The organism is Tistrella bauzanensis, assembly GCF_014636235.1.
Lineage (GTDB): Bacteria > Pseudomonadota > Alphaproteobacteria > Tistrellales > Tistrellaceae > Tistrella > Tistrella bauzanensis.
Genome location: NZ_BMDZ01000001.1, coordinates 1 through 230,686, shown reverse-complemented (window position 1 = coordinate 230,686; position 230,686 = coordinate 1). Strand labels below are relative to the sequence as shown.

The 230,686-nt window shown below is 67.6% G+C and carries 194 protein-coding genes, 1 tRNA gene, 1 other RNA gene and 1 pseudogene (1 of these 197 cut by a window edge); 74 read left to right on the top strand and 123 right to left on the bottom strand.

Annotated features, from left to right (window positions below; translation table 11 throughout):
• The 3 genes from IEW15_RS00985 to IEW15_RS00975 all read left to right on the top strand — a co-directional run.
• Positions 1 to 1,010, top strand: the 3' portion of a protein-coding gene (locus tag IEW15_RS00985; RefSeq protein ID WP_188574080.1) for a mitochondrial fission ELM1 family protein. Its footprint begins 37 nt before the window's first position; 1,010 of the gene's 1,047 nt are visible here — the last part of the coding sequence; its start codon lies off the left edge, out of view; it ends in the stop codon at positions 1,008 to 1,010.
• A 222-nt stretch (positions 1,011 to 1,232) separates the two neighbouring features.
• Complete coding sequence (trxB, locus tag IEW15_RS00980) at positions 1,233 to 2,213, top strand: thioredoxin-disulfide reductase (RefSeq protein ID WP_188574079.1); 981 nt, start codon at positions 1,233 to 1,235, stop codon at positions 2,211 to 2,213.
• Between the two features lie 197 nt (positions 2,214 to 2,410).
• Entirely contained in the window at positions 2,411 to 3,301 is an 891-nt protein-coding gene (locus IEW15_RS00975) for a LysR family transcriptional regulator (protein ID WP_188574078.1), read from the top strand.
• Positions 3,302 to 3,333: 32 nt separating this feature from the next.
• Here the strand turns inward: IEW15_RS00975 and IEW15_RS00970 are convergent, their stop codons facing one another.
• The 8 genes from IEW15_RS00970 to IEW15_RS00935 all read right to left on the bottom strand — a co-directional run bounded on the left by IEW15_RS00970 (position 3,334) and on the right by IEW15_RS00935 (position 12,208).
• Positions 3,334 to 4,146 carry a GGDEF domain-containing protein gene (locus IEW15_RS00970; RefSeq protein ID WP_188574077.1) on the bottom strand — a complete coding sequence of 271 codons (813 nt, stop codon included), beginning with the start codon at positions 4,144 to 4,146 and terminating at the stop codon, positions 3,334 to 3,336.
• The gene (locus tag IEW15_RS00965) at positions 4,143 to 4,559 is read right to left on the bottom strand and encodes a DUF1987 domain-containing protein (protein WP_188574076.1); all 417 of its coding nucleotides are present in this window, start codon (positions 4,557 to 4,559) and stop codon (positions 4,143 to 4,145) included. The genes IEW15_RS00970 and IEW15_RS00965 overlap by 4 nt, the downstream gene beginning before the upstream one ends.
• On the bottom strand, positions 4,556 to 5,128 hold the full coding sequence (locus IEW15_RS00960; protein WP_188574075.1) for a SiaB family protein kinase: 573 nt from the start codon (positions 5,126 to 5,128) through the stop codon (positions 4,556 to 4,558). The genes IEW15_RS00965 and IEW15_RS00960 overlap by 4 nt, the downstream gene beginning before the upstream one ends.
• Positions 5,129 to 5,139: 11 nt before the next feature.
• Entirely contained in the window at positions 5,140 to 6,804 is a 1,665-nt protein-coding gene (locus IEW15_RS00955; RefSeq protein WP_188574074.1) for a SpoIIE family protein phosphatase, read from the bottom strand.
• 17 nt (positions 6,805 to 6,821) lie between these two features.
• Entirely contained in the window at positions 6,822 to 7,676 is an 855-nt protein-coding gene (locus IEW15_RS00950) for a substrate-binding periplasmic protein (protein WP_188574073.1), read from the bottom strand.
• A gap of 205 nt (positions 7,677 to 7,881) precedes the next feature.
• Positions 7,882 to 8,820, bottom strand: coding sequence for a substrate-binding periplasmic protein (locus tag IEW15_RS00945; protein WP_188574072.1), 939 nt, complete (start codon positions 8,818 to 8,820; stop codon positions 7,882 to 7,884).
• A gap of 957 nt (positions 8,821 to 9,777) precedes the next feature.
• Positions 9,778 to 10,788, bottom strand: a complete 1,011-nt coding sequence (msrP, locus tag IEW15_RS00940; RefSeq protein WP_188574071.1) for a protein-methionine-sulfoxide reductase catalytic subunit MsrP — start codon at positions 10,786 to 10,788, stop codon at positions 9,778 to 9,780.
• Between the two features lie 217 nt (positions 10,789 to 11,005).
• A complete protein-coding gene (locus IEW15_RS00935) occupies positions 11,006 to 12,208 on the bottom strand; it encodes a pyridoxal phosphate-dependent aminotransferase (RefSeq protein ID WP_188574070.1) in 1,203 nt (400 codons plus the stop codon).
• 276 nt (positions 12,209 to 12,484) lie between these two features.
• Here IEW15_RS00935 and uvrB point away from each other — a divergent pair, with 276 nt between their 5' ends.
• The 12 genes from uvrB (at position 12,485) to IEW15_RS00875 (ending at position 27,330) form a co-directional block, all read left to right on the top strand.
• Entirely contained in the window at positions 12,485 to 14,698 is a 2,214-nt protein-coding gene (gene uvrB / locus IEW15_RS00930; protein WP_372402080.1) for an excinuclease ABC subunit UvrB, read from the top strand.
• Between the two features lie 150 nt (positions 14,699 to 14,848).
• A complete protein-coding gene (locus IEW15_RS00925) occupies positions 14,849 to 15,955 on the top strand; it encodes an efflux RND transporter periplasmic adaptor subunit (RefSeq protein ID WP_188574069.1) in 1,107 nt (368 codons plus the stop codon).
• Between the two features lie 88 nt (positions 15,956 to 16,043).
• Positions 16,044 to 19,265 carry an efflux RND transporter permease subunit gene (locus IEW15_RS00920; protein ID WP_188574068.1) on the top strand — a complete coding sequence of 1,074 codons (3,222 nt, stop codon included), beginning with the start codon at positions 16,044 to 16,046 and terminating at the stop codon, positions 19,263 to 19,265.
• A 59-nt stretch (positions 19,266 to 19,324) separates the two neighbouring features.
• Entirely contained in the window at positions 19,325 to 20,191 is an 867-nt protein-coding gene (locus IEW15_RS00915; protein ID WP_188574067.1) for an SDR family oxidoreductase, read from the top strand.
• 149 nt (positions 20,192 to 20,340) lie between these two features.
• Positions 20,341 to 20,748, top strand: coding sequence for a dihydroneopterin aldolase (locus tag IEW15_RS00910; RefSeq protein ID WP_188574066.1), 408 nt, complete (start codon positions 20,341 to 20,343; stop codon positions 20,746 to 20,748).
• 384 nt (positions 20,749 to 21,132) lie between these two features.
• Positions 21,133 to 23,640 carry an excinuclease ABC subunit UvrC gene (uvrC, locus tag IEW15_RS00905; protein ID WP_372402086.1) on the top strand — a complete coding sequence of 836 codons (2,508 nt, stop codon included), beginning with the start codon at positions 21,133 to 21,135 and terminating at the stop codon, positions 23,638 to 23,640.
• Positions 23,641 to 23,774: 134 nt separating this feature from the next.
• Complete coding sequence (gene pgsA, locus IEW15_RS00900) at positions 23,775 to 24,326, top strand: CDP-diacylglycerol--glycerol-3-phosphate 3-phosphatidyltransferase (protein ID WP_188574065.1); 552 nt, start codon at positions 23,775 to 23,777, stop codon at positions 24,324 to 24,326.
• Between the two features lie 23 nt (positions 24,327 to 24,349).
• On the top strand, positions 24,350 to 25,099 hold the full coding sequence (moaD, locus tag IEW15_RS26435) for a molybdopterin converting factor subunit 1 (protein ID WP_188574064.1): 750 nt from the start codon (positions 24,350 to 24,352) through the stop codon (positions 25,097 to 25,099).
• Positions 25,100 to 25,221: 122 nt separating this feature from the next.
• Complete coding sequence (locus IEW15_RS00890; RefSeq protein ID WP_188574063.1) at positions 25,222 to 25,722, top strand: EF-hand domain-containing protein; 501 nt, start codon at positions 25,222 to 25,224, stop codon at positions 25,720 to 25,722.
• Between the two features lie 2 nt (positions 25,723 to 25,724).
• Positions 25,725 to 26,324, top strand: a complete 600-nt coding sequence (locus IEW15_RS00885; protein ID WP_229707723.1) for a sigma-70 family RNA polymerase sigma factor — start codon at positions 25,725 to 25,727, stop codon at positions 26,322 to 26,324.
• The gene (locus tag IEW15_RS00880) at positions 26,324 to 26,920 is read left to right on the top strand and encodes a hypothetical protein (RefSeq protein ID WP_188574120.1); all 597 of its coding nucleotides are present in this window, start codon (positions 26,324 to 26,326) and stop codon (positions 26,918 to 26,920) included. Before IEW15_RS00885 ends, IEW15_RS00880 begins: the two co-directional genes overlap by 1 nt.
• Positions 26,917 to 27,330 carry a periplasmic heavy metal sensor gene (locus IEW15_RS00875; RefSeq protein WP_188574061.1) on the top strand — a complete coding sequence of 138 codons (414 nt, stop codon included), beginning with the start codon at positions 26,917 to 26,919 and terminating at the stop codon, positions 27,328 to 27,330. The genes IEW15_RS00880 and IEW15_RS00875 overlap by 4 nt, the downstream gene beginning before the upstream one ends.
• 103 nt (positions 27,331 to 27,433) lie before the next feature.
• On the opposite strand, the gene IEW15_RS00870 is transcribed toward IEW15_RS00875, so the two are convergent.
• Positions 27,434 to 28,336 carry a branched-chain amino acid aminotransferase gene (locus tag IEW15_RS00870; RefSeq protein ID WP_188574060.1) on the bottom strand — a complete coding sequence of 301 codons (903 nt, stop codon included), beginning with the start codon at positions 28,334 to 28,336 and terminating at the stop codon, positions 27,434 to 27,436.
• 85 nt (positions 28,337 to 28,421) lie between these two features.
• Here IEW15_RS00870 and IEW15_RS00865 point away from each other — a divergent pair, with 85 nt between their 5' ends.
• The 3 genes from IEW15_RS00865 to IEW15_RS00855 are packed head-to-tail and all read left to right on the top strand — an operon-like array spanning position 28,422 to position 31,120.
• Complete coding sequence (locus tag IEW15_RS00865) at positions 28,422 to 28,904, top strand: MarR family winged helix-turn-helix transcriptional regulator (RefSeq protein ID WP_188574119.1); 483 nt, start codon at positions 28,422 to 28,424, stop codon at positions 28,902 to 28,904.
• A 35-nt stretch (positions 28,905 to 28,939) separates the two neighbouring features.
• Complete coding sequence (locus IEW15_RS00860; RefSeq protein WP_188574118.1) at positions 28,940 to 29,689, top strand: response regulator; 750 nt, start codon at positions 28,940 to 28,942, stop codon at positions 29,687 to 29,689.
• Between the two features lie 60 nt (positions 29,690 to 29,749).
• Positions 29,750 to 31,120, top strand: a complete 1,371-nt coding sequence (locus tag IEW15_RS00855; RefSeq protein WP_188574059.1) for an ATP-binding protein — start codon at positions 29,750 to 29,752, stop codon at positions 31,118 to 31,120.
• Positions 31,121 to 31,197: 77 nt separating this feature from the next.
• Here IEW15_RS00855 and IEW15_RS00850 read toward each other — a convergent pair whose 3' ends face one another.
• From IEW15_RS00850 to IEW15_RS00830, 5 genes are all read right to left on the bottom strand, one after another.
• Positions 31,198 to 31,380 (bottom strand): hypothetical protein, encoded by a 183-nt coding sequence (locus tag IEW15_RS00850; RefSeq protein WP_188574058.1) that lies wholly within the window; start codon positions 31,378 to 31,380, stop codon positions 31,198 to 31,200.
• Positions 31,381 to 31,512: 132 nt separating this feature from the next.
• Positions 31,513 to 32,325 carry a GGDEF domain-containing protein gene (locus IEW15_RS00845; RefSeq protein WP_229707722.1) on the bottom strand — a complete coding sequence of 271 codons (813 nt, stop codon included), beginning with the start codon at positions 32,323 to 32,325 and terminating at the stop codon, positions 31,513 to 31,515.
• A 139-nt stretch (positions 32,326 to 32,464) separates the two neighbouring features.
• Positions 32,465 to 32,827, bottom strand: coding sequence for a tRNA-binding protein (locus tag IEW15_RS00840; RefSeq protein ID WP_188574056.1), 363 nt, complete (start codon positions 32,825 to 32,827; stop codon positions 32,465 to 32,467).
• Positions 32,828 to 32,963: 136 nt separating this feature from the next.
• Positions 32,964 to 33,398: a phasin family protein gene (locus IEW15_RS00835; protein ID WP_188574055.1), complete on the bottom strand. Its 435-nt coding sequence runs from the start codon at positions 33,396 to 33,398 to the stop codon at positions 32,964 to 32,966.
• Positions 33,399 to 33,643: 245 nt separating this feature from the next.
• Positions 33,644 to 34,423 (bottom strand): hypothetical protein, encoded by a 780-nt coding sequence (locus tag IEW15_RS00830; RefSeq protein WP_188574054.1) that lies wholly within the window; start codon positions 34,421 to 34,423, stop codon positions 33,644 to 33,646.
• A gap of 230 nt (positions 34,424 to 34,653) precedes the next feature.
• On the opposite strand from IEW15_RS00830, the gene IEW15_RS00825 reads away from it, so the two are divergent.
• On the top strand, positions 34,654 to 35,589 hold the full coding sequence (locus tag IEW15_RS00825; protein ID WP_188574053.1) for an RNA polymerase factor sigma-32: 936 nt from the start codon (positions 34,654 to 34,656) through the stop codon (positions 35,587 to 35,589).
• 86 nt (positions 35,590 to 35,675) lie between these two features.
• Here IEW15_RS00825 and IEW15_RS00820 read toward each other — a convergent pair whose 3' ends face one another.
• The 6 genes from IEW15_RS00820 to petA form a co-directional block, all read right to left on the bottom strand.
• Positions 35,676 to 37,727, bottom strand: coding sequence for a bifunctional aldolase/short-chain dehydrogenase (locus IEW15_RS00820; protein ID WP_188574052.1), 2,052 nt, complete (start codon positions 37,725 to 37,727; stop codon positions 35,676 to 35,678).
• A gap of 70 nt (positions 37,728 to 37,797) precedes the next feature.
• Positions 37,798 to 38,898, bottom strand: coding sequence for an S-methyl-5-thioribose-1-phosphate isomerase (gene mtnA / locus IEW15_RS00815; protein ID WP_188574051.1), 1,101 nt, complete (start codon positions 38,896 to 38,898; stop codon positions 37,798 to 37,800).
• 73 nt (positions 38,899 to 38,971) lie between these two features.
• The gene (locus IEW15_RS00810; RefSeq protein WP_188574050.1) at positions 38,972 to 39,874 is read right to left on the bottom strand and encodes an S-methyl-5'-thioadenosine phosphorylase; all 903 of its coding nucleotides are present in this window, start codon (positions 39,872 to 39,874) and stop codon (positions 38,972 to 38,974) included.
• A 336-nt stretch (positions 39,875 to 40,210) separates the two neighbouring features.
• Positions 40,211 to 40,978 carry a cytochrome c1 gene (locus IEW15_RS00805; RefSeq protein WP_188574049.1) on the bottom strand — a complete coding sequence of 256 codons (768 nt, stop codon included), beginning with the start codon at positions 40,976 to 40,978 and terminating at the stop codon, positions 40,211 to 40,213.
• On the bottom strand, positions 40,978 to 42,207 hold the full coding sequence (locus IEW15_RS00800) for a cytochrome b (protein ID WP_188574048.1): 1,230 nt from the start codon (positions 42,205 to 42,207) through the stop codon (positions 40,978 to 40,980). The genes IEW15_RS00805 and IEW15_RS00800 overlap by 1 nt, the downstream gene beginning before the upstream one ends.
• A 25-nt stretch (positions 42,208 to 42,232) precedes the next feature.
• A complete protein-coding gene (petA, locus tag IEW15_RS00795; protein WP_188574047.1) occupies positions 42,233 to 42,775 on the bottom strand; it encodes a ubiquinol-cytochrome c reductase iron-sulfur subunit in 543 nt (180 codons plus the stop codon).
• 433 nt (positions 42,776 to 43,208) lie between these two features.
• Between petA and IEW15_RS00790 the strand changes: the two genes are divergently transcribed.
• Both IEW15_RS00790 and hemF read left to right on the top strand, forming a co-directional pair.
• Positions 43,209 to 43,697: a tRNA (cytidine(34)-2'-O)-methyltransferase gene (locus tag IEW15_RS00790; RefSeq protein ID WP_188574046.1), complete on the top strand. Its 489-nt coding sequence runs from the start codon at positions 43,209 to 43,211 to the stop codon at positions 43,695 to 43,697.
• A 12-nt stretch (positions 43,698 to 43,709) separates the two neighbouring features.
• Positions 43,710 to 44,666 (top strand): oxygen-dependent coproporphyrinogen oxidase, encoded by a 957-nt coding sequence (gene hemF, locus IEW15_RS00785; protein ID WP_188574045.1) that lies wholly within the window; start codon positions 43,710 to 43,712, stop codon positions 44,664 to 44,666.
• 4 nt (positions 44,667 to 44,670) lie between these two features.
• On the opposite strand, the gene IEW15_RS00780 is transcribed toward hemF, so the two are convergent.
• Complete coding sequence (locus tag IEW15_RS00780; RefSeq protein WP_188574044.1) at positions 44,671 to 45,909, bottom strand: MFS transporter; 1,239 nt, start codon at positions 45,907 to 45,909, stop codon at positions 44,671 to 44,673.
• 462 nt (positions 45,910 to 46,371) lie between these two features.
• Between IEW15_RS00780 and IEW15_RS00775 the strand changes: the two genes are divergently transcribed.
• Together IEW15_RS00775 and IEW15_RS00770 are read left to right on the top strand one after the other, a co-directional pair.
• On the top strand, positions 46,372 to 47,334 hold the full coding sequence (locus IEW15_RS00775; protein WP_188574043.1) for a hypothetical protein: 963 nt from the start codon (positions 46,372 to 46,374) through the stop codon (positions 47,332 to 47,334).
• Positions 47,331 to 48,596: a type III PLP-dependent enzyme gene (locus tag IEW15_RS00770; protein WP_188574042.1), complete on the top strand. Its 1,266-nt coding sequence runs from the start codon at positions 47,331 to 47,333 to the stop codon at positions 48,594 to 48,596. Before IEW15_RS00775 ends, IEW15_RS00770 begins: the two co-directional genes overlap by 4 nt.
• Here IEW15_RS00770 and IEW15_RS00765 read toward each other — a convergent pair.
• From IEW15_RS00765 to IEW15_RS00720, 10 genes are all read right to left on the bottom strand, one after another.
• Positions 48,582 to 49,916, bottom strand: coding sequence for a CCA tRNA nucleotidyltransferase (locus tag IEW15_RS00765; RefSeq protein ID WP_188574041.1), 1,335 nt, complete (start codon positions 49,914 to 49,916; stop codon positions 48,582 to 48,584). The genes IEW15_RS00770 and IEW15_RS00765 overlap by 15 nt on opposite strands.
• Positions 49,917 to 49,967: 51 nt before the next feature.
• On the bottom strand, positions 49,968 to 50,237 hold the full coding sequence (locus IEW15_RS00760; protein WP_188574040.1) for a DUF6111 family protein: 270 nt from the start codon (positions 50,235 to 50,237) through the stop codon (positions 49,968 to 49,970).
• A 9-nt stretch (positions 50,238 to 50,246) separates the two neighbouring features.
• Positions 50,247 to 50,969, bottom strand: coding sequence for a CoA pyrophosphatase (locus IEW15_RS00755; protein ID WP_188574039.1), 723 nt, complete (start codon positions 50,967 to 50,969; stop codon positions 50,247 to 50,249).
• The gene (locus IEW15_RS00750; protein WP_188574038.1) at positions 50,966 to 51,637 is read right to left on the bottom strand and encodes a DUF1285 domain-containing protein; all 672 of its coding nucleotides are present in this window, start codon (positions 51,635 to 51,637) and stop codon (positions 50,966 to 50,968) included. Before IEW15_RS00750 ends, IEW15_RS00755 begins: the two co-directional genes overlap by 4 nt.
• Complete coding sequence (locus IEW15_RS00745; RefSeq protein WP_188574037.1) at positions 51,634 to 52,299, bottom strand: NUDIX domain-containing protein; 666 nt, start codon at positions 52,297 to 52,299, stop codon at positions 51,634 to 51,636. Before IEW15_RS00745 ends, IEW15_RS00750 begins: the two co-directional genes overlap by 4 nt.
• Positions 52,300 to 52,481: 182 nt before the next feature.
• The gene (locus IEW15_RS00740) at positions 52,482 to 54,188 is read right to left on the bottom strand and encodes an isovaleryl-CoA dehydrogenase (protein ID WP_188574036.1); all 1,707 of its coding nucleotides are present in this window, start codon (positions 54,186 to 54,188) and stop codon (positions 52,482 to 52,484) included.
• A 43-nt stretch (positions 54,189 to 54,231) separates the two neighbouring features.
• Positions 54,232 to 54,975, bottom strand: coding sequence for a TetR/AcrR family transcriptional regulator (locus IEW15_RS00735; protein WP_188574035.1), 744 nt, complete (start codon positions 54,973 to 54,975; stop codon positions 54,232 to 54,234).
• 222 nt (positions 54,976 to 55,197) lie between these two features.
• Positions 55,198 to 55,271, bottom strand: a tRNA-Gln gene (locus IEW15_RS00730).
• A gap of 39 nt (positions 55,272 to 55,310) precedes the next feature.
• Positions 55,311 to 56,285, bottom strand: coding sequence for a 4-(cytidine 5'-diphospho)-2-C-methyl-D-erythritol kinase (locus IEW15_RS00725; protein ID WP_188574034.1), 975 nt, complete (start codon positions 56,283 to 56,285; stop codon positions 55,311 to 55,313).
• 43 nt (positions 56,286 to 56,328) lie between these two features.
• Positions 56,329 to 58,101 carry a tetratricopeptide repeat protein gene (locus IEW15_RS00720; RefSeq protein WP_188574033.1) on the bottom strand — a complete coding sequence of 591 codons (1,773 nt, stop codon included), beginning with the start codon at positions 58,099 to 58,101 and terminating at the stop codon, positions 56,329 to 56,331.
• A gap of 517 nt (positions 58,102 to 58,618) precedes the next feature.
• On the opposite strand from IEW15_RS00720, the gene IEW15_RS00715 reads away from it, so the two are divergent.
• On the top strand, positions 58,619 to 58,810 hold the full coding sequence (locus IEW15_RS00715; RefSeq protein WP_188574032.1) for a hypothetical protein: 192 nt from the start codon (positions 58,619 to 58,621) through the stop codon (positions 58,808 to 58,810).
• A 168-nt stretch (positions 58,811 to 58,978) separates the two neighbouring features.
• Here IEW15_RS00715 and IEW15_RS00710 read toward each other — a convergent pair whose 3' ends face one another.
• Complete coding sequence (locus IEW15_RS00710) at positions 58,979 to 60,727, bottom strand: AsmA family protein (RefSeq protein WP_188574031.1); 1,749 nt, start codon at positions 60,725 to 60,727, stop codon at positions 58,979 to 58,981.
• A gap of 333 nt (positions 60,728 to 61,060) precedes the next feature.
• On the opposite strand from IEW15_RS00710, the gene IEW15_RS00705 reads away from it, so the two are divergent.
• Positions 61,061 to 61,264 carry a DUF4169 family protein gene (locus tag IEW15_RS00705; RefSeq protein ID WP_188574030.1) on the top strand — a complete coding sequence of 68 codons (204 nt, stop codon included), beginning with the start codon at positions 61,061 to 61,063 and terminating at the stop codon, positions 61,262 to 61,264.
• A 39-nt stretch (positions 61,265 to 61,303) separates the two neighbouring features.
• Here IEW15_RS00705 and IEW15_RS00700 read toward each other — a convergent pair whose 3' ends face one another.
• The 9 genes from IEW15_RS00700 to IEW15_RS00660 form a co-directional block, all read right to left on the bottom strand.
• Entirely contained in the window at positions 61,304 to 63,355 is a 2,052-nt protein-coding gene (locus IEW15_RS00700; RefSeq protein WP_188574029.1) for an aminopeptidase P family protein, read from the bottom strand.
• A gap of 49 nt (positions 63,356 to 63,404) precedes the next feature.
• On the bottom strand, positions 63,405 to 64,352 hold the full coding sequence (locus IEW15_RS00695; protein WP_188574028.1) for a 50S ribosomal protein L11 methyltransferase: 948 nt from the start codon (positions 64,350 to 64,352) through the stop codon (positions 63,405 to 63,407).
• A complete protein-coding gene (locus IEW15_RS00690; RefSeq protein WP_188574027.1) occupies positions 64,336 to 66,753 on the bottom strand; it encodes an ATP-dependent helicase in 2,418 nt (805 codons plus the stop codon). The genes IEW15_RS00695 and IEW15_RS00690 overlap by 17 nt, the downstream gene beginning before the upstream one ends.
• Before the next feature lie 178 nt (positions 66,754 to 66,931).
• A complete protein-coding gene (locus IEW15_RS00685; RefSeq protein WP_229707721.1) occupies positions 66,932 to 67,504 on the bottom strand; it encodes a HutD/Ves family protein in 573 nt (190 codons plus the stop codon).
• 53 nt (positions 67,505 to 67,557) lie between these two features.
• Positions 67,558 to 69,231, bottom strand: coding sequence for a urocanate hydratase (gene hutU / locus IEW15_RS00680; RefSeq protein ID WP_188574025.1), 1,674 nt, complete (start codon positions 69,229 to 69,231; stop codon positions 67,558 to 67,560).
• A 105-nt stretch (positions 69,232 to 69,336) separates the two neighbouring features.
• On the bottom strand, positions 69,337 to 70,845 hold the full coding sequence (locus tag IEW15_RS00675; RefSeq protein ID WP_322111475.1) for an HAL/PAL/TAL family ammonia-lyase: 1,509 nt from the start codon (positions 70,843 to 70,845) through the stop codon (positions 69,337 to 69,339).
• 34 nt (positions 70,846 to 70,879) lie between these two features.
• Positions 70,880 to 71,701, bottom strand: a complete 822-nt coding sequence (locus IEW15_RS00670; protein ID WP_188574023.1) for a quaternary amine ABC transporter ATP-binding protein — start codon at positions 71,699 to 71,701, stop codon at positions 70,880 to 70,882.
• Positions 71,694 to 72,551 carry an ABC transporter permease gene (locus IEW15_RS00665; protein WP_188574022.1) on the bottom strand — a complete coding sequence of 286 codons (858 nt, stop codon included), beginning with the start codon at positions 72,549 to 72,551 and terminating at the stop codon, positions 71,694 to 71,696. Before IEW15_RS00665 ends, IEW15_RS00670 begins: the two co-directional genes overlap by 8 nt.
• Before the next feature lie 115 nt (positions 72,552 to 72,666).
• Complete coding sequence (locus IEW15_RS00660; protein ID WP_188574021.1) at positions 72,667 to 73,704, bottom strand: ABC transporter substrate-binding protein; 1,038 nt, start codon at positions 73,702 to 73,704, stop codon at positions 72,667 to 72,669.
• Positions 73,705 to 73,977: 273 nt separating this feature from the next.
• Between IEW15_RS00660 and hutC the strand changes: the two genes are divergently transcribed.
• Entirely contained in the window at positions 73,978 to 74,736 is a 759-nt protein-coding gene (gene hutC / locus IEW15_RS00655) for a histidine utilization repressor (protein WP_322111474.1), read from the top strand.
• Between the two features lie 68 nt (positions 74,737 to 74,804).
• Here hutC and IEW15_RS00650 read toward each other — a convergent pair whose 3' ends face one another.
• From IEW15_RS00650 to IEW15_RS00635, 4 genes are read right to left on the bottom strand one after another with little or no spacing between them, the layout of a single operon-like run.
• Positions 74,805 to 76,535, bottom strand: a complete 1,731-nt coding sequence (locus tag IEW15_RS00650) for an IlvD/Edd family dehydratase (RefSeq protein ID WP_188574019.1) — start codon at positions 76,533 to 76,535, stop codon at positions 74,805 to 74,807.
• Positions 76,536 to 76,561: 26 nt separating this feature from the next.
• Entirely contained in the window at positions 76,562 to 77,128 is a 567-nt protein-coding gene (locus IEW15_RS00645) for a putative glycolipid-binding domain-containing protein (protein WP_188574018.1), read from the bottom strand.
• 49 nt (positions 77,129 to 77,177) lie between these two features.
• Complete coding sequence (locus IEW15_RS00640; protein ID WP_188574017.1) at positions 77,178 to 78,722, bottom strand: bifunctional metallophosphatase/5'-nucleotidase; 1,545 nt, start codon at positions 78,720 to 78,722, stop codon at positions 77,178 to 77,180.
• A complete protein-coding gene (locus tag IEW15_RS00635) occupies positions 78,713 to 79,258 on the bottom strand; it encodes a pentapeptide repeat-containing protein (RefSeq protein WP_229707719.1) in 546 nt (181 codons plus the stop codon). Before IEW15_RS00635 ends, IEW15_RS00640 begins: the two co-directional genes overlap by 10 nt.
• Before the next feature lie 198 nt (positions 79,259 to 79,456).
• On the opposite strand from IEW15_RS00635, the gene IEW15_RS00630 reads away from it, so the two are divergent.
• The 6 genes from IEW15_RS00630 to IEW15_RS00605 all read left to right on the top strand — a co-directional run bounded on the left by IEW15_RS00630 (position 79,457) and on the right by IEW15_RS00605 (position 85,187).
• Positions 79,457 to 79,735, top strand: coding sequence for a hypothetical protein (locus IEW15_RS00630; RefSeq protein WP_188574016.1), 279 nt, complete (start codon positions 79,457 to 79,459; stop codon positions 79,733 to 79,735).
• Positions 79,736 to 79,866: 131 nt separating this feature from the next.
• Positions 79,867 to 81,273, top strand: a complete 1,407-nt coding sequence (locus IEW15_RS00625; protein ID WP_188574015.1) for an FAD-binding oxidoreductase — start codon at positions 79,867 to 79,869, stop codon at positions 81,271 to 81,273.
• Between the two features lie 181 nt (positions 81,274 to 81,454).
• A complete protein-coding gene (locus IEW15_RS00620; protein ID WP_188574014.1) occupies positions 81,455 to 82,534 on the top strand; it encodes an ABC transporter substrate-binding protein in 1,080 nt (359 codons plus the stop codon).
• A gap of 14 nt (positions 82,535 to 82,548) precedes the next feature.
• The gene (locus IEW15_RS00615; protein WP_188574013.1) at positions 82,549 to 83,322 is read left to right on the top strand and encodes an ABC transporter ATP-binding protein; all 774 of its coding nucleotides are present in this window, start codon (positions 82,549 to 82,551) and stop codon (positions 83,320 to 83,322) included.
• Positions 83,309 to 84,103 carry an ABC transporter permease gene (locus tag IEW15_RS00610; protein ID WP_188574012.1) on the top strand — a complete coding sequence of 265 codons (795 nt, stop codon included), beginning with the start codon at positions 83,309 to 83,311 and terminating at the stop codon, positions 84,101 to 84,103. The genes IEW15_RS00615 and IEW15_RS00610 overlap by 14 nt, the downstream gene beginning before the upstream one ends.
• Before the next feature lie 31 nt (positions 84,104 to 84,134).
• Positions 84,135 to 85,187: a zinc transporter ZntB gene (locus tag IEW15_RS00605; protein ID WP_188574011.1), complete on the top strand. Its 1,053-nt coding sequence runs from the start codon at positions 84,135 to 84,137 to the stop codon at positions 85,185 to 85,187.
• A gap of 29 nt (positions 85,188 to 85,216) precedes the next feature.
• Here the strand turns inward: IEW15_RS00605 and IEW15_RS00600 are convergent, their stop codons facing one another.
• The 3 genes from IEW15_RS00600 to IEW15_RS00590 all read right to left on the bottom strand — a co-directional run bounded on the left by IEW15_RS00600 (position 85,217) and on the right by IEW15_RS00590 (position 87,441).
• Positions 85,217 to 85,504 (bottom strand): Atu4866 domain-containing protein, encoded by a 288-nt coding sequence (locus tag IEW15_RS00600; protein ID WP_322111473.1) that lies wholly within the window; start codon positions 85,502 to 85,504, stop codon positions 85,217 to 85,219.
• Between the two features lie 87 nt (positions 85,505 to 85,591).
• On the bottom strand, positions 85,592 to 86,326 hold the full coding sequence (locus IEW15_RS00595; protein WP_188574116.1) for an SDR family oxidoreductase: 735 nt from the start codon (positions 86,324 to 86,326) through the stop codon (positions 85,592 to 85,594).
• Positions 86,327 to 86,502: 176 nt separating this feature from the next.
• Complete coding sequence (locus tag IEW15_RS00590) at positions 86,503 to 87,441, bottom strand: LysR family transcriptional regulator (RefSeq protein WP_188574009.1); 939 nt, start codon at positions 87,439 to 87,441, stop codon at positions 86,503 to 86,505.
• Positions 87,442 to 87,550: 109 nt separating this feature from the next.
• Here IEW15_RS00590 and IEW15_RS00585 point away from each other — a divergent pair, with 109 nt between their 5' ends.
• The gene (locus IEW15_RS00585; protein WP_188574008.1) at positions 87,551 to 88,312 is read left to right on the top strand and encodes an enoyl-CoA hydratase-related protein; all 762 of its coding nucleotides are present in this window, start codon (positions 87,551 to 87,553) and stop codon (positions 88,310 to 88,312) included.
• A gap of 147 nt (positions 88,313 to 88,459) precedes the next feature.
• Here IEW15_RS00585 and IEW15_RS00580 read toward each other — a convergent pair whose 3' ends face one another.
• From IEW15_RS00580 to IEW15_RS00535, 10 genes are all read right to left on the bottom strand, one after another.
• The gene (locus IEW15_RS00580; protein ID WP_188574007.1) at positions 88,460 to 89,575 is read right to left on the bottom strand and encodes a ferritin-like domain-containing protein; all 1,116 of its coding nucleotides are present in this window, start codon (positions 89,573 to 89,575) and stop codon (positions 88,460 to 88,462) included.
• Between the two features lie 210 nt (positions 89,576 to 89,785).
• Positions 89,786 to 90,538 carry a Phenylacetic acid catabolic protein gene (locus IEW15_RS00575; protein WP_188574006.1) on the bottom strand — a complete coding sequence of 251 codons (753 nt, stop codon included), beginning with the start codon at positions 90,536 to 90,538 and terminating at the stop codon, positions 89,786 to 89,788.
• A gap of 60 nt (positions 90,539 to 90,598) precedes the next feature.
• Entirely contained in the window at positions 90,599 to 91,078 is a 480-nt protein-coding gene (locus tag IEW15_RS00570; protein WP_188574005.1) for a hypothetical protein, read from the bottom strand.
• The gene (locus IEW15_RS00565; RefSeq protein WP_188574004.1) at positions 91,075 to 92,334 is read right to left on the bottom strand and encodes a radical SAM protein; all 1,260 of its coding nucleotides are present in this window, start codon (positions 92,332 to 92,334) and stop codon (positions 91,075 to 91,077) included. Before IEW15_RS00565 ends, IEW15_RS00570 begins: the two co-directional genes overlap by 4 nt.
• A 191-nt stretch (positions 92,335 to 92,525) precedes the next feature.
• Complete coding sequence (locus IEW15_RS00560) at positions 92,526 to 93,707, bottom strand: aromatic ring-hydroxylating oxygenase subunit alpha (protein ID WP_188574003.1); 1,182 nt, start codon at positions 93,705 to 93,707, stop codon at positions 92,526 to 92,528.
• Positions 93,708 to 94,105: 398 nt separating this feature from the next.
• The gene (locus IEW15_RS00555; protein ID WP_229707718.1) at positions 94,106 to 94,609 is read right to left on the bottom strand and encodes a PaaI family thioesterase; all 504 of its coding nucleotides are present in this window, start codon (positions 94,607 to 94,609) and stop codon (positions 94,106 to 94,108) included.
• Between the two features lie 11 nt (positions 94,610 to 94,620).
• Positions 94,621 to 95,130 carry a MaoC family dehydratase gene (locus tag IEW15_RS00550; RefSeq protein WP_188574001.1) on the bottom strand — a complete coding sequence of 170 codons (510 nt, stop codon included), beginning with the start codon at positions 95,128 to 95,130 and terminating at the stop codon, positions 94,621 to 94,623.
• Positions 95,131 to 95,218: 88 nt separating this feature from the next.
• Positions 95,219 to 97,321 carry an NAD-dependent DNA ligase LigA gene (gene ligA / locus IEW15_RS00545; protein WP_188574000.1) on the bottom strand — a complete coding sequence of 701 codons (2,103 nt, stop codon included), beginning with the start codon at positions 97,319 to 97,321 and terminating at the stop codon, positions 95,219 to 95,221.
• A gap of 116 nt (positions 97,322 to 97,437) precedes the next feature.
• Positions 97,438 to 99,120: a DNA repair protein RecN gene (recN, locus tag IEW15_RS00540; RefSeq protein WP_188573999.1), complete on the bottom strand. Its 1,683-nt coding sequence runs from the start codon at positions 99,118 to 99,120 to the stop codon at positions 97,438 to 97,440.
• 80 nt (positions 99,121 to 99,200) lie between these two features.
• Complete coding sequence (locus IEW15_RS00535) at positions 99,201 to 100,076, bottom strand: outer membrane protein assembly factor BamD (protein ID WP_188573998.1); 876 nt, start codon at positions 100,074 to 100,076, stop codon at positions 99,201 to 99,203.
• A gap of 917 nt (positions 100,077 to 100,993) precedes the next feature.
• Between IEW15_RS00535 and IEW15_RS00530 the strand changes: the two genes are divergently transcribed.
• On the top strand, positions 100,994 to 101,467 hold the full coding sequence (locus tag IEW15_RS00530; RefSeq protein WP_229707717.1) for a helix-turn-helix domain-containing protein: 474 nt from the start codon (positions 100,994 to 100,996) through the stop codon (positions 101,465 to 101,467).
• Positions 101,468 to 101,635: 168 nt separating this feature from the next.
• On the opposite strand, the gene lpxC is transcribed toward IEW15_RS00530, so the two are convergent.
• The 23 genes from lpxC to IEW15_RS00415 form a co-directional block, all read right to left on the bottom strand.
• Complete coding sequence (gene lpxC / locus IEW15_RS00525; protein ID WP_188573997.1) at positions 101,636 to 102,604, bottom strand: UDP-3-O-acyl-N-acetylglucosamine deacetylase; 969 nt, start codon at positions 102,602 to 102,604, stop codon at positions 101,636 to 101,638.
• Between the two features lie 609 nt (positions 102,605 to 103,213).
• Positions 103,214 to 104,809, bottom strand: coding sequence for a cell division protein FtsZ (gene ftsZ / locus IEW15_RS00520; RefSeq protein ID WP_188573996.1), 1,596 nt, complete (start codon positions 104,807 to 104,809; stop codon positions 103,214 to 103,216).
• Positions 104,810 to 104,923: 114 nt separating this feature from the next.
• Complete coding sequence (ftsA, locus tag IEW15_RS00515; RefSeq protein ID WP_188573995.1) at positions 104,924 to 106,159, bottom strand: cell division protein FtsA; 1,236 nt, start codon at positions 106,157 to 106,159, stop codon at positions 104,924 to 104,926.
• 110 nt (positions 106,160 to 106,269) lie between these two features.
• Positions 106,270 to 107,223: a cell division protein FtsQ/DivIB gene (locus IEW15_RS00510; RefSeq protein ID WP_188573994.1), complete on the bottom strand. Its 954-nt coding sequence runs from the start codon at positions 107,221 to 107,223 to the stop codon at positions 106,270 to 106,272.
• Positions 107,211 to 108,122, bottom strand: coding sequence for a D-alanine--D-alanine ligase (locus IEW15_RS00505; protein WP_188573993.1), 912 nt, complete (start codon positions 108,120 to 108,122; stop codon positions 107,211 to 107,213). Before IEW15_RS00505 ends, IEW15_RS00510 begins: the two co-directional genes overlap by 13 nt.
• A complete protein-coding gene (gene murB, locus IEW15_RS00500) occupies positions 108,119 to 109,093 on the bottom strand; it encodes a UDP-N-acetylmuramate dehydrogenase (protein ID WP_188574114.1) in 975 nt (324 codons plus the stop codon). Before murB ends, IEW15_RS00505 begins: the two co-directional genes overlap by 4 nt.
• Positions 109,094 to 109,125: 32 nt before the next feature.
• A complete protein-coding gene (gene murC / locus IEW15_RS00495; RefSeq protein WP_188573992.1) occupies positions 109,126 to 110,571 on the bottom strand; it encodes a UDP-N-acetylmuramate--L-alanine ligase in 1,446 nt (481 codons plus the stop codon).
• The gene (gene murG, locus IEW15_RS00490; RefSeq protein ID WP_188573991.1) at positions 110,568 to 111,806 is read right to left on the bottom strand and encodes an undecaprenyldiphospho-muramoylpentapeptide beta-N-acetylglucosaminyltransferase; all 1,239 of its coding nucleotides are present in this window, start codon (positions 111,804 to 111,806) and stop codon (positions 110,568 to 110,570) included. The genes murC and murG overlap by 4 nt, the downstream gene beginning before the upstream one ends.
• Positions 111,803 to 112,927, bottom strand: coding sequence for an FtsW/RodA/SpoVE family cell cycle protein (locus IEW15_RS00485; protein ID WP_188573990.1), 1,125 nt, complete (start codon positions 112,925 to 112,927; stop codon positions 111,803 to 111,805). Before IEW15_RS00485 ends, murG begins: the two co-directional genes overlap by 4 nt.
• Positions 112,924 to 114,402 (bottom strand): UDP-N-acetylmuramoyl-L-alanine--D-glutamate ligase, encoded by a 1,479-nt coding sequence (gene murD / locus IEW15_RS00480; protein WP_188573989.1) that lies wholly within the window; start codon positions 114,400 to 114,402, stop codon positions 112,924 to 112,926. Before murD ends, IEW15_RS00485 begins: the two co-directional genes overlap by 4 nt.
• A gap of 21 nt (positions 114,403 to 114,423) precedes the next feature.
• Positions 114,424 to 115,512: a phospho-N-acetylmuramoyl-pentapeptide-transferase gene (gene mraY / locus IEW15_RS00475; RefSeq protein WP_188573988.1), complete on the bottom strand. Its 1,089-nt coding sequence runs from the start codon at positions 115,510 to 115,512 to the stop codon at positions 114,424 to 114,426.
• A gap of 56 nt (positions 115,513 to 115,568) precedes the next feature.
• On the bottom strand, positions 115,569 to 117,041 hold the full coding sequence (locus tag IEW15_RS00470; protein WP_188573987.1) for a UDP-N-acetylmuramoyl-tripeptide--D-alanyl-D-alanine ligase: 1,473 nt from the start codon (positions 117,039 to 117,041) through the stop codon (positions 115,569 to 115,571).
• Positions 117,038 to 118,510 (bottom strand): UDP-N-acetylmuramoyl-L-alanyl-D-glutamate--2,6-diaminopimelate ligase, encoded by a 1,473-nt coding sequence (locus IEW15_RS00465; protein ID WP_188573986.1) that lies wholly within the window; start codon positions 118,508 to 118,510, stop codon positions 117,038 to 117,040. Before IEW15_RS00465 ends, IEW15_RS00470 begins: the two co-directional genes overlap by 4 nt.
• Entirely contained in the window at positions 118,497 to 120,395 is a 1,899-nt protein-coding gene (locus IEW15_RS00460; RefSeq protein ID WP_188573985.1) for a peptidoglycan D,D-transpeptidase FtsI family protein, read from the bottom strand. Before IEW15_RS00460 ends, IEW15_RS00465 begins: the two co-directional genes overlap by 14 nt.
• Complete coding sequence (gene ftsL, locus IEW15_RS00455) at positions 120,392 to 120,859, bottom strand: cell division protein FtsL (protein ID WP_188573984.1); 468 nt, start codon at positions 120,857 to 120,859, stop codon at positions 120,392 to 120,394. The genes IEW15_RS00460 and ftsL overlap by 4 nt, the downstream gene beginning before the upstream one ends.
• Positions 120,856 to 121,860 (bottom strand): 16S rRNA (cytosine(1402)-N(4))-methyltransferase RsmH, encoded by a 1,005-nt coding sequence (rsmH, locus tag IEW15_RS00450; protein WP_229707716.1) that lies wholly within the window; start codon positions 121,858 to 121,860, stop codon positions 120,856 to 120,858. The genes ftsL and rsmH overlap by 4 nt, the downstream gene beginning before the upstream one ends.
• Positions 121,857 to 122,384, bottom strand: a complete 528-nt coding sequence (locus tag IEW15_RS00445; protein WP_188573983.1) for a division/cell wall cluster transcriptional repressor MraZ — start codon at positions 122,382 to 122,384, stop codon at positions 121,857 to 121,859. The genes rsmH and IEW15_RS00445 overlap by 4 nt, the downstream gene beginning before the upstream one ends.
• A 591-nt stretch (positions 122,385 to 122,975) precedes the next feature.
• Positions 122,976 to 123,411: RNase P RNA component class A (gene rnpB, locus IEW15_RS00440), an RNA gene on the bottom strand.
• 34 nt (positions 123,412 to 123,445) lie between these two features.
• Complete coding sequence (locus IEW15_RS00435) at positions 123,446 to 124,270, bottom strand: peptidoglycan recognition protein family protein (RefSeq protein WP_188573982.1); 825 nt, start codon at positions 124,268 to 124,270, stop codon at positions 123,446 to 123,448.
• Positions 124,271 to 124,300: 30 nt separating this feature from the next.
• Positions 124,301 to 125,224, bottom strand: coding sequence for a DMT family transporter (locus IEW15_RS00430; protein ID WP_229707715.1), 924 nt, complete (start codon positions 125,222 to 125,224; stop codon positions 124,301 to 124,303).
• Entirely contained in the window at positions 125,224 to 127,122 is a 1,899-nt protein-coding gene (locus IEW15_RS00425; RefSeq protein ID WP_188573980.1) for an ABC-F family ATP-binding cassette domain-containing protein, read from the bottom strand. The genes IEW15_RS00430 and IEW15_RS00425 overlap by 1 nt, the downstream gene beginning before the upstream one ends.
• A gap of 213 nt (positions 127,123 to 127,335) precedes the next feature.
• A complete protein-coding gene (locus tag IEW15_RS00420) occupies positions 127,336 to 127,854 on the bottom strand; it encodes a hypothetical protein (protein ID WP_188573979.1) in 519 nt (172 codons plus the stop codon).
• Positions 127,855 to 127,866: 12 nt separating this feature from the next.
• A complete protein-coding gene (locus IEW15_RS00415) occupies positions 127,867 to 128,613 on the bottom strand; it encodes a TerB family tellurite resistance protein (RefSeq protein ID WP_188573978.1) in 747 nt (248 codons plus the stop codon).
• A 532-nt stretch (positions 128,614 to 129,145) separates the two neighbouring features.
• Here IEW15_RS00415 and IEW15_RS00410 point away from each other — a divergent pair.
• From IEW15_RS00410 to IEW15_RS00380, 7 genes are all read left to right on the top strand, one after another.
• Complete coding sequence (locus IEW15_RS00410; RefSeq protein WP_188573977.1) at positions 129,146 to 130,126, top strand: TRAP transporter substrate-binding protein; 981 nt, start codon at positions 129,146 to 129,148, stop codon at positions 130,124 to 130,126.
• A 132-nt stretch (positions 130,127 to 130,258) separates the two neighbouring features.
• Positions 130,259 to 130,786 (top strand): TRAP transporter small permease, encoded by a 528-nt coding sequence (locus IEW15_RS00405; RefSeq protein WP_188573976.1) that lies wholly within the window; start codon positions 130,259 to 130,261, stop codon positions 130,784 to 130,786.
• A gap of 18 nt (positions 130,787 to 130,804) precedes the next feature.
• Complete coding sequence (locus IEW15_RS00400) at positions 130,805 to 132,115, top strand: TRAP transporter large permease (RefSeq protein WP_188573975.1); 1,311 nt, start codon at positions 130,805 to 130,807, stop codon at positions 132,113 to 132,115.
• 78 nt (positions 132,116 to 132,193) lie between these two features.
• Positions 132,194 to 135,856, top strand: a complete 3,663-nt coding sequence (locus IEW15_RS00395; protein WP_188573974.1) for a hydantoinase B/oxoprolinase family protein — start codon at positions 132,194 to 132,196, stop codon at positions 135,854 to 135,856.
• 7 nt (positions 135,857 to 135,863) lie between these two features.
• Positions 135,864 to 136,475: a winged helix DNA-binding protein gene (locus IEW15_RS00390; protein ID WP_188573973.1), complete on the top strand. Its 612-nt coding sequence runs from the start codon at positions 135,864 to 135,866 to the stop codon at positions 136,473 to 136,475.
• Between the two features lie 280 nt (positions 136,476 to 136,755).
• Positions 136,756 to 137,259 carry a DUF4365 domain-containing protein gene (locus IEW15_RS00385; protein ID WP_188573972.1) on the top strand — a complete coding sequence of 168 codons (504 nt, stop codon included), beginning with the start codon at positions 136,756 to 136,758 and terminating at the stop codon, positions 137,257 to 137,259.
• Complete coding sequence (locus tag IEW15_RS00380; RefSeq protein WP_188573971.1) at positions 137,256 to 138,395, top strand: hypothetical protein; 1,140 nt, start codon at positions 137,256 to 137,258, stop codon at positions 138,393 to 138,395. The genes IEW15_RS00385 and IEW15_RS00380 overlap by 4 nt, the downstream gene beginning before the upstream one ends.
• Positions 138,396 to 138,487: 92 nt before the next feature.
• On the opposite strand, the gene IEW15_RS00375 is transcribed toward IEW15_RS00380, so the two are convergent.
• From IEW15_RS00375 to IEW15_RS00355, 5 genes are all read right to left on the bottom strand, one after another.
• Positions 138,488 to 139,768: an NAD(P)/FAD-dependent oxidoreductase gene (locus IEW15_RS00375; RefSeq protein WP_229707713.1), complete on the bottom strand. Its 1,281-nt coding sequence runs from the start codon at positions 139,766 to 139,768 to the stop codon at positions 138,488 to 138,490.
• A gap of 81 nt (positions 139,769 to 139,849) precedes the next feature.
• Complete coding sequence (locus IEW15_RS00370; RefSeq protein WP_188573969.1) at positions 139,850 to 140,068, bottom strand: rubredoxin; 219 nt, start codon at positions 140,066 to 140,068, stop codon at positions 139,850 to 139,852.
• A gap of 31 nt (positions 140,069 to 140,099) precedes the next feature.
• A complete protein-coding gene (locus tag IEW15_RS00365) occupies positions 140,100 to 141,083 on the bottom strand; it encodes an AurF N-oxygenase family protein (protein ID WP_188573968.1) in 984 nt (327 codons plus the stop codon).
• A gap of 369 nt (positions 141,084 to 141,452) precedes the next feature.
• On the bottom strand, positions 141,453 to 142,742 hold the full coding sequence (gene glyA, locus IEW15_RS00360; RefSeq protein WP_188573967.1) for a serine hydroxymethyltransferase: 1,290 nt from the start codon (positions 142,740 to 142,742) through the stop codon (positions 141,453 to 141,455).
• Between the two features lie 58 nt (positions 142,743 to 142,800).
• Positions 142,801 to 143,502 (bottom strand): glutamine amidotransferase, encoded by a 702-nt coding sequence (locus IEW15_RS00355; RefSeq protein ID WP_188573966.1) that lies wholly within the window; start codon positions 143,500 to 143,502, stop codon positions 142,801 to 142,803.
• A 358-nt stretch (positions 143,503 to 143,860) separates the two neighbouring features.
• Here IEW15_RS00355 and IEW15_RS00350 point away from each other — a divergent pair, with 358 nt between their 5' ends.
• Positions 143,861 to 145,174, top strand: a complete 1,314-nt coding sequence (locus tag IEW15_RS00350) for an aminotransferase class I/II-fold pyridoxal phosphate-dependent enzyme (protein ID WP_188573965.1) — start codon at positions 143,861 to 143,863, stop codon at positions 145,172 to 145,174.
• 32 nt (positions 145,175 to 145,206) lie between these two features.
• On the opposite strand, the gene IEW15_RS00345 is transcribed toward IEW15_RS00350, so the two are convergent.
• Positions 145,207 to 145,593 (bottom strand): cupin domain-containing protein, encoded by a 387-nt coding sequence (locus IEW15_RS00345; RefSeq protein ID WP_188573964.1) that lies wholly within the window; start codon positions 145,591 to 145,593, stop codon positions 145,207 to 145,209.
• A gap of 343 nt (positions 145,594 to 145,936) precedes the next feature.
• Here IEW15_RS00345 and IEW15_RS00340 point away from each other — a divergent pair, with 343 nt between their 5' ends.
• Positions 145,937 to 146,968, top strand: a complete 1,032-nt coding sequence (locus tag IEW15_RS00340; RefSeq protein ID WP_188573963.1) for a protein-methionine-sulfoxide reductase heme-binding subunit MsrQ — start codon at positions 145,937 to 145,939, stop codon at positions 146,966 to 146,968.
• Here IEW15_RS00340 and IEW15_RS00335 read toward each other — a convergent pair whose 3' ends face one another.
• Positions 146,969 to 148,075, bottom strand: coding sequence for a M48 family metallopeptidase (locus tag IEW15_RS00335; protein ID WP_229707712.1), 1,107 nt, complete (start codon positions 148,073 to 148,075; stop codon positions 146,969 to 146,971).
• Between the two features lie 143 nt (positions 148,076 to 148,218).
• Positions 148,219 to 148,797, bottom strand: a complete 579-nt coding sequence (locus IEW15_RS00330; protein WP_188573961.1) for a LemA family protein — start codon at positions 148,795 to 148,797, stop codon at positions 148,219 to 148,221.
• Between the two features lie 162 nt (positions 148,798 to 148,959).
• On the opposite strand from IEW15_RS00330, the gene yddG reads away from it, so the two are divergent.
• Positions 148,960 to 149,892, top strand: a complete 933-nt coding sequence (gene yddG / locus IEW15_RS00325; protein ID WP_188573960.1) for an aromatic amino acid exporter YddG — start codon at positions 148,960 to 148,962, stop codon at positions 149,890 to 149,892.
• Here the strand turns inward: yddG and IEW15_RS00320 are convergent.
• Genes IEW15_RS00320 through IEW15_RS00305 form a run of 4 tightly spaced genes read right to left on the bottom strand, consistent with a single transcriptional unit; the run spans position 149,867 to position 153,829 of the window.
• Positions 149,867 to 150,352, bottom strand: coding sequence for a CreA family protein (locus tag IEW15_RS00320; protein WP_188573959.1), 486 nt, complete (start codon positions 150,350 to 150,352; stop codon positions 149,867 to 149,869). The two genes, yddG and IEW15_RS00320, sit on opposite strands and share 26 nt — an antisense overlap.
• A 41-nt stretch (positions 150,353 to 150,393) precedes the next feature.
• Positions 150,394 to 151,182, bottom strand: a complete 789-nt coding sequence (locus IEW15_RS00315) for a glucose 1-dehydrogenase (RefSeq protein ID WP_229707711.1) — start codon at positions 151,180 to 151,182, stop codon at positions 150,394 to 150,396.
• Positions 151,179 to 152,195 carry a glutathione S-transferase family protein gene (locus IEW15_RS00310; protein WP_188573958.1) on the bottom strand — a complete coding sequence of 339 codons (1,017 nt, stop codon included), beginning with the start codon at positions 152,193 to 152,195 and terminating at the stop codon, positions 151,179 to 151,181. The genes IEW15_RS00315 and IEW15_RS00310 overlap by 4 nt, the downstream gene beginning before the upstream one ends.
• A complete protein-coding gene (locus IEW15_RS00305; protein WP_229707710.1) occupies positions 152,192 to 153,829 on the bottom strand; it encodes a class I adenylate-forming enzyme family protein in 1,638 nt (545 codons plus the stop codon). The genes IEW15_RS00310 and IEW15_RS00305 overlap by 4 nt, the downstream gene beginning before the upstream one ends.
• Positions 153,830 to 154,108: 279 nt before the next feature.
• Between IEW15_RS00305 and IEW15_RS00300 the strand changes: the two genes are divergently transcribed.
• The 4 genes from IEW15_RS00300 to IEW15_RS00285 all read left to right on the top strand — a co-directional run bounded on the left by IEW15_RS00300 (position 154,109) and on the right by IEW15_RS00285 (position 157,324).
• Positions 154,109 to 154,756: a TetR/AcrR family transcriptional regulator gene (locus IEW15_RS00300; protein WP_188573956.1), complete on the top strand. Its 648-nt coding sequence runs from the start codon at positions 154,109 to 154,111 to the stop codon at positions 154,754 to 154,756.
• Positions 154,757 to 154,904: 148 nt separating this feature from the next.
• Entirely contained in the window at positions 154,905 to 155,318 is a 414-nt protein-coding gene (locus IEW15_RS00295; protein WP_188573955.1) for a DUF350 domain-containing protein, read from the top strand.
• Between the two features lie 121 nt (positions 155,319 to 155,439).
• Positions 155,440 to 156,033: a DUF1190 domain-containing protein gene (locus IEW15_RS00290; RefSeq protein WP_188573954.1), complete on the top strand. Its 594-nt coding sequence runs from the start codon at positions 155,440 to 155,442 to the stop codon at positions 156,031 to 156,033.
• Positions 156,034 to 156,079: 46 nt separating this feature from the next.
• A complete protein-coding gene (locus tag IEW15_RS00285; protein ID WP_188573953.1) occupies positions 156,080 to 157,324 on the top strand; it encodes a glutathionylspermidine synthase family protein in 1,245 nt (414 codons plus the stop codon).
• Positions 157,325 to 157,352: 28 nt separating this feature from the next.
• Here the strand turns inward: IEW15_RS00285 and IEW15_RS00280 are convergent, their stop codons facing one another.
• The 4 genes from IEW15_RS00280 to IEW15_RS00265 form a co-directional block, all read right to left on the bottom strand.
• Complete coding sequence (locus tag IEW15_RS00280) at positions 157,353 to 157,982, bottom strand: hypothetical protein (RefSeq protein WP_188573952.1); 630 nt, start codon at positions 157,980 to 157,982, stop codon at positions 157,353 to 157,355.
• A gap of 177 nt (positions 157,983 to 158,159) precedes the next feature.
• Entirely contained in the window at positions 158,160 to 158,867 is a 708-nt protein-coding gene (locus IEW15_RS00275; protein WP_188573951.1) for a hypothetical protein, read from the bottom strand.
• Between the two features lie 325 nt (positions 158,868 to 159,192).
• Positions 159,193 to 160,650, bottom strand: a complete 1,458-nt coding sequence (locus tag IEW15_RS00270; RefSeq protein ID WP_188573950.1) for an ABC1 kinase family protein — start codon at positions 160,648 to 160,650, stop codon at positions 159,193 to 159,195.
• Positions 160,651 to 160,693: 43 nt separating this feature from the next.
• Positions 160,694 to 162,505 (bottom strand): M3 family oligoendopeptidase, encoded by a 1,812-nt coding sequence (locus tag IEW15_RS00265; protein ID WP_188573949.1) that lies wholly within the window; start codon positions 162,503 to 162,505, stop codon positions 160,694 to 160,696.
• Between the two features lie 462 nt (positions 162,506 to 162,967).
• Between IEW15_RS00265 and IEW15_RS00260 the strand changes: the two genes are divergently transcribed.
• The 5 genes and pseudogenes from IEW15_RS00260 to IEW15_RS00240 all read left to right on the top strand — a co-directional run bounded on the left by IEW15_RS00260 (position 162,968) and on the right by IEW15_RS00240 (position 171,451).
• Positions 162,968 to 164,680 (top strand): sigma-54-dependent transcriptional regulator, encoded by a 1,713-nt coding sequence (locus IEW15_RS00260; RefSeq protein ID WP_229707709.1) that lies wholly within the window; start codon positions 162,968 to 162,970, stop codon positions 164,678 to 164,680.
• 103 nt (positions 164,681 to 164,783) lie between these two features.
• Positions 164,784 to 164,873 (top strand): annotated as a pseudogene (locus IEW15_RS00255) (IS5/IS1182 family transposase); the annotation flags it as partial.
• Between the two features lie 362 nt (positions 164,874 to 165,235).
• Positions 165,236 to 168,733, top strand: coding sequence for an indolepyruvate ferredoxin oxidoreductase family protein (locus tag IEW15_RS00250; RefSeq protein WP_188573947.1), 3,498 nt, complete (start codon positions 165,236 to 165,238; stop codon positions 168,731 to 168,733).
• Between the two features lie 306 nt (positions 168,734 to 169,039).
• Positions 169,040 to 170,524, top strand: coding sequence for a sensor histidine kinase (locus IEW15_RS00245; protein ID WP_188573946.1), 1,485 nt, complete (start codon positions 169,040 to 169,042; stop codon positions 170,522 to 170,524).
• A 3-nt stretch (positions 170,525 to 170,527) separates the two neighbouring features.
• Positions 170,528 to 171,451 (top strand): CAI-1 autoinducer sensor kinase/phosphatase cqsS, encoded by a 924-nt coding sequence (locus IEW15_RS00240; RefSeq protein WP_188573945.1) that lies wholly within the window; start codon positions 170,528 to 170,530, stop codon positions 171,449 to 171,451.
• Between the two features lie 122 nt (positions 171,452 to 171,573).
• Here the strand turns inward: IEW15_RS00240 and cqsA are convergent, their stop codons facing one another.
• A complete protein-coding gene (gene cqsA / locus IEW15_RS00235) occupies positions 171,574 to 172,854 on the bottom strand; it encodes an alpha-hydroxyketone-type quorum-sensing autoinducer synthase (protein WP_188573944.1) in 1,281 nt (426 codons plus the stop codon).
• A gap of 510 nt (positions 172,855 to 173,364) precedes the next feature.
• Here cqsA and IEW15_RS00230 point away from each other — a divergent pair.
• The 4 genes from IEW15_RS00230 (at position 173,365) to IEW15_RS00215 (ending at position 176,010) form a co-directional block, all read left to right on the top strand.
• On the top strand, positions 173,365 to 173,631 hold the full coding sequence (locus IEW15_RS00230; protein ID WP_188573943.1) for a BufA1 family periplasmic bufferin-type metallophore: 267 nt from the start codon (positions 173,365 to 173,367) through the stop codon (positions 173,629 to 173,631).
• A gap of 102 nt (positions 173,632 to 173,733) precedes the next feature.
• The gene (bufB, locus tag IEW15_RS00225; RefSeq protein ID WP_322111471.1) at positions 173,734 to 174,693 is read left to right on the top strand and encodes an MNIO family bufferin maturase; all 960 of its coding nucleotides are present in this window, start codon (positions 173,734 to 173,736) and stop codon (positions 174,691 to 174,693) included.
• Entirely contained in the window at positions 174,690 to 175,484 is a 795-nt protein-coding gene (locus IEW15_RS00220) for an HvfC/BufC N-terminal domain-containing protein (RefSeq protein ID WP_188573942.1), read from the top strand. Before bufB ends, IEW15_RS00220 begins: the two co-directional genes overlap by 4 nt.
• 28 nt (positions 175,485 to 175,512) lie before the next feature.
• Positions 175,513 to 176,010 carry a DoxX family protein gene (locus tag IEW15_RS00215; RefSeq protein WP_188573941.1) on the top strand — a complete coding sequence of 166 codons (498 nt, stop codon included), beginning with the start codon at positions 175,513 to 175,515 and terminating at the stop codon, positions 176,008 to 176,010.
• 90 nt (positions 176,011 to 176,100) lie between these two features.
• Here the strand turns inward: IEW15_RS00215 and IEW15_RS00210 are convergent, their stop codons facing one another.
• From IEW15_RS00210 to IEW15_RS00195, 4 genes are all read right to left on the bottom strand, one after another.
• Positions 176,101 to 176,352 (bottom strand): DUF2312 domain-containing protein, encoded by a 252-nt coding sequence (locus tag IEW15_RS00210; RefSeq protein ID WP_188573940.1) that lies wholly within the window; start codon positions 176,350 to 176,352, stop codon positions 176,101 to 176,103.
• Between the two features lie 168 nt (positions 176,353 to 176,520).
• Entirely contained in the window at positions 176,521 to 176,823 is a 303-nt protein-coding gene (locus IEW15_RS00205) for a DUF1244 domain-containing protein (RefSeq protein ID WP_188573939.1), read from the bottom strand.
• Between the two features lie 122 nt (positions 176,824 to 176,945).
• Positions 176,946 to 177,722: an N-formylglutamate amidohydrolase gene (locus IEW15_RS00200; RefSeq protein WP_229707708.1), complete on the bottom strand. Its 777-nt coding sequence runs from the start codon at positions 177,720 to 177,722 to the stop codon at positions 176,946 to 176,948.
• A 58-nt stretch (positions 177,723 to 177,780) separates the two neighbouring features.
• Positions 177,781 to 178,530: a creatininase family protein gene (locus IEW15_RS00195; RefSeq protein WP_188573938.1), complete on the bottom strand. Its 750-nt coding sequence runs from the start codon at positions 178,528 to 178,530 to the stop codon at positions 177,781 to 177,783.
• Between the two features lie 156 nt (positions 178,531 to 178,686).
• Here IEW15_RS00195 and IEW15_RS00190 point away from each other — a divergent pair, with 156 nt between their 5' ends.
• On the top strand, positions 178,687 to 179,976 hold the full coding sequence (locus tag IEW15_RS00190; protein ID WP_188573937.1) for a glycerate kinase type-2 family protein: 1,290 nt from the start codon (positions 178,687 to 178,689) through the stop codon (positions 179,974 to 179,976).
• Between the two features lie 44 nt (positions 179,977 to 180,020).
• Here IEW15_RS00190 and IEW15_RS00185 read toward each other — a convergent pair whose 3' ends face one another.
• The 4 genes from IEW15_RS00185 to IEW15_RS00170 form a co-directional block, all read right to left on the bottom strand.
• Positions 180,021 to 181,592, bottom strand: coding sequence for a hypothetical protein (locus IEW15_RS00185; RefSeq protein ID WP_188573936.1), 1,572 nt, complete (start codon positions 181,590 to 181,592; stop codon positions 180,021 to 180,023).
• Positions 181,589 to 183,670 (bottom strand): iron-containing redox enzyme family protein, encoded by a 2,082-nt coding sequence (locus tag IEW15_RS00180; protein ID WP_188573935.1) that lies wholly within the window; start codon positions 183,668 to 183,670, stop codon positions 181,589 to 181,591. Before IEW15_RS00180 ends, IEW15_RS00185 begins: the two co-directional genes overlap by 4 nt.
• Before the next feature lie 48 nt (positions 183,671 to 183,718).
• On the bottom strand, positions 183,719 to 185,524 hold the full coding sequence (locus tag IEW15_RS00175) for a thiamine pyrophosphate-dependent enzyme (protein ID WP_188573934.1): 1,806 nt from the start codon (positions 185,522 to 185,524) through the stop codon (positions 183,719 to 183,721).
• A 95-nt stretch (positions 185,525 to 185,619) separates the two neighbouring features.
• Complete coding sequence (locus IEW15_RS00170; protein ID WP_188573933.1) at positions 185,620 to 185,787, bottom strand: hypothetical protein; 168 nt, start codon at positions 185,785 to 185,787, stop codon at positions 185,620 to 185,622.
• A gap of 224 nt (positions 185,788 to 186,011) precedes the next feature.
• Here IEW15_RS00170 and IEW15_RS00165 point away from each other — a divergent pair, with 224 nt between their 5' ends.
• Both IEW15_RS00165 and IEW15_RS00160 read left to right on the top strand, forming a co-directional pair.
• Positions 186,012 to 187,208, top strand: coding sequence for a M20 aminoacylase family protein (locus IEW15_RS00165; RefSeq protein ID WP_188573932.1), 1,197 nt, complete (start codon positions 186,012 to 186,014; stop codon positions 187,206 to 187,208).
• 225 nt (positions 187,209 to 187,433) lie between these two features.
• On the top strand, positions 187,434 to 190,025 hold the full coding sequence (locus IEW15_RS00160) for an EAL domain-containing protein (protein ID WP_229707707.1): 2,592 nt from the start codon (positions 187,434 to 187,436) through the stop codon (positions 190,023 to 190,025).
• A 23-nt stretch (positions 190,026 to 190,048) separates the two neighbouring features.
• Here the strand turns inward: IEW15_RS00160 and IEW15_RS00155 are convergent, their stop codons facing one another.
• The gene (locus tag IEW15_RS00155) at positions 190,049 to 191,050 is read right to left on the bottom strand and encodes a threonine dehydratase (protein WP_188573931.1); all 1,002 of its coding nucleotides are present in this window, start codon (positions 191,048 to 191,050) and stop codon (positions 190,049 to 190,051) included.
• Positions 191,051 to 191,236: 186 nt separating this feature from the next.
• Here IEW15_RS00155 and IEW15_RS00150 point away from each other — a divergent pair, with 186 nt between their 5' ends.
• The 7 genes from IEW15_RS00150 (at position 191,237) to IEW15_RS00120 (ending at position 198,629) form a co-directional block, all read left to right on the top strand.
• Entirely contained in the window at positions 191,237 to 192,826 is a 1,590-nt protein-coding gene (locus IEW15_RS00150) for an aminotransferase-like domain-containing protein (RefSeq protein ID WP_188573930.1), read from the top strand.
• Between the two features lie 87 nt (positions 192,827 to 192,913).
• On the top strand, positions 192,914 to 194,614 hold the full coding sequence (locus IEW15_RS00145) for an L-lactate permease (protein ID WP_188573929.1): 1,701 nt from the start codon (positions 192,914 to 192,916) through the stop codon (positions 194,612 to 194,614).
• 115 nt (positions 194,615 to 194,729) lie between these two features.
• Entirely contained in the window at positions 194,730 to 196,532 is a 1,803-nt protein-coding gene (gene ggt / locus IEW15_RS00140) for a gamma-glutamyltransferase (protein ID WP_188573928.1), read from the top strand.
• Between the two features lie 4 nt (positions 196,533 to 196,536).
• The gene (locus IEW15_RS00135; protein WP_188573927.1) at positions 196,537 to 196,896 is read left to right on the top strand and encodes a hypothetical protein; all 360 of its coding nucleotides are present in this window, start codon (positions 196,537 to 196,539) and stop codon (positions 196,894 to 196,896) included.
• A 347-nt stretch (positions 196,897 to 197,243) separates the two neighbouring features.
• Positions 197,244 to 197,450, top strand: coding sequence for a hypothetical protein (locus IEW15_RS00130; protein WP_188573926.1), 207 nt, complete (start codon positions 197,244 to 197,246; stop codon positions 197,448 to 197,450).
• Positions 197,447 to 198,313 carry a sulfotransferase domain-containing protein gene (locus IEW15_RS00125; protein WP_188573925.1) on the top strand — a complete coding sequence of 289 codons (867 nt, stop codon included), beginning with the start codon at positions 197,447 to 197,449 and terminating at the stop codon, positions 198,311 to 198,313. The genes IEW15_RS00130 and IEW15_RS00125 overlap by 4 nt, the downstream gene beginning before the upstream one ends.
• A 178-nt stretch (positions 198,314 to 198,491) precedes the next feature.
• Complete coding sequence (locus IEW15_RS00120; RefSeq protein ID WP_188573924.1) at positions 198,492 to 198,629, top strand: hypothetical protein; 138 nt, start codon at positions 198,492 to 198,494, stop codon at positions 198,627 to 198,629.
• Between the two features lie 24 nt (positions 198,630 to 198,653).
• Here the strand turns inward: IEW15_RS00120 and glcF are convergent, their stop codons facing one another.
• The 6 genes from glcF to IEW15_RS00090 form a co-directional block, all read right to left on the bottom strand.
• On the bottom strand, positions 198,654 to 199,982 hold the full coding sequence (gene glcF / locus IEW15_RS00115; protein ID WP_188573923.1) for a glycolate oxidase subunit GlcF: 1,329 nt from the start codon (positions 199,980 to 199,982) through the stop codon (positions 198,654 to 198,656).
• Positions 199,979 to 201,247 (bottom strand): glycolate oxidase subunit GlcE, encoded by a 1,269-nt coding sequence (gene glcE, locus IEW15_RS00110; protein ID WP_188573922.1) that lies wholly within the window; start codon positions 201,245 to 201,247, stop codon positions 199,979 to 199,981. Before glcE ends, glcF begins: the two co-directional genes overlap by 4 nt.
• Before the next feature lie 4 nt (positions 201,248 to 201,251).
• Positions 201,252 to 202,739, bottom strand: a complete 1,488-nt coding sequence (locus IEW15_RS00105) for an FAD-linked oxidase C-terminal domain-containing protein (RefSeq protein WP_188573921.1) — start codon at positions 202,737 to 202,739, stop codon at positions 201,252 to 201,254.
• Positions 202,740 to 202,957: 218 nt separating this feature from the next.
• Positions 202,958 to 203,083, bottom strand: coding sequence for a type B 50S ribosomal protein L36 (gene ykgO / locus IEW15_RS00100; protein WP_188573920.1), 126 nt, complete (start codon positions 203,081 to 203,083; stop codon positions 202,958 to 202,960).
• Positions 203,084 to 203,240: 157 nt separating this feature from the next.
• Positions 203,241 to 204,209: a class I SAM-dependent methyltransferase gene (locus IEW15_RS00095; RefSeq protein WP_188573919.1), complete on the bottom strand. Its 969-nt coding sequence runs from the start codon at positions 204,207 to 204,209 to the stop codon at positions 203,241 to 203,243.
• A gap of 188 nt (positions 204,210 to 204,397) precedes the next feature.
• Complete coding sequence (locus IEW15_RS00090; protein ID WP_188573918.1) at positions 204,398 to 206,167, bottom strand: AMP-binding protein; 1,770 nt, start codon at positions 206,165 to 206,167, stop codon at positions 204,398 to 204,400.
• A 397-nt stretch (positions 206,168 to 206,564) separates the two neighbouring features.
• Here IEW15_RS00090 and IEW15_RS00085 point away from each other — a divergent pair, with 397 nt between their 5' ends.
• Both IEW15_RS00085 and IEW15_RS00080 read left to right on the top strand, forming a co-directional pair.
• Positions 206,565 to 208,130, top strand: coding sequence for an acyl-CoA carboxylase subunit beta (locus tag IEW15_RS00085; protein WP_188573917.1), 1,566 nt, complete (start codon positions 206,565 to 206,567; stop codon positions 208,128 to 208,130).
• A 191-nt stretch (positions 208,131 to 208,321) separates the two neighbouring features.
• A complete protein-coding gene (locus IEW15_RS00080; protein ID WP_188573916.1) occupies positions 208,322 to 208,888 on the top strand; it encodes an HD domain-containing protein in 567 nt (188 codons plus the stop codon).
• A gap of 21 nt (positions 208,889 to 208,909) precedes the next feature.
• Here IEW15_RS00080 and IEW15_RS26430 read toward each other — a convergent pair whose 3' ends face one another.
• Positions 208,910 to 209,533: a TetR/AcrR family transcriptional regulator gene (locus tag IEW15_RS26430; RefSeq protein WP_188573915.1), complete on the bottom strand. Its 624-nt coding sequence runs from the start codon at positions 209,531 to 209,533 to the stop codon at positions 208,910 to 208,912.
• Positions 209,534 to 209,613: 80 nt separating this feature from the next.
• Here IEW15_RS26430 and IEW15_RS00070 point away from each other — a divergent pair, with 80 nt between their 5' ends.
• Positions 209,614 to 210,843 carry a serine hydrolase domain-containing protein gene (locus IEW15_RS00070; RefSeq protein ID WP_188573914.1) on the top strand — a complete coding sequence of 410 codons (1,230 nt, stop codon included), beginning with the start codon at positions 209,614 to 209,616 and terminating at the stop codon, positions 210,841 to 210,843.
• On the opposite strand, the gene IEW15_RS00065 is transcribed toward IEW15_RS00070, so the two are convergent.
• The gene (locus IEW15_RS00065; protein WP_229707706.1) at positions 210,825 to 211,352 is read right to left on the bottom strand and encodes a TetR/AcrR family transcriptional regulator; all 528 of its coding nucleotides are present in this window, start codon (positions 211,350 to 211,352) and stop codon (positions 210,825 to 210,827) included. The two genes, IEW15_RS00070 and IEW15_RS00065, sit on opposite strands and share 19 nt — an antisense overlap.
• A gap of 148 nt (positions 211,353 to 211,500) precedes the next feature.
• Here IEW15_RS00065 and IEW15_RS00060 point away from each other — a divergent pair, with 148 nt between their 5' ends.
• On the top strand, positions 211,501 to 212,187 hold the full coding sequence (locus IEW15_RS00060) for a glutathione S-transferase family protein (protein WP_188573912.1): 687 nt from the start codon (positions 211,501 to 211,503) through the stop codon (positions 212,185 to 212,187).
• Here IEW15_RS00060 and IEW15_RS00055 read toward each other — a convergent pair.
• Both IEW15_RS00055 and IEW15_RS00050 read right to left on the bottom strand, forming a co-directional pair.
• On the bottom strand, positions 212,172 to 213,734 hold the full coding sequence (locus IEW15_RS00055; RefSeq protein WP_188573911.1) for an AMP-binding protein: 1,563 nt from the start codon (positions 213,732 to 213,734) through the stop codon (positions 212,172 to 212,174). The two genes, IEW15_RS00060 and IEW15_RS00055, sit on opposite strands and share 16 nt — an antisense overlap.
• Positions 213,735 to 214,173: 439 nt before the next feature.
• Positions 214,174 to 215,019, bottom strand: coding sequence for a PhzF family phenazine biosynthesis protein (locus tag IEW15_RS00050; protein ID WP_188573910.1), 846 nt, complete (start codon positions 215,017 to 215,019; stop codon positions 214,174 to 214,176).
• Positions 215,020 to 215,166: 147 nt separating this feature from the next.
• Here IEW15_RS00050 and IEW15_RS00045 point away from each other — a divergent pair, with 147 nt between their 5' ends.
• Positions 215,167 to 216,570 (top strand): aminotransferase-like domain-containing protein, encoded by a 1,404-nt coding sequence (locus IEW15_RS00045; protein WP_188573909.1) that lies wholly within the window; start codon positions 215,167 to 215,169, stop codon positions 216,568 to 216,570.
• A gap of 371 nt (positions 216,571 to 216,941) precedes the next feature.
• On the top strand, positions 216,942 to 217,085 hold the full coding sequence (locus tag IEW15_RS00040) for a hypothetical protein (RefSeq protein WP_188573908.1): 144 nt from the start codon (positions 216,942 to 216,944) through the stop codon (positions 217,083 to 217,085).
• Positions 217,086 to 217,207: 122 nt separating this feature from the next.
• Here IEW15_RS00040 and IEW15_RS00035 read toward each other — a convergent pair whose 3' ends face one another.
• The 4 genes from IEW15_RS00035 to IEW15_RS00020 form a co-directional block, all read right to left on the bottom strand.
• Positions 217,208 to 217,714 carry a DUF6314 family protein gene (locus IEW15_RS00035; RefSeq protein WP_188573907.1) on the bottom strand — a complete coding sequence of 169 codons (507 nt, stop codon included), beginning with the start codon at positions 217,712 to 217,714 and terminating at the stop codon, positions 217,208 to 217,210.
• The gene (locus IEW15_RS00030; protein ID WP_188573906.1) at positions 217,711 to 219,273 is read right to left on the bottom strand and encodes a flavin-containing monooxygenase; all 1,563 of its coding nucleotides are present in this window, start codon (positions 219,271 to 219,273) and stop codon (positions 217,711 to 217,713) included. Before IEW15_RS00030 ends, IEW15_RS00035 begins: the two co-directional genes overlap by 4 nt.
• A 213-nt stretch (positions 219,274 to 219,486) precedes the next feature.
• A complete protein-coding gene (locus IEW15_RS00025; protein WP_188573905.1) occupies positions 219,487 to 219,705 on the bottom strand; it encodes an acetyl-CoA carboxylase biotin carboxyl carrier protein subunit in 219 nt (72 codons plus the stop codon).
• A 47-nt stretch (positions 219,706 to 219,752) separates the two neighbouring features.
• Complete coding sequence (locus IEW15_RS00020) at positions 219,753 to 221,147, bottom strand: acetyl-CoA carboxylase biotin carboxylase subunit (protein ID WP_188573904.1); 1,395 nt, start codon at positions 221,145 to 221,147, stop codon at positions 219,753 to 219,755.
• Positions 221,148 to 221,308: 161 nt separating this feature from the next.
• On the opposite strand from IEW15_RS00020, the gene IEW15_RS00015 reads away from it, so the two are divergent.
• Positions 221,309 to 221,977: a DUF1826 domain-containing protein gene (locus IEW15_RS00015; protein WP_188573903.1), complete on the top strand. Its 669-nt coding sequence runs from the start codon at positions 221,309 to 221,311 to the stop codon at positions 221,975 to 221,977.
• A 92-nt stretch (positions 221,978 to 222,069) separates the two neighbouring features.
• Here the strand turns inward: IEW15_RS00015 and IEW15_RS00010 are convergent, their stop codons facing one another.
• A complete protein-coding gene (locus IEW15_RS00010) occupies positions 222,070 to 223,629 on the bottom strand; it encodes a TolC family protein (RefSeq protein WP_188574108.1) in 1,560 nt (519 codons plus the stop codon).
• A 128-nt stretch (positions 223,630 to 223,757) separates the two neighbouring features.
• A complete protein-coding gene (locus tag IEW15_RS25700; RefSeq protein WP_229707704.1) occupies positions 223,758 to 230,666 on the bottom strand; it encodes a cadherin repeat domain-containing protein in 6,909 nt (2,302 codons plus the stop codon).
• Positions 230,667 to 230,686: the final 20 nt, after the last annotated feature.

Here is a 230,686-nt window from a genome sequence, read left to right as displayed (position 1 = left end):
CGCCGCTGATCCGCGTGCTGACCGATGATCGCGCCGGCAACAATGCCCAGGTGCTGGGCGTCGCTGAGGCACTGGACTGGCCGATCGAGGAAACCCGCCTCGCCTATGACCGGCTGGTGCGCCTGCCCAACTGGCTGCGCGGCCGGTCAACGACCGGGCTGACCGCAGCCGCCGCCACCGCACTGGACGCAGGCGCCCCGCCCGATGTGGCGATCGCCGCTGGCCGTCGCGCCACGCCGGCGCTCCGGCGGCTGAAGCAGCGCCATCCGATGATGGTGGCGCTCCAGATCATGTGGCCGGGCAGACCGACCGGCGGCCTCGACCTGATCGCGGTGCCCGCGCATGACCGCGCGGCGACCCGCCACCCGGCCGACCCGCGGGTCATCGTCACCCTGGGCGCGCCCAATCGCGTGACGCCGGCAAAGCTTCGGGCCGCCGCCGTCGGCTGGACCCACCGGGTCGCCGCCACGGGTCTCGTGGCCGGCGCCGGGCCACGGATCGGGCTGCTGGTCGGCGGCAGCACCAAACGCGCGCCGTTCACAACCGATGATGCCCGGCGGTTGGGGACGATGGTGGCCGAACTGGCCCGCCGCACCGGCGGCTCGGTGATCGCCACCAACAGCCGCCGAACCGGCGACGCCGTCACCGCCGCGCTTGATGCGAGCCTCGCCCCCTGCCGATACTGGCTGCATGATGTGGCAAAGGGCGGCGACAATCCCTATTTCGGCATTCTGGGGCTGGCGGACCTGATCGTCGTCACCGGCGACAGCATGTCGATGGCATCTGAAGCCGCCAGCACCGGCCGGCCGGTCGCGATCTTCGCGCCCGGCGGCGGCACATCGAAAGAGGCACGGCTGCACCGGGCGCTTTATGCACAGGGTGCCGCACGGCCGCTGAACGCGGATTTCATGGCCGCGGGTGAAACAATGTGGCGCTATACCCCGTTGCAGGATGCGGCGGTGGTGGCCACGGCGGTTCGCCGGCTGGTCGCGCGGTCCGCGCCCCGTTAACCCCAACTGCGGCGTATTGCCCGGCCCTTGCTCAAAAGCCGGCCCTTGCGCAAAAAGCTGGCCCGATACGCCCGATCCCGCTAGTGTCCGTGCCCCCTGCCACAGCCTGCGACGGGCAGATGCCAGGGGCGCCACCTGTCCATCCACCAGGGACCGCGAGCCGCAGGGCGCAAAACCCGAAGGCCTGCGTCCAGCGTTCGCCAGCCAGGAAAGCCGATCGTCATGAGCGCCACCCATCACAGCAAGGTTCTGATCCTGGGATCCGGCCCCGCCGGCCTGACTGCCGCGATCTATGCCGCCCGCGCGATGCTGGAACCGATCCTGGTGCACGGGCTTCAGCCCGGCGGCCAGATGACGATCACAACCGACGTCGAGAACTTTCCGGGCTTTCCGGACGTCATCCAGGGCCCCTGGCTGATGGAGCAGATGCAGCGCCAGGCAGAGCATGTCGGCACCCGGTTTCATCACGACATCATCGTCGACATCGATTTCAGCCAGCGGCCATTCGTGGCCCGCGGCGACAGCGGCGACATCTATACCGGCGACACGGTCATCATCTCCACCGGCGCCCAGGCAAAATGGCTGGGGCTTGAGGGCGAAGAGACCCTGAAAGGTTTCGGCCTGTCGGCCTGCGCCACCTGCGACGGGTTCTTCTATCGCAACCGCAAGGTCGCGGTGGTCGGCGGCGGCAACACCGCCGTCGAAGAGGCCCTGTACCTGACCAACCACGCCGACAAGGTCTATCTGATCCACCGCCGGGACGAGCTGCGCGCCGAGAAGATGCTTCAGGAACGGTTGTTCGCCAACCCGAAGATCGAAATGGTGTGGAACGCCACCATCGACAGCTATCTGTCGGAAAGCGCGCATGGTGGCCCGGCCTCGGTGACCGGCGCGCGGCTGAAGAACACCAATGACGGCAGCCTGACCGACCTGCTGGTCGACGGCGTGTTCATCGCCATCGGCCATGCCCCGGCGACCAGCCTGTTCGCGGACAAACTGGAGCTGGACAATGACGGCTATCTGATCACACAGGCCGACAGCACCCGCACCGGTGTGCCCGGCGTGTTCGCCGCCGGCGACGTTCAGGACAAGATCTTCCGGCAGGCGGTGACCGCTGCCGGCACCGGCTGCATGGCCGCCCTGGAAGCCGAACGCTTCCTGGCCGGCACCGCGCATCACGGCGTGGAAGTGGCGGCCGAATAGGCCGGACCGGCCCGGACGACGGTCGGCGATATCGTGCCCGCGGGGCCCGGGATTGCCGACCCGTCGATCATTGTTCCAACACTTCCTTTGAAGACCGGCGCCCGGCACCGTAAGATCGGGAAAAAGACAAATGACATGGGGTGCGGCGGCCAGACGTTCGTACGCCCACTGCTTCAGCGGAGCCTCGCGAGCCTGATATGGACTGGGACCGGGTCAAGATCTTCCACACCGTCGCCGAGGCCGGCAGCTTCACGCATGCAAGCGAGTTGCTGAACCTCAGCCAGTCGGCCATCAGCCGGCAGATCAGCGCGTTGGAGGAGAGCCTCGGCGTACCGCTGTTCCATCGCCACGCCCGCGGCCTGATTCTGACAGAACAAGGCGAGTTGCTGCGCAACACCGCACGCGACGTCTTCGCCAAACTGTCGATGGCCGAAGCGATGCTGACCGAAAGCCGCGAACGGCCGAAAGGACCGCTGAAGGTGACCACCACGGTCGCCTTCGGTTCGGTCTGGCTGACGCCGCGCATCCACGGCTTCGTCACCCTGCATCCGGACGTCACCATCACCCTGCTGCTCGACGACAGCGAGCTGGATCTGGGGATGCGCGAGGCGGATATCGCGATCCGGATGTCGCCACCCCGCCAGCCGGATCTGGTGAAACGCAAGCTGATGACCATCCGCCACGGCATCTATGCCTCGCCGGATTACATCAACCGGTCGGGCATGCCCAAGTCACCGGCGGAACTGGATGATCACAAGCTGATCGTGTTCGGCGAGGACACGGCGGCCCCGATCGCCAACGCCAACTGGATCCTGGATGTGGGTGCCACGGCCGGCAAGCCGCGGCGGCCGATCCTGAAGGTCAACAACATCTATGGCATTCTGCGTGCCGTGGAAAGCGGACTCGGCATCGCCTCGATCCCCGATTACATGGTGCGCGAGAACGGCAATGTCGTGCAGGTGCTGCCGGAACTGGAAGGCCCGCAATCAGAGGTCTATTTCGTCTATCACGAGGAATTGCGCCATTCCAAGCGCATCGCGGTGTTCCGAGACTTCCTGATCCGCGAGATCGAACAGAGCCTTCGCTGACCAGGCCATGGCGGCAGCCGGGTATCGGACGATCAGATGCCTGCGCTGCCGCTTTCGCCCTCGGCCGTTCCGGCATCGCTCGTGACAACCCGGTTGCGGCCGGCACGTTTGGCCGCATACAGCGCCTTGTCCGCCCGCGACAGCACGCGGTCGATATCGTCGCCCGGCGCCGAGAACCGGGCAACCCCGAAGCTGGCGGTCAGGCGGATTTCATCCTCTTTCCACGGCAGGCGGATGGCGGCAATGATGCTCCGCAGCCGTTCGGCGATCTGATCCAGCTCGCCCGCATCGATATCGGGCAGCAGCACCGCGAATTCCTCGCCGCCCAGCCGGCCCACGACATCAGTCTCACGCAGCGCCTCGGACACACGCCCCACGAACAGGCGCAGCGCCTCATCGCCCGCGGCATGGCCGAAGCGATCATTGATGGTCTTGAACTGGTCGATATCGGCCATCATCACCCCGGACGATATGCCATCCTGCTGCCAGCGCTGGCTGAGTGCCCCGGCAACCTCCATGAAGTGGCGACGGGTGGCGGCACCGGTCAGTTCATCGACCGCGGCCAATGCCTCCAGCCGCCGGGTCAGCGCCTCCCGTGCCCGAACCTCGGCCTCCAGCCGCTGGTTCAGGCGCCGCAATTCGTCCTGCATCCGGTCGGACAACCGCACCAGCCGGCGCTGTTCACGATACCCCTGACGATAGGCGCGCATCAGGCTGCGGACGCCGTCGGAAACCTCCTCCAGTTTCCGGATCATCTGCTCGCCTTCGGCGATCATCGCCTCTTCCTGATCGAAGAGCGAGAAATCGCTGTTGGTCGTATCCAGCGGCCGTCTGATCTTCGTCATCCGGAAGGCTCCTCGTCCGCGCACATCACGAAGTCGATTGCGTCGAGGTCCGACGCAAAGTCTTCTCCGAATTCTTCCATGGTCTCATCATCGGGCGCAAAGTGCCAGTTCACCGTGACCGACCGACCATTCGCGGCCGCCTCTTCCAGCATCTGAAAGATGTTCATCAACGCCTTGGCGCTCGAAGAATTGAAGTAGATCAGCGCAATATCCACTGTGACGCTGGGCCCCTCCATCTGAAGAAAGGCGCGCAGACCATGCAGGATCGGGCCGAAGAACGCTGCCGCATCCTCGGGATAGGACTCACCCGACAGCGCCAGCGCGCCTGCCGCCGGATCGAACCGCACGGCCGGCGACCGATCGGTGGCCGGCAGATCGATGCCGGAGAACAGGACAGACGAAACAGCGGTCATATGAACACCCTGATGCCATAGAAGGTGGTCTGCGCATCGACCTCGAAGAAGTCGAACTCGATCGGGCTGCTGGCGCGGCGGGCAATCTCGATCAATCCCAGCGTGGCGCCCTGGCTTTCGGCCTCGGGCTCTTCCTTCAGCTTGCGCCGGTATAGCACCTTCAGCTCTTCGGGCGACAGGGCCGCCAGTTCCTCCAGCCGGCTGCGCAGCCGGGGCGCCTTGGCGCTGTCGATCATGTTGGCGCAGATCACGAAGAACCGGCCGCCATCCTTGCCGACGGTCACGATGCCCGAGCGCAGCGCGCCTGCCCCCGCCCCCGCATCCCCAGCGGCCGTGCCGGCCGATCCTTCGGCGTCACCGGAATAGCGGATGATGTTCTGCACCTGCTCGACAAACACCGAGAACACGCGCTTGGTAAGGTTGCGATCGGTGTCGTCCTGCTCAAGCTTGCGACGCAACGCCTCGCCCAACGAAAACAGGATGCCCTCGGACATGATGCCGCTATAGACCAGCATCAGCTTGTGGGCCTGGATCTGCGACCGGAATTCGAAAAGCTCTCGTGCAAGCACGTCGCCGCTCCTCAGGCAGTCACCGCGTCCGGGCTCGTGCCGGCGCGGGAATGGACATCGTCGGGTAGCCGTGGCTGAAATGCCACCATGGTCATGTCGTCACGCCGGGCCTCGGCCCCGCGATAGCGGTCGAGATCGGCGCACAGCCCCTGGATCTGATCCTCCAGCGACAGATGCGCCAGTCGTGCCAGGGTCGCCGCCACCCGTCTGCGCCCGAAAACGCGCTTGGGTCGGCCGCCGACATGGTCGGAAACGCCATCGGTCCATAGATAGAACCGCTCACCCGGCAGCACCTGATGGCAATGCACCGGCACCGATCCCGGCGGCGGCAGGGTTCGATAGCCCAGGCTCCGCCGGACACCGGTATGCGACATCACACCATCCGGGCCGATCACCGTCAGCGACAGGCCGGCGCCGGCAAAATACAGCAGCCCGGTCGCTTCGTCATAGATGCATACCCCCGCATCCAGCCCGTCATCCGACATGTCCCAGGGCGCACGGCCATCATCGGCCCCTGTCGCCGGATCCGGCGCCTCCTGGCGCAGACGATGGCGGACAATGCGGTCAAGCTCGGTCAGGATGACATCCGGCTGCGGGAAGATCGGCCGGTCCAGAATGCGCCGCAGCGCCGATGCCACGACCATGGTCATGAAGGCGCCCGGCACACCATGGCCTGTGCAGTCGGCGACCAGGACAAGCGCCTGACCATCGCGCCGCTCCATCCAGCAATAATCGCCGCCCACCAGATCGAGCGGTTCCCACAGCACCGCCATCTCGGTCATCACCGGGGCCAGCACCGTCGCATCGGGCAGAATGCCTTCCTGGATGCGGCGGGCATAGCGGATGCTCTCCATCACCTGATGATTGGCCGCCTCCAGGGCCTGGTTCTTGTCGACCAGATCGGATTGCGCCCGTTGCAACGCCGCCAGCAGCCGCTTGGCGTCATCGCCCGAGCGCAGGCCATCGACCATGCGGTTGAAGGCGGCACCGGCCTGCCCCAGCTCGTCATCGCCGACATCATCGAGTTGCACCCAGGATTTGCGCTCGACCTGCCGCATGGCCGCCAGCATGCGCGCCAGCGGCTTCACCACCAGCCGGCGCATGACGATCTGAACCGTGATCGACAGCGCCGCCGCCAGCACCAGCACCGCGAGCAATGCCGTCATCGCCAGCAGTGCCGCGGTGCGGTTCAACTCCTCGGTGCCGATCACCAGTTCGATCCGCCCCACCTTCAGATCGGCCTTGGGCTCGACGATATCGCGGCTGACCACGATCGTATCGGTGGCGTTCAGCGCCGCGGCATCGCCAGTCTGGAACAACACCTTGCCCAGTTCGTCGAAGACACGGGCATAGCGGAAGCCGTCATCGGTGGCCAGGGCCTGCACCTGCGGTTCGAACACCGTCCGGTCCAGATACCAGATCGGGGTGGCGATCGCCCGGGCGGTCAGCTCGGCCATGATCTGGGCGCGATGGGTCAGGGCATTGCGCTGGTCGGTCCAGGTGATCCAGGCAATGCCGCCCTGGATCAGCAGCAGCACCAGCACCACCACCGGCAGGGTGCGGCGGAACAGCTTGCCGGCCAGCGACCGTGCGGGGCGGCCGCCGTTTGCCGTATCACCGCCGGAAGGGACCGGGGCAGCGGGGGCCGCAACATTGCGCCGCTCAACGGGTTGCATGATCGATCGTCCTCAGATCAGCGCGGCGCCGGCGCCGCTGCGGAGGATGGCGGCGCGGGCGCCTGCACCGCCCTCTCCAGCGGCATGGGTGCCAGACCATAGGCCTGCCACAACGGAGCCAGTCTGCCCTGGCGCTGCAGATCGGCCAGCAGGCCAAAGACGGTGTCAGCCGATGGCGTGGTGCCTGGCCGCCCCAGAACCCTGAGGTCGTTGGTCTGGTCGAAGCGGGCCGACACCAGCACCTGCTCCCGATCGTCCGGATGCTGCTGCAGATACCGCTCCAGATGGGACTTCGTCACCACGCCGGTGTCGACCCGGCCGCGCAGCACCAGCGCGATCACCGCCGCGGTGTCGTTGACCAGCGCGATATCGAAACGCTTCCGCAATTCAGTGGGATCGTTCTGGAAGTCGGCGAAGCGATAGTTGTAGCCCAGGATCGCCGCGATCCGGCGGCTGGCGATATCATCGAACCAGCTCTCGTCCCGGTCGGGCCCGGCCCGGGCGATATAGACATCGCCATCCTCGGCGATCGTCCCGGAGGTCTCCATCACGATGCCCGCGGCCGACCAGCCCCAGGCCATCTTCTCGAACAGCAGCAGGTCGAACCGCCCGGCCGTATAATCCTGATAGCGACGCGCCGGCGTGGTCGGCACGAACACGAAATTCCATCGATCCTGAACGGCGTTCAGGGCGGCGATGGTGTCGATGATCAGGCCGGTGGCCGGCCCGCCGCCGATATCCATCTCGACATAGGGCGGGAACTGATAGCCGCCGATCGGCACGTCACGACGCAGGCCCACGGTATCCGCTGCCAGGGCGGTCGCTATATGTCCAGACACAGCAACCAGCATCACCGCCAAGAACCTGGCCAACAGACGCACGCTTTCCCGGTCTCCTGCTGCGGACGGCCTGACACGCCTGTCCAGGCACCGAAACGACAGGGCGGCCGGCCTGCGGGGCCCGTCGCCGTTGTCGGTCGGAGGCCGCCGGACCATCCGGCACGGGACCCCGATCAGGGCCGCATCCTAGCAATATCCAGATCGGATTCCCATTGGTGTTGCGGTGCGGCTTTGTGGTTTAGCGGCCTGATTTCTCAGGAGATGGCCTGATCCGCTCGCGGGTTGGGAGCATGTCCGCACCGGTCTGGCAGGCGCCGCCGGGCACGCCGGACGCGCGTGGGACGAGGGGTAAATACACCTGCCTCAAAGGGACCGGCTCCAGGCCATGGCTCTGCCAGAGCGGCGCCAGCCGGTCGGCGGCATCCAGATCCGCCAGCAGGCAGCGCACCGCATACGCCGATAATGTCGCCTCAGGATGTGCCAGCACGCGGAGATCATAGAGCTGATCGAGACGCGTTGAGATCAGTATCCGCGCCCGATCCTGCGGGTGCCGGTTCAGATAGCGTTCCAGAAAGGATCTGGTCACCACGCCGGCCATCACCCGTCCGCGCAGCACCAGCGCAATCACCGCCTCGCTGTCGTTGACCAGCACGATATCGAACCGGCTGCGCAATTGGACCGGATCGTTCTGGAAGTCCGCGAACTGATAGTGATAGCCAAGAATGGCGGCGATCTTCTGGTCGGTGACCGTGTCGAACCAGCCCTCATCGCGATCCTGACGCGCCTGGGCGATATACACCTCGCCATCGGCGCCGATGGTCCCGGAGGCGTCGACCGCGATCCCTTGATCGGTCCATCCCCAGTTGGTCATCTCGAACAGCATGATGTCGAAGCGGCGATTGGTGAAATCCTGGTAGCGCCGGGTCGGTGTGGTCGGCACGAAGACGAAGCGGTAACGATCCTGCTGTGCGTTCAACGCCGAAATGGTCTCGATCGTCAGGCCGGTGATGCTGCCGTCCGACCGGTTCATCTCGACATAAGGCGGAAACTGATAGCCGCCGACCAGCACGGTGAGCGGCAGCTCTGCCATCGGCTCGGCCGCTGCGGCGGCCGGCGGATGATGAATGGCGCCGGCAAGTGTCGCCAGGATGGCCAGGATCATTGCGGAGACATACATGGCATTCACCCTCGCCTCCTCTGGCCTGCATCAGCCCACGGGCTCTGGCCCGCATCAGCCCATGACCGCCCATGCCTCATGCCAGAGGAGAGTTGCGGTGTCATGACAGCGGCCCTGATCGCACCCCAAATACGCGCAAAAAGAAAGCCATGCGCAACGTGCATGGCTGAACTGTCTTCGGGGCTCTGGCGCTCGGCGCCGTGGCGTCCTATATGCACTGCAACATCGTCGAGGTCATCCTCCGATGCCACGGAAACAGATGGCTCCCCCATCGGTTTCCGCATCCGGGTCTCCCCCCGGGTGCAAAGGTCTCCCTGACCTTTTTCGCGTCTCCCAGACGTGAAGCCTCCCTGTCAGACTTCAGCCGGGCCGCAAGGCCCGGCTTTTTTTTTGCCGGCACCTTGGCTCCCGCCACCGCAGGTGGCAGGTATGACAATCGAGTGATCCGCAGACGGCACGTATAACAATCGAGTGATCCGCAGACGGACCGGCGACCATAGAGGCCAGCCCGTCAACGGTCTGCGGATCAGGGGCGCTTCCTCACGCAACACGACGCCAGCCGGCATCTTTTATAACAGGAGCGCGAAGAACGGAGCGGCCGACGGGACGATACCGGTGATGCCGACGGGCCTCCCCTCCCTCGTGGCATCGGATATCGCGGCGTTCTGCGACCGGCGTCACTGCCGGGCGGGTGCCTGTGCCCCGGATGTCTCGTCCGAAGCTGTCGTCGTGTGCCTCAGGCGGGTGCCTGTGCAACGCGATCGCGCGCAACGCGGCTGCCATCGGCCGTTCCGTTCGTCGTGTCGGCGGCAGCCCTCCCCAGTTCCACCGCCGGCCCGTCGCGACCATGTTTTCGTCCGGTCTGACGATGCGCAAATATGACGCAGCCAGCCGATCCACGCAAGTCCGTTGTGCGCGGGACGCATGGCAGGTGATGGAAACCGCGTATGACGGCGATCAGCGGAACAGACGGTCGCCGTCGTTGACACCGGTATAAAGGCTGGCGACCTGCTCGCCATAGCCGTTCCACTTCAGGGTCGGCACGTCCTCGCCGGTATCGATCATCTTCTCGGTTGCCTGGCTCCAGCGCGGATGGGCGACTTCGGGGTTCACATTGGCCCAGAAGCCGTATTCGCGGCTTTCAAGCTGCTCCCAGAAACTGGTCGGGCGTTCATCGGTGACGGTGAAGCGCACGATCGACTTGATCGACTTGAAGCCATATTTCCAGGGCGTCACCAACCGCAGCGGCGCGCCATGCTGGCGGGGCAGCGGCTTGCCGTAGATGCCGGTGGCGATGAAGGCCAGATCATTGGCCGCCTCGTCCAGCGTCAATCCCTCGACATAGGGCCAGGGCAGCCAGATGGAGCGCTGACCATGGGCCATGCCGCTGTCCTCAAAAGTCTCCATACGCAGGTACTTCGCGCCGGCCTTGGGCCCGGCCATCTTCACCAGCGCCGACAGCGGAAAGCCACTCCACGGCACCACCATCGCCCAGGCTTCGACACAGCGGAACCGATAGATCCGCTCTTCCAGCGCCATCTTCCGGATCAGGGCATCGGCATCCAGGGTCTGCGGATTATCGACCATGCCGTCGATGGTGACCGTCCAGGGCTGAAGCGTCAGCTTCTGGGCGTCGGGCCAGATCCGCTTATGGGTGCCGAATTCATAGAAATTGTTATAGGACGAGGCGATCTTCTCGGGCGTCAACGGCCGGCCGGCATCGGCATAGGCGGGGTTGCGGTCAACCGGATACAGCCCCGTCCACGGGTTGTCGGTGGGCGCGTCGCCCGGCTGATAGGCATGGGCATGACCGGGCGCCAGCAGCGCCCCTGCCACACCGCCGCCCATGGCGGCACCCATGGCGCCAAACCCCATGGCCTTCAGCACCGAGCGTCGATCGCGCCACACGGCCTCGGGCGTGACGTCGCGTTCCGGCAAATTCCAGCTGCGGCGACGGATGATGCGCATCGAACAAACTCCTGACGGTTCCGGTGGGCTTTGAAACCTGACGTCCCACCATGGAGATTAGATCCCCGCCGCCACACATCAAAGCGGATGACGCGCCGATCACGCAGGCGTGAAGGCCCCCCTGACATACAGAACCCCGGCAGCCGAAGCTGCCGGGGTTCTGTATGTCGTGCCGGGGATATGCCGGCCGGATATGCCGGCCGGACAGGGCCGCCGGTCAGACCAGATCGTTGCAGGCCCGGGCGATGCGGCCGCAGGCTTCTTCCAGCACCTCGTCGGCGGTGGCATAGGAGATGCGGAAATAGGGGTCGAGACCGAAGGCCGCGCCATGCACGACGGCGATGCCGACATGCTCCAGCAGATAGCCCGCGAAATCCTCGCTCGACCCGATCACCTGCCCCTGCGGGGTCTTCTTGCCCAGCACGCCCTCGCAGGACGGATAGACATAGAACGCGCCCTCGGGCACCGGGCAGACCAGGCCGGGGGCCTGGTTCAGCAGCCGCACCACCAGATCGCGGCGGACCTGGAAGCGGCGCGCGCGCTCGGCGATGAAATCCTGCGGGCCATTCAGCGCCTCGACCGCGGCCGCCTGACTGATCGAGGACGGGTTCGACGTCGACTGCGACTGAATGGCGGTGATCGCCTTGATGATGTTGGCGGGGCCGCCGGCATAGCCGATGCGCCAGCCGGTCATCGAATAGGCCTTGGAAACGCCGTTCACGGTGAGGGTGCGGTCATACAGCTCCGGCGCCACCTGCGCGATGGTGGCGAATTCGAAGCCGTCATACAGGATGTGCTCGTACATATCGTCGGTCAGCACCAGCACATGCGGGTGACGGACCAGAACATCGGCCAGCGCCCGCAATTCGGCGGCCGAATAGGCGGCACCGCTGGGGTTGCTGGGCGAATTCAGGATCAGCCACTTGGTGCGGGGCGTGATCGCCGCCTCAAGCTGGGCCGGCTGGATCTTGAATCCGGTCTCGCGGCCGGCTTCAACGAAGACCGGCACGCCTTCGGCCAGCAGCGCCATATCGGGATACGACACCCAGTACGGCGCCGGAATGATCACCTCGTCGCCCGGGTTCAGCGTGGCCATGAACGCGTTGTACAGCACCTGCTTGCCGCCGGTGCCAACCACGATCTGGTTCGCCGCGTAGTCCAGGCCGTTCTCGCGCTTGAACTTGTTCCGCACCGCCTCGATCAGCGCCCGGGTGCCCTGCACCGGCGTGTACTTGGTCTGGCCATCGCGGATCGCCTTGATCGCGGCGTCCTTGATGTTGTCGGGGGTGTCGAAATCGGGCTCGCCCGCGCCCAGGCCGATGATGTCGCGACCAGCTTCCTTGAGCTGGGCGGCCTTGGCGGTGACGGCAAGCGTCGGCGACGGCTTGATGCGGGACAGGCGGTCGGCGATCACGGACATTGGATCAGCTCTTCGGCTGGGAAACAAAACGGGTGAACGATGCGCCGCCGATCGGAGAAAATGGCGCGCTGTCAGCATGCTGACCGGCCCCGTCTCCGGCAAACGGACATCCGGGCGGCAACGTACTCCCGGCCCCCGGGCCTTTCAACGGAAAAGCCCTCAACCGAAGGCCTCCCGCGCCCCCTCCTTGCGCGGTTCACACACCCGCTGAAAAAGCTGCAAAAGATACTATATTGGGTTGCACGCCTCCCCCATCGGTACCGGAGTTCCGAGATCATGCCCGGCAGCCTGTCTGCTCTGACGCCCGACCGGCAGTCACCCGATCCGATGCCGACCCGTCCGGACGGGCCGGCCGACTTCCGTCTGGTCAGCGCCTATCAACCAGCCGGAGATCAGCCGACAGCGATCGCCGAATTGATCGATGGAATCCGCGGCCACGAGCGCGATCAGGTTCTGCTGGGTGTGACCGGATCGGGCAAGACCTTCACCATGGCCCAGGTGATCGCCGCCGAGAAACGCCCTGCCCTGATTCTGGCGCCGAACAAGACTCTTGCCGCTCAGCTTTATGGCGAGATGAAGGAATTCTTCCCCGACAACGCCGTGGAGTATTTCGTCTCGTATTACGATTATTACCAACCCGAAGCCTATGTGCCGCGCTCGGACACCTATATCGAGAAAGAAGCCTCGATCAACGAGCAGATTGATCGGATGCGCCACTCGGCGACACGGGCGCTGCTGGAACGTCGCGACGTGGTCATCGTCGCCTCGGTGTCGTGCATCTATGGTATCGGCGCGGTGGAAACCTATGCCCGGATGACCCTCGACGTGTCGAAGGGCGAAACGCTCGATCGCAATGCCTTCGTCAAGCGGCTGGTGGAGTTGCAGTACAAGCGCAACGATACCGGCTTCCAGCGCGGCGCCTTCCGGGTGCGCGGCGATGTGGTGGAAATCTTCCCCGCCCATCTGGAAGACCGCGCCTGGCGGCTGAGCCTGTTCGGCGACGAGGTGGAACAGATCGTGGAGTTCGACCCGCTGACCGGCGAGAAGACCGGCAGCTTCCCGAAGGTCAGGATCTATCCCAACAGCCATTACGTGACACCGAAGCCGACACTGGCCCAGGCGTCGAAGCAGATCATGCAGGAGTTGAAGACCCGGCTGGTCCAGTTCGAGGCCGATGGCAAGCTGCTGGAAGCACAGCGCCTGGAACAGCGCACCATGTTCGATCTGGAAATGATCGAGGCCACCGGCTCCTGCGCCGGCATCGAGAACTATTCACGCTATCTGTCGGGCCGCGCGCCGGGCGAGCCGCCGCCGACGCTGTTCGAATATCTGCCGGAAGATGCGATCCTGTTCGTGGACGAAAGCCATGTCACCGTGCCCCAGGTCGGCGGCATGTTTCGCGGCGACTTTCAGCGCAAATCGACCCTGTCGGAGTTCGGCTTCCGACTGCCGTCCTGCGCCGACAACCGGCCGCTGAAATTCGAGGAATGGGACGCGATGCGGCCGCAATCGGTGTTCGTATCGGCGACCCCAGGGCCTTGGGAGATGGAACGCACCGGCGGCCTGTTCGTGGAACAGGTGATCCGCCCGACCGGGCTGATCGATCCGCCGGTGATCGTGCGGCCCTGCACGCGCCAGGTCGACGATCTGCTGGGGGAAGCCCGCGACACCATCGCCCGCGGGTATCGGGTTCTGGTCACCACCCTGACCAAACGCATGGCCGAGGATCTGACGGAATACATGCACGAGGCCGGGCTGAAGGTCCGCTATCTGCATTCCGACATCGAGACCCTGGAGCGGATCGAGATCATCCGCGACCTGCGCAAGGGCGTGTTCGATATCCTGATCGGGATCAACCTGTTGCGCGAGGGTCTGGATATCCCGGAATGCGCTCTGGTGGCGATTCTGGATGCCGACAAGGAAGGTTTCCTGCGGTCCAAGACCTCGCTGGTTCAGACCATCGGGCGCGCGGCCCGCAATATCGATGGCCGGGTGCTGTGCTATGCCGACCATATGACCGAAAGCCTGAACTATGCCATCGCCGAGACCGAGCGACGGCGCGCCAAGCAGGTCGCCTATAACGAGGAGCACGGCATCACGCCCGAAAGCGTGCGCAAGACCATCGGCGCGGCGCTGGGATCGGTCTATGAGGCCGATTACCTGAAGGTGGATGTCGACGAGGCCGAGGGCGGCCACCTGGTCGGCCATAACTTGAAGGCCTATAAGGAGGATCTGGAAAAGCGGATGCGCGAGGCTGCCGCCGATCTGGAATTCGAGGAGGCGGCCCGCCTGCGCGACGAGTTGAAGCGCCTGGATGCCGCCGAACTGGGGCTGGCCGAAGCCGGCGCCCCCATGCTGTCGCCCCCACGGGGGCGCGGCGGATCGCGATCCCTCGACAGCAGAGCCGCCACGGTCAGTGGCGGCGCCAAGGCCGGCGGGCGGCGCGGCGCCATGAAATCCGGACGCCCCACCGGCCGCAAGCGCGGCTGAGGGCCACAATGTCTGCGCCCGTTACGCGGCATCCGATCCGTCCTTGAAATCGCAGCGTAGGAGAACTGTGCGCCTGCGCGTATCATCGCCGGCAACAGGTGATGGCGCCATCGCAGACGCCACAGCAGGCGGGGCTTCGGGGGACTGGACGTGCGGATCATCGGGCAGATCGTGTTGATCGCCGGGCTTGCAGCGGCAGGCGCGGGTGCGTGGTATGGCTGGGACCACCTGACCGGGGGGGAAACGGGCACGGCATCCGCCACCATCGCCCCCGCCGGACAACAGCCGGTGCGGGTGGAGCTGGAAACGGTGACCCCGCGCCAGCTGGCCCGGACGGTGGAGGCCGTGGGCACGGCGCGCGCGATCGAGGCGATCACCGTTTCCACCAAGATTTCCGGGCGGATCACCGACCTGAACTTCATCCCCGGCGGCACGGTCGAGGCCGGCCAGGTGCTGGCGGTGCTCGACGATGCCGGCGCCCGCGCCGATGTCGCCCGCCTGGAAGCGGCGGTGAAGGAAGCCACCACCCAGTTGGAACGCACCCGGCAGCTGCGCCGGGGCAACGCCGTTTCGGCCGCTGAATTCGACACCCGGACCACCGAGCTCACCGCCGCCCGCGCCACCCTGGCCTCGGCGCGCGCAACCCTGGCCGATCATCGCGTGGTCGCCCCCTTTCCCGGCCGGGTGGGGTTGAAGCAGGTGAGCGTGGGCGCCGTGGTCGGCCCCGATACCGCCATCACCACCCTCGACAACATCGATCCGATCAAGGTGGCCTTCGCGGTGCCCGAAACCGCGCTGGCCCAACTCGCCCCCGGCCAGATGGTCGCGGCGGCGAGTGCGGCCTATCCCGCCACCGCCTTCGTCGGCACGGTCCGGTTCATCGACACCCGCATCGACGTGTCCACGCGCGCGGTGACGGTCGAAGCCGAGATCGACAACGCCGACGGCCGGCTGAAGCCCGGCATGTTCCTGGCCGTCACCCTGACACTCGACCCCGGGCCCGACGTGCCGACCATTCCCGAACAGGCGCTGATCCGCGAGGGCCGGCTGGCCTATGTCTATGTCGCAGCCGCCGACGGCACGGCCGAGCGCCGGGTGGTGGAACCCGGCCGGCGCCAGAACGGCCAGGTCGAGATTCTGGCAGGGCTTCAGGCCGGCGAGCAGGTGGTTGCAGCGGGCCACCAGCGCCTGCGCAACGGCGCGCCCATCGCCGTCACCGCACCCGCACCCGCACCCGCCAACGTGACCGCCGGCTGAGCACCACCACGAACAGCCTGCACCATCCAGATCGCGGTGACGCCCCCAACCGGGGCCGGAATGCTGCGCAACAGAGGCCGGCCCCGCTATGATCCTGTCGGATGTCTCCATCAAGCGCCCGGTCTTTGCGACCGTGCTGTCCCTGCTGCTGATCGTGGTGGGGCTGGCCGCGGGCCTGCGGCTGGCGGTGCGTGAATATCCCGATGTCGACACGCCGCAGGTCTCGGTCGGCACGTCATTCCGTGGCGCGCCGGCGTCCCTGGTCGAAACCCAGGTGACCGAGATCATCGAAGGGGCGGTCAGCGGCATCGAGGGCATCCGGACCCTGCGCTCGGTCAGCCGCGACGGCCGCTCGTTCGTGAACATCGAATTCAATGTCGAGCGCGACCTGGAGGCCGCCACCAACGACGTCCGCGACAAGGTCGCCCAGGTGATCGACGATCTGCCCGAGACGGCGGAACAGCCGATCATCTCGAAGGCCGACGCCGACAGCCGGCCGATGCTTTGGATGACCTTGACCTCGAATGCCCGCGACGCGCTGGCGCTCACCGATTACGCCGACCGCTTCATCGTCGACCGGCTGTCGGTGGTGCCGGGTGTGGCCTCGGTCTATATCGGCGGCGAGCGGCGCTATGCGATGCGGATCTGGATCGACCGCCAGGCGCTGTCGGCCCGCGGCCTGACGGTGAACGACGTCACCGCCGCACTCAACCGCGAGAACCTGGAACTGCCGGCCGGCAGCATCGAGACCACCAATCGCGAGGTCACGATCCGCACCGACACCCGGTTCGCGACCGAGGCCGATTTCCGCCAGCTTGTGGTCAGCGGCGGCGCCGATGGCCGGCCGATCCGGCTGGGCGACATCGCCCGCATCGAGGTCGGTGCCGAGGATTACAAGAACGAGATCCGCTCCAACGGCCAGCAAGGCATCGGCGTCGGCGTCATCCGCCAGTCGAAGGCCAACACACTGGATGTGGCGAACGGCGTGCGCGCGGAAGTCGAGGCGCTGCGCACCAGCCTGCCGCCGGACATGACCATCAGCTATTCCTATGACGAAAGCCTGTTCATCTCGGAGGCGATCTATGAGGTGATGCACGCGCTGGTCATCGCCCTGCTGCTGGTGGTGGGCATCATCTTCGTCTTTCTGCGCTCGATCGCGGCCACGCTGGTGCCGGCGGTGGCGATCCCGGTCTCGGTCATCGCCTCGCTCACCGTGCTCGGCGCCATGGGCTTTTCGATCAATGTGCTGACCCTGCTGGCGCTGGTGCTGGCGATCGGGCTGGTGGTCGATGACGCCATCGTGGTTCTTGAAAACATCCACCGCCGGATCGAAGACGGTGAGCCGCCATTGCTTGCCGCCTATCGCGGCGCCCGCCAGATCGCCTTCGCGGTGATCGCGACCACGCTGGTGCTGATCGCGGTGTTCGTGCCGATCTCGTTCATGGAGGGCCGCACCGGACGGTTGTTCGGCGAATTCGGCATCGCCATGGCGGCATCGGTGGCGTTCTCGATGCTGGTGGCGCTGACCCTGACCCCGATGATGTGCAGCAAGCTGCTGCGCGCGCCCGGCCATGCCAATGCCGCCGAACGCGGCGCCCGCCGGTTCTTCGATGGCCTCAACACGGTTTATGACCGGATGCTGGGCTGGGCGATGGGCGCGCGGCTGGTGGTGCTGGCGGTGGCGGTGGCGCTGTCGGCGGTGGCGGGCCTGCTTTATGAACAGGTTCCGAAGGAATTCGCCCCCACCGAGGATCGCGGCAGCTTCATCGTGGTGGTCGAGGCGCCGCAGGGGTCGAGCTACGACTACACCAGCCGCAATGTCGAGAAGGTCGAGCAGATCCTGCAACCTCTGGTGGACGAGGGCGTCGCCTCGACCGTGTTCACCATCGTCTCGCCCGGCTCCAGCCGGCCGGCACCGGTCGATCGCGCCTTCGTCATCGTGCGGCTGGTGCCCTGGGCCGAGCGCACCGCCGGTCAGGTGGATCTGGTCAACCGGGTGCGGCCGCAGCTCACCGCCATTCCGGGGGTGCGCGCGGTGCCGGTCAATCCGCCGGGGCTGGGGCAGCGCGGCTTCTCCAATCCGCTGGAAGTGGTGGTCGCCGGCCTGGACCGCGAGGATGTGAAGGCCTGGCGCGACATCATGATGGACCGGCTGCTGGCTGAACCGGGCCTGAACAACGTCAACAGCGACTACGAAGAGACCAAGCCGCAGCTGGATGTCACGGTCGACCGCGAACGCGCCGCGGCCCTCGGCATCTCGGCCCAGGATATCGGCAGCACGCTGGAGGTGATGTTCGGCAGCCGCACCGTCACCCGGTTCGAGGATCGCGGCGAACAGTATGACGTGGTGCTTCAGGCCGAAAACAGCGACCGTGCCAGCGCCGCCGATCTGTCCAGCCTGTTCGTGCGCGCCGGCACCGACGGCTCGCTGGTGCCGCTGTCCAATCTGGTGCGGATGGAAGAGGTGGCGGTGCCCAAGGAACTGCGCCGCGTCGACCGGCTGCCGGCGATCACCATCTCGGCCGGGCTGGCCGACGGCTATGGTCTCGGCAACGCCGTGGAGCGGGTGCAGGAGATCGCGGCCACCAACCTGCCGCCGCAGGCACGGATCAGCTTCGACGGCCAGTCGCGGGAATATGTCGATGCCGGCGCCGGCATCATGCTGACCTTCGCCCTGTCGATCCTGATCGTGTTCCTGGTGCTGGCAGCCCAGTTCGAAAGCTGGATCCACCCGGTGATCATTCTTCTGGCGGTGCCGCTGGCGCTGACCGGCGGCCTTGCCGGCATCTGGCTGTCCGGCGGCACGCTGAACATCTACAGCCAGATCGGCATGGTGATGCTGATCGGCCTTATGGCCAAGAACGGCATCCTGATCGTGGAATTCGCCAATCAGTTGCGGGATGAAGATGGCTTGTCCCCGGCCGAGGCGGCGCGCAAATCGGCGGTTCTGCGCCTGCGACCGATCCTGATGACCACCATCGCCACGGTTCTGGGCGCGGTGCCGCTGGCCATGGGATCGGGTGCCGGAGTCGAAAGCCGCAGCGCGCTGGCGGTGGTGGTCATCGGCGGCATGACGCTGGCCACGATCATGACCCTGTTCCTGGTGCCGGTGCTGTATGCCATGCTTGCGGGCTTCACCAAGCCGGCGGCGACCATCGCAAATCGCCTGCTCGCGCTTGACCGGCAGCCGGCGACGGCACATGTCCACCAGGATGGCGCATCCGACGATGGCCGGGCTCCGCCCCCAGCCGGCCCTGCCGGGAAATTCCCAGGGGGAAAACTGCCGGGAGATGGCGTCCCCGGCGAATGACCGGGTGGCCGGGTGCCGCTTCTTCACATGACCCTTCCTGTCAGACGGACCCCTGCCCCATGACCCTGCACTCCGAACAGCCCGGCCTCATCGACGGCGCCAGACCCCTGCCCGCCATACCCAGGACGGCCCTGGTGACCGGCGCCGCCCGGCGCATCGGCCGGTGCGTGGCGCTGGACCTCGCAGCCCATGGCTATGCCGTGGCCGTGCACTATAACGGTTCGGCCGAAGATGCCGACGCCGTGGTCGCGCAGATCGTGTCGGCGGGTGGGCGGGCCGTGGCACTGGCCGCCGATCTGTCTGTGGAAGCCGAGGTCGCCGCACTGATGCCCGCCGCCACCGCGGCGCTGGGGCCCGTGGGTGTGCTGATCAACAATGCCTCGACCTTCGAATATGATGCCGTCACCACCGCCACCCGCGATAGCTGGGATTTCCACATGGAGGTCAACCTGCGCGCGCCTTTCGTACTGTCGCAAGCGCTGGTGGCACAACTGCCGGACGATGCCGGCGGTACGATCATCAATCTGATCGATCAGCGGGTGTGGAATCTGACACCACATTTCATGACCTATACCGTCAGCAAGGCCGGCTTGTGGACCCTGACCCGGACCATGGCGATGGCGCTGGCGCCACGCATCCGGGTGAATGCCATCGGCCCCGGCCCGACACTCGCCAGCGTGCATCAGGACCACGAGGGCTTCCGCGCCCAATGCGACAAGATGCCCCTGCGGCGCGGCACCTCGCCTGCCGAGATCGCGGCGGCGATCCGCTTCCTGATCGATGCCCAGGCGATGACCGGCCAGATGCTGGCCCTGGACGGCGGCCAGCATCTGGGCTGGGCGCAGGCGCCGCACGGATCTGGGCCACATGGATCGGAACCGCATCCCGGCGCGGGGGGTGGGGCGCATGATGCGGCACTGGACTGACCCTCGACGGCGCTCACGCACTGCGGTAGGACTGCGCGATGCCGGCCCAGGCCGGCCTCTGCCCCTTCTCGCTTCGTCCTTGCCCTGAACCAAGACCCTCGGGCGGGCCGGTCTGCCGGCCGGCCGCGCGCCCCGAACGGGAGAGCGACTTGACCGACCCGATCCAACTGCGTGCCGTCCCCCAGCCGGATCAACGGCCCGCGCGGCGACATCTGTTCATCCGCGACCTGGTGATCGCCTGCGACATCGGCGTCCATGCGCATGAACATGGCCGGCCACAGCGCGTGGCCTTCAACATCGACATCACCCTGCGCGACGACGGGCCGCCACCGGCCGATGATCTGTCGCATGTGCTGTCTTACGAGGATCTGGTGATCGGCATACGCGCACTCGCCCGGGATGGCCATGTCAATCTGGTTGAAACACTTGCCGAACGCGTGGCGGGGCTCTGCTTCACCGACGATCGCGTTCTGGTGGCACGGGTGCGGATCGAAAAGCTGGACGTGTTCCCCGACGCCGCCGGGGTGGGTGTGGAAATTGAGCGAATGCGCGCCTGACCGCGAGGCGGGCCATATTGTGCAAAGCCCGCCCACCACATGCCGAATCGCTCTGATAGCATGCGGATGCATGTAGTCGACCGCCATGAACGGGGCGGGAACGGTGGCGGAATCCGGCCACACCCGCTTTTTTTTGCACAGGGACCATCCAAGAAAGCACTTGACACTGACTCTCCGTGCTAAGCCCTTGATGGTACGTGGCTGGCGACCTGATTTGTGGAAATCGTAGTAAAAACAATGCCTTAATAAATGCCTTATTTTTGGGCAAAGCGATGGAAAACCAAGCGGGCGGCCCTGTCGCAACGTCCCTCAACACGATATGCACATGGTTATCCACAGTTTCCGTGGATATGTTGACGATCCGATGACGCTTGTGAGACGGACATGACCGAGACCCCTGAAGATATCCACCGCCAGCCGACCGATCCGGCCCAGACCGGCGCCGCGTCCGGAGATGCCGAGGATACCGGGGCCGAGGATATCGTCTGGGAAGGCGATGGCGCCGCACTCGACACGCCGGCCCTGGCCCGGCTGCTGTCGCGCCGCCGGCCCGCCGGTGTCGCAGACGGCGAAACCGGCGATGACGACGCCGTCGACGGTGACACTGGCGACGATGACACTGGCGACGACGGGGCAGATGATGACGCGTCCGATGATGCCTCTGGGCATGACGAGGATCGCGCCGATCACCGTGCCGGGATGGCCGGCGCCTCGGATGATCGCCCGGCACCCCGTCGCCCGGCACCCCATCGTTCGGGCCGGCGGCCGCGTCACGAGACCGGCGATCCGGGCTGGGTGCGGCTGGCGCCGGTCGATGGCAGTGACGAGAACGCCGATGACGAGGCTGATGCCGACGATGCCGAGGCGGATGCCTGGGTATCGGCCGACACCGGCGACGGCGCTGCCGGGCCGCCTGACGTCGGGGCACCTGATGATGCCATCGCCACGCCCCCTGAAGGGGCAATCGGCAGCGATGCCGGCCCGGCGGCCCCCACCGGCCCGTCGCTGCGCCGGCATCCGCAATTGCAGGTCGGACGGGCCGCAATTCAGTCGGCGCTGCGCACCATGCCCGACAGCGCCGGCGTGTACCGGATGCTGGATACCCATGGCGACGTGCTCTATGTCGGCAAGGCCAAGCATCTGAAGCGGCGGGTGGCATCGTATACCCGGATCAACCAGTTGCAGCCGCGGTTGATGCGGATGGTCGCCGAGACCCGGACCATGGAGATCGTCGTCACCGGTTCCGAGGCCGAGGCGCTGCTGCTGGAAGCCAATCTGATCAAGCGGCTGCGGCCCCGCTTCAACGTGCTGCTGCGCGACGACAAGAGCTTCCCCTATATCCTGATCACCGGCGACCATGATTTTCCGCAGATCGTGAAGCACCGCGGCGCCCGCAACCGCAAGGGCGAGTATTTCGGCCCCTTTGCCAGCGCCGGCGCGGTGAACGAAACCCTGGCGATGCTGGAGAAGGCGTTCCTGCTGCGGACCTGCTCGGATCCGATGTTCGACAGCCGCACCCGCCCCTGCCTGCAATACCAGATCAAGCGGTGCAGCGCGCCGTGCTGCGCCTATGTCGACCGCGACAGCTATGGCCGGCTGGTATCGGAGGCACGCGATTTCCTGCGCGGACGCTCGGCCAGCGTGCGCGAGGCGATGCAGGGCCATATGGCGCAGGCGGCCGAAGCGCTGGATTTCGAGACCGCCGCGGTCTATCGCGACCGGATCAAGGCTCTGGCCCGGGTGACCGCCAGCCAGGGGATCAATTTCCAGGGTCTGGAGGATGCGGATGTGGTGGCGATCGCCGATGAGGGCGGCCAGGCCTGCATCCAGGTGTTCTTCTTCCGCGGCGGCCAGAATTACGGCAACCGGGCCTATTTCCCGGCCAACGAGGCCGGCAGCCCGGCGCCCGAGGTGCTGTCGGCCTTTCTTGGCCAGTTCTATGCCGACAAGCTGCCCCCGCGTGAGGTGCTGCTGAGCCAGGAACCCGACGAGGCGGCGCTGGTCGCCCAGGCGCTGTCGGTGCGCGCCGGCCACAAGGTGCGGCTCGCGGTGCCGCGACGTGGCGACAAGGCCCAGGCCGTGGGTCATGCCGTCACCAATGCGCGTGAGGCGCTGGGCCGCAAGCTGGCCGAGACGTCCAGCCAGAAGCGGCTGCTGGAGGGCACCGCCAAGGTCTTCGGCATGGATCGCACGCCCGGCCGGATCGAGGTCTATGACAACGCCCATATCTCGGGCACCCACGCGGTCTGCGGTATGATCGTCGCCGGCCCCGACGGCCTGGACCGGCGCGCCTATCGCAGCTTCACCATCCGCGACATCGACCCGGCCAAGGCCGGTGGCGACGACTATGCGATGATGCGCGAGGTGATGCGCCGCCGGTTCACCCGGCTCGCCCGCGAACTCGACGAGGCCGGAGGCGAGGTGGACCGGGTCGACGGCTGGCCGGATCTGGTGCTGCTGGATGGCGGCGAAGGCCAGCTCAAGACCGGCGTCGAGGAATTGGAGGCGGCTGGGCTGACCGGCCGGATCATGGTGGCGGCCATCGCCAAGGGCCCCGACCGCGATGCGGGCCGCGAGCGGTTCTTCCTGCCCGGTCAGGCGCCGTTCCGCCTGCCCGACCGCGACCCGGTACTGTATTTCCTGCAGCGCCTGCGCGACGAGGCCCACCGCTTCGCCGGCGGCCAGCACCGCGCCAAGCGCAGCCGCGCGATCGGCACCTCGGCACTGGACGAGATCCCCGGCATCGGCCCGCGGCGCAAAAAAGCGCTGCTGCATCATTTCGGCTCGGCCAAGGCGGTCGAGGTGGCCAGTCTGCCCGACATCGCCAAGGTCGACGGCATCTCCACCACCGTCGCCCGCCAGATCTATCACTTCTTTCACCCCGACGGCTGACCGCCTTCACCGGCACATGATCGCGCGAGGCTGACGAACCCGCCGCCGGCCTGTAGAGTGGGCGCGTCATGAGAATGGGCGCGTCCTGCCGCCCGAGTTGGCCATATGCCCCCGCCCCCAGTCACCGGATGCCGATGCGCAATCGCCTTCCCAACCTGCTCACCCTGTCGCGGATCGTGGTGATCCCGTTCTTCCTGGCGGCCTTCCTGTTGGAACCGGTGGCCGGTGCCTGGGTCAGCTTCGGGCTGTTCGCGGCCGCATCGGTCACCGACTGGCTGGATGGCTGGCTGGCGCGGCGCTGGGGCGTGGTCTCCGCCGTCGGCCGCTTCCTCGATCCGATCGCCGACAAGCTGCTGGTGACCGCGGCACTGCTGATGCTGGTCGGCGACGGCCGGGCCGATGCCCTGCCGGCGCTGATCATCCTGTGCCGCGAGATCCTGATTTCGGGCCTGCGCGAACATCTGGCCGGCGACCGGGTATCGGTGCCGGTATCGGGCCTTGCCAAATGGAAGACGACAGTGCAGATGGCGGCCATCGCCGTGCTGCTGCTGCTGCCGGTGCTGCCGGCATCGGCCGCCTTGGGCGGCACGACATTGCTGTGGGTGGCGGCGGGCCTGACCGTGATCACGGGATGGGCCTATATGCAGACCGGCATGCGCCATCTGATCGCCGCCGACCGGCGCTGACCCCCGAACCAGGAGACGGCCCCATGTCGCTGCATGTGCTTTATTTCGCCTGGATGCGCGCCCGCGTGGGCCGGGCAGACGAGGACATCGCCTTTTCACCGGCGGTCGCGACCGTGGCCGGGCTGCTGGACCATCTGTCGACGCTGAGCCCCGGCCATGAAGCGGCGCTGGCCGACCGCTCGGCCGTGCGGGTGGCGGTGAACCAGGATTATGCGCAGGGCGATGCCGGGCTGGCCGATGACGACGAGGTCGCGATCTTTCCGCCGGTCACCGGCGGCAGCGGCAGTGACGCCGGCACCTGCGCCATCGACATCCGCGTCCAGACCGCGGATTTCGACGTCGGCGCCGAATACGCCCGGGCGGCAGGCGGCGATGCCACCGGCGGCATCGCCATCTTCGTGGGCCAGGTGCGCGGCCGCGACGGCGACCAGACGATCGGCGCCATGACGCTTGAACATTATCCCGGCATGACCGAGCGGGAGATCCGCCGGGTGGCGGAACAGGCCGCTGAACGCTGGCCGCTTGAGGCGATCCGCATCATTCATCGGGTCGGGCGGCTTCAGCCGGGCGAGCGGATCGTGCTGGTGATCGCCGCATCCGCCCATCGCGCCGCCGCCTTCGATACCTGTGCCTTCCTGATCGACTGGCTGAAGACCCGCGCGCCGTTCTGGAAGCTGGAAGACACCAGCGAGGGGCCGCGCTGGGTGGCGGCCAAGGCATCGGACGACGCGGCGGCGGCACGCTGGCAGGACAACCACACACGACAGGCGTAGGAGGTGACCGGGACCGGTCGTTTAAGGGACAGAAGACGGGCACGACGACGCGCCGTCTCTGGCAGAACCGGAGCGATCCGGCATTCCCCGATCCCCCACACGCTCCGAAGGAGATGTGATCGATGACCGAGTTCAGCATCCGCCGCATGGCCGCAGCCGCCGGTATCGCCGCCCTGGTGGCATTCCCCGTGGCCGCGATCGCCGCCGATGATCAGGGCATGACCCTGGAGCAGATGCAGGCGAAGACCGCCGATCGTTTCCAGCGCATGGACGCCGACAAGGACGGCCGCGTCACCCGTGACGAGATGAAGGCCGCCCGCGCCGACATGATGAAGGGCCATGACGGCATGGGCCATGACGGCAAGGGTGGGCCGGGTCGCATGGGCGCCCATATGATGAAGCAGGTCGACACCAACAGCGACGGCAAGATCAGCCGCGATGAGTTCATGACGGGCGCTGACCGGATGTTCAGTCGCCTGGATGCCGATGGCGACGGCCAGATCACCGAGGCCGAGCGCGAGGCCATGCGGGCCCGCCACATGGACGGCTGGAAGATGGACGGCTGGAAGATGGACGGCAAGGACGGCAAGCCTGCCGCCGACGCCCCCAAGGCCGGCGGGTGACGATGGTCGCATCCTCGTCGGACGTCGAGGCCGCGGGGCGGCCGGAAGACGAGGATGATCGCCTGCTCGCCCGTGTGGCGGCAGGCGACGGCGTGGCCTTCGGTCGGCTGGTGGATCGCCATGGCGAGCGGGCGCTCGCCGTGGCGACCCGCATGCTGAGCAGCCGCAGCGATGCCGAAGATGCCGTGCAGGACGTGTTCACCCGCCTGTGGGCGGGGGCCGCGGCCCGCTGGCGACCGGGTGGCGCGCGGTTCGGAACCTGGCTGTGGCGGGCGGTCGCCAATCGCTGCCTGGATCAGCTCCGCCGGCCACGGATGAATGAACTGACCGAGGCCATGGAGCCGCCCGACCCGTCGCCCGGCGCGCTGGATCGCCTGATCCACGACCGGACGATGCGGCGGGTGGGCGACGCCGTGGCTGGTCTGCCTGAACGCCAACGCATGGCCATCGCTCTGGTCTACGACGCCGGGCTGTCGGGCAGCGAGGCAGCGGATGCCATGGGTGTCAGCGCCGGGGCGATGGAACAACTGCTGGTCAGGGCACGTCGCAGCCTGCGCCTTGAGCTCAAGACCGGCATGGACGAGGACGAGGGAGGCGCGTGATGGACATCGATGGCTTCAGGGCGTTGCTCGACGCCCATGGCGGCGATCCCGCACGCTGGCCCGCCGCCGCCCGCGACGATGCCCTTGTATTGCTGGCGGCCGAACCCCGCGCCCGTGCGGTGCTGGACGATGCCCGCCGGCTGGATGCCCTGATCCGGGCTGCCGCCCCCGAACCGCGCGGCAACGGTACCGGCCGGGATACGGCGTTCCTGAACCGGCTGAAGGCGATTCCGGCCGAGCGGCCGCAGATCGTGGTGATCGATGGCGGGCGCGGCACGATCGCCGCCGCGACGGCACAGCCGGCCACGACCGCACAGCCAGTGGTGCAGCCTGGGCCGCTGCCGGACCAGTCGCCACGCACGAGGCCGCACCATCAGCCGAAGACCGTATCCGACAGGACGTCCACCACCGGTCGCAGCCCGGCTTTCGCAGCCCGGCTGGGTGGTGCTGTTGCCGCCGCGGCCCTGCTGATGGGCATGCTGATCGGTGGCAATGGCTGGATGACCGGCGCGGCGCTGGCGCTGGACACATCGAACGACATCGACATCGCGGCCGTGCTCTATGCCGAGCAGGGCACGCTGGAGGAGCCGCAATGACCCTGAGTGGGCGCCGTGCGCGGCTGGTGGTCGGCGGATTGATCGCCAGCCTGGCGCTGAACCTGTTTGTCGCCGGCGTGATGATTTCCGGCGCGGTCGTGTCGCGGCCGCCATCGCATGACCGCGGGCTGATGCGGCTGATGCACGATCTTCAGGAACCGCAGCGCAGCGCCATCAAGGCCTCGTTCGCGGCTGAGCGCGATGCGCTGCACGACCATCTGACGGCCCTGCGCGATGCGCGCCACGGGTTGAAGCGCGTGATCAAGGCCCGGCCCGCCGCCGGCGCGGCCGAGCTGGAAGCGGCACTCACCGAACTGGCCCTGCGCGACCGCGAGATGCAGGATCTGGCCAGCCGGCTGATGGTGGACGGCTGGCGCCGCGCCGCATCATCCCCGGTCCCTGCCCGCTGAGCAAGCGGTCACCTTCACCCCACCTGAACGACGAACCGCCCGCCCCGGAAAGCCGGAGCGGGCGGTTCGTCGTTCAGAGGGCGGCGTCACGACGCGGCAGAGATCACTCGGCAGCGACGCGGGCGGCCGCGCCATGCGCGCGCACCAGGGCCGAATAGGCATGCATCAGGGTCGAGCAGGCATCGGCCGGCTTGAACATGACGTCGCCGATCTGGCGCACCGGCGTCACTTCCGCGGCCGAACCGGTCAGGAAGCACTCGTCGAAATCGGCCATCTCTTCCGGACGGATATGACGCTCGATGATGGTATAGCCGGCCTGTTCGGCCAGGCCCATCACCGTGCGGCGGGTGATGCCGTTCAGGAAGCAGTCGGCGATCGGGGTGTGCAGTTCCTTGCCGCGGCCGAAGAACACGTTGGCACCGGTCGCTTCCGCCACATAACCGCGATAGTCCAGCATCATGGCGTCGTCGAAGCCACGGCTGTCGGCTTCACGGCGGCTCATGGTGCAGATCATGTACAGGCCGGCGGCCTTGCTTTCGGTCGGCGCGGTATCGGGCGCCGGACGCTTCCAGCGCGACAGTTCCAGGCGGATGCCCTTCAGCTTCTCTTCCGCCGAGAAATAGGATGGCCATTCCCAGCAGGCGATGGCCATATGCACCTGCGATCCGCGGGTGTAGACGCCCATCTGCTCGCTGCCGAGCCAGGCCACCGGCCGGACATAGGCATCGCTGAGATTGTTGGCCGCCAGCAGCTCGGCGGTCGCCGTGTTGATCTCGGCCGGGGTATAGGGCAGCTCGAAGCCCAGCAGTTGTGCCGAACGGGCAAGCCGCTCAGAATGCTCGTTGAGCTTGAAAACGATGCCGTCATAGGCTCTCTGGCCCTCGAACACGCAGCTCGCGTAGTGGAGGCCGTGGTTGAGCACGTGGATGCGTGCCTCACGCCACGGAGTGAGCTTGCCGTCGAACCAGATCCAGCCGTCGCGGTCGTCGAAGGGGATGAGTGCCATTGTCGCGCGCCTTGGATAATTTGCGAACAAAAACTGGATGGAATGAGTAACATTCCGTTCCAACTATGTCAACATGGCTGCCGTAATGTCAAATCCGAACGCAAACCCGAATCCGCTCTTTCTCCGCGAGGAGGAGCTGAACCAGGGCATCGAACTGCTGTTCTACGCCTATCGCGATTTCACCAGCGAACCCGACCGCATCCTGGAAAAGCACGGGCTGGGGCGGGCTCATCACCGCGTGGTGTATTTCGTCGGCCGTAATCCCGGTACAACGATTACAGATTTGTTGCGCATTCTGCGGATCACGAAGCAGTCACTCAGCCGCGTCCTGAAACAACTGATCGAACAGAACCTGATCGATCAGCAGTCAGGGCTGAGAGACCGCCGCCAGCGACTTCTTTATCTGACCGAGTCCGGTAAATCTCTGGAGCGCGAACTCTCGGGAAATCAGCGCAAACGAGTGGCGCGCGCCTATCGGGAAGCGGGTGCCGAGGCTGTCGAAGGATTTCGCAAGGTGATGGTCGGCATCATGGACGATCCCGAGCGCGACGGGTTCAACCGGCCATGACCGTCGATGAGCCCGGCGATGCTGCACCTGCTGCCATGCGGATGACGCAAGGCAGCCCGCCACCACCGCCCGATCCGGACGCGCCCCATGTGCTGGTGGTGGATGACGACCGCCGGCTGTGTGCCCTGATCGCCCGCCTGCTGCGCGAGAACGGGTTCATGGTCTCAACCGCGCATGACGCTGCCGAGGCGCGGGCCAAGCTTCAGGTCATCACCGTCGACCTGCTGGTTCTGGACGTGATGATGCCGGGCGAAAGCGGGCTGGATCTCACCCAGTCGCTCCGGGAACGCGGCGAGCTGCCAATCCTGCTGCTCACCGCGATGGACGGCGCCGAGGACCGGATCGCGGGGCTGGAAACCGGCGCCGACGATTATCTGGCCAAGCCATTCGACCCGCGGGAACTGCTGGCCCGGATCCGGTCCATCCTGCGCCGCTCGGTGCCGCGGGCGGCATTGGCGTCGGGCGGGCCCGGCCGGACCCTTGCCGGCGTCACCCTGCGCTTCGGGCCGTGGAGTTTCGATCTGGGCCGGCAGGAACTGCGCCGCGATGGCGAGATCGTGCATCTGACGCAGGGAGAGGCCACATTGCTGGGGGTGCTGGCGGCCGCTCCCAACCGCCCGATCAGCCGAGACGCCCTGGCGGAGCGGGCCCAGATCCGTGGCGGCGACCGCGCGGTCGATGTCCAGATCGTCCGCCTGCGCCGCAAGATCGAGGATGATCCGCGCAACCCGCGCCACATCCACACCCTGCGTGGCGCCGGCTATGCGCTGCGCACCGATGCCTGACCGGCCGCGGCGCCCTCCCGGCGCCATCGGCCCCGGCCATCAGATGAAGATACCTGCCTCATGACCAGCATCGACCGCTTTCTCAGAACCGTGCTGCCGCGCTCGCTCTATGGCCGGTCATTCCTGATGATCGTGGCGCCACTGGTCGTGCTGCTCGGCCTGACGACCTACCTATTCTACAATCGCCACTGGGACAATGTCACCCGCCATATGACCCTTGCCGTCGCCGGCGATATCGCCCTGACGGTCGAGGTTCTGCGCAACTATCCCGAAGGCGAGGAACGCGACCGTCTGCTGCGGCTGATCCAGGTCTATACCGACATCCGCTTCGACTTCCGGGCCGCCGAAATCCTGCCCAATATCGATCATGACGCAGGCAACAGCCTTCTGGAGCGGATGATGGCCTCGGCATTGGACACGCGGGTGTACCGGCCATTCGTGCTGGACGCGGTGACCGACAATACCTGGGTCAACATCGATGTTCAGCTTCAGGACGGGGTGTTGCAGGTCAAGGTGCCACGCAAACGCGTGACCAGTGCCACGACCTATATCTTCATCCTGTGGCTGGTCGGCATCTCGCTTGTGCTGATGGTGCTGGCGATGATGTTCCTGCGCAATCAGATGCGGTCGCTGCGCAAGCTGGCGATGGCGGCCGACAATCTGGGCAAGGGCCGCGACGAGCTGGCGATCTTCAAGCCCAGCGGCGCCACCGAGGTCCGACAGGTGTCGCATGCCTTCCTTCGTATGCGCGATCGCATCCGCCGGCAGGTCACCCAGCGCACCGAGATGCTGGCTGGCGTCAGCCATGATCTGCGCACGCCACTGACCCGGATGAAGCTGCAACTGGCGCTGATGCCGCCCTCACCAGATCTGGCCGAGCTTGAGGCGGATGTCGAGGAGATGACCCGCATGGTCGAAGGCTATCTCGCCTTCGCACGCGGTGAAGGCGCCGAGGAATCCGCCGTGCTGGCCGATCTGGCCCAGTTGGTGCAGCAGGTGGTGTTCCGGGTCCGCGGCACCGGCCAGGGCCGGATCGACATCCGTGGCGCCGACCATCTGATGGTGCTGGTCCGCCCTCAGGCATTCCGGCGGTGCCTGGGCAATGTGATCGACAATGCCATGCGCCACGCCGAGCGGGTGGAGGTGACCTTGCTGCCGGGGCGCGAGGTGGCGCAGGTGCTGATCGACGATGACGGCCCCGGCATCCCCGCTCATCTGCGGGCCGAGGCCTTCCGCCCGTTCCGACGGCTGACGGAGGTCGGCGGCGAGGCGTCGGCGCAGGCTGCGGCCTGGGAAGGCGGCTCGGGGATCACCGGTGTGGGCCTGGGCCTCGCCATCGCGCGCGACGTGATGCGCGGCCATGGTGGCGATATCCGGCTGGAAGACAGCCCGCTGGGAGGCCTGCGCGTGACACTGGATCTGCCGATCTGATCGGCGCCCCAACGGAAACGGCCGCCTGCATGTCTGCAGGTGGCCATTTCGGAACGACCATGTGGCCAGGTGCCGACCTATTTCTTCACCCAGGTCTCGGTGCCCTTGCTGCCCTTGTCGTGATAGCGCCACCAGCGGGTGACCAGCGAGCCGTCGGGCCTGATCGTGGCAATGGTGATGCTGTTCCGGCCCTCGGCGAGCGATGCCATGGCGAACACGACCTGCCCCACGCCCAGACAGGCGCGCCCGTCATAATTCACCTCATAGGCGCCTGAGGGGGCCGCGTTGACGACCGGTTCGCCTGTGGTGGTGTGGGGTGGCCGCTGGGGCGGCTCATCATGGGCCGATTGTGTGGGTGGCCTGCATCTGGTCGGGATAGAGGTCTGCGCCGATTATCCGGGCAGCCCTGCCGGCCGGCCATGACATTCCGGTGCCGGTAAACCCGCGTTGATAGGGCGCTGCGACGGTTGCTGTGGCCCGGCCACATGCGCGGGCTCGTCCTCGCGCACGATCCGGTTGCGGCCGCGTTCCTTGGCCGCATACAGGGAGCGGTCGGCACGCAGCAGCGCCTCTTCGAACTGACGGTCGGGCGTCAACGCGGCGATGCCGATGCTGACGGTGATCCCGCTCCCCTCCAGGGCCGGAATCGCCCGGCCACATCGCCCCACGGTCTCGCGGATCTTCTCCGACACCTGGTTTGCGTGCGCCGCATCGGCCCCGGGCAGGAACACCGCGAACTCCTCACCCCCCAGCCGCGCCGCCACGTCGTCCTGGCTGATGCAGCTGCGGATGATCGATCCGATCTCTCGCAGCACAAGATCGCCCACGGCATGGCCGAACCCGTCATTGACCGCCTTGAAGTGGTCGACGTCGATGAACAGCAGCGCGCCGGCGCTCCGGGGGGCAGATCCGCCAGCGGCCACGCGTCTGGTCTCGGAAAAGAAGGTGCGGCGGTTCAGCAGCCCGGTCAGATCATCGATCTTCGACAGCCGGTCGAGTTCTACCGCCATTTCCCGCAGCTTGACATTCTGCCCGATAAAAAAGAAACCCAGCGGATAGCCAATGATCAGAACGATAATGGTGGTCAGAAGAATATCGAGCGGCAGGCGATCAAATTCAAAATACCAGTAGAAGAAAGCGGTCAGCAGGTCGGCAGCGATGATCGCCACGACGATCATCAACGTGACCTGCCGGAACACCGACATGGAACTGAGCCTGTGCGCCCATTTACCACTATAGATCATGCCACCCCTCCACCTTCCCGCATCGGCGGTGATACACGGATCGCCGGTGTTTGAGAAGCGGCATCAACATCTGCGTCGCCAGGCTCTATCAGGCGTTGTTTCAGCCCAGTCGCGCGCCGTCCGGCACCTCATGATCCGGCGCAATCAGGCTGATCCGCCCAGCGGCATCGGGAAAGCCCAGCAGCAGCACCTCGGACATGAACCGGCCGATCTGACGCGGGGGGAAATTCACCACAGCGGCGACCTTGCGGCCGATCAGTATCTCAGGCGTATAAAGATGGGTGACCTGTGCCGAGGTCCGGCGCTCGCCGATCCCGGGGCCGAAATCGATCCACAGCTTGATCGCCGGCTTGCGGGCTTCCGGGTATGGCTCGGCCCGTATCACGGTTCCGGCGCGGATATCGACCGCCAGAAAATCATCGAAGGCAATCGGCGGTCGGGGCGTCTGGATGTCGTCGGTCATGGTCTCGCAGCAGCTTCACGACAGGGAATGATGCCGTCATATTGCTCCCGACAACCAAAAGGCGCCACTCCCGCGGGGGGAATGGCGCCTTTTGTATCGTCCAGATCATGCGGACCTTGCGGCCCGCATGGCCAGATCACTTCGCGGCGGTCAGAACCTTCACTTCATCGACGCTCTCGATGAAGCGCTTGTTCAGCACGTCGAAGGCTTCGCCCTGCGACTTCTGAGCCAGTTCCGAAAGCTCGCGGACATTGCTGACCGCCTTCTCGACCGCGGCCTTCATGACCTCGGCCTGCTTCTCGGTCTTGGCCTCGACGGAGCCGGCGTTCATCACCTCCTGCGTGGCCTTCCAGGCCTCTTCAAACGAGGTGCGCGCGACTTCGGCCTGACGCTTCGCCAGGGCCTGGAAGCCCTCGGCCATCAGCTTGTTCGCCTGGGCGACCGCTTCGTAATTGCGGCGCGCCGTGCCCATCATGGCTTCCATGTCGACAGTCGGCATGGCCATGGCGGGCATCTTGAACTCGCCGAACATCTTGGTGTAGTCGATCGCGTTGAACTTATTGTCGGCCATCTGGAAAACCTCCGTTCGCCTCTGCGACCGATGGCATGGCTGGCATCCGGTCGCGAGCACCGCAGCGTCGGGGTTTATGCTGCGGTGCAAAATCCTAGGTGCATATATGCTATAACGAGGCCGGGAGGTCAAGGTCGTTTTTGCATTGCACAAAAATGGCTGCGCGAGCATAGCGACGGTCATGGACACTCGTTGGTTGGGTGTTTTCGGCGAAGACCGTGGCTGAAATCCACGCAGCCCGCTGGTCAAGTCGCCGCAGGCGCGGGGTCGCCGGACGGTGCCGGGGGATCGCGCGGATCGGCCAGCGGCCCGTCGGGCGCCATACCCGCCTGCGCCGTTTTGTCACGCCGCCCCCAGCGAGAACCACGCTGTGTAAAGTGCTTGGCCGCCCGGGACCAGCGCCCGGCGCGGTCGAGCAGGCCATCGAGCGTCTTCATCGTCCGGGCCTTGTCGTCGGTGTCATCCTTCAACCACGCCCGCAGGGTCGCCAGATAAATCGCCGCCAGCGCCTGTCTGCGGGCAAGCCCGCTCAAACCCCGCGCCTCGATACCGGCGGCAGCCGCCAGCCAGCCCATGCTGCGTTGCAGGCGCATCCCCTGCCCGCAGATCAGATCCAGTGCCGGAATGCCGCGTCCGGCCCGATCGGCCAGCCGCTGCAAGGCCGGCCGATGGGGCTCCAGGGCATCCAGCCGCGCCATGATCAGGGCCAGAAGCCGATCCTTGACCGGCTGTTCGGCAAAGGCGTCCGGCTCGTCATCGGCTTCCGCCAGCATCGCCCTGTCGATCCGGCGGCTGAAGGCGTCGAGGATGTCGGACACCGAGCCGACATGACTCGACAGCGCCGCCAGGCTCATCCCGGCCTCGTCGGCGATGGCGGTCAGCGTCAGCCCGTCCCAGCCGTCGATGGCGGCACGATTGAGGGCGGCGTCGATGATCCCGCCAATCCTGTCGTCACGCCCGGCCTTCTCCCCACGCCCGGCCTTCTCCTCAGGTCCGGCCGCGGCGGTATCGTCATGTCCCGGCATGTTCCGTCCTCCGTGAAATGGTCGCCGTCATGTCCGGCCGCAAAGCGTCGACCGCCACCTGCGGCCGAAGACAGGCGGGCTCTGGTTGAAAGATGGGGGCGCGGATGCGACATGCGAGTCCCGGAAATTCGGACCAGTTCAGTGCGGATCAGGCGTTCCAACCGGACACAAGGTATGGAATCCTGTATCTTCACAAGGTTGCGAAGGCCTTGAGAGTCTGGAGGGACGTCATGATCGACCGGCTGACCAGAAATATGCGTGGCGCCGTGCGCAGCCAGGACCGCGGCGACACCCGGTATTACTCCTCGGTGCAGCGCCAGCCGCTTCTGACGCGCGAGGAAGAGGTGTCGCTGGCGGCCCGGGTCCAGGCCGGCGACAAGGCCGCGGCCGAGATCCTGGTCCGCAGCCATCTGCGCCTGGTGATCAAGGTGGCGTCGCGTTATCGCAATTACGGCCTGCCGATGAATGAACTGGTCCAGGAAGGGTCGCTCGGCCTGATGCAGGCGGTGGAGCGGTTCGACCCGGATCGGGGCGTGCGGCTGGCCACCTATGCCATGTGGTGGATCAAGGCGGCGATACAGGACTATATCCTGCGGTCGTGGTCGATGGTCCGTATCGGCACCACCGCGGCCCAGAAGGCCCTGTTCTTCAACCTGCGCAAGCTGAAGGCCAAGCTGCGGCGCAGCGACGAGACCCGCATGGGCGAGACGCTGGACCCCGCGGATGTCGGCCAGATCGCCACCACACTGGGCGTGCGCGACCGCGACGTCCGGCTGATGGAGATGCGGATGTCGGGTGGCGACCAGTCGCTGAACGCGCCGATGTCGGCCGATAGCGGCGATGAATGGCTGGACCAGCTGGCCGACGACAAGCCCGACCAGGAAGAACTGCTGGTCGAGAAGGATCTGGCATCGTTCCGCACCCGGATGATCCGCGGCGCGCTGGATGCGCTGAATGCCCGCGAGCGGCTGATCATCACCCGCCGCCATCTGGCAGAAGCCTCGGCGACCCTGGAGGCGCTGGGCTCGGAACTGGGCATCTCGAAGGAACGCGTCCGCCAGATCGAAAGCCGCGCCATGCGCAAGCTGGCCGATCTGGTGGAGCCGCAGTTGCGCAAGGCACTGGGCAGCCGCGCAAACGGCCCGGCCACACCCAGCCTGACCTGACATCCATATCGTCACAGCGCCTGAACAAGAAAGGCCGCCCGATCGGGGGCGGCCTTCCAGCATGGCAACCGGATCAGGCGGCGCGATCAGCGCAGAGCGGCGGCGATGTTGCCGCCATCCACCGTGGTGACCGATCCGGTGGTCTTGGTGGCCAGCGCCAGATCCAGGAAGGCCTGGGCCACATCGGCCGCGGTCACCTCGCGGCCAAGCAGGTTGCCGCCCATATAATCGGCTTCCGACAACCCACGCGCCTTCGATCGCGCCGCCACCATCTCGTCGGTCAGCAGACCCGATCGCACCCGGTCGGCATTGACGGCGTTGGAACGGATACCGTCGCGGCCGTGATCGAGCGCATATTGCCGCGACAGAAACAGCGTCGCGGCCTTGGGCAGACCATAAGGGCCGAAATCGGGCCCCGGATTGATCGCCTGTTTCGAGGTGTTGAACAGCAGTTGGCCGCCGAAGCCCTGGGCCTTCATCACCGCGACCGCCGCCTGGGCCACGCGCTGATGGCCATAGAAATTCAGCTCGAAGCTCTGGCGCAGGACATCTTCCTCGACCTCGCCGATCCGGCCCTGCCAGGCGGCGCCGGCATTGCTGATCAGAATGTCGAGCCCGCCGAATGCCGCTACCACCGCATCCATGGCGGTCGCGACCGAGGCCGGATCGGTCACGTCGCAGCCGATGCCGATCCCGCCCAGCGGCTTCGCCACGCCGGCCGCCGCCGCCGCATCCAGGTCGAGCACGGCCACTTCGGCACCTGCCGCCGCGAAAGCGCGCGCGCAGGCGTCACCGATGCCGCCTGCGCCACCGGTGACGGCGACGATCCGCCGCTGCAATGGCTTTTCAGCCCCCTTGCCCAGCTTCGCCTGTTCCAGCGACCAGTATTCCACATCGAACAGGTCGGGTTCGGGGATGCTCTCGAACCGGCCGATGCCCTCGGCATCGGTGATCACCTCGATCGCCGCCTCATAGACATCGGCGGCGATCCGCGCGTCCTTCATCGACTTGCCCAGCGCGAACAGGCCAAGGCCCCGCACCACGATCAGCCGCGGCATCGGATCCAGTTCGGTCTTCACTCCGCCCAGACGCTGATTGTTGCGGTTGAAATAAGCGTGGTACTGCGTGACATAGGCATCGAGCGCGGTTTCGGCTACCGCCCTGAAGGCGGCAAGCTCCCCCGCCACCGGCGCCGGCAGCACCAGCGGCGCCGGCTTGGTGCGGATCACGTGATCGGGGGTGGCCACGCCCGAATTGGCGATCCGGTCCAGATCGGCGCTGTTCGCGAAGGCCAGCACGGCCTCGGTCGCGCGATGCTCCAGAACGAAGGGTCTGCGGCCACCCTCGGCCTTCGCATCCGGCAACGCCGTCAAGCCGCGCAGGATCGGCGCCACTGCCGCCACGCCCGCGACCGGTCCGGGCAGAGCCACCTGAATCAGCGTGCGGCGGCCCTGCCGCAGCCGCTCTTCGGCCATCGAGACGAATTCGATCATCAGATCATAGGCGGTACGGCCATCGTCGTTGAAGCTGAAGATGCCATGCTTCAGCAGCACCATGCCCTCGACATCCGGCGTCTCGCGCACGATCCGCGCCGCAGTCTTGGCCAGCAGGAAGCCGGGCATGATATAGGGCACATAGGCCAGCCGCCGGCCATAGAGGTCACGGACGATCCGCTCGCCATCCGGCTGATCGGTCAGCGACAGCACCGCATTCGCGTGGGTGTGATCGATGAACTTGTGCGGCAGGAAAGCGTGCAGCAGAGTCTCGATCGACGGGTTCGGCGCCGCCGCATCCAGCAGATTGAGCCGCTGGAAATTGACCATGTCCTCGTCGGTCAGCGCCTCCAGCGCCTCCAGCCGGCGCAGCGGTTCAAGCCGCACCGCCGGCAGGCCGGCGGGCTCGATCACGCCCATGTCCCAGCCGCTGCCCTTCACGCACAGCACATCGACCGTCTCGCCCAGCGTGTCGGTCATGGCGGTCTTGACCGAGGTGTTGCCGCCGCCATGAAGCACCAGCCGCGGCTCCGATCCCAGCAGCCGGGTGGTATAGACCCGCAGTGCCAGATCCTCGTTGATGCCCTGGTCGACATATCGGGCCACCATGGCCGCGGCGTCCGCATCTGCCCAGCGGTTGCGCATCGCTTGAACTCACCTCGAATGATGGTCTTGACCGGGGCCGGGCCCCGGCCTCTGGGGACACGCGCCGCCCCTACTCGGCGGCGGCGCGCTCAGGATAAAGGCCGCGCAGGCCCTCGCCACTGGCGGCACAGACCCCGCGCTCGGTGATCAGCCCCGTGACCAGCCGGCCAGGGGTGACGTCGAAGGCCGGGTTGGCCGCGGCGCTGCCCTCGATCACCGTCACATCGGCGACGGCACCATCCGGCAGCCGCCCGCGCACCTGCGTCACCTCGTTCGGTGAGCGCTCCTCGATCGGGATGTTGCGCACGCCATCGGCCACCCGCCAGTCGATGGTCGGATAAGGCAGCGCCACATAGAACGGCACACCGTTGTCGAACGCGGCCAGCGCCTTCAGATAGGTGCCGACCTTATTACAGACATCGCCATTCGCCGCCACCCGGTCGGTGCCGACAATACACATGTCGACCTGCCCATGCTGCATCAGATGGCCACCGGCATTGTCGGCGATCACCGTGTGCGGCACGCCCGCCTCGCGCAGTTCCCAGGCGGTCAGATAGGCGCCCTGGCTGCGCGGCCGGGTTTCGTCCACCCAGACATGCACCGGCAGGCCGCGGGCATGGGCCATGAAGATGCCGGCCAGCGCCGTGCCCCAGCCCACCGTCGCCAGGAAGCCCGCGTTGCAATGGGTCAGGATGTTCACCGGCCGGCCGCCGCCCACCGCCTTGTGGCGAGCCTCGATCAGCCCGAAGGCGTTCTCGCCGATCGCCCGGTTGATGGCCACATCCTCGTCCGCGATCTCACGGGCACGGGCATACGCCGCGTCAACACGTGCCGTCGGCGCCAGCCCGGCCACCCGCGCCCGCACATCATCAAGCGCCCAGCGCAGGTTGATCGCCGTCGGGCGGGTGGCGTGCAGCCGGTCATAGGCCGCGGCCAGCCCGGTATCGGACGCATCCTCGGCCAGCGCCAGCGCCAGGCCATAGGCACCCACGGCGCCGATCAGCGGCGCACCACGCACCAGCATGTCACGGATCGCGATCTCGGCATCGGCCGACGTCTTCAGGGCGACGTTGACGGTTTCGAATGGCAACCGGGTCTGGTCCAGGATGCCGACGGTGCGGCCGTCCGGCTCAAGCCAGACGGTGCGGTGGGTAAAGCGGCTGTCATCCATGGGGCAGGCTCCGCTGTGGCACGTGAAACGGATGAAACGGACAAGACCGGATGCGGTCAGGCACCATTGGCGGTCAGGCGCCAAGCACCCGGCCGGCGACCGCATCGAGTTTGGCGAGCAGGGCCGGATCCCGCTTCTCGGGCGCGGTGATCAGCGCATAATCCAGGGCGGTGTGGCAGCCGGCATGGCAGGTCTCGCGGCGCGCGCCCAGCAGCGGCGCCACCTCGCGGACCAGGGTGCGGGCATTGTCAGCATTGCCCAGCAGCACCTTGACCACCTGATCGACCGTCACCTTGTCGTGCTCAGGATGCCAGCTATCGAAATCGGTCACCATGGCGACGGTCGCATAACAAAGTTCGGCCTCCCGGGCGAGCTTCGCCTCGGGCATGTTGGTCATGCCGATCACGCTGGCGCCCCAACTGCGATAGAGCTTCGATTCCGCCAGTGTGGAGAATTGCGGCCCTTCCATCGCGATATAAGTGCCGCCGCGATGCATCGACAGGCCGATGCGGGCACCGGCCGCCTCGATCGCGTCCCCCATGCGCGGACAGACCGGGTGGCCGACCGACACATGGGCCACGCAGCCCTTGGTGAAGAAGCTCTTCTCGCGCGCGAAGGTGCGATCGATGAAATCGTCGACGATCACGAAGGTACCCGGCGCCAGATCTTCCTTCAGTGACCCCACCGCCGACACCGACAGGATCTCGGTCACGCCCGCGCGCTTCATCGCATCGATATTGGCGCGGTAATTCAGATCGGACGGCGCATGAACATGACCGCGGCCATGACGGGGCAGGAAGACGAGTTGCAGATCACCCAGCCGGCCGAACATCAGCTCGTCGGACGGGTCGCCGAAGGGCGAAGTAATCCGGCGCCAGCCGATATCCGACAGGCCCGGAATATCATAGACGCCACTGCCGCCGATGATGCCGATCACGGGCCGGCCGTCCGCGCCCAAACCGATCGTCGATGCCATCCGTCCTCGTCTCCTCTGATCGGGCCGATGGATCGGCCTCTCCCCCGCGCGCCAGTCCTCGCGCCCCGGTCCCCCGCGCGCCCATCCCCCGCGCGTCCGGCCCCCGCGCGTCCGGCCCGCCGCTGGCGGCCATCACCCCTGGCCGCTCGCATTGTGCGTGGTTCGGGGGGAATTTTCTACCCTGCGTTAAGTTCGATCACGCCAATGCATCGCATCTGCATCCACCGCACCATGCCTCCTGAACGGAAACGGGGCCGCCTGAACGGAAACGGGGCCGCCCCTGATCTCAAGGGCGGCCCCGCGTCTGGTCGGACAGTCAGGATCGATCGGCCGCAATCAGTGGATGCGGGCCCAGATCCGGCGCTTGACCACATAGAACAGAATGGTGAGGGCCAGCAGGAACAGGATCGACTTGATGCCCATCTGCTTGCGCTCTTCCATCTTCGGCTCGGCGAGCCAGGTCAGGAAGACCGAGACGTCATGCGACATCTGCTGAACAGTGGCCGGCGTATTGTCGCCATAGGGCACCATGTCGTTCGCCAGCGGCGGCGGCATGCCGATCATATGGCCGGGAAAGTACTTGTTATAGTAGAGGCCGGGGCGGACCTCGACGCCCGCCGGCGCCTCATGATAGCCGGTCAGCAGAGCGTAGATATAGTGCTCGCCGCCCAGGCGGGCCTTGGCCAGCAGCGACAGGTCCGGCGGCAGCGCGCCACCGTTCGAGGCGCGGGCCTGGTTGTCATTGGCATAGGGGCTGGGCCAGGCATCCGACGCGGCCGCCGGACGCTGGAACATGTCGCCATTCTCGTCCGGCCCGTCTTCGACCTGCTTTTTCGCCGCGATCGCCTTGATCTCGTCCTCGTTATAGCCGAGGTCGGCAAGGTTGCGGAAGGTCAGGTACTTGGCCGAATGGCAGGCCGAGCAGACCTGCTCGAACACCTGGAAGCCGCGCTGGGCAGCCGCCCGGTCATAGCTGCCGAACACGCCTTCATGGCTGAACGACACGTCGGGCAGGGCTTCGGTGGGGCCGGCGGCGTGGGCGGAGCCCGCCACGCCAGCCAGCAGCCCGAGACCCGCAAGAGTGCTGAGGATCGCCTTGCGCATCACGCCTTCTCCATCGCACGGTCACCAAGCACCGCCTGGGCAATGCTTTCCGGCAGCGGCCGCGGCCGTTCGAACCAGCCAAGCAAGGGCAGCAGCACCAGGAAGTGGAGGAAGTACCAGACGGTCGCAAGCCGGCCGATCACCACCGCCAGACCTTCCGCAGGCTGGCCACCAGCCCAGCCGAGAAGGGCGATGTCGATCACCAGGAACAGATAGAAGATCTTGAAGACCGGACGGAACTTGGCGCTGCGGACCCGCGAGGTGTCGAGCCAGGGCAGAAGGAACAGCACGAAGATCGAGGCGAACATCAGCAGCACACCGCCGAGCTTGCTCGGGACCGCGCGCAGGATGGCGTAAAACGGCAGGAAGTACCACTCCGGCACGATATGCGCCGGCGTCACCAGCGGGTTCGCAGGGATGTAATTGTCCGGCTCACCGAAGAAGTTCGGCGCGAAGAACAGGAACACCGCGAACACGATGAAGAACACGCCAAGGCCGAACAGATCCTTGATCGTGTAATACGGATGGAAGGGGATGACGTCCTTCTTGGTCTTCTTGTCGATACCCAGCGGGTTGTTCGACCCATGGGTATGCAGAGCCGCGAGATGCAGCACCACGACACCGACGATCACGAAGGGCAGCAGATAGTGCAGGCTGAAGAACCGGTTCAGGGTCGGGTTGGCAACCGAGAAGCCACCCCACAGCCAGGTCACGATGCTCTCACCCACCAGCGGGATGGCCGAGAACAGGTTGGTGATGACGGTGGCACCCCAGAAGCTCATCTGGCCCCAGGGCAGCACATAGCCCATGAACGCGGTGGCCATCATCAACAGCAGGATGATCACGCCCAGCCACCACAGGATCTCGCGCGGCGCCTTGTACGATCCATAGTACAGGCCGCGGAAAATGTGGATGTAGACGACGATGAAGAACATCGATGCGCCGTTGGCATGCGCATAGCGCAGCAGCCAGCCGAAATTCACGTCGCGCATGATGCGCTCGACACTGTCGAACGCCATGTCGACATGGGCGGTGTACGACATCGCCAGCACGATACCGGTCACGATCTGGAGAACCAGAGCGATGCCGGCCAGCGAGCCGAAATTCCACCAGTAGTTCAGATTCCTCGGCGCCGGGTACTCGATCAAGTGTTCCCGTGCGAAGGAGATGATCGGCAAACGGTGGTCGATCCAGTTCGACACACGGCTGCCGGTCGAGGGACTGCTCATCGCCCTACCCCAACCTTGTTCTTGGTTACCCGATGCGGATGGTGCTGTCGTCGAGGAACACGTATTCCGGGACGAGCAGGTTCAGAGGCGCGGGCCCGCGGCGGATACGACCCGACGTGTCGTAATGCGAGCCATGGCACGGGCAGAACCAGCCATCGTAATCGCCCTGATAGCCGAGGGGCACGCAACCAAGATGGGTGCATACGCCAACGACGATCAGCCATTCCGGCTTTTCGACGCGGTCCGCATCTGTCTGAGGGTCGGGCAGATCCGAGAGGGGGACCGACCGTGCCTCCTCGATTTCCTTCTCGGTCCGGTGCCGGACAAACACCGGCTTGCCGCGCCAGGTGATGGTCACGGACTGGCCGGCCTCGATCTGCGAGATATTCACCTCGGTCGATGCCAGCGCCAGAACGTCTGCCGCCGGATTCATGCTGTCGATGAGCGGCCAGACCAGCGCCGCGGCACCCACCGCAGCACCGCCGCCAGCCAGCAGCATCAGGAAGTCGCGGCGCGTGGCTCCGTCACCATGTTCGTGGTGGCCGCCGGATGGCACCGTGTTCGCCATGTCGCAAACCTTTCGTCGCTCTCACACCTTCATCGGGCGCAAGCCTCGGTCTCGCCTGCGGTCGAACGGGATCCGGCCGAATGCCGCAAACTTCCGTCGCCGACGTTCCCTTAACACAAGGGTACGTCGATCTACACGGATACTGTCTGCGGTACCCGGACAGGTGGATGCGTCAGGTTGTCGCAGGGCCGGGTTGCGGCCGTTGCGAGCCTCGACATTCTTGATCCTCTCGTCCCGCCCGATCGCGACCGCCGCTCCGGTCCCGATGCCTGCCAGAGACAGCCACCGGGCCGACGGGCCGCCGCCGCGTCGCAAGGGGTATACCGAAAAACGCCCCCTTTGCAAAGGGTGGCGCCCCATCCCATGTTACAAGGCCGTGATTGACACGTCGCGGATCTCTTGCGCCGCCCCCGATGCCGAGGGTTCCACGCCCATGCGCCTTGCCCTGTTCGAACCCGATATTCCCGGAAATGCCGGCACCTGCATCAGGCTCGGCGCCTGTCTGGGGCTGGCCGTCGACATCATCGAGCCCTGCGGCTTCATATTGTCGGACACGCGGATGAAACGCGCCGGTATGGATTACGCGGCGCGCGCCGCCGTGCGCCGCCATGCGAGCTGGGCGCATTTCCAGGACGAGCGCCGCCAGAGCCGGTTGCCCGGGCGGCTGGTGCTGCTGACCACGGCAGGCGCCCTGCCCCATACCGAGGCCGTCTTCCACGCCGACGACATTCTGATGGTCGGCCGCGAAAGCGCCGGCGTGCCCGACCATGTCCATCAGGCGGCCGATCTGCGGGTGCGGATTCCTTTGCGGCCGGGGTTTCGATCGCTGAATGTCGCGGTCGCCGCATCCATGGTATTGGGAGAGGCGTTGCGCCAGACTGGCGGCTTCGATGCCGATGGCGCGATACCGGCCCAGCCCTGAGGAGACGACCTGATGAGCTTCGACGCCCGCGCCGCCCTTGAGGCCCGCGCCCGCACGGCACCGGCGGAGGATGCGGCCACCGCCGCCAGCCGCCGCGCCGCTGCCAGCACCTGGTTCCGGGATCTGCGCGACCGGATGTGCGCGGCGTTCGAGGCGATCGAGGACGATTATGCGGGGCCGATGAATACCGGTATGGCCGCCGGCCGCTTCACCCGCAGCACCTGGGACCGCCCCGGTGGTGGCGGTGGCGAGATGTCGGTGATGCGCGGCCGGGTGTTCGAAAAGGTCGGCGTGAACATCTCGGTCGTCCATGGCAGCTTTTCGCCCGACTTCGCCAAGGCGATTCCCGGCGCCGATCGCGCGCCCGCCGAAGGTGGCGCCGCCGAGGGGGGCGCCGACGGTGCCGGCGCGCAGTTCTGGGCCGCGGGCATTTCGCTGGTCGCCCATATGTGGTCGCCGCATGTGCCCGCCGCCCATATGAACACCCGCCATATCCGCACCACGCTGGGCTGGTTCGGCGGCGGCGGCGACCTGAACCCGATCACCCCCCACGCGCCGGATACCGAGCGGTTTCACGGCGCCTTCAAGGCCGCCTGCGACGCCCATGATCCGGCCTATTATCCGCGCTTCAAGGCCTGGTGCGACGACTATTTCGACCTGCCCCACCGGGGCGAGAAGCGTGGCGTCGGCGGGATTTTCTATGACTATCTGGACAGCGGCGACTGGACGCGCGATTTCGCCTTCACCCGCGATGTCGGCACCACCTTCCTGACCGTGTTTCCGGCGATCATCCGCCACCACATGAACCGCCCCTGGACCGAGGCCGAGCGCGAGTATCAGTTGATCCGGCGCGGCCGCTATGCCGAATTCAACCTGCTCTATGATCGCGGTACCCAGTTCGGCCTGAAGACCGGCGGCCATACCGAGGCGATCCTGATGTCGATGCCGCCTGCGGCGAAATGGCCCTGAGCCATCAACGAGACGGCGTGTCGGAGGGGTGGCGTTCGGTGATCGCCGGGGCGGTGATCGTCGGGGCTGGGGCCGGCACACGTCGCCCCAGCCACAGCCCCGCCAGCAGCACCGCCAGCGCCACGCCGCCTGCCACCATCAGCAGCCCGTTCATCGACATCAGATCCATGGCGACCCCCGCCGCCGCCGGCCCCGCGAAGCCGCCCATGGTATAGGCGAAGGCGATCGCGGTCATCGCCGCACTCATGTGATCGTCATCGACACGGGCACCGGCCTCGATCACCGCCAGGGTGTTCATGCCGCCGACGGCGCCGCCCCACAGAAACACCAGCAGCCAGGGCAGTCCCGCCCAGGGCCATGGCCCCAGCGGGTCGACCAGCGGCAGCAGGACCGCCCCCAGCACCACCAGCGCGGCACAGCCGAGCTGGGCGCCGCGAAACCCCAGCCGGTCGGCCACCAGCCCCAGCGGCATCTGCAGAATGGTGCCGCCGGTGCCGAAGGCCGTGGCAAAGAGGGGCGCTGCCACGATGCCCAGCCCGGCCGCCGCCGCATAAAGCGGCAGCAGCGCGATCGAGGCGGTTTCCGCCACCCCGCAGGCGAAGGCACCAAGCAGCGCCACCGGCAGCAGCCGGATCAGACCCATTCCGGCCCCGCGCCCGGCCGGCGGCACACCGGGCCTGCCGTTCAGCCCCATCCGGGCCAGCAGCGCCAACGGCACCAGCCCCGCCGCCACCAGCAGGCCGGCCGCCAGGAACGGCACCACCCCGTCATGGCCGGTCACCGCGATCAGCGCCGGCCCCAGGGCGATGCCCAGCCCCATCAGGGTTTCATGGCTGCCGATCGCCCGGCCACGGATGGCATCATCGGCGATGCGCACGATCCAGGTGTCGCAGGCGATCCAGCGCAGGATCAGGCCCAGCCCGGCCAGCCCGTTCAGGGCCATCAGCCCCAGCGGATCATCGACCACCGCCATGCCACCCAGCGCCAGCAGCGTCAGCGCGATGGCGATCAGGCAGGTGCCGGCCAGGCCCAGCCGGTGGATGATCCGCGGCACGAAGCGCGATACCAGCAGGATCACCGCCCAAGGCGCCGCCGCAACCAGGCCGATCAGACTGGCATCGACCCCGCGCCCGTCCAATGACAGCGCCAGCAACGGCGCGATGGTGCCGATCTGAACGATCTGCGCCAGAACCGACAGCAGGTTGACCGCGACCAGCCCTGCCACCCTGCGGTTGCGATTCATGGGCGGCAAGGACCGGGAAGATGATGGCGACAGCATATGCGGCTCAGACGGCGGGGAGGACATCGGCGGCCGGCTCCGGCAGAAGGAGGCGCCACAGGCAGCGGCCTGCAAGCGCCGGATGCGTCCTGACTCGGTCATCAACTTATAATTTTATTTTGACCGATGATATTTTCCGAATAGTATATATCTGACAACGCAGGGCGATACAACATCTCGCACACAGCCTGCCTGGACAAGGGAGCGCCGGGACCAACCCGCCCCAGACCATGCGCCATCATGCGCCGGTCCCCCGACTGCCTGCCGGTCACTGGCGCCGTGTCGCCGGCAGCCCGCAGTCTCACCCCTCGCAAAGAGCCCCCGATGACCCCGCCGATATCCGACGTCCGGCCGCAGCCGGGCGATTGTCCATCTGTGGCCGCATCCAGCCGCCCGGACTCCGCAACCGATCTGCTCCGCCGGTGGATGACCGACAGCCTGAGCTGTGTCGCCGGCCGGCGCGAGTTCCTGAGAGACCGCTATTTCATCGCCGCGGTCGCCACCCCCGACGACGTCCGCAGCGCCTTCACCGGCTTTACGCAAGCCCTGGAGACGCGCCGCACGGTCGCCGGCCTGTTCGTGGCGACGGCGGAGGATGGCGGCCCGCTGCCACCAGAACCCGCCGTCGATGCCATGCGGCGCATGGCCGGGCTGATGTCGGTTCTGACCCCGACACCAGCCAGCCGGCTTGCCGATGGCGGCCAGTTGAACCGCCGCATCCGCCTGCGCTGCCCGGTCACCGACCGCATGCTGATGTTCGACGATTTCGACGCCGTCGCCTTCTGCCCGGCGGCACAGAACCCAGCCGACCCGCTCTATGACCCGATGATGGCGGCGCCGGTGGTCTGTGCGAACCTGAATTCCGATGTTTATGCCTTTTCAATGTTCACCCGCGACACCTGCCTGCAGGCCCACGGCGTGGAAGTCTGGGATCTGCCCGACGCGGCGACCCGGCGTCAGGTGTTCGCCCATGCCGCGGCCCTGTGGCAACGCTTCGCCGAGAAGACCATCCGCAATTACATCGCCATCACCGACACCGCACTCTGCCCCACCTTCATGGATGGCGATCACCGGCACTGGTATGCCAGCCATCAGGATCCGGCCTTCGCCGAGACCCGTAAGGAACTGTATCGCCACGATATGCCGGTGCTCTACACCGACCGGATCATCCAGCGCTGGATCGGCCTGTTCGACGGCGCCGAAGCGGCGCATGCCTTCGCGGCGGCGGCACCCTCGACACTCGACCTCACGCCCGCCGGCACCTTCGCCGGCACAATGACCGCCGATGACATGGCGGACGCGGCGGATGCCGCCGCCAGTGCCGGCTGCCCCTTCGCCCACAGCCATCCCCCCGCCCCGAAGCCCCCCGCCCCGAAGGTTGCCCGATGACGCTGATCGACCTGACCCACCCGCCGGACCGCCCGGCCGGCCATGCCCCTGGCGCCCTCCTGGTGCCGGCACGCGATGCCGCCGGCAGCACCCTCACGCAGACGCCGGTGTTGCGCCTGAATATCGGCCGCATCCGGCAGCGCTGGCACGAGATCGCGGCGGCCTTCGCCGGCTTCGACATCTATTACGCGGTAAAGGCCAATCCGCATCCGCAGGTTCTGGCGGCGCTGGCGGCGCTTGGTGCCCGCTTCGATGCCGCCAGCATCGGCGAGATCGAGGCAGTGCTGGCGACCAGCACCCCGCCTGACCGGATTTCGTTCGGCAACACGATCAAGAAGCACCGCGACATCGCCATCGCCCATGCGCTGGGCGTGCGCCTGTTCGCGGTCGATGCCCCCGACGATCTCGCCAAGATCGCCGGTGCCGCCCCCGGCGCCATGGTGTTCTGTCGGCTGGACGTCGATGGCAGCGGCGCCGAATGGCCGCTCAGCCGCAAATTCGGCTGCGACCCGGACCGGGCCGTCGCGTTGATGCTCCAGGCCCGGGCTTCGGGCCTCGACCCGGTCGGGATCAGCTTTCACGTCGGATCACAACAGGTGCGGCCACATGCCTTCGAAGCGGCGTTGGAACGGGTGGCCGGGGTTGCCGCACGGCTGCTGAATGCGGGGCTGCGCCTGCGGCTGGTGAATATCGGCGGCGGGCTGCCCGCCCGCTACACCACCGACATCCCGTCGCTGGTCCAATACAGCGCGGCCGTCGACCGGGCGATCGACCGGCATCTGCTGCCGGTTCTGGGCCGACGCCCGCGGCTTGCGGCGGAACTGGGGCGCGGCCTGGTCGCCGAGGCCGGGGAGATCGAAACCGAGGTGGTGCTGGTCGCCGATCGCGGCACCGGCGCCGACGCCCGGCGCTGGGTGTATATCGATATCGGCGTGTTCCACGGGCTGGCCGAGACGTTGGGCGAAGCCATCCGCTATCCGATCAGCCGCCTGTCGCCCGATGGCGCGCCGGATGAACCCACCGGCCCCGTCGTGCTCGCCGGCCCCACCTGCGACAGCGCCGATATTCTGTATGAACGCCGGCCGGTCGATCTGCCGCTGGGGCTGCGATCGGGCGACCGGCTGGTGATCGGAGCGACCGGCGCCTATACCCACAGCTACAGCTCCGTCGGTTTCAACGGTCTGCCGCCGCTGCGCGTGGAATGCCATGATGATGTGCCGGCCGCGATGCATCCGCCGGCCAGGCGGTCAGTCGCCGGCTGAGGGCAGCGGCGTGAAGCGCCGGCGGGCTTCGGCCAGGCAGCGTGCCCGGTCAGGCAGGAAGCCTTCATCCAGCCACCAGGCTTCCAGTTCGGCCAGCGCCTGGCCCAGAGCCGGCCCCGGCTTCAACCCCATGGCGACCAGATCGGCGCCCCCCACCGGCAGGCCGGGCTGCTGCCAGCCCTCCAGAGCGGCCAGCGCGGCCCGAAGCCCGACGGCAGCGGTATCGTCGGTGATGCCACGGGCGCGGCCCCGCGCCCAGCCGGCCAGCAGGCGGTCGCGGGTCGTGACCACGCCGTCGCGATAGGCGGCGACCCGCGCCGCCAGCGGTGTCGGCGGCAGCGCGGGCAGCCGTGGTGCCACCTCGGCCACGGCCGCCACCCGCGCCAGCATCTGGTTCGACGGCCGCAACCGCTCGATCCGCCGGCGCCAATGGTCGATGCTGTCGCCGGCCGGGCCACATACCGCCGCCAGCACCGCCAGCCGGCGTTCAGGATCGGGGATGCCCAGTTCGGTCTCGATGGCGACAAGCGCGTCGAAGGGGCCGGTGTCGACCACCCCGCCCAGCACGTGATCCAGCACCCCCAGATCGGCCATCAGCAGGATCATACCATCGCCGCCGGTCAGGCGGGGGCCGCGCAGGATGCGCAGGAATTCATCGCGGATCCGCTCCCCCGACAGGCTGTCGATCCGCTCGGCCAGTTCCCGGCAGGCATCGAGCGCCGTCCGATCGGGTGCGCCGCGGCCGATCCGCGCCTCGAAGCGGAAGAATCTCAGGATACGCAGCACGTCTTCCAGGATGCGGCGGCGGGCATCGCCGATGAACCGCACCCGGCCATTGGCCAGATCCGCCAGCCCGTCGAACGGATCATACAGCCGGCCATCGGCCGAGAGCGACATGGCGTTGACGGTGAAATCGCGCCGCCTGGCATCTTCAGACCAGTCCTGAGTGAACGCCACCACCGCACGCCGGCCATCAGTGGCGACGTCGCGGCGCAGCGTGGTCACCTCCACCGGCACCCGGTCGGCGACCAGCGTCACCGTGCCATGGTCGATGCCGGTGGGCACGGCCTTGATGCCGGCCTGGCTTGCTGCCGCCATCACCGCATCCGGCAGCAAGGTGGTCGCCAGATCGATATCGGCCGAAGGCTGCCCCGCCATCAGGTCGCGCACGGCGCCGCCCACGAAACGCGCCTCGCCGCCCGCGGCGGCCAGCGCCGCCAGCACCCGGCGCACCGGCGCCGCGGTCATTGCCGGCGGCAGGACAAGGCCGGTCGCGACCGGATCGGTCCGCGCCGGCAGCACGGGTTCTGAACTGGGCATGGCTCTGTATGGTCTCGGTATCAGCGGGGGGATGGGGCAGGCAGATGAGTATCAGCGGGCGCCGTAATGCCCCGGCACGATCCGGCCATCCTCCATATGCGGCGGCACATAGATGCCCGGATCAGGCCGTGGCCCGATGGCCTGCCCGAACACGAACAATGACCCGCCAAGCGCCAGCACCGCAAGCGCCGTCACCCAGAGGGGCGGCGGCGCCGGTGCGACGCCGCGCCGTTCCCGCACGCGATCGGCCCACAGCACCCAGCCGCCATACAGCAGAAACGGCGCCAGGAACGGCAGGACATAGGTCAGCAGAATCCGCATGCCGCCGGCCTAGAGCGCCGGCCGGCGGTCAGCGGCACCGCCGGTCAGGCTGGCTCCGGAGATGCCGGCGGCGACGGGGGCAGCCGGCAGGTCGGGGCCCTGAAGACCCAGCCCCGCATCCAGAACCCGGGTCAGGTTGACCAGCATGCCGGCGGTCGCCCCCCAGATGTAATAGCGGCCGAAGGGGAAGGCATACCAGTGGCGCACCACCCCGCCCCGCTCCAGCGAATGGCGTTTGCGGTTGCGCGGGTCCATGAAGAAGCCCAGCGGCACCTCGAACACCTCCGCCACCTCGAACGGGTCGGGGATGATCTCCACCGGCGGCATCACCAGCCCCACGATCGGCACCACGTGAAAGCCGGTGGTGGTCTCGTAGGTGTCGAGCCGGCCAATGATCCGGATATGCGCACGATCGACGCCGATCTCCTCGCGGGTCTCGCGCAGCGCGGTATCCACCGCATCGATGTCGCCCTCGTCCACCCGGCCACCGGGAAACGCCACCTGGCCCGCATGGGCGTGCAGATGCTGGGTGCGCTGGGTCAGCAGCACGGTCAGCCCGGCCGAGCGCTCAACCAGCGGCACCAGCACCGCCGCCGGCCGCTTGGCGCCGGCGATCCGGCTGCCGGGGTTCAGAACATAGTCGCCATTGACCGCCGGGGTGTCCGGGTCGATGCCGACGGCATTGGGCAGGCTGTCGTTGAAGACCGCGACGATATCGGCGGCGACGGTCATCGGCCGGCCCCCGCCGCGATGCGGTCATCCTCAAATTCGGGCGATCCCAGATAATGGGTCATGCCGGCGCTTTCCACCGCCAGCACCTCGGCGCCGGTGTCGGGATGGCGCCGGATATCGGCCAGATCGACCAATTGATAATAAACCGCGCGGCCAAGCAGCGCCTCCAGCCCCCGGCCGACCGTCAGATAGGGTGCCAGATCGCCGCTGTCGGGCCGTGGCCGCAAGACCAGCGGATGCGCATCGTCCAGCGGCACCTCGGCCTCGACATTGGTGGTGAAGACGATCCGCGCATCGCGACCGGTGCCCTCGACCCGCATGGCGGTGACGATATAGGCCGCGTCCTCCACCTGGATCCGGCACTTCTCGACCGGGGTTTCCAGCCAGTAATCGCCATCCGCGTCGCGATGCAGCACGGTCGAGAACAGCTTGACCAGCGCATGCCGCCCGATCGGTGTGCCCAGATAGAACCAGGTGCCGTCACGGGCGATGCGCATATCGATGTCGCCGCAGAAGAACGGGCCCTTGCGGCGCGGCCCGCCTTCGGCCGCGGCCGTGCCGTCGCCACCCGCAGGCGGCGTGCCCAGGCCCAGCCGCCCCGCCAGTTCGGTGCCCCCTGCCGCCGGCCCGCCGCCGGCCGCGGTGCCCTTGCCGTCATTGGCGCTCATGCCTCATCCTCCGTCTTTGTCGCCAGCCAGCGCCGACGCAGGGCCTCGCCGTGACGGGCAAGCCAGTTCAGCGCCACGATGGTGGTCGCGTTGTCCAGCCGGTCGCCGTCGAGCAGCGCCACGGCATCGGCGCGCGGCAGGGCGAAGACCTTGATGTCCTCGTTCTCTTCGGCAAGTCCGGCCCGGTCGGCACGGGTACCGGCCGCCACCTCGCCCACATAGAGATGCACCCATTCGTCACAGGCGCCCGGCGAGGGCTGATATACCGATATGGCCTCGATCCGCCCGACCTCAAGGCCGGCCTCCTCGACCGCCTCGCGGCGGGCGACCATTTCCGGGGTCTCGCCCGCATCGATGATTCCGGCCACGATCTCGATCATCCAGGGGCTGGCCGCGCCATACAGGCCGCCGGCGCGGAATTGTTCGATCAGCACCACCTCGTCGCGGACCGGATCATAGGGCAGCACCGCCGAGGCGATGCCGCGTTCAAAGATCTCGCGGGAAAACGGTTCCGTCCAGCCACCATCCATCGCCCGGTGGCGCAGGGTGACCCGCACGATCCGGAAATAGCCGTCATACAGGATCTCGCGCCCCAGGATCTCGACGTCGTCGCGACCGAAGGATGCGGCCTCGACAGGCACGGTATGGCTGGGTTCGGACATGCGGGCTCAGGCTCCGGTGGATCGGGGGGCGGCACCATACGGCGGCGCGCCCTCCCCCCTGTATACGACAGCGGGCGGTTACGGCCACCATTCTGGCCGCAACCGCCCGGGTGGTCGAGCGACCATGCCGTGGCAATCTGAAGGGCGGCCATGCGCCGCGCCGGCGGCCCGGTCAGCGATGCTCAGGCGGCCACCGCCGCCCGTGAGATGATGCCCTCGGCATCGGTGCCGGTGGGCAGGGTGCCATAGAACCCGCCATGATCGCCGCCCAGCCGGCTGGCCAGCCAGGCTTCGGCCAGGGTTTCCGGCGCATGATCGATCAGTTCGGCCCCCGCCAGCGCCAGCCCCAGATCGCCGACCAGCCGCCGCGCGCGGAATTCCAGATCGGCATTCGACCCCAGCGCCGCCAGCGTGCGGTCGAGATGGGCATCATAGCGGGCATCGGCGCCGCGATTGCGCATCAGCCGGGCGGCCAGCGCCTCACGCGTCGCGGGTTCGCGACCAAGAGCGCGCAGCACATCCAGCGCGATCACATTGCCCGATCCTTCCCAGATCGCGTTCAGCGGCGCCTCGCGATACAGCCGCGGCAGGCCGCTTTCCTCGACATAGCCATTGCCGCCCAGGCATTCCATCGCCTCGTAGATAAAGCCCGGCGCGCGCTTGCACACCCAGTATTTCACCACGGCGGTGGCGATACGCGCGAAGGCCTGTTCCTGCGGATCGGCGCCGCTCTGCTCGAAGGAATGGGCCAGTCGCATCACCATGCGCATCCCGGCCTCCTGCTCCAGCGCCAGATCGGCCAGCACATTGCGCATCGCCGGCTGGTCCACCAGCCGGGCGCCGAAGGCCTGGCGGTGGCGGGCGTGATGGATCGCCTGGGTCAGCGCCTGGCGCATCAGCCCCGATGCCCCCAGCGCGCAATCCAGCCGGGTGTGATGGACCATCTCGATGATGGTGCGCACCCCGCGCCCCTCGGGCCCGACCCGAACCGCATAAGCGCCGCGCAGCTCGATTTCCGACGAGGCGTTGGACCGGTTGCCGACCTTGTCCTTCAGCCGCTGGATATGCATGGCGTTACGGCTGCCATCGGGCCGGCGGCGCGGCATCAGGAAACAGGTGACGCCGGCATCGGTCTGGGCCAGCACCAGAAAGCCGTCGCACATCGGCGCCGAGCAGAACCATTTATGGCCGGTCAGCTCATAGACCTCCTGGCCGTCCTCTTCGCCCACACGCACCGCCCGGGTGGTGTTGGCGCGGACGTCGGACCCGCCCTGTTTCTCGGTCATCGCCATGCCCAGGGTCAACCCGGCCTTTTCCGGCGCTGGAATGGCGCGCGGGTCATACTGGGTGCTCAGCACGCCGGGCAGCCAGCGCTCCGCCACCGCCGGCTCCTGCTTCAGCGCCGGGACCACCGCGAAGGTCATGGTCATCGGGCACATGGTGCCGGCCTCGGCCTGGCAGTGCATATAGACCAGGGCCGATCGCGCGACCATGGCGCCGGGGCGCGGATCGGTCCAGGCCAGGGAATGCATGCCGGCGCCCACCGCTTCGGCCATCAGCGCGTGATAGGCCGGGTGAAAGCGCACCTCGTCGATCCGGTTGCCATAGCGGTCATGGGTGGTCAGCTCAGGCGGAAACCGGTTGGCGTCATGTCCCAGCGCCAGCATCGGCCCGCCGGTCCTGGCGCCGTAATCCGACAGCAGCCCGCGCGCCCAGCCGCCGCCGAAACCCTCGACCGCCTCGCCAAGCGCCTGATCGCCGGCATAGAGATTGGCCTCCAGCAGCGGCACCTGATTGAACACCGCATGGGTGGCGCCGGGCGCCGCAGCGGGTGCCAGTGCCGGTGATGGCGATGACGATGATGATGCAAGGGGGGTCTGGTCGGTCATCGGAGGTCTCCGGAATGGATGTCGGGATGGATGATGACGGTCTTCAGGACAGGGGATGCGGCCCGCGGCCCAGGCCCTCGATGGCCCGCTGCGCAATCCGCAGCGTGTCGCTCGGCGCATCCGGGCGGCCGGTCAGGCCGCGCCGGCAGAAGCCGACGATGTCGGCGATCATGGTGGCGTCGGCATCGGTCAGGGCGTCGCGGCCGCTGTCGATCCGCCGGGCGCGAGCCAGCGGCCCGACCAGGGTTTCGCTGACGATGCCGACCATGGCGGCGGCCGCGATTTCGGGCGGCTGCGGGCTCAGGGTCTCCTCGGCAAGTCCGGTCGCCACCGCCTCGGCATAAAGGGCCGTGTAGCGCCGCCGCGACGCCAGCCGCTCGGCATCGACCAGCGGGTCGACCGGTTCGGCCAGCAGGGCATAGGCCAGTGCCCGCCCCGCCAGGGCACGGGCGGCGAAGGTGGCAACCGCAAAGGCGATCCGCCGGTCGGCCGGCCCCTGACCGCGGATCGCATCGGCAACCGCCTGATATTCATGCCCCGATGCCCGCCGGAACAGTTCCGCGCACAGTTCCGCCTTCGAGGTGAAATGGCGATAAACGGTGCCCACGGCCACCTCGGCATCTTCCGCAACCGCGCTGACCGACAGCCCGGCAAAGCCCGCGCGCCGCACGATGCCGAAGCCCGCGATGCATAGCCGCTCGCGGGTCTTGACCGGCGTCACCGGCATCTGATCCGCCGGCACCTGATCGGCCGGCAGCGATCGGCCGTCCGGCGCATGTTCATCCATCACCCTCTGCCTTCAGTCCGGGATCGCCGCCGGCCGCACAACGCTGACAGCCCGCTTGCGATCACCGATGTGAATCCGGATTCACATCGAGCCACAGCGGCGGCGGCGGCGCAAGTCTGTTTGCGTGGCGTCGCCTCGAAAACCATGCGCGCAAACAAAAATCCGCGCATTCGATGGAATGCGCGGTTCATGGTACTGCCCGACATGGTGACGCGGAAGAAATGGCTGGGGCGCCAGGATTCGAACCTGGGATCACGGGATCAAAACCCGATGCCTTACCGCTTGGCTACGCCCCAACGCGCCGGGCCGAACCATAGTACGGACCACAGCGGTTTTCAACTGGATGCAGAGGGTGTTTCACGGATTTCGGGAGCCACCGCCAGCACCCGGCCGGCGGCCACCCACCACGACGGACGGGCGGCGGCAAGCCGGACCGATGCGGCTTTCGCGGCATCAGGGCTGGCGAACAGGGCGAAACAGGTGGCGCCCGAGCCGGACATGCGCGTGAAACATGCCCCCGGCAACGCCGCCAGTGCCGTCTCGACATCGGCGATCACCGGCAGCAGCACGCGGGCGGGCGGCGCCAGGTCGTTGGTCGCATCGGCCAGCGCCGCCAGAAGCTGCGGCAGATCGCCGGTATCGGGCAGCGAGGCCGGCGCCGAGGCCACGGCGCCCGATGCGGCACGCGCCTTGAAGACGGCCGGGGTCGACAGCGGCATCAGCGGATTGGCCAGCACCAGCCCCATCCCGCCGAGCAGGCGGGCGGTGGGGTGGCCAAGCGGCGTCACCACCTCGCCCACCCCGGCGATCCGGGCGGGACAGGCCGCAACACACATCGCCACATCGGCACCCAGTTGCCCGGCCACGTCCATCACCACCGGCCGCGGCACACCCCATGCGCCGGACAGCAGGCGCAGCACGGCGGCGGCATCGGCCGATCCGCCGCCGATGCCACTGGCCACCGGCAGGCGCTTGTCCAGGGCAATCATCCGGGGAAGCGGCCGGTTCACCCGCCCCGCCAGCGCCGCCGCCGCGCGCATCGCGAGATTGTCGGCCGGCATGGTGCAGGCGAGATCGGCCGCGAAGCGACCGGTCAGGCGAAAAACCGTCTCCGCGCCGGCGGGCAGCGGCCACGGGTCCACCACCACCCGATCGCCGATATCGGCAAACACCACCAGACTGTCCAGCAGGTGATAGCCATCGTCACGCCGGCCGGTGACATGCAGATGCAGGTTGATCTTGGCGGCGCCCAGCGTTTCCAGCGGCCCGGTTCCGGCGCCGGCCAAGCCATATCCGGCCGCCCTGCTCATCCTCTCCCCGGCTGTCCTCGTCCCGGCCGTCATCGCCCAATCGTCATTCTGCGGCGGCAGCGCGGGCGATGCTGGCACCACTGGCGTCGACCACGCCGGCCGAGCGCAGGATGCCGGCCGCCGGCGGCAGGCCCTCGTTCAGCTTGCGGCGCAGCGCCTCGGCCTGGGCCGGCTCGGGATTGAAGACCAGGGCATGGCTCCACTGGAACCGGGCCTCGCGGTCGCGGCCGACCCGCCAATAGGCGTCGCCCAGATGATCGTTGATGGTGGGATCGTTGGGCTGCAGCATCACCGCCTGCTCCAGCCGCTCCACCGCCTCGTCGAACAGACCGAGCTGATAGAGCGCCCAGCCCAGGCTATCAATGATGAACCCGTCGCGCGGCCGCAGGGCCACAGCACGCTCCAGCATGCCGCGAGCCCGGGCGAGGTTCATGCCCTTCTCAACCCATGAATAGCCCAGATAATTCAGCACCAGCGGCTGATCGGGGGACAGTTGCAGCGCGGTCAGGAAATCCGCCTCGGCTTCGGGCCAGCGCCCGGCGCGTTCATAGGCGACGCCGCGGGCATAGAACAGATCCCATTGCTCCGGCCCCGGCTGGCCGCCAAGGGATGCGATCACCTGACCATAGGCCGCGGCGGCATCGTCCCAACGCTCCTGCTGGCGGTAGATCTCGGCCAGACTGATCACGGCGTCGCGCTGCCCGGCGTCGACACGCGCCTTCAGCAGGGTCTCTGCCTGCTCGGTCTCGCCCTTGCGGGCCAGATTCTCGGCAATGCGGATCGCGGCCGCATCGGCGACGGCGCCGTCATCGTCGATGGTGCGGAAGGTGTCGAGCGCCGCGCGATGATCGCCCGCGCGTTCATAAATCTCACCCACCAGATAGCGGGCATCGGCGAAATCGGGCCGCATATACAGCGCCAGACGGCCATAGAACAGAGCGGCGCCCAGAACCTGATCGCGCAGCAGCAGCCCGGCGACGCTGTACAGCGCTTCGGCGATGCCGGCGCGATAATCGGGCACGGTCCGTGGCAGGTCGTCGCCGGCCTCGATCCGCGCCAGCGTGCGGCGCAAGGTGGTGCTTTCCGGCGCGTCGCGCAGCATCTCGCGATACAATTGCCCCGCCATGTCACGATTGCCGGTCCGCACCAGATGCGAGGCATAGGCCTGGATAAGCCGCACCGATGTCGGCCCGCCCGCCGACAGCGCCAGCTCATAATTCGCCGTGGCACCATCGGTCTGGCCGGCCAGATCGTGGATCAGCGCCGCATGTTGATAGCGGAAGCTTGCGAAGGCCGGATTGCCGGCAAGACGGTCGAGCGCCGTCACCGCCTCACCCGACCGGCCGCGGCCATAGCGGATCCAGGCATCGACCACCGGCGCCAGCAGGCCGTTGACGCCGCCGCGATCCATCCGGTCGGCCATCCGCTCCGCCTCGATCAACTCGCCCGTGTTGATGCTATGAAGGATCAGCAGCAGATCGGAAAAGGGGGCGGCAGGCTCCAGCGCCTGCACACGGCCGGCATAGTCCAGCGCCTGATCGATATCGCCTTCGCCCGCCGTCAACAGCATGGCGCGACGCAGCAACTCGGCATCGTTTGGCGCCTGATCCAGCGCCGCGCGATAGAACGACGCGGCCGCCGAAAAATCGTCACGGGTCTGGGCATAGCGCCCGGCCAGGTAGTTGCCGGTGAAGGTGCGGCCGACACGGACCTCGCTCACCGGCCCCGCGACAGGTCCGGCGCACGCCGCCAGCAGACCCGCTGCAAGGGCCGCGACGATCATCGCACCCGCCCGTCCGCTGCCTGCCCGTCTCATACGCAAGTCCATCCCGTCGATCGGCTCGCGCCGGTCCGTGCTTATAACAGCCGGCCGGCCCCCTGGTCGCTCTCCGGTTGCCCGGACCGCCATTCGTCGCATGTGCCCCACGTCCAGGCAAGGCTGGCCACGGCATCCGGCAGGCCTGCGACATTTTCGTCTCGTACCGCGTTGCGGCAATGTCACCATTGGACACGTTGACCACCCGCCTGTCCAGCGCCGAGGCTGGTGCGACCCGTGTACCGGATCGGGCGACCCATGCGTGTAACGCCGGGCTCGACGCTTGACCTTCGCCCGGCTTTGGCGCACAAATCACGGGTTACAAAGAAGGGCCGCGCTGCCGATGGGTGGCGGGTGCCCGTATCCCCGATGGGAGCCGGCTCGATTCTGCCCGCCGCCCGCCTCTTGCGAGGCCGGGCGCTTCTGTGCGTGTCAGCCCGGCCCCTGTCAGAGCGGGCACGGCCCGCGTGGTGTTTGCCGGACGCGGTGAGCGCCCGTACCTTGAGGAAGTGGTGCTATGGGTAGCAAGAACAACCCGAAGAACCGTGGCGCTGTCGCGGTTGAGAAGCTCTTCGACGGCAAGAAGGTGAAGCCGGTCCTGTATGTCGGCTCGAATGTCGGCCATGGCCGGTATATCGCGGCGCAGGACGACGGTGGCAAGCTGGTCAACGACCATGCCGGCCGCCCGGTTGCCTGGCGCGATATCTGATTGCGTCATCCGGTGCCCCGGCCCGCCGGGGATCCTGGATGACCGATGAAACAGCCGCATCCATGGCCATGGATGCGGCTGTTTCACTATGGGCATGACCGATCATGCGGCGACGGACGGCACCGGCCCTGCGTCATCAGGACGCAGCATCGTCAGGACGCAGCATCGTCAGGACGCTCCGGCCGGCTGCGGCACGAAGCGCGCGGCCGTGTCGTCGCGGAACCGCACCACGCCACGCGCGACACTGCCCTCGATCGACAGATCGACTTCCAGATCCTGAACCGTGCCGCCACGCCACACACCCTGCCCGGCAGCCAGTTGGACCCGGCCGCCGCCGGCATCCGGCAGCCCCGCCACCACCAGCCGACCGGCCTGCACACTCTCGGCGCCGTCATCCGCGCCGGTCCGCACCGGCAGATAGGCATCCAGGTTCAAGCGGTCGAAAGCCAGCCGCCCGCCCAGCCGCCAGGCGCCGTCGGGGCCGCCCCAGGCCGCCGACAATCCGCCCGCGACATCGGCACCATCGACCGTGCCCGACAGATCGGCAAGGTTCAGCCCCTGGGGTGCCAGGGCCGCCCTGGCCCGCAGCGCCACCCGGCCGAAACGGCCGGTGGCGGTATCGGGTGCTTCACCATCATTGAAACCGGCGATCAGCCCCGCGGCAGACCGCGCCTGCAGGGTCACGGCACCATCGAAGCCCAGGCCGCCACCGCGCGGGCCGATCCGCCCCTCGGCATCCAGTCGCGAGACGCCGGCGGTGCTTTCGATCGAAAATGCCGGCATCAGCAGATCGCCGCCCGTGCGCGGGTCGCGACGCAGGCCGATCACCAGACCGGTCAGCCCCGGCAGGTCGGGCCGCCCGGTTTCGACCGATGCGGCCTTCAGATCCAACTGCCGCGGCAGGGCCGCCAGCAGGGCCACGGTGGCACCGGGTGCTGCAGCCGCCTCGATCCACGGCGCCAGATCCAGCCGCCCGACATCCAGCCGCATGGTGGTGCCTTCGCCCGGCACCCAGTGCACGGCGCCTTGCGCGCTGGTCTCGCCAAGGACGAGTTGGCCGTCATCCAGCCGCGCGCCGGCCGCCCCCGCCGACAACTGGCCGGTCAGTCGCAAGGGCAGGCCGAAGGGCACGGGCGGCGTTTCCGTCACGCCCGACACATCCGACACCAGCCCGGCCAGCACGCCGGCATCACCGGCCTTCATATCCACGCGGCCCTTGAAGCCGCCATCCGTCACCTGGCCGTCATAGGTCAGCAGCGCGCCGCCGGCGATCAGCGTCAACCGGCCGGCAATCGCCTGGGCACCGTCCGGGTCGGCACTGCCCAGGCGGGTCTCAACCAGCACCGGCACACCGCCAGCCGCCAGCCGTCCCCTGATCTCGCGCACACCGGCGCCGGTGGTGGTGGCATCGATCTCTATCCCGTCGATCAGAACCCGGCGATCGCCGCCCAGGCCCAGATCCAGGGTGCCGTTGCGGATCGACAGCGACGGCACCGCCGCGATCAGCGCCTCGGCACCCGACGACGCCGCGGTCTCGGGCCCCTGATTCTCCAGCGCCATCCGCGGCCCATCGAGGTCGAGCCGCCGGGGCGTGAAGCCGCCGCCCGCCAGATCCAGCACCGACAGGCCGATCACCATCCGGTCGGCCGCAAGCCCGGTCTGGGGATCGGCGCCGATCCGCACGTCATTGAGGGTAAGGTCCAGCCCCGGCAGCAGCCTGAGTTGCATGGCCCCGGCAATGCTGACCGGCTCGCCGGTCGCATTGGCGATCCGATCGGCCATCGACTGGGCCACCGACGGTGCCACCTGCCGCAGATCCTGGCCCGGCAGCCACACAGCCCCCGCAACCGCGATCGCGGCGATGCCGATCACGATCAGACTGCCGGCGGCAATGGCGATACGGGCGGCGGACGACATCGGCGCGAGGTTCCCTTTCAGATCGGATCCGGTCAGCGGCAGCGGCGTGTCTCAAGGGGCGAGAGGCCGCATGATACAACAGCCACAGCGCTGCCGTGGCATCAACATCCGGGGCCGCCGCCACATCACGCGGCCCCCTTGTGCGGAAATGCCACTCGCCCCCGGCCACGCGCCGCCTTAGTGTTCACAAGGCCGGCCCTTGCCGGAAGGTTCAAACGGCCGGCCCATGGCCGGCATCGCAGCGCCATAGACCCTAGCCGGGGCCGCAGGTATGGGCAACTCCGCCGGTACAGTGCAGGCATTCCGGTCGTCTTGCCCCGGGAGATGCCGACCATGGGTGACATCATCAACCTGAAGGACGCGCGCAAGCAGCGCGCCCGTGCGGAGAAAGAGGCCCGCGCGGCCGAAAACCGCGCCCGCTTCGGCATGAGCCGGTTTCAGCGCACCCTGCGCGATACCGAACGCGACCGGGACCGCCATATCCTGGACCTGAAGCGGTTGACCGGAGACGACCCCGACAAGACGCCACAGCGCTGACCGGACGCCAGCGCGCTGAATGGCCGGCGGAGCTGGACTTTACCGGTCGAGCGGCCGGGTCACATCCGCCAGCCACGCGGCCACATCGGGCGCGACCAGCGGCCCCACCTCGGCCAGCACCCGGGCATGATAGGCGTCGACCCAGTCGCACTCGGCCGCCGTCAGCATGTCGGCGCGGATCAGCGTGCGGTCGATCGGCGCGAGCGTGATGGTATCGAAGGCCAGGAACCGCCGCCCCGCGAAGCCGATGCCATCCTCGCGCACCACCACCAGATTCTCGATCCTGATGCCATAGCGGCCGGGCTCGTAATAGCCGGGCTCGTCCGACAGGATCATGCCCGGTTCCAGCGCCACGCCCGACACCTTCGAAATCCGCTGTGGCCCCTCATGGACCGACAGATAACTGCCGACGCCATGGCCGGTGCCATGGTCGAAATCCAGCCCCGCCGCCCACAGGTGATGACGCGCCAGCACATCGAGCTGCGCGCCGGTGGTGCCGGCCGGGAAACGGGCGGTCGCGACCGCGATATGGCCCTTCAGCACCAGGGTGAACGACCGCGCCACCGCGTCGGGCATAGCGCCGATGCCGATGGTGCGGGTGACATCGGTGGTGCCGTCCAGGAACTGGCCGCCGCTGTCGACCAGATAGATCTCGCCCGGGACCAGCCGGCGGTTGCTGCGCTCATTCACCCGGTAATGGGCCATGGCGGCGTTGGGTCCGGCGGCCGAGATGGTCTCGAAGCTCATGCCGCGATAATGATCCAGCCCGCGCCGCAGCGCGCCAAGCTTCTCTGCCGCGTCCAGCTCGGTCACCCGGCCCATGGGGGCCTCGGCGGCGATCCAGGCCAGGAAGGTGACCAGCGCGCCCGCGTCACGCAGATGCGCCGCTCTTGTCCCCGCCAGTTCCACCGCATTCTTGCGCGCCTTGGGCAGGGCGATCGGCGACGCGCCCTCGACAACCGTGGCGCCCGCCGCCTTCAGCCGCAGATCGGCCCAGACCGTGGCGGTCGCCGGATCGATCAGCACCCGCCGGCCGGCGCAGGCATCCAGCGCCGCCCCCAGCCCCTCGACCGGCGCCACCCGCGCCTCGCCGGCCAGATGGGTCAGCGCCGCCTGGGTCAGCTTGCGCGGGTCGATGAACATCTGCGTGGCGCCATCGGCATCGATCAACCCGAAGCCCAGGGGCATCGGCGCGCAGGGCACGTCGGCGCCGCGGATGTTCAGCAGCCAGGCCAGATCCTCAGGCAGCGTCATCAGATAGGCATCGGCGCCGGCGGCCCGGATCGCGGCCCCGATCCGCGCACGCTTGGCCGCCACCGGCTCGCCCGCGAAACGCTCGTCATGGGGCACCACCGGCCCCAGCGGCAGGGCGGCGCGGCCGTTCCACACGGCGTCCACCGGGTTGCCATCCAGCGCCACCAGATCGATGCCCGCCGGCGAGAGCTGGCGCTGCCAGCGGGCCAGTTCCCCCGGCGTGTGCAGATGCGGATCATAGCCGATCCGCGCACCACGATCCGCCACCTCGGCCAGCCATGTCATCGGCGCCCGATCGACCACATGGCAGCGTTCGAACACCGCCCCGTCGACCTCCTGTTCGGCCTGAATGGTATAGCGGCCATCAATGAAGATCGCCGCCCGGTCGCCAAGGATGATCGCGGTGCCGGCCGAGCCATGAAAGCCGGTGATCCAGCCCAGCCGTTCCGCCGCCCGGGGCACATATTCGCCCTGGTGTTCGTCGGCGCGGGGCACGATGAAGCCATCGACGCCCGCCGCCGCCAGCCGGGCGCGCAGCCGGGCGACCCGGCCGGCGGTATCGGGCGCATCATCCCACAGGCCGTCGGCCGGCTCGGCCCCCGTCTTGGTGCGCCGCCGCACCAGATCGGCCACCAGGGCCGGATCATGCGGCCCGGCGCCAAGGATCAGATCGATCCAGCCCTCGTCATCCGCAGGCACCGCCGACGCGTTGATTCCGGCCAGCACCGCATCCAGGTCGCCCGGCCGCAGGCGCGATCCGGCCGCGGCAAGCCGGGCGCCCAGATCGTCGCTGGGGTTGCGCTGCGGATTGGTTCCGTCCGGGGTGGCTGCGATCATCGACGGCCTCGACAGAGAAGATGTTGGAGGAAATGATCAGCGCCGGTGGTCAGCGCCGGTTCGGCCGCTGCGGCCAGGCGCGCCGCATCAGCAATGTCGTCCAGCCGTCCAGCACCAGCCGGGCCTCAAGAACCAGGCCACGCCGGCGATAGGCGTTGCGCACCCAGGCATCCTGACGCGGGGTCAACCCCGACAGCACCAGCCGCCCGCCCGGCGCCAGATGCCGCACCACCACCGGCGCCATCCGCGCCAGCGGACGGGCCAGGATATTGGCCAGGATCAGGTTGTACGGCCCGTATGCCGTCACCTCGGGCCGGCGGAAGCCTTCCGAGATCAGCGGGATCACCCGGTCGCGCACGTGATTGATGTGGATATTCTCGGCCGTCACCGCAACCGATCGCGGATCATTGTCGACGGCCAGCACCCGGCGGCGCAGCATGCGCGGGTTCAGCCGCTTCGCGGCGCCGATCGCCAGCACGCCCGAGCCGCAGCCCATGTCCAGCACACGCCGGACCGGCAGCCGCCGGCGGGCGATGCGGTCGATCATGGTCAGGCAGCCACGGGTGGTGCCATGCTCGCCCGAGCCGAAGGCCTGGCCGGCATCGACCACGATGCCGATGGCGCCCGGCGGCACCACGTCGCCCGACAGGTGGCTGCCATGAACCACGAAGCGGCCGGCCTTGATCGGCACGAAGCTCTTCAGAACGTCGCTCGCCCAGTCGCGATCCTCCAGCCGGTCCAGCGACGGGCTTTCCAGCGGAATATCCAGCGCCGCCGCAAGCACCGCGACACGTGTGGAGATCACCGCCATCTCGGGCCGGGCACCGCGGGCATAGCCGCTGACCCGCCACCACAGGCCATCCTCCACCACCTCGAAGCTGGTCAGGCTTTCGACGAAGGGTTCAAGCGCGGTTTCAACCGCGGAGACATGTTCCAGCCCCGGGACATCCAGGGTCAGCCGCCACACCAGGCGGGCGGGATCAGACGGGCTCGACAAAGCGATCGATCACTTTCTTCCGGCCGACACCATCGAACACCACCTGCAGCTTGTCGCCTTCGATGCGTTCGATGAATCCGGCGCCATATTTGGCATGGGACACCCGCATGCCGATCTTGAACGACGAGGTGTCGGCGGCCTTGGCTGCCGCCGCGGCCTGTCCGGGTGTGCGGCCACTGGTCGGCTGAAGCCGGCGCGGCGCGAAATCGCGACCACCGCCGGCCGTGCCGCCAGATCCTGCGCGATCGTTCACCCGAACCGCCGATCCGTCGATGGTGCGGGTGGACAGGTCGTCGGCCAGGCGTGTGGCACGGTCGTAAACCTCCGTCTGTGCATAAGGGTCCGGTGCCGCATGGTCCGATGGCCGGCCGCGGCCGGCTGGCTGCCATCCGCCCTGGCGGTTGCCGCCATAAACCCCGGTCTGCCCCGACAGCTCGACATGGGGCCCCGGCAATTCCTCGACGAAACGCGACGGCACCGAAGACAGCCACTGGTTATAGACCCGCCGGTTGGCGGCGAAGCTGATCACTGCCCGGCGCCGGGCGCGGGTCAGACCGACATAGGCCAGCCGGCGTTCTTCCTCCAGCCCCTCGCGCCCGCTTTCCTCAAGCGCGCGCTCATGGGGAAAGACGCCCTCTTCCCAGCCGGGCAGGAACACGGTGTCGAATTCCAGCCCCTTGGCGCCATGCAGGGTCATCAGGCTGACCATCTCGTCGCCGGCCCGGGTGTCGACATCCATCACCAGCGAGACATGTTCCAGAAAGGCCGGCAGGCTGTCGAATTCCTCGACCGTGCGGGCCAGTTCCTTCAGATTGTCCAGCCGGCCCTGGGCTTCCGGGGTCTTCTCGGCCTGCCACATGCCGGTCAGGCCGCTTTCATCCAGCATCCGGCGCACGACCTCGCCATGGGTCTCATGCGACAACGCCTCGCGCCAGCCGGCAATCAGCCGCGCCAGATCGCCCAGCGCCGCCCGCGCCTTCGGGCGCAGCGCATTGGTGATCGCGGGTTCGCCCGCCGCCACCAGCAGCGGCACACCCTCGGCCCGCGCCGCCACCGCCAGCGCCTGAACCGAGGCATCGCCCAGCCCGCGCTTGGGCACGTTCACGATCCGCTCGAAGGCCAGATCATCGGCGCTGGCGATCATCAGCCGCAGATAGGCCAGCGCGTCGCGCACCTCGGCGCGCTCGAAGAACCGCAGCCCCCCCACCACCCGATAGGGCAGACCGATGGTCACGAAGCGGTCTTCGAAGGCGCGGGTCTGGTGGCCGGCACGCACCAGCACCGCCATGTCCGACAGCGACAGCCCCTGCGCGCGCAGATGCTCGATCACATCCGACACGAAGCGCGCCTCCTCGTCGCCATCCCAGCAGCCCTGGATGCGGACGCGCTCACCCTCGCCATCATCGGTCCACAGCGTCTTGCCAAGCCTGCCCTCGTTATGGGCGATCAACGCCCCGGCAGCGCCCAGAATATGGCCGGTGGAGCGGTAATTCCGTTCCAGCCGCACGACGGTCGCATCGGGGAAGTCGGTCTCGAACCGCAGGATGTTGCCGACCTCGGCGCCGCGCCAGGAATAGATCGACTGATCGTCATCGCCCACGCAGCAGATGTTGTGATGGGCCTGGGCCAGCAGCCGCAGCCACAGATACTGCGCCACGTTGGTATCCTGATACTCGTCGACCAGGATATAGCGGAAGCGGCGCTGCCAGTCGGCCAGGATGTCGGGATGCTGGCGGAACAGCCGGATGCATTCCATCAGCAGATCGCCGAAATCGGCCGCGTTCAGCTCTTTCAGCCGCGCCTGATAGGCGGCATAGAGGCTGGAACCGCGACCGCGGGCGAATTCATGCGCCTCCACCCCCGGCACCTCGGCCGGCTGATAGGCCTTGTCCTTCCAGCGCTGGATGGCGCCGACCAGCACCTTGGGCGGCCAGCGCTTCTCGTCCACGCCCGCCGCCTGGATCACCTGCTTGGCCAGACGGATCTGGTCGTCGGTGTCCAGGATGGTGAAGGTGGAACTCAGGCCCACCAGCTCGGCATGACGCCTGAGGATGCGGGCCGCCAGCGAATGGAAGGTGCCGAACCACAGCCCGCTTTCGTCGCCGCCGATCAGCCGCGCCACCCGCTCGCGCATTTCGCGTGCGGCCTTGTTGGTGAAGGTGACCGCCAGGATCTGCCAGGGCCGCGCCCGCCCGGTATCGACCAGATGGGCAAGCCGGGTGGTCAGCACGCGGGTCTTGCCGGTCCCGGCCCCCGCCAGCACCAGCACCGGCCCGTCGAGCGTTTCCACCGCCGCCCGCTGTTCGGCATTCAGCCCGTCGAGATAGGCATGGGTGCCGCGGGCCCCATGGTCCTGCGGCAGCGGCGCCTGTGGTTCCGGCAGGCTGAATGGATCGGACATCGGGTCGACCGGACCTCTTCCTCTGGATCTTCCGGGGGGCTCTCACCCAGGAACATAACAAAAACGCGGCCTCGGTGACAGCCGCCGGCGCGTCTGCCTTACCTATACCCTTGGGGCTAGCTCTACAAGGAGGGGTTGCGGTCAGGGCCATGGGCCGGCCCGCGCCGGCCGCATGCCGTCAGCCGGGCAGACCGTCGCTGATCCGGCAGATGAAGATCACGGCCGCGCTGTCGGTGCCGTCGGCCGCGATCTCGCAGGCCGGCTCCGTCTGCGGGCGGCCGGCGATCAGCAGCGCATCGAGCGGGGCCAGCCCGATCCGCGCCTCGCCGACCCGGACACCGGCATGACCGCTGGCGCAGAGCAGGACAAGGATATCCGATGTCGCCGCCAGCGCCTGCGGGACGGTCACCCGCAGCCGCGTCACGTCGTGGACCAGGCGGCCGCGCCGGGTCATCAGGTTCAGATCGGTGATCGGGCCGTTCACGAGCTGCGCCGTCGTCGGCCGGTCGGCCGGGAAGGCGAGCGGCAGGGTGGCGGGATCGAGGGTACGGCGCCCGAGCCCGGCGATGTCCAGGACCATGCCGGCGCCGGTCAGCACCGCCAGCGTCCGGTCGATGCCGGGAAAGGTCGAGAACGGCCCGTCCACCGCCACCGTCGCCATGCTCAGCCGCCAGTCGAAGGCATCGAGCCCGGCGCCGGCCGGCGAGACCGCGATTTCCACGGTCTCGCCGCCGCCATTCTTCCACGGCATGCGTCTGTGCCCCGCCGCCGGCAGAAACCGCGTGACGTGAGCCGCATCCATGGTCAGTTCCCCAGGATCGCCGGCAGGCGCAGGCCCTGTTCGCGGGCGCAATCGAGGGCGATGTCATAGCCGGCATCGGCATGACGCATGACACCGGTTGCCGGGTCGTTCCACAACACCCGCTCGATCCGCCGCGCCGCGTCCTCGGTGCCGTCGCAGACCACCACCATGCCGGAATGCTGCGAGAAGCCCATACCGACGCCGCCGCCATGATGCAGGCTGACCCAGGTGGCACCGCTGGCGCAGTTCAGCAGCGCGTTCAGCAGCGGCCAGTCCGACACCGCGTCGGACCCGTCCTTCATCGCCTCGGTCTCGCGGTTGGGGCTTGCGACCGAGCCTGAATCCAGATGGTCGCGGCCGATCACCACCGGTGCCTCAAGCTCGCCCTTCGCCACCATCTCGTTGAAGGCAAGCCCCAGACGATGACGATCGCCAAGACCGACCCAGCAGATCCGCGCCGGCAGGCCCTGGAAGGCGATCCGGTCGCGTGCCATGTCAAGCCAGCGGTGCAGATGGGCGTTGTCGGGCAGCAGTTCCTTCACCTTGGCGTCGGTCTTGTAGATGTCCTCAGGATTGCCCGACAAGGCCGCCCAGCGGAACGGGCCGACGCCACGGCAGAACAGCGGCCGGATATAGGCCGGCACGAAGCCCGGGAAGGCGAAGGCGTCTTCAAGCCCCTCATCCTTGGCGACCTGACGGATGTTGTTGCCATAATCGAGCGTCGGCACACCCCGGTTCCAGAAATCCAGCATCGCCTGGACATGGATCTTCATCGAGGCGCGCGCCGCCGCCTCGACCGCCTTGGGGTCGCTCTCGCGCTTCGCCCGCCATTCGGCCATGTTCCAGCCGATCGGCAGATAACCGTTGATCGGGTCATGGGCGGAGGTCTGGTCGGTGACCATGTCGGGCCGCACGCCGCGCCGCACCAGTTCGGGCAGCACCTCGGCCGCATTGCCGAGCAGGCCAACCGACTTCGCCTCGCCCGCTTCCGTCCAGCGGCGGATCATCTCCAGCGCCTCGTCGAGCGTCTCGGCCTTGGCGTCGACATAGCGGGTGCGCAGGCGGAAATCGATCGAGTCCGGGTTGCATTCGACCGCGAGGCAGCAGGCGCCGGCCATCACCGCCGCCAGCGGCTGGGCGCCGCCCATGCCGCCAAGACCGCCGGTCAGGATCCATCGGCCCTTGAGGTTGCCGTCGTAATGCTGGCGTCCGGCCTCGACGAAGGTTTCATAGGTGCCCTGAACGATGCCCTGGGTGCCGATATAGATCCAGGAACCCGCCGTCATCTGGCCGTACATGGCCAGACCCTTGCGGTCCAGTTCGTTGAAATGGTCCCAGGTCGCCCAATGCGGCACCAGGTTGGAATTGGCGATCAGCACCCGGGGCGCATCCTTGTGGGTGCGGAACACGCCAACCGGCTTGCCCGACTGGACCAGCAGCGTCTCGTCATCGCCCAGCGTGCGCAACGTGGCCGCGATCCGGTCGAAATCCGCCCAGGTCCGCGCCGCCCGGCCGATGCCGCCATAGACCACCAGTTCGTTGGGATTCTCGGCGACGTCGGGGTCCAGATTGTTCATCAGCATGCGGAGCGGCGCTTCGGTCAGCCAGCTCCGGGCGCTGATCTCGGGTCCGCGCGGCGCCCTGATCTCGCGGATATTGTGGCGCGGATTGCTCATCGGATGTGCTCCTCGGGCGATAATGCGGCCGGTGTCGTCGATCTCGACCGGCCGAGGGGGCTGAAGGACATAGAGAGGCTCAGTGGTCAGAGCCGCGCCGCAGGCTCAGGGGCGCGTGGTCTGCAGAATGGTCTGCATCGCGGTGAAATCGCCGTTCAGCGGCCGGTCGTCGGCATAGGGCGCGACACGTGCCCGGATACGGCGATAGAGCGCGTCGGTGCGAGTCGCCCGGCCGAGCCCGGCCGGCTGAAGATCATAGGCCTGTGCCGCCGCCAGCAGCTCGATCGCCAGAACCCGTTCCAGATTGTCGAGCACCATCAAAGCTTTGCCGGCAGCCGGCGTGGCATGGGTCAGGATGTCCTCCTGTAGCCCCGAGGTGACACCGCCATCCAGACTGGCAGGCGCCGCCAGCCGCCGGCATTCGGCGGCGATCGCCGCCGCCGTGTATTGGGCGATCATGAAGCCCGAGCAAACACCACTGTTCCAGGCAAGGAAGGCCGGCAGCCGGCTGACCAGCGGGTTGACCAGCCGGTCGATGCGGCGTTCGCAGATCGCCGCCAGTTCCGCCGCCGCAACCGCCAGACCATCCATGGCAAGGCCCAGCGCCGCGCCCACCGCATGGGCCTGGGAATGTACCTCCGGCGCGTCAGGTGTGCCGGCGACCGCCGGATTGTCGGTGACACTGGCAAGCTCGCGATCCACCACCGCCGCCAGATACTCCATCTGGTCCCGCACGGCGCCATGCACCTGCGGCACCGCCCGCAGGCTCAGCGGATCCTGGGTGCGGCTGCCGGCAGAGGCCGCCAGCAACTCGCTGCCATCGAGCCAGGATGCCAGCCGGGCGCCGACGGTGCGCAGACCCGGCGAGGTGCGCAGCGCCAGCGGCACCGCGGCGAATGCCTCGGCCTGAGCACCCAGATTTTCATAGGACAAGGTCGCCGCGGCATCCGCCCAATCCATCGCCCGGTCCATGCGCGACAGCGCCAGACAGGCAAGGCCGGTGGCACAGGGCGTGCCATTGACCAGGCTGAGACCTTCCTTGGCCTCCAGCACCAGCGGTTCCAGACCCACGCGGGCGAGCGCCTCGCGCCCGGTCAGCCGTTCGGCGCCGTGGCGCGCCTCGCCATGGCCGATCAGCACCAGACCGATCGCCGCACCATGGGTGAGATAGCCCACCGACCCGCGCGACGGGATCACCGGCAGGACGTCGGCGTTCAGCAGGGCCAGCAGGGCATCGACCGTCTCCGGCCGGATACCCGAGGCGCCATGGGCGAAATTGTTGATCTGGGCGGTCATGATCGCCCGGGTCTCAGGCGCCGGCAGCGGGTCGCCCACGCCGCAGGCATGGCTGAACAGGATATTGCGCGACAGGCTCTGCTGGGCATCGCGGTCGATGATCACATCACACAGCGCGCCGACGCCCGTGTTGATGCCATAGCCGCGGATGCCACGCTCGACCAGGGCATCGACGATGCGGCGCGCCGCCTCGATGCGGCCACGGGCGGCCGCTGAAAGGTCGAGGCCGGCGCCGTCGGCCACTGCGGCGACATCGCGCCAGCCGAGCGGACCGTGAAGAACGATGCGGTTGGCTGCCACGAAATCACCCGCGGTCATGTCGCCTGAAAAAAAGCCGGGCTCATTCCTGGTGTCAGTCATGGACGCCTCCGGCCCGGCGCTGGACGAAGCGGGCCACATAATCATTGGCGGGGCTGGTCAGGATCTCGTCGGGCGTGCCGACCTGGACCAGCCGGCCATCCTTCAGGATGGCGATCTCCGATCCGATGCGCAGCGCCTCGTCGAGATCGTGGGTGATGAAGACGATGGTCTTGGACAGGGTCTGCTGAAGCTGAAGCAGTTGGTCCTGCATATCGGCGCGGATCAGCGGGTCGAGCGCCGAGAACGCCTCGTCCATCAGGATCACATCGGTATCGGCGGCCAGGGCCCGGGCCAGCCCGACGCGCTGCTTCATACCGCCCGACAACTGGTGCGGGTATTTGTCTTCATAGCCCAGCAGGCCCACGGCCTCGATCCACCGCATGCCGATCGGCCGCGCCTCTGCGGCTGAAAGCCCGCGAACCCGCTGGCCATAGACCGCGTTCTGCAACACGGTGCGATGTGGCATCAGGCCGAAGCTCTGAAACACCATGCTGACCCGGTGGGTGCGGAAGTCGCGCAGGGCCTTGGGGCCCAGCGCCAGGATGTCCTGACCGTCGAAGCTGACGGCGCCGGCGGTCGGCTCGATCAGCCGGTTGATGTGGCGGACAAGCGTCGACTTGCCGGACCCGGACAGGCCCATGATCACGAAGATCCGCCCGGCGCCGATGGTCAGGCTGACATCGTCGAGGCCGACGCTGCACCCGGTGCGGGCCAGGATCTCCGCCTTGTCCAGGCCCTCGCGCGCCAGCTTGAGGGCAGTGGCGGTGTCGCGGCCGAAGATCTTGTAGACATTGGCGATGCCGATCTCAGCCATGTGTCCGGTCCTCCCCGCGCGGCCGGCCGAAGCCCTGGGTGATGCGGTCGAGCACGATCGCCAGAATGACGATACCGAGGCCCGCCTCCAGCCCCTTGCCGACGTCGAGCGTCTGGATGCCGTTCAGCACCTGCTCGCCCAGGCCGCGGGCGCCGATCATCGACGCCACCACCACCATCGACAGCGCCATCATGATGGTCTGGTTCAGCCCGGCCATGATGGTGGGCGCCGCCAGCGGCAGTTCCACGCCGAACAGGATCTGGCGCGGGCTGCCACCAAAGGCCTGTGCCGCCTCGACCACCTCGCCATCGACCTGACGAATGCCCAGATCGGTCAGCCGGATCAGCGGCGGCACGGCATAGACGATGGTCGCCAGCACCGCCGGCACCTTGCCCAGACCGAACAGCATGATCGCCGGGATCAGATAGACGAAGCTGGGCATGGTCTGCATCACGTCGAGCACCGGCAGCGTGACGCCGCGCACGATCCGGCTTTTGGCCACCCAGATGCCCATGGGCACGCCGATCACCACCGAGACCAGGGTCGCCATCAGCATCAGCGCCAGGGTCTGCATGGTCAGATCCCACAGGCCCAGCATCCCCACCGCGAACAGCAGCACCGCCACCATCGCCGTCAGGCCGATCCGGCGGGTCGCCTGCCAGGCGAGTGCGATGAAAATCAGAAACACCGCCCACCAGGGCAGGCCGCGCAGGATCTGTTCGATGAACAGGATGCCCTGAAGGATGACGGTCGAGATGGCCTTGAACACAAAGCCATAGTCGATCACCAGCATCCGGACGAAATCGTTGATCGGCCCGCGAATGGACACATGCAGGGAGTCTGGGAACATGGGGTCGCTTCCTTGCCGCGGGTGAAGCGGAGGACGCCCCCGCCGCCGACAACCCGGCGGCGGGGCACATTGGGAAAAGGCCGGGCGAAGAAACCGGCCGGGCCGCGCGGGCCGGTTACTTCACCGCGGCGTCGATCTTCGCCTTGGTCTCGGCCGAGACCCAGCCGCCCCAGACATCACCCTTTGTGGCCAGGAAATGCTTCGCGGCATCCGCCGCCTCGGCCTTCTCGTCGACCATATAGGCCAGGCTGGCATTGACCTCGGCCAGCGGGAAGGTGGCCTTCTCCAGCATCGCCACGATCTCGGGCGCATCCTTGGCGAACTGGGCATTCAGGCCATAGGCCACCTCGACCGCCGGGAAGGCGCAGCCACGCTCACGGCTGCCGGTCGAACTGGTGAGTTCCGTCCAGCAGGCCTCGTCATAGGCCGGCTCGTCCAGCTTGATCAGGTCGTATTTGCCCATGATCGCGGTCGGCGTCCAGTAATAGAACAGGGCCGGTTCGCGCTGAAGATAGGCCGAGGCGATCGCCGCATCCAGCGCCGTGCCGGTGCCGGGACGGAAGTTCACATAGGCGTCGGTCAGCTTGTAGGCCTGAAGCTTGGCGGTGTTCACGCCCTCGCAGGTCCAGCCCGAGGGGCAGTTCAGGAACCGGCCCTTCGACGGCTCTTCCGGATCGGTGAACAGTTTCACGATCGCCGGATCGGTGAGCTGCGACACGCTCTTCAGATCCGGCGCCATCGGCTCGACGCCGCGTTCGGAATCACCCTTGATCACATAGGCCGGCACATACCAGCCCTCACTGGCGCCGACGAAGGTCTTGCCGACCGAGACCACCTGGCCGGCATCGGCGGCATTGTTCCAGACATCGCTGCGGCCGATCCACTCCTCGGCGAAGATCTGGACGTCGTTATTGGCGGTCGCCTGCTCCAGCGTCACCGAATTGCCGGGGATCGAGTCGACCTTGCAGTCATAACCTTCGGACAGAATGGTCTTCATCACCTCGGTGATGAAGGCGCCGCTTTCCCAGTCGATACCGGCGAAGGTGACGGTCTTGCCATCACCGCAATAGGTTTCCGCCTGCGCGGCCCCGGTCGAGGCGGCGAAAATGGCGGCACTGGCGGCAAGCGCGAGCTTGAGCGTGGACATGGACACCTTGCGTTCCCTTTTGTGGCAGACCCGGTCAGGATTTTGGGCAGGATTCTGGGCAGGATTTTTAGTGATCGCGGCGCCGCCCTGCCCGTTGTTCTCCCCAGGGCCGCACGGTGCGATCTGGTCCGGGCCGCTCGGGTCATCCCCCCGATGCGGCCAGACAAGTTGTATATGCAAGATGACCCATTTCCCGAACCGGCGCAATACGGTATGGTCGAAAAACATGCAACCTCCCCCATGCACACCAGACAGGCAGCCCCGATGACCGATATCGCCATGCCGATCGAGGCGACCACCCCGACCCCCACGGGGCCGGACGGGCTGCGCGACCTGCCGCTGTATGAACAACTGAAGGCCCGGATCAAGGCGCGGATCGAGGCCGGCGACTGGCCGGCCAATCACCGGGTGCCGTCGGAAAACGAACTGGTCGAGGCGCTGGGCGTCAGCCGGATGACCGCCAACCGGGCGCTGCGCGAACTGGCGACCGAAGGCGTGATCCTGAGAATCCAGGGTAAGGGCTCGTTCGTAGCGCCCGCCAAGCGCAGCGCGCCATTTCTGGGCGTGCGCAACATTGCCGACGAGATTGCCGAGCGCGGCGCCGTCCACACCGCCGTCATCACCTTGAGCCAGGCCGAAAATTGCGGCCCTGAACTGGCCGATGCGCTGGAGGTGGCGATGGGCGCGCAGGTCTTCCACACCGTGATCGTGCACCGCGAGGACGATGTGCCGATCCAGATCGAGGACCGGTTCGTCAATCCGGCCGTGGCGCCCGATTATCTGGCGCAGGATTTCCACGGCACCACGCCCAATGCCTATCTGACGGCACTGGCGCCGATCGCGCGCACCGAACAGTCGGTCGAGGCTATTCTGCCGAAGGCATGGGAATGCCGGCTGCTGTCGATCGCCCGCACCGAGCCCTGCCTGATGGTCCGGCGGCGGACATGGTCGGTGGCCCAGCGCGCCGAGGCCAGGGTCGTGACATCAGTCCGCCTGCTCTATCCGGGCACCCGTTATCGGCTGGAAAGCGCGTATTGACGCCCTGATCACGGGCCATGTTCCCTATACAACCAAATTCAGCCGCCCGGGTTCGCGATCCAGGCCCGCTATGGCGCGGGTCTGGACGGCTCCGCCCTCAGGAAATCGAAGTCACAGCCCTGATCGGCCTGCAACACCTCCTGCGCATAGAGCCGGGCATAGCCGCGCGCCGGGGTGATCGCAGTCGGCACGGTCGCGGCCCGGCGATGCGCCAGCTCGGCATCGTCGACCAGAAGGTCGATGCGGCGGTCGCTCACCGACAGTCGGATGCGGTCTCCGGTCCTGACCAGCGCGAGCGGACCGCCGGAGGCCGCATCCGGGGCCACATGCAGCACGATCGTGCCATAGGCGGTGCCGCTCATCCGGGCATCCGAGATCCGGACCATGTCTTTCACCCCGGCCTGGGCAAGCTTCTTCGGAATCGGCAGATAGCCGGCTTCCGGCATGCCCGACGGGCTCAGCGGTCCGGCGTTTTGAAGCACCAGGAAATCATCGGCCGCGACGTCGAGATCGGGGTCGTCGATGCGGGCGGCGAGGTCTTCAAGCGACGTGAACACCACCGCCCTGCCCTCGCGCTCGAACAGGGCCGGGTCGGCGGCCGCGCGCTTCAGGATCGCGCCGCGCGGGGCCAGCGAGCCGAACAGGGCGACCAGCCCGCCTTCCGGCTGCAAGGGGGCGGCTCTTGCCCGCACCACCGCCCGGTCGACATAGGGTGCCGGCACGGCCAGGCGTTCGCCCAGCGTTTCCCCCGAAACCGTCAGGCAGTCGAGGTTCAGCATCGGCGCCAGTTCGCGCAGCACCGCGCCGATGCCGCCAGCCGCATGCAGGTCTTCCATATAGAACGGCCCGGTCGGCTTCAGATCGACCAGAACCGGCGTGGCATCCGACAACTGGTTGAGCCGATGCAGATCGATGTCGATGCCGGCGCGCCCGGCAATGGCGGTCAGGTGAATGATGGCATTGGTCGAGCCGCCGATCGCCAGCAGCACGCGCAGCGCGTTTTCCACCGACCCGGGGGTGATGATATCGCGGATGGTGATGCCCTGGCGGATCAGCGCCATGGCCGCCGTACCCGATGCCTCGGCCGCACGGATGCGGTCGGCATGCACGGCGGGGATCGCGGCGGTGCCGGGCAGGATGATGCCCAGTGCCTCGGCGATCGCGGCCATGGTGCTGGCGGTTCCCATCACCGCACAGGTGCCGGCGGTGGTGGCGAGGTTGCCCTCGACCTCGGCGATGGTGTCGCCATCGATCTCGCCCGCGCGGAATTTTGCCCAGAACCGCCGGCAATCGGTGCAGGCGCCCAGCCGTTCCCCCCGCCAGCGGCCGGTCATCATCGGCCCGGTCACCACCTGCACGGTGGGCAATCCCGCCGACACCGCGCCCATCAACTGGGCCGGCACGGTCTTGTCGCAGCCGCCGACCAGAACCACCGCATCCATCGGCTGGGCGCGGATCATCTCTTCGGTGTCCATCGCCATCAGATTGCGGAAGAACAGGCTGGTGGGGTTGAGGAACACCTCGCCCAGCGAGATGGTGGGGAATTCCAGCGGCAGGCCGCCTGCCGCCAGCACGCCGCGCTTCACCGCCGTCACCAGTTCCGGCACGCCGCGATGGCAGTTGTTGAACTCGCTATAGGTCGAGGCGATGCCCACCACCGGCTTGTTCAGCAAGGCGGACGAATGGCCCATGGCCCGGGCCATCGACAGGCGCAGATAGCGCGCGAAATCGCGGTCGCCATAATTGGTCAGGCCGCGGGCGAGCCCCTGCGGTGCCACGCGGTCGATGTCGTCGGTCATGGGCGTGGACCTATTTTCATGCAGGTTCAGAGCACGCGACGGAACAGCCCCGGATAGTCGACCACCAGCCCGTGACCATCGACCTTGATCTCGCGCCGGAAATCGCTGTCGCGCGACTGATACAGCCAGACACCGCCGGCATCGATGCGGGTATAGCGCTGCGGATCGGCCATCACATCCAGGTCGGGCACGCTGACATAGGCGGTGACGATGTCGATGCCTAAGGCCGGATCGGGGCCGTCGGCCGCCGCCGCCAGCCGCCGGATCGGCAGCGTGTTGGTGAACGGACTGATCGACAGATCGATGTCGATGGCACCGTCCAGATGGGGCAGCGGCCGGTCGTCGCCATCGCGCCAATGCCCTGCCCCGTCCGACAGCAGATGCAGCCGGCGATTGGTACCCACGGCTTCCGCGCGCAGTTCCTGTACCCGCCAGCCGGCATCGATCACCATGCGATAGCGCACAGCGACCGGGTCATCGGCGGTGCCGATGACCACGCTTTCGGCGGTGGCGCCCTCGGGCCGCAATTTCAGCACCAGATGTTCAAGGCCGGTGCCGCACTGGCTTTCCCAGCGGGCAATGATATCGGGCATCGTCGTCATCTCCACGCGAAAGGCGGGTGGGTCGGCGGCAGCGCGGCCGTCAGGGCGCCGAAACGGTCAGGCGCCCCTCCACCGCGGGGGCAATCGTGCCCGCCGCCGCGATATGGTCGATCACCTGATTGGCGGTCAGTTGGGCATCGGATGGGTTGATCACCGGTTCTGCCGCCGTCAGCACGGCATAGCCGTCGCCACCCGCCGCCAGGTAATCGCTGGTGGCCAGGGTATAGATGCGCGTGGGCTCGACCGCCTCGCCGCCCACCGCCAGGTCCAGCACCCGCATGCCGACCGCTTCACGCGGATCGATCCGCGCGGTCAGACCCGAGACCTGCGGGAAACGGCCGGCCAGATCCTCGATGCCCGACAGGCCGTTCTCCAGCGCCGCCTTCAGTTCGGCGCCGGTCACCTCGACCTTCAGGGTGCGGTTGCCGAACGGCAGCTCCGCCAGGATGTCGGCGCGGGTCATCGCCGTGCCGGGTTCATAGATCCGGTCGGCACGGATGCCGCCACCATTGATCAATGCCACATCGGCGCCAACCGCCGCCCGCATCGCATCGGTTATCAGATTGCCGAAGGCGGCCTCGCCACCCCGCACGGCCGCCCGGCGGGTGTCGAGGCGGGTGTCGGTCCGGCCGATCACCGCCGACAATTCATGCCCCAGCCGGTCGGTATAAGACCGCACCAGCGCCGCGATCTCAGGATCGGGGGCAATGCCGGCCGTGTTGACGATTTCAAATCGCGGCTGCCACGTGACGCCCGCGCCCCTGCCGGTCACAGTCTTGTCGATGTCGATGCGGGTGATGACCACATGATCGGCCTGCGACTGCGCCTCGGCCAGCGCCACCCGGCCATCGTGGAACACCAGCAGATGTTCGTCATGGCCCGACAGGATCAGATCGGTCCCGCCATCACGCACCAGCCGCATGTCGATATCGATCGGGGTATGGGCCACCGCGACCACGAAATCGGCCCCCATCTCACGCAGGGCCCGCGCCCGCGCCCGGCCGGTGTCGAGGCTGGATGCAAAGCTGATCGGGCTGCGCTTGGCCAGAACCCGCGTGGTTTCCGTGGTCAGGCCATAGAAACCGACCCGGATGCCGTCGACCTCAACGATCTTGTGGTCCATGGTATGCGCCGGCTGGCTGCCATCGGCCTCGCGGACATTCGATGCCACCACGTCGAAGCGGGCCTCGGCCATGCGCGCGCGAAAGACATCGGCGCCGAAATCAAACTCGTGATTGCCCGGCACCATCACATCCGGCGGCATCCGGTTCAGGATCTCGATGATGTGCCGGCCCTGGTCGATGCCTGAGAGCAGCGACGGCGAAATGGTGTCGCCGGCATGGATGAAGAAGGCCGGCCCTTCTGCCCGAACCCGATCCAGCACCGTTTTCAGGCGGGCGAAACCACCCTGCCCGTCCTTATCCTCCATGCGGTCGATGTCGTTGGTCTGCACGAAGCGCAGCGTCACCGTCTCCGCCTGTGCCGCCGGAATGGTGGCAAGTGCGAGTGTCGCACCGACCAGCAGTGATGCCACCGACCGGTGGATCAGCGACCGGTGGATCAGCGACCGGCAAATCAACGGCATTGGCCGACACTCCCTTCAGCACAGCGGGTCTGGCCGTCCACCCAGATCGCGCCGGTCAGATCGGCATTGTAAAGATCGGTGCCGCCCAGATTGGCACCGGTGAAATTGGCCTCGCGCAGATCCGCGCGGTAGAAGCGGGTCCGGCGCAGATCGGCACCGGAGAAATCGGCACCGCGCGCCTTGGCGCGGGTGAAATCGGTGGTGATCATATTGGCGCCGGCGAACACCGCCTCTTCGGCGATGGCCGAGACGAATTTGGTCTCGCGCAGATCGGCGCCAGAGAAATCGGTGCCGGTCACATCGGCACGGGTGAACGACGCCTTGCGCAGCCGGCTGCCCTGAAGGTTCATATTCTGCATCGGCCGGCCGTCGAAATAGCAGTCGGTCCAGTCGACATCGGGCCGGCCGGGATCGCTGCATCCGGCCCGCGCCGGCGCTGGCGCCATGGCTGGCAGGGTCAGGGCGGCCGCAACGGCCAGCACCGCGCCCCAATGGCGGGTGCTGCCCGATGCAGTCGGTCGGGTCTGGTGGGTCATCAGGGGGCATGCCTCATCTGGCCGATCCATCACACGGCATCTGCATCAACATATAGTGCGCGGCCGCGTCCGCCCAGACCGAAGGCCACCACTGTGCCAACTGGTCGCTTGATACCGGCATCCCGTCATGCGTTCATGAAGCGTGTATGGGGCATCATCCCGCCATCAGGCCATACCAGTCAGGCAGGGGCACCGATCATGACAGAGGATAAGCAGGCCGCGCCCGATCCGGCGCCGGGATCGGGCGATCCCTCCAAAGAAACCATTCATCCAGCCGATGCCATCCTTCCCGCCGATGCCTTTCCAACCGCCGTGAACGACCAGATCACCGACGTCCTCCTGGCCGATGCCGGTGATGCCGCGCTCACCCCGGCCGGCGATGCCGGCGACGGTGCCGCGCCGGTGGCGGGAATCAATATCGCCGTGGTGGACGTGGTCCCTGAACCCACAACTGATGATCCGGCCGACAAACGATAGCCGGCACCAGAGACGCGATCGCAGCCTGGATGGTGCGGCCTGTCGAAAATGGTTGGCGCCGGTTGCCCGGAGGGACAAGCTGTGGTCCAACGACCGATTACAGGCTTCCCGTCTTCCGGAGATCCATCGCCATGGCCATCGCCGCCCCCGCCAAGCCCGTTGCCATCGCCGTCGATGACGGCTTCCTCGCGGCACTCGCCGCCATCCTGAGCGACCGGATGTCGACCGCCCAGGCGGTCCGCGACCAGCATGGCCGCGATGAGAGCTATCACGAGGTCGAGGCGCCGGATGTCGTGGTCTTCCCCGAGACCACCGAGGAGGTGGCGGCGATCGTCAAGCTGTGTGCTGCAAACGACGTACCGCTGATCCCCTTCGGCACCGGCACGTCGCTGGAAGGTGGCGTCGCCGCCACCCGTGGCGGGGTGTGCATCGACATGAGCCGGATGAATGCCATCCTGCGCGTGTCGACCGATGATCTGGACGTGACCGTTCAGGCCGGCGTCACCCGCAAGCAGTTGAACGAGCATCTGAAGACCACGGGACTGTTCTTCCCGATCGACCCCGGCGCCGACGCCTCGCTGGGCGGCATGGCCGCCACCCGCGCCTCCGGCACCAATGCCGTGCGCTATGGCACGATGCGCGAGAACGTGCTGGCCCTGACCGTGGTGATGCCCGATGGCCGGATCGTGAAGACCGCGCGCCGCGCCCGCAAGTCTTCGGCCGGCTATGACCTCACCCGCATCTTCGTGGGCTCGGAAGGAACGCTCTGCGTGATCACCGAAGTCACCCTCCGGCTCTATGGCGTGCCCGAGGCGATTTCGGCCGCGGTCTGCCCGTTCGACAGCCTGGAAGGCGCCGTGCGCACGGTGATCCAGACCATCCAGATGGGTGTGCCGATCGCGCGGGTGGAACTGCTCGACGAATTGTCGGTCAAGGCGGTGAATGCCTATTCCAAGCTCGATCATCCGGTGCAGCCGACGTTGTTCTTCGAATTCCACGGCACCGAGGCAGGGGTGGTCGAGCAGGCGGAAATGGTCCAGGCGATCGCCTCGGAGCATGGCGGCGGCGAGTTCAAGTTCGCGACCCTCGCCGAAGACCGCAACGCGCTCTGGCAGGCCCGCCACAATGCCTATTACGCGTCGCTGCGCCTGCGGCCCGGCTCCAAGGGCTGGCCCACCGATGTCTGCGTGCCGATTTCAAGGCTGGCCGATGCGATCCTGGAAACCCAGGAGGATCTGAAAACCTCGACGCTGATCGCGCCGATGGTCGGCCATGTCGGCGACGGCAATTTCCATCTGGTGCTGCTGGTCGACCCCGAAAATCCGGCCGATCTGGTCGAGGCCCAGCGGATCAACGACCGGCTGGTGGAACGGGCGCTGGCCATGGGCGGCACCTGCACCGGCGAACACGGCATCGGCCTTGGCAAGCGCGACTTCCTGATCGCCGAACATGGCGAGGCGATTTCGGTCATGCGCCAGATCAAGCAGGCGCTGGACCCGCAGGGCATCATGAATCCCGGCAAGGTGCTGCGTCCCTGACCAGGGCGCGATCATCGACGCCAACCGATCAACGCCCGCGGCAAGGCTCGCGGGCGTTGTCATTCGCGGGGTGACGGCACCGGCAGGCCGCGCCTAGACTGCTCGCCCACGCCGCACGACCGGCAGCCTGTCTCAAGAACAGCCTGTCCCAAGAAACGATCCTGGGGGGAACCGTCCCGACATGAGCACCCACCGCATCCTGTCACGGCTGACACGCCGTGGTCTTCTGAAGAGCCTCGGCCTGTCGGTCGCGGCCGCAGCCCTTGCAACCGCCCTGCCCCACGGCGCCGAAGCCGCCGGCGACAAGATCAAGGTCGCGGCCCTCACCTTCGTGTCGTCGTCGCCGCTGTTCATCGCCAAGGAGCGCGGCTATTACGAGGATGAAGGGCTCGATGTCGAGATCGAGTTCTTCCGCGCCGCCCAGCCGGTGGCGGTGGCGATCGCCTCGGGCGATGCCGATTTCGGCGTGACCGCCTTCACCGCCGGTTTCTTCAATCTGGCCGGCAAGGGTGCCGTCAAGGTGATCGCGGGCCAGTCGGCCGAGATTGCGGGCCATGAGGGATCGGCGATCCTGGTGTCGAACCAGGCCTGGGAGGCAGGGTTCCGCAGCGTCGACGACTTCCCCGGCCACAGCCTGGCCATGACGCAGGTGGGCTCGTCCTTCCACTATATGGCCGGCAAGCTGGCCGAGGCGCGGGGCTTCGATCTGGATAAGGTGGATCTGAAGCCGCTTCAGGCGGTGCCCAACATGATCGCGGCGCTGAAGACCGGTCAGGTCGACGCCATGATCATCGTGCCCCATATCGCCAAGGGGCTGGTCGACAGCGGTGCCGCCAGAAGCCTGGGCCAGGTCGCCGATTATGCGCCCTACCAACTGGGCGGGCTGTTCACCTCCACCGAGAACGTCGCCGAGCGTCGCGACATGGTGGAACGCTTCGTGCGCGCCTATATCCGTGCCTCGGCCGATTACAATGCCACGCTGAATGCGGTCGACGCCGAGGGCAACCGGGTGTTCGGCCCCGAGACCCAGCCGGTGGTCGACATCATCAACAAATATGTCTATCCGGATAAGCCCAATGACGCGGGCGTGAAGGCCGGCGCCATGTTCATCGAGCCCAAGGGCCGGTTCGATGCGGCCGATATCGCCGAACAGGTCCACTGGTATCAGGCGCGCAATCTGGTCGATGCCTCGGTCGATCCGGCAAGCTTCATCGATACCAGCTTCGTCGATGGCGGCTTTTCCGTCACCGCCGCCAGATAGGGCGCAGGCAACCGATGCGCCTGATCCTCGATGCGGTCGTCCACAGCTATGATGACCTTCACGCCCTGGGTCCGATCGATCTGGAGGTCGATGATGGTCGGATCGTGGCCGTGGTCGGCCCGTCGGGTTGCGGCAAATCCACCCTGCTCGCCATCGCGGGCGGCCTGATCCGGCCGTCTGCGGGGCGGGTGGCGATGGCAGGCGACGTGCCCGCCGGATGCCTCAACCCGCTGACCTATGTGTTTCAGGATTTCGCCCTGCTGCCCTGGCGCAGCGTCGCGGCCAATGTCGCCCTGCCGCTGGAAGGGCGCGGGTTGGGGCGGGCGGAGCGTCGCGCCCGTGTGGCCGATGCGCTGGACCGTACCGGCCTGTCGGATTTCGCCGGCGCCCTGCCCCGCCAGTTGTCGGGCGGCATGCGCCAGCGGGTCGGTATCGCCCGGGCGCTGGCGGTCAATCCGGCCGTGCTGCTGATGGATGAACCGCTATCGGCGCTGGATGCCCAGACCCGCGATCTGCTGATGGACGATCTGGTGGCCCTGCATGGCCGCGCGCCGTTCAGCGCGCTCTATGTCACCCATAATCTTGCCGAAGCCGTCCGCCTGGCGCATCGGGTGGTGGTGCTGTCGCGCCGCCCCGGCCGGGTGCGCGACGTGGTCGACATCGATATCGCCATCGCCGATCGCGCCCGCGCCGCGGCCGATCTGGCCGTGATCACCGACCGGCTGTGGCAATCGATCCGCGACGAGGCCGCAACCGCCGACCGGGAGCTTGCCAATGTCCGATCGTGACATCCGTCCGGTCCCGTTCCGCGGCGGTGGCTTCCGGCCCCGCCGCATGCCGGTGATCACCGCCGTGTTCTTCATCTGCCTGCTGGCGCTTTGGGCGGTGGGCAGCCGCACCGGCTTCATCGGACCGCTGACCCTGCCGCCACCGGGCGACGTGCTGGCATCCCTGGCCCGGTTGATCGAGACCGGCGATCTGTGGCGCCATCTCTCGGCCTCGCTGTTCCGGCTGGGCGCCGGTTGGACGATCGGGGTCACGGCGGGTGTGGCGCTGGGGCTGGCGGTGGGGCTGTTCTCGGTCGCCCGTGCCATGGGCATGCCGGTGGTCTCGGCATTGTTTCCCATCCCCAAGATCGCGCTGCTGCCGCTGTTCATCATCTGGTTCGGCATCGGCGAGCCGTCGAAGGTGGCGACCATCGCCTTCGGCGTGTTCTTCCCGACCGTCATCCACACCGCTGGCGGAGTTGCCAATGTGCCGCGCAGCCTGATCGCCATGGGCCAGAGCTTCGGCCTCAGCCCCTGGCGGATCATGACCCGGATCGTGCTGCCGGGGGCCCTGCCCGCCATCCTGACCGGATTCCGGGTCTCGGCCTCGATCGGCATCATCCTGCTGGTGGCGGCCGAGATGATCGGCGCTCAATACGGCCTGGGCGCGCTGGTTCTGGCGGCGGGCAATCTGATGCAGACCGATCTGCTGATCGCGGGCGTGGTGGTGCTGTCGCTGCTGGGTCTGATCGTGGCCGGGCTGCTGGGGCTGATCGAGAAGCGCCTGCTGCGCTGGCGCTGATCCTGGAGGTTCACGGCCTGAGGGCACGACGATGACACCCGCCTCCGACACCGATACCGATCGCGGCCTTGTCTATGCCTTCGCCCTGGATGGCCAGGGCGGCGGCCGGGCCGTGCCTGCCGCCGATCTGCCTGCCGCCACACGTGCCGCGCGCGATGGCAGCGGCCCGCCCCTGTGGCTGCATGTCGACCGCACCGCCGCCGAGGTCGGGATCTGGCTGGATGCCGCCGGCATTCCGCCACAGGCTGCCGAAGCCCTGCTGGCCGAGGAAACCCGCCCGCGCGCCGACCGGTTCGGCGATGGACTGGTGATCAATCTGCGCGGGCTGAACCTCAATCCGGGGATGGATGCCTTCGATCTGGTGTCGGTGCGCGCCTGGGCCGCCCCCGGCATCACGCTGACCACCCGGCGCTATCGGATCATGGCCGCCCGCGGCATGGCCGAGGCGCTGGCGGCCGGCGCCGATGGTCCGCTGGATGCGGGCGGGGTGATCGCGCAACTCGCCGACCGGCTGATGACCCGCCTGCGGGTCGAGATCGACCGCCTGGAAGACGAGATCGACCAGTTGGAAGACGAGGCGCTGGATGCCGCCGCCGCCAGCGGCACCAGCCCGCGCACCGCCCACAGGCCCGGCGGCATCCGCCGTGCCCGGGCGCGGCTGGCGGAACTGCGCCGCGAAACCATCGCGCTCCGCCGCTATATGGCGCCGCAACGCGAGGCCCTGTCGCGGCTGGCCATCCTGGACCCCAGCCCCTTCGGACATGCCGACCGCCTGGACCTGCGCGAGACCGCCGACCAGTTGACCCGGATGGTCGAGGATCTGGAGGCCATCCGCGAACGCACCCTGCTCGCCCAGGGTGAATGGGAGGCGCGGATCGCCGAGCGGACCGACCGCACGGTCTATCTGCTCACCATCCTGTCGGCGGTGTTGCTGCCACTGAGTGTGGTCACCGGGCTGCTGGGCGTGAATGTCGGCGGCATTCCCGGCGCCGGCCATCCGGCGGCCTTCGCCATTCTGTGCGCGGCACTGACGATCCTGGTCGCGATCCAGCTCTGGCTGTTCCGGCGCCTGCGCTGGATCTGACCGCCAGGGCCGGCATGCAGGACCGGTGGTCAGGGCCGCCGGTACAGCACCATGCCGCCGTGATACAGCACGCCGTCGATGAAATCGCCGTCGGCGGTAAAGCCGGTGTCGTCGACATAGTCGATATGGTCGCCGGTGATGGTGTAGGCGCCCTGATAGGCGGCCTCGCGATTGCCGCGCGCCTCGACATAGCGGCCATTGGCCAGCAGTTCATGGCGGATGCGGCCATCCTCCGTCACCCACATGCCGACATATGGGTGGCTGCGCGCCGTTCCGGGCTTGGTCATGGTGCCGGTCTCCTGCTGTGCCTGGGCCATGGCGGTTGTGGCAATCACCGCCGCCATGGCGATACCTGCCAGACGAATGGACATGAAACGCTCTCCATATCTGAAGGCCGGGGCCGGTCAGTGGGGGCTGGCGGTCGGCCGGACGATCATTTCGCTGACATCGACATCATCGGGCTGGGCGATGGCGAAGCGGATCGCGCGGGCGATGGCGTCGGGCTCGATGGTGATCCGCCGGAAGCTCTCCATCGCCGCGCGGGCGGTGTCGTCGGTGATGGTCCCGGCCAGTTCCGACGTCACGGTGCCGGGCGAGATCACTGTCACCCGGATGCGGTCGGTTTCCTGGCGCAACCCGTCTGAAATAGCGCCGACCGCGAACTTCGTCGCGCAATAGACCGCGGCGGTCGGGCTGACCGCATGACCGCCGATTGACGACACATTGATCACCTGGCCCGTGCCCTGTTCCGTCATCGCCGGCAGCACGGCCGCGATGCCGTGCAGCACGCCCCGGATGTTGACGTCGATCATCCGGTCCCATTCATCCAGCTTCAAGGCAGCCAGCGGCGACAGCGGCATCACGCCCGCATTGTTGACGATGACGTCGATCCGGCCGAATTCGGCACGGGCGGCATCGACGAAGGCCATCATGTCGGCGCGGTCGGTGACGTCGAGCGCGCGGGCCCGGGCAGTGCCGCCGGCGGCCGCGATGGCATCGGCCAGCCGGTCCAGCCGGTCGGCGCGGCGCGCGCCCAGCACCACCACCGCGCCGGCGGCGGCCAGGATACGGGCGGTCGCCTCGCCGATGCCGCTGCTGGCGCCGGTGATCAGCACGATCTTACCGGCGACACCCGCCATGGGCGTCACCGGATGCATGGTTCCGGATGCGGGTGATATCGGTTGACTGGTCATAGCATCAGTCCCCTGTGTGACGCTGGCCCTGTATGACGCGGCGCGGGGCAGGCCGGTGATGACCGGATGCCCCTCGCTCTCAGAGATACCGCTTATGACGGCCGGATATAATCGCCCGGCTCTCACCAGGACTTGTTAGCCAGAATGGTATAATCGACCTCCACCGCCCGCACGGCGTCGATGAAGGCCCTCAGCGCCGGTGCCATCTGGCGCTGGCGTGGATAGCACAGGAAGAACCCCGGATAGGCCGCACACCACGGCTCAAGCATCGGCTCCAACCGCCCGGCCGCGATATGCGGGGCGCCTTCCTCATTGGTCAGAAAGGCGATGCCGATGCCAGCAAGGCAGGCATCGAGCATCATCCGCCGGTCATTGACAATCAGCGGCCCTGAGACGCTGACCGCGAACCAGACGCCATCGCGGCAGAATTCCCAGTCATAGGGCTGGCTGCGCCCGTCCCAACGCCAGCGGATGCAGGCATAAGCGGTCAGATCCCCCGGCTCCGCCGGCCGGCCGTGGCGGGCAAGGTAATCGGGTGTGGCCATCGGAATCTGACGATGATCACCGCCCAGCCTCACCGCGACCATGTCCTTCTCCACCACCTCTCCGGGCCGGATCGCCAGATCGAAGCCGCCGGCGACGATATCGACCACCGCGTCGTCCACCGTCAGGTCGATCACCACATCGGGATGGGCGGCGTGAAACGCGGCCAGCATCGGCTCGATCCGTCTGGCCGCCGCGACACGGGCGGCATGCACCCGCACCGTTCCAGCGACCCGCCCGCCGGCCCGGCTCGCCATCTCCACCGCGGCACCGATCTCGTCCATGGCCGGCCGCAGGCGGTTGAACAGGGCCTGACCGGGTGGCGTCAACGCCACGCTGCGTGTGGTGCGATTGAACAGCCGCACACCCAGCCGCGTCTCCAGCGCCCGGATCGTCTGGCTCAACGATGACGGCGTGACGCCCAGCCGCTCGGCCGCCCGGCTGAAGCCGCCCTGCTCGGCCACTTCCACGAAGGCGCGCAACTGCGCATATTCCACCCCCTGGCTGGACGGGGTCATCCTCTGCCTCCCTGACCTGAACGATGCGGCATTGTCTCAGGGCGGCGGATGATTTCCAATCGGGAGCCATGAAGACGCACGAATGCGCCCGCCGAGGAACACGCCCGCCATGCAGTCGATACCCCATGTCTCCACACCCGTTCTCGTCACATGCGACGGTGCCGTCGCCACCGTCACTCTTGCCCGGCCGTCGGTCAACGCCCTCGACAGCGCAGCGCTGGAACGGCTGATCGGGCTGGTGGCCGAGATCGATGCCGACCCTGCGATCCGCGCTGTGGTCCTGACCGGCCAGGGGCGCTGCTTCTCGGCCGGGCTGGATCTTGCCGAAGAACTCGACGCGATCGAGGCCGGCCGCCCCGGCCCCTTGATGCATGGCGTGGCGCTCTACGAGGCCCTCACCCACCGGAAGACACCATGGATCGCCGCGATCAATGGCGCAGCACTGGGGGCCGGGCTTGGTATCGCCGTCTGCTGCGACGTCATCCTGGCAGCCGACAATGCCATGGTCGGCCTGCCCGAGATCAATGTCGGCATGCTGGGCGGCGCACGCCATGCCATGCGGCTGCTGGGGCATTCCACCGTGTCACGCATGCTGCTGACCGGCCGGCCGCTGCCGGCCGCCGAGCTTGCCCGCCGCGGCGCCATCGAGCCGGTGACCGCTCCTGAAGCCCTGCTACCCGACGCGCTGGCCCTGGCGCGGGAGATATCCGGCAAGGATCCGGTCGCCATCGGCCATGCGCTTGCCTGTCTGCGCGAGGTGGAGGACATGCCGCTGGTCGCGGGCTATGCGGCCGAAATGGCCCATGTCGCCGAGCTTGCCCGCACTGAGACGGCGCAGGCTGCCATGCGGCGCTTTCTCAAACGGGATTGACGGGTGTCGATGAGCAATCGATACCGGGCCGGAACGCCACCAGTGGCTGTCAGCCGGATATCGAACGGCGAAGGCGGCCACCGCTGACGCGGGGCCGCCTTCCGTCACGCTCTGCCGGCTGCCGGCCGGGCGCCCGGGGGCGTCCCGTCAGGCCGCGGTATCGTGGCGGCTGCGGCGCGTGGCGTTCACCCCCGCCAGGAAGGCCAGACCCTCGGCAGCGATGGCATCACCGACGGTCGCCTCGCCTTCCGTCATCAGCGAGCCCAGATCGACCCATTGCGCATAGAGCGGCCGTGTCCGGTCGGTGATGATGCCGGCATGCAGCAGGGTCTTCACCAGAACCCGGAAGACATTGGTGCTCTCGCCCATCTCGGCGCGGCGCACATCGGAGGTATAGCTCTCCTTCATCGCATCGCGCACCCATTGCCAATCCAGGCCCAGCGGCGCATACAGCGCCTGCTTCTGGCTGGGATGCAGCATGTTGAACATCAGGATCTGGAAGCACTGGGCGGCCCAGTCCTCCACGCCGTTGCGGGCCTTCTCGTCCATCATCGGCAGGGCATCACGGCCCCACAGCTTGCCGGCACGGTGATGAAAGGCCTCGTCGGTCATGACAAGCTGGGTCAGCCGGCGCAGAACCGGGTCATGGCTTTTGGCGTGCAGGCTGGCGAAGATGCCCATCGCCAGACCTTCGACCAGCAACTGCATGCCGACGATCTTGCGCGGCACATCGGTCTGGTCGACCAGATCCTTCAGCAGATTGCCCAGCACCTCCGATGCCGGCAGCGGCGTGCCCCAGCGCGTGGTGATATAGCAATTGAAGGCGGTCACATGGCGCGCTTCCTCGCGGGCCTGATTGGCCGCGTATTCAACCGTGCCCGGATCGTTCAGCACATGACACAGGCTGGCCGACAGGGCCAGCGCCCCCTGCTCGCCATGCAGCACGCTCGACAGCCACCAACGCGCACTTTCATTGGCGAACCAGATCCGCTGCGCCTCGGTCAGCCGATCGGCCACGGAACTGTTCAGTTCAGGCACGATCTGGGCCGGCATCACAGTCTGCGTCGCCATATCGAACGGCTCGTCGAACCGGATATAGGCCGTATCCAGCGGATCCCAGAAATGACGGTGGGTCTCGGCGATGATCTCGTCGAACAGACCCGTCCGCTCCGCATAGCGCGGCACCTGGATCTGGTCGAGGAAGCCCGCGGGGCCGACGGCGCGAAAGGCGCCGCTCCGGCTGACGCTGGTGGCTTCGGTCATGGTGTCATGCTCCCCATGGCAGGCGGTTCCGGACCGGAATGGCGACAGGCCTCGAACGACCGGCAGGGTCGCGCGGCTTATGGTTGAGTAATATTATCGCAATGCGCGAATGACGTAAACGTCAACCGGATGGCCGCGGCCCCGCGCCGCACCCGGTCGGGGTGCCGGTATCGGGGCCGCAGCCTTCGGCATCGGACAGATCGGGCCGGATCAGAGGAATTTGCGGTTGGCCGCATCCTCAGGAACCTTCAGGCCCAGCACCTCCACCCGGGGGGTGATCTGCTTGATGAAACGCGCGCGCGCCTCTTCGTTGGTGTACTGGCGCAGGCCCCACTTCACATAGAGCGGCGAGCGCTTGCTTTCCGAGCTGCCGAACAGGTCGAGCGTGATCGGCCAAGCCTTTTCCAGCATCTTCTGGGCGTCGGCCAGGCCTTCCTCGGTCTGGCAGATCTCCCACACGATCCGATAGCCCTGGGCGACGTGGTTGTGCTCGTCGATGATGACGCTGGTGCACATGTCGGCGATCGGCTTATAGGAACTCTTCGACATCTCGTGGATCTGCGCCAGCACCGCCGCCTCGCCGATGAACGAGAACATGCCGCGACCCAGCCAGTTCTCGATCCGGCGCACGCCTTCGGTGCGATAGAATTCGCGCTGGTCGATATGCTGCTGAAGCATATAGGCGGTGTCGATGCCGATCTCGTCCAGCACCAGCTTGCCGCGGATATAGTGGTCCATCTCTTCCGCCGCCCGCTCGCAGCACACCTTGCGCTCATAAGCATTGGGCGCCAGCGGATAGAAGATCTGGATATAGTCGTCGGCGCCGGTCAGCTCGCCCTCGGTATGGGCGCGCAACTGGTGGATGACCAGTTCCTGATACTCGTCGGGCATCGCGCGGAACGCGGTGGCGTCCGGAACGATCAGCCGCTCCTGGGCGGCGGCGTGAGCGGTCTGTTCGGTCATGGCGGTCTTCCTCTCAAACGAGATGGTCGTGGAACGGGTGCGCAGGCACCCGCCTGGGGTTCAGGCGGGTCTGGCGCCCCCGTCAGGGGAGACACCGGTCGGCGGCACCGTCGCCGCACCGGTATGAATGACGATGCCCGCGGCCGCGACACGCGGCCCGCCACGGGCATCGGAAATCTCGGCATGCACCATCACGACACCGTCACCGGCGCGGCCCTCGATCCGCGCAAGGGCGGCCACACCGCGTGGCAGCACCGGCCCCAGCCAGCGCTGATCCAGCGAGACCAGCCGGGTCGGTCCGGCCTCGAAGGCAGCCGCGGCCGCGGCCCGCATGGCACGCTCCAGCAAGGCCTGCAGAATGCCGCCATTGATCAGGCCGCGCTCTGCCCCGCCCTTGTGGAAGGGCTCGATCCGGTCGATGACGGCGCGGGCACTGTCGGCCCCCGCCGCCTCGACGCGGATGGCGTTGTGGATCGAGACCGGCTCGGCCGACAGCCGGGCCGCTGCCTCGCGGATCCGCAGCATGCCGGCATCGGTCACGCGAATGCCCCCGCTTCGGCCTTGGCACCGGCGGCGGTTGCCGGCGACACCGGTACGGCCGCATGCAGCGGATTGGGCATGGTTTCGCCATAGCCCATCTCGGTGGTCACCTGCGACACCACGCCGTCGCCGATGACGTCGAGCACCGCATGACGCTGGCCTGCGGGCTTGGTCCAGTGGAACGGCCCCCAGATGAACTGCTTCCAATAGCTCTCGGCCATCTCGATCCAGGTTTCGAGCAGCAGCTTGCTCTCAAGGAAGCGATCCATGCTGACCACCATCCACGAGATCACCGCCTGACTGTCGCGGCAGCCATCGCAATGACCCGAGGTGCAGCAGAACTTCACCGTCTTCAGGTCGGCCGCCCAGGTGTTGAAGAACGGCAGCACCGGATTGCCGTTCACCAGCCGCTCGGCATGGGTGTCGTGGTCCTGCGACAGCGAGGGGCAGACGTCATAGCCGAAGCGGCCGAAATGGCTGCGGCCGGTGATCATGGTGCGGATGTAATAGGGTGTGCTGACCACGGTGTCGGGATATTTGGCCCGCACCCGCAATGCCTCTTCCAGCAGATCGGCCTGACGCGCCAGGCCGGTCGGATCATCGGTGTCATAGGCGCTGTAGAAGTTGAAATTCACCCGGTTGCCGTTGTCGCGGATCCGGACGACCGTCTCCTCGATATGGTCGATGCCGTTCTCGGTGAGGGCATAGATGAAACCGGCACGCGGATCGTCGCGGTAATTGGCCAGAGCCGTGTCGAACAGGCCCTGGAAGGTCCGGCCGCTGGGCTTGATGCCGCGCAGCTCGTCGTCCATCGGGCCGCCACCGAACAGGGTCAGGCCGACCGCGACGTTCTCGAATCCCTCCATCGGCAACCGGCGCAGGCCGTTCGACGAGATGGTCACATGCGCCATGTGCTTGACATAGAGCTTCAAGCGGTCGGGAAACAGGGTGGGCTCGCCACCGATCACCAGAGCGGCATTCACCCGCCGTTCCTTGGTCTCCTTGATCAGGAAGGCTTCCAGCGCCTCAAGATCCTTGGCCTCGCGGGTGGCGGTGTCATGGCCGTATTCAAAGAACCAGCACCCCTTGCAGCGGATATTGCAGGCATTGGTCAGGTGATATTCGCTGACGCGGATCTTCCGCGAAAAGCGGAGCACCGCTTGCAGCCGGTCACGCAGCGCATCGTCGCCATCGAGAAGGGTCTCAAGGCGTTGCATGCGTTCGCGCGTGACACTGCGGTTGTCGTCGGACTTCATAAGGCAGCCCCTGTCGTCACGGGATTGAATCGTCGGGGGTCGTGGAAACCGGCACGGGCCGCCTGACCGCCATCGGCCGGGCAAACGGAAAGCGTCCACGCGACGCGTCCCACGCCGGCATATCGTCCATCATCCGCGGTCGGTTCATCGAGGGGCGGCCGCCACAACCGGTGCGCTGCCCCCCTCAGCCGTTACTCGGCGGCCTCGGCATAGCGGACCCAGTCCGCGTCGCCGTTCAGCATCGCCTCGACTTCCTGATGGAACCAGGCAAGAGCCTGTTCATAGCGCCCGAAGACCAGATGATCATTGGCGCCTGAATTCAACCCGGCCTGGATCGCTTCCGACCGGTCGCTGTCTTCCTCGGTGACATCGAAGACGACATGCATGCTCTTCGACCAGATGTCCTCGGCGGTCTTGCTGTTCAGATACTTCGGCGGCACCAGCGTGTAGGCCGGCAGCTTGCAGTTGTCGATTCCGTCCGGCCAGGCCTGGAAGATCGCGCAGTGATCCGGCAGCACCGCCAGCATCAGGTTCGGGAAGATGGTGTACAGCACCGTGGAGTGATCGCGCAGATTCCAGGTCGAACGATCCTGGTCACGGATTTCGGGGATCGATCGCTTGGGCAGCACCACACGGGCATGCGGCGACAACCGGTCGAAGCCGGCGGTGTTGTCCATGAACACCGGCCAGATGGTTTTCGTATGGGTGCGGCGGGTGTGATAGTTCTCAAGGAACGTATCCAGCGCCAGCTTCCAATTGGTCTTCTTCTCAAGCTGGGCCGGGCGCCACACGACATAATCTGCGGTGCCGATATGCTCAAGCTCATGGGCCATCGGCCCAAGCCAGGCGTCGACATCCACCTTGGGCGCGGTCGGGTCCGCCTGCACGAACACGAAGCCGAAGCGTTCGGTGCAATGCAGCTGCTTCAGCCCCATCTCCTCGCGCTTCATGTTGGGGAAGCCCTCGGCGGCGGGCACGCCCACCAGCTTGCCATCGGTGCCATAGGTCCAGGCATGATAGGGGCAGACGAAGCTGCGCTTGTGGCTGCCGCATTCCTCCCACACCAGCTTGGTGCCGCGATGGCGGCAGACATTCAGGAAGGCATTGACATGGCCATCCTGGGTCCGGACCAGCAGAATCGGAATGCCGGTCACGTCCAGGGTCTTGTAATCGCCGGGCTTGGGCAGTTCGCTGCCATGGGCGACGATGATCGGGTTGCGCCGGAAGATGACCTCGACCTCGCGCTTGTAGCGCTCAGGGTCGGTATAGCGGCTGACCGGGTTGCGATATTCGGTCGGATCCATCTCGGTCGTCCGGCGGTCGATCATGTCGAACACTCGTTCGATCAGATGAACCTGTGTGGCGTGATCCATGGCGTCCTCACACATATGCTTATTGGGGCATTGGGCGCCGCGATGACCGCTGCCCACCATTCCTGATGCATCATTCGCCTGGAACGGGAGGATGGCGTGCCTTGAGAATCAAACTCTCTTTAAAATATACTTATGGTTGCGTCTCGCTGCAACGCAGGAATTAATATTTGCGCAGATAACACGCGTATTGCGACAATTGACTAAGATACGACAGAAGCGCTGCGAATCTCATCCATTAGCCCTGAGGCGGCTGCCTGGACAGGGTTAACAGACACGCCAGAGTTGTGATCAAGAAAAAGCCCCGGCCCTGCGCGTCTGCGCAGGGCCGGGGCGGTGTGGCTCAATGATGCCGGGGCATCCATGGCAATCCGTCCCCGCAGGGCCGGATCGGCGGGTTGTCAGCCACGCGGCTGCAGCACGGCACAGGTCGTGGTGGCGTGGGCATAGAGCGTGCCGTTCAGATCCTCCAGCCGGCCTTCGGCGGTAGCGATCATCCGGCCGGTGTGAATGGCCCGGCCGATCGCGCACACCGGGCCGGCGCTCAACGGCAGCGCCTTGACCATGTTGACCTTCAATTCAACGGTCGTGGAACCCACACCCGCCGGCATCAGGCTGTGGATGGCGCAGGCGACAGCGGCATCCAACAGGGTCGCCATATAGCCGCCATGGGCGACGCCCATCCCGTTCAGAATATGGGGGCCGGGTTCGGCCGCGATCTCGGCTTCGCCCCGCGTGATGCGGACCAGCCGGAAACCCAGGGTCTCGCCGATCGGCGACAGTGGGCCCGCCCGGTCGATATAGGCCTGCAACTGGGCCAGACCGTCCAGCCCCGATGCCAGATCGGCGGCCCCCGCCGTTCCATCGGATGGCGGCAGCTGTGTCGTCGCATCCGGCGCTGTCACGCCCGCCCCGCTCATGCCATCACCGTTCGCCGGCGCAGCATCCACATGCCGCGCATCGTGCAGATCACCTCGTCCTTCTGGTTGAAGGTGGTATAGAGCAGCTTGACGATGCCGCGATCGGGCTTCGACCGGCTGGGGATCACCTCGGTCACCTCCAGCACCAGGCGCACGGTGTCGCCCGGCCGCATCGGCTTCAGCCAGCGGATCTCATCCAGACCGGGGGAGCCCATCGACGAGCCGCTGACGATCCTGGCTTCCAGAACCAGCTTGAAACCCAGCGACAGGGTATGAAAGCCGCTGGCGATGATGCCGCCATAAATGCTCGCCGCGGCCGCCTCGCGGTCGACATGGAAGGGCTGGTCGTCGAACTGCCGGGCGAAGGCGATCACCTCGTCCTCGGTCACGTGGCGCGACGGCGTGTTGAAGGTCTGGCCGGGGGCGAAATCCTCGAAATAGAGGTCGGTCACGGGCAGGCCGCTGGCGGCGGATGCGGTTTCGGCTGGCACGGTATCGGCAGGCATGGGCAAACCTTTTCCTGGGGCCTCTTCATCGCGGACCCTTGAAACGAACGTTTGATCCGCGTGAGTATGCCCGTTTCCGAGCGCGCCGTCAGCCCTCGCCGCCGGTCGCCGCCAGGAACTCGTCCTCGGTCCAGACCTCGATCCCCTTGTCGCGCGCCTTGGCAAGCTTCGATCCGGCGGCAGCCCCGGCCACCAGGATACCGGTTGCCGACGACACCGCGCTGGCCACCGTTCCGCCATGCTGCTCGGCGCGGCGTTTGGCGGCATCGCGGGTCAGTTTCTCAAGCTTGCCGGTGAAGACCAGGGTCTTGCCCGACAGAACCCCCGAAACCTGCGCCGGAATATCGGCCGCCACCACCTCGATCTCATCGATCAGCCGGTCCAGCACCTCGCGGTTATGGGCTTCCGCCATGAAATCGACCAGTGCCTCGGTCACCACCGGGCCGATGCCGGCAATGGCATCCAGATCGGCGCGCGCTGGGCTTTCAGGGTCGGCTGCCGCCTCAAGTCCCGCGCGCCAGTTCTGAACCGTCCCGTAATTGCGGGCCAGAAGCTTTGCCGTGTTCTGCCCGACATGGCGGATGCCCAATGCGAAGATCAGCCGGTCGAGCGGCAGTCGCCGCCGCTGTTCAATCGCCTGCAACAGGTTGTCGACCGATTTCTGTCCCCATCCGGCGCGGCTCGTCAGGTCGATCTCGCCCGTCGTCTGTCGCTGCGGCAGGGTGTAGATGTCCACCGGCCCGCGGATCAGGCCGTCCTCGAAAAACGCCTCGACCTCCTTGCGGCCCAATCCCTCGATATCCGCGGCGTCACGCGACACGAAATGCTTCAACCGTTCAACCGCCTGGGCCGGACAGATCAGCCCGCCGGTGCAGCGGCGGATGGCCTCGCCCGGCTCACGCACCGCATGCGATCCGCAGCGCGGGCAAACGGTCGGCGCCTCGAACGGCACCGCATCCGCCGGCCGTTCGGCCGTCACCACCTCCACCACCTGCGGGATCACGTCGCCGGCGCGCTGCACCACCACCAGATCGCCGATCCGGATGTCCTTGCGGGCGATCTCGTCCTCGTTGTGCAACGTGGCGCGGGCCACCACCACGCCGCCGACCGTGATCGGCTCAAGATGGGCAACCGGGGTCAGTGCGCCGGTGCGGCCCACCTGGATCTCGATGCCCAGCAGCCGGGTGCGGGCCTGTTCGGCCGGAAACTTATGGGCGATCGCCCAGCGCGGCGCCCGCGCGACCTGCCCCAGCAGGGTCTGCCAGTCCAGCCGGTTGATCTTGTAGACCACCCCGTCGATGTCGTAATCCAGGCCGTGACGGTCATTGCCGATCGCCCGATAGCGGGCGATCAAGTCATCGGCGCTGGTGCATAGCTGGCGCAGGGGATTGACCGTGAAGCCGAACGCTGCCATCCGTTCCAGCGCCCCCCACTGGGTGTCGGCCAGCGGTGCCGACAGCTCGCCCCAGCCATAGGCGAAGAATTTCAGCGGCCGGCTGCGGGTGATCTCGGGGTCAAGCTGGCGCAGCGATCCGGCGGCGGCATTGCGCGGGTTGGCGAACAGCGCCTCTCCGGCCGCGGCGCGGCGTTCGTTCAGCGCGGCGAAATCCGCTTTGCCCATATAGACCTCGCCACGGATCTCGACCAGATCGGGGGCATCTTCGGGCAAGATCTCGGGCACGCTGTCGAGGGTCAGCAGATTGCGGGTGATGTCCTCGCCCTCGGTGCCGTCGCCACGGGTGGCGGCCACCGTCAGGCGGCGGTTCTCGTAACGCAGGCTGGCCGACAGCCCGTCGATCTTGGCCTCGGCGACCACCTCGACCGGCGCATCCTCGGCCAGGTTCAGCCCCTTGCGGGCGCGGGCCAGGAACTCCACCACGTCGTCGTCGTCGAAGGCATTGGCCAAAGACAGCATCGGCCGGGCATGACGGACCTTGGCAAAGCCTTCGGCCGGTGCTGCGCCGACCATGCGGTTGGGGCTGTCCGGGGTCTGGAGTTCGGGATAAAGCGTCTCCAGCCGGGTCAGATCGGCGCGCAGCGCATCGTATTCCGCATCGCTGATCTCCGGCTGCGCATCCTTGTAATAGCGGGCGTCATGAAACCGGATCCGCTGGACCAGCGCCTTGTGCTGCGCGCGGGCCTCATCAAGCGTCGGCTGCGCTGAAGCGGCGATATCTGGGCGCTCGGTCATGGCCGGAAGGCTCCGTGAACAGACGGGACGACAGGTAGGGGGCCGCGAGGTTTACGACGCCAGAGGGCGCGGATCAAGACGGATCACCCGCATGGCGCGCCGGCCCCCCATGGCAATCAGGCGACGTCGCGCGATGCCAGGCTCATCAGCCGGTCGGCGGCGGCCCGGGCCTCGGCGGTCAGTTCGGCGCCCGACAGCATCCGCGCCACCTCTTCGCGTCGCTCGGTCGCGTCCAGTGCCCGCACCTCGGTCAGCGTCTGGCCATCCTCCACGCGTTTGGCGACCCTCAGATGCAGGTCGCCGCGGGCCGCGACCTGCGGGTTGTGGGTTACCACCAGCACCTGTGCATGGCCGCCCAGCCGCTGCAACCGTTCACCCACCGCATCGGCGACGGCACCACCGATGCCGCTGTCGACCTCGTCGAAGACCAGGGTGCCGGCGCTGGCGGTGCGTGCCAGCACCACCTTCAGGGCCAGCATCAGCCGCGACAACTCGCCACCCGAGGCCACACGGGCCAGCGGCCCGGCCGGAGCGCCCGGATTGGTGCGCACCATGAACTGGCAGCGTTCGGTGCCCTCAGGCCCCCAACTGCCCTCGGGTAAAGGGTCGAACGCGACCGCCAGTTCCACCCGGCCCATCCGCAGCGGCACCAGTTCGGCCGAAATCGCCGTCACCAGGGCATCGGCCGCGCCGCGCCGCGCCGTCGACAGGGCGGCTGCCGCCGTCTTATAGGCGGCACGCGCGGCCGTGGCGGCGGCGGCAAGTTTGGCAACCCCGCCGATGCCGCCATCGATCAGATCCAGCCGTTCGCGGAGGTGCCGCGACAATTCGGGCAGGTCTTCGGTCGTCACCTGATGGCGGCGCGCGGCCGCCCGCAATGCATAGAGCCGGTCCTCCACCGATTCCAGGCTGTCTTCGCCCAGATCCAGGTCGGCCATCAGCCGCTCGATGGCCGCAACACCCTCGCCGATCTCGATCGAGGCCCGTTCCAGCCCGGCCCGCAGCTGCGCCACCCGCGGTTCCGTATCGGCATCAGGCAGGCGCTGCAGGGCGCGGTCGGCATCCAGCAGCCGCATCTCCAGGCCGGGTTCGCCGTTCAAGGCATCGAGCGCCGCATTCAGCGCCGACACCACCCGGTCGGCATTCTGAAGCCGCTGACGGCGGGCAACCAGGTCGGCCTCCTCGCCCGGCTCAGGCTTCAGCTTCACCAGGTCGGCAAGGCTGGTGCGAAGATGATCCTCTTCACGGCGCACCGCCTCGGCCTCGGCCTCGGCGCGATCGCGGGCGGCATCGGCTGCCTGCATCTCGCGGAAGGCACGCGCGGTGGCCGCGCGCAAGGCATCGTGGCCGCCGAACTGGTCCAGCACATCGCGATGGGTGCGCGGGTCCAGCAGGCCGTGCTGATCATGCTGGCCGTGGATCTCGACCAGATAATCGCCGATCTGTCGAAGCAGCGTGACACCCACCGCCCGATCGTTGATCCAGGCGCGGCTGCGGCCATCGGCGGTGACCACACGGCGCAAGGTCAGCGATGCTTCAACGGGGATCGCCTGTTCGTCGAGCACCGCCCAGACCGCATGGCCAGGGGCCAGCTCGAAGACGGCGGTAACCGATGCCTGCGTCGCGCCGGCGCGGACCAGCCCGCTGTCACCGCGCGCACCCAGCGCCAGGCCCAGCGCGTCGAGCAGAATGGATTTGCCGGCACCGGTTTCACCGGTCAGGACGGCGAGACCGGACCCCAGGTCGAGATCCAGCCGGTCGATCAGAACGACGTCGCGGATCGAGAGGCTTGCGAGCATCCGGCCTTCCGTGACGGTTGCGGGCGGGCCCAGGCGCGGTCAGTCGCGCGGGCCCTGCCCGACCCATTCGAGACGACGGATCAGAACACCGAGCTGAAGGCCCGGCTGATCCACGAACCCTTGTCTTCAACCGGGCGCAGATCGCGACCGGTGAGCAGGGCATAACTGTCCTCATACCACTCGCTGCCCGGATAGTTGTACCCCAGCACGGCGGCCGAGGTCTGGGCCTCCCGCTCGATGCCGAGCGAAAGATAGGCCTCGGTCAGCCTGTGCAGGGCTTCCGGCGCATGGGTGGTGGTCTGATAGCGTTCAACCACGGTGCGGAACCGGTTGATCGCCGCGATATACATGCCGCGCGTCAGGTAATAGCGGCCGATCTGCATTTCCTTGCCCGCCAGATGGTCGCGGGCCAGATCGATCTTCAGGCGCGCATCGCGGGCATAGGCGCTGTCGGGGAAGCGGCGCACCACCTCCTCGAAGGCTTCCATCGCCTTGCGGGTCATGTCCTGATCGCGTCCGACATCCGAGATCCGCTCATAGTTGCACAGGCCCACCAGGTAATAGGCATAGGCAACATTGGGATTGCCGGGATGCAGGTCGATGAAACGCTGGGCTGCCGCGATCGCATCCTCGTATTCATTGGCCTGATAATAGGAATACGCGGCCATCAGCTGCGCTTCCGTGGCCCAGGTCGAATAGGGATGCTGGCGTTCCACCTCGTCGAAGCTGCGGGCGGCATCGCGATATTCGCCCTGGTCGAGCTGTCCCGCCGCCTCATTGTAAATCTGGTCGACCGGCCGTTCCACATAGACCGGCTCGTCATTGTCGCTGGAGCACGCGGCGAGCACGGTCATGCCCGCCAGCAGGATGCCAGCCCGCGCGATCTTCCGGCCGCGGCCCGCCTGTGCCGCCATCCGCATCGCGATCGCCCGTTCCGTTGCGACTGCCTTCGCCATCCGCTCCCCGTCACGCTTACTCGGTGTCACGCACTCAAGCCCTGCCCGCCACTGCAGCCGGCCGGCGCCACGCCCCCGAACCACCACAGACAACAGTCCCGGGTCAGGCGGCCGCTACTATATCACTCTTGTCCCGGACGAACAGAGCCGTGGCGCATCGATGCGCGCGTGCCCCGGCAATGCCACGGCATCCCCCGCCGCCGCCGCATTCCGCCGACGGCGGCGGCCGGCCGTGCGTCATTCTGTTGCGCACCATGAGACCGGAATACCGATCATACCGATCATGATGGAAAACCGCCCCCGCAGGCTCCACCTCCGGGCCGACGGCCTCCCATCACGCGGCAGGGCGTCATATCCGGATATGACTGGTGCATCAGAAACGTACAGCGTTGGCCAAGACCGCGATGGGATGAACAGCGCATGCCGGAATGACAGCACGGCGCACATAATCCATCGATCTCCGCACCCACAGGGCGCAAGTCGCAGGCGAGACATGGTTCAATTCTCACTTTGAAACAGCATTTCGATTGCAGCCGGACGGCGCTGAATCGGCTTGGGCCACAACCCTGACCATTTTCTGGAAGCAGCGACAGAGTTAATATTTTGTTCATGATACGCCGTTACGCGTTCATGAGGCTGCCTGGTTTCAACCAATTCTTTGATCGCTGCTTTTATTGTCGATGCAGGCCGGAGAATATATTCATGCATTTCGCTGCAAGCTCTGGCTCGATGAATTTGAAGCGTGCGAAAGAATCCCGGAGCAACCGACGGTATTATGTGAAGAAGTCACTTTCTAGCGCGAATATCTCTGGCGATTGTTTCCGTGCCCGTTATGTCTGTTCGGCGAACAAGAATGATTACTCGAAGTTCTGTTTGACAAACCTGTTCATGCGACCGCAAATATGAGCAACAAAAACATGCACAGAGACGCCTGCGCTATGGGGGAACTGGCAAGACGTGTCGATAATTTTGTCGGAGAGCGTATCCGTCTGAGGCGGACGCTGCTCGGCATGACACAGGAACATCTGGCGGCAGCGCTCGATATTTCGTACCAGCAGGTGCAGAAATACGAAACTGGTCTGAATCGGGTCAGTGCTGGCCGTCTTTATGAAATTGCAACCAAACTTGGGGTGCCAGTTGCTTTCTTCTTCGACGGCCTCGAAGAGATTGCGGACAGTATAGATCTGGATGCGCCTAAGGAACATGGCGGCAAGAACCGGTCGACGATCGAGCTTGTCCGCTACTTCACTGATATCACCGACCAGACCTTGCGGACGGCAATCATTCGCCTGATCAAGGCCTTGTCAGAAGGCGGACGTCGCGACGGGACACCGCTCGCGCCAGATCTGGACGTGGACAATCTGCTGGCCGACGACCGCGAGAGATCGTAGCCGTCGCCGGTGGCACCCCACGGCCCTGTCATGCCCACGCCTGCATGGCCGATCGAAGACCACTGAAAAACCCGCGCCGTCCCAGGGAAACGGCGCGGGTTTTTTTGTGTCGGGTGACGGTCCACTTTGCGATACGGCTGAGGCGACGTGGTCGCGGCGGTTCGCGGCTCAGGCCGCCGCAACCTGATGCAGTTGACCGGCCTCTGCGACGCATTCGGTATAACGCCACGCCGTCGGATCGGCGAACAGCTTGTGCAACAGGGCGTTGTTCACCCCATGCCCCGGGGCCAGCCCCTCGAAGCGCGCCAGCAGCGGTGCACCGGCCAGATACAGATCGCCCACTGCATCCAGTGCCTTGTGGCGCACGAATTCGTCGGCAAAGCGCAGCCCCTCAGGGTTCAGCACCGCCCCGCCATCGACCACCACGGCATTGTCCAGCGACCCGCCGCGACCCAGGCCCGCCGCCCGCATCTGCTCCACCTCATGAGCAAATCCGAAGGTGCGGGCCGCAGCCAGCTCGCTGGCAAAGCCGTTCGCGGTCAATTCAAGTTCGATCCGCTCGCGGCCGATCACCGGGTTTTCGAAGTCGATCGTGACGTCCAGAATCCAGCGGTCGGCGGGAACCAGCCGCACCCGCGATGCACCCTGCTCCAGCTCGACCGGCTTCAGCACCTCAATGAAGCGGCGCGCCGCCGCCTGCTCGGTGACGCCCGCGCAGTCGATCAGGAACAGAAAGGGGCGCGAACTGCCGTCCATCACCGGCACTTCCGGCCCGTCGATATCGACCAGCAGATTATCGATCCCGGCCGCGGCCAGCGCCGCCATCAGATGTTCAACCGTCGACACGCTCGCCGCCGGCCGGTCACCCATAGCCGGAACGCCCAACATGCTGCACAGCCGGGTGTTGATGATGGTGTCATGCCGCGCCGGCACGATCACGCCCCCAAGATCGGTCCGGCGGAAGCGGATACCGCTGTCCACCGGCGCCGGGCGCAGGATCATCTCGACGGGCATGCCGCTATGCAGACCGATGCCGCTGCACCGCATCGGCACGGCCAGCGTCCGCTGACGGACGACGCCCAGAGGCGCGGCACGGCGGAAGAAATCGGCGCTGTCGTGGATGTCGTTGAGGTACACGGTCAAAGGCTCCGTTCACAAATGCGGCCGGTCGGCATGTCTGTTCGGCAATGGGTCGATCGGCGGTGCGACACCGTCGTCTGCGGATCGTCGTGGTCTGCCGAAACAGGCGGGCCATCTGTCGGCCAGCGTGGATCCATGGCGGGATCCGTCAGTGAACAGGTAGCAAGCCGCGCGTCAGCTCACAAATCACTCTTTGTTACCAATTGTAACAGCACCACCGTCATCAGCCGTGACATCGCCGGGCAGGCATGACGGCCAGGGTGCCCGCCCTGGTGCCGATTCGAGAAAAGATGCCATTTCAAAAAAAGAAGACGCCGGCCCGTGCCGTGACGGCACGAGCCGGCGCCCGTCTGCGCGCTTCCGAGCGACCGGACGCGCAGGCTTGCAGCCCGGGGCACCACGGCTGCGCATCGCCTCCGCCCAAGATGGCGGAACGCGATCGTCGCGCGGATCCGTCGGTGCGGCCGGCTTTATCGGCAGACCTGGCCACCGCGGGCAGATCGCGGCAGGCCGGGTCGTCTATGGCGGAGCCGCCATCCCCCAGGCCCCGGCGGGCCGCCGAAGCGGCCGGCCGGCCCGGGGATGACGCCCGTCAGGTCGTCGGGCTCAATTGGCCTGACGGCGCAGGAAGGCCGGGATCTCCAGCAGGTCGGTCTCCTCTTCGGCCGCGCGCGGGGCGGCAGAGCCTTCGACATGATCCAGCCGCGGCGTGCGACGGGGCTGTTCGTCTGCCGGGCGGGCCGGCACATCTGCCTCGCGGCGGTGGCCACCCGTCATCCGCTGCAGGAACGACAGCTTGCGGGGGGCCGCTTCGGTGGCCGGGCGATCATCGACCACCGACCGGTTGGCCGTCTCGGCGACGCGGGCGGTGGCAGGCAGGTTCAGCGCGCCATCATGCGCCTCGGCATGCGACTGGGCCGCATGGGCCGGGCGCTCGGGCGCCCGCACCGGCTCCGGCGCGATGAAGCTGCCATCATCCACCTCGCCCCGCGGCATCTGCGGCTGGCCGCCACGGGCATCGCCACGGGTGGTGGTGATGACCGGCGCCTGGCTTTCCATCGCCGGGCGCTGGCGGTTCATGCCGCCGCCGGCGGCCATCTGCGGCGCATGCTGCATGGCGGCCGCCTGCTGGGCGTCGGCGCGGGCCTGGGCCTGCGCGGTCGCATTGGCCTGGGCCTGGCCACGGGCGGCAGCTTCGGCTTCCTGTTCGCGGCGGGCGCGCTGGCGGGCGACTTCCTCGGCATCGATGCCCGTTGCCACGACCGACACGCGAACCGTGCCTTCCAGGCTGGGATCGAAGGTCGAGCCGAAGATGATATGGGCGTCGGGGTCGACTTCCTCGCGGATGCGGTTGGCGGCCTCGTCGACCTCGTACAGGGTCATGTCGCCGCCGCCGGTGATGTTGATCAGCACGCCGCGCGCGCCCTTCATCGACACGTCGTCGAGCAGCGGGTTGGAAATCGCGGCCTCGGCGGCCTCGATCGCGCGGTTGTCGCCACCGGCCTCGCCGGTGCCCATCATCGCCTTGCCCATCTCGCTCATCACGGTCCGGATATCGGCGAAGTCCAGGTTGATCAGGCCGGGCATGACCATCAGATCGGTCACGCCGCGCACGCCGGCATACAGCACGTCGTCGGCCATCTTGAACGCATCGGCAAAGGTCGTGCGCTCATTGGCCACCCGGAACAGGTTCTGATTCGGGATGACGATCAGGGTGTCGACATACTTCTGCAGTTCGTCGATGCCGGTCTCGGCCAGCCGCATGCGGCGGGTGCCCTCGAAATGGAAGGGCTTGGTCACCACACCGACGGTCAGGATGCCCTTTTCGCGGGCGACCTGGGCGATCACCGGTGCGGCACCGGTGCCGGTGCCGCCGCCCATGCCGGCGGTGACGAACACCATGTGGCTGCCGTCGAGATATTCGGAAATCTCTTCCATCGTCTCCTGGGCGGCCGCGCGGCCGACCTCGGGGCGCGCGCCCGCACCCAGACCATGAGTGATCTGGTGGCCAAGCTGGATGCGCCGCTCCGACTGGCTCTGGCTCAATGCCTGGGCGTCGGTGTTGCAGACGATGAATTCGACGCCCTCAAGCTGGGCGTTGATCATGTTGTTGACCGCATTGCCGCCGGCGCCGCCAACACCGATCACGGTGATGCGCGGGGTCAACTGCATGCTGTCGGGGATGCTGAGATTAAGGGACATTGTGTTGCCTCCTGGTCGCTCGGACTTTGCTCGATGGACCCTGCCGCAGATCGCCGTCGCAGGGCCCCGGAAACTTTGGGACGCGGGTCAGACCGTCTGACCCCCGCCGGTCATCTAGAAGTTCGCCTTCAGCCAGCGGCCAAGCCGGCCAAGGGTGCCGCGGCCGGCATCGGGGCCGGCATCACGCTCGCCCACCTCGCCCCAATCGGCCACCGCATGGGCGATCAGCCCGGTCACCACCGAAAAGCCGGCGCCACCCGACTGCTCGATCTCGCCCGAGGCCGCGATCGGCCGGCCCAGCCGAACCTGACGACCCAGCACCCGGCCCGCCAGCTCACGCAGGCCCTGAAGCTGCGAGGCGCCGCCGGTCAGCACCACGCGCTTGGCGCCGACATCGGCCAGGCCGCTTTTTTCAAGCTGCTCGCGGATCAGTTCAAGGGTCTCCTCGATCCGCGGCCGGACGATGTTGACCAGCAGAGAACGCGGCACGTTCTGCACGCCGTCGGGCTCGCCCACCCGTGGCAGTTCGATCAGTTCGCGCGCATCCGATGGCGTGGCGATTGCCGAGCCGTACAGCGTCTTCATCCGCTCGGCATGAACCAGCGGGGTTTCCAGCACCTGGGCGATATCGCGGGTGACATGCAGGCCGCCGATGCCGAAACCGTCGACATGGATGACGCTGCCATTGAAGAACACGGCCATGGTGGTGCCGCCGCCGCCCATGTCGACCACGGTGGTGCCCATGTTGCGCTCGTCATCCACCAGACAGGCCAGGCCGGCGGCGAAGGGCGAGGCGACGACCGATTCGATTTCCAGGTGGCAGCGGGCGATGCACAGCTCAAGGTTCCGCCAGGGGCTCGACTGGGCGGTGATGACATGCATGCTGACACCCAGCCGCTCGCCATACATGCCGCGCGGATCCCGGATGCCGCCGGCCTCGTCGATGGAATGATCGACCGGCAGGGCATGAATGACCGCGCGCTCATCGCCCGCGAACATGCGCCGCCCCTCGGTATAGATCCGTCGGATATCGGCATCGGCGACCGCGTGGCCGGCAATCTCCACCTCAAGGTCGATCAGATGGCTCGCCATCACCGTCGACGGCAGGGCCACCACCACCCGTTCGATGGTCTCGCCCGACATCTGCTCGGCCGCATGCACCGCCGCCAGAATCGATGCCTCGGCCTGGACCATATCGACGATCAGCCCGGCACGCAGGCCGCGCGCCGCCTGATGGCCGATGCCGCGCACCCGCCAGCGGCCATGCCCGTCGCCTTCGGCGATGAAGCAGACCACCTTGGTGGTGCCGATGTCGAGTGCCGCAATCAGGCCGCCGCGCCCCTTCGCCATTCCTGGTCCCACCTTCCATCCATGATCCTGCGGGCCGTTTGCCGCCCTGTCGGGGATCTGCGCGTTATCGTTCGGGTCGTCTGGTCCGTGTCGTGCCGTATCGTGCGTCGTCAGGCGTCGAGGCCGGGGCCGGTCGCCGCCACCCCCGCCTTGGCCGGTGGTCGCTTGATCACCGGCTTCATTCGTTCGGCCAGACTGGCCGCATCGGTCAGCCGCACCGCGAACTGGCCGGCGATCCTGAGGTCGACGCTCGTGATCGCCCGTTCCAGAATGCCGTGCTCCTTCTCAACCGCCGCCAGCCGCTGCCAGGCAGCGGCCGCACCGGTCGCCGGCAGGCGCACCACCACGCCGTCCTTCAGGTGCACATCCCACCGCCGCCCGCCGACCCGGACACCGGCCACGAACTGGTCGGCCAGATCGGGCGCGGTTTCGATCAGATCCAGCAGCGGCGCCACCAGTTGCGGCGCATCGTCGCCCACCACCACCGGCAGATAGGCGAAGCGGCCGACATCGACGCCCTCGATCAGCGCGCCCTTGCGGTCGACCAGGATATGGCCGTCCCCGACCTGCCAGAGCGCCGCCGCCTGACGCTCGCGGATGCGCACATAAAGTGTGTCGGGCCAGCGCCGCTCGATAGATGCGCGTTCCACCCATGGCAACTGTTCAAGGCGCAGGCGCATCTGATCAAGATCGAGCGACAACATCGGCGCGCCCTGGTCAACAGCCATTGCCCCGAGCACTTGTCCTGGCTTGGTCTCGTATCGTCCTTCGAGGTAGATTTCCTTCACCGCCAGACCGAATGCCCCAGCCTGAACCACAGCGAAGGACCGCGCCCCATCCACAGCCGCCTGGGCAGTGCCCGACGACCACAGCCACCAGCCCGCACCGCCGATCACGGCGGTGACGGCCAGTCTGCGGCCCCAGGTGACCGCCGGACGCAGCCATTTCGGGCGGCGGCGGCGGCGGCGCAGGGCTTCGGCCAGGATCGCCGCGTCGTCGGCACCCTCGAAACCATGGCTGGTGACCCGCTTGACGCGGATGTCGTCGGTATTCAGGCGTCGCATGCGGCGTGCTCCACCATCCATCTGACCAGTTCACCAAAGCTGATTCCGGCGGCCATGGCCTGTTCCGGCACCAGCGACAGCGGCGTCATACCCGGCTGAGTGTTCACTTCCAGCAGAATCAGCCCGTCCGTGCCGGGCAGGCTGTCATCCCATCGCAGATCCGACCGGCTGACGCCGCGGCAGCCCAGCGCGTGATGCGCCGCCACCGCGATCTCCATCGCACGGGCTGCCACTGCGTCCGGCACCGGCGCCGGCACCAGATGCACGGCGCGGCCATCGGTATATTTCGCCTCATAGTCATAGAAGCTCTGCTGCGGCCGGATCTCGGTGATGCCCAGCGGCCGGCCGTCCATCACGCCGATGGTCAATTCGTGTCCCGGGATGTAGCGCTCGACCAGCACCATCGGCCCGTGGGTCCAACTGCGGTTGCCAAGCGGGGTCTCGCTGTCGTCGCGCACGATGCGCACGCCGACGCTCGATCCCTCCTGCGCCGGTTTCACCACGTAAGGCACCGGCATCGGATGGTCATGGCCAAGCTCGTCGATCATCATCACCCGGCCGTCGGCGACCGGCAGGCCGGCGGCGGCGAACAGACGCTTGGCCACGGGCTTGTCCATCGCGATCGCCGACGCCAGCACGCCGGAATGGGTATAGGGCAGGCGCATCAGGTTCATCACACCCTGCACGCAGCCATCCTCGCCGAACCGGCCATGCAGCGCGTTGAACACCACATCGGGCCGGATCTCGGCCAGACGCGCGCCCAGATCGGCGCCGGCATCGATCTCGGTCACGACATAGCCCTCGCCGCGCAGAGCGTCGGCACAGGCGCGGCCACTGCTCAGCGAAACCTCGCGTTCCGCCGACATGCCGCCCATCAGTACCGCCACATGCAGGGTCATGACCCGCTCCCGTCTTCGCTGTTCTGACCGGCCGCGCCACCCGGCCGGCCGATCCGCCGGATTTCCCAGCCAAGCTCGATGCCGGTCAGCGCCCGCACCCGCGCCCGCACCTCTTCGCCCAGCGCCTCGATCTCGGCGGCGGTCGCACCGCCGATATTGATCAGGAAGTTGCAGTGCCGCTCCGAGACCTGGGCCGCGCCCATTGTCAGCCCGCGGCACCCGGCCCGGTCGATCAACTCCCAGGCCCGGGCGCCTTCGGGGTTCTTGAAGGTGCTGCCGCCGGTGCGCGAGCGAACGGGCTGGCTGTCCTCCCGCGCGGCCCTGATTTCGTCCATCCGTGCCCGGATGCGCGCGGCATCGCCAGCCACGCCCCGCAGCCGTGCCGCGGTGAAGATCCAGTCGGACGGCGCTGCCGTGCGGCGATAGCTCAGGCCCAGATCGGCCGCCGCCACCTCGTGCACCCGCCCCTGACGATCGACCGCCGTCGCCGACACCAGGATGTCGGCGATCTCGGCGCCATAGGCACCGGCGTTCATCCGCAGGGCGCCGCCGATCGTGCCCGGAATGCCCGACAGGAATTCCAGCCCCGACAGGCCCGCACGCTGGGCGATCTCGGCCACGTTGACATCCAGCGCGCCAGCCCCGGCCACGATCTCGGTCCCGTCGACCTGCATGTCGACAAAGCCACGGCCAAGCCGGATCACCACACCGTCGACCCCGCCATCGCGCACCAGCAGGTTCGACCCCACCCCGATCACGGTCACCGGCATGTCGGCCGGCAGGGCCGACAGAAAATCGGCCAGATCCTGCGTGCCCGCCGGCTTGAACAGCACCTCGGCCGGGCCGCCGACCTGAAACCAGGTCACGCGGTCGAGCATGGCACCGAACGTCACCCGCCCATGCGCCTCAGGCAGCCGGGCAGCGATTGCCGGCAGGGCGGCGGCGCCATCCCGATCACCGGCGGTGCGCATCCGACGCTCGTGCATATGGGCGGGATATCCGGTCACGCAGATGCCCCCTTCCGTTCGGCGTCAGCCTCGCCGGTCGCCGCCACCATCTCGCGGGGCAGTTTCTCGGCCCACACCGTGATATTGCCGGCGCCCAGGCAGACCACCATGTCGCCCGGCTTCACCATCGCCACCACCACCCCGGCCAGCGCCTCAGGGCCGGTCAGCGGCACGACATGGCGATGGCCGCGCGCCCGCAGGCCTTCCACCAGCGCGTCCTTGTCGATGCCCTCGATCGGGGTTTCACCCGCGGCATAGACATCGGCCACCACCACCGTGTCGGCATCGTTGAAGCAGGTGCAGAATTCCTCGAACAGGCTCATCAGCCGGCTGTAGCGATGCGGCTGCACCACCGCCACCACCCGCCGGTCGCCGGCCACGCCCCGGGCCGCCCGCAGCACCGCCGCGATCTCGACCGGATGGTGGCCGTAATCGTCGATCACCCGCACGCCATTGGCCTCGCCGGTGACGGTGAAGCGCCGCTTGACCCCGGCAAAACCCGCCAGAGCACCACGCACCGCATCGTCACCGATCCCCAGCTCGTCGGCGACGGCGATCGCCGACAGGGCATTCTGCACATTGTGGGGCCCGTGCATCGCCAGATGGATATCGGGGATGCGGCGTTCGTCGCCGGTCTGGCGATCGCGGATCACCACCGTGAACCGGGCGCCGTCGATGTCGTGGCGCACGTCAATCGCGCGGACATCCGCCTGCGGATTGAAGCCATAGGTCACGATCCGCCGGTCTTGAACCTGACCGATCAGGGCCTGGACCTCGGCGTGGTCGCTGCACAGAACCGCCAGGCCATAGAACGGGATGTTCTCGACGAAGGTCCGGAATGCTTCGCGTACCGCGGCGAAGCTGCCGTAGTGGTCCAGATGCTCAGGGTCGATATTGGTGACGATGGCGATGGTCGCCGGCAGCTTCAGGAAGGTGCCGTCGCTCTCGTCGGCCTCGACCACCATCCATTCACCCTCGCCCGGGCGGGCATTGGTGCCATAGGCGTTGATGATGCCGCCATTGATGACCGTCGGGTCGATGCCGCCGGCATCCAGCACCGCCGCCACCAGCGATGTGGTGGTGGTCTTGCCATGGGTGCCGCCCACGGCAACCGCCGATTTCAGGCGCATCAACTCGGCCAGCATTTCCGCGCGCCGCACCACCGGCAGAAAGCGGCGACGCGCTTCCACCAGTTCCGGATTGTCCTGACGGATCGCCGACGACACCACCACCACACTCGCGGTCTCGACATTCGATGCCGCATGGCCGATCGCGACCGGCACGCCCCGCGCGCGCAGGCGGCGGACATTCGCGTTCTCGGCGATGTCGCTGCCCTGCACGTCATAGCCCAGACCCTGAAGGATCTCGGCGATGCCCGACATGCCGATCCCGCCGATGCCGACGAAATGCAGCGTGCCGATGGTGAGCGGAATGCGCCTCATGCGATCTCCTCGCGCCCCGGCAGGCGCCGTTCGTGGTGCTCCGGGGACTTGTTGACGGACAGGGTGGCAGTGCCTTCGGCCGGAAGATCTGCGCCAAGCGGCCGGCCCGCCGCCAGGGCCTCGACCAGATCGGCCAGACGGGCGGCGGCATCGGTTCGCGCGACGCCCCGTGCCGCCAGCGCCATCCGGCCCAGCCGCGCCGGATCATCGGCCAGGGCCGCGATCTCGGCGGCCAGACGCTCAGGGCTCGCTTCCGCCTGTGCCAGGGCCACGGCAGCACCGGCATCGACCAGGGCACGGGCATTGGCGGTCTGATGGTCGTCGATCGCCCCCGGCAACGGCACCAGCAGCGACGGCCGCCCGGCAGCCGACAGTTCGGCCACGGTGGATGCACCCGACCGCGCCACCACCAGATGCGCCGCCGCCAGCCGGTCGGGCATGTCGGTGAAGAACGACGCCAGATCGACCGCGGCAAAGCCCTGGCCGTCCAGCGCCGCCCGGGCCGCCGTCATGTCTTCGGGCCGAACCTGCATCACCAGATGCATCCGCGCCTTCAGCGCCGCCGGCAGCATGGCCGCCGCCTGCGGCAATACCGTGCCCAGGAACCGGGCGCCCTGGCTGCCGCCGGTCGACAGCAGAACGAACCGCCCGGTCACCGCCGGCACCACGAAACCGGCCGCGCCGATCTCGGCGATCTCGGCCCGCACCGGATTGCCGGTGATCCGCACCCGGCCGGCGGCACCGGCCGGCACCGCACGGGTATCGGCAACCGTCAGCGCCAGCAGTCGTGCCCGCCGGCCCAGCAGCCGGTTGGCACGGCCCAGCACCGCGTTCTGTTCGTGGATGGCGACCGGCAGCTTCAGCAGCATCGCGGCCAGGGTCGCCGGCAGCGCCGCATAAGACCCGAAGCCGATCACGGCGGCCGGCGCCAGCCGGCGCAGCAGCCCCCGCGCCCGCGCCACGCCGCGCAGCAGATCGACGGCACCCCGCACCCGCCGCGCCAGACCCATCCCCGACACGCCGCCGGCCGGCAGCGCATGAACGGTCACGCCCTCGGGCATGCGGACATGGGCGACGCCACGGGCGTCGGTGGCGAAATCGACCGTCCAGCCCCGCTGGATCAGCTCGGCCGCCAGCGCCCGCGCCGGGAACACATGCCCGCCGGTGCCGCCGGTGGTGACGACGATGCGGCCGCGCGCCGAGCGATCGGATGGGGTGGGATGCCGGCCGGTCATCGCCCGCTCCCTTCCACATAGCGCCGGCGGGTCAGCGCCAGCGTCATGCCCAGACCGCAGGCAGTGGCCACCAGCGACGAGCCGCCATAGGAAATCAGCGGCAGGGTCATGCCGGTGGTCGGCATCAGATGCACCGCCACACCCATATTGATGAAGGCCTGAAGACCGAAGCTGCCGAGCAGCCCCGATACCGCCAGCACCACGAACAGGTCGCGTTCCTGCATCATCCGCATATAGCCGCGGATGATGATGCCGGCGAAGGCCGAAATCATCAGCAGGCAGGCCAGCACGCCGAATTCCTCGGCGGTCACCGAGAAGATGAAATCGGTATGGGCATCGGGCAGCACCGCCTTGACCAGCCCCTCGCCCGGACCGCGCCCGATCAACCCGCCATTCTGGATCGCCGACAGCGAGGTGGTGATCTGATAGCTGTCGCCGGTCGACGGATCGAGGAAGCGGTCGATGCGGCTGGCGACGTGATCGAGCATCAGATAGCCGCCGGCGAGCCCGGCCACGGCCCCGCCCAGCACGATCGCGACCAGCAGCCAGGGCAGCCCGGCCACGAAGACCTGCACCGCCCAGGTGCCGGCCACCAGCATGGTCATGCCGAAATCGGGCTGCATCACGATCAGGCCGATAACGCCCAGCAGCGCCACGACGGTCAGGGCATAGCCCATCAGATTGCGCCGGATGCGGGCATCGGCCAGCGCCCAGGCCACCACGATGCAGAAGAACGGCCGGATGAATTCGGACGGCTGCAAGGCGATGGGCCCGGCGCCGATCCACTGCCGCGCACCCTTGATCTCGGTACCCGCGATCGGCACCAGCGCCAGCAGCACGAAGAACAGACCGAAGCCCATCGCCCCCACCGATCGCACCTGTTCAGGCGTCAGCAGCGACAGCCCGACCATGGCGATGACCGCCGGGATCACGAAGATCGCCTGACGGAAGACGAAATGATAGGTCGGCGCGCCGATGCGGTTGGCAACCGCCGGTGACGCCGACATGGTCAACACGATGCCGGCCAGGATCAGCAGCAGGATCAGCAGCAGCGTGACCCGGTCGACCGTCCACCACCAGCGGGCGACGAGGCTGGTATCGGTGCGGGCGAATGTGATCATGACCGTGCCTCCAGCCGTGCCGCGACCAGCGCCCGGAAGGCGTCGCCGCGATGTTCGAAGCTTTTGTACTGGTCGAACGAGGCGCAGGCCGGCGACAGCAGCACCGCCACCCCTCGCGCGCCATCGGCCGTATCGCCCGCGGCATCGGCCGCCGTCAGCGCCTGATCCAGCGCCACGTCCAGCGTGCCCGCGATGGTCCACGGCACGTCGCTGCCCAGCGTTGCGGCGAAACCTTCGGCGGCATCACCGATCAGCCAGGCATGGGCGATGCGATCGAACCACGGCTTCAGCATCGCGATGCCGCCGGCCTTGGGCACGCCGCCCGCGATCCAGTAGATCCGCTCAAAGGCCTCCAGCGCCGGGCGGACCGCCTCGGCATTGGTGGCCTTGCTGTCGTTCACGATCACGCAACCGCCCAGCCGCCCCACGGTCTCAAGACGATGCGGCAGGCCCGGATAGCTGCGGATGCCGGCCACGATATCGTCGGGCGCCAGCCCCAACGCCCGCGCCGCGGCATAGGCCGCGGCGGCATTCTGGCCGTTATGGCGGCCACGCAGCGTGTCGATGCCGTCAAGCGACATCACCGGCCGGGCCAGACCGTTCAGGTCGTCGATCAGCTGGCCCGCATCGTCCAGCCAGACACCGCCGGCAACCGGTCGGGTGGCGGCGATCGGGATCACCCGCAGCCGGCCTTCGGCAGCCAGCGCGTCGAACACCTCGATCGATGGGCCGTCATCGCAACCGATGATCGCAATGGCGCCGGCCGGCTGATGATCGAACAGCCGGCGCTTGGCGGCGACATAGCCCGCGAAATCGCCATGCCGGTCGATATGGTCGGGGCTGAGATTGAGCAGCACGCCAACCGCCGGCGCGAACGCCTCGGTCAGATCCAGCTGATAGGACGACAGTTCCAGAACATACAGGGCCCCCGCGCCCAGCGCCGGCAGATCCAGCGGCGCCACACCCAGATTGCCGCCCACAGCCACCTGCGCCGGTGCACCCGCAACCGGCGTGCCGGCCAGCCGGCTCACCACATGGCCCAGCAATGCGGTGGTGGTGGACTTGCCGTTGGTGCCGGTGATCGCCGCATAGCGGGCGGCGCCGCAGGCGCCAAACAGCAGGTCGACATCGCCGGTGATCGCCACGCCGGCGGCCCGGGCATGGCGCACCGCCGCATGTGGGCGCGGGAAATGCAACGGCAGGCCGGGTGCCACCACCAGCAGCGCCACGCCCGACCAGTCGATGGCATCGGGTGCCGCGATCGCGGCACCGGCGGCCGCACCGGCCACACGCGCCGCCTCGGCATCGTCCCAGGCCACGACCTCGGCCCCGCCGGCGCGGAGGGCGCGGATGGTGGCCACCCCCGACCGCGCCAGACCGGCCACGACCACGCGCGACCCCGCCACACCCGGGACGACCGGTGTGGCGGGGGCTGCTGCCTCATGGATGGCTGGACGGATGTCGGTGGCGGTCATCAGCGGCGTTCTTTCAGCGGCTCAGCGCAGTTTCAGGGTGGACAGACCGATCAGCGCCAGGATGAAGGCGATGATCCAGAAGCGGATGACGATGGTGCTCTCGGCCCAGCCCTTCTTCTCGAAGTGATGATGCAGTGGCGCCATGCGGAAGACGCGTTTGCCGGTGAGTTTGAACGAGGCCACCTGCACCATGACCGACACGGTTTCCAGCACGAACAACCCGCCGATCACCGCCAGCACCAATTCATGCTTGGTGACCACGCTGATCGCCCCCAGCGCGCCGCCCAGCGACAGCGATCCGGTATCGCCCATGAACACCATGGCCGGCGGCGCGTTGAACCACAGGAAGCCCAGCCCAGCCCCGACCAGCGCCCCGCACAGCACCGTCAACTCGCCGGTGCCGGGGACGTAATGGACCTGCAGGTAATCCGAATAGATCGCATTGCCGACCAGATAGGCGATGAAGGCGAAGCTGGAGGCCGCGATCATCACCGGCACGATCGCCAGGCCGTCCAGCCCGTCGGTGAGGTTGACGGCGTTGCTGGAGCCGATCATCACCAGCACCGCGAACGGCACATAGAGCAGGCCCAGATCGAGCAGGAAATTCTTCACGAACGGAATGGCCAGGCCGCTGGCCTGGGCATCGAGCGCGATATACTGCACCCACAGGGCCGCGACGATGCCGATCAGCGCCTGAAGCAGCAGCTTCATCCGCCCCGGCAGGCCCTTGGGGTTGCGACGCACGACCTTCAGATAATCGTCGGCGAAGCCGATCATCCCGAAGCCCAGCGTCACCATCAGCACGATCCAGACATAGGCGCTGGTGATGTCGGCCCACAGCAGGGTCGACAATCCGGCCCCGGCCAGGATCAGCACGCCGCCCATGGTGGGCGTGCCGCGCTTTTCGATCAGATGGCGCTCAGGGCCGTCGCTGCGGATCGGCTGACCTTCCCGCTGTTTGCGGCGCAACCAGCGGATGAGGCTCGGGCCCGCCACGAAACTGATCAGCAGCGCCGTGATCAAGGCACCACCGGTCCGGAACGTCAGATACCTGAAGACGTTCAGGAAGCTCAGATCGCTTGAGAGCGGATAGAGCAGGTTGAATAGCATGCGTGCTCCAAGTCCGTGACGGCCGCGGGCGGCAAGGCCCCTGCGGCCGCGGCCCGTTAACCCCGTGTCTGTTTCCGTGCGATGGCAGGTGGTGCCAGCGCGGCGGTGATGGCCGCGATGACCCGTTCCATGCGCATCCCGCGCGATCCCTTCACCAGCACCACGTCTCCGGCCATCAGGCCTTCGACGACGGCTGGCGCCACTGCATCCGATGTGTCGCCATGATCCGCGCGACGGCCCGGATCGAGCCGGTCATGCAGATGGGCCATGGCCGGCCCGGCGGTGTAGACGAGTGCCGCATCCGCGTCAACGAGCGGCGTTGTGAGTTCTTCGTGCAGGCGCCGGGCGTGATCGCCCAGTTCCAGCATGTCGCCCAGCACGGCGACCAGACGCCCGCCATGCACCGCCACCAGTTCCGCGCACAGGCAGATCGCCGCCCGCATCGATTCCGGATTGGCGTTATAGGTTTCATCCACGATCAGCACCTGACCGCCGCCCAGCGGCAGCCGGATCTGGGTGCCCCGCCCGGCCGGCGCGTCAAGCCCGGCCAGGGCCGCCGCCCCCGGTACCGGGTCCAGCCCCAGCGCATGCAGCACGCCCAGCACCGCCAGAGCGTTTTCAACCCAATGCGCGCCGGGCACGCCGATGATGAAGTCGACCGGCAGGCCGGCCACTTCCGCGGCCACCGCCGTGCCGGCCACCGTGGGCGTGGCCGTCACCAGCCGCACCACCGCCCGCTGGCCACCATGGCGCGAGGTCGCGAAATCGATCACGCGGGTTGCGGCATGTCCCAGCAGAACCGCCGCCGCAAGCCGGTCGAAATGCCGGCTGTCGCGGTTCAGAACCGCCACGCCATCGGCTTCCAACCCGTTGAAGATTTCGGCCTTGGCATCGGCGATCGCTTCCTCGCCGTCGAAATTGCCCAGATGCGCCGGGGCGATCTTGGTGATCAGCGCCACATGCGGCCGCGCCAGCCGCGACAGGGCATCGATCTCGCCCGCGTGGTTCATGCCCAGTTCCAGCACCGCGAAAGCCGCATCCGCCGGCATCCGCGCCAACGACAGCGGCACGCCCCAATGGTTGTTGAAGCTGCGCACGCTCTGATGAACCCGGCCATACGACGCCAGCGCCCGGGCGATGGCGCCGCGGGTGCCGGTCTTGCCGACGCTGCCGGTGACCGCGATCATCCGGCCGGTGAACCGCGCGCGCGCCGCCGCACCCAGCGCCTGCAACCCCGCCATGGTATCGCCGCAGGTGATCACCAGAGCCGCGCCGGTCAGCCCCGGCACGGCGCGATCGACCAGCAGGGCCGTGGCGCCGGCGGCTTCGGCCGCCACCGCATAGTCGTGTCCATCATTGGCATCACCGCGGAGCGCGATGAACAGGTCGCCCGCGCGAACCTCGCGGCTGTCGATGGCAACGCCGGTGATGGCGGCATCGGCTGTGGCCGCGCCTTCGGTTGTCAGCCGGCCGCCAACCGCCGCCGCAGCCGCCCGCGCCGTCCACAGGATGGAGGTTGCACCGGTCATGGCCGCCCCCCATCCGCCTGCACGCGGCCGCGACGCGCCAGGGCCGCCAGCGCCTGCTGCCGATCACTGAAGGGATGAACCGTGCCGGCGATGGTCTGGCCGGTCTCGTGGCCCTTGCCCGCGATCAGCAGCACGTCGCCCGGCTCCAGCCCCGCCACCGCCGCCTCGATCGCCGCCGCCCGGTCACCGATCTCGACGGCATCGGGTGCCGCCGCCATGATCTCGGCCCGGATCGCCGCCGGATCCTCGCTGCGGGGATTGTCGTCGGTGACGATGACATGATCGGCTTCACGCGTGGCGATGCGACCCATCAGCGGCCGCTTGGCCCGGTCGCGATCGCCGCCGCAGCCGAACACCACCACCACCCGGCCATCGGCATGGGGGCGGACCGCCTTGATCACCGTCTCAAGCGCATCGGGTGTGTGGGCATAGTCGACGATCACCGGCGCGCCGTCGGCGGTCATCCCCACCTGCTCCATGCGGCCGGGCACGGCCTTCAGATGCGACAGGGTCGCGAGCGCCGCCGGCAGCGACCCGCCGCAGCCGATCACCAGCCCCACCGCCGCCAGCACGTTGTGTGCCTGGAAACTGCCGATCAGTCCCAGGCCGAATTCATGGCGCTGGCCGCTATGCTCGATCACCACATGCAGGCCGCCGCCCGGCATCGACTCCACCGACACCAGCCGCAGCACCCGTGCCTTGCGGCCATAATCGATCACCGCCAGCGGCCGCTTCAGCGCCGCACGCACCACCTGGTCATAGGTACGGCTGTCGGCATTGACCACCGCATAGCCCGCCGGCGCCGCCAGCCGCGAGAACAGTTGCAGCTTGGCGTCGCGATAGGCCTCGATCGTGCCGTGATAATCCAGATGGTCATGGGTCAGGTTGGTGAAGGCCACCGCCACCGGTGCGATCCCGTCCAGCCGGTGCTGGTCGATGCCATGGCTGGACGCCTCCAGCGCCAGATGACCGACGCCGGCGCGTGCCGCCTGATCCAGCAGCCGGTGCAGGGCCACCGGGTCGGCCGTGGTCAGCGCCGGCGCCGACAGATCGCCCGGCCCTTCATAGCCAAGCGTCCCCAGGCAGGCGGCGGACAGGCCCAGCCGCATCCAGATCTGACGGGTGAAGCTGACCACCGAGCTTTTGCCATTGGTGCCGGTGACGGCGGCGATCACATCCGGCCGGCGCGGATAGAAGCGGCCCGCCATGCGGGCCAGCGCGCCACGCGGCTCGTCCGCCTCGACCAGAGCCAGACCGGAGGGCACGACAGTGCCCCGCGGCGCCAGCACAGCCACAGCGCCGGCATCCGCCGCCGCCGCGATGAAACTGCGTCCGTCATGGGCCGTGCCCGGAATGGCGGCGAACAGCATGCCCGGTCCCACGGCACGGCTGTCGGCGGTGATCCCGGTAATTACGGGATCACCGCCGAGCACCGGCACATTGCGATCGACCAGCTCAGTAAGCCGCATTCTGCACCTCGGGAAGCTCGTCACTGACGGCGACTTCGTCCTCGTCACCGACCAGGGCATAGCGCAGCTCGGTGTCGCGCTGCTGCGGCAGCACCGGGCCCTCCAGCGGCGCGCCGTCGATCGCCTGTGGCCGCACACCCAGCAGCGGCGCGATCCGGCGGATCACCTCGCCCGCGGTCGGCGCTGCATTCCAGCCCGATGTCGCATAACCATAGGTCTTGGGCGTCGGTTTCGGCTCGTCCAATGACACCAGCACCACATAGCGGGGATCATTCATCGGAAACCCGCCCAGGAACGAGGTCAGCAATGCCTTGCGGCGATAGCCGCCAGCACCTGCCTTTTCCGCCGTGCCGGTCTTGCCGCCAACCAGATAGCCCGGCGCCTGCGCCTTCTTGGCGGTTCCAGCTTCGACCACGCTGATCAGCAGCTTGCGCAGTTGCATCGACACCTTCTCGTCGATGATCCGTTCGCGGACCACCCGTTCACCCGACTGATGCTTGACCAGCGTCGCCGGCACCTTGTAGCCGCCGTTCAGCAGCGCCGCCATGCCGCCCGCCGCCTGCAAGGGCGACACCGCCATGCCATGGCCGAAGCCGATGGTCATGACGCTGATGTCGCGCCATGGATGCGGCGCCTGGGGCGCCCCCACCTCGGGCAGCTCGATCCGGGCCGGTGTCAGAAAGCCGAAGCGGCGCATATAGTCCTGCTGGCGCGTCGCCCCCAGTGCCAGCGCCATCTTGGCCGCACCGATGTTCGACGAATACAGCATGATCTCGGGCACGCTCAGCCAGCGCCGCTCCGGATGAAAATCCCGGATGGTGAACCGGCCGATCTTGATCGGGTCGGTGGCATCGAAGCCGCCATCGATCCTCACCACGCCCGCATCCAGCGCCTGGGCGGCCGTGAAGGCCTTGAAGATCGACCCCATTTCATAGACGCCCAGCGTCGCCCGGTTGAACATCGCCTTGTCTTCAGGATCCACCGGCGCGTTCGGGTCGTAGTCCGGCAACGACACCATCGACAGGATCTCGCCATTGCGGGCATCCATCACGATGCCGGTGGCGCCGATCGCCTGGAATTCCGCCACCGCCGCGCGCAGCGCGTCGCGCATCACCTGCTGCACGCGGATGTCGATGGTCGTCACCAGCGGGCCACGACCGGTTTCGGCCCGCTCACGCAGGGTACGGTCCAGGCCCTGTTCCAGCCCGTAACGGCCGGTGTTGTCGACATTGGTGAAGCCGACCACATGCGACAGCAACCGACCCTGCGGATAGATCCGGCGCTGCTCGCGCTGGAAATACAGCCCCGGAATGCCCAGCGCATTGATCTCATACTGCTGTTCAGGCTTCAGACCGCGCTGAATCCACACGAACCGCCGGTCGCCCGAAAGCTGCGCGATCAGATCGGTCTGGTTCAGATGCGGCAGCACCGTGCGCAAGCGGGTCGCCGCATCCACCGGGTCGAAGACCAGTTTCGGATCGGCATAAAGCGATGCCGTGATCAGGTTCGATGCCAGCAGCACGCCATTGCGGTCGACGATGTCGGCACGGTCCAGCACGAGTTGCGGCGGCGGCGCGCCACGCGCGACCCGGGGCTCGCCGCCGTCATGCAGCACCCCCACGGCGATCAGCTTCATCGACAGGGCCAGAAAGGCCAGGACGAAGAAAGCCGCGGTGAACAGCACGCGATTGCGGCCGGTTTCCAACGCCTGCTTGACGTTGCCGTCCAGCTTCACCGCGCGGGCGACGCCCAGCCGCACTCGCCGCGCGCGCGGCAGCGGCACACGCGGGCGGGCGCCGGCCTGTCCGGCTTGCCCGGAATATCCAGCCTGTCCAGACGGGCCGGCGGTATCGTGGCGGGGTGGCATGCGATCCTGCGGGCTCATCGTGTGACCCCCGTCAACACGACGTTGTCGGTATCAGGCGTGGCGCCGCGGGCCGCGGTCAGGCTGCGGCCGCCTTGCGTCCCCGCCGACGCCACCGTCATACCCCGTGCCTCGGGCAACGCCTCGACCAGCGGCCAGGTGGCGGGCGGTGTGCCGGGCTTGTTGCGCGGGCGCGGCTCGGTTTCGGTCCGCGGCAGCGGCAGCGACGCCAGGCTGACCAGTTGGCGCCCCTGAACCGGCGCGGTCTCAAGATACTCGGCGGCCAGGCGCTCCAGCCGGTCGGGATTGTTGAGATAGGCCCATTCCGCCTTCAGCACGTGAATGGACTCCTGCTCGCGCAGCAATTCCGCATTGCGCGCAACATAGGCATCCTCAAGGCTGGCCACCCGATACTTCACCCAGAACAGGCCCGCCGCGATCGCGGCGGTGCAACCCAGAAGCAGAACGGTGCCGGGGCGGATCATCGTGCGGCCTCCCTGAACAGATCGTCGGCAACGGCAGGGGCATCCCAGGCGGGCGCATCGGTGCGCCGCGCGATGCGCAGCTTGGCCGAGCGCGACCGTGGATTGGCATCGGTCTCGGCCAAGCCCGCCACCACCGGCTTTGTGCCTCGAATGGCGAAACTGCCGGCCTGCCGCGCGTCCGGCGCCGCCATCACCACATGGCGCGACGGATTGGTGGTCCGGCCGGCGCGGGTGGCGATGAACCGCTTCACCAGCCGGTCTTCCAGGCTGTGGAAGGTCACGGCCGCCAGCCGCCCCCCCGGCTTCAGCCGGCGTTCGGCCGCAACCAGCCCGCGCAGGATCTCGCCCAGCTCGTCATTCACGTGAATGCGGATGGCCTGGAAGCTGCGGGTCGCGGGATCGATCTGGTCACGGCCACGCGGCGGCAGCGCCGAACGCACCGCCTCTGCCAGCGCCGCCGTGGTCTCGAACGGCCGGGCGCGGGTGATCGCGCGGGCGATGCGGCGCGAGGCGCGCTCTTCGCCATAGGTCCAGATGATCCGAGCGATCTCGTGCTCTTCGGCGGTGTTGACGAAATCGGCGGCGGTCATGCCCGCCTGTTCCATCCGCATGTCCAGCGGTCCGTCATTGCGGAAGGAAAAACCGCGCGCCGCCTGATCCAGTTGCATCGACGACACGCCGAAATCGAAGGCGACCACATCTACCGCCGGCACACCCGCCGCGTCGAGCAGCGCCTCCAGATCGCCGAAGCGTCCCGCCAGGAAACGGAAGCGACCACCGGACGCCGCCTCCAGCGCCCGCCCCGCCGGCTCGGCCGCCGGGTCGCGATCGATCCCCAGAACACAGGCCGCCCCGGCATCCAGAAAGCCGCGGCTATAGCCGCCGGCACCGAACGTGCCATCGACCACCACCGCGCCCTCAACCGGCGCCGCGGCAGCGAGCACCTCGGCCAGCAGCACTGGCACATGCGGAACGGATGGCATGGGCAGGGCGTCGGTCATGCGTCACCTCCGCCCGCGCCGTTGCCGCCACCGGCGGGCAGGATCGCCGATGGCTGCGCCGCCGGCCGCCGGCCGCCCGGGTCCATCCGCAGCCGGCCGCGCTGGGCCAGCGCGATGTCACGCGCTGCGGTCTGATGATCGGCGAAGCGGTCAGGCTGCCACAATTCGAAGGTCCGTCCCTTGCCCACGAAAACCACCCGGTCTTCCAGACCGGCAATGTCCATCAGACGCCGCGACAGCATCACCCGCCCCTCGGGGTCGAAAGCAAGTTGCTGGCATTCGGCGAGAATGGCGGTCGCAAAGGCATCACGCTCTTCCGAGAAGGGGTCGAACGTCTCGATGCTTTCCGACAGTTGAACGATCCGGTCATAGCCACAGGCTTCAACCGCCGCGTTGATGAATGATGGATAGGCGACGATGCCGTGAAATTCCTGGGGACCGAGCGCAGTCCTGAATTGAGGCGGCACCGAGACGCGACCCTTCTTGTCGATTGGCTTTTCAAACGTCGACAGGAACAGCGCCACCCGGCGAACTCCTTGACCACCCGATCCCGACCGGAACCGGGCCTACCCATCAGCCGCTGCACCCGATGCCGCTTGCCATCGGCTGTTGATACAACCGATGACCGCCGCCCGATGACTGGACCAGACCGTGCTGACAAGGCCCGCCTTCCCGCCTGTTTGGCCAGCTCGTCCGAAAGGCACGGGGGAAGCTGGGGCGATTTGGGAAAACCTGGGTAAAGCTGGGCCTTGAGCCGAAGGTATCGAATGGCAGGGGGAGGGTCAAGCGAACAATCGGCTGCATTTGCTTGGAAATTCTTCGATGAAACAGACGCTTGGCAAATACCGCACATGCACGCTGGAAAGGACGGCCAGCCCATTGAAATCACGAGACAGTCTTCAAACACACAAGAACAAAACGAGAACTTTAATGGAGCGAAATGCGCCGCCCCATTTTCTTCGCGGCCTAACCCCGCAGGAACGCGCGGATAAGAGCCTGCGCCCAACCGGTCCCAATTTTGCCCCACGACAAAATGACAGCGCCCGCGACGGTAGAATTGTGGTCGCGTGAGCGCCGCATCAAAGAGCGGCAGCCGCCTGTTATGTGACAAAGTGCGCGTCAGACGGCCTGTAAGCCGGGTTCTGTCCACACCCTGTTCAAAGGGTGCTGGATGACCATTCCTCTGGGACGCCCGTCACCGGGCGCCTCTCGCGACCAACCCGAACCGCCGGGTCGGAAACAGACCCTGCCCAACCCATGATTGGGAGGGGCGCACGGTTCCTATTCGGTCTTGCTCCCGGTGGGGTTTACCATGCCGCCCCCGTTGCCGGGGGCGCGGTGCGCTCTTACCGCACCCTTTCACCCTTGCCCGGCACACCGATCGCCACCCGAAGGTATCGACGGCGCCGGCCGGGCGGTCTGCTCTCTGTGGCACTTTCCCTGGGGTCGCCCCCGCCGGGCATTACCCGGCACCGTGTTTCCGTGGAGCCCGGACTTTCCTCCCCCTCATCTGCCTTGCGGCACCGAAAGGGCGGCCATCCAGCCGTCTGACGCGGCCGCACCATGCAGCAGCGGGCAGGCCTGGTCAATCTGTCAATGACCAGGCGTGGCCGACATCACCACCGCCGGCGCGCGGCGCGCTGTCGAACAGCCGCGCCACCGCGAACACCGTCTGGGCGGTCGCCGGATCGCAGATGCCGCCGGCCAGCCCCAGAAACCGCGACTGAAAGGCATGGACCACAGCACGGGTGACCGCGTCGTAAACCCCGTCGACATCGATCCGATAGCCGATCGCCGCCAGCCCGCGCTGGATATCGGCAACCGCCGGCCCGGCATCGCCTTCCTGCAGGGTCAGGCCCATCTCGCCGATCACCGGCCGCGCAGCCGGCATCAGGGCCAGCCCCTTCGCCGCCAGCCGGTACCAGTCGAACCGCTCACCCGGATCGAATTTCCGGGCGGGCGCGATGTCGGAATGCCCGACCACCCGTTCGGGCGCGATATCATGCCGGGCCAGAATATCGGCCAGCAGCCGTTCGACCGCCGCCATCTGTGGTTCCGGGAAGGTGCGATAGCCCCATTCATGGCCCGGATTGACGATCTCGATGCCGATCGAGACGTCGTTCAGCCGCTCCTGCCCGCGCCAATATGACACGCCGGCATGCCAGGCGCGGCGGTCTTCAGCCACCATCCGGGTCAGGCGGCCGGCTTCATCCACCACCCAATGGGCGCTGACGCGCGACGCGGTATCGGCCAGCCAGTCGATCGCGACCTCGGCGGTCGGCATGCCGGTGTAATGCAGCACCACCATGTCGGGCCGAACACCGCCGGGGCGCTCGTCATGATTGGGCGATGGCCGGTCGGTGATGTCGAGGCCGGCAAGACCGGGAAACGGATCGGCGTGCAGAGACATGGTTTGACAGGCTTTCAACAGGCAACAGGGTCAGCGCAGCCGCCTGAGCGGCCCGGGCAGCCGACGCAGTTGAACCACCGCGACGCCTGAGACGATGAGGGCGCCGCCGATCATTTCCAGCAGGCCCAGGGTTTCGCCCATCATCACCACGCCGCCCAGCACGCCGAACACCGGCACCAGCAACATATAGATCGTCACCTGCCCCACCGAATAGCGGCCGAGCAGGAAATACCAGGCGCCATAAGCGACCAGCGAGGCGCCGCCCAGAATATAGGCCAGGGCCGCGATCGTCTGCCAGTTCAGGGCCGACAGAGCATCGCCCTGCCCGCTTTCGAAGATGAACGACAGCACCAGCAAGGGCAGCACGCAGAACGGCCCCAGCCACGCGTTCAGCATCTGCGGCGGCACGGCACCCAACTGGCCCAACTGCTTGATCTGGATGTTGGAATAGGCCCAGAACCCGCCAGCCAATAGCCCCACGCCCAGCCCGTCGAGCTGGGTGAGCACCTTGGGGTCGCCCGCGACCAGGGCCACACCGATCATGCCCAGCACCAGGCCGGCGATCTGGCGCGGCCCCATCCGCTCTCCCAGCACCAGCATGGCGCAGAGTGCCGCGAACGGCACCTCGATCTGGATCGCCACCGACAGGGTGGAGGCATCGACGCCCAGCGACAGCGCCACGAACATCAGCCCGAAATGCCCCACGCCCAGCGTCATGCCGATCGCCGCCAGCTTGGGGATCTGGCTGCGCCGGGGCATGGGCAGGAACGGCGCCAGCAGCAGGAACAACACGCCGAAGCGCAGCGCCACCAGGAACAGCGGCGGGATGGCGGCCGTGGCCACCTTCACCGCCACGAAATTGCAGCCCCAGATCGCCACCACCAGCAGGGCGAGCAGAATATGGGCCGGTGTCATCGGGGTGAGGACCGGCGCCGATGCGGATGCCGTCTTCATCACCGCCCCTTGGCCGCGGCGATGGCCTCGCGCTTCTCTTCCAGCTCCAGCCAGCGTTCCTCGGCGGCATCCAGTTCGGCGCGCGCCGCCGATGCCCGATCGGCCGCCGCCTGCGCCGCCGCCGGATCGCGGGTATACAACGCCGGATCGCCCATTTTCGCCGCCAGCGCCGCCAGTTCCTTTTCCAGCACGGCCATGCGCTTGGGCAACTCGTCGAGCTCACGCGCTTCCTTGAAGCTCAGCTTCTGCGCCGCCGCCTGCGGCCTGCCACCGGCCGCGCCACTCGCGGCCCCGCCGCTCGCCGCGCCACCGCCGCGCTTTGCCGCCGCCGCCTCGCGCCCGGCCTCGCGGGCGGCCTCTCGCGCGGCTTCGGCCGCGCGCTTGCGCTGGGCATCGGCATCGCTCCAGCCGCCGGCATATTCGGTGATCTGGCCATCACCATCGACCGCGATCACCGATGTCGCCAGCCGGTCCAGAAAGGCGCGGTCATGGCTGATCAGCAGCACGGTGCCGTCATACTCGTCCAGCACGTCTTCCAGCAGATCCAGCGTGTCGAGATCGAGGTCGTTGGTCGGCTCGTCCATCACCAGCAGATTGCACGGCTTCAGGAACAGCTTGGCCAGCAGCAGCCGGTTGCGCTCGCCACCAGACAGCGCCCGCACCTTCTGGCGCGCCTGGCCCTCGTCGAACAGGAAGTCGCGCAGATAGGCCACCACATGGCGCGGCTGGCCACGCACGGTCACCTGATCGCCGCCGCCATCGGCCAGCGTGTCCCATAGGGTCGCGTCCAGATCCAGCGCCGCGCGGTGCTGGTCGAAATAGGCGATCTCCAGATTGGTGCCGAGCTTGACCTCGCCGGCATCGGGTTCGATCTCGCCGATCAGCATCTTGACCAACGTGGTCTTGCCGGCGCCATTGCGGCCGATGATGCCGACCCGCGCGCCGCGCATGATCCGGGTGGAAAAGCCGTCGGCGACCGTGATCTCGCCCGATGGCGACTGGAAATGCTTCACCAGCCCTTCGGCCTCGATCACCAGCCGGCCGCTGGTCTCGGCGCTGGCGACGGCGATGCCGGCGCGGGCACGGGTGCGCTCGATATCCTGGCGCTCGGCGGCAAGCTGGGCGCGGAGTTCATGCACGCCGCGCGCCCGGCGCTCATTGCGCTTGCGCCGCGCGGTCAGGCCCTCGTTCAGCCACAGGGTCTCGCGCGCCAGCTTGTCGGCCATCTTGGCCAGCCGCTGATCTTCCTGGGCGCGCAGATCCTCAAGCTGAGCCTCGAAGGCGCTGTAGCCGATATCGTGGCGCACCAGCCGGCGGCGATACAGCCAGGCGATGCTGCCCGCCACCCGGTCGAGAAAGGCCCGGTCATGGCTGATCACCACCAGCCCGCCACGGAACCGGGCAAGCTCGGCTTCCAGCCATTCGATGGTCGGCAGGTCCATATGGTTGGTGGGCTCGTCCAGCAGCAGCAATTCGGGCTCCACCGCCAAAGCCCGCGCCAGCGCCGCCCGGCGCCGGTTGCCGCCCGACAGCTCGCTCATCATCCGCTCAGGGTCCAGGCTCAGCGGCACCGCCACCTGATCGACCCGGTAATGCCGGTCGCCCTGCCCCGCTTCCACCAGCCCCTCTTCTATATAGGCGCGGACAGTGGTGCCGGTATCGGTCTGCGGATCCTGCGCCATATAGGCGGCGCGCAGGCCCGGCCGGCGCGCGATCTCACCACCATCGGCCTCGGCCAGCCCGCCCATGATCCGCAGCAGGGTCGACTTGCCGGCACCGTTGCGCCCGACCAGCGCGATCCGGTCGCCCGCGCTGACGGCAAGCGTCGCTTCCTCGATCAGATCACCCCCACCGAAGGTGACACGGATACCGGCAAGCGAGATAAGCGGTGCGGACATTGCAATACGGACTTCCGGACGGAGGACAAGACAGACGACAGGCGGATAGCGGGCAAGGGGCGGCCGCAGGATGCGCCGGACCACCCCTCGCGCGCAAGACCCGCCTGCGCATGGCTCCCCCGAGCCGTCATGTGTCACCGATAACGGAAGCCCGCGCTGCTCCGGCTGGCCCAGACCACTTTGCCGCCCGGCTCGATCAGGCACAGATCGCCATCATCCTGAAGCATCAGCGTGCCGGGCCTTCGCGCTGCCGCTCGACCATATCGCCCGCTCGCCGGTGGGCTTGTCGCATTCATAGACCGTGGCGTCGCCATTCTCCTCAAACACGACATCGTAATCGCCGCCGGGCGAGGACAGGCAGGTGCCCGGGGTGAGCGCCTGCCCGGCCACCAGCCGGTCGGACATGGCGAGGCGATACCGTCCAGCCCGATGATCAGGCACGAACAGTTCGGCGCCATATCTCCGACGCGTGATCATATTCCGGCCAATGATCCAGGAATAACCGGTGTCGGTGAAGAACATCGCCCGGCGGGCAAAGGACGCGCTGACAGCGAAGACCGACATCGTCGACCCGCCGGTGACATTCGCCCAGCCAGTTGGACCGAGATACGACGGCGGGTTCCACACAGCCATTTCATCGGCGGCGACACATCGTGCGCAAACAATATCAGGACGTTGAAAGATCGACGTGGCCTCGCGCGGGTGCCGCCCGATCCACCCGTGCGGCTTCATCCCGCACACACGTCACCGCGCCCCGCGCAGCCTCAACACCCGGTCATAGGCCTCGTTGATGCCGGCGATCTTGCGGGTGGCGATCTGGATCATCTCCTCAGGCAGCCCGTCGGCCACCAGCCGGTCGGGGTGGTGTTCGCGCGCCAGCCGGCGATAGGCGGTCTTCACCTCGTCGAGCGGCGCATCGGGGGCGACGCCCAGCACCGCATAGGGGCTGGCGGCGGCGCCGATATCGATGCCGCGTACCGCAAGCAGGCGGTCGAGCACCGCAGGCTCAAGGCCGAAGATCTGCGCCACCTGGCCCAGAAACCGCCGCTCGGCCTCACCGACCGCGCCGTCGGCGCTGGCAATTTCCAGCAGGGCATTCAACAGCTCTTCCAGCACGGCGGGACGGCCCTGGAACAGCGCCGCGATCTGGCGGGCATAGGGTTCGAAGCCGCGGGCATCCTTCTTGGCTTCATCGAAGATCTGCGCCACCCGGCCGACATCGCTTTCCGGCACCGTGAACACCCGGCGGAAGGCCGCGATCTCGTCGCGCGTCACCTGACCATCGGCCTTGGCCATCTTGGCGCCCAGCACGATCACCGCGATCGCGAAGGCCTGCTCGCGCTGCACCCGGTCCACCGGCATCGCGGTGGCATCGCCGCTTTCATTGAAGCGGTCGACCGCATGGCCCATCACCGCGCCGATCAGCGCGCCCAGCGGCCCGCCCATCGCAAAGCCCGCGGCGCCGCCAACCACCTTGCCCCAGAAACTCATCAATCGGCCCCCCGCGGCCGGATCACACCGCAACCGGCGCCGGGCGCACCGCCCCTCGATGCTCCGTCGCGCCATGGTCCGGGCAGGCGATATATCCCGCGCCGCACCATCGCCGCCGAGCAAACACCAAACCGGGATCGCGCGCAAGCAGCCGCGATCATCCGCATCAACGACTGAAAATATTCAGACACTTTGTCGACATTTTATTGACAGATTATCTATGATCAGCGACCGTCTCAGCAGATGGATCGCCGCCGGGAGGGCGGTGTCCCTCGGGCCGCAGTCGACCACGGGCAGGCCGGAATCGACCAGGGCCAAGACCGGCCATACATATCCAGGCAGGTAGACACCCGCGATCGTGGCGTGGTTGTGCTGGCCAGATGCCGGCCGGTCGGGGAGTATCGACAAGGGGGGCACCGGTCTGGTGCCCGTGATCATGGCGGATGCGGCCGAGGGGGCCGGCTTTCGCGGCGCATGCGGATGAACGGCCGGATATGAAATGGCCGGTCCGCATCAGGGGAGACGAGTTCAGATGTTCAAGACGTGGATTGGGGCGGCACTGGTCGCCGGCATGGTCGGTTTCGGCGGTGCGGCCGCACAGGCGGCGGAAGCCTGGGACATGCCGATGGCCTATCCCGACGGCAATTTCCACACCAAGCTCGGCCGCGAATTCGCCGAGATGGTCAAGACCGACACCAATGGCGAGGTGGTGATCACCGTTCATGGCGGCGGCTCGCTGTTCAAGGGCGACGAGATCAAGCGCGCCGTACAGCGCGGCACCGCGCCGATCGGCGAGCGGCTGATCTCGGCCCTGTCGAATGAGGATCCGCTGTTCGCGCTGGATGCGATCCCGTTCCTGGCGACCAATTATGCCGATGCCCGCAAGCTGTATGCGGCATCGAAGCCGGCGCTGGAAGCCCGGCTTGAGAAAGAGAACCTGCACCTGCTCTATGCCATCGCCTGGCCGCCGCAGGGCATCTATGCCAACAAGACCATCGACAGTGCCGCCGACATGCGCGGCCTGAAGTTCCGCACCTATAACGCCACCATGGCGCGTCTGGCCGAGCTGCTTCAGATGGTGCCGACCCAGATCGAGGCGGCGGAGCTGTCGCAGGCGCTGGCCACCGGCACGGTCGAGGCGATGATCACCTCCGGCGCCACCGGCGTCGACAGCCAGGTATGGGAGCAGGTGAAGAATTTTTACGACGTCCAGGCCTGGCTGCCCAAGAACATGGTGTTCGTGAACAAGCGCGCCTGGGACGGCCTGGATGCCAAGACGCAGGAGGCGATCACCAAGGCCGCCGCCGCGATCGAGGACAAGGGCTGGGCGATGAGTGAGGAGCTGGCTTCCGGCTACCTGAAGACCCTGGCCGAGAACGGCATGACCGTGGCCAAGCCGTCGGCGGCGCTTGCCAGCGACATGACCGCGATCGGCGACAAGATGACCGCCGAATGGGAAGCCGGCGCCGGCGACACCGGCAAGGCGATCATCGCCGACTATCGGGCGAAGTAAGCACCGCACACAGGCCGGACCGGGATGGCGGGCCACCCGCCCCGCCATCCCGGCCGCCATCGCCCGGACGACCGTTTCCCCCCGCCGGTCGGTTCCGCCCGTTCAGACCAGACCGACGACGGAGGAGGCCAGATGGCCATCTCGCGCCTGCTCGATCGCGTCTATGATGCCGCCGGTGTTCTGGCCGGCATCGCCATGATCGCCATCGTCCTGATCATTCTGGCGCAGGTCGGCGCCCGCCTGCTTGCCTACCCCTTGCGCGGTGGTGCCCAGTTCGCGGGCTATGCCATGGCGGCGGCCAGTTTCCTGGCCCTGCCCCATGCCTTCCGGCGCCATGCCCATATCCGGATCACCATCCTGCTTCAGGCCCTGCCGCCGCGTCCGCGGCTGGTGCTGGATCTGGCCGGCCTCGCCGTCGGCACCGTGATCGCCGCCTGGTTCGCCTGGTGGGCCTATGACCTCGCCTATATCTCGTGGGAGATCGGCGAGGTGTCGCAGGGCGACGTCGCGGTGGCGATGTGGATCCCGCAGATCGCCATGGTGGTCGGCACCGCGCTGTTCGCGGTTGCCCTGTGTCACACCCTGATCGAAACCGCGCTGACCGGCCATGGCTTCGCCCCCGAGGGCGATGGCGTGCTGGATGCGGCAGCCGATCGCTGAACCGGGACTGAACGTATCATGGATCAGACCTATCAGTTGATCGTGCTGGGCGTGGGGCTGCTGGCCCTGCTGGGCGGCGGCATCTGGGTGGGGTTGTCGCTGATGGGTGTTGCCTATATCGCGATGGCGCTGTTCAGCCCGCGCCCGATCGGCGAAGCCATGGCGATGACCATCTGGACGGCATCCTCCGGCTGGACGCTGACAGCACTGCCGCTGTTCGTGTGGATGGGCGAGATCCTGTTCCGCACGAAGCTGTCGGAGAACCTGTTCAAGGGGCTCAGCCCCTGGATGCGGCCCCTGCCCGGACGGCTGCTGCATGTCAATATCCTGGGCTGCGCGCTGTTCGCCGCGATTTCAGGCTCATCCGCCGCCACCACCGCGACCGTCGGCCGCATGGCGCTGCCAGAGATGAAGCGCCGCGGCTATCCTGAAAATATGATGATCGGCACGCTGGCCGGCGGCGGCACGCTGGGCCTGCTGATCCCGCCCTCGATCATCCTGATCGTCTATGGGGTCGCGGCCAATGTCTCGATCGCCAAGCTGTTCATGGCCGGCATCCTGCCGGGCATCGTGCTCGCCTCGATGTTCATGGGCTATATCGTCGTCTGGTCGCTGCTCAACCCGGGCAAGATCCCGGCCGATGACGAGCGGCCGAGTTGGGGCCAGAAATTCCGGGCGCTCGGGGAATTGCTGCCGGTGGTGGGGCTGATCGCCTTCGTGCTGGGATCGATCTATACCGGCATCGCCACCGCCACCGAGGCGGCCGCCTTCGGCGTGATCGGCGCCTTCGGGGTGGCGGCGCTCAGCCGCGACCTGACCTGGGCGAATTTCTCCGCCAGCCTGATGGGTGCCGTGCGTACCTCATGCATGATCGCGCTGATCCTGGCCGGCTCGGCCTTCCTGACCCTGGCCATGGGTTTCACCGGCATCCCGCGCGCGCTGGCCGACATGATCGCCACGATGAACCTGTCGCCCCTGGCCCTGATCGCGGCGCTGGCGGTGTTCTATATCATCCTTGGCTGCTTCCTCGACGGCATCTCGGCCGTGGTGCTGACCATGGCGGTGGTGCTGCCGATGGTGATGGAAGCCGGCATCGACCTGATCTGGTTCGGCGTCTTCGTGGTGATCGTGGTCGAGACGGCGCAGATCACCCCGCCGGTCGGCTTCAACCTGTTCGTTCTGCAAGGCATGACCGGCCGCAGCATCACCTATGTCGCCCGGGTGGCGATGCCGATGTTCGCGGTGATGGTGGTGATGCTGCTGCTGATCACCGCCTTTCCCGAGATCGTGACCCTGCTGCCCGGCGGCATGGTGCGCAGCCCCGGCTGACCCGGGCCGTACCCGCCCCGCCCCGCCATGCCTGCCTCATGTAATCCCGCCACCGCTCCATCGGATCGAGACCCTGCGATGACCGCTTCCGCCTCCCCCACCAATGCCGCCGCCCCGCTCACCGGCGACACCTGGCAGTTCTGGATCGATCGCGGCGGCACCTTCACCGACGTGGTTGCCCGCGCGCCCGATGGTGCGGTCCGGACGATGAAGCTGCTGTCGGAAAACCCTGAGCGCTATGACGACGCGGCGCTGGCGGCGATCCGGGCCTTCCTTGAGATCGAACCGGGCAAGGCCATCCCGGCCGAACGGATCGCGGCGGTGAAGATGGGCACCACCGTCGCCACCAATGCGCTGCTGGAGCGCAAGGGCGAGCACACGGCGCTGATCATCACCCGTGGCTTCCGCGATGCGCTGCGCATCGGCTATCAGAACCGGCCCGATATCTTCGCCCGCGAGATCATCCGCCCCGAACTGCTGTATCGCGAGGTGGTCGAGGTCGAGGAACGCGTGGCGGCCGATGGCCGGGTGATCACGGCGCTGGACGAGGCCGCCGCCACCCGCGACCTTCAGGCCCTCTACGACAACGGCGTGCGGGCCATCGCCATCGTGCTGATGCATGGCTATCGCTGGCATGACCACGAGATTGCCCTGAAGCGGATCGCGACCGATATCGGCTTCAGCCAGATTTCGGTCAGCCACGAGGCAAGCCCGCTGATGAAGCTGGTCGGGCGCGGCGACACCACCGTGGTCGATGCCTATCTGACCCCGATCCTGCGGCGCTATGTCGACAAGGTCGCCGGCGCCCTGGGCGGCGCGCCCCTGATGTTCATGCGCTCCAATGGCGGGCTGACCGATGCCGAGCTGTTCCAGGGCAAGGACAGCATCCTGTCGGGGCCGGCGGGCGGCGTGGTCGGCGCCGTGCGCACCGCCGCCATGGCCGGCTTCGACAAGCTGATCGGCTTCGACATGGGCGGCACCTCGACCGATGTGATGCATTTCGCCGGCGAGTATGAACGCGCCTTCGACACCATGGTGGCGGGTGTGCGGATGCGGGCGCCGATGATGCGCATCCACACGGTCGCGGCCGGTGGCGGCTCGATCCTGGGTTTCGACGGCGCCCGCTTCCGCGTGGGGCCCGACAGCGCCGGCGCCAATCCCGGCCCCGCCTGCTATCGCCGTGGCGGGCCGCTGGCGGTGACCGACTGCAATGTCATGGTCGGCAAGGTCCGCCCTGAATACTTCCCGAAGATCTTCGGCGCCGATGGCGATCAGCCCCTGGATGCCGAGGCGGTGGCCACCGCCTTCACCGACATGGCCGACCGGATCGCCGCCGCGACCGGTGACCGCCGGCCGCCCGAGGCCATCGCCGACGGCTTCCTGAAGATCGCGGTCGACAACATGGCCAATGCGATCAAGCAGATCTCGGTGCAACGCGGCTATGACGTCTCGTCCTATGTTCTGGCCTGTTTCGGCGGTGCCGGCGGCCAGCATGCCTGCCTGGTGGCCGACGCGCTGGGCATGACCCGGGTGTTCGTGCATCCGCTGGCCGGCGTGCTGTCGGCCTATGGCATGGGCCTGGCTGATATCCGGGCGATGCGTGAGCGCGCGGTGGAACGCGTGCTCGACGCCGATGCCATCCCCGATCTGGACATGCTGACCGGGGCCATGGCCATCGAGGCCGCCGATGAGCTGCGCGGCCAGTCGATCCCCGATGCGCGGATCAGCGTCGCCTGCCGGCTGCATGTGAAATATCGCGGCAGCGACAGCACCATCTCGGTCGATCACGGCACGCTCGACCAGATCGTCTCAGGCTTCGAGGACGCCCATCGCCAGCGCTTCGGCTTCGTGATGACCGGCAAGCCGCTGGTGGTCGAGGCGGTCGAGGTGGAGGCGATCGGCGCCACCGATCAGCCGGAAGACGCGGTTCTGCCGGCCGCCCCCACGGATCATGTTCTGGCATCGATCGCGGAAACCCGATTCTATTCCGATGGCGACTGGCACGATGCCCCGGTCTATGACCGCGACGCCATGGCGGTGGCCGATCGTGTCCAGGGGCCGGCGATCATCATCGAGGCGACCGGTACCACCGTGGTGGAACAGGGCTGGGCGGCGGAATTGAACGATCGCGGCCATCTGATCCTGACCCGCGTGGTGGCGCGACCGAAGCGCGTCGCCATCGGTACCGATGCCGATCCGGTGATGCTGGAGATCTTCAACAACCTGTTCATGTCGATCGCCGAACAGATGGGGGCGACGCTTGAGAACACCGCCCATTCGGTCAACATCAAGGAACGGCTCGATTTTTCCTGCGCGATCTTTGAGAGCGACGGCGCCCTGGTCGCCAACGCCCCGCATATGCCGGTGCATCTGGGATCGATGGGCGAAAGTGTCCGGGCGGTGATCCGCAAACAGGGCACGGCCATGAAGCCGGGCGATGTTTTCGTGCTGAACGCGCCCTATAATGGTGGCACCCATCTGCCCGACATCACCGTGATCACCCCGGTTTTCGCCGAGGATGCGGTGGCGGGTGACCAGCCGCTGTTCTTCGTGGCCTCACGCGGGCACCATGCCGATATCGGCGGCAAGACGCCCGGATCGATGCCTGCCGACAGCCGTCATATCGATGAAGAGGGCGTGCTGATCGACGGCGTGCAACTGGTCGCCGAAGGTCGGCTGCTTGAGGCGGAGATGCGCGCCCTGCTGGTCTCGGGCACCTGGCCGTCGCGCAACCCCGACCAGAACATGGCCGATCTGAAGGCGCAGATCGCGGCCTGCGAAAAGGGCGTCACCGAAATCCGGCGCATGGTCCGCCAGTTCGGGCTGGATGTCGTGAAGGCCTATACCATCCATGTCCGCAACAACGCCGAAGAGGCCGTGCGCCGCGCGATCGCCCGGCTGGAGGGCGGCCGCTTCAGCTATGAGATGGACGACGGCGCGGTGGTGACCGTGACCATCACCATCGATCGGGACGCGCGGGAGGCGGTGGTCGATTTCGAGGGCACATCGCCGCAGCGCGACAATAACTTCAACGCGCCGTCAGCAGTCTGCCGGGCGGCGGTGCTCTACAGCTTCCGCACCCTGGTCGACGACAAGATCCCGATGAATGACGGCTGCCTTGAGCCGATCAGCATCCGGATCCCGGCCGGATCGATGCTGAACCCGCATTATCCGGCAGCGGTGGTCGCCGGCAATGTCGAAACCTCGCAGGTCGTGACCGATGCGATCTATGGCGCGCTGGGTGTGCAGGCCGGTGCCCAGGGCACCATGAACAACCTCACCTTCGGCAATGCCCGCCATCAATACTATGAAACCATCTGCGGCGGATCGGGCGCCGGCCCGGATTTCGACGGCACTGATGCGGTCCACACCCATATGACCAATTCGCGCCTGACCGATCCGGAGGTGCTGGAATGGCGTTTCCCGGTGGTGCTGGAGGCGTTCGAGGTCCGCGAGGGCTCAGGGGGGGCCGGCCGTCACCATGGCGGCAATGGCGCGCGCCGGCGGCTGCGTTTCGACGAGGCGATGACCGTGTCGCTGCTGTCCAACCGTCGCCGGGTGCCGCCCTTCGGGCTCGATGGCGGCGAAGACGGCGCTGTCGGCCGCAACTGGGTGGAACGCACCGACGGCACCCGTGAGGAATTCGGCGCCTGCGCCACGGTCGATGTGCGGCCCGGCGACGTGTTCGTGATAGAAACCCCGGGCGGCGGCGGCTATGGCGCCGCGTCAGACGACAGGTAGACGCCCCATGACACGACCCAACACCGGCAGTAAGGTGGCGCCTTCGGGCGCCGCCGCGGCCATGTCAGACAGCCCGACGACGCGGGAGGACCGGGTCTCCCCCACGCTTCCCGGCGGCGGGCGCGGCATCGTCAATTCGGCCCACCTGGTCTCGACCAAAAGCCCGGAACTGTCGGAGTTCGAGTTCGGCCTCATCATCGCCGCCCACGGCTTCCAGCGCTGGATGACCCGTTGCATGGCGGCGGCGGGCATCGGCGATCTGGGCCAGTTGGACGTGCTGGTGCTGCACACGGTCAACCACCGGGCGCGGCTCAAGAAGCTGGCGGATATCTGCTTCGTGCTGAACATAGAAGACAGCCACACCGTCGGCTACAGCCTGAAGAAGCTGCAGAAGGCCGGCTTGGTTTCGACCGCACGCAAGGGCAAGGAAGCGCTATACGCCACCACCCCCGCGGGCGAGACCGCCTGCCTTGCCTATCGCGACGTCCGCGAGCGCTGCCTGATCGACTCGCTGCACTCGCTGGGCCTGTCGAACCAGGAAATCGGCGACCTTGCGCAGCGGCTGAGGGCGCTGTCGGGACTATATGATCAGGCGGCCAGGGCCGCGACCTCGCTCTGACCACGGTCAATGTTGCGCGGGTCGGCATGCGCGCAACATCGGATGATGCGTCCGGGCATCATTGTTGCGCAGATTGCGGCCATACTTGCGCGGATGACCTGAAGCACACGGTACCGCCTGTTGCGGCGACGCCACTACAGGTATCTATTTCTACTAAATGAGTTGTAAATCGACAGCCATTCTTCTTTTTGTTGATGGAAGGCCCACGAATCCGCTACCTGTCCGATACGCAATTGAAGCGCTGGCCCGACCTGTCATCACGCAATCGGGAGGGAGATGCATGCATCCAGACGCAATCATGTCCGCTCCCGATCAGGAAGAGGCGCTATCGCGTGCCTATGTGGCGGCTGTTGCTGCCGGCGCGGGCTACACCACCGCGACCATGGACCTGGACCGCGACGGTGTGGACATACAGATCCGTGCCGGGGGCAGCATGCGACCATCGCTCGACATCCAGTTGAAGGCGACCATAAATCTCGGCGCGGCACATGAGGGGATCTTCCGCTTTCCGCTCAAACGTCGGAACTATGACCTCCTGCGTGACGTGGCTATGGTACCGCGTATTCTGGTTCTGCTCGATCTGCCGCGCGACAAGGCGGAATGGCTGACGGTCGCCCCTGAACAGCTTATGATCAGACGCTGTGCCTATTGGGCCAATTTTGCCCGTAGCCCTGCAACTGACAATCAAGATACCATTTCTGTGTCTGTGAAACAGTCGGATCGATTCGACGTCAGCGGCCTTGTGGCACTGATGAACAGCGCCAGGGCAGGAGGCCTGACATGAAGGCTAAAATCCTGGATGTCGAGGCGTTGCGGGCCATTTCACCGATGGCGCTGAGCGCGTTCGCCCGAAGCGAAGGTTGGTCGCGCACTGAATCTTACGGTGCGCATGCAGATGTCTATGCTGGGCCCGATCACCCTGAAGTCATTCTGCCGCGCACAGACCAGCTTGCCGACTATGCCGCGGTCATGTCGCGCCTGATCGGCGTGTTCGCAGCGCATACCGGCCGCGATGAACTCGCAATCTATCGTGACCTTGTCGGCGCCGATCGCGATGTCGTCCGCGTGCGCGCTGTCGGAACGTCCGATGATGGCTCCATTCCCCTGGATGCCGGTGTCCGAATCATCGAAAAGGCTCGGGACATGCTTCTCGCAGCCGCCTGCGCCGTCAATGCGCCTCAATCGATCTACCGCGCCGGAGCGAACAGACAGGCGCTTGAGTATATGAGCCGGGTCAAACTGGGGCAGACTGAACACGGCAGCTTCGTCGTTACCATGCTGGCGCCCGTACCGCCATCTCTGCCGCCTGCGCAAGCACCGCTGTCTGCCGATTGGCTCACTCTGGAAGATGAACCGGTGGAGCGGCAAGTAACCCGCCGGCTGATGACCGCGCTTCGGGCATCTAGGACAGCTGCCGAACTGGCCTTGTCCGGCGATAGCCGGGCCTTTGAAGATGCGGTGAGTGCTGGCGTCAGCGCCAATCTCTGCGAAGCGGTCGCCGGCCTGATCGAACAGTCACAACGCCTGGATATCAGTCTGACCTGGGCACGGACCCGACCGATTGCCGAAAGACAGTGTCAGGTCACGTTCTCCAGGAATGATGCCGATATTCTGAAAGAGGCCGCACGCACCTTCCATATGCGCGCGCCTCGCCCGGACGTGAAACTTTATGGCACGGTTCACAGCTTGAAGCGCGATCAGGATGATATTGATGGCGTGGTGACACTGAAGGCCATCATCGACGACAAAACCCGATCGGTCAGCGCGGTGTTGGATCCCGTAAACTATAGCGTGGCCGTGCAGGCGCATGACGCGCAAACGCAAGTCATCGTAACGGGCGATCTGCAACGAAATGGCGCGCGCTGGCACCTCACCAATGCATCGGTGATCCCATTGCCCACCGACGCCGATACAGACTGATCCAGACTACGCCTCCCGGCGGCCTGCACCACAAGGCTTGCGTCGGGTTACCACGGCTGCATCCCTGTCGGGGGCTTGTCGATACGTCGGAATCAGACCGCCGCCATGGCCGGCGTCTGTATCAGCGTCTTCAAGGGCACCGTCGGATCGGCCAATGCCTGCGGATCGGCCGGCGCCGAGGCCGGGTCGGCCTGCGCCTGAACCAGCAGCCGGCCCTGCGCCAGATCCTGCGGGGCATTGATGCCGTCGATGGCGATCACCCGGCCCTGGCGCAGATAGATCACGCTGAAGCTGCCGGCCGCCGGATCGCCACGCATCAGTTCAACATCATGGCCCGCCTGCAACCCGACGGTCTGCAAACGCATGTCATACTGGGTGGACCAGAACCGGGGCACGGCATCATAGACCGCCGTGCCGCCCAGCATGGCCGCCGCCACCACGCGGGCCTGATCGACGGCGTTCTGCACGCATTCCAGCCGGATCCGCCGGCCGCCGGCATAGCGGTTGACATGGGCGGCACAATCACCGGCGGCCCAGATATCGGGCAGCGCGGTCCGGCCCTGGCCATCGACCGCTATGCCACCGGCCGCATCCGGTTCAACCGGCAGCGGCGCCACCACCGGCTCAAGGCCGATGCCCGCGATCACCAGATCGGCGGGCAGATGTTCGCCATCCGCCAGCACGACCGCCGAGACCCGGCGGGCGGCATCGGCGGCCAGCGACCGCACCACGCCGCCCAGCCGGATATCGACCCCCTGATCGCGATGGACGGCGCCGACATGACGCGCGACCAGCCGGCCGGTCACCCGCGCCAGCACCCGGTCCTGCGCCTCGACCACCGTCACCCTGTGCCCGGCCTGGCTCAGCACCGCGGCGGCTTCAAGGCCGATGAAGCCCGCACCGATCACCACCACCCGCCGGCCGGCCGAGGGTGATCCATCGCCCAGATCGGCGCGCAAGGCATCGACATCGTGGCGATGACGGATGGTGTGCAGCCCGGCAAGGCCGGCACCCGGGCAGGTCAGTCGCCGCGCCGTGCCGCCTGCCGCCCAGAGCGTCCGGCCATAGCCGATCGCCTCGCCCGTCCCGGTCAACAGCCGGTGAGCTGCCGCATCGACCTGGACGATGCGGGTGCCCGGCACCAGGGTGATGTCGCGCGCGGCCCAGAAATCCGCGGGGCGCATGTGGATGTCGCAGGCCTCGACCACACCCGCCAGGTAATCCTTCGACAGCGACGGCCGGTCATAGGGTGGCTCGTCCTCGGCACCGATCAGGCCGATGCTGCCGGCGAAGCCGCCTTGGCGCAGACTGGCGGCGGCCTGGGCGCCGGCATGGCCGGTGCCGATGATGGCGATGTCGAAATGCCGGATCACGGGCAGTCTCCCTGGGGCTGAATTCTGCGGGATGGGTGGCCGGATGGGGCGGGGGCATCCCATCCGGCCGGGTTCCGCCGGTCAGCGGTCGCGGGGCTCGAAATCCTCCCGGCCCGCGCCGCAATCGGGGCAGGACCAGTCGTCGTCGAGCGCATCGAGCGCGGTTCCAGGCGGAATGCCGTGGGCGGGTGATCCCGCCGCCTCGTCATAGACATAGCTGCACAGCAGGCATTGCCATGCCTTGCCCTGCGGGTGACCTTGGGCCACCAGCGCAGTGGTTTCGAGCGCATGCATCGGCATCGGAGACGTCCTCACTTGGCGGATGGCCGGATCAGGCGGCGATGCCATGGGCAGCGAAGCTGTCGCGGCCGGCGGCGGTATCGAGGATGCCGACATCGCGCGACAGGCCAAGAATGCGGCTATAGTCCAGCCGGCTGCGCGCGGCCAGATTCAGCGGCCGACAGTCGGCGATGATGCCGGCGGCACCCGGCACGCCCAGCTGGTCCAGAACCGAGGCCCAGATATCCAGCTCCAGATCGGCGAACCAGCCGATCGGCTTGGGCAGCATGTCGGCGAAGAACGCCTGCTCACGCGGCGACAGCGCCGGGTAGAAGGTCTCGGTCAACAGGGTGAAGATCTTGGAATGCGCCAGTTCGTCGTGGCGGTGGGCGGCGACGGTGGCGGTGTTCATCGGCTGGATATGCGGGCAGTCCGACAACTGATGCAGATAGTCGCTGACGAAGATCTCCGACACCACGGATGTCGCCAGGTGCACCAGGGTCTTCTGCCAGTCTTCGGCATAAGCCGCCTTCTCGCGGTTCATGAACCGGACCAGATTGAAGGTCGGGATCCGCAGATCATCGAGCCCGCGATGGGTGCGGGTCAGACGGTTGGCATTGGCGACCAGCAGCAGGTGATAGGCCTCGTCCACCAGGGTTTCGCAGACGATGTGGCGGATGGTCTCGGGCTGAAGACCGGGGATGCGGCCATCGAGCGCGTCATAGCAGGATGGCGAGACGATGGCGCTTTCGATAGCGACCGTCTTCTCGTTATAGATGATCCAGCCCGCCGACAGGATGCGGGTCCGGGTGGCTGAGTCGAGCGCGCGATAGCCGGGATGGGTGTGGAAAGGCAGCCGCTCTTCCAGGAAATCGTCACGCGCGGCATCGAAGCAAAGCTCGATCGGTTCGCGGCGCACTTTGGCGCGCCGGATCCAGCCGTCACCGATGCGTTGCAGCAGATTTCGGGTTTCGGACTGGTCGCATGCGGCCTCATGGCCGCCGGCACCGATGGCGGGGGCGCTCATCGTGGTCATGGCAGGGCTCTCCGAAAGCGGATGCAGATGGGGGGATTGCCGGAGAAGGCAGGTCTGTGGTCCGCCGCTCCGCGGCTCTGCCGGAGGGTGAAGGTGCCTCCTGCGGAAAACGCTATTTTGGCCTAGGTCATTTTATTAACGGCGTGGGTCATAAATTACCCAAACGACCGCCGCCTACCCAGCCAGAACGCAACCAAAAGTTATGGTGATTTACGAATGCTTAGCGTCTGATCCGTCGCGGTTTTGTGTCACATCAAACAGATAGGTCAGCACCCTTTCCCTATCCTGCCTTCCATATGCAAACCGCCCGACCGGTGGACGGTCGGGCGGCAGTCATTGATCTATCTGGCGGGGTGTTGCCCCAAGGCGTCAGGCGACCGGAAACCGCCGGCACAGTCCGTCCACCTCCGCCCGTACCCGGGCCGCGGTGGCGATGTCGAGACCGCCATGGTCACGCAGGCTGGCCAGCACCTGAAGGATCAGCGTGCCGATCGCCCGGAATTCGGCCGGACCGAAGCCACGACTGGTGCCGGCGGGGCTGCCCAGCCGGATGCCGGAGGTGACCGTGGGCTTGGCGGTATCGAAGGGCACGGCATTCTTGTTCGCGGTCAGGCCCACACTGTCCATGGCCTCAACCGCAGCCTTGCCGGTGACCCCGAAGGGCCGCAGATCCGCCAGCACCAGATGGCAGTCGGTCCCGCCGGTGACCAGCCGCAACCCGCCCGCGCTCAGACAGGCGGCCAGCGTCCGGGCATTGTCGACCACGGCATTGATGTACTGCCGGAAATCCGGCTGAAGCGCCTCGTGGAACGCCACCGCCTTGGCCGCGATCACATGCATCAGCGGCCCGCCCTGCACCCCCGGAAACACCGCCTTGTCGATCCGCCGCGCCAGATCGCCGTCATTGGTCAGGATGATGCCGCCGCGCGGCCCGCGCAGGGTCTTGTGGGTGGTGGAGGTCACCACATAGGCATGGGGCACCGGGTCGGGATACAGGCCGCAGGCGATCAGTCCGGCATAATGGGCGATATCGGCCATCAGCCAGGCGCCCACGCGATCGGCGATCGCCCGGGCACGGGCAAAGTCGATCCAGCGCGGATAGGCCGAACCACCGACGAAGATCAGCCGGGGACGCGCGCGCAGGGCCTCGGCTTCCATGGCGTCGTAATCGATCAGCTCGTCGCTGCCGCGCACCTTGTAGCTGACGGCCTTGAACCAGCGACCCGACAGGCTGACCGGCGAGCCATGGGTCAGATGGCCGCCACAGGCCAGATCCAGCCCCATCACCGTATCGCCCGGCTCCAGCAGCGCGAACAGCACCGCCAGATTGGCATTCGCGCCCGAATGGGGCTGGACGTTGGCATGAGCGGCGCCGAACAGCCGGCAGGCGCGATCGATCGCCAGCCGCTCGGCCACGTCCACGGCCTCGCAGCCGCCGTAATAGCGCCGCCCGGGATAGCCTTCGGCATATTTGTTGGTCAGCACCGAGCCTTGCGCCGCCCGCACCGCCTGACTGACGATGTTCTCCGAGGCGATCAGTTCGATCTGGGTCTGTTGGCGCCGCTCTTCCGCGCGGATCGCGCGGGCAAGATCGGGGTCGGTCGCGGCCAGCACATCGTCGGGCGCCTGGGCCGCCAAGGCGGCGGGTGTGGTCAGCATCGCTGATTGCCTCGCTTGGGATAAAGGGGGAGCGGCACATGGCCGCGCCGGTCCGACGTCAGGCGTCCAGGCCGCGCAGCCAGGTTTGCAGGCAGGCGGCGGCACGCGATCCGAGCATCGGCCCGAGCTCGGCGTTTGCCGCCCGCAATGCCGGCACATCCACGCCCGCCGCCGCCAGTTCCACCGTGTGGCCGATCAGCCAGCGTTCGAAGCCCTCGCCACCCGCTTCCGGGTGAAACTGCGCCGCCAGAACATTCGGGCCGCGGCTGAAGGCCTGCACGGGGCAGAGCGGCGTCGATGCCAGCCCCACCGCACCATCGGGAAGGTCGAACCGATCACCATGCCAATGCAGCACCGGCTCGTCGCCGAACACCCCCAGGCACGACGCGGCACCGGCATCCGTCAGGGAGAGCGGCGCGAAACCGATTTCCTTGGCCGGGCCGGGATAAACCCTGGCCCCCATCGCCCGCGCCATCAGCTGCGCGCCCAGGCAGATGCCGAAGATCGGCCGACCGGCGGCAAGCCGCTGCTCGATCAGGGTCAGTTCATCGGCCAGGAACGGATATTTGTCGTCCTCATAGGCCCCGATCGGACCGCCCAGCACGATGATCAGCCCGGTGGTCAGCGGGTCGAGTGTCCACAGATCGTCCACGCCCGCATCGTAGTAGTGAACCTTGTAACCGGCCCGCTCCAGCACCGGTTCAAAGCAACCCAGATCCTCGAAGGCGAGGTGGCGAATGGCGACGGCGGTCTTCAGCATCGTTGCCTCCGATTAATGACCCATGCCAATCTATCTTTTGACACGTGCCGATATATCTACCCGCTTCCCCATCATCCGGCAAGGCCCGACGCAGAGAACATCGGCCAGCGCCGAGCACCGCTGCCGGGCCCGGGTTCAGCATCCGAGATCCGCTCCGCACACCGATGACAACCGCCAGGAACACAAGGCCCATCCACGCCGATCATGGCTGGGTGATTGCCGATCACAGGAGATGACGCCATAAATGTCCGGGAATGATGCAGCCATCTCCTTGCGGCCCCGGGGGCCGGCCCTTAGGCGGCTTCGGCCGGCAGAGGCCGGGCCGGGCCTGCCCCTCACGCCGGGAGTTCCGGACCTCATGCATTTCGTCACCGGCAGGTCGGCCGCCGATATCGCGGCGAGCGTCGAGCGCGCGATCCGCACCGGGCAGGTCAGCCCCGGCGAACAACTGCCATCGGTGCGCGAGGTCGCCGAGCGGCTGGGGGTCAACCGCAACACGGTGACCGCCGCCTATGCGCGGTTGCGCGATGCGGGCCTGGTCACCGGCAATGGCCGCCAGGGATCGCGCGTTGCCGGCACGCCCAGTGTCGAGATCTATCGCACCATCATCCCGGCCGATGTCCGCGACCTTGCCTCAGGCAATGTCGATGCCAGCCTGCTGCCCGATCTGCGGCCATGGCTGGCGGCGCTGGATCTGGCGCCGGGCGGCTATGAGATGGTCGAGGACGATCCCGATCTGGTGCGTTTCGCCACCCATGCCTTTCGCACCGACGGCCTGCCTGCCGGCCGGGTCGCCGTGGTCTCAGGCGCCATGGACGGGCTGGAACGCGGCTTGCGGGCCCATCTGCGCCAGGGCGATGCGATCGGGATCGAAGACCCCGGCTATGTCTCGGCCCTGCTGCTGGTGCGGTCGCTGGGGTTGAAACCGGTGCCGCTGCCACTCGACGATGACGGGGTGCAGGTCGAGGCGCTGGAAGCAGCGCTCGCCGCCGGCATTCGCGGTGTGGTTTTGACCCCCCGGGCCCAGAACCCGACCGGCAGTTGCATGAGCGCCGAGCGTGCCGCCGCCCTGGCGGCGGTGCTCGACCGGCATCCCGATGTCGTGCTGATCGAGGATGATCATGCAAGTGCCGTGTCGGGCGCGCCGCCGGTCACCGCCGCGCCGGCCCATCCCGGCAGCCGGCCCTGGGCGATCATCCGCTCGGTGTCGAAATTCCTCGGCCCCGATCTGAGACTGGCGGTGATGACCGGCGACGCCATGACCATCGCCCGGCTTCAGGACCAGCAGGCGCTGGGGCCGCGCTGGGTCAGCCACATCATTCAGCGGCTGGTGATGCAGGTCTGGTCCGCGCCTGAGACCACCGGGCTGATCGCGCGCGCGGCCACATCCTATGCGGCGCGGCGCGAACGCCTGCTGGCCTGCCTTGCCGCCGAGGGCATCACCGGCACCGCCCGCTCGGGCCTGCATGTCTGGGTACCGGTTCAGCGCGAGGCCGAGGTGGTCCAGGGCATGCTGGCCAGGGGCTGGGCGATCCAGGCCGGCGAGATTTTCAGGCTGCGCAGCGGGCCCGGCGTGCGGATCGGCATCGCCGGCCTTGCCGCCGGCGAAGAGGAGGCGGTCGCCCGCGCCCTCGCCGACAGCATGCGGCCGGGGCGGCTGCTGTATACCTGATCCTGCCCGGACCCGCCGTCACACCGGCGTCGTCAGGCGGCCCGGGGATCCTGAGCCACCGAATGCTCGGTGCCGACCATCGAGGTGACGGCGAAGCTGGTCGCCTCCGGCGCCGGCATCGGGTGGTGCCAGACACCGGCCGGAATGACGACGAAATTGCCCGCCTCGATCAGGATCTGCTCAGGCCCCGCATCATGCAGCAGGGTCAGATGGATCGCGCCCTTCAACACGAAGACCTGCTCGTCCTGGGGGTGGCGTTCCCACGGCACCTGGCCTGTATAGCGCAGCAGGCTGGCCACGCAGCCATTGGCGACCCCCAATGGCCGCATCGCCGTCATGAAATCGGCCTGGGTGGTGCCGGGGCCGACGGTCAGCAGCGGCAGGCCGCCGGCGATCTCGTCAATGCTGTGCACGTCCATCACACACGTCTCCATCCTCAGGAGGTCGGCGGCGGTTCGCCGCGCCAGAGCCGGTTCGTGCCGGCCATCCGCGGGAATTCCACCACGGATTGAACCTGTGAGTCGAGTAACGCTTATATTTTTCGCGTGAGCGGACGGAATACCCCCCGCCCCGGCCCGGATCACCGGAACGTGAGCGATGGTGTACAGAGCATGACTTGCGTGACCGGTGCTTCTGCCGCCATCTGCTGAGGGCGGGTCGTCGCATCATGAGACATCACCGCCGCCCGTCCCCCGCCCCTTCCTTCCCCATCCCCCGCCCCTTCCCCATCCCCCGCCCCTTCCCCATCCAAGGCCGATCCCGATGCGCTTTCCCTGGAACGATCCCCGCGGCCGGTTCTCTCCGGTCAAGGCCGTGGTGCTGGCCGGCCTGTTCCTGCCGGCGGTGTGGATTCTGTGGAGCATGGCCAATGGCAGCGGCGCCGCCCCCGGCCTGACAGATATCGGCGGTGTCGGGCCTGGACCGACGGGTATCGGCGGCGGACCGGCCCTGCCCGATCGCGGGCTTCTGGGTCCGGCCGCCGGTTCTGCCGGCGGCGGGCTGGGTGTGCCGGCGGTGAAGGAAGCGCTGCTTCTGGCCGGGCTGTGGGCGATCCGGCTGCTGGCGCTGTCATTGCTGATCACGCCATTGCGGGTGACCCTGGCCCGGCCGATGATCGGCCAGCTTCGGCGGATGATCGGCGTTGCGGCCGGGCTGTATGCGCTCGGCCATCTGGCACTCTACATCCTGTACATGAAGGGCGATATCGCGCGCGTCCTGTCCGAAATCTGGCTGCGCACCTATCTCACCATCGGGTTCGTGGCCGTTCTGATTCTGGCGGTGCTGCTGGCCACATCCACCGACGGCATGCTGCGCCGGCTGGGCGGGCGGGCGTGGAAGCGGCTGCACAAGCTGGTCTATGCCGCGGCCTTGCTGGGCGCACTGCACTATTTCATGCAGACCCGGCTGGAACCGTCGGAGGCCACCATCCTGGCCGGCGTGCTGGGCTGGGCCGCCCTGTGGCGGCTGGCCGATGCGCGCCGCCCGCAGATCCTTCGCAAGCCTGCCGGGCTTGTGATGCTGGCACTGGCGGCGGGCCTGCTGACAGTCGCGATCGAAGGCGCGTGGTTCGCCTTCGGCACCGGCATCGACCCGCTGAAGCTGGTGGTCGCGAACATCAATCCCGACGTGTTCCCCCGCCCGGCGGCCGTGGTGACGCTGGCGGCGCTGGCCATGGCCGGGCTGCACGAGTTGGCCCGTCGCACGGCACCGCGCCGCAAGCCCGCGCCCGGCCGCAGGCGGCAGCCGCGCCAGGATATCCCCCGCACCGCCACGTCAGGGCCGGGCGGCGAGTGATCAGGCCATGGCCCGGATGCGGTCGATCCGGTCCTCGATCGCCGGATGGGTTGAAAACAGCCCGGCCGGGCGGCGACGACGGCCGCTCTCGCCCGGGCCATCCAGCGGATTGACGATCCACAAGGCCTCAAGCGCCCGCGCCGATACCGGGGCGGCGCGTGAGGTTTCGGCCGCGGCCCTGTCGAGCTGGTCCAGAGCGCCGATCATCGCCTGCGGGTTGCGGGTCAGCTTCACGGCCGTGGCATCGGCCAGATATTCGCGCTGGCGCGACAGGGCGAATTTCATCATCTGCGCCGCCAGCGGCGCCAGAAACGCCACCAGCATCAGCACAAGGGCGATCACCACCAGCGCGGCATTGCCGCCGCCACCGCCCCGGTCACTGCCGCGCCCACGGCCGCTTCCCCCTGACAGCGCCCCGAAGCGCGCCATGCTGCGCGCGATCGAGGCCACGATCACGATCAGCCCCACCACCACCGACACCACCACCATATAGCGACTGTCGCCATTGGCCAGATGGCCCATTTCGTGGGCCACCACCGCCTGAAGCTGGTCGCGGCTCAGCCGCTCCATAAGCCCGCGGGTGACGGCGATGGTGCCGCGCTCAGGCCGCAGGCCGGCCGCGAAGGCGTTGGGCATATCGGTGTCGATCACCATCACCCGTGGCTTGGGCAGGCCCGCCGCCAGAGCCATTTCCTCGACCACGTTGTGCAGCCGGCGATGGGCGACCGGGTCGGCATCGCGGGCGCCTGCGATGCTCAGCGCCATGCGGTCGCCGCGGGTGAGCGCCAGCACCGACCACAAACCGCCCGCCGCCGCCATCACCGCGGCACCGACAGCGCCGCCACCGGTCAGCAGCCAGGCGTCATCGCCGACCCAGCCGGTCTGCTCGGCACCGGCCGCCGCCAAATTGTCCGGCGGCAGGATCACGAAGCCCACCAGATAGCCCAGCACCACGCCCAGCAGGGTCAATCCGGCGCAGATCATCAGGCTGCGCCGACGGTTGGCGCGGATGGCGCTGGCGAAATCGGTGCGGTCGATGCGCGGCCCCTCGATCGGCCGGGGCACGTCATCAGCCTGTTCCGCCGCCGCCACATCGTTCATGGCCATAGCGGTCGTCGCCGTGGCCGCCGCCGCATGCGCGCTCTCCCATGGCCGGCGCCGCCCCCGCGCCACGCGCCATCCCCATGGTCCGCGATGTGCGGGCTTGCCGCCGGCCGGTTTTTGCCCGCCATCATCCTGCATCAGCGGCCTCAGCGCAGCGAAACGGTGGGAACGGCGGTCTCGGCCTCGTCGACCTGAAAGAAGGCCTCGGTGCGAAAGCCGAACAGCCCCGCGATCACGTTCGACGGGAACATCTGCACCCGGTCGTTATAGGACTGGATGCTGTCGTTGTAATGCTGGCGGGCAAAGGCGATGCGGTTCTCGGTCGAGCGCAGTTCCTCGGTCAACTCCGAGACATGGGCGCCGGAGCGGATTTCGGGATAGGCCTCAACCACCGCCAGCAGCCGGCCAAGGCCGGCGCCGAGTTCGCGCTCGGCCGCCAGCGCCGCCGAGCGTTCGGCGGCACCACCCGTGGTCGCCCGCTCATTGGCGCTGATCGCGCGGCCGCGGGCGGCCACCACCGCCTCCAGGGTCTCGCGCTCGAACGCCATGGCATCACGCACCGCCGCCACCAGATTCGGCACCAGATCATGCCGGCGCTTCAACTGCACCGAGATCTGGGCGAAGGCATTGCGCACGCCGTTGCGGCGCCCGACCAGCCCGTTATAGGTGGTGATCGCATACAGCGCGAGCAGCACCACGGCGCCGATCGCGATCCAGACTTCCATGATCGTCATCCCTATGCTGTTGCACCGGCGAGCCTACCCCGCCCAGCCATTGCCGACAATGATGGCCGCATCACCGATCCTCATGACCAAAGCCGGATGATCCGGCATAGGATGCGTGCTGCGCCCCGCCCATCATCGCATCACCGCCGGATTGCCCGCTTCATGCCAGCCAAAGCCCCCCCGACCAGTCAACCGGTGCAGACCCGTCAACCGGTGCAGGCCCGCGCCACCCTGATCGGCTTCACCGCCGTGCTCATGTGGGGGGCGCTTGCTCTGTTCACCGATCTGTCGGGCACCGTGCCGCCCTTCCAGATGGTGGCGATGACCTTCGCCATCGCCTTTCTGCTGATGGCCACGAAATGGATCTGGGCGGGCGAGCGCTGGACCCGGCATCTGCGCCACCCGCCGGCGGTGTGGCTGCTGGGGGTGGGCGGGCTGTTCGGCTATCACGCCTGCTATTTCCTGGCGCTGCGGTTGGCGCCTGCGGCGGAAGCCAGCCTGATCGCCTATCTGTGGCCGCTGCTGATCGTGGTGCTGTCGGGGCTGCTGCCGGGCGAACGGCTGCGGGCCGCCCATATTCTGGGTGCATTGATGGGCCTTGCCGGCACGGCCACACTCATTGCCAGGGCCGGGCTCGCCTTCGACCCGGCCGCCGTGCCGGGCTATCTGGCGGCGGCGGCCTGCGCGCTGATCTGGTCGACCTATTCGGTCGGCTCGCGGCGCTTCGGCGACGTGCCGACCGATGCGGTCGGCTGGTTCTGTGCCGCCACCGCGGTTCTGGGCCTTGCCTGCCACCTTGCCTTCGAGACCACGACATGGCCGGCAGGCGCGGTGGAATGGGCGGCGGTGGCAGCCCTCGGCCTCGGCCCGGTGGGCCTTGCCTTCTTTGCCTGGGATATCGGCATGAAGCGCGGCGATGTCCGCCTGCTGGGGGTCGCCTCCTATGCGGCGCCGGTTATCTCCACGCTGCTGCTGGTCGGCTTCGGCCGGGCTGAACCCAGTTGGCGCCTTGCGGTCGCCTGTGCCCTGGTGGCCGGCGGCGCATTGACCGCCACCTTCGGCGCCCGGATCACTTCGCGTCAGGCCAGGGCATGATCGGCACCGTGGAGATGGCGTTCTTGGGCGAGCCGTCGATCAGCTCGTCGGAATAGCTCAGATAGATCAGGGTGTTGTTCGGCTCGTCGAAGAAGCGGACCACCTGAAGTCGTTTGAACAGCCACGACCGGCTTTCGCGGAAGACGTCCTCGCCTTCTTTCAGCTTGGATTTGATCGTCACCGGCCCGACCTGCCGGCAGGCGATCGAGGCGTCGGAGGTGTCTTCCGCCAGACCGATCGCCCCCTTGATGCCGCCGGTCTTGGCGCGGCTGACATGGCAGACCACGCCGTCGATCTTGGGATCGCGGAAGCTGTCGACGCAGATCTTGTTGTTCGGCCCGACCAGTTTGAAGGTGGTGCTGACACAGCCGACCTCCTCGGCCGCTGCCGGCCCGGCCGACAGGACACCAACCACGGCAAGGCCGCACAAACCGAGCAGGGGCAGAACGACGGAACGCATGGGCATAGCCTCGCGGATCAGGGGAACATCGCCCGCCGATCCTACTGGGCCGTCCAGCCGCCGTCGATGACCAGTGCAGTGCCGGTGGCATAAGAGGCCCGGTCCGACGCCAGGAACACCACCGCGTCGGCAATCTCGCGCGGCTCCCCCAGCCGGCGCATCGGGGTCACCGCCTGCATCCGGCTGGCAAAGCGGTCACCGCCCAGCCGCTCGGCGATGGCGTCGGTCATCTCGGTGCGGACATAGCCCGGATGGACCGAATTCACCCGGATCGGATAGCCCAGATGGGCGCATTCCAGGGCCGCGCATTTGGTCAGCATATGCACGCCGGCCTTGGTGGCGTTATAGGCGCCGGTGATCGGCATGCCGATCATCGCCGCCACCGACGAGATGTTCACGATGGCACCGCCGGTCTGCTTCATCGCCAGGATCGCGTGCTTCACGCCCAGAAACACGCCGTCCAGATTGACAGCGCTGACCCGGCGCCATTCCTCAAGGCTGGTATCTTCCAGCCGGCACAGCGCCGGCAGCACGCCGGCATTGTTGACCACCACGCCGACAGCACCGAACCGCGCGCCGACCGCGTCGATCGCAGCCCGCCACGCGGCCTCGTCGGTCACGTCATGGGCGGTGAAGGCGACGCGGTCGTGATGCATTTCGCCCAGCCGGTCGGCCAGCAGCCGGCCGCGCGTGGCATCGATATCGGTCATCATGACCCGGGCGCCTTCGTCCAGCATCCGCTCGGCGCAGGCGGCACCAATGCCCGATGCCGCCCCGGTCAGCAGCACCACCCGGCCATCGAGCTGGCCCGGATGCAGGGCGCCGGTCACCGGTCATATCCCGTCAGCGCCATGGGTCCGTCCTCGCTTATGTCATCATCCCCGGCAGCGGCCGGCTGTGCGGCAGCGGTGCCGCGTCCCGCCGCCGGCCGCAGCACATAGCCCGCACGCGGGAAATGCACCATCACCTCACCCACCGTCGGATCGATGCGGCTGATCACGATCCTGGCCGCATCGGCCCGCACCAGAACCCCGGTCACCGGCGGCGTGACATAGCCCTCGGGCCGCACCGTCACCAGGCTGCCCGGCGCCGGCGCCGAACCGTCACAGCCCGGCATCAGCGGTTCGGGATAGGCGGCTGTTGCGATGTCGATCGCCACAGCCGCCGGCAGCTCGGTTCTGATGCCATGCCCCAACCGCGTCACCCGCCGCATCCAGGCCCGGATGCGCGGATAAAGGTCGAGTGCCGCACCGCAGCGGATCGGCAGCGCATCCAGGAACCACAGCCCGTGATACACTGACAGATCGGCCAGCGATGGTGCCGCCCCACCCAGCAGATAATCGCGACCATCGGACAGCATCTGGTCGATCAGGCGGATTTCGCCCAGCGCCTGCCCCAGACTATCGCGCGCCACCTGTTTCAGGCGCTCCGGCGAGGGTTCGGGCTTGCCGCGCAGGGCCGCCCGGTCGGCATTCAGGCCGGGTTCCGTCCGCTCGGCATTGATGCCGCTGACATAGCGCGCCAGGGGCCAGAACAGGTCGCGCTCGGCCCAGGCCTCGACCACTCCGGACAACCCCTGTTCGGCCAGATTGGCATGCAGCGGCGGTTCGGGAAAGCGGCGCTCGATCTCGCGGGCGATGATCCGGGTGTCGCAATAGATGTCGGCACCGATCTGCATAACCGGCGTGTGCCGATAGCCGCCGGTCAGCGGCAGCAGTTGCGGCTTGGGCATCACCGCCGGCACGATCACCGACCGCCATTCAAGCTGTTTCATCCCGAAGATCAGCCGGATCTTCTCGGAAAACGGCGAATAATCGTAATGGTGCAGGATGATGCCGGTCATGCCACGCCCTCCATGCTCTCCATTGCCCGGGCTTCGAGCAGCTTGCGTTGAACCTTGCCGCTGGTGCTGCGCGGGAAATCGTCGCGGGAGGCCACGAAGCGGATCTCGCGCGGGCATTTGTACCGCGCCAGATGCGCCCGGCAATGGGCGAACAAGTCATCCGGCGTCACCGCCGCCGCGCCATCGGCCAGGGCCACGAAGGCAACCGGCACCTCGCCCCATTGCCGGTCCGGGCGGCGCACCACCACCGCCTCGCCCACCCGTGGATGAGTCATCAGCACCCGTTCGATTTCCACCGGATAGATGTTCTCGGCCCCGGATTTGATCATGTATTTGGCGCGATCGACGAAATCGAGCCGGCCATCGGGGCGCTGCCGGAACAGGTCGCCCATATGGAACCAGCCACCGCGGAAATCGCGGGCATTGGCCTCCGGCGCGTTCCAATAGCCGCTGAACACGGTCGGGCCGCGCACCGCGATCTCGCCCGCCGCACCCGGGGCCACGTCGTGGTCGTCGGGACCGACCAGCCGCCACAGATGCAGGCCGTTCGGGGCTTTGGCCAGATCGGCTGGCCGCTCGCCGGGCGCGAAACGGGTGCCGGCCGCCGGCAGCATGCCGGTCTCGGTGGATCCGAAGCTGTTCCAATAGGGGGCGTTCAGGGCGCCCGACACGTCGGCCACCAGATCGGGCGGCAGCAGATCGGCCAGCGCGCCCACCATCCGGATCGGCGCCGGCCGCCAGCCGCCGGGCCGGGCCCGCCGGTCGCGGATCTCGGCCACCACCCGCTCGATCATGCCGGGGATCAGCACCAGCCACCATTGCGGTCGGGTTCCGGCCAGATCCACCAGACGCGGAATGTCGGCGCCGTCCACCACGGTGACGCAACCGCCGGTGCACAGCACATGCATGGCATGTTCGATCGACACCATGTGAAACATCGGCGCCCAGGCGACAAAGCCATCGCCGGATTGCAGGCCAAGTTCCCCCGTGCTCAGCGCCAGCCGCGCCAGTTCGGCGCGATGGCTGATCAGCGCGCCTTTGGGCAGACCGGTGGTGCCGCTGGTATACAGGATCAGCAGGCCGGCTTCCGGATCGAGCCCCTGTGCCGGATCATCGCTGTCCAGCGGCTCAGGGCTCTGATGGGTCAGTGCCGTTTCATAATCGCGCCCGAACACACGAACCCGGTCATCCGGAAGCAACCCCGCGGCGGCGGCGGCAAAGCGTTGCGATGCGATCAGCAGCGACGGTGCCACCAGCCCGACGCAATGGGCAAGCTCGCCCGCCGACAGCCGCCAGTTCAAGGCCGCCAGAATGACGCCGCTGCGCGCGGCGGCAAATGCGAGTTCCAGATATTCCGTCCGGTTTTCCGACAGCACAGCCACCCGGTCGCCGACGCCCAGCCCCGCCGCCCGCAGCAGCCGGGCGGTGCGGTTCACCCGCGCATCAAGGCCGGCATAATCCAGACCGCCGCCATCGCCGTCGATGGCCCGGCGCGCCGGATGGCGCGCGGCCATGGCAGCCAGCCAGTCGCCCAGCCCCGGCTGATCCGCCGGTTCCACGGTATCAGCCGGCCACCAGTTCACCGCCGGCCTCCCGCCCGTGGCGATGCCGGCGGCATCACGGATTGCCGTCAACGTATCAACATCACCTAAAGGTTGCGCATCCGGGCGCAGGAAGAGTGTCATGCCAGCTCTCCGTCCTTGAGGGGATGACGCGAAGACCGACCGAATACTAAGGTCTGCAGGTTGGCTTTGGATCACCCTGTGATGGCGTCCATAAAAATGAGTATGGACTCATATCTTTCTGGCTGGCAAGCCCGCGACGCAGCCGGCATGCTGTTCAGGCGGCGGAACACGGTATCGCAGTGTCGGCCCCCCGCACCCGAAACGCCGTCTCCACGGAGATCAAGCGCCATGCCCTATCGTCCGACAGAAGCCACCGAACGCCGCAAGGCGGAGCGTCGCAGCCTGATCTTGAAGGCTGCCCGCGAACAGATCGCGGCGGAAGGCTTTCGCGGCACCCGCGTCCGGCTGGTGGCGGCGCGGGCCGGCGTGTCCGAGGGCACGATCTATCGCTATTTTCCCAGCATGACGGCGCTGTTCACCGAATTGCTCCGAATGTCGGCCATGCGGGAGCTGGAGGTCGCCACCCGGGCCGCGACCGGCCCCGGGCCCGGGGCCGATCGACTGGCCGCCGCCGTGCGCATCCATCTCACCCGGGCGCTGAAACGGCCGCGCCTTGCCCATGCCCTGCTGGCCGAACCGGTGGCCCCGGACGTGGAGGCCGTACGCCTGGCCTGCCGCAAGGGCTTTCACGAGATGTTCGCGGACGTGATGGACCAGGCGATCGCCGGCGGCGAATACCACCCCTTCGATACCGCGATGGCCGCGGCCTGCATCACCGGCGCGATCGACGAGGCGATCATCTGGCCATTCGCGGCCGTGCCCGACGGCGCCGCCGACAATCCGCAGCGGATCGATTTCGTGGTCGGGTTCTGCATGGCCGGCATCGCCGCCTTCCGGCGCAATGCCGGCGTGATATCGCCGTTTCGCCGGGCATGACTGGAGACCGGCCTGATTGGAGACGCGCTGATTGGAGACGCGCTGATTGGAGACCGGCCTGATTGTAAAGCGGACCCGCGCCGGGGTATCGTCCAGGCCGATGGCCGGCGCATGGCCGGCCGCACCTCAGCCCCGACGCGGAGCCAGGATGCAGACCTTCCTCGACTACACCATCGCCGCCCTGCCCGATTATCTGGGCTTCCTTGCGACCATGGCCGGGCTGATCGCCGTGTTCACCGCCATCTATCAGGCGATCACGCCCTATCACGAGATCCGGCTGATCCGTGCCGGCAACCGTGCCGCGGCACTGTCGCTGTCCGGCACGATCATCGGCCTCGCCATCGCGCTGAACAGCGTCGCCGCCGGCGCCGTCTCGATCCTGGACATGGCGCTGTGGGGCGCCATCGCCTGCATCAGCCAATTGGTGGTGTTCCTGGTGGTGTCGCGCCTGCTGGGCGACCTGCGCGCCGGCATCGAAGGCGACCGCATGGGTTATGGCGTGCTGCTGGGCGGCGTGTCGATCGCCACCGGCATCGTCAATGCCGGCGCGCTCACCTATTGATCGCCCAGACTTAGCGATCGCCCAGGCTTAGCGATCGCCGGGTCTACAGATCCATGCCCGGCATCACCATGTTGACGCCAGGATCCGTTTTATCTTCTCCAATGCCATGAGGCTGCCCCCGATGCGACGCTCCCGCGCCGTCACCACCCTGCTGCTGGCCGGCACCGCCTTGACCCTTGCCGCCTGTGGCGAGGACAAGGAAGAGGTGAAGCTCTATGGCACCGCCCAGGCGTGCAGCGCCGAGCTGACGCCGGCCGACTGTGCCGCCGCCGAGGCCGAGGCATTGGCCGCCCACGCCGAAACCGCCCCGCGTTTCGAGGACATCGCCGCCTGCGAGGCCGATTTCGGCGAGGGCGGCTGCCAGCCGGTCCCGGCCGAACAGCAGCAGCAGCAGGCATCGTCTGGCGGCAGCATGTTCATGCCGGCGCTGGCCGGGTTCATGATGGGCCGGATGATGGGCAATATGGGTGGCTATCAGGGCCGGCCGGTCTATGTCGATCGCGGCGGCTATATGTACAGTGGCGCCGACCGCGTGGGTCAGGCGCGGCGCGAGGATGTCTTCCGCAACGGCCAGCGCGGCAACTGGGCGGGATCGGCCAATGTCGCGCGCAGCACCGTGACCAACCCGGTCAAGCCCGCCGGCACCGTGTCGCCCGCACGCCGCAGCGGCGGCTTCGGCGGCACCGGCGCGCGCGGCTTTTCAGTCGGCGGCTGACCCGAACGACGGTTGATCCCGGCGAACTTCAGGGCGGACAGACATCATGCAGCGCATAACCCACCCGCCCCGCCCCGATTGGGCGCGGCGCGTCGAGACCGAGCTTGGCTTCGTCTTCCATTCTCCCGATGGCACGGTCTATTGGGACGAAACCGCGCATTGGGCGTTTTCGGAAGCCCAGATCGACCAGATCGAGGACGCCGCCACCGCCTTCCATGCCCTGGCCCTGCGCGCCGCCGATCGGGCAGTGGAACAGGGCCGGATCGGCGAACTGGGCGTGCCCGGCTTCGCGGTCGCGGCGGTGGCCGAGAGCTGGCGGCGCTTCCGCGACGGCGACATGCTGGAGGCGCCGATCTATGGCCGGCTCGATCTGGCCTGGACCGGCGAGGGGCCGCCCGCCCTGCTTGAATACAATGCCGCCACGCCGACCAGCCTGTATGAAACCTCGGTCGTGCAATGGCACTGGCTGGAAGATGCCGGCCCGAGCATCCAGCCCGGCGCCGACCAGTTTAACCTGCTGCACGAGGCGCTGGTCGAGGCCTGGCGCGCCAGGGGCGACGCCCTGGCCGGGCGGCCGGTGCATTTCACGGCCGCCGACGTGGCCGAGGACATGGCGACCGCCGGCTATCTTCAGGCCATCGCCACCGAAGCCGGACTCGCGACCAAGCTGGTCGCCATCAACGACATCGAATTCGACGAGGCCGACCGCCGGTTCTTCGATCCCGACGGCACGCCGATCGAGGCGCTGTTCAGCCTGTATCCGCCGGAATGGATGCTGCGCGAGGATTGGGGTGCGCCGCTGATCGAGGCGATCGAGGCCGGCCGGCTGGTCCTGTTCGAGCCCTTGTGGAAGCAGATGCTGTCGAAGGGCATTCTGGCACTGATGCACGAGATTGCCCCGGATCATCCGGGTCTGCTGAAGGCCGCATTCCAGCCCACCGCCTTCGGCCCCGGCGAACAGGTGGTGGCCAAGCCCATGGCCGGGCGCGAGGGCGACGGCATCGAGATCGTGACGCTCGGGCCCGATGGCATGCCGCTGCCCGACAGTGTCGTGCGCCAGATCGGCGCCGGCCCGCGGATCGCCGGCGACGAGGGCTGGGTCTATCAGGCCTTCACGCCGCTGGCACCGGCTCCCGGTATCAACGGCGGCCCGGCCGGGCATGCAGTGCTGGGGGTGTGGGTGATCAGCGACAAGGCGGTCGCCCTTGGTATACGAGAGGATGCCGGCGCAATCACCGGCGTCGCCAGCCGCTTCGTGCCGCATCTGTTCACGCCGGCCGCCAAGGATTGACCGCCGGATCGGACGCGGCCACCGCGGTTCAGCGCTGAGGCTGTTCGCGCCTCAGCCGGACGTTCCACCACACGATCAGCGGCACCACCGCCGCCGTCGGCGCCAGCCATGCCGCCACCGACGGCAGGCCCAGCGCATCGCCATTGACCACCAGAACCGCGGTGACGGTCGCGATCAGCGCCCCCAGCATGCGCGACAGATGGCGGCCGATCCGGTCGGCATTGCTGCGGCCGCCTTCCAGCAGATCCTGGGCGGCAAGGGCCGCCCCCAGCAGGCCGAAGACCGGCATCACGATCCGGGCGGCACCATCGACGGCACCGGTCAGCCCCGCCGCCGCCATCACCAGCCCCACCCCCAGCATCAGCCCGGCGATCAGCCGGTCGGCCATGCCGGGCGCCGGTTTGCGCCGCCGCGCCGCCCGCCATCCTGCCGCCAGCAGATAAGAGGAAAAGGCCGCAACCGCCAGCAGGAAGGGCGAGAAGCGGATCAGGGCCAGGCCATAGGCGGCGATCAGCACCACCACCATCATGCGGCCGAACAGCCGGCCGATCCGACGATGGCGGTCATCGCCCTTGGCCAGCACCAGCAGCACCAGCCCGGCCCCCAGGGCGACCGCCCCGGCGGCGATGTGCGCCATCAGCAACAGGCTGAAAATCAATGCCGCTCTCCTCGCTCCCGCAGGCTTGCCGGAACCGGTGCAACCGGCCCATGGCGCATTATAAATGCGTCCGGTCAGCACCGGTTGTGCGGTGTGACACAGAAAAGCCACAGAAACAAGGAATGGATTGGCGGGCAGAGATAACAGGTCGCGGCGTCGGCCCGGCCGGCTGCCGGATCAGTTGCTCAGCGCTTCCTGACCGGTGGGCAGATCGGCGCGGGCGTCGGAGGTGGCGGCGCGGCGCAGCCGCATGATCCACAGCACGATCAGAGGCATAGTGACGATGGTCGGTGCGATCCAATGCGCCAGATTGGGCAGGGCCGTCGATGACAGCGGCTCATAGCGGACCAGCACCAGGGTGACGGTGGCGGCCAGTGCGCCGAGCATGCGGGCCATGTGACGGCCCACCCGCACCCGGCCGGGTTCCTCCAGCACGTCCTGCACCGCCAGCACCGCTCCGATCACGCCCAGCGCCGGCAGAATGATATTGGCCGCGACCGGCATCATGGCGGCAACCACCGGATCGGCCGAGCGGTCGACCATGCCGGTCAGGCTGGCCATCACCAGCAGCAGGCCGAAGCCGATGGCGACGCCTGAAAACATGCGGTCGGCAATGGCGGGCTCGGCGGAGCGGCGCTTGGCCGCCCGCCAGCCCGACACCAGCACATAGACCGAAAGCAAAGTCAGGATCATCAACACCAGCGACGGCTGGACGAATGCCATGGCCAGTGCCGCGCCCAGCGCCACCGCCATCGTCAGGGCGAACACACCGCCCATCGTCCGATGTCGCCGATCCTTGTGGTCCAGCAGTGCCAAGCCGAACGCGGCGAGCACGGCCAGGACAGCGGCGGCCGTGTGCGCGGCCAGCAGCCCGTCGAACATCATCCCGTCTCTCCCCGATGACCCAATTATGCCACGCGACCGTGATCCGTCATATGGGGCGGTTCAAACGCCGTCGCAAGCGTTCATAAACCGTTAACCATGACTTTTTATCGCACGGATTTTGTTGACATTTTAGCCTTCCGCAATCGCCATGCGGCCATGGTCCCACCATGTGGACATCAACGTGGCGCGGGCAAAAGGGTTCCTGGCTGCCGTGACATTCTTGCGGCAGAAACGACGCGCCCGCCGGGAACCGGGTCCAGGCGGGCGGTAATGCTTTGGACGATCAGATGAAAATCTGGACGCAGCCCGTACCCCCGCCGGATGGTCAGTCGGCGGGGCGCTCCAGATCGACCACGGCCAGGGCCGCGTCCTGACGGCGGGCCATGGCGTCGACATCGAAATCGTCGATCAGATCCCGGAACATGCGGTGCCAATTGATCTCGGCCTTCAGATGCATGAACACCGAGCCCAGCCCGATGGCGGCCCGGTCCATCAGCACGAATTCGCGCGGGGGCGTCACCCCGCCCAGACGCTTCAGCTCGGCATGAACCCGACCTGCGACCGCGCGGCCGGCCTGGCCGGCGCCGTCTTCCTCGATCCGCTGGACCTTGTCCTGCAACAGCGGCCGGTACAGGAAACCGGCCCAGGCGTTCAGCACCTCAAGCAGTGGCTTGTCGACCGTCTGGAACCCCCAGGCGCGATAGGCTTCGACCGCCAATTCGTCGTCCTTGCGGTCCAGCGCGTGATAGAGGTCGATCACGCCCTTCACGAAAGCCGGACGAAACACGCGGATGCAGCCGAAATCGAGCAGGTTCACCCGGTGATCATCGGGCCGCACCGAATAATTGCCCAGATGCGGATCGCCATGAATGACGCCATAGTCATAGAAGGGCACATACCACGCCCGGAACATGTTCATGGCGATATGGTCGCGCACCGCCTGATCGGCGCCCTGAAACGACATCAGCCGCTGACCATCCAGCCACGACATGGTCAACAGCCGCCGGGTCGACAGCTCGGGCAGCCAATCCGGCACCACCACCCCCGGCTCGTCGCGCAGCATATGGGCATAGAGCCGCATCTGCCGGCCCTCGCGGCCGTAATCCAGCTCCTCCCGCAGCCGCGCCGACAGTTCGGCATGGATCTGGTCGGGATTGATCGCCCGGTCATAGCGGCGATAAATGCCGAAGATCAGCTTCAACTGCCTGAGATCGGCCTCCACCGCCGACGACATGTCGGGGTATTGCAATTTGCAGGCAAGCGGCCGGCCGTCATGGGTCGCGGCCTTGTGCACCTGCCCCAGTGATGCCGCCGCCGCCGCCTCGCGGCTGAAGGCACCGAAGCGGCCGCGCCAGTCCGGCCCCAACTCGGTGGCCATGCGGCGCTTGACGAACAGCCAGCCCATCGACGGCGCGTCGGCCTGCAACTGAGCCAGTTCCTCGGCATATTCCCGGGGCAGCGCGTCGGGAATGGTCGACAGGATCTGCGCCGCCTTCATCAGCGGCCCCTTCAGACCGCCCAGGGCCGCGCGCAGATCCTCGGCATGGCGCCCGCGATCCATCGGCAGGCCCAGCAGGCGTTCCCCCGCCAGCCGGGCGGCCAGCCCGCCCACGCCGGTGCCGACGCGGGCATAGCGGCGGATGCGGCCGCCCAGCCGGTCGTTCTCGGCATAGGCGGTGTCATCGCCGACGGCGGTCGATCGCGAGGCCAGCGCGTCACCTCCATCCGCATCGCGGACAGCGTCGGCATCGGCATCGGCAGGCGTGCGGGCTTCGGTGGTCATCATCGGCTCCCTGGACCGGATCGGGGGCGGTCCCGGCGCGCGGCTACAGACCGGCGGCGGCGACCTCCTCCTCCAGCCGGTCGATATAGCCCTCGATCAACGCCAGTCCACGGCTCCAGAACGCCGGATCGCCCGCATCCAGCCCGAAGGGGGCCAGCAGCTCACGATGGCCCTTGGCGCCACCGGTGGCCAGCAGCGTGCGATATTTGGCGGCGAAATCCGGATCGCCCTGTTCATGCACCGCATACAGCGCATGAACCAGGCATTCCCCGAAGGCATAGGCATAGACATAGAAGGGCGTGTGGAAGAAGTGGGGGATATAGGCCCACCAATTGCGATAGTCATCGCTGAAGGTGAAGGCCGGCCCCAGGCTCTCGGTCTGAACCTCGAACCACAGGCGCCCCAGAACGTCAGGGGTCAACTCCCCCTCGCGCCGCGCATCATGCACCTTCATCTCAAAGGTCGCAAAGGCGATCTGGCGCACCACGGTGTTGATGATGTCCTCGATCTTCGAGGCCAGCATCAGGCGGCGACGCTCAGGGTCGGTCTCGGCATCCAGCAGGGCACGGAAGGTCAGCATTTCGCCGAAGACCGAGGCGGTCTCGGCCAGGGTCAGCGGCGTATCGGCCAGGAACAGGCCCTGATCCGCCGCCAGTGTCTGATGCACGCCGTGGCCCAGTTCATGGGCCAGCGTCATCACATCGCGGGCCTTGCCCTGATAATTCATCAGCACGTAAGGATGCGCGCTGGGCACCGTGGGGTGCGAGAAGGCGCCACCGGCCTTGCCCGGCGCCACCGGCGCATCGATCCAGTTCTCGGTGAAGAACCGGCCGGCGATATCGGCCATCTCGGGCATGAAGCCGCCGAAGGCGCCCAGTACGATGTCCTGCGCCCGGCTCCACGGAATATGGGCATCGCTGTCCTGGGGATAGGCGGCGTTGCGGTCCCAGAAATTCATCGTCTCGACGCCGAGCAGCCGGGCTTTCAAGGCGTAATAGCGATGCGATATCCGGGGATAGGCCTCGCGCACCGCCTTGATCAGCGCATCGACCACCTCGTCCTCGACCTGGTTCGACAGATTGCGCGACGAGATCGGCCGGCCGAAGCCGCGCCAGCGGTCCTCGACCTCCTTGTCCTTCACCACCGTGTTGTAGATCAGGGTCAGCATCGGCACCCGGTCGGCCAGCCCGGCGGAGAAGGCCGCCGCGGCCTTGCGCCGGCGCTCAGGGTCGCGATCGCTCAGCCGCGACAGCACGGCATCGGATGTCAGCTCCTCGCCATCGATCGTGAAGCGGGCGGCGGCCCAGCTTTCGTCGAACAGCCGCACCCAGGCAGCCCGGCCCGACACCGATTTCTCAAGCAGCAGCTTTTCCAGCCGGTCTTCAAGCTGATGGGGCCGGAAGGCCCGCTGCTGATCGGCCCAGGGGCGATAGCGCGCCAGCCGCGGCTCTGCCGCATAGCCAGCCTCAAGCAGTGCCTCGTCCAGCCGATTGAACTCCAGAGTGAAGAACAGCAGCAGGCTGGAAATCTCGGTCAGCCGTTCCGATATGGTCTGATAACGGCGCCCCGCCTCGGCCTGATCCAGCCGGGTGACATGCATCAGCCCGATATACGAGCCGACCCGACCCATCAGCTCTTCCAGCCGCTCGAAGGCCTCGATCGCGTCGGCGAGCCCTGCCGGCGTCAGCGCAGCCAGTTTGCCTTCATACCGGGCGGCAAAGGCCTGGGCATCGCTGCGCGCCCGTGCGACGTCGGCGTCCAGCGCCGGATCCTCGGGGCTGGCATAAAGATCGTCGAGGCGCCAGCGCGGCAGGTCGCCGAACGTGGCGCGGGCGGGCTCGTGGCCATCAGGCATGGGTGCGCAGCTCCTGTTCGTTCAGGCGGCCAAACGCCACCTGATCGGTTATCCTTGGCCGGGACCACGCATCGTGCCCCGTCCGGACCCTGAATATAGTTGGCCGTCGATCGCCCACCAACCCGGTGTCACCGGGGTTTCGGGCTTATCATGCGGCTTTCGGGCGTATCATGGATAATTCGCGCCCGCCCCACCGATATCCGGCCTTATCCATCCATCGGCCCCGCGCCGTCCATCGGCCCCGACCCGTCCATCGGCCCCGACCCGTCCATCGGCCCCGACCCGTCCATCGGCCCCGACCCATCCGTCAACCATGGACAGGACCGGGTGCGGCGGATCGCCGTTCAGGCGTTAAGCAACTTGGTAAATGGACGCGATACGCTTATCTGATTAAATATGCGATCTCACGCGGGCGGCCGGTTGGCGGCCACCCTGCAAACGGCATGTCAGCGGCCCATTCATATGAACCCCACCATCCTGATCGTCGATGACGACCCTGCCCAGCGGCGCCTGCTGGAGGCGACCATCGGCCGCTTCGGCTATCGTCCGCGCCCTGTGGGCAGCGGCGAGGAAGCGGTGCGGCTGCTGATGCCGGGGCGGGAGCGGGTCGATGCCGTGCTGCTGGATCTGACCATGCCCGGCCTGTCGGGCATCGACGTGCTCAATCAGGTACGCCCGATCCGGCCGCATCTGCCTATACTGGTCTTCACCGCCCATGGCGGCATCGATGTGGCGGTGCAGGCCATGCGGGCCGGTGCCACCGATTTCATGGTCAAACCGGTTTCGGCCGACCGGCTTCAGATCGCCATCCGCCAGGCACTGCGGCCGGGTGTCGCCGATGATCTGGACGGCCCGGCGCCAAGGCGTGGCCGGCCGATGCCGGTCACCGAGATTCTGGGCGACAGCCGGGCGATCCGCGCGGTGCTGGGCCTGGTCGACCGCGCGGCCAATTCCACCATCCCGATCCTGATCGAAGGCGAGAGCGGTGTCGGCAAGGAGCTGATCGCCCGCGCGATCCATGCGCGCAGCGATCGGACCCACGGGCCCCTGGTGACGGTGAATTGCGGCGCGATCCCTGAAAATCTGGTTGAAACCCTGTTGTTCGGCCACGAGAAGGGCGCCTTCACCGGTGCGAGCGAACGCCATATCGGCAAGTTCCAGGAAGCGTCGGGCGGCACTTTGTTTCTGGATGAGATCGGCGAGTTGCGCCCCGACCTTCAGGTCAAGCTGCTGCGCGCCCTGCAGGCCGGCGAGGTCGACCCGGTGGGCAGCAAGCAGCCGGTGCCGATCGACATCCGGCTGATTTCGGCCACCAATCGCAATCTGTGGGATCTGGTCCAGACCGGCCAGTTCCGAGATGACCTGTATTACCGGCTGAACGTCTTCCCGATCTATGTCCCGCCGCTGCGCGAGCGACGCGACGACATTCTGGTACTGGCGCAGCATTTCATCCAGCGGTTCGAAGCCGCTGAAGGCAAGCGGATCGAAGGCGTGACCGAAGAGGCCGAACGCCTGCTGACCACCTATCACTGGCCCGGCAATGTCCGGCAGCTGGAGAACGCGATCTTTCGCGCCGTGGTGCTGTCGGACGGCGAATGGCTGGATGTCGAGCACTTCCCGCAGGTCGCCCAGGCCGCCTATCGCGCCAATGGCTTCGGCGACACCGCCCTGCCCAGCGATTATGGTGCGAGCCCCGCGCAGGTGGCCGCGGCCGCCGCCGCGACCGGCGGCCCCATGGGCAGCCACCTGCCATCCACGACCGCCGGCATCGGTGCCGGCGCCATCGGGGCGGTGCCGGGCGGGATCGCTGCGGCGGCCGGTATGACCTATGGCGGCGGCGGCAGGCCATTGCTCGCGGCCGGCGCCGGCGGGCAGGCGGCTGTCGCCGCATCGCCGATGCAGGCCGGCGGCTTTGCCCAGGCGCCGGCCCTGCCGCTGGCGCCGGGCCAGCCGATCCCCCTGGCCCGGTTACGCGACGAGGACGCCGAGGCGCCGGTGCGTGCCTTCGACGACGCCGGCCATATCCGCTCGCTGGAAGAGATCGAGGCCGATGTCATCCGCATCGCCCTGCGCCAGTATCGCGGCCGGGTGAGCGAGATGGCCCGGCGGCTCGGCATCGGCCGATCCACCCTCTATCGCAAGCTGCGCGAGCTGGGTCTGGACGGCACTGATTGAGGTGGGATCGGGTGCGGTTCCGCATTCTGGTCCAGGGGCGATGCAGCCGGACCAGGAGACGGTCGGTGAGAATACAACGCGGGCGGGTGTGAACCCGCCGGTTGCGATCATCGACAGCCCAAGCGTCAAAACCACGGAATCCGGTGGCCCGCGCGGCGACGATGCCGCAAAGAAGATCAAGGGCCGGAAGCGTCGGCCTCCGCCGGCTTTTGAAGACGGCCCTGCCAGTCCAGCCTGAGTGCGTTCTGCTGACGCCAGATGCCGCTATTGGTAATTTATTATCAAAGTCAGCATCGTCTTCAGAATTATTTTCTAGAAAATCGCCCTCGGTGAGATGTCTTTTCCGCACCTGACAAGGTCATTGCGGCACAGCTTTCATTCGTCGTATAACCGGGCAGATAGGTCACTAATGCTGACCTATTTTCGATCCATCGACAGCCCGGTCGACCAGGATCGACAAGACGAGCCCGGCCCGCCGCATCGACTGCGGTGAAGGCGGGGCCATGACCAGGGATCCCGCCCGCGGCGGGAACAATGTCGTGTGGAGACGCCGAGATGACGCTGCCCGAATTGTCGCTGGACGATCAGTACACCGTCGATCACGGACGGATCTTCCTGACCGGAACCCAGGCGCTGGTGCGGCTGCCGCTGATGCAGCGCCAGCGCGATCTGGCTGCCGGCCTCGACACGGCCGGCTTCATCTCGGGCTATCGCGGTTCGCCGCTGGGTGGCCTGGACCAGCAGCTATGGAAGGCGCGCAAGCATCTTCAGAAGCACCATGTGGTGTTCAATCCCGGCATCAACGAAGACCTGGCGATGACCTCGGTCTGGGGCAGCCAGCAGGCCAATATGGACAACCTCGCCCGGCCGGAGCATGCCAGCCTCGCCAGATATGACGGCGTTTTCGGCATGTGGTACGGCAAGGGCCCCGGCGTCGATCGGTCCGGCGACGTGATGAAGCACGGCAACATGGCCGGCTCGTCGCGCCATGGCGGCGTGCTGCTGCTGGCCGGCGACGACCATGGCGCCAAATCCTCCACCCTGCCCCATCAGGCCGAATACACCTTCATGGACTGCCTGATCCCGGTGCTGAACCCGTCGGGGGTGCAGGAGATCCTTGATTACGGCCTGATCGGCTGGGCCCTGTCGCGGTTCTCGGGCGCCTGGGTCGGCATGAAGACCATCGCCGACACCGTCGACAGCTCGGCCTCGGTCTCGGTTGCACCGGACCGGGTGACGATCGTCCTGCCCGATTTCGACTTTCCGGCCGATGGCGTGAACATCCGCTGGCCGGATGCGCCGATGGATCAGGAATACCGCCATCACCGTTACCGGCTGTATGCGGCACTGGCCTTCGCGCGCGCCAACCGGCTGGACCGCGTGGTGCTCGACAGCCCCCGCGCCCGCTTCGGCATCGTCACCACCGGCAAGAGCTATCTGGACGTGATGCAGGCACTGGAAGAGCTGGGCATCGACGAGCGGCTTGCCGCCGAGATCGGCATCCGGCTCTATAAGGTCGGCATGTCCTGGCCACTTGAACGCGAGGGTGCCCGTGCCTTCGCCGAGGGGCTGGACGAGGTTCTGGTGGTCGAGGAGAAGCGTGCGGTCATCGAGAACCAGTTCAAGGAACAGCTTTACGACTGGAAGGATGAGGTTCGCCCCCGGGTCGTCGGCAAGTTCGACGAGCAGGGCAACTGGATTCTGCCATCGGCCGGGGAACTGCGCCCCAGCCGGATCGCCCGGGTGATCGGCGAGCGGCTGGCCCGCTTCTATACCAATGAACGCATCCAGAGCCGTCTCGACCATCTGCGCCGGCTGGAAGACGCGGTGCCGTCGCAGGCGGCGATCGAGCGCAAGCCGACCTATTGTTCAGGCTGCCCGCACAACACCTCGACCGTGGTGCCGGAAGGCAGCCGGGCGCTTGGCGGCATCGGCTGCCATTACATGGCGACCTGGATCATGCCGCGCACCGAGACCTACACCCAGATGGGCGCCGAAGGCACAAGCTGGATCGGTCAGGCGCCGTTCACGACGGAAAAGCACGTCTTCCAGAATCTGGGCGACGGCACCTATTTCCATTCGGGCGTGCTGGCCATCCGCGCCGCCATCGCCGCCAAGGTGAACATCACCTACAAGATCCTGTTCAACGACGCGGTGGCCATGACCGGCGGCCAGCCGATCGACGGGTCGTTGACCATTCAGCAGATGGCACACGAACTGGTCCAGGAAGGCGTGACGAAGCTGGTGGTGGTGACCGACGACACCAGCGCCTATGCCGGCCGCAACGGCCTGCCCCACGGCACCGATGTCTATGACCGCGGCGCGCTGGACGAGGTGCAGCGGATGATGCGCGAGGTGGATGGCTGTTCGATCATCATCTACCAGCAGACCTGTGCCACGGAGAAGCGCCGCCGGCGCAAGCGCGGCCTGATGGACGACCCCGACCGACGGGTGTTCATCAACGATCTGGTCTGCGAGGGCTGCGGCGATTGTTCGGCCAAGAGCCACTGCGTGTCGGTTCAGCCGCTTGAGACCGAATATGGCCGCAAGCGCCAGATCGATCAGTCGAGCTGCAACAAGGATTATTCCTGCGTCGAGGGCTTCTGCCCCAGCTTCGTGACGGTGCAGGGCGCCAGCATCCGCAAGCCCAGGGCCCGCGACGCCGGACGCACGCCTTTCGAGACCCTGCCGCATCCGGTTCTGCCGACGGTGGGGGCCGATCCCTACAGCATCCTCGTCGCCGGTATCGGCGGCACCGGGGTGGTGACGATCGGCGCGCTGATCGGCGTGGCGGCCCATCTTGAAGGCAAAGGTGTCGGGGTTCTGGACATGACCGGCATGGCCCAGAAGGGCGGCGGGGTGTTCACCCATCTGCGCATCGCGAAAACGCCTGAAGACATCCATTCGATCCGCATCGCCACCGGCGGTGCCGACCTGATGATCGCCGCCGATCTGGTGGTGGGCGCGCGGCCCGACGCCCTGGTCCTGCTGGACCCGGCGCGCAGCACGGTGCTGATCAACGATCATGAGCTGATCACCGCGGGCTTCATCTCGAACCCGGATCTGCGCTTCCCCGGCCAGGATCTGCGCGACGCCTATCGCCGCACCGCCGGCGCCGGCAATGTCGATCTGGTGGCCGCCACCCGCATCGCCACCACCCTGCTTGGCGACAGCATCGCCACCAACCTGTTCCTGCTGGGCTATGCCTGGCAGAAGGGTCTGGTGCCGCTGGAAGAAGCATCGATCCTCAGCGCGATCGAGATCAACGGGGTCGCCGTCACGCTCAATCAGGATGCCTTCATGTGGGGCCGGCGCGCCGCCCACGACCTGCAGGCCGTGCAGACCATCGTCGAGCGCAACCGCCCGGTGGTCGAGACCGAACGGCTGTCGGAAACCCTGGATGAGGTGATCGCGCGGCGCGTCGATTTCCTGACCGGCTATCAGAATGCCGCCTGGGCCGCGCGCTATCGCCAGACCGTCGAACAGGTCCGGGCCGCCGAGGCCGCACGCACGCCCGGCCGCATTGCATTGACCGATGCGGTCGCCCGGTCGCTGTTCAAGCTGATGGCCTATAAGGACGAATACGAGGTCGCCCGTCTGTACACCGATGGCCGGTTCCTGGAAAAGCTGAACCGCCAGTTCGAGGGCGACGTCAAGCTGACCTTCCATCTGGCACCGCCGATGATCGCCCCGCGCGATCCGCGGACCGGGCGGATGCGCAAGATGCGGTTCGGCGGCGCCACCATGCGGCTGTTCAAGCTGATGGCAAGGCTGAAGGGCCTGCGCGGCACCCCCTTCGACATCTTCGGCTATACCGCCGAACGGCGGGCCGAACGCCGGCTGATCGACGATTATCGCCAGACCGTCGACCGGCTGATCAACGGCCTGACCCCTGCAACCCATGCCAGGGCTGTCGAGATCGCCCGCCTGGCGATGGACATCCGCGGCTTCGGCCATGTGAAGGACGAGGCTCTGACACGCACCCGGCTGAAGGAACAGCGCCTGCTGGCGGCTTATGACGGCCCGGCGCCGGCAGCGGTGGCGGCGGAGTAGCCGCCGCCCGACGTTGCAGGCCGCAGTCTTCCGCGTGGTCGCCGGGTAACAGGCGGCGGCCCGTATACCTTATTCGGCAAAGCGGCCGCCTGCCATGGATGTGAGATCGGGCGCAGATGCAACCGATACGACGAGAACAACGTGTTATAGTTTTATCACATAGGAGAATAAACCCGCTTAACGGGTATCATCCGCCATCAACGCAACGCCGCATCGCAATGGCGATGGTTTGTCGTCATAATGATCCCGACGGTCGGCAGGCCGCCAGCACTGACCCGTCGGCATCAGAGGACATGACGGCAGACCATGGAGCTGCAGACGGAACGGCCGGGCGAAAAGGCATCTGTGACGGTGGCGGCGCGCATGGGTGCCGCCCAGCTGGACAGCCTGTACCAGGCCGCCCGGATCGGAATCCTGATCGAGCCGCTGGTGTCCATCTGCTTAGCGGTGCTGATCTGGCCCGCTGCGGCTCAACAGCAGATCGCGCTGTGGCTGGTGGCGGTCAACTGCCTGGTGGGCCTGCGCTTCGCCGCCATTCAGCGCGATGTGCGCGATGTCGGTCCGGGTGGCGACACCGACAGCCGCGCGCTGCCGATCATGATGATCATCGCGGTCAGCGGGGTCATCTGGGGTCTGGCCCCCCTGGTGCTGCCGACCAATGCCGCCTCCATCGACATGGCGAAGGTGCTGTGTGCCACCGCCGCCATCGGGGTTGCCGGCACGGTGATGATGTCGTGTCATCTGACAGCGGCACTGATCTGGCTGGGCGTTACATCAGGCGCCCTGCTCACCGGCCTGCTGGTGGCCGGCCGGCTCGACCTGCAACTGGCCCTGACCATCCTGGTCGCCTGCGGCGCCCTGGCGGTTGGCGCGCGTCATCTGTCGCGCCTGCTCGATGACGGTCTGCGGCTGCGTTTCGAACTGGCCGATGCGGTCAAGGCGGCACAGGCCGCCAACATCGCCAAATCCGACTTCCTGGCGAATACCAGCCACGAACTGCGCACGCCGTTGAACGCGATCATCGGCTTTTCGGAGATCCTGATGAACGACAGGCCGCGCGGTGATGCCCAGATCGAGGAACAGATGGAATTCGCGCGGTTGATCAATGAAAGCGGGGTCCATCTGCTCGATATCGTCAACGACATCCTGGATCTGTCGAAGATCGAAGCCGGCGCCTACAACCTCGACGAAAGCGTGTTCACGCTCGACAGCGTCGTGCGGACCACCACCAACCTGATGCGCGGTCAGGCCGACAAGGCCGGGTTGCGGCTGGTGAGCGATCTGGCGCCGGATCTGCCGGCGATCCGCGGCGATCAGCGCGCCATGAAGCAGATTCTGCTGAACCTGTTGTCCAACGCGGTCAAGTTCACGCCGATCGGCGGCAGCGTGACGGTTCAGGCCGGTGCGGCCGACGATGGCGGGCTGCTGATCGCGGTGGTGGATACCGGTATCGGCATTGCGCCCGAAGACATCACCCGCGCCATGGAGGCATTCGGCCAGGTCGACAGCGCCCTGAACCGCCGCTATGCCGGCACCGGGCTGGGCCTGCCGCTGGTCCGCTCGCTGATCGAGATGCATGGTGGGCGCTTTCAGCTGGTCAGCCGGGTGAATGAGGGCACGCGTGCGGAAATTCTGTGGCCCCCGGCCCGGGTGGTGGGCAGCGGCCGGCGCGGCGGCCCGCATTCCGGCGTTCAGGATCTGGGCGGCGGACGTCTTGGCGGCGGGCGGGGTGGCGACGGCCGCCGCCCGACCGGCAGCCTGCCGACGGGCCCGAGCGCGGTGATGGGCTGAACAATGCCGGGAAGCAGCACCTATCGGGCCGATCAACCGGCACGCGATCCCGCACGGATGCCGGCCGGCCAGCCGATACCGCCCGGTCCGCATGGCCCGGCCCAGCCGGGCAGCCTGCGGGGCATCATCCTCAACGGCTTTCAGCACATCGAGCCGAATATCGTCGCGGTGTCCATCGCCGGCGCGGTGATGATGCCGGCCTATTGGATGGTGTGGACCTTCCTGTTTCCGCAGGCCTACGAGAACCTGCCGATGCGGCTGGCGGGCTCGGCCTTGTGTCTGAGCCTGGTCTTCCGCCGCCGCTGGCCCGGCCGTCTGCAGGCGGCGACGCCGGTGGTCTGGCTGCTGATGCTGGGCTATTGCCTGCCCTTTTTCTTCACCTTCATGACGGTGATGAACGGCGGGTCCGTGATCTGGCAGATGTCGACGCTGACCGCCCTGTTCCTTCTGGTGCTGCTGGTCGACTGGTTCAGCCTGATCATTCTGTTCATCCTGGGCACCAGCCTTGGCATCCTGGCAGCCCTGATCACCGGACCGCCCAGCCATGACATGGCGATCTATGCCGAATATGCGCCAATTCTGGCCTTCGGCCTGCTGGGCGGCGCCATCTTCAACTACAACGCCGCCAACAGCCGGGCGGTGCGTGAACGCGCCCTGGCCGAAAGCGGCCGCACCGCCGGCCGCATGGTGCAGACACCGCTGATGAGCATCCGCACCTCGGCCCGGTCGCTTGAAACCTATCTGCCGGGGCTGGTGCGCAGCCACCGTATCGCCCGCGCGCAGGGCGTGCCGGTCGAAAGCTTCGATGACGCGCATCTGGAAGCCCTGCTCCACGTGCCGGCGCGGATCGACGAGGATTGCGCCGATGTCGCCCGCAGGCTGCAGGCCCTGGGCAATCCGGCCGATATCCGGCGGCGTCAGGGCTGATCCCGGACCACCAGCGTCGGGGCCACCAGCGTCGGGGCCACCAGCGTCGGGGCCACCAGCGTCGGGGCCGGGCGTAAACGCCCGGTCCCCGGTCTGACCCGCATGATGGCGCGTGATGCGCATCAGGCCGCCGCCTGTTCCAGCCGCAGATCGCGCACCAGCAAGTCGCGGCACTGGCCCACGGCGTTGATCACCCGGTCCAGCTCGGCATGGGTCAGGCCGCTGTTGACGGTCAACCGCACCAGCGAACGGCCCTTGGGCGTTGCCGGGGCGCAGAACACCGCACCGAAGATGCCGTGATCCTCCAACCGGTCGCGCAACTGCGCCGTGCCGGGTTCGAACCCGCCGATCAGCGAGATGATCGGCGCCGGGCTGTTACCGACATCGATGCCCACATCCCTGAGACCCGACCGCAGATAAGCCGTGTTCGCGAACAGCCGCGCCCGGCGATGGTCGTCGCCGCGCACCGCGTCGAGCGTGGCATGGAAGCCCGCGATTTCATGCGGCAGCACCGTGGAGCTGAAGATCGCGGGGCGCGAGGTATAGCGGAAATATTCCAGTGTCCGCGTCGTCCCGGCCACGATGCCACCGCGCCCGACCATGGCCTTCGACAGGCTGAAGGTACGAAAATGCACCCGGTGTTCCAGGCCCATCGCCGGCACAAGACCGGCGCCGCCGGGCCCGAACACGCCAACGCCATGGCTTTCATCCACCACCAGCGTGCAGCCGGTCTGCTCGGCCAGATCGCACAGCTTGTCGAGCGGGCACAGATCGCCGCTGGTGCTGTAGACCGAATCGACCAGGATCACACCCGGGCCGTTCTTGGCGATCAGGCTGGCCAGATGGGTCATGTTGTTGTGGCGGAACGGCCGCGGCCTGGCGCCGGCGCTGTGAATGCCCTGCCACAGCGAGGCATGGCCATACAGATCCACATAGACCGGCGTCTCGGCGTCGGCGATCGCCTGGATCAGCCCGTCATTGGCGGCCCAGCCCGACTGGCACAGCGACACCGCCTCTGCCCCCAGGAATGCTGCCATCTCGCGCTCATATCGGCTCTGGGCATCCAGGAACTGCACGAACACGCCCGACATGAAGGTCTCGGTCTTCACGTCATCCAGTGCCGCGCGCAGTGCGCCGATGATCCTGCCGTCATCGGCGAGCGACAGATAATCATTATTGGCCAACATGATGGAACCTGCCTGCGGGGCGCGGCCGACCGTGACATGATGGTCGGGATACTCAGCCTTCCACTCGGCGATCCGCCGGGTCAGCCCCGGCAGTTCGGCCGCAAGCCCGCCAAGGCTGCGGGGCTGGGCGGCGGCAAAGGGCTGCGGGCCCGCGAGGTTGCGGTGCATGCTGTCGATGGCGGAAGCGCGGACGGCGGCGATCTCGTTGGTGAGCATGTGTCATCTCCTGGAAGTCATGTCCGTCATCGGACAAGTGCTGGCGCCGGTCTGGCGCCGTTTCGGGTGATACGGGGAGCGATCTGGCATACCGGAACACTTTCAAGCTGCCCTCGATAGTGCAGATCAGCCCCTAAGCTACATGGGGACACAAGAGGATCTAATCATGAACTGAAACTTAACGATGATATTGATCACATGTCATTCATCTTTTAGCGGTGAAATTGGCACGCATATGGTGCATGACACGCAATGGTCATGACGCATGTCAGCGTTTATATACACAACTTATAGATGTGTAGCCGGTGCCACCTCCATCGCGCAGCGCAGGGCCGGCACGGTGGGGCACCCGATGACGATGTGATGACGGGAACGTGATCGGCAGCGATGGGGGGTTGATTGGCGCCGAACAGCCGACCGTCCTATCGTCGTCTTACGGCAGCGGAGAGGGAGCCCGGCCGACAGGCCCCGGGCATTCGCAATGCCGATCCAGATCAGGGAGATGACGACATGACCACCCGCGCCACGAATACCGCCATCGCATCCGCCATCGCCGGCGCCATGTCACTGGCCGCCATCGCGCTGTCCGCCCCCGCCGTGGCGGCCGATACCGAGAAGTGCTATGGCATTTCCAAGGCCGGCGAGAACGACTGCGCCAACAAGGCCGGCACCCATTCCTGCGCCGGCATGTCCAAGGCCAATTTCGACGGCGGCGACTGGAAGGCCGTCGCCAAGGGCACCTGCCTTGAGATGGGCGGCATGCTGGAGGCCTTCTAGGGCATGAACCCCAAGAAGGGCTGATCGCCCGGACGCGTTGCTTGACCTCGACTCCGCGGCATGTGCGCGGATATGCCGACGCCATCGTGGAGGTGCCGCCAGATGCCGGTCCAGCTTCGATCCGCTCACCCGCGCCGGGATATGCCATCCCGGCCGGGTGCCACCACCCTGCCCCGCAAGGCCGGGATCGGCCTCAGAACGCCGCACCTCCACCGGTTGCTCGACACAGACGGCATGGCCTCCAACTCCGCAATGCCACCTTGGGTTGAGGTGCACGCCGAAAACTACATGAGCGCCCGCCCCGGCGCGGCACCTCATCCACGGGCTCGCCATCTGGAACAGATCAGGGCGCTGATGCCGGTATCGCTGCATGGCGTCGGCCTGTCGCTGGGCTCGGCCGGTGGGATCGATCACGATCATCTGCGCCGTCTGGCAGATCTGGTCGACCGGATCGAGCCGGCGGCAGTGTCGGAGCATGCCTCATGGTGCAGAACCGCCGAGGGCTGGGTCGACGACCTGCTGCCGGTACCGATGACCATGGCCGGGCTCGCGGTGCTGGCCTGTAATATCAGCCGGGCGCAGGATGTGCTGAAGCGCCCGCTGCTGATCGAAAACCCGTCGAGCTATATGCCGCTGGCCCACGACATGGACGAACCGGCCTTTCTGGCCGAACTGGTGCGCCGCACCGGCTGCGGCCTGCTTCTGGACGTCAACAACATTCAGGTCAGCGCCGTCAACCTTGGCGCCGATGCTGCTGCCTGGCTGGACGCGATGCCGTTCACGGCGGTGGGCGAGATCCATATCGCCGGTCATGCCGTCGATGCCGATCCCGCTGACCCATCCGGCCCGCCTCTGTTAATCGACGATCATGGCCATCCGGTATCGGACCCGGTCTGGGATCTGCTCGACCGCGCGCTTGGCCGCACCGGGCCGGTGCCGGTTCTGCTGGAACGCGACACCAACCTGCCGGAATTCGAGGTGCTGATGGCCGAAGCCGCCCGTGCCGGTCGCGCCATCGACGCCGCATGCGGCACGCATCAGATCATCGAGGCCGCGTCATGACCGAAAGTGTCGCCGCGCTTCAGCGGTTCCAGAACCAGATCGCGGCCATTGCCTGGGGGCGTCGACCAATCGATCCATCCGCCCTGCGGCCGTGGATGGCACCCGATGCGCCCGACAGGCTGATCGCCCGCCGGCTGGCCGTGCACCGGCGAAACGCGCTGGGCGCGGCTGTCCAGTCGCTGGAGGCCGCCTTTCCGGTGGTCGCACGGATGGTCGGCATGGATTGCTTCGCCGCCGTGGCGGCACGGCATCTGCGGCATCAGCCACCATCGACGCCGCAATTATCGCGATGGGGCGCTGATTTCGCCGCCGATCTGGCGGCAGATCCCGATCTGGCTGCATGGCCGGCCGTGGCCGAGACCGCGCGGCTTGAATGGGCGCGGGTGGCGGTGTGGTTCGCGGTCGACGCCGACCATTTCACGCCGGGGGCAACGATCCCCGATCGTCTGGCCGCCCATCCGGCGGCGCGGGTGATCGACAGCCCCTGCCCGATCCTGTCGCTGTGGCAGGCCCATCAGCCCGGGGCCAGCCTCACCATCCGTCAGGCGGCGGATGCCGGCCCGGAAACCGTGCTGGTGGTTCGCCGCGATGACCGCATCGGCCTGCATCCACTGCCACCGGGTGCCGTTCATCTGTTCAATGCCCTGAAGTCCGCCGACGGAGCGGTCGTTCTGGCCGAGGCCGCGCGCCGGGCGCTCACCGCCGATCCGGCGCTCGATCTGGCCACGGCGCTGGGCCTGCTGGTCGCCCACGGCGCCTTGACCGCGGTGGCGATGCCTCAGGATCGCTGACCTCTTCATCAGTCAAAGGAGCCACAGCATGTCCTCAGCCCTGTCCACGGCCAAGGCCACGCTGCCGCGACGCCTGCTCATCCGTTATCTCTCATTGCCGGGCGCCGGCAACGGTCTGCTGATCGGCGCGGCGCTGCTGGCCCTGCGGCTGTGGCTGGCGCGGCCGTTCTTTCAGGCCGGCATGCTGCGGGTCGAGCACTGGCCAAGCCAGACCTTCCTCTTCGGCGACATCCATCCCCTGCCCGGCCTCGATCCGCTGTTCGCCGCCATCGTCACCACGGGCGCCGAACTGACCCTGCCAGTCCTGCTGGCGCTGGGCCTGTTCGCCCGCCCGGCGGCGCTTGGACTGGCGGTGATGGCCGCCATGATCTATCTGGTCGTCGGTCAGACCCCGCAGGGCATGGAGAACGGCATCGCCGTCGCCTCTGAACAACTGCCCTGGATTGCGGCCGGCCTGATCATCACCATCGCCGGCGCCGGCCGCCTGTCGCTGGACCGGCTTCTCGCCCGCGGATATGGCCGTTGAGGGGGTATCCCGGCCGGCCGACGATGCAAAAACGGGCGCCCGGCATCTGCGGGCGCCCGTTTCACGTTGACTTGAATCCGGTCGCGGCCGTCAACCCAGCGGCATGCCAAGCGCACGCTTGTACAGCTCAAGCAATTCATCCTGCTCGGCCACGTCATGCGGCTCCATCTTGCGGATCTTCAGGATCTGGCGCATGACCTTGGTGTCGAAGCCATTACCCTTCGCTTCGGCGAAAATCTCGCGGATATTGGCGGCAATTCCCGCCTTCTCTTCTTCCAGCCGCTCGATCCGATCGATATACGAGCGCAGGACGTCGCCCGCGATGCCGCCGACCTCGGTCATGGATCGTATCCCCGTCTCTTGATGTCACGCGACGCATCGTCGGCGCCCCATGCCGCCAGGGCGTCGGGCCACCGGCACATCGGGCGCCACCGACCACCCACCCTGGATGGCCTTGGGCGCCAAGGGCGGCAAGATAGCCGCTGGCGACCGCCGGTGCAACGCTGTCGCTCACGCCTTGTCAGGCGCCTTGGCCGCAAAGGCCGCCTGCTGTTCGGGGGTCGCCTCGGTCTGGTGCAGCGCCTTCCAGTCTGCATAAGGCATGCCATAGATCCGTTCGCGGGCCGCGTCCTTGCTGATCTGCTGGCCGCGTTCGGCCGCGGCGTCGGCATACCAGTTCGACAGGCAGTTGCGGCAGAACCCGGCCAGATTCATCAGGTCGATGTTCTGCACCTCGGGCCGGTCGCGCAGATGCTGGACCAGGCGACGGAAGGCCGCGGCTTCAAGTTCGGTCTGGTTGGTCTGGTCGGTCATGACGCTTGTCCTTCACACTGTCTGTAGGTTCGGCATCGGTGGCGCCGGCATTGGCCGGGCACACATGTCGTTGATCCGCATGTCCAGGGTCGGATAGCGGCCGTTATGGGGCGGCGGCGGTTTCAGTCCAGTGCCGCCAGCGCCGCCGACAGCCCGGCCGCGATCCGCCCGGCCCAGGCGGCGGCCCCGGCCGGATCGGCGATCAGATCCTGGCGGATTTCCAGCGCCACATAAGGCAGGCCGCGACGCTCGCCGTGGATTTCGGTGGTATAGCCGCGCACCAGTTGCAGCGAATAGGGCTGATTGTCACCCACCACGATACCGGTCTGGCGGCCCAGGCTGGCAAGCAGCGGCCGGGCCAGACGGTCATCCCGCCCCCACAGCACGCCGACATGCCAGGGCCGCAGCACGCCCTCCATCCGGTCGGTGCAGGAATGCACCGCAACCAGCGCCGGCCGGCGCCCGGAGGCGACCAGCCGCGTGATCATCCGGTCGATCGCGGCATGATAGGGATGGAAGACGCGGGCCGCGCGGGCGTGATGCTCCTCAGCCGACGCCCCGCGATTGCCCGGCACCTCGATCCCGTCGCTCTGTGCCAGCAGCGAGGCCGGATCGTCGAGGAACCGGTTCACGTCGAGCACCAGACGCGACACGGTGGCGAGCACCGCCGGCGCGCCGAAGGCACCGGCCAGCCGGCGGGTGATGTCGGCCGCCCCGATATCCCAGGCGATATGCAGCCCCAGCACCGCCGGCGGCAGGCCCAGCCCGGCCAGATCAGGCGGGATCACGTTGCTGGCGTGATCGCAGATGAAGATGACATCGGCCATCCGGTCGCCATTGACGATGTCGGGAACGACACGGGTAGCGGCGGAATGGATCGGCATCGGGCGATCGGGCATGCGTGCCTTGCTGTCACAGGACGAGACGACAGGACGAAGACCTCAGAACCATCCGAGGCTAGCAGCCGGCGCCCCCGGAGGCCAGAGCAACGGCGGCGACCAGGTCGGCGGCACCGGCATTGCCCAGATGGTCGAGCAGCACCCGCCCCTTGGCCGCCGTGGCATCGCGCGGCGCGCCGATCACGCCGCTTGCGGTATAGGCGGCCATGCCAAGCTCGGTCAGGCGCGGCCGCTCCCGCGCGCCGTCGGTGGGCGGGAGGTCGGCCGTCACCGCGTCGGGGCACCCCGCGAGCAGGATCGAGGTTTCGATTTCCCCGGCATGCATGTCTTCCGACAGGCTGCGCGCGATCCCGGCGGCGGCGAGCGCCCCGCGCCAATGGTCGCGGCCTGGCAACAGCAGGGTACGCGGGCCACGGCCCGGCAGGTTCAGTTCCTGGGCCACATTCGACAGCACGTAATTGCCGCCATGGGCATTGACGATCGCCAGCACGCCCACCCCCTGCCCGGCCAGCCCGGCGGCCATGTCCTCGACCACGGCCGCCAGCGTGCGGGCGCTGATCCAGACAGCCCCCGGAAAGCCCGCATGCTCCTGCGAACAACTGACCGGCAGCGGTGGCAGCAGCAGGGTCGCCTGCGCCATGTCGGGCGGCAGCGCCCCGTGGACGGCGCCGGCAACGAGCGCCGCGATCAGGCTATCGGTGGTCATCGGCAGATGGGGGCCGTGCTGCTCGAACGACCCCACCGGCAGGATCGCCGCCACCGGCGGATGGCTGCGACGTTCGGGCAATCGCTGATGGATCGGGATCATGGCGGGTTCATTCCTGCCGGGTGGATATCGACGCGGCGTGGTTGTAGGCTTGCGCCCGCAGCATGGCGCGGACCGCGGACCTTACCAAGCCACAGCGATCGCGGCCAGCTTCGCACGGTCCGAGCCCCTATCCTCTCACGCGCAGCGGACAGCCAGATGACACCGCCCTTCAGCCTGCAAGACGACGATGCCCTGCTCCGCCGCCTGTTCGATGTCGGGCTCGCCGCCGCACTGCCCTCGCCCGACCTGCTGCGCCCGCATCTGCCCGAACCGCCCCGGGGCCGCACATTGGTGCTTGGCGCCGGCAAGGCCGCGGCATCCATGGCAGCGGCCATCGAGGCCCTGACCGGCGACTGGCCGGTTCCTCCGCAAGGTCTGGTCATCGCCCCTTACGGGCATGGCGTGCCCACGCAGCGTATCCACGTGGTGGAAGCGGCCCATCCGGTGCCTGACGCGGCCGGCCAGGATGCCAGCGCCGCCCTGATCGCCGCCGCCGGCACGCTTGGTCCTGACGATCTGCTGCTGGCGCTGATCTCAGGCGGTGGCTCGGCACTGGCGGCGGCGCCGGTGGCGGGGGTGACACTCGACGACAAGCGCGCGGTCACCCGCGCCCTGCTGGCGTCAGGCGCGCCGATCGGCGCCATCAATACCGTCCGCAAGCATCTGTCGGCGATCAAGGGAGGGCGTCTGGCCGCGGCGGCGGCGCCGGCGCGGATCGTGACCCTGGCGATCTCCGACGTCGCCGGCGACGACCGGTCCACCATTGCCTCAGGCCCCACCGTGCCCGATCCGACGACACTGACCGATGCCCGCGCGGTGCTGACCCGTTTCGGCATCACGCCGCCGCCATCGGTGGCGGCGGCCCTGAACGATCCGGGGAACGAGACCCCGAAGCCCGGCGACACCGCCTTCGCCCGTGCCGGTTATCGGATGATCGCAACCCCCATGCTGTCGCTGGATGCCGCGGCCGCGGAAGCCCGACGCCTGGGCCTGTCGCCGCTGGTGCTGGGCGACCGGATCGAGGGCGAGGCCCGGGAGGTCGGCCGCGCGCTGGCCGGCATGGCGCTTTCCGTCGCGGCCCATGGCCAGCCGGTGGCGGCACCCGCCGTGCTGCTGTCGGGTGGTGAAACCACGGTGACGGTGCGGGGCAACGGCCGGGGTGGCCGCAATGTCGAATGGCTGCTGGCGGCGATGCTGGCGCTGGATGGTCATGCCGGCATCCATGCGCTGGCGGCAGACACCGACGGCATCGACGGCGCCGAGCGGATCGCCGGCGCCGTGATCCACCCCGACAGCATCGCCCGTGCCCGGGCGCTTGGCCTGGACCCGGTGGCCATGCTTGAGAACAACGATGCCCACAGTCTGTTCGAGGCGCTGGGCGATCAGGTCGTCACCGGTGCCACCCGCACCAATGTCAACGACTTCCGCGCCATCCTGATCAGATAGCGGCCAGCCGGCGGCCAGCCCGCTGCCAGCCCGCTGCCAGCCGGCTATACCATGCCGTCGGCGGCCCAGCCGGCCAGCACCTCAGGGGTGACCGGCAGCCAGTCGGGCAATGGCGGGTTCGACGGGTCGCCGTGATAGGCGGCAATCCAGCCGAGCGCGCGGGCGTTGAGGTCGATCATCAAGGCATACAGATCCAGCGCCAGACGCGCATCGGCAATGCCGATGCGCGGGATCTCGGCGCCCAGCCGGCGGGGCATGGTGGTGTGGTCCAGCCCGGCATTGACCCGCTGATGAGCGGTGGCGGTGTCATCGGCCGCTTCACCGATGCCGGCGGCGGCCAGCCAGTCATTGGTGGGGTTGGGGGCGCCGGGCAGGCCTTCGGTCACGATCAGCGCCGGCAGGAAGGCGGCCGGCGCCCGTTCGGCAATCTGGCCCAGCAGTTCGACATAGGCCGTGAACGGCGGCAGCGGCAGGCTGGCCGGCACTGCCTGCGCATCCAGCCCCACGGCGATACAGGCGGCCAGTTCATGGGCCTCGTGGCCGCTTTCCTCGACATGATAGCGCCGCATCCGCGCCCGCAGGCCTGACCGCAGCCCCATGCGCATCGCCGGCAGGAAGATATCGGTGATCCGCGCCGACACATGGTACTGGGCCAGATAGATGCCGCGCGCCAGCGCCAGGGCCTGATCGGGTGCCGCCCCCCGCAGCAGCGCCCCCAGCCGGTCGGCCCCGGCCGCCGCCACCAGTGACGGGGTCGCGGCTTCAGCCGCATGGATCAGGCCGATACCCGTCAACGGCAGATCGATATCCGCCGGCAGCAGCGCCCGGCGCCCGGCACCGGGCAGCCCGGCCAGCACCAGACCGGTCACCAGCACGCCCAGATGGCGTTCCACCTCGGCGGCATCATACAGGCAACCATCCGGCAGCAGCGGGCCGGGCATCGCCGCCACCGCCGGCACCACCCGGGTCAGCAGCCGGCCGGCCGCGATCAGGCTGGCGGGTGCGGTCACCGCCCAGCCATCGACCAGGGCGGTCAGCACCGCGTCATGAAAGCCTGTGCGGCCGGATGCCAGCAGCGGCGGCGCGAATGGCCCGGTGGCCACCCCGCCCGCCACCAGATGCCGGGTCCGCTCCAGCAGATCGGCCCCCAGCCGGTCGACCGCGTTATCATCCACCGATGACAGGCGGCGCGCCGCCGCCAGCCAGCCGGCGGCGCGGTCCACCGCCCGCGCGATCCGCGCGCGATCGGCGGTCAGGCTGTCGGCGCCGTCATCGGCTTCCGCCACCAGCCCCAGCCGGTCCAGGCATTCGATCAGATCGACCAGGCCATCGGGGCCGGGATCGCCGCCGGCCAGGCGCTGGCGGGCACGCCGGGCAGCATCGTCGGCGATCTGCCGCCAGCCCCCGTCATCGGGATCGGTCAGCCGGGCCAGCAAGGCGGCCAGCACGTCCGCGTCGATGCCATCGGGGGCCAGATCGGCCATGATCGCGCCCCGGCGGATCCGCAGGCCGCCATCGCCCGCGGCCTCCACCCGGTCCAGCACCAGCCGCGGCCGGCGATAGGCACCCACGCTCCACGGGGCCGGTTCGTCATCCGGGTGCGGCATCGCGGTCATGACGGCACACGGCCGTTGCCGGCCACCGCCCGCCGCGAGGCCGGCAGGCGCAGCGCCGGGCGCACGTCATCGCCGGGCCCGTAATGATGCAGGATGCGCCGTTCCAGACGGTCGAAGCCTTCCAGAAGCTGCACCGCCGCCTTCAGCACCACCAGCACCTGTTCGGCACCGACGAAATCGCGCAGCGCCATCAGACGCGCGGAGATGTCGCCATGGCCGCCATCGTCATTCAGCCCGGCATGCCAGACCAGCGGCGACCAGAACCCGTCCGGCAGGTCCAGCGCCCGGGCCCGCGCCACCAGCAGATCATGAAACGTCGCGGCCGGTCGCTCGAACAGGAACAGCAGCGCCTCGAAGCTGACCGGATCCTGCGCCGCCAGCACGCCGAGTGTGACGGTCAGCGCGAAGCTTTCCGGCAGCGGCACCAGATCGTCGAGCAGGTCTTCATCCAGACCGACCGCGCCCAGAGCCTGGGCGAGCGTGCGGTCATGCCCCACCTCGTCGGCCAGAAAGCGCTCCATCAGCCGGGTGCGGGCCGGCGGGCCGGCATGGGCCAGGGCCGGCGCCACGGCCCGTGGCCCCATCCGGACGATCTGATGATATTCGATCGCATAGCCCACCACCTGGGCGCGCGACGCGCTGCCCTCGGCGAAGGCATGGGCCAGGCTGCCGGTGCAGATCCGGCGTTCGGCGGCGGCGATGAACCGGCGGAGTTCCCGCATCGCCTGCACGCCCGACACGCCGCGCACCTGCCCCGGATCGGCATCGTCCAGCAGCCCCAGCCCGTCGAGCGTCGACAGCAGCCCGTCCAGGCCATCGGCGAAGCCGGGCGCCACCGCCGCCAGCCGCGCGCGATCGGCCCCCGTGCCCAGGGCCTGCATCAGCCGCACCGCCTCGTCGGCACCTTGGGGCAGGATGTCGATCACACAGCCCTGATCGCCATAGTCCAGCCGGACATGATCGGCCGCACAGTCGACACCGACACCCGCCCGCAGCCGTGGCCGGCGCGGCACCGGCGGCAGGGCGGCCGCCGGATCGGCGGTCAGCGGCAGGGCGATCGACATCAGCACGGTGTCGGGCGCGAAGCTTTCCACCCGCCGCAGCCGGTCGCCCGGTGCGGCATAGTGATCGAGGATCGCCGAATAGAAATCGTCATACAGCGCGACGAACAGGTCGAGCCCGTCCGAGACCCGGCGGATGTCATCCTCGCCCACCCCATCCAGCGCATCGAAGATCTCGCGGGTCAGCATGCCATGTTCGCCGGTCATGTTGATGCCGGCATGGGCGCGGATCGGCCCCACGAAGGCCTCGTCCAGCCCCCGGCGTTCGGCCGCGGTCACGAAGCTGTCGACGGCGATGTCGCGCCCCTCCAGCACCCCCAGCGTGGCGAAGAACAGCAGCGGATCGGTGCGGGCCCAATGGCTGAGGGCGTTGGCCAGCGCCATGGTTTCCGGCAGCGGCACGGTCCGGGCCAGCATCTCGCGGTCGATGCCCACCGACACCAGCGCCTTCAGGATCAGCTCGTCATGGCCGGTTTCCTCGGCATAGAAGCGGTTCATCGCAACGCGCGCGGGCGTGCTGCCGGTCCAGGCCAGGACCGGGCTGTCGAACCAGCTCTCCCGGAACAGGAAGTGATAATTCTCGATCGCCATGCCGTGAAACACCCGCTCGGGCACCGCATGCGGATCATCCAGCATCGCCCGCCAGAACCGGTTGCGATAGAGCGTCCTGAACAGCAGCCGGTTGGTGCGGTCTTCCAAAGCCAGCAGTGCCGCACGGCCCGATCGGGCATGGGGTGCCGCCACCTCGTCGATCAGGTCGTGGGCGGCCAGATCGTCGATCAGCCGGCCGATGCCCTGGCCGACGGCGCTTCCCGCCGCCCGCACCAGATCGGCGGTACCGGCGCCACCATCGATCAGCCGCAGCACCTGACCCAGCGCGCGGGCATCGATACCCTCGGGTGCCAGGATAAAGCGGCTGTCGCCGCGATCGAGCGACAGACCGCCGGCATCCTCGACGATCCGGGCGGCAAGCCTGGGCTTCAGAGGGCGGGCGGTGGATGGATCAGGGCTGTGCATGGCGGCTGGCACCTCCGGACGAAGCGACGGGGACCGGACCGGACCGGGTCAGGACTTGAAGGCAGAGGGGTCGCCGCCGCCAAAGGCGGCGGCGACAGCCGCACCCGACACGGCGCCCGCGGGGCGGCGTGCGGCCGGGTCCAGCATCACGTCGACGATCGCCGGCACACCCTGTTCGGCGGCACGGCGGGCACGTTCAAGCGCCGGGCGGATATCACGCGCGCGCTCCACCCGTTCGCCATGGCCGCCCAGCGCCTCGGCCAGCCGGTCATAGCGCGCATGCCGGCTCAACGACTGGGCGTCGAGGCAGCGATCGCCAAAGATATCGGCGTGGAAATTGCGCATCTCGCCCCAGGCGCCGTCATTGCCGATCAGCACCACGAAGCCCAGGCGCTGGCGCACCGCGCTGTCGATTTCCATGGCATTGAACCCGAAGGCGCCATCGCCCATCACCGCCAGAACCGGCGCCTGCGGCCGGGCAAGGCGGGCCGCCATCGCAAAGGGCAGCCCCACGCCCAGGCAGCCGAAGGGGCCGGGGTCCAGCCAATGACCAGGGCGTCCGACCTGGATGGCGCCGGCGGTTTCGGCAATCACGTCGCCGCCATCGCCGATCGTCACCGTGTCGGCGTCGACGTCGGCGAAGCGCGCCGCCTCGGCGGCGAAACGGGCATGATCGATGATACCGTCCTCATCGACCAGCCGCGCCGCCCGTGCTGTCGCCGCGCGGACATCGCGCGCCTTCAATCCCTGCAACCAGTCACCCGGCGCCCGGTGGCCGCCGGCTTCGAACGCCTCGGCCAGTGCGGTGACGAACCGGCGCGGACAGGCGGTGATGCCCATCACCGCACCGCGATTGCGGCCCAGCCGTGACGGATCGGCATCGACATGAACCACGACCGCATCAGGATGGAACAGCGGCGGCTGGCCATAATTCAGCCGGAAATCGAAATCGACCCCGATCGCCAGCACCAGATCAGCCCGCGGCAGAGCGCGTGCCCGGTCGGATGCGATCATCGCCGGATGATCGGGGGGCAGGATGCCGCGCGCCGCACCATTGGCAAAGACCGGGCAGCCGGTCTCACGCGTCAACCGGTCCAGCGCCGCCTCGGCACCCGCCCAGTACACCCCTGAGCCCACCAGGATCAGCGGCGCGCGGGCCGCGCGCAGCAGGGCGGCGGTCTTGGCCACGGCATCCGGGTCGGCGCCCGGCCCGTGGCTCTGGCCGCGCCCGCCCGCCAGCGCCACCTGATCGGCCGGCATCCGGGTCATCAGCAGATCGAAGGGCAGATCGATGGCGACCGGCGCCGGTCGCGGCACCATGGCCGCGGCGGCCGCCTCGGCAATGACCGACGGCAGCCGCCAGGCATCCAGCGGCAGGGCCGCCACCCGGGTCACCGGCTTCAGCATGTCAAGCTGCGGCGCTTCCTGAAGCGCGCCCATGCCGTCGGTCGCGATCGGGTTGCGGCCGCAGAGCAGCATCAAGGGGCTGCCCGCCGACCAGGCATTGGCAACCGCGACCGCCGCCCCCGCGACGCCGGGGCCTGCGGTCGCGGCACTGGCCTGCACCTGCCGGGTCAGCCGCGCCATGGCATCGGCCGCATGGGCGGCGGCCTGTTCATGGCGGAAATCCACCAGCCGGACGCCGGCGCGGTCGCAACCGTCGAACAGCGGCGACAGATGGCCGCCGGTCAGGGTGAACAGGTGGCCGATGCCAAGCTGCGCCAATTGGGCTGCGACCACCGTGCCGCCATGCACCAGCGCCGGCGCTGGTGCCTGAACAGGAGTCGGAGCGGTCGCCAGACTGTCGCCAGCCTCGGCGATACCGGCCGATGATGAGGTGCGGAGCTGTGACATGGCATCGGATGTTTGGGGGATGGGCGGCATGGTGTCCGGGCGGACCGTGCGCACCGTGCCGGCCCGACGGACCGGCATGGTGCGCACGCCTGGGATCAGAGGTGCACGGCGATCAGCACCGGCTTCTCCTGGGTGGCCGGACGGACCTGGACCAGGAATGTCCGGCCACCGGTCAGCCCAGTGCGGAGCGCGATGTCGGGCTCCTTCGCATCAAGCCCCAGCTTGGCGACGGCGTCCTTCACTTCGACCATATTGTCGGCCATGGCGTTGCCCTTTTCGGGGGTTATCGAAACGGTTTTATTCTACCAAAGGTTAAATTGGAGTCACGCGTATTAGTGCATAAATTCTCGCTGCCATTGAATTTAGAGTTGCGCCCCCTGCTCGGCGCCAGTGCGCTTGCCATTTGTTTCGTCACGCGATTTTGAGTCTCCGCTGATGCAGCTGACGCGGTATGCTGGCAGTGCCCCCAAAAACCCGAGGTTGCAGAATGCCAGTTTCCGCCGCCGTCGACGCCGACATCCGATCGCATATCGAGGCCTGGCTGCCCGAGATGATCAGCCTGCGCCACCATCTGCACCGCCATCCTGAACTGTCCTTTCAGGAACACGACACCGCGGCACTGGTGGCCGACAGGCTGACCGGCTGGGGATATGAGGTGCATCAGGGTCTGGCCGGTACCGGCGTGGTCGGCACCCTGCGCCTTGGCGACGGGCCGGCATCGGTCGGCATCCGCGCGGATATGGATGCCCTGCCGATCCTTGAGACCACCGGGCTCGACTATGCCAGCATCCATGATGGCCGGATGCATGCCTGCGGCCATGACGGCCACACCGCTATACTGCTGGCGGCGGCGCGCTGCCTGGCTGAACGGCGCCGGTTCGACGGCACGTTGCGGGTGATCTTTCAGCCGGCCGAGGAACATGGCGGCGGCGCCCGCCGGATGATCGAGGACGGGCTGTTCCAGATCCTGCCGGTCGACCGGATCTTCGGGCTGCACAACATGCCGGGGCTGCCGACCGGCGTGTTCGGCTTCAGGCCGGGTCCACTGACGGCTGCGAATGACGACATCGTCATCACCATCCGCGGCAAGGGCGGCCACGGCGCTTTTCCCGACACCGCCATCGACCCGATCGTGGCCGGCGCCGCCATCGTCATGGCCCTGCAGGGCATCGTGGCGCGCAATGTGCCGGCGGCCCGCCCGGCAGTGATCACGGTCGGCAGTTTCCATGCCGGCACCGCCGCCAACGTCATTCCGGACGAGGCGGTGCTGCAGCTGAGCATCCGCACCACCGACCCCGACACGCGCCGTCTGGTGATCCGCCGCATCCACGAGGTCGCCGAGGCCCAGGCCGCCAGTTGCGGCGCATCGGCAACGTTGGAGGTCCATGCGGGATATCCCGCCGTGATCAACGATCCCGCGGCCACCGCCTTTGCCCGCGACGCGGCCTGCCGGATGTTCGGTCAGGCGCGGGTGCACGACATCGCGGATGCCGCCATGGGCAGCGAGGATTTCGCCTTCATGCTGGAGGCCGTGCCCGGCTGCTATCTGGTCGTCGGCAATGGCGACGGCACTGGTCCCACCGCCTGCATGATCCACAACCCCGGCTACGACTTCAACGATCACATACTGGGCGATGCAGCCGCCCTGTGGGTGGGGGTTGCGGAAGCATCACTTCAAGGATGACGTAACAATGATGGTTGGGGGGTGCTTTGTTCACAATCTCACGCGTATGATTGTGAACGCCCCTCACAGACCCGAGCCCAAAGCCGGGCCGCCCGTGTGATTCCGGACCGGAACTGCATGCCCCCCACCGGATCCGCTGATCGCGTTGTATCTGCGCGCCCGATCAGCCAACGCAGCAATCCCCCGTCGAGGCACCGCGGCGCCCGACGGATCCTGACAATCGTCATGGTGATCGGCTTCTGGCTTACGGGGCTGGGGCTGGCGGGGCTGGGGCTTGCCGGAGTGGCTTCCGGCACACCGGCACATGCCGATCCACCGCCCGGGCTCGCCGTCACCGGCCATGAATCCGGCATGCGGATCGCACCGGTAGCCCAGATCCTTGAAGACCCGCTGCGCCGGATGACCGTTACCGAGGCCCGCGCCGCCACCGATGGCTGGCGGGCGATCGACGGCGACACCGTCACACTTCCCCTATCCGGGTCGGTGTGGTGGGTGCGCTTCTCGCTGGTCAACCCCACCAGCGCCACCGTCCGCAGCGTCATCGACCTGGGCACCGCCCAACAGGATTATACCAGCTGGTATGTCCTTGAACCCGACGGCCGGCTGCTGCTGGAAAACCACACCGGCGACCGGCTGGCCTTCGACAGCCGGCTGCTGGCGCATCGCGACCTGACATTGCCGCTGTGGGTGCCGGCCGGCGAGACGCGCGAGATCTATCTGCGTCTCGACAGCCATGACGGCCTGTTCGCGATGATGCCGTTGCGGCTGTACGACGTGTCCAGCTTCTTTGCCGCCAGCACCCGCGAGGGCCTGCTGCTGTCGCTGTTCCACGGCGGGCTGGTCTCGCTGGCGGTGTTCAACCTGCTGCTGTTCATCTCGACGCACCAGACGCAGATCGGGCTGTATGTCGTGCATCTGCTGGCCTTCCTGCTGGCCAGCGCCAGTTTCCGCGGCTTCACCTTTCAGTATCTGTGGCCGGGCAGTCCCATCTTCCACAACGTGGTGACGGTATCAGCGGTCATCCTGGCCTTCGTATCCGGCAGCGTGTTCGTGATGCGCTATGTCCGCTTGCACCGATATGTATCCTGGATCACCCGTGATGGCCTGCGCGGGTTGATCCTGCTCAGTCTGGCCGGCATGGTGCCGGCCGCGTTCGGCCATTACTTGACGACGGTGATCTGGACACTGGTCGGGCTGTTTCTGATCGTGGCGGTCTATCTGCTCAATGTCCGGCTGCTGATCCGCGGCGTGCGCGAGGCACGGTTCACCGTCCCGGCCTTTCTGGCGCTGATCATCGCGGTGACGCTCTATTACCTGCAATTGGGTGGCATCATTCCCAATCGAGGGCTTGCGGTCTGGCCGCTGCTGGTCGGCGCCTCGGTCGAACTGATGCTGCTGGCTTATGGTCTGGCCGATTCCATGAACCAGCAACGCGAGCGTCGCTTCGCGGCTGAACGTCAGGCCGAAGCCGCCCGCCGCGACATGGCCGAGATTGAACGTCGCGCCGCCCATGCGGCCCGCCATGATGAATTGACCGCGCTGCCCAACCGGCTCCACGCGGAAGAGCGGCTGAACGCCGCGATCGATCGCGGCCGGCCGATTGCCCTGCTGCATCTGGCATTGGATAATTTCCGCACCGTGAACGAAAGCCTGGGCCATGCCGGGGGCGATGCCGTGCTTCGGCAACTGGCCCGCCGGCTGGAGATCGCCTGCGGGCCGCAAGGTCTGGCGGCACGCTTGCTGGCCGACGAATTCGCCATCCTGCTGCCCGGCGCCGACAGTGATGGGGCGGTACCGCTTGCCGACCAGGTTCAGAGGCTGCTGGCGGCACCGTTTCAAGTGGCCGGCAGTGACATCTCGGTCGATTGCCGGATCGGCATCGCCGCCTTCCCCGCAGATGGCCGGACATCGGACGATCTGTTCAGGCGGGCCGCGATCGCGGTTCAGGATGCCGCGCGCATGCCGGGACGGCTGCAAATCTATCAGCAGGGGCGCGACGATGCCTATCGTCGCCGGATCAGCCTGATCCGCGATCTTCGCCACGCCGCCGACGAGGGTCAGTTCCGGCTACATTATCAACCCAAGATCGATATCCGGACCGGGCAGGTGGTGGCGGCCGAAGCCCTGCTGCGCTGGCAGCACCCGCTGTATGGCATGGTCTCGCCAGCCGAATTCATCCCACTCGCCGAACACACCGGCAGCACCCGCAGCCTGACCCACTGGGTGCTGGCCGAGGCCACCCGGCAGTTGGAAATCTGGGCCGGCCGCGGTTTCGCCATCGGGCTGTCGGTCAATATTTCGGCGCTGGACCTGCAGGATGCCGATCTGGTGCCCTATGTCGGCCAATTGCTGAAGCGGCATGGCGTGGGGGCCGGTCAGTTGACGCTGGAGATCACCGAAAGCGCGGTGATGACCGATCCGGCACATGCGCTGGTCGTGCTGAACGCGCTGAGAGCCTGTGGCGTGGTGCTGTCGGTCGACGATTTCGGCACCGGCTATTCATCGCTCGCCCATCTGAAACGGCTGCCGGTGCAGGAATTGAAGATCGACCAGTCGTTCATCCGGGATCTGAGCGAGACCAGTGACGATGCGGTGATCGTGCGTTCCACCATCGACATGAGCCACAGCCTCAGTCTGAGCGTGGTTGCCGAGGGGGTGGAAACCCTCGACAGCCTGCACCTGCTGAACGTCTGGGGGTGCGACATCGCCCAGGGCTATGTCATCAGCCGGCCGCTGCCGCCACAGGTATTCGAGGACTGGTTGATTGAACGCCAGCGCGGGGCGGCCACAGACGATCAGGGCATTGCCGAGGCCTGAACGCCGGGATCATGCGCCCCCGATCATGCCGCCTGGGCGGCAATCAGCTGCGCATAGAGTGCTGCATCGATATTGCCGCCCGACAGCACCACGCCGATCCGCCCGCAGCCGGCAAGCCGCCCTGCGGCGGCATCGGCCATCGCACCGGCCAGGGCCGCGGCGCCGGCGCCCTCGGCCAGGTTATGGGTATCGTCATGAAAGGCCCGCACGGCCGCGACGATCTGTTGCTCCGGCACCGTCACGAACCGGTCGACACCACGCGCAATGATGTCGAGCGCGAACGGGTCCGGCGCCCGGCAGGCGATGCCGTCGGCAAAGGTCGTGGCCGTGTCGGTGGTGATCCGTCGTCCGGCCGCGAATGACAGCGCATAGGCCGGGGCGCCTTCGGCCACCACACCGATGATCCGGGTCTGAAGCCCAAGCGCATCGCGGGCCCGCACGGCACCGCAAATCCCCGAGCCCATGCCGACCGCCACATACAGCCGGTCCAGCGCCGGCGCCGCACGGAACAGTTCCAGCGCCTGGGTGGCGGCGCCATCGGCGATATCGGGCGACACCGGCGGCACCAGGGCCGCCCGCCCGCCTGCCTCGGCGATCAGCGCCGCCGCATGATCCCGCGCCGCCTGATAGTCGACGCCATGCTCCACGACCGCGGCACCCAATGCCCGCATCGCCGCGTTCTTATCGGGGCTGTTGCCCAGCGGCACCACGATGGTGGCGGCAAGACCGTGGCGCCGGGCCGCGAAAGCGACGGCCTGACCGTGATTGCCACGGGTCGCGGCGACCAGACCGGTCAGCTCCGGCAGCACTGCCACCAGCCGCGCGACATGCACCAAGGCCCCGCGCAGCTTGAAGGCGCCGACGGGGCTGTGGTTGTCGTGCTTGACCCAGGTCTCCACACCCAGCCTTGCGCTCAGCAAGGGCCAGGCATATTGCGGGGTCGGCGCCATCGCCTCACCCACGATCCGTGCCGCTGCGTCCAGTGCTGCGATCTCTGCGCCGGCCTGTGCCCCGATCCGTGCCATGTGTCCTGCTCCCGCCAGACCGCTATTGTCCTTAGGACAATAGCGGTTATATCTGTTCTGTATCAGATGATTATATGCGACATTGTCGCGATATCAGGACACGCCTTTGCGGGCCTGCGGTCAACGCGGCGATTGTCCTGAGGGCAAGATTGAACGGGGAAGCGGAGTAATGATCACGGGGCGCTCATGACCGTCACAGGGGATGTGCCGCAGGCACTGCTCGACACCTGGCGCGCCGCTGTTGCCGCCGCGCGCGGTGGTGCTGTCTATCGCGCGCTGGCCGATGCGATTGCCGCCGATATCGCGGCGGCGCGGCTGGCGCCGGGGGCGTCGCTGCCGCCCCAGCGCCGGCTGGCCTGGACGCTGGATACCGCCATCGCCACCGTCACCCGCGCCTATGCGGATTTGTCGGCACGCGGGCTGATCACCGCCGAAACCGGCCGTGGCACCCGGGTCGGGCGCCGGCGCCGCGCCGATGACGGCGTGATCGCCCCCCGGCTGGAGCCGGCCACGCGCGACGCGGGCTCCCGCCGACGGCCGCAGCCGCGCGCCGCCGCCGGCGAGGATGGCCGGATGTCGATGGCGGCCGATGCGCATGCCGAGGGCGCCGCCGGCCCGATCGACTTGTCCCCGATCGACCTGTCCCCGATCGACCTGTCCCCGATCGACCTGTCATTGGCCCAGCCGGCCGACCCCGCGGCGGCGGCGGCACTCGCCCGGACACTGACCGCGATGGCCGGGTCCGATGGTCTTCTGGCCAGCCTGCTGGCCTATCAGCCGGCGCGGGGTGCCGCCCGCCACCGGGCGGCCGGCCGGCAATGGCTGGGCCGCGGCGGCTGGCTGCCCGATCCGGAGCGGCTGACGGTGACGGCCGGCGCGCAGCATGCGCTGGTGGTGGCCCTGGCGGCGGTGGCGGCCCCAGGCGACAGCATTGCGGTGGAGTGCCTGGCCAATCCGTCGATCCTGGCCGCGGTCCGGTTTCGTGGGGTGCGGCTGAAGCCGCTGCCGATCGATGCCGAGGGCGCCGACCCGGCGGCGCTGGACCGGATGGCCGCGGAAGATGGCCGGCTGCGCGCCGCGATCCTGCAGCCCAGCCTGCACAACCCGACCGGCGCCATCATGTCGCCGGCCCGGCGTGCGATGCTGGCACAGGTCGTGACCAACCGCGGCCTGCTGCTGATCGAAGACGACGTTCATGCGCCTCTCGGGCTTCCCGGCGCTCTGCCAGCGCCGGTGGCGGCCCTGATTCCCGACAGCACAGTGCTGATCGGCAGCCCGTCGAAGGTGCTGGGGCCGGGCTTGCGCACCGGCTGGCTGGCGGCGCCTGCATCGCTCGACGACCGCATCTCGGCGGCACTCTGGGCCTCGGCCTGGATGGCGCCGCCGCTGGGGGCCGAGGTCGTCAGCCGCTGGATCGCCGACGGCATGGCCGCCAGCCTGACCGCATCGGCGCGCGCGGCCAATATCCGCCGCCGCGAGCTTCTGGCCCGGCGGCTGCCCGGGCTGGACATGACCCGGGACCGGGCATGCGCGCAGGCCTGGATCAGGCTGCCGGACGACTGGGATCCCGATCGTTTCGCCGATGCGGCCGAAGCCGCCGGCGTCAGGGTGGCACCGGCCCGCGCCTTCACGGTCGCACCCACACCGGTGCCGGTGGCGGCGCGGATCTCGCTGGCCGCCGCGCCGGATGACGCGGTGTTCCTGCAGGCGCTCGACCGGCTGGCCGCCCTGCTCGGCGCCCGCGAGCCCCATGGTCGCACCCGTCCTATCGCGTGATACGCTGGCAGACCCTGAAAATAAAAGTCATATTGGTTGAGATTTTCTGCACCATCACGTTGCAATCTCAGCCACAGGGTGTCCGCCGTGACAACAGGTATCCAGGCCCTGCTCGCCTTCCTGCCGATCCTGGTGGCGGGGGTGATGCTGATCGGTCTGCGCTGGCCCGCGCGCCGCGCCATGCCGATCGTCTATATCCTCACCATCGCCATCGCCCTTGGGTTGTGGGGGGTCAGCGTCAACCGGGTGATCGCCTCCACCCTTCAGGGGCTGATCCAGACCGCCGGCCTGCTCTGGATCATCTTCGACGCGATCCTGCTGCTCAACACGCTGAAATATTCCGGCGGCATCGCCGCGATCCGCTCGGGTTTCGCCGCCATCAGCCCCGACCGGCGGGTTCAGGTGATCCTGATCGCCTGGCTGTTCGGATCGTTCATCGAGGGCGCATCAGGCTTCGGCACGCCGGCCGCCGTGGCGGCCCCCTTGATGGTGGCGGTGGGCTTTCCGGCCGCGGCGGCGGTGGTCTTCGGCATGATGATCCAGTCGACGCCGGTCTCGTTCGGCGCGGTGGGCACGCCGCTGATCGTCGGCGTCCAGACCGGGCTCGACCGGGCGGCACTGGATGCGCGCCTGCTGGCCGAAGGGTCGGGCTGGGAGGACTTCTTCCGGCTGATCACCTCGGAAGTGGCGATCCTGCATGCGATCTGCGGCACGCTGATGCCGCTGTTCCTGATCATGGTGATGACCCGCTTCTTCGGCCGCAACAGGTCATGGACCGAAGGCCTCTCGATCCTGCCCTTCGCGATCTTCGCGGCCTTTGCCTTCACCATTCCCTATATGCTGGCCGGCGTGTTCCTGGGCGCCGAATTCCCGTCGCTGCTGGGGGGGCTGGCCGGGCTGGCCGTGGTGGCGATGGCGGCCCGCGCAGGCTTTCTGATCCCGCGCGACCGCTGGGATTTCGCCCCGCCCGCCGAATGGCCCGAGGGCTGGATCGGCCGGATCGAGATCCGGCTCGACCAGATCACCGCCCGCCGGATTCCGGTGGCCCTGGCCTGGGCACCCTATGTCCTGCTCGCGATCATCCTGGTGGTCAGCCGCACGGTGCCCGCGGTTGGCGATGCGCTCAAATCGGTGACCTTCGCCGCCCGTGGCATCCTGGGCGAGACCGGTATCAACGGCGATTTCGCGCTGCTTTATCTGCCGGGCGGCATTCTGGTCATCGTCTGCCTGGCGACGCTCGTCCTGCACCGGATGGCGATGGGCGATTTCGGCCGCGCGGTCCGCGACAGCGCCGGCACCCTCGCCGGCGCCGGCTTTGTGCTGATCTTCACCGTGCCGATGGTGCGGGTGATGATCAATTCGGGCGTCAATGCCAATGATCTGGCCAGCATGCCGGTCACCATGGCGCGTTTCGTCGCCGACAGCATGGGCCATGTCTATCCGCTGTTCGCACCCGCCGTCGGCGCCCTTGGCGCCTTCCTCGCCGGATCGAACACGGTGTCGAACCTGATGCTCAGCCAGTTTCAGTTCAGCGTTGCCGAACTGCTGGGCCTGTCGGGCGCGCTGATGGTGGCCGGCCAGTCGGTGGGGGCCGCCGCCGGCAACATGATCGCCATCCACAACGTGGTTGCGGCATCCGCCACCGTCGGCCTGCTGGGCCGTGAAGGCTCGACACTCAGGATCACCATTCTGCCGACGATCTATTATGTGCTGCTGACCGGCGTTCTACTGCTGCTGGGGTTCCATGGTCTGGGGCTCGGCGATCCGCTGGTCGGTGCCACCGGCTGACCGGCATCGCGCGGCGGGGCTGACGAGGCCGTGGCAGCGATGGCATGATAAGGCCGACAAGCCCTCTGCCCCCGGCTGCGCCATCCCGCAGCGGCCGGCCATGAAAGCCCGGATCATGCTTGCCCGCCTCCGCCGATCAGCCGCTGCCGGCGCGATCGCCGCCCTGTTCGTCGCCACGGCCGCCATGGCGCAGCCGGCGCCCGGCGGGGCGCCGTCGATGACCGACGGCCGTGCCGCGCCGGAAGCCGCGACCGGCCGTGCCGCCGCCCGCGCGCCGGTCGTCACCACCCGCACCATGGTTGTGGCCGCCCATCCGCTGGCGGTCCAGGCGGGGCGCGCGGTCCTGGCCGAAGGCGGCAGTGCCGCCGATGCCGCCATCACCGTGCAACTGATGCTGAACCTGCTGGAGCCGCAATCCAGCGGCATCGGCGGTGGCGCCTTCGTGCTCTATCACGATGCGATGACCGGCCGCCTTACCACTCTGGACGCGCGCGAGACCGCCCCGGCCACCGCCGGCCCGGACCTGTTCCTCGGCCCCGATGGCGAACCGATGAGCTTCCGCGCGGCCGTGCCCGGCGGGCGATCGGTCGGCGTGCCCGGCGTGCCGGCCCTGATCCACGCGCTGCATGAGACATATGGCCGCCTGCCGCTCGCCCGACTGTTCGCGCCGGCGATCGCGCTGGCCGAAGCGGGTGTGCCGGTCTCGCCACGGCTGGCCGGCCTGCTCGCCGACCCGCGTTATTCGGCATCGCTGCGCGCCGATGCCGCCGCGACCGCCCATTTCTATCCCGGCGGTACGCCGGCCACGGCCGGCATGCTGCTGCCCAACCCGGCCTTTGCCGAAACCCTGCGGCTGATGCGCGACCAGGGCCGTGCCGCCGTCTATGGCGGGCCGGTGGGTGCCGATATCGTCGCCGCCGCCGCAGGCCGGGCCGACAATCCCGGGCGCATCGCGGAAGGCGATCTTGCCGCCTATCAGGTGATCGAGCGCAGCCCGGTCTGCGTGCCCTATCATCAGCACAGGGTCTGCGGCATGGGGCCGCCATCCTCGGGCGGGCTTGCGGTCGGCCAGATCCTGGGGCTGTTGGACCGCCTGCCATTGCAGGCCGACAAGGGGCCGCTCGCCCTGCCCAACGTCACCCTGCTGGCCGAGGCCTCGAAGCTCGCCTTCGCCGACCGCGACCGCTGGGTGGCAGACCCGGATATGGTCGACGTGCCAACCGCGGGGCTGCTCAATCCGGTCTATCTGGACGCCCGCGCCCACAGCATCGAAGCCGGGCGGGCGATGGATGTGCCGGCGCCATCGGGCATGCCGCCCGGCGCCCGCTCACTGGCGATGGCCGCCGACCCCGGCCGCCACGAGAACGGCACCTCGCACATCTCGATCGTCGACGGCAGCGGCAATGTGCTGTCGATGACCACCAGCATCGAGGGCGCCTTTGGATCGGGCGTGTTCGTGCGCGGTTTCCTGCTCAACAATCAGCTCACCGATTTCTCGTTCCGGCCCGAGATCGATGGCCGACCGGTGATCAACCGGGTCGAGCCCGGCAAGCGGCCGCGCAGTTCCATGGCCCCCACCATCGTCTATGACGGCGACCAGCGCCCGGCGATCGTCGCCGGGTCGCCCGGTGGCAGCCGGATCATCGGCTATGTCACCGGCGCACTGACCGCGATGATCGACCACGGGCTGGACCCGCAGGCGGCGGCGGAACAGCCGCATGTCCTGAACCGCAACGGCCCCACCGAGATCGAGGCCGGCACCGCGGCCGAGGCGCTGATCCCCGCCCTGACCCTGATCGGCGACGACACCGCCACGGCCGAGATGACCAGCGGCCTGAACCTGATCCGCATCAACGCCGATGGCAGCCTGACCGGCGGATCGGACCCGCGCCGCGAAGGCATCGCCGCCGGTGACTGAGTTGATGACAGATCCCGACATGCCGACCAGCCCCGCCCTGCATGTCGACATCCGCCACGGCGACCTGCCGGCACCCCCATCGGCCGCGCCACGCGATCAGGGGCCGCTGATCCGGATCGAGGATGATCTGTCGATCCGGATCGCCAGCCCGATCGGCGGCGCCTGCCATCTGGACGCCGCCGGCCGCAGGGTGACCTTGAACCTCGCCGGTGCGACGGATGTCGCCGCCGCCCGTCAGATCCTTCTCGCCGACATGCTGCCCGGCCAGCTCTGTCATCGCCGGGGGCTGCTGCCGTTTTCGGCATCCGCGGTCGATATCGGCGGCCGGGCCGTGCTTGTCACCGGGGTATCCGGGCGCCGGTAAATCCATGGTTGCCGCAGAACTGATAAGCCGCGGTCACCGCCTTGTCGCCGATGGGGTGTTGGCGATATCGACAGGGCCCCGACCGGCCTCCGGCACAAGAGCTCTGGTGCTTCCCGGCATCCCGGGGCTGACCCTGCGTGAAGATGCCGCCGCCCGCCTGACGGGGCAGGCCGGCGACCGCACGCCCGGCCCGGCGGCTGCGCACCGGCCTGCCACGCGACCGACACTATCCATCAGAGTAGACCGGGCCATCAGGGCAGACCGGGGCGTCCCTGCCGCTCGCCGCGATCTTCCATCTGTATCAGACCCATGCCGGCCCGCCTCTGGACCTGACGCCCGTTCGCGGCATGGCGGCCTTCACCGCCCTGGAAACCAGCATCCGGCAATTGCAGGAAGGCCGGATCCTGCGCCAGCCGCAGCAGATATTCGCCGCGCTCTCTACCCTGCTCGGGCAGGTCTCCGTGTTCGTGCTGCATCACCGTCGCGACTGGTCGGCGCCCGTGATCATCGCCGACCGGATCGAGGCCATGATGTCGGATCGGCGCGCGTCATGACGGCGCATCCGCATGTCACGGATGGACCCGGCTTCGTCTGGGTCGTCGCCTATCCGAAATCCGGCAGCACCTGGCTGCGGCTGGCGCTGTGGAGCCTGCGGCACCAGGGGGCCACGCCCGAGTTCCAGGTGCTCGACCAGGGTTGGATGACCATGGCCAGCAACCGGTCGATCTTCGATCGCAGCCTCGGCCTGGACAGCGCGGCACTGACCGAGGACGAGATATCGATGCTGCGTCCGGCGGCCTTCGCCCGGCAGGCAGCGCTGTCGCCCCAGCCCCAGCTGCGCCGCACGCACGAGGCCTGGACATGCACGCCCGACGGCCGGCCGGTGTTTCCCAATGAACACACACGCGGCATCATCTATCTGGTTCGCGACCCGCGCGACCTGGCGATTTCCAACGCCTATCACTGGCGGATCGATATCGATGCGGCGATTGCGCTGATGGCCAAGGCCGACGCCGCTCTCGATGCCGGTGGTACCACCATGTATACCCAGTTGCGCCAGCCCCTCGGGCCCTGGGCGGATCATGTCGAAAGCTGGACCACGGCGCGGGGTGTCCCCTGCATGGTGCTGCGCTATGAGGACATGCTCGCCGATCCCCATGACGCCTTCGGCCGGGCCGCTGCCTTCCTCAACTGGCCGGCCGATGCGGCAACCGTCGAGGGCACGGTACGCGGCACCCGCTTTGACCGCCTGCAGGCAGCCGAGGACAGGACCGGCTTTGCCAACGCTGTGGCGCCCGACCAGCGGTTCTTCAGACGTGGCCGCGCGCAGGCTTGGCGTGGCGAATTGAGCCCGTCCCAGGTGGCGCGGATCGAGGCCCGCCACGGTGCCGTCATGACCCGTTTCGGCTATCTGTGATCGATCGGCCGTCGAACGAGCCGCCACGGACAGGGCACGTGTTTTGCGACTGCGCTCGGCGGCGATTTTGGGTTACGGTCGTTATCACCTGCAATCACGGCGTCGGCCTGGAAGCGCCCGACCACGGCAGCGGAAGATTGACGCCGCATATGCAATCGATCCCATGGAGGCCATCCAGATGACCCACGTCAAGCTGCCCCGCGACACCGGCAAGACCCGCGCATGCTGGCGGAAGCCCCGCCTCACCAGCAAGGCAATGTCCGAGACTGCCGTTGGCAGCACGCCCAGCAGTGACGGCAAGACCGCATACTCCTGATCCGTCTCCAGGTCAGCCGGCCGATCAGGCCACACGGCCGGCCAGAACATCAGGCACCGGCCCGCCGGTCAGCCAGTCGGCCAGCTCCACCGTATGAACGAAGCAGGCTTCGGGCATATGGTTGGCGATCTGGGTGAGGCAGCCCAGATTGCCGGCCGCCACCACCGTGGCACCGGTACGGCGCAGGTTGTCGGCCTTGCGCGCGCCCAGGCGCCCGGCCAGTTCCGGTTGCAGCATGTTGTAGGTGCCGGCCGATCCGCAGCAGATATGCGGCTCCATCGGCTCACGCGGGGTGATGCCCAGGCGTTTCAGCACCTCTTTCGGCACGTCGCGGATCTTCTGGCCGTGCTGCAATGAACAGGCGGCATGATAGGCGACCGGCATATCCGCCGGCATCTGGCGCTGAGGCACAAGCTCCAGCCCCGCCAGCACCTCGGTGATGTCGCGGGTCAGTGATGCGATCCGCGCGGCCCGGTCGGCGTAATGGCCGTCGCCGGCCAGAAGATGGCCGTAATCCTTGATCGGCGTGCCGCAGCCTGATGTCGTGACCACGATCGCGTCCAGCCCGCCGGCGGATGCGTCATCGGCAAGCCGCGCCCAGGCCGAGACATTGCGCCGCGCCTGATCGCGCGCCCGATCGACCAGCCCCATATGCTGTACCAGCGCGCCGCAGCAACCGGCGTCCCGTGCCACCACCACCTCGATACCATGGCGGGTCAGCACCCGGATGGCGGCGGCGTTGATCCCCGGCGCCAGCACCTGCTGGGCGCAGCCCGCCAGCAGCGCCACCCGGCCCCGGCGTTCACCCAGGGCCGGCCAGATCTGCGGCCGGTCGGTGTCGGCGGGGGGCGGCACGGTATCGGGCATCAGCGCCATCATCGCGGTCAACTCCGGGCGCAGGCCCGCGACCAGCAGATCCAGCCCCAGCCGGCGGGCGATGGCGCCGCCGATCAGCGCGGCGCGAAAGCGGCGCGGATAGGGCAGCAACCGTGCCAGCAGGCCGCGCAGCAGCCGTTCCGGCAGCGGCCGGGTGTAGGTGTCGGCGATCCGCACCCGCGCCAGATCGGACAGGTGCATGTAATCCACCCCCGACGGGCAGGTGGTCATGCAGGCGAAGCAGCCAAGGCAGCGGTCGACATGCCGGACGATATCGGCATTGGCCGGCTCGCCGCGTTCCAGCATGCCCTTCATCATATAGATCCGGCCGCGCGGACTGTCGCGTTCGTCGCCCAGTTCAAGAAACGTCGGGCAGGTCGCGGTACAGAAGCCGCAATGCACACAGCGCCGCAGGATGGCCTCTGCCTCGGCGGTTGCCGGATCGGCCAGTTGTGCGGCGGAAAAACTGGTCTTCATGGCTGCCCCCCATTCGCCGCGCTGATATCGGCACCGATATCGGAGGCCCGCATCCGCCCCGGGTTGAACAGGCCATGCGGGTCGAAGCCCGCGCGCACCCGCTCGCTCAACCGCGCAAGCACAGGCGGCTCAGGCTCGAACACCGCCACCCGCCGGCGCAGGATATCGGACCCGCGCAGCAGCGTGGCATGGCCACCGCCCTGCGCCGCGACCGCCTGCCGCAGATGCCCGGCACCGCCATCGCCGCCGGTGCCTTCGGGCAGGGCCACCCAGACCAACCCGCCACCCCAATCAATGAAGCCGCGCGCGTCATCACACGCCAGCGCCGCCGCCAGTACCCGCGCCCCCGATGCCGGCGGCACCGACAGCCGCCACACCGCCTCACCCGCCTGCGGGTTCAGAATCCCGGCCACCTCGGCGATGCGCCGCCACAGCGGACGGGTGGCCCCGGCCGCCAGAACTCTGGTGCCGGCGGCCCCGATCCCGGCATCGCCCGCGCGCGCGATCCGGTCGGCCAGCGCCCCGTCCGGCCCCTCGAAGCGGATCAGCAACACGCCCTCCGCCGCCTCTGTCAGATCACCCGCCAGCGCCGCCGGCAGCCAGGCCAACCCGGTCGGCTCAAGCGGTCCGATCTGCAGGCGGGTCATGGCGGTAACCGCGGTATCGGCCGGCGCCGGCACCACCAGCGTCACAATATCCTCAGGCGCCGGCAGCACCTTCAGGGTCAGTTCGGTCATCAGCGCCAGCGTGCCGAAACTGCCGGCGATCAGCTTGGGCAGATCGTAACCGGTGACGTTCTTCACCACCTTGGCGCCGGCCTTGAACCGCTCGGCGCGGCCGCTGATCGCGCTGAAGCCCAGCAGATGATCGCGGGCGCCGCCGGCGCGGATCCGCCGTGGCCCGGCCATGCCGGCCGCCACCGTGCCGCCGATGGTCGCCCCGGCGCCATCATCGGCCCCGCACAGGGCCGCGAGGCCCGGCGGCTCGAAGGCCAGCATCTGGCCCCGTGCCGCCAGCAGCGCCTCCACCTCGGCCAGCGGTGTCCCCGGCCTCAATGTCAGCATCAGTTCCTCGGGCTGATAATCGATGATGCCGGCCAGTCCCGACAGATCCAGCATGGCCGGCGCCACGACCGGCCGGCCGAATCCGGCCTTGCTGCCGCCGGCATGGATGGCCATCGGCCGTCCCGTCTTCACGGCGTCGATCACCATCGCCAGAAGCCCGGCCTCGTCATCGGGCCGCAAATGCGCGCATCCGGTCTCCATGGGCTCAGAACCTCGGCAGATGGGCATGGGGCAACTGGCCCTTGTGGACATGCATCCGGCCCAGTTCCGCGCAGCGATGCAGGGTCGGGAACACTTTGCCCGGGTTCAGCAGGCCATCGGGGTCGAAGGCGCATTTCAGCCGCTGCTGATGGGCCAGATCGGCCGCGTCGAACATCTCGCCCATCAGATCGCGCTTCTCGATGCCTACGCCATGCTCGCCGGTCAGCACGCCGCCCAGACGCACACAGGCCTTCAGGATTTCGGCCCCGAACGCCTCCGCCCGGTCGAGTTCGCCCGCCGCATTGGCATCATACAGGATCAGCGGATGCAGATTGCCGTCGCCGGCATGAAACACATTGGCGCAGCGCAGCCCATAGGTCCGGGTCAGCCCGGCGATGATCTCCAGCATCTCTGGCAGCCGGCCGCGCGGGATGGTGCCATCCATGCAGTAATAATCGGGCGAGATGCGCCCCACCGCCGGGAAGGCCGCCTTGCGACCAGCCCAGAACCGCTGGCGTTCAGCCTCACTCCCGCTCTCCCGCAATGTGCTGGCGCCGCAGTCGCGGGCGATGCCGGCCACCCGCGCGATCAGCGCCTCGACCTCAGGCCCCGGTCCATCCAGTTCGGCGATCAGCAGCGCCTCGACATCCAGCGGATAGCCGGCATCGCAGAAGGCTTCCGCCGCGTGGATCGCGTCGCGATCCATCATCTCAAGCCCCGCCGGCACGATGCCGGCGCCGATGATCCGGGCGACACAGGCGCCGGCATCGGCCACAGCCGGAAAACCGATCAGCAGGGCACGCACCGTCTCAGGCCGGGGCAGCAGGCGCACCGTCACCTCGGTCACCACCCCCAGTAGCCCTTCCGATCCGGTCAGCACGCCCATCAGGTCATAGCCGCCGGCATCCATATGCCGGCCGCCCAGCCGCACCACGCTGCCATCGATCAGCACCACCTCCAGCCCCAGAATATTGTTGGTGGTGACACCGTATTTCAGGCAGTGCACGCCGCCGGCATTCTCGGCGACATTGCCGCCGATCGAACAGGCGATCTGGCTGGACGGGTCGGGCGCGTAATACAGCCCATGGGCGGCGACGGCGGTGGTGATCGCCAGATTGGGCACGCCGGGCTGAACCACCGCGCAGCGGTTGTCCAGATCGATGTCGAGGATCCGGTTGAACCGCCCCAGCCCCAGCAGCACCCCGTCGGCCAGGGGCAGCGCCCCGCCCGACAGCGAGGTGCCGGCGCCGCGTGGCACCACCCGGATGCCGCGGCGGCCGCAGATCCGCATCACCGCCGCCACCTGGGCGGTATCGGCCGGCAGCACCGCCACCATCGGCTTCTGGGCATAGGCGGTCAGGCCATCATTCTCGTATGCCTCCAGCCCGGTCTGATCGGCGATCACCGCCGCCGGTCCCAGCAGCGCCGTCAGTTCGGCGATCAGATCCTCGCGCTGGGCAAGAGAGGCCGCATCGGGGGCTGGCATATGCATCGGTGCCGTCTCCTCAAGGGCGCGCATACGCACGCTGCATCAGGCATCAGGTGCATCAATATAGGCGCCCGTCACCCGGCTGACACGCAAAACAACCGGAACGCAAAACGGCCGCGATCCGAAGATCGCGGCCGTTTTGTTCGATCACGCCCGCCACACATGATGTGCGGCGGCGTCATCACAAGTCCGGCGCAGTGCCGGCAGATCCGAAAGACGGATCAGCCCTGGCGGCACTTCATGCGCGGGTTGGACTTGTTGATGACGAAAACGCGGCCCTTGCGGCGCACGACGCGGCAGTTCTTGTCGCGCTTCTTGGCGCTCTTCAGGGAGTTGATCACCTTCATCGGTCTGGTTCCTCGCGGGTTCACGCGCCCTTGGGCACTGCCCCGGGCTCCTCCTCAGGCGAAAAGTGGGCGGAGGATATCGACGGCCCCCTGCCCTGTCAACGCGGAACCGCCCTTGATCGCATGATGGTGGCGATGCCACGCGCGGGCAGGACGGTCAGCGCCCGACCCGCCTGGCATAGACGCGATAGACCTTCAGATGGCCGCGCTCGATCAACGTGGCGCGGCAGGCCCACATCTCAATCTCTTTCAACAGGGCGCGTCGGAAGCCGCGGGTCATGTTGCCGCCCTCAAGCCGGCGGGCGAAATCCGCCCAGCCACGCCGGATCAGCCGGTGCATCAGCTCGCTGATGTCGTCGCGGATCCGAACATCCAGCTTCAGCGCCTCCATCGCCTCCATGGCGTCGTCGAGGCTCCACGGCTGAGGCGTCACCGGCTCCACCCCGGCCCACAGCCGCAGGTCCGGAATGACATAGCCGGACTTCGGCAGCATATAGTCGGTGAACAGCAACTGGCCCGATGACGGCTTCAAGGCGCCGGCCAGATCGCGGATCAGCTTGGGCTTGTCGGGCAGCACGAACAGGGCCTCGCGGCTGATCACCGCGTCATAGGCATTGGGCTTCAGCTTGCTTTCAACCGCATCGAAGTGCTGCACCGGTGCCTTGCGGCCAAGTCCAGCCCGGTTAGAATAGTCGTTGCCCCGCTCGGCCAGCAGCGGATCGGGCTCATACCCCGTCACCCAGGCATTGGTCTGGGCCACGATCGCACGCGGCACGCCGCCAAGGCCCGCGCCCAGATCCAGCACCTGCATCGAACTGTCGAGCCCCAGCGGCCGGATCAGCTCGTCGACCAGTTCGGGGCCGCCCGGCTGAATGAAGCCCTCGCCCCACAGATGCTCGGCAACCGTGATCCGGTCGGTGGTCCAGAGCGGCCCCTTGCTGCGCTTGCCGACCACCGAATTGTCGTCCGGTGGCGGATCGACCAGATTGACCAGGTCAAGGATCGGCAGTACCGGGGTCGGGGCGGGCAAAGCCAGGACCGGTTGATTGCGCTTTTGCCACCAGCCGAGGAAGCGTTGCCGCAATCCGGGCCGTGAGGGCTTCCGCCGCGCTGATCGTCGCGCCATGCGTCACTGGGTCTCCGTGCCTGTCATCTGCCCCGTCCCGGCCACCATCCCTGGCGGCACCGACAGCATAGACGCCGAAGGGCGGTCCACTCAATCGCGGACCGCCCTTCCATCGCACAAGAACATGTGCGCCGCCACCTGCAAACGCGGCGATCATGGCCGGTGACCGGCCATCCCTGCCTTGAAGGCTACAACTGTGCGGCCAGTTCCTCCTTCTTGACCTTGCCGGTCGCCGTCATCGGCAGGGTCTCGACGATCCGGAACTCCGGCACCTTGTAGATCGCCATGGATTTGCGGCACCAGGCGTCCAGCACATCGGCGGTAATGCCCTCGGCACGGTCCGGATCCAGGCGCACGAAGGCCACCGGCACCTCGCCTTTGTCGGCATCGGGACGGCCGATCACGGCGCTGCCGGCAATCGCCGGATGCTGGCCCAGCAGGGTCTCGATCTCGGACGGGAACACGCTCATGCCCTTGACCTTCAGCATCTCCTTGCGCCGGCCCAGATAGCGGAAGCTGCCATCGGGCTCGACCACACCGATATCGCCGGTGCGCAGCCAGCCGCCGGCGACCAGGCTGTCGGCCGTCGCCTGCGGCTTGTTCAGATAGCCCTTCAGCAGCGACGGACCGCGGATCAGCACTTCGCCCTCGACCCCCAGATCCTTCAGGACGCCGGTCTCGAAATCGCAGATCTTGATCTCGGTGCCCGGCACCGGGAAGCCGCAGAACACCGGCGCCGATTTCAGATCATAGTCATCGGTCTGCATGCCGGTGGTGAAGGTGTCGGAGGTATGGGTCTCGGTCATGCCATAGGACGTCTCGCGCAGCACCAGCCCGGTGAGGTCGCGCCAGCGGCGGCGGAATTCGGGGTTCAGCTTCTTCACAAACGAGATGGTGGTGGTCGATTTCAGCGACGACAGATCGCGCGTGGCGATATCCGGCCGGTCCATCAGCTCGACGATGTTGTCCATGATCATCGAGGCGCGGCTGACCTTGCAGCGCTCGATCGCCGCCAGCACCGCCTCGCCATCCCAGCGCGCCAGCAGCACCATGGTCGATCCGGTGAACACCGGCAGCAGCACGCCCAGATTCTCGCCCGCGATCCAGAACACCGGCAGGAAGTTCAGCAGCACGTCGGTCTCGTCGCCCGGTGACACGAAGCTGGCCGATGCGGCCGAAGTATAGACCATGTCGCGCTGGGTGTGGATGCAGCCCTTGGGCATACCGGTGGTGCCGCCGGTATAATTAATCGCCGCCCAGTCATCCAGCTTCGCCACATGATCGGGCCTGCGGCCGGTTTCGGCGTCCAGCACCTCGATCAGCCGGCCATCGGCGCCGGGGCAGTCGCGGGGGGCCGCGAACAGGCCCGCGGGCGGCGGCAGCAGCGGTTCGCCATCCGGCGCCATATCGGCAAAGGACGTGACATACACTCGTTCCAGCGACGTCCTGCCGCGCACCGCCTCGACCAGCGGATACAACTGGTCCAGCACCACGATCAACCTTGCGGCGGTGTCGTTCAGCTCATAGGCCAGCTCCAGTTCCTTGAACATCGGGTTGACCGGCACATGGATGCAGCCGGCCTTCAGGATGCCGTAGAACGCGATCAGGAATTGCGGGCAGTTGGGCAGGAACACCGCCACCCGGTCGCCGGGCTTGAAGCCCAGCGTCGCCAGATGGGCGGCGAAACGATCGGACAGCCGGTCCAGATCGCCGAAACTCAGCACCCGGCCATAGAAATTGATCGCCGGCTTGTCCGGGTTGGCCTGGGCACGCCGGGTCAGATAGTCGCTGATCGGGATCTCGCCCAGCGGATACTGCGCCGTGCGGGGCAGGCCTTCCGGCCAGCGGGCGGCACGCAGGGCCGCGACATGGGCGAGATAGGCGTCTTCATCCGCGAAGCTGGTCTGAACGGGGCCGGTCTGAACGGCTTGGGCTTCAGCAGCGGTGGACGTGGGCATCAGGGCCTCCGGGGACGGCAATCGAGTCTTGTCGACGGCGGCATCATACCACCGCCAATGGCAAAGCACGCCACACACACCCGAACACGCATCCGCGCCAGAGGGTTCCTGTGGGCGTTTCGGCTCCCGCGCAGCGGCTGTCCGTCATCTCCTGGCGAATGCGGTGGGATGTGCCAGACACATCGCCCCCACACCCGGACCCTCGGTGGCAGATCGCACCGCGCGCAGGACAAGTGAACCATCGCCCCCGGCGTAATTCAAACGTTTATTTGATTGCGCTGAAACCATCGCTCATAATTCGGGCGAAACAAGAATGATTCCGTCTGGAGCATGGCCAGGGCGCCCTCCCCCGGTGGCCCGCCGCCAGCCCTGCGGGACGATGGAGGCATACGCGAAGATGAGCTGGGAACCCGAGATCGAGGAACTGCGCCGCCGCCAGCAGATGGCCGGCCAGATGGGCGGTGCCGACAAGGTCGCCCGCCACCACGCCAATGGCAAGCTGACGGTGCGCGAACGGGTGGCAAGCCTGCTCGACCAGGGCAGTTTCAACGAAATCGGCTCGGTCAGCGGCCGCGGCAGCTATGACGCCGATGGCAATCTGCTGGACCTGTCGCCGGCCAATTTCATCTATGGCCGCGGCCGCATCGATGCCCGCCCGGTGATGGTTGGCGGCGATGATTTCACCGTGCGCGGCGGCGCCGCCGATGCTGGCATCTTCGAAAAGCAGGTCCAGTGCGAGAAGATGGCCAATGAGTACCGGATGCCGCTGGTCCGGCTGATCGACGGCACCGGCGGCGGCGGTTCGGTGAAGTCGTATGAGAGCATCGGCCACACCTATGTTCCGGCCAATCCGGGCTGGGACATCGTGGTCGCCAATCTGGCAACCGTGCCGGTGGTGTCGCTGGCCCTGGGGTCGGTGGCCGGGCTCGGTGCCGCGCGCACCGTCGCCAGCCATTATTCGCTGATGGTGAAGGACATCTCGCAGATGTTCATCGCCGGCCCCGCCATCGTGGCTCGGGCGGGCGAGACCCTGACCAAGGAGGAACTGGGCGGGGCCATGATCCACGCCAAGGCCGGCGCGATCGACGACGTGGTCGATAGCGAGGAAGAGGCTTTCGCCCGCACCCGGAAATTCCTGTCCTATCTGCCGTCCTCGGTCGACGAATTACCGCCGCGCACGGAACCGGTGGACGATCCCGCCCGCCGCGACGACTGGCTGATCAAGGCGGTGCCGCGCGAACGCCGCCGGGTCTATGACATGCGCCGCATCGTCCGCTCGGTGGTCGATACCGACAGCTTCTTCGAGATGGGGAAGATGTTCGGCCGCTCGGCGATGACCGGTCTGGCCCGGATCGACGGCTGGCCGGTGGCCGTGCTGGCCAGCGACCCGTATTTCTATGGCGGCGGCTGGACGGCCGATACAGCACAGAAGGTGGTGCGCTTCGTCGATCTGGCCGATACCTTCCATCTGCCGGTGGTGCATCTGGTCGATATTCCAGGGTTCCTGATCGGCCTGGATGCCGAGAAGACCGCCACCATCCGCCATGGCGCCCGCGCGCTCTCGGCTGTCTATCAGGCCCGGGTGCCGTGGTGCACGATCGTGGTGCGGCGCGCCTTCGGCGTCGCCGGCGCCGCGATGACCAACCACACCCGCGCCCGCTTCCGCTATGCCTGGCCGTCGGGCGACTGGGGCTCGCTGCCGATGGAAGGCGGCATCGAGGTCGCCTATCGCGCCGAACTCGACAGGGCCGAGGCGGCGAACCCCGAAGGCGGGCGCGAGGCGCTGATGGCCGAGATCACCGAGCGGCTGGAACGGGTGCGCTCGCCCTTCCGCAGCGCCGAGGCGTTCTCGATCGAGGAGATCATCGACCCGCGTGATACCCGTGCCCGGCTGACGGAGTTCGCCAATCTGGCGGCACCGCTGCGCAAGCCCGGCTTCCGTTCGGCCGGCTTCAGACCCTGACCGCCCGGCTTCCGGCCCTGACGGCCCGGCCTCTGGAAAGCCGCCGTCACTGAACTTTCGCGGATGTGGCCGCAGGTCAACCCGCGACGTTTGGCCCTGGCCTCGCCATATACTGTATCCACGACCCCCGGATGATGCCTGCCGCGCAGCCGGCAGCATCCGGGGCTCCCCTTCAGTGGATACGGAGCCCCATGGACCAATCCCACCTGCGCGGCTGCCTGGAGTTCATCCGGCAGACCGAAAAGCTCAAAGACGTGCTGCGCAATTCCCACACCGCCACCGGCCGCCATGAAAGCACGGCGGAACACACCTGGCGGCTGTGCCTGATGGCGATGCTGTTTGCCCCTGACCTTCCGGGCATCGATCCGGCCCGGCTGTTGAAGATCTGTCTGGTGCATGATCTGGGCGAGGCGATCAGCGGCGACATTCCAGCCATTCATCAGACCGCCGGCGACGACAAGGCCCACCGCGAGCGCCAGGATCTGATCACCCTGCTGGAACCGCTCGATCCCGATCGTCGTGCCGAGTTCCTGGCCCTGTGGGACGACTATGATGCCGCCGCCTCGCCTGAGGCCCGTATCGTCAAGGGCCTCGACAAGCTTGAGACCATCATCCAGCACAATCAGGGCCTCAACGCCCCCGATTTCGACCACCGCTTCAATCTCGACTATGGCCGCCGCTATACCGACGCCCATCCCCTGCTCGCCAGCCTGCGCCGGCTGGTCGATGAAGACACCCGCCGCCGCATCGACGGCTGAACCGCGCCCGCCCCGGCCTGTTCACCATGCCGGCGCCAGCACCGCATCGACCATCGCCAGCAACGCCGCCGCATCGGCCCCGTCACAAGCCTGAACCGACATGCCCTGGATGACCGCGCCATACAGCCGGGCCAGGGCCATGGCATCGGTGCCGGCCGGATATTCACCGGCGGCGATGCCCTGGCGGATGCGGTCGGCGATGGCCTCGATCGTGGCCCGGCGCAGGCGTGCCGCTTCCGCCGCGACCGCCTGATGGTCGGGCGCCGCGGCGACCAGGGCGGTCGATATCAGGCAGCCGGCCGGATGGCTGCCATCGGTGAAGGCAAGCGCGGTTTCCCGCAGCAGGCGCGCGATCGCGCCACGCGCGGTGGGCTCGCCTTGCAGCGCCGCCATGGTGAACAGGCCGGGGCCAGTGCGGTACAGCGCCAGCACCTCGCGATACAGGGCCTCCTTCGATCCGAAGGCGGCGTACAGGCTGGGCGGCGTGATGCCCATGGCCGCGGTCAGATCGGCGATCGAGGTTCCCTCATAGCCGCGTTCCCAGAACAGCCGCATCGCTGTGGCCAGGGCCGCGTCGCGATCGAAGCCGCGCGGCCGGCCGCGACCGGCGCGGCCGGTGGCCGGCGGGCTCTGAGCATTTTTCATAGCGATCCCTAAATAAATGATTGCGGCGCCTGCCTGCCCGATTATTAATATAGCGACTGCTAATTAAATGGAGAAGCGCCATGCGCATGATCTCGTCCGCGGCGGCCACCGCCGCGGTGATGCTGCCGCTCGCCCTGAACGCGGCCGGGGCAGCCATGCCCGCCATCGCCGATCCTGCCCTGGCCGGCCGGCTGGATGCAGTGGTCGATGCGGCGGTCGCCGAGGGGCGGATCGCCGGTACCGTGGTTCTGGTCGCCCGTGACGGCCGGCTGGTCTATCACCGCGCGGCCGGGCATCTGGACCGCGAGGCCGGCATCCCGATGCCCGAGGACGCGATCTTTCGCTTCGCATCGGTCAGCAAGCCCTTCGTTGCCACCGCCGTACTGGCCCTGGCCGATGCCGGGACCGTGGCGCTGGATTCGCCGGTGACGCGTTACCTGCCCGGGTTCCGGCCGCGTCTTGCCGACGGCTCGGCGCCGGTGATCACGCTCCGCCACCTGCTGTCTCATACCTCCGGGCTCAGCTATGGCTTTTTCGAGACGGCAGATGGCCCCTATCACCGTGCCGGTGTCTCGGATGGCATGGATCAACCGGGGCTGTCGCTGGCCGACAATCTCGACCGGCTGGCCTCGGTGCCGCTGGTCTTCGCACCCGGCACGGGCTGGCGGTATTCGCTCGGCATAGACGTCGCCGGTGCCGCGATCGCCGCCGCCACCGGCGAACCGCTGCCCGATCTGGTCCGGCGGCTGGTGACGGCGCCGCTGGGCGCCACCGATACCGGCTTCAGCGTTGCCGATGCAGCCCGGCTGGCGGTGCCCTATGTCGACGGCGTGCCGGTGCCGCGACGCATGGCCGAACACGAGGATCTGGCCTTCGCGGCCAGCGCGATCACCTTCGCGCCCGACCGCGCCCTCAACCCCGATGCCTGGCCGTCGAGTGGTGCCGGCATGGCCGGCACGGCAGCCGACGTTCTGGCATTGCTGGAGGCGATCCGCCAGGGCGGTGCGCCGGTGCTGACATCCGCGGGTGCCCAGGCCTTCACCAGCCCCGCCACCGGCGACCTGCCGATCGACGTCACCGGCCCGGGCTGGAGCTTCGGGCTCGGCGCTTCGGTGCTGACCGATCCGGCCCTGGCCGGCAGTCCGCAAAGCCCCGGCAGCTGGAGCTGGGGTGGTGTCTATGGCCATAGCTGGTTCGTCGATCCGGTCCGCAAGCTGGTGGTGGTGGCCATGACCAACACCACCCTTGCCGGCATGACCGGCGCCTGGCCCGATGCGCTGCGCGACGCGGTCTATGCCGCCGGCGACTGATCGCCCCCCGGATCGATACCAAGGCCGGCGACGCCGACCGTCCGCCGCACCACGTCATCGATGCTGTCGCCAGCATCGATCGCCAGCCGCTGATCGATGATCAGACAGGCCAGCCCGTGAACGATGGCCCAGCGGGCACGGGCGAGGTCGCGCGGAATACCGGCGGTGAGCTGCGCATGGGCGCGCGCCGCCGCCGGTTGCAACCGCGCCTTCTGCCCCGCATCCATCGGGCCGAACATCAACCGGAACAGGCCAGGGTTCCTGCGGGCAAAGCCCACATAAGCCACGGCCTGCGCCAGTGATCGGCCATCAGCATCAACCCCGGCCGCTGTCAGGGCATCCGCCAACCGGTCGAACCCCTCGGCGGCCAGTTCCGCCAGCAGCGCCTCGCGGTTGTCGAAATGGCGATAGGGCGCCATGGCCGACACACCGGCGCGGCGCGCCACCTCGCGCAGTGCCAGCCCGCCATGGCCGTCTTCCTCAAGCACAGCATGGGCCGCGGCGAGCAACCGATGCCGCAGATCAGCCGTTTGATCGGTTCGGTTTTTTTCCATTGACCCCATCGGATGCCGGCCTACTGTTTACAGTGTAAACAATCCGCTACCCCATGGCCATCGGTCGATGGTCCAGCCTTCTGATGCGGGATGAACCGATCCGATGCTCACCGTCCATCATCTGAACAATTCCCGGTCGCAACGCGTGCTCTGGCTGCTGGAAGAGCTGGGCGTGCCTTACGAGATCAAACCCTATCAGCGTGATCCTGAAACCATGGCGGCGCCGGCATCGCTGAAGGCCATCCACCCGCTGGGCAAGTCACCGGTGATCACCGACGACGCCGGCGCGCTCGGCCAGGTGACGATCGCCGAGACCGGCGCGATCATCGACTACATTCTGGACCAGTATGGCGATGGCCGCCTGATCCCGCCGCCCGGCACTCATGACCGCCTGCGCTGGCGCTATTGGACGCACTACGCCGAAGGCTCGGCCATGCCGCTTCTGGTCATGAAGCTGGTGTTGAAAGCCTCGGCCACCAAAGCGCCGGCGCTGATGCGGCCGATGGTCCGGCCGGTGGTGGGCGCCATCCTGAAGGCCTTCGTCGACCCTCGGCTTGCGACGCATCTGGACTTCTGGGAAGGCGAGCTGGGCCGCAGCACCTGGCTTGCCGGCGACAGCTTCACCACCGCCGACATCATGATGAGCTTCCCGCTCGAAATCGCCGGATCGCGGATCGATTTCGGCAGCGGCAAGCCCAATGTCGACGGCTTCGTGCGCCGCATCCATGAACGCCCCGCCTATGTCCGCGCGCTGGAACGCGGCGGCCCTTATGCCTATGCCGACGGCTGACCGGGCCGCTCGTCGACGCCCTCGGCCAGCCGTGTCCGCAAGGCGGTCTTCAGCACCTTGCCGTAATTGTTCTTAGGCAGAGCATCGACGAAGACATAGCGCTTGGGGCGCTTGAACCGGGCGATCCTGTCCAGGCACAACCGGTCCAGCGCCGCCGCATCGATGCCCTCGCCATCCGCCACGACGAAAGCCACCACCACCTCGCCCCAATCGGCGTCGGCGGCACCGATCACCGACACCTCGGCCACGGCCGGATGATCCAGCAGCACCTCCTCAACCTCGCGCGGATAGATGTTGCTGCCGCCCGAGATGATCACGTCCTTGGACCGGTCCTTCAGCGTCAGATAGCCCTGCGCATCCAGCGCGCCCATATCACCGGTGAACAGCCGGCCGTCGCGCAGCGTCCGGGCGGTGGCATCGGGATCGCGCCAGTAACCGGCCATCACGCTGGGGCCGGCGGCAGTGACCTCACCGGTCTCGCCTACGGGCAGCGGCCGGCCGCTCTCGTCGACCACGCTGACATCGACCAGCCATTGCGCCGGGCCGGCCGATGCCAGCCGGGCGCGGCCGGCCTCGTCATCAGGCTGAAGATGAGCGTCGCGGCCAAGGGCGGTGATGGTCATCGGGCTTTCGCCCTGGCCATAGATCTGGGCCAGACGCGGCCCCAGCCGGGCCAGCGCCGCGGTCTTGTCGGCCAGATACATCGGCGCGCCGCCATAGATGATGGTCTTCAGGCCCGGCAGCGGATCGTCGCTGTCCGCCACGGCCGGATGGTGGATGAAGCGATGGACCATAGTCGGCGCCGCGAACATCGACACCCGTCGGTGGCGGTCGAACAGCCGCACCAGTTCCTCGGGCTCGAAGCCGCGGCTTTCCGGAATGATCTGCCCGGCCGCCTGTGCCACGTGCGGAATGATGTACAGCCCGCTGCCATGGCTCATCGGTGCCGCGTGCAGCACCCGGTCGCCGGGCAGAACCGGATCGACGTCGATCAGATGGCAGGCGGTCATGGCCAGCAGATTGGCGTGGGTGAGCATGGCACCCTTGGGCCGGCCGGTGGTGCCGCTGGTATAGAACAGCCAGGCCAGATCATGCGGGCTCACCGGCGCCTGGGCCAGCGGATCGCGTGCCACCAGCCGGGCGTAATCGGCATCATCGACCGACAGGATGCGGGGTGCCGACGTGATCGCGCCCGCGGCCATGCCCACGGTGGCGGCAAGCTTGCCGTCGGTGAACACCACCGCCGCCCCGGAATGCTCCAGGATGTAGGCGATTTCGCGGGCATGCAGCTTGGCATTCACCGGCACCGCCGCCAGCCCCGCCCGCCAGCAGGCGAACAGGATCTCGACATAGGCAGGATCGTTGCTCATCGCCACGGCCACCCGGCTGCCGGGGATCAGCCCCAGATGATGGCGCAGACCATGCGCCAGCCCGGCCGCCCGTCGCGCCAGGGCGGTGTGATCGGCCACCACCACATCGCCGCGGATCAGTGCCGGCAGGTCGCCATGAAGGTTTGCGGCACGGGTGAGCAGATTGCCGAGATGCATGAACGTCGCGTCCTTCCGTGGTGGCGGCCGTGGCGGATCAGGCTAGCGCAGGCGGGACCGCGCGTCGATCCGGCGGCGCATCATACGGAACCCTGCCGCGATGCAGCACAAGAGAGCGGATTGGCTTATGGAGAACGCGTTATTTCAAACGTTCAATTGACGCCTTGGAAATTTTAACGTAGACAGAAGCTGCGCTTGCGAAAGGATCGGTCAGGAAACACGGCATACACTGCCGGAAACTGCCCGTCCCCTGCAAACGCCCCCTGATGACACGGCATTCGGCGGCGCACGCTGCGTCTCCCCGGCAGATACGCCGCCGTAGCTCATCCGTGGCCGGTCCCCCTCCTCCCCCCTTGAGTGAGCGGACACGGATGCAGTCCTGGACGCCCGGCCATCTGGCCCGGGCGTCCATTTTTTTGGGGGGAAACATCACACGCGATCAGGCGATCGGCGCCGTCAGGCCCGCAACCCGCACGCTGCCGCCGGGTTCGGCATCGAAGGTCGCGCGGATCAGGCTGGGCCGGCCCATATCCTCGCCCTGGACGATTTCGATCATGCCGGCCTCCAGCCAGTGGATCTCGCGCAGATAGCCCGCAAGGGCCGCGGCGGCCGCGCCGGTTGCCGGGTCTTCATAGGCGCCGCCGATGGCGAAGAAATTGCGGGCGTGGAAGCGGGTATCGGTTTCGGCGTGGATGAAGCTGAAGGTCACCAGCGACTGTTCGGCCTGAAGTGCCGCCCCGCGCGCGAAATGATAGCCCAGTTGCGACAGGCGGCGCCGCGATGCCAGCGCCACCACCATATGATTGGCCCCGCCATGGATCAGCCGCACCGGCAGGCGATGGTCCAGATCGGCGGCGGTCAGGCCGAATTCATCCAGCACCGCCCGGATATAGCCGTCGGGCAACAGGCGCGTGCGGGTGGGTGGTGATTGCAGGGCGGCGGCCCAGCCCGTGTCGCCGGCGGCCATCGCCTCCACCGTGATCCGCGCATGGTTCAGTGCCAGCGGATAAATCCCGGCGCCGAACCGCCGGCCCAGGGCCGCACCCAGCGCGATGGTGGCATGACCGCAGAACGGCACTTCCTGCCGGGGCGCGAAATAGCGCACCCGCCACCCGTCATCGAGCGGCAGCAGGAAGGCGGTTTCCGAATAGCCGAGGCCGCTTGCCACCGACAGCATCCGCGCCTCATCGGGCATACTGTCCACGAACACGACGCCGGCAGGGTTACCACCGGCGGCACCCTGCGCCGCATCGGGGGTGAAGGCCGAGATCTTCATGATGTCCATGCGCAGCTATCCTCATCCTCAACCGGGCGGCCCGGCATCCGTCATGTTCTGGGTCACACCGTATGGGCGTGACACTTGCCCCACAATCGGAATAGTGTCATGGAACACTTTAGCGCATGTCATCGCACAGACAGGACAGTTCCACCGATGCGCCAGCCTTCCCCCTGGTTCCCCCGGATCGCCGAGGGCACGGCCCCCTTGTTCGAGCGGCTGGTGACGGCCCTGGCCGACGATATCGTCCAGGGGCGGGTGGCGCCTGGCGACCGGCTGCCACCGCATCGCGAACTCGCCTGGGCGCTGGAGATCGGCCTTGGCACCGTCACCCGTGCCTATGCGGCCCTGGAACGGCGCGGGCTGGTCAAGTCGGTTCATGGCCGGGGCATGTTCGTGGCTTTGCCGGCCGCCCCCGAACCGGCGGTGGTGGATCTGTGCATCAACGCGCCGCCGCGGCTGCTCGACACCCCCTTGCTGCAGGCCACGCTGAGCCGGCTGGCGGCCCGGTTGGATGCCGCCGATTTCAGCCACTACGCCCCGGCCGCGGGCAGTCCTCAGCAGCGGGCGATGATGGCGCGCTGGCTGGCGGAAGACCGCCTGCAGACCACGCCCGATCAGGTGCTGCTGTGCAATGGCGGCCAGCATGCGCTGTCGGTGGCCGTCGCCACCGCCTGTCGGGGCGGCGCGCCGGTGTTCACCGAGGCACTGACCTATCCTGGCATGATCACCATCGCCCGCCATGCCGGGTTCGACCTGCATGGTGTGGCGCTGGACGACCAGGGCATGCGCGCCGATGCGCTCGACCGGGCGCTCCACGATCATCGCCGGGCCGGCGGCGGCGGACCTGCCGGCGGGCGGCCGGTGGTCTATGTGACGCCGGTGCTGCACAACCCCACCGCCCGCAGCATGGATAGCGCCCGCCGGGCCGCCATCGTCGCGGTCTGTCGCACCCATGACGCGCTGATCATCGAGGATGACGTCTATTCGGTCTTCGCCGAACCGGACATGCCGCCATTGGCGGAACTGGCGCCAGAGCGCTGTTTCTATGTCACCGGCCTGTCGAAATGCCTGAGCCCGGGCCTTCGGATCGGCGCCCTGGTCGCGCCGCGATCGCTGGCCGATGCCGCCCTGTCGGCACTGGCCGCCGGCAGCACCATGGTCGGGCCGCTGAACTGCCTGATCATGGAAGACTGGTTCGCCGACGGCACCGCCCGCATGCTTGCCCGGGCGATCCGTGGCGAAAGCCGAACCCGCAGCGCGCTGGCCCACCGCCTGCTGCCAGGCCGGATCAGCCCGACGGTGGCGCCCGGCTTCCATGTCTGGCTGCCGATGGCGCCGGCCGCCGCCGAAGCCCTGGCACTGGCCGCCGCCGCCCGCGGCATCCGCGTCACCCCGCCCTCGGCGCCGGTGGTCGATATGCAGGTCGCGGGCAAAGGCGGCCTCCGCCTGTGCCTGGGTGGGCCATCGATCGAGGCATTGACCGGCGCGCTCACCACCCTTGCCGGCCTGATCGGCAGCGATCATGGCGACAGTCGGGCCGCAGATCCGGTCTATTGAGCGCCACCGGCCGGTGGCGGGCGGAACACGGCGGCAAAAAATCCTGCCGCCGCGCCACAGATGGCGATATCTCACCGCCCGCGCGGCATGGTACATGAAAGACGACGTCGCCCTCCGGCATCGATCCGCCGCCCCTGGCCTGGGTCAGGTGCGGCCGCGCTCCGGTCGCCTCGTGCACCAAAAGTCGCCGTCCCTGCCGACCCCGCCGCATTGGCGGTGCGTGGCGACAGGTGCCGCCGATACCGCGCAGACCATCGACACCCTGTCTGAAGATATCCCGGACACCCTGCCCGCAATGCTGCCGCCATCCAGTCCGGCGCACATGGCCGTGGCACCCGTCCGCACACCCCCTGCCAATCGGGAGACGACACATGGCGAAGGGCGACCAGAAGAGCAATCGTGAAGCCCGCAAGCCGAAGAAGGAAAAGCCCAAGGCTCCGGTCGGCATTTCCAGCTTCAAGCCCGAGCAGAACCAGAAGAACGCGGCGCTGTTCGGCGGCGCCAAGAAGAAGTAAACCGCGAGACCGCGTGCGAGGGAGGTCCGACCCGGATATATTCTGGCCCGGATATATTCTGGCCCGGATATATTCTGGCCCGGATATATTCTGGATCGGGCCTCCCTATTCTGATCCAGCCATCATGATGAGCCGGCAATTCGCCGATAGCGGGTGAGCGCGCGATAGTCCTTGCGCGGACCCGTGACCTGGATATCCGTCGAAAACCGGTCCGGCAGGTTCAGGGTCATGGTGGCGTGATAAAGATCGTCGCCGCAGTGATGCAGATCCGCGGCCGACCAGCCTCCCTCCACACCGTCCCCGGCCCCCTCGGCACCCGCCACAAAGGCGAGGGTCACGAAGCGCGCGCCAGACGTGGGGCCATCGGCAAAGTCGATGGCGATGCGGCCATCCGCCAGCAGCCGGTAGGTATAGCGCCGAAACACGTCGAGCACCGGCCCGCCGGGCAAGGCGAGTTGGCCGGATTCGGCATAATCCAGCCGGTCCGGTCCGCCGGCGGTGACGATGGCGATCCCGGTCATCTGCCCGACGGAGCCGCCGGTGATGGCGCGCGATATCTGCCAGCGGCCCGCCAGGGCGTTGAACCGGCCGTGGTGGCAAGGGTCGACGATATCGGTTCCGGCTGTCATAGGCTCCGCTGCTGCGCGCTCGATGATGGGTCCACGGGCTGGGGGCTCAGGTCGTGGCCGAACAGGGCCGCCACCTCGGCAATCACCGCCCGCGCCCCGGCCGGTCGGGCATGGGCCCCGCGCAGGCGATAATGCGCCGGCAGCACCGGTCCCTGCCACAGAAACCGGCCAAGGGCGGTGGTCTGCTCCAGATCGGGCATGACATCCAGCCGCGCCGCCAGGGCATCGCACATATCGGGATAGTCGGCATGCGGAAATTGCGGTCGCGGTCGCTGGTCGCGGATCGCCCGCTCCACCGCCATCGCGCGCTCCATCGCCGGCCGGTCCGGCGCCGGCAGCCGCCCCGACAGCACGCCTGCCGCCCACCGTGCCTGAAGTTCCATCACGCCGAAATAGGGTCCGCGATACATGCCGACAAATGCCACGCCGGAAATGCCGTCGGGAAACACCGTTTGCGCCAGCAGCACCGGTTGCAGACGATCATCCGGATCATAGCCCACCGCCGCGCGGATGTCCGCCGGCAGCATCTCCAGGCGGGGGGCATAGCCGGTGGCATAGATCACGTCATCGACCGGCAGGTCGTGCCGTCCATCATGCAGCACCATGCGGCGCGCATCGAACTGTGCGGCCGTCATCACCCTCAATCGGCCCGATCGGATGGCATCCGGCACGGCATCGGAAATCACCATCGGTGCCAGCCGCCCGTCATCGGGCACCTGCAGCAAGGGATGCAGCAGGCCCTGATCGCCCACGATATCACGCAGCCAGGCATGGCGTTCGGCAGCGATGACGGCTGGGGAAAGCCCGCGCACACGCGCCGCCTCGGCGCGGGCATTGACCACCAGATCCATCGGCAGGCGGGGGGGCGGCAGGCGGGGCGGCGGCTGGGCCGGGTTTGTGTGGTTCATCATCGCCTGCGGCACCGGAACCAGCCGCGGCACATACCATGCCGGCCGGCGGATCAGCATCACGGTATCGGCGGCACAGCCTGAAATCTCGGCGGCGATATCGGCGCCGGAAAAGGCGCCGCCCACCACCACCACCCGCCGGCCGGCAAAGCCTTCGGGCCCGCGATAGCTGGCGGCATGCGAGATGTGCCCGTCCGCCGCCACCGTCACGCCCGGTGGCAGCGCGGCTTGCGCGAACACCCCTGAGGCAACGATCACCCCATCGGCCAGATATTCCACCATCCGGCCGCCGGCATCGGCGATCAGCCGCCAGCCGGCGCCCGCGCGCGTCACCGCCACCACCCTGTGGCCATGACGGATGCGGCCGGTCAGATCATGCGCCCGGGCATAGCCGTGCAAGTAAGCGGCCATACGCGCGGCGGACGGAAACAGCCCGCTGTCCGGATCATGCGGATGATCGGAAAATCCACAGGTATAGCGCGACAGATTGGTCTTCAGGCTGCGCCAGACCAGGCCGTCATCCGGCGACCACAGGCCGCCGCATTCAGTCCTGGCCTCGAAGGCCACCGCCTCCAGCCCCTCTTCCTGTGCCGCCTTCAGCGCCGCCAGCCCGGCAGGCCCGGCCCCGATAATCGCAATACCTCGCCCCACACACGCCCCGCGTCACGCTCATGAATTGAACGACAGTCGATCGTCAAGCGTACAGGCGTATGTCATGCGCCCATTACGCGATCAGATTGTGAAACTATAGATCATTTCAGATGTGAAGCGTGAGCCTGTGGGCGCATGAAAAAACCGCCTGCCCCGGCCTGGACGACCAGGGGGCAGGCGGGCTTTGGTTGGGCCTGTTGTACGTGCCTGCGGTCAGGCGATGGTGGCGAGCACCTGTTCCTCGGCAACCGTGTCGCCTTCGGCGACCAGCACCGTCATCACCGTGCCGGTGACCGGCGCCATGACCGGGATCTCCATCTTCATCGATTCCAGGATCATCACCGGCTCGTCGGCCTCGACATGGCCGCCGGCCGGCACCTCGATCTTCCAAACCTTGCCGGCGATCTCGCTGCGGATCTCGGTCGTGGCCATGGGGGCGCTCCTCGTCATCTCGTATCGTGGGGGGAAAGATCGGTCGTTCAGGCGGCAAGGATATCGGCGGCAAGGCCAGTATGAACCTGCCCACGGCGGAAGGCCGGATGGGCCAATGCCCGGCGCAGGAACGGGATATTGGTTTTGATGCCCTCGATCTCGACGCCGGCCAGGGCTGCATCCAGCCGGTCGAGCGCGGCATCACGGGTCTCGCCATGGGCGATCACCTTGGCGACCAGCGGGTCATAGAACGGTGTCACCCGGCCGCCCTCGCAATAGCCGCTATAGATCCGGACGCCGTCGGGCCTCGGCAGGCGGAACCGGTTCAGCACCCCCACCGATGGCAGAAAGCGCACCGGATCTTCGGCATAGATCCGCGCCTGCACGGCGTGGCCGTTGATCGCCGGCGGTTGCGGCACGATCCGGTCCAGCACCTCGCCATAGGCAAGCCGGATCTGTGCCGCGACGATGTCGACGCCGGTCACCGCCTCGGTCACCGCATGTTCCACCTGCAGCCGGGTGTTCACCTCAAGGAAGGCGAAGCCGACCTCGCGGTCCCACAGCATCTCCACCGTGCCCAGATTGTCGTAACCGAGCCGGCCCAGAATGCCGGCGAGCCGCGCGCCCAGCGCCGTCACCTCGGCCCGGTTCAGGCCAGGGGCCACGGCTTCCTCGATCACCTTCTGATGGCGGCGCTGCACCGAACAGTCGCGCTCCGACAGGCAGATGGCGCCTCCCCGGCCATCGGCCAGGATCTGGAACTCCACATGGCGCGGCCGCTCCATCAGCCGCTCCAGATAGATCTGCGCCGACCCGAAGCTGCGCGCGGCCATGGTCCGCGCCCGGTCGATCGCCTTGTCGAGTTCCGCCGGGTCACGCGCCGCCAGCATGCCGATACCGCCACCGCCTTCCGCCGGCTTGACCAGCACGGGAAAGCCGATCGCGGCGGCAGCGGCCCGCGCCTCGGCCGGATCGTCGCCCAGCACACCGCTGCTGGGACCGGTGGGCATGCCTTCGGCCGCCATCAGGTGGCGGGCCTCGGTCTTGTGGCCCATCGCCTTCAGCCAGCGGGCATCCGGGCCGATGAACACCATGCCGGCGGATCGCACCGCCCCGGCAAAGTCGGGGTTTTCCGACAGAAAGCCATAACCCGGATGAATGGCGGTGGCGCCGGCGGCCGATGCCGCATCCAACAGTTTGGGGATGCTCAGATAGCTGTCGGCCGGCGCCTCGCCGCCAATCGCGTGCACGCTGTCGGCCTGATCGAGATAAGACGCCGCGGCATCGGCATCGGAGTGAACCACGGCCACTCTCATTCCCAGAGCGCGGCAGCTTTCGATCACCCGCGGCACCACGGCACCTCGATTGGCGATCAGCACCGTGTCGCCCGGCCCCGGGCCGACACCGGATGGATGGTCGCTGGTTCCAGGGTTACCCGGCATGGCGTTTCCCGATATTTTTATTTTAAACGTTTGTTTGTTTTTGAGGCTATCGGAAGCCGCGCCATCAGACAAGCCCGTTCATACGCAGGTATCGCCGCGCATGGCTTGATCAGTCGAGTGGTATATGTAATGTTATTACATTACATATATGGATCCAGCTCATGACCCCGTTCCTTGCCGCACTGCCCGACCGTCACCCCCCGCACGTCTGTGACGTGACCCTTCCCGGTCTCGTGCTGCTGAACTGTAGCCATGCGCTGGCCCTGGCGCTGGTGACGCCGGCTGCCGGGGTGGGCGTGTGGCGCCGCCCGGCGCTGGCGTTCCAGGCGGCGCTGGCCGCCTGTCCGGCGGATGCCCTGCCTGATGGCCGCGTCACCATCGCCGCCACGGACGACGCCATTGCCGCCGGCCTGCACCAGCTTCTGTCTCACGGACATCTGCCTGTGGCGGTATCGGCCGGGATCGCCGCCGATGCCACCGCCCTCGCCCGCCATTTTGCGCGGGCGACGGCATCTCGTCGGTTGCAGATCCGGCTGGATGCCGTCAATGGTCCCGCCTGCCGCCGCTTCCACCAGGATCATGTCCGCGCCCGGCTGCTGTGCAGCTATCGGGGCCTCGGCACGGAACTCGCCCCGGCCAATGTCGACCTGAATGCCGGCCCGGCCGCCTTACGCCTCGATACCGGTTGGGTGGCGGTGCTGCGTGGCCACCGCCATCCGCTGGCCGCGGGGCCGGTGCTGCATCGCTCACCCCAAGCGGCCCCGGGGGCGCCGGCCGAGACCAGGCTTCTGCTTGCGATCGATGCCGATCCGGATGAGGGCCAGTTCTAACCACACATCCTTTCGGATAAAAAGAAAACGGGCGGATGCGGGACATGATCCAGCGTCCGCCCGTCCGGTTTCCGGTCAAACCGGGCAGCGCCTCACTCGGTGGCGGCAAGCTCCGGCTTGTCGACCGCATCGGGCACCGGTGCGAAGGTCGGACGGCCCGCGCGCCACGCGGCCTCGGTGGTGCCGATGGCCGTGGCAAGCGTCGAAACCGTCGGTGCCGACAGCCCTTCCGGCAGCGGATCGGCACCGATCGACAGGAACAGCCGGCCGAAGGCATTGTTCGCATCGGCGAAGGCCAGATCGCGGCGCAGTTCGGTCTGCACAGCGGCAAGCTCGGTCTGGATCACCTGCAGATCGCCGACGCGGGTGCCCGCTGCCGCCCGCGCCTGATCCAGGATCCGGTTGTCGAGTTCCGACAACTCACGCGCCGTCTCATACTGGCGGCGCGCCTCCTCATAATTGGTCTGGGCGACATGGACCTGTGCCAGCACCGCCATGCTGATCGCCATCCGGCGGGCATCGACCACATCCTCATTGGCCTCGGCAACAGCCATGGCGCCGGGGATTCGCAGGATGTTGAGCAGGTTCCAGGTCAGCTTGACCCCGTAATCCGCCCAGTCGTTGTTCACCAGATATTTGTTGCTGTCGTAATGGGCGCCCAGATCCAGTTCGATGCCCGGCAGCAGCCGCAACAGCGCCTTGCGGGTTTCCTGCTGCGAGATCCGGGTCTGGTAGTCCAACTCCCGCACTTCCGGCCGGTTGGCCAGGGCCAGGCGCTCCAGATCGGCCGGGTCCGAGGTCACCGGCGGCATGGCGCCCTGGGTCTCCGGTGCTTCCAGGCTGAAATCCTCGCCGGGGCGGATGTTGATCAGGGCGGCAAGCTCGGTCTTGGCCAGCCGCAGTTCACGCCGCTGGGCCTGAAGCTGGCGTAGCGCATCCAGCAGGCCGCGACGATAGGTCAGCGCATCGGCCGGCGCCCGCAATTGCTGGCGCTCGATTTCAGCCGCCGAGGCCAGCGCCTGTTCGATCCGTGCCATCAGCGGGTCGATCCGGGTCAGCACCCGTTCGGCCGCCACCGCCCGCCAATAGGCCGAGCGGACATCCTGAATGATGGTATGGACCACGCGCCGGCGCTGTTCCGCCGCGATCAGCGACCGGTCGGCATTCTGCTGTGCCGTCACATAGGACACGCCGAAATCGAGGATGTTCCACGACATGTTCAGGTCGGCGACCCGGCGGTTCCGCTCGGTCGAGGTCGACGGCACCAGAGACTGCGATCCGGTCGCGACGTTCTCGCTGCTCGACGCGCTGACATTGTCGCGGCCGACAAAACCCGCCGATGCGGCCAGCGACGGCAGCATGTCCCAGCGCGACAGGTCCAGCTGACGCTGGCTCAGCGCCTGTTCCATGGTCCGCAGGCGGCCGTCCAGATTGTACAGGATTGCCCGCGCCATCGCCTCATGCAGGCTCAACCGCCCGCTCAGCGGTTCCTGGTTCGAGAACATCCGCGCCAGATCCGCCGAGATTCTGGCTTCCGTCGCCTGTGGCGCGATCGGCTCGGGCGTCACGGCACAGCCGGCCAGAAGTGCCGCGGCCAGAACCGCTGCCACGGCTGATCGCCCGATCCGGCGGCCGTGCCGCGTGCCTTCCATCCGGTCAGACCGGTTCTGCCCCTGCCCCTGCATGCCCGTTCCCCATATGGCCGCGTTTGCGTTGTCGCGGTGTTGTCTCTGCTGCCGATCATTCATGGCCGGCGTCGATGATCTGCGCGCGGTCATCGTCACCCTCGTGCAATCCGGATGGCCGGCCCCTGCCCCAAAGCGCTCGCCAGGGCCTCGACTTCGCGGTCGAAGCTGCCGGCTGCGTGGCGCAGGCTGGCGGTGAAGCCGGCCTCCGCCAGGACCATCTGATTGATGTCGGCATCGCCATCGATCATCTGCGCCAACAGCACCAGATCCGGTTCCAGCCAGGCGAGCGTGTCATCGGCGGTCTGGCCGGGGAGCGCCCCGGTCTGCGCCGCGTCACCACCCTGGTCCTGATCGTCGCCATCCGGCGCCGCTCCGGTCTCGTCCGGAACCGGAACGTCCGGGATCGGCAGGATCTGGCCGGGGAAGATGACCGGCTCGATCTCGCCCGGCGTCGCGGGTTCCGCTTCACCGCGCACCTGCAGCACGACCTGATTGATCGAGGTGCCGGATGCGGCGATCTGATCCAGGCGCCGCAGAAGATCGCCAAAGAAGGTCGTCACCATCTCGTTGTCGAGCGTGGTTTCGATGCCCAGGTCGGAAATCAGGCTGCGCGCCATCAGCGTGGTGTACTCGCCGATGATCCGGTCGCGTTCGAAGCCCGATGCGGCACGATGCGCCTCGCGGGTGAATTCCACGATCGCGGTTTCATAGAACCGGTCACGCAGCACCACCTCGATCCGGAAATAGGCATCCTCGAACCGGGCCACATCCGGCGCGATCGACACCACCACCGGCACCACCGTCACCTCGTCCGGCGGCGTCACATCCACCGTCAGCGGCTCGATCTCGATGGTCAGCGTCACCGGCGCGCCATCCAGCGCGCCATCGCTGACCGTGACGGCCACGGTTTCGATGAAGGCCGGCCGGCCAGGCGCGCCCGCGGTCGCTGTATCGGCATCCGGCCGATAAACCAGCCGGCCGGCCACGATATCCGCCCAGCTGACGGTGAACCCGTCGGCCAGGGCCACGCCATCCAGATAGAAGCCACCATGCTCGGTGATGCCGTCGAAACGCACCGTCAGCGTGTCGCCATCCGGGTCCGTCGCGGTCAGCAGGCTGGCGTCGATCGTCACCCGGCCGTCGGCCGTGACCTGCACCGGCGACGATGGCCCGGTCAGCACCGGCGCCTCGTTGATGTCGGCAACCGCCACCGTCACCACGCTCCGGCTGGTGATGCCCTCGGCGTTGGTGACGCTGACCACCAGCCGCACCGATGCGGTGGCCTCGTGGTCGAGTGCCACATCGTCCCGCAGCTTCAGCGTCGCCGCGCCGTCGACCAGCACGATCTCGAACCGGGCATCATCCACAGCCCAGACCAGATCCCCAGGCACGCCCGGATCCTCGACACCGACCGTGCCGACAATGGCGCCCGCCGCATTCTCGGGCACTGTATCGCCGCCGACCACCGGCGCCGAGGGCGCCTCGTCGACATCGCCGACCGTGATCACCACCGTGGTGACCGCGGTCAGGCCGCCGCGATCGGTCGCGGTCAGCACCAGGCTGATCGTGTCCGCCGCCTCGGCGTCAAGCGACACACCATCGCGCAGCTTCAGAACCAGCGCGCCATCCCGCTCCACCACCTCGAACCGGGCGTCATCAACCGTCACCGCAACATCGTCGCCGGCATCCGGATCGACGACGTCGATGCTGCCGACGTCGGCGCCAGCGGCGTTCTCTGCCACCACGCCACCCAGCAGCACCGGCGCGCCCGGTGCCTCGTTGACGTCGCCGACGGTGATCACCACCGTCGACACCGCCGTCAGGCCGGTGGCGTCACGTGCCGTCAGGTTGAGTGTCAGCGACGCCGCCGCCTCGTGATCGAGCGCGATGCCGTCGCGCAGCTTCAGAACCAGCGCGCCGTCCAGCTCCACCACCTCGAAGCGGGTATCGTCCACCGTCACCACCGGGGCCGCGCCGACATCCGGATCGGACACGGTGATGGTGCCCACCACCGCACCGGGCGCGTTCTCAGCCACGCCGGCATTGTCCAGAACCGGTGCCGTCGGCGCCTCGGCCACATCCGTGACCAGCAGTTCGATGCTGCGGCTGGTGGCAAGCCCTGCGCCGTCGGTCGCGGTCAGCACCAGGGGGATGCCGCGGGCCGCCTCATGATCCAGCGACACGCCGTCACGCAGCTTCAGAACCAGTGCGCCGTCCCGCTCCACCACCTCGAACCGGGCATCGTCGACCGTGACATCGACCATGCCGAAGGCGCTCATCGGATCATCAGGATCACCGGTGGTGATCGTGCCGACCACCGCGCCGGCTGCGTTCTCGGCGACGATGCGGTTGTCGATCACCGGCGCGGCCGGTGCCTCGTTCACATCGCCGACCGCGATCACCACCGTAGCACTGCGGCTGCCCTCGATGGTTGTGGCGGTCAGGACCAGGGTGATGCGGTCGCCCGCCTCATGGTCCAGTGCCACACCATCGCGCAGCTTCAGCACCGCCTGGCCGTCGATCTCGACGATCTCGAACCGGGCGTCATTGACGGTCAGCGTCACATCGACGCCGGTATCCACCTCTTCCAGGAAGCCGACGGCGCCAACCACACCGCCCGGCAGGTTCTCGTTCACCCGGCCATCGGCGATCACCGGCAATGGCGGGCTGGTATCGGGCAGCACGGTCAGGGTGATGGTCGTGCTGGTGGCAAGACCGCCCCTATCGGTCGCCGTGATCACCAGATCCAGGCTGGCGGCATCACTGAAGTCGAGCGCCTGGCCCGCCTTCAGCTTCAGCACGCCGTCGATCACCTCGAACCGGTCATCATTCACGCTATAGCTCAGGCGGTCGCCGGCATCCGGATCGCTGGCCGCCACCGCGCCGATCACCGCACCGGCATCGCCACCGCGCACCGTGCCGCCGGTCACCACCGGTGCGGTCGGAGCCTCGTTGACATTGCCGACCGTGATGGTCAGCAGACTGGTGGTGGCAAGACCGTCCGCATCACGGGCCGTGATCACCAGCGTGACCCGGGGCTCGCTCTCGTGGTCGAGCGCCACCCCATCCTTCAGCTTCAGCGCGCCGTCCACGATCTCGAACCGGGCGTCATCCACCGACAGGGTCAGCGCGTCACCATCCGGATCGCCCGCACTCACCGTGCCGATAACAGCGCCGGCTGCGTTCTCGGCAACCGTATCGCCATCGACCACCGGCGCCGCCGGCGCCTCGTTCACATCCGTGACCGTAATCGTCACCGTCCGGCTGGCGGTCAACCCACCACCATCGGTGGCGGTCAGCACCAGATCGATCGTGCCCGCCGCCTCGTGATCCAGGCTCACACCATCACGCAGCTTCAGCACACCGCCCACGATCTCGAACCGGGCATCGTCGACGCTGTAGCTGAGCCGGCCATTGCTGCTCGCCGGCGCGTCCGGATCGGTGGCACTCACCCGGCCGATAATGGCACCAGCGGCATTCTCGGCAACCGTGCCACCGGCCAGGACCGGTGCGGCAGGGGCCTCGTTGACATCCGCAACCGTGATCGTCACCGGTGCTGACAGGCTGTGGCCATCGGTATCGATCGAGGTGATCACCAGGTGGATCGTCGCCGCCGCCTCACGATCCAGGCTCTCACCATCACGCAGCTTCAGCGTCTGCACACCGTCCCGATCGACGATCTCGAACCGGGCATCGTCGACCATATAGCTGCCGCCATCCGGATCCGGCAGCGTGCCGATCACCGCACCCGCCGCGTTCTCGGCCACGATGCTGCCGGTCAGCACCGGCACCGCCGGGGCGACGCCGTCATCGATCACCGTGATGGTGATCGCGCGGCTGGTGGCAAGGCCGGCGGCATCGGTGGCCGTGATCACCAGATCGACGCTCGTCTCGGTCTCGAAGTCGAGCGACACGCCGTCGCGCAGCTTCAACTGACCATCGACGATCTCGAACCGGTTGTCATCGACCGTGAAGACCAGCGTGTCGTCGGCATCGGGGTCTTCGCCGCGGACATCGCCGATCACGGCACCGGGCTGGTTCTCACCCACTGTGCTGCCCGAGACCACCGGCATCGCCGGCGCCTCGTTGACATTGGTGACGGTGATGACGACCACCCGGTCCGTCGACATGCCATTGCTGTCGACCGCCGTCAGGATCAGCGTCACCCTCGGCTCGGCCTCATGGTCGAGCGCGATGCCGTCCTTCAGCTTCAACGTCCCGCCCACGATCTCGAACCGGGCGTCATCGACGGTGATCACGACCGGATCGCCATCCGGATCACCGGCCGAGACGGTGCCGATCACCGCACCCGCGGCATTCTCGGCCACGATCGAGCCGCTCACCACCGGCGCCAGCGGGGCCTCGTTGATATCGGTGACGCTGATCTGAACGCTGCGGCTCTGGCTGAGCCCGCGACCATCGGTCGCCGTGATCACCAGATCGACGCGCGCCGCCGCCTCATGATCCAGGCTGATGCCATCACGCAGCTTCAGCACGCCGCCCACGATCTCGAACCGGGCATCGTCAACGCTGTAGGTCAGCCGGCCATTCGGTCCGTCGGCCGCATCCGGATCAGTCGCGGTCACCCGACCGATCACGGCGCCTGCGGCATTCTCCACCACAGTGTCGCCGCTCAACAGCGGCGCCGATGGCGCCTCGTTGACATCGGTCACCCGGACCAGAACATCGGCCACCACCGTGCCGCCATCGGCGCCGGTCGCGGTGATGCGCAGGGTCAGGCTGGTCGCGGTCTCGTGATCGAGCGCGATGCCGTCCTTCAGCTTCAGGGTCTGGACGCCATCGGCATCAACGATCTCGAAGCGCGGATCATCGACGGTATAGGTCGTCCCCGGTGCATCCGGCAGGGTGCCGACCACGGCACCAGCCGCATTCTCGGCGACGACGCCGCCACTCAGCACCGGTGTCGGGGCGACAATGCCATCATCGATCACCCTGATGGTGACCGCGGTGGTGGCGCTGATGCCGGCCGCATCGGTCACGGTGATGACCAGATCGACAGCCGGCTCGCTCTCATAATCCAGCGCGATGCCGCCCTTCAGCTTCAACATGCCGTCGACGATCTCGAAGCGGTCATCATCGACCGTGAAGGTCAGATCGTCGCCGGCATCCTGATCGCTGGCGGTCACCGTGCCGATCACGCCGCCGGGCAGATTTTCGGCGACCGAACCACCATCCAGCACCGGCGCCGTCGGCGCCTCGTTCTCGTTCTCCACCTGGATGGTGATATCGCTGCTGACCTCGATACCATTCGCGGCCCGGCCGGTGATCACCAGCGACACCTGCGGCTCGGTCTCGTGATCGAGCGCGACACCATCCTTCAGCTTCAGCACCCCGCCGACGATCTCGAACCGGGCATCGTCGACCGTGAAGGTGACACCGGCGCCATCCGGATCCTGCTCGACACTCACCGTGCCGATCACCGCGCCGGGGCGGTTCTCAACCACCTGATCATTGTCGATCTGCGGCACCGTCGGCGCCTCGGCGACATTGGTCACCGTGATCCGGATCACGCTGCTGGTCTCAAGACCCTCGGCATCGATCGCCGTGATCGTCAGGTCGATGAACGGCTCGGTCTCGTAATCGAGGAACTCACCACCCGCCAGCCGCAGTTCGCCGTCGACGATCTCGAAGCGCGGATCATCGACCGTGAAGCTCAGCGTGTCGCCCGCATCCGGGTCGCTCGCCGTCACCGTCCCGATCACCTGCGCGTCTTCACGCACCGTCGTGTTCGACAGCACCGGCGCCGTCGGCGCCTCGTTCTCGTTCGTGACCTGGATGGTGATATCGCTGCTGACCTCGATACCGTTCGCGGCCCGGCCGGTGATCACCAGCGACACCTGCGGCTCGGTCTCGTAATCGAGCGCGACACCATCCCGCAGCTTCAGCACCCCGCCGACGATCTCGAACCGGGCATCGTCGACCGTGAAGGTGACACCGGCACCATCCGGATCCTGCTCGACACTCACCGTGCCGATCACCGCGCCGGGGCGGTTCTCCACCACCTGATCATTGTCGAGCTGCGGCGCCGTCGGCGCCTCGGCGACATTGGTCACCGTGATCCGGATCACGCTGCTGGTCTCAAGACCCTCGGCATCGATCGCCGTAATCGTGAGGTCGATGAACGGCTCGGTCTCATGATCGAGGAACTCACCGCCAGCCAGTTGCAGCACGCCGTCCACGATCTCGAAGCGCGGATCGTCGACCGTGAAGCTCAGCGTGTCGCCCGCATCCGGGTCGCTCGCCGTCACCGTGCCGATCACCTGCGCGTCTTCACGCACCGTCGTGTTCGACAGCACCGGCGCGGTCGGCGCCTCGTTCACATCGCCGACCGCGATGGTCACCACCGCCGAGCGCGCGCCCTCGATCGTGGTCGCGGTCAGCAGCAGGGTCAGGCGGTCCGCCGCCTCATGGTCCAGCGATACGCCGTCGCGCAGCTTCAGAACCTGGCGGCCGTCGATCTCCACGATCTCGAACCGCGCGTCATCGACCGTCAGCGTCACATCCACGCCCGGGTCGACATCCTCCAGGAAGCCGATCACCCCCACAACCGCGCCGGGGCTGTTCTCGTCGACCCGGCCATCCGCGATCACCGGCACCGGCGGTGTCGCGTCGGGCCGCACCGTCAGCGTCACCGCCGTCTGCGCGCTCAACCCGCCGCCATCGGTCACCGTGATCACAAGATCGACCGACGCCGCATCGGCTGCCGAAATCACCTCGCCCTCGCGCAGCTTCAGCACACCGCCCACGATTTCGAACCGCGCATCATCGACCGTATAAGTCAGCCGCCCGTTCGGGCCGCTGGCCGCATCCGGATCGCTCGCCGTCACCCGGCCGACGATCGCGCCGTCATCGCCGCCCTGGATCGTGTCGCCGGTCAGCACCGGTGCCACCGGCGCCTCGTTCACATCCCCGACCGTGATCGTCAGCAGCGTCGAGGCCGACAACCCGCCGGCATCGGTCGCGGTGATCACCACCGTCACCGTGCCGGTGGTCTCGTGAT

Bases quoted from the DNA above. Each gene is read 5' to 3' on its own strand.
- IEW15_RS00630 (WP_188574016.1), top strand. From the start codon at position 79,457: ATGACAGAGGATAAGCAGGCCGCGCCCGATCCGGCGCCGGGATCGGGC.
- IEW15_RS00775 (WP_188574043.1), top strand. From the start codon at position 46,372: ATGACCGACAGCCTGAGCTGTGTCGCCGGCCGGCGCGAGTTCCTGAGA.
- IEW15_RS00750 (WP_188574038.1), bottom strand. From the start codon at position 51,637: ATGAGCGCCAATGACGGCAAGGGCACCGCGGCCGGCGGCGGGCCGGCG.
- IEW15_RS00865 (WP_188574119.1), top strand. From the start codon at position 28,422: ATGTCAAATCCGAACGCAAACCCGAATCCGCTCTTTCTCCGCGAGGAG.
- IEW15_RS00460 (WP_188573985.1), bottom strand. From the start codon at position 120,395: ATGAGCCCGCAGGATCGCATGCCACCCCGCCACGATACCGCCGGCCCG.
- murC (WP_188573992.1), bottom strand. From the start codon at position 110,571: ATGAGGCGCATTCCGCTCACCATCGGCACGCTGCATTTCGTCGGCATC.
- IEW15_RS00595 (WP_188574116.1), bottom strand. From the start codon at position 86,326: ATGGCGGGTGTCGCCGGTAAGATCGTGCTGATCACCGGCGCCAGCAGC.
- IEW15_RS00330 (WP_188573961.1), bottom strand. From the start codon at position 148,797: ATGGAAGTCTGGATCGCGATCGGCGCCGTGGTGCTGCTCGCGCTGTAT.
- IEW15_RS00320 (WP_188573959.1), bottom strand. From the start codon at position 150,352: ATGCGTTCCGTCGTTCTGCCCCTGCTCGGTTTGTGCGGCCTTGCCGTG.
- IEW15_RS00600 (WP_322111473.1), bottom strand. From the start codon at position 85,504: ATGGCCCAGGCACAGCAGGAGACCGGCACCATGACCAAGCCCGGAACG.
- IEW15_RS00410 (WP_188573977.1), top strand. From the start codon at position 129,146: ATGTTCAAGACGTGGATTGGGGCGGCACTGGTCGCCGGCATGGTCGGT.
- IEW15_RS00425 (WP_188573980.1), bottom strand. From the start codon at position 127,122: ATGTCCGCACCGCTTATCTCGCTTGCCGGTATCCGTGTCACCTTCGGT.
- IEW15_RS00955 (WP_188574074.1), bottom strand. From the start codon at position 6,804: ATGCAACCCGTTGAGCGGCGCAATGTTGCGGCCCCCGCTGCCCCGGTC.
- IEW15_RS00180 (WP_188573935.1), bottom strand. From the start codon at position 183,670: ATGCACAGCCCTGATCCATCCACCGCCCGCCCTCTGAAGCCCAGGCTT.
- IEW15_RS00720 (WP_188574033.1), bottom strand. From the start codon at position 58,101: ATGAGACGGGCAGGCAGCGGACGGGCGGGTGCGATGATCGTCGCGGCC.
- IEW15_RS00025 (WP_188573905.1), bottom strand. From the start codon at position 219,705: ATGGCCACGACCGAGATCCGCAGCGAGATCGCCGGCAAGGTTTGGAAG.
- IEW15_RS00350 (WP_188573965.1), top strand. From the start codon at position 143,861: ATGCATTTCGTCACCGGCAGGTCGGCCGCCGATATCGCGGCGAGCGTC.
- hutU (WP_188574025.1), bottom strand. From the start codon at position 69,231: ATGAGCAATCCGCGCCACAATATCCGCGAGATCAGGGCGCCGCGCGGA.
- IEW15_RS00365 (WP_188573968.1), bottom strand. From the start codon at position 141,083: ATGACCACGATGAGCGCCCCCGCCATCGGTGCCGGCGGCCATGAGGCC.
- IEW15_RS00575 (WP_188574006.1), bottom strand. From the start codon at position 90,538: ATGACCGAACAGACCGCTCACGCCGCCGCCCAGGAGCGGCTGATCGTT.
- yddG (WP_188573960.1), top strand. From the start codon at position 148,960: ATGCCAGCCAAAGCCCCCCCGACCAGTCAACCGGTGCAGACCCGTCAA.
- ftsL (WP_188573984.1), bottom strand. From the start codon at position 120,859: ATGATCCGCCCCGGCACCGTTCTGCTTCTGGGTTGCACCGCCGCGATC.
- IEW15_RS00560 (WP_188574003.1), bottom strand. From the start codon at position 93,707: ATGGATCACGCCACACAGGTTCATCTGATCGAACGAGTGTTCGACATG.
- IEW15_RS00510 (WP_188573994.1), bottom strand. From the start codon at position 107,223: ATGCGACGCCTGAATACCGACGACATCCGCGTCAAGCGGGTCACCAGC.
- IEW15_RS00295 (WP_188573955.1), top strand. From the start codon at position 154,905: ATGCAGACCTTCCTCGACTACACCATCGCCGCCCTGCCCGATTATCTG.
- IEW15_RS00035 (WP_188573907.1), bottom strand. From the start codon at position 217,714: ATGACAGCCGGAACCGATATCGTCGACCCTTGCCACCACGGCCGGTTC.
- mtnA (WP_188574051.1), bottom strand. From the start codon at position 38,898: ATGGATGACAGCCGCTTTACCCACCGCACCGTCTGGCTTGAGCCGGAC.
- IEW15_RS00430 (WP_229707715.1), bottom strand. From the start codon at position 125,224: ATGAAGACGGCATCCGCATCGGCGCCGGTCCTCACCCCGATGACACCG.
- IEW15_RS00710 (WP_188574031.1), bottom strand. From the start codon at position 60,727: ATGTCGTCCGCCGCCCGTATCGCCATTGCCGCCGGCAGTCTGATCGTG.
- IEW15_RS00870 (WP_188574060.1), bottom strand. From the start codon at position 28,336: ATGGCACTCATCCCCTTCGACGACCGCGACGGCTGGATCTGGTTCGAC.
- IEW15_RS00840 (WP_188574056.1), bottom strand. From the start codon at position 32,827: ATGACCGACGACATCCAGACGCCCCGACCGCCGATTGCCTTCGATGAT.
- IEW15_RS00245 (WP_188573946.1), top strand. From the start codon at position 169,040: ATGGAGCTGCAGACGGAACGGCCGGGCGAAAAGGCATCTGTGACGGTG.
- IEW15_RS00125 (WP_188573925.1), top strand. From the start codon at position 197,447: ATGACGGCGCATCCGCATGTCACGGATGGACCCGGCTTCGTCTGGGTC.
- IEW15_RS00810 (WP_188574050.1), bottom strand. From the start codon at position 39,874: ATGGCATCGACGATCGGTTTGGGCGCGGACGGCCGGCCCGTGATCGGC.
- IEW15_RS00835 (WP_188574055.1), bottom strand. From the start codon at position 33,398: ATGGCCGACAATAAGTTCAACGCGATCGACTACACCAAGATGTTCGGC.
- IEW15_RS00020 (WP_188573904.1), bottom strand. From the start codon at position 221,147: ATGCCGGGTAACCCTGGAACCAGCGACCATCCATCCGGTGTCGGCCCG.
- IEW15_RS00485 (WP_188573990.1), bottom strand. From the start codon at position 112,927: ATGATCACATTCGCCCGCACCGATACCAGCCTCGTCGCCCGCTGGTGG.
- IEW15_RS00970 (WP_188574077.1), bottom strand. From the start codon at position 4,146: ATGACGAAGATCAGACGGCCGCTGGATACGACCAACAGCGATTTCTCG.
- IEW15_RS00070 (WP_188573914.1), top strand. From the start codon at position 209,614: ATGCGCATGATCTCGTCCGCGGCGGCCACCGCCGCGGTGATGCTGCCG.
- IEW15_RS00690 (WP_188574027.1), bottom strand. From the start codon at position 66,753: ATGTCCGATCCATTCAGCCTGCCGGAACCACAGGCGCCGCTGCCGCAG.
- glyA (WP_188573967.1), bottom strand. From the start codon at position 142,742: ATGCTGACCACACCCGCCGCCTTGGCGGCCCAGGCGCCCGACGATGTG.
- IEW15_RS00215 (WP_188573941.1), top strand. From the start codon at position 175,513: ATGTCCTCAGCCCTGTCCACGGCCAAGGCCACGCTGCCGCGACGCCTG.
- IEW15_RS00160 (WP_229707707.1), top strand. From the start codon at position 187,434: ATGGTGATCGGCTTCTGGCTTACGGGGCTGGGGCTGGCGGGGCTGGGG.
- IEW15_RS00370 (WP_188573969.1), bottom strand. From the start codon at position 140,068: ATGCCGATGCATGCGCTCGAAACCACTGCGCTGGTGGCCCAAGGTCAC.
- IEW15_RS00420 (WP_188573979.1), bottom strand. From the start codon at position 127,854: ATGAAGCCGCACGGGTGGATCGGGCGGCACCCGCGCGAGGCCACGTCG.
- rsmH (WP_229707716.1), bottom strand. From the start codon at position 121,860: ATGACCGACGCCCTGCCCATGCCATCCGTTCCGCATGTGCCAGTGCTG.
- IEW15_RS00735 (WP_188574035.1), bottom strand. From the start codon at position 54,975: ATGGATGAACATGCGCCGGACGGCCGATCGCTGCCGGCCGATCAGGTG.
- IEW15_RS00015 (WP_188573903.1), top strand. From the start codon at position 221,309: ATGACCCCGTTCCTTGCCGCACTGCCCGACCGTCACCCCCCGCACGTC.
- IEW15_RS00700 (WP_188574029.1), bottom strand. From the start codon at position 63,355: ATGATCGCAGCCACCCCGGACGGAACCAATCCGCAGCGCAACCCCAGC.
- IEW15_RS00155 (WP_188573931.1), bottom strand. From the start codon at position 191,050: ATGGCACGGATCGGGGCACAGGCCGGCGCAGAGATCGCAGCACTGGAC.
- IEW15_RS00975 (WP_188574078.1), top strand. From the start codon at position 2,411: ATGGACTGGGACCGGGTCAAGATCTTCCACACCGTCGCCGAGGCCGGC.
- IEW15_RS00340 (WP_188573963.1), top strand. From the start codon at position 145,937: ATGCGCTTTCCCTGGAACGATCCCCGCGGCCGGTTCTCTCCGGTCAAG.
- IEW15_RS00790 (WP_188574046.1), top strand. From the start codon at position 43,209: ATGCGCCTTGCCCTGTTCGAACCCGATATTCCCGGAAATGCCGGCACC.
- IEW15_RS00645 (WP_188574018.1), bottom strand. From the start codon at position 77,128: ATGCCCGATATCATTGCCCGCTGGGAAAGCCAGTGCGGCACCGGCCTT.
- IEW15_RS00715 (WP_188574032.1), top strand. From the start codon at position 58,619: ATGGGTAGCAAGAACAACCCGAAGAACCGTGGCGCTGTCGCGGTTGAG.
- IEW15_RS00760 (WP_188574040.1), bottom strand. From the start codon at position 50,237: ATGCGGATTCTGCTGACCTATGTCCTGCCGTTCCTGGCGCCGTTTCTG.
- IEW15_RS00050 (WP_188573910.1), bottom strand. From the start codon at position 215,019: ATGGACATCATGAAGATCTCGGCCTTCACCCCCGATGCGGCGCAGGGT.
- IEW15_RS00705 (WP_188574030.1), top strand. From the start codon at position 61,061: ATGGGTGACATCATCAACCTGAAGGACGCGCGCAAGCAGCGCGCCCGT.
- IEW15_RS00310 (WP_188573958.1), bottom strand. From the start codon at position 152,195: ATGACCGGCATCATCCTGCACCATTACGATTATTCGCCGTTTTCCGAG.
- IEW15_RS00175 (WP_188573934.1), bottom strand. From the start codon at position 185,524: ATGTCACAGCTCCGCACCTCATCATCGGCCGGTATCGCCGAGGCTGGC.
- IEW15_RS00745 (WP_188574037.1), bottom strand. From the start codon at position 52,299: ATGTCCGAACCCAGCCATACCGTGCCTGTCGAGGCCGCATCCTTCGGT.
- trxB (WP_188574079.1), top strand. From the start codon at position 1,233: ATGAGCGCCACCCATCACAGCAAGGTTCTGATCCTGGGATCCGGCCCC.
- glcF (WP_188573923.1), bottom strand. From the start codon at position 199,982: ATGAAGACCAGTTTTTCCGCCGCACAACTGGCCGATCCGGCAACCGCC.
- murG (WP_188573991.1), bottom strand. From the start codon at position 111,806: ATGACCGGCCGGCATCCCACCCCATCCGATCGCTCGGCGCGCGGCCGC.
- IEW15_RS00620 (WP_188574014.1), top strand. From the start codon at position 81,455: ATGAGCACCCACCGCATCCTGTCACGGCTGACACGCCGTGGTCTTCTG.
- IEW15_RS00875 (WP_188574061.1), top strand. From the start codon at position 26,917: ATGACCCTGAGTGGGCGCCGTGCGCGGCTGGTGGTCGGCGGATTGATC.
- IEW15_RS00390 (WP_188573973.1), top strand. From the start codon at position 135,864: ATGACACGACCCAACACCGGCAGTAAGGTGGCGCCTTCGGGCGCCGCC.
- IEW15_RS00605 (WP_188574011.1), top strand. From the start codon at position 84,135: ATGACACCCGCCTCCGACACCGATACCGATCGCGGCCTTGTCTATGCC.
- IEW15_RS00405 (WP_188573976.1), top strand. From the start codon at position 130,259: ATGGCCATCTCGCGCCTGCTCGATCGCGTCTATGATGCCGCCGGTGTT.
- msrP (WP_188574071.1), bottom strand. From the start codon at position 10,788: ATGCGCATCATCCGTCGCCGCAGCTGGAATTTGCCGGAACGCGACGTC.
- ggt (WP_188573928.1), top strand. From the start codon at position 194,730: ATGCTTGCCCGCCTCCGCCGATCAGCCGCTGCCGGCGCGATCGCCGCC.
- IEW15_RS00435 (WP_188573982.1), bottom strand. From the start codon at position 124,270: ATGTCTCTGCACGCCGATCCGTTTCCCGGTCTTGCCGGCCTCGACATC.
- petA (WP_188574047.1), bottom strand. From the start codon at position 42,775: ATGGCGAACACGGTGCCATCCGGCGGCCACCACGAACATGGTGACGGA.
- IEW15_RS00945 (WP_188574072.1), bottom strand. From the start codon at position 8,820: ATGTATGTCTCCGCAATGATCCTGGCCATCCTGGCGACACTTGCCGGC.
- IEW15_RS00130 (WP_188573926.1), top strand. From the start codon at position 197,244: ATGGCGGCCTTCACCGCCCTGGAAACCAGCATCCGGCAATTGCAGGAA.
- IEW15_RS00610 (WP_188574012.1), top strand. From the start codon at position 83,309: ATGTCCGATCGTGACATCCGTCCGGTCCCGTTCCGCGGCGGTGGCTTC.
- hutC (WP_322111474.1), top strand. From the start codon at position 73,978: ATGCCGATCGAGGCGACCACCCCGACCCCCACGGGGCCGGACGGGCTG.
- IEW15_RS26430 (WP_188573915.1), bottom strand. From the start codon at position 209,533: ATGAAAAATGCTCAGAGCCCGCCGGCCACCGGCCGCGCCGGTCGCGGC.
- IEW15_RS00845 (WP_229707722.1), bottom strand. From the start codon at position 32,325: ATGTCGGTGTTCCGGCAGGTCACGTTGATGATCGTCGTGGCGATCATC.
- IEW15_RS00135 (WP_188573927.1), top strand. From the start codon at position 196,537: ATGACAGATCCCGACATGCCGACCAGCCCCGCCCTGCATGTCGACATC.
- IEW15_RS00210 (WP_188573940.1), bottom strand. From the start codon at position 176,352: ATGACCGAGGTCGGCGGCATCGCGGGCGACGTCCTGCGCTCGTATATC.
- IEW15_RS00615 (WP_188574013.1), top strand. From the start codon at position 82,549: ATGCGCCTGATCCTCGATGCGGTCGTCCACAGCTATGATGACCTTCAC.
- IEW15_RS00530 (WP_229707717.1), top strand. From the start codon at position 100,994: ATGCACAGAGACGCCTGCGCTATGGGGGAACTGGCAAGACGTGTCGAT.
- ligA (WP_188574000.1), bottom strand. From the start codon at position 97,321: ATGACCGAGCGCCCAGATATCGCCGCTTCAGCGCAGCCGACGCTTGAT.
- pgsA (WP_188574065.1), top strand. From the start codon at position 23,775: ATGCGCAATCGCCTTCCCAACCTGCTCACCCTGTCGCGGATCGTGGTG.
- IEW15_RS00200 (WP_229707708.1), bottom strand. From the start codon at position 177,722: ATGCCCGATCGCCCGATGCCGATCCATTCCGCCGCTACCCGTGTCGTT.
- IEW15_RS00090 (WP_188573918.1), bottom strand. From the start codon at position 206,167: ATGCCCACGTCCACCGCTGCTGAAGCCCAAGCCGTTCAGACCGGCCCC.
- IEW15_RS00260 (WP_229707709.1), top strand. From the start codon at position 162,968: ATGAACCCCACCATCCTGATCGTCGATGACGACCCTGCCCAGCGGCGC.
- IEW15_RS00725 (WP_188574034.1), bottom strand. From the start codon at position 56,285: ATGAGCAGGGCGGCCGGATATGGCTTGGCCGGCGCCGGAACCGGGCCG.
- IEW15_RS00965 (WP_188574076.1), bottom strand. From the start codon at position 4,559: ATGACCGCTGTTTCGTCTGTCCTGTTCTCCGGCATCGATCTGCCGGCC.
- IEW15_RS00290 (WP_188573954.1), top strand. From the start codon at position 155,440: ATGCGACGCTCCCGCGCCGTCACCACCCTGCTGCTGGCCGGCACCGCC.
- ftsZ (WP_188573996.1), bottom strand. From the start codon at position 104,809: ATGTCCCTTAATCTCAGCATCCCCGACAGCATGCAGTTGACCCCGCGC.
- IEW15_RS00185 (WP_188573936.1), bottom strand. From the start codon at position 181,592: ATGACCGCGATGCCGCACCCGGATGACGAACCGGCCCCGTGGAGCGTG.
- IEW15_RS00920 (WP_188574068.1), top strand. From the start codon at position 16,044: ATGATCCTGTCGGATGTCTCCATCAAGCGCCCGGTCTTTGCGACCGTG.
- IEW15_RS00890 (WP_188574063.1), top strand. From the start codon at position 25,222: ATGACCGAGTTCAGCATCCGCCGCATGGCCGCAGCCGCCGGTATCGCC.
- IEW15_RS00740 (WP_188574036.1), bottom strand. From the start codon at position 54,188: ATGACCGACCAGACCCCCCTTGCATCATCATCGTCATCGCCATCACCG.
- ftsA (WP_188573995.1), bottom strand. From the start codon at position 106,159: ATGGCGAAGGGGCGCGGCGGCCTGATTGCGGCACTCGACATCGGCACC.
- IEW15_RS00755 (WP_188574039.1), bottom strand. From the start codon at position 50,969: ATGACCGTCGCCGCCGATATCGTCGCGGTCTTCAACGACAGCCTGCCC.
- IEW15_RS00085 (WP_188573917.1), top strand. From the start codon at position 206,565: ATGAGCTGGGAACCCGAGATCGAGGAACTGCGCCGCCGCCAGCAGATG.
- IEW15_RS00625 (WP_188574015.1), top strand. From the start codon at position 79,867: ATGGCCATCGCCGCCCCCGCCAAGCCCGTTGCCATCGCCGTCGATGAC.
- IEW15_RS00670 (WP_188574023.1), bottom strand. From the start codon at position 71,701: ATGGCTGAGATCGGCATCGCCAATGTCTACAAGATCTTCGGCCGCGAC.
- IEW15_RS00165 (WP_188573932.1), top strand. From the start codon at position 186,012: ATGCCAGTTTCCGCCGCCGTCGACGCCGACATCCGATCGCATATCGAG.
- IEW15_RS00665 (WP_188574022.1), bottom strand. From the start codon at position 72,551: ATGTTCCCAGACTCCCTGCATGTGTCCATTCGCGGGCCGATCAACGAT.
- IEW15_RS00385 (WP_188573972.1), top strand. From the start codon at position 136,756: ATGCATCCAGACGCAATCATGTCCGCTCCCGATCAGGAAGAGGCGCTA.
- IEW15_RS00640 (WP_188574017.1), bottom strand. From the start codon at position 78,722: ATGCCGTTGATTTGCCGGTCGCTGATCCACCGGTCGCTGATCCACCGG.
- IEW15_RS00395 (WP_188573974.1), top strand. From the start codon at position 132,194: ATGACCGCTTCCGCCTCCCCCACCAATGCCGCCGCCCCGCTCACCGGC.
- IEW15_RS00565 (WP_188574004.1), bottom strand. From the start codon at position 92,334: ATGAAGTCCGACGACAACCGCAGTGTCACGCGCGAACGCATGCAACGC.
- IEW15_RS00535 (WP_188573998.1), bottom strand. From the start codon at position 100,076: ATGGCGAAGGCAGTCGCAACGGAACGGGCGATCGCGATGCGGATGGCG.
- IEW15_RS00080 (WP_188573916.1), top strand. From the start codon at position 208,322: ATGGACCAATCCCACCTGCGCGGCTGCCTGGAGTTCATCCGGCAGACC.
- IEW15_RS00635 (WP_229707719.1), bottom strand. From the start codon at position 79,258: ATGACCCACCAGACCCGACCGACTGCATCGGGCAGCACCCGCCATTGG.
- IEW15_RS00335 (WP_229707712.1), bottom strand. From the start codon at position 148,075: ATGGCCATGAACGATGTGGCGGCGGCGGAACAGGCTGATGACGTGCCC.
- IEW15_RS00300 (WP_188573956.1), top strand. From the start codon at position 154,109: ATGCCCTATCGTCCGACAGAAGCCACCGAACGCCGCAAGGCGGAGCGT.
- IEW15_RS00195 (WP_188573938.1), bottom strand. From the start codon at position 178,530: ATGATCCCGATCCATCAGCGATTGCCCGAACGTCGCAGCCATCCGCCG.
- IEW15_RS00585 (WP_188574008.1), top strand. From the start codon at position 87,551: ATGCAGTCGATACCCCATGTCTCCACACCCGTTCTCGTCACATGCGAC.
- IEW15_RS00205 (WP_188573939.1), bottom strand. From the start codon at position 176,823: ATGACCGACCAGACCAACCAGACCGAACTTGAAGCCGCGGCCTTCCGT.
- IEW15_RS00270 (WP_188573950.1), bottom strand. From the start codon at position 160,650: ATGACCACCGAAGCCCGCACGCCTGCCGATGCCGATGCCGACGCTGTC.
- IEW15_RS00230 (WP_188573943.1), top strand. From the start codon at position 173,365: ATGACCACCCGCGCCACGAATACCGCCATCGCATCCGCCATCGCCGGC.
- IEW15_RS00275 (WP_188573951.1), bottom strand. From the start codon at position 158,867: ATGATGTTCGACGGGCTGCTGGCCGCGCACACGGCCGCCGCTGTCCTG.
- IEW15_RS00190 (WP_188573937.1), top strand. From the start codon at position 178,687: ATGACACCGCCCTTCAGCCTGCAAGACGACGATGCCCTGCTCCGCCGC.
- recN (WP_188573999.1), bottom strand. From the start codon at position 99,120: ATGCTCGCAAGCCTCTCGATCCGCGACGTCGTTCTGATCGACCGGCTG.
- IEW15_RS00505 (WP_188573993.1), bottom strand. From the start codon at position 108,122: ATGACCCTGCATGTGGCGGTACTGATGGGCGGCATGTCGGCGGAACGC.
- IEW15_RS00675 (WP_322111475.1), bottom strand. From the start codon at position 70,845: ATGACCGCGGGTGATTTCGTGGCAGCCAACCGCATCGTTCTTCACGGT.
- IEW15_RS00915 (WP_188574067.1), top strand. From the start codon at position 19,325: ATGACCCTGCACTCCGAACAGCCCGGCCTCATCGACGGCGCCAGACCC.
- murB (WP_188574114.1), bottom strand. From the start codon at position 109,093: ATGCGCACCGCCGGTGATCGGGATGGCGCCGCCGCCCTGCCGGCAATC.
- IEW15_RS00345 (WP_188573964.1), bottom strand. From the start codon at position 145,593: ATGGACGTGCACAGCATTGACGAGATCGCCGGCGGCCTGCCGCTGCTG.
- IEW15_RS00825 (WP_188574053.1), top strand. From the start codon at position 34,654: ATGATCGACCGGCTGACCAGAAATATGCGTGGCGCCGTGCGCAGCCAG.
- IEW15_RS00220 (WP_188573942.1), top strand. From the start codon at position 174,690: ATGACCGAAAGTGTCGCCGCGCTTCAGCGGTTCCAGAACCAGATCGCG.
- IEW15_RS00045 (WP_188573909.1), top strand. From the start codon at position 215,167: ATGCGCCAGCCTTCCCCCTGGTTCCCCCGGATCGCCGAGGGCACGGCC.
- IEW15_RS00055 (WP_188573911.1), bottom strand. From the start codon at position 213,734: ATGCATCTCGGCAATCTGCTCACCCGTGCCGCAAACCTTCATGGCGAC.
- mraY (WP_188573988.1), bottom strand. From the start codon at position 115,512: ATGCTATTCAACCTGCTCTATCCGCTCTCAAGCGATCTGAGCTTCCTG.
- IEW15_RS00250 (WP_188573947.1), top strand. From the start codon at position 165,236: ATGACGCTGCCCGAATTGTCGCTGGACGATCAGTACACCGTCGATCAC.
- IEW15_RS00285 (WP_188573953.1), top strand. From the start codon at position 156,080: ATGCAGCGCATAACCCACCCGCCCCGCCCCGATTGGGCGCGGCGCGTC.
- IEW15_RS00550 (WP_188574001.1), bottom strand. From the start codon at position 95,130: ATGCCTGCCGATACCGTGCCAGCCGAAACCGCATCCGCCGCCAGCGGC.
- IEW15_RS00105 (WP_188573921.1), bottom strand. From the start codon at position 202,739: ATGCATATGCCAGCCCCCGATGCGGCCTCTCTTGCCCAGCGCGAGGAT.
- IEW15_RS00095 (WP_188573919.1), bottom strand. From the start codon at position 204,209: ATGGCGCGACGATCAGCGCGGCGGAAGCCCTCACGGCCCGGATTGCGG.
- IEW15_RS00580 (WP_188574007.1), bottom strand. From the start codon at position 89,575: ATGACCGAAGCCACCAGCGTCAGCCGGAGCGGCGCCTTTCGCGCCGTC.
- uvrB (WP_372402080.1), top strand. From the start codon at position 12,485: ATGCCCGGCAGCCTGTCTGCTCTGACGCCCGACCGGCAGTCACCCGAT.
- IEW15_RS00820 (WP_188574052.1), bottom strand. From the start codon at position 37,727: ATGCGCAACCGCTGGGCAGATGCGGACGCCGCGGCCATGGTGGCCCGA.
- cqsA (WP_188573944.1), bottom strand. From the start codon at position 172,854: ATGCTCACCAACGAGATCGCCGCCGTCCGCGCTTCCGCCATCGACAGC.
- IEW15_RS00010 (WP_188574108.1), bottom strand. From the start codon at position 223,629: ATGGAAGGCACGCGGCACGGCCGCCGGATCGGGCGATCAGCCGTGGCA.
- IEW15_RS00380 (WP_188573971.1), top strand. From the start codon at position 137,256: ATGAAGGCTAAAATCCTGGATGTCGAGGCGTTGCGGGCCATTTCACCG.
- hemF (WP_188574045.1), top strand. From the start codon at position 43,710: ATGAGCTTCGACGCCCGCGCCGCCCTTGAGGCCCGCGCCCGCACGGCA.
- IEW15_RS00400 (WP_188573975.1), top strand. From the start codon at position 130,805: ATGGATCAGACCTATCAGTTGATCGTGCTGGGCGTGGGGCTGCTGGCC.
- IEW15_RS00465 (WP_188573986.1), bottom strand. From the start codon at position 118,510: ATGCGGCTTACTGAGCTGGTCGATCGCAATGTGCCGGTGCTCGGCGGT.
- IEW15_RS00800 (WP_188574048.1), bottom strand. From the start codon at position 42,207: ATGAGCAGTCCCTCGACCGGCAGCCGTGTGTCGAACTGGATCGACCAC.
- IEW15_RS00830 (WP_188574054.1), bottom strand. From the start codon at position 34,423: ATGCCGGGACATGACGATACCGCCGCGGCCGGACCTGAGGAGAAGGCC.
- IEW15_RS00355 (WP_188573966.1), bottom strand. From the start codon at position 143,502: ATGCTGAAGACCGCCGTCGCCATTCGCCACCTCGCCTTCGAGGATCTG.
- IEW15_RS00880 (WP_188574120.1), top strand. From the start codon at position 26,324: ATGGACATCGATGGCTTCAGGGCGTTGCTCGACGCCCATGGCGGCGAT.
- IEW15_RS00765 (WP_188574041.1), bottom strand. From the start codon at position 49,916: ATGCCCAGTTCAGAACCCGTGCTGCCGGCGCGGACCGATCCGGTCGCG.
- IEW15_RS00415 (WP_188573978.1), bottom strand. From the start codon at position 128,613: ATGAGTTTCTGGGGCAAGGTGGTTGGCGGCGCCGCGGGCTTTGCGATG.
- IEW15_RS00780 (WP_188574044.1), bottom strand. From the start codon at position 45,909: ATGAATCGCAACCGCAGGGTGGCAGGGCTGGTCGCGGTCAACCTGCTG.
- IEW15_RS00805 (WP_188574049.1), bottom strand. From the start codon at position 40,978: ATGCGCAAGGCGATCCTCAGCACTCTTGCGGGTCTCGGGCTGCTGGCT.
- IEW15_RS00240 (WP_188573945.1), top strand. From the start codon at position 170,528: ATGCCGGGAAGCAGCACCTATCGGGCCGATCAACCGGCACGCGATCCC.
- IEW15_RS00170 (WP_188573933.1), bottom strand. From the start codon at position 185,787: ATGGCCGACAATATGGTCGAAGTGAAGGACGCCGTCGCCAAGCTGGGG.
- murD (WP_188573989.1), bottom strand. From the start codon at position 114,402: ATGACCGCCACCGACATCCGTCCAGCCATCCATGAGGCAGCAGCCCCC.
- IEW15_RS00855 (WP_188574059.1), top strand. From the start codon at position 29,750: ATGACCAGCATCGACCGCTTTCTCAGAACCGTGCTGCCGCGCTCGCTC.
- IEW15_RS00150 (WP_188573930.1), top strand. From the start codon at position 191,237: ATGACCGTCACAGGGGATGTGCCGCAGGCACTGCTCGACACCTGGCGC.
- IEW15_RS00935 (WP_188574070.1), bottom strand. From the start codon at position 12,208: ATGTCCGTGATCGCCGACCGCCTGTCCCGCATCAAGCCGTCGCCGACG.
- IEW15_RS00040 (WP_188573908.1), top strand. From the start codon at position 216,942: ATGGCGAAGGGCGACCAGAAGAGCAATCGTGAAGCCCGCAAGCCGAAG.
- moaD (WP_188574064.1), top strand. From the start codon at position 24,350: ATGTCGCTGCATGTGCTTTATTTCGCCTGGATGCGCGCCCGCGTGGGC.
- IEW15_RS00120 (WP_188573924.1), top strand. From the start codon at position 198,492: ATGACCCACGTCAAGCTGCCCCGCGACACCGGCAAGACCCGCGCATGC.
- bufB (WP_322111471.1), top strand. From the start codon at position 173,734: ATGCCGGTCCAGCTTCGATCCGCTCACCCGCGCCGGGATATGCCATCC.
- IEW15_RS00470 (WP_188573987.1), bottom strand. From the start codon at position 117,041: ATGACCGGTGCAACCTCCATCCTGTGGACGGCGCGGGCGGCTGCGGCG.
- ykgO (WP_188573920.1), bottom strand. From the start codon at position 203,083: ATGAAGGTGATCAACTCCCTGAAGAGCGCCAAGAAGCGCGACAAGAAC.
- uvrC (WP_372402086.1), top strand. From the start codon at position 21,133: ATGACCGAGACCCCTGAAGATATCCACCGCCAGCCGACCGATCCGGCC.
- IEW15_RS00685 (WP_229707721.1), bottom strand. From the start codon at position 67,504: ATGCCGTGGAAGAATGGCGGCGGCGAGACCGTGGAAATCGCGGTCTCG.
- IEW15_RS00650 (WP_188574019.1), bottom strand. From the start codon at position 76,535: ATGACCGACGACATCGACCGCGTGGCACCGCAGGGGCTCGCCCGCGGC.
- IEW15_RS00885 (WP_229707723.1), top strand. From the start codon at position 25,725: ATGGTCGCATCCTCGTCGGACGTCGAGGCCGCGGGGCGGCCGGAAGAC.
- glcE (WP_188573922.1), bottom strand. From the start codon at position 201,247: ATGGAGACCGGATGCGCGCATTTGCGGCCCGATGACGAGGCCGGGCTT.
- IEW15_RS00590 (WP_188574009.1), bottom strand. From the start codon at position 87,441: ATGACCCCGTCCAGCCAGGGGGTGGAATATGCGCAGTTGCGCGCCTTC.
- IEW15_RS00860 (WP_188574118.1), top strand. From the start codon at position 28,940: ATGCGGATGACGCAAGGCAGCCCGCCACCACCGCCCGATCCGGACGCG.
- IEW15_RS00060 (WP_188573912.1), top strand. From the start codon at position 211,501: ATGCTCACCGTCCATCATCTGAACAATTCCCGGTCGCAACGCGTGCTC.
- IEW15_RS00265 (WP_188573949.1), bottom strand. From the start codon at position 162,505: ATGCCTGATGGCCACGAGCCCGCCCGCGCCACGTTCGGCGACCTGCCG.
- IEW15_RS00770 (WP_188574042.1), top strand. From the start codon at position 47,331: ATGACGCTGATCGACCTGACCCACCCGCCGGACCGCCCGGCCGGCCAT.